The following is a 215,605-nucleotide window of genomic DNA, read 5'->3' on the forward strand; positions in this document are numbered from 1 at the left end:
CGAACAGGCCACCACCATGGACGGCGCCGCGCGCCGGGCCGCCGAACTCGCCAACGCGGGCTAAGGAGCCGGGACATGGCGATCCACCTCACCAAGGAGAGCGGGACATGGCGATCTACCTGACCAAGGAGAGCAAAGTCCTCGTCCAGGGCATGACCGGCGCCGAGGGCATGAAGCACACCCGGCGCATGCTCGCCGCCGGCACGAACGTCGTGGGCGGCGTCAACCCGCGCAAGGCGGGCCGGAGCGTCGACTTCGACGACCGCGCCGTCCCCGTCTTCGGCTCCGTCGCCGAGGGCATCGCGGCCACCGGCGCCGACGTCACCGTCGTCTTCGTACCGCCCGTCTTCGCCAGGGCCGCCGTCACGGAGGCCGCCGACGCGGGCATTCCGCTGGCCGTCGTCATCACGGAGGGCATCCCCGTACACGACGCCGTGACCTTCCACGCGTACGCCGCCGCGAAGGGCACCCGCATCATCGGCCCCAACTGCCCCGGCCTGATCACCCCCGGCCAGTCCAACGCCGGCATCATCCCCGCCGACATCACCAAGGCGGGCCGCATCGGCCTCGTCTCCAAGTCGGGCACCCTCACCTACCAGCTCATGTACGAACTGCGCGACATCGGCTTCTCCACCTGCGTCGGCATCGGCGGTGACCCCGTCATCGGCACGACGCACATCGACTGCCTCGCCGCGTTCCAGGACGACCCCGACACCGACCTGATCGTCCTCATCGGGGAGATCGGCGGTGACGCGGAGGAGCGCGCCGCGGCCTATGTCCGCGACCACGTCACCAAGCCCGTCGTCGCCTACATCGCCGGGTTCACCGCCCCCGAGGGCAAGACCATGGGGCACGCGGGCGCGATCGTCTCCGGCTCCTCCGGAACGGCGCAGGCCAAGAAGGAGGCCCTGGAAGCGGCCGGGGTCCGCGTCGGCTCCACCCCGACGGAGACGGCCCGCCTGGTACTCGACCGCTTGGCGGACTGACGCGTACAGCGCGAGTGGGGAGCGAGCCCACCGGGCAACCTCCCCACTCCACCCCGCCCGCACCAGCCATGCACCCCCCGCCCCGACTGTGCACCGTGAGCGGAGAACCCGAAATGGCAAGCAACCCCAAGTCCCGCACCCCTGGCCCCGACGCCCCCGACCTCGAGGCCCCGGCGGCGACCACCCTCAAGGCCGGCACCTCCTGGCACGACGCCTGGCAGCGCTGCCTCGCCGTCGCCCCGGAGGCGTTCCGCGACGACCGTGTACTCAACCTGTGGAACGGCACCTGGCAGGCCGACGGCCGCGCGCTGCCCGCCAGTACGCCCGTCGACGGCAGTCCCATCGCCGGGCCGCCCCGCCTCGACGCCGCCACCGCCCACCGGGCGGTGCGCGCCTCCCTGGACCAGCACCGCGCCTGGCGGCACATCCCGCTCGACGAGCGCCGCGCCCGCGTCGGCGCCACCCTCGACGCCCTCACCCAGCACCGCGAACTCCTCGCACTCCTCCTCGTCTGGGAGATCGGCAAGCCCTGGCGCCTCGCCCAGGCCGACGTCGACCGCGCCATCGACGGGGTGCGCTGGTACGTCGACGGTATCGAGCCCATGGTCCAGGGCCGCGCCCCGCTCGACGGCCCCGTCTCGAACATCGCCAGCTGGAACTACCCGATGAGCGTCCTCGTGCACGCGGTCCTGATCCAGGCACTCGCCGGCAACGCGGTCATCGCCAAGACCCCCACCGACGGCGGCGTGGCCTGCCTCACCCTGGCCTGCGCACTCGCCGCCCGCGAGGGCATTCCCGTCACCCTCGTCAGCGGCAGCGGAGGCGAACTCTCCGAAGCGCTGGTGCGGGCGCCCGAGATCGGCTGCGTCTCGTTCGTCGGCGGCCGCGACACCGGAGCCGCCGTCGCCACGGCCGTCGCCGACCTCGGCAAGCGCCACATCCTCGAACAGGAGGGCCTCAACACCTGGGGCATCTGGAACTACTCCGACTGGGACAAGCTCTCCGCGGTGATCCCCAAGCTCTTCGACTACGGCAAACAGCGCTGCACCGCGTACCCGCGCTTCGTCGTCCAGCGCAGCCTGTTCGACGACTTCCTGGCCGCGTACCTGCCGGCCGTACGCACCCTGCGCGTCGGCCACCCCCTCGCGGTGACGAACCCCCAAGACCCCTACCCCCAGCTGGACTTCGGCCCGCTGGTCAACGCAGCGAAGGCAAAGGAACTCAACGACCAGGTCGCCGAGGCCATCGACCGAGGCGCCGTCCCCCTGCACCGCGGCGCCCCGGACCCCGCCCGCTTCCTCCCCGGCCAGGACACGAGCGCGTACGTCCACCCGGTCACGCTCCTGAGCCCACCCCCCTCCTCCCCTCTCCACCACGCCGAACCGTTCGGCCCCGTCGACACGATCGTCCTGGTCGACACCGAGGCGGAACTGCTCGCCGCGATGAACGCCTCCAACGGCGCGCTGGTCGCCACCCTCTCCACGGACGACGACGCGACGTACGACCGCCTCGCCCCCCAGATCCGCGCCTTCAAAACGGGCCGGGGCAAGCCGCGCTCGCGCGGCGACAGGGACGAACTGTTCGGCGGCTTCGGCGCGTCCTGGCGCGGCGCGTTCGTGGGCGGCGAACTGCTGGTGCGGGCGGTCACCCAGGGGCCCGAGGGCGAGCGCCTCCCGGGCAACTTCCCGGACTACCACCTGATGCCGTAACCCTCACGGCGTCAACGAGCGGCACACCACCGTCAGGGCGGGCGGTGTGCCGCTCACTCACCCGATGCCCTGCCGGTCCGGCCGGAGCGCGAAGTCGCGGTCGGCGGCCTCCGGCACGGCCCGCTCCACGGCCAGCGTCAGCAGCTCCCGGTGCCGCAGCAGGGGCTCGCGCCGCTCCTCGGGCGCGAGCAGCAGCAGATCGTCGAGCCCGGCCAGCATGCGCCGCGACACCTGGGGACTGCCGGCCGCACACCCCCGGATCTCGGTGAACCCCAGATCGACGAGCGCCTCCCACCCCGGAACCGGCTGCACGAGCCGCACCACGCCGCCCCGGTCCGTGTACCGCAACGAGTCGAGCGGACGGTTCGCGACCGCGGCGAGGAACTGCACGATGCGGTCGAGGGCCTGCACGGCCGTCGTCGGATCGTTCACGGCGGGGGAGAGGGCGCGCAGCGCGATGTCGGAGAGCTGCCGCAGCCCGAACCCGAGATCCTGGTGGAAGGTGCGCTCGACGCCGACGTGGACGGTGTAGCGCAGGGCTCGCAGGGAGGGCGGTGCCCCGCCGTGCACGGCGAGGACGGGCGTGCCGGGCACCACGAAGTCGCCGGTGCGGGGGAGGAGCCGCAGGGTGACCCCGGGCCGGTGCCGGGCGGCGCGGATGAGCCGGGCGATATTGACGTCGCGCAGCACACCGGCCCGCCCGCGATGAACGATCCGCGCGGTCTCGGGCCCCAGCTCGTCCACATCACCGGCACCCCTGACGTCCACCGGCATCCGGGCCACGACCTTGAAAGCTTCCGTCGTCACCCGGTCGATCACGTAGCCCACGCGCATCATCCGCAGCGTCGAGTTCACGTACATCACGAACAGCAGCAGGCTGAGCCCGACCATGAGGAGGGTGAGCACGGACTGCACGACGGGCACGGACCTGACGAGCTTCGGGTCGGGCTCGCTGTCGTACGAGGTCAGCACGAGCAGCGACAGCACGAACGTCGCGAGGAAGACGGCGAACGTCGCCTTCGTGATCCGGCTCCGGATGAAGATCCGCACCACCCGGGGGCTGAGCTGCCCGCTCGCCATCTGGAGCGCCACGAGCGAGATGCTGAAGACGACACCGATGAAGGTCATCATGGCGGCGCTGATGGTGCTCACGACGGTCTGCGCGTCGTCGGCGATGCTCTGGAGCTGGGAGATGCTGTCGTACGCGCCGGCATCACGGAGCGTGTCGACGATGGCGGTGTCCAGCTCATCGGCCAGGAACCACACGACGAAGATCCCGACCATGGCTCCGGTCGGCGCGAACCAGAAGGTGTCCCGGAGGTGCTCCCGCAGCGGCGACAGAGCCCGCGGCCGCCGCACCCGCGGAGATGCCCCGGTGACGTGCTGACTACTCATGGTGAGACTGTAGGCGGCCCCGCTCCCGACCCCCCGCAGGTGCCGCCGAGGCGACGGATATGCAGGTGAAAGGCACTCCGAGGCTTTGGTATTGTTATCCATGTCGCCGCGGGGAACACCCCGGCCGGGCGACAGACACCTAGTCCGGGTGGCGGAATGGCAGACGCGCTAGCTTGAGGTGCTAGTGCCCTTTATCGGGCGTGGGGGTTCAAGTCCCCCCTCGGACACCAGCTGAGACCCCAGTTCATCTGGGGTCTTTTGCGTATCTGGGCGGCGTGATCAATCGGGCACGCAGTGTCCGCATCGACACGGCTGCTCCGGCAGCACGTCGATTGACCAGGAGGCCTCCCGGCGTGACCGGCCTGCTGCGAGGGCCCTGGGGAGTCCTTGTCGTCCTCGCGAACATGCTCAACGCCTATGTCGCGTACGGAGCCTTGGTGACTCGGCCGCAGGGCGACTGGGATGAGCAGACGCTGACGGGGATCGAGTTTGCGTCGGTGTTGCTGATCGCGTTCGGCACCCTCACCCTCTTGGCCACCCTGCTCGCTGTGCGGCGGCGGAGCCTCGGGCGCTGGTGGCTGACGCCGCCTCTGGGCTTCCTGGTGGTGGGTGCGGCGCGCTGGTCGTACATCGCGATCGGTTTTCCGCGGGGCTTCGGCGGCTGACAGGCGCAGCCGGACGTTCGTGGTCCTCGGGAACCTCACCGTGGTCCTCGGTGAAGTCGATGGCTTCGCCCCGGAGGAATGCGTCCCAGACGCGTCGCTCGGCCGGTGTCAGGTCGTTGATCTCCACCGGGGCGACTTTGGTCGGCGGGCGAGTGTGGTGTCAACGGTGCCTGGCGTGGGGCCTGCTGCTCACGCCTGAGGTCGTGCCGACGACCTGATCCGTTACGCTGACCGGCGGGTTAGTCGGTACATGCCAATAACGTGAAGGCGCACGGGAACGTGCGCGCGCGTGGTGAGTGATGAGGGACATGTCTGTGATGCGGCGTCCGGCGCTGGCCGGGTTCATGGTGGTGCTGATGGCAGCACTCGGTGCCTGTGGTGGCGGTGGTGCGGACAACGTGTCGGGCCACGGTGGTGGCAAGGGCGGTGGGTACTCGAAGCCGCACTCCGACCAGGTGCGCGGTCTTTACGACGCCGTCCGGCATCTTCCGCGCAAGACCGCCAAGGGCACCCGCGCGCACATGGTCAAGGAGTGCGATCCGGCGACCCGGAAGGTCAAGCACACCTCGCGCAGCGGCAGCGGTAAGCGCAAGAAGATCCGCACCTGGTACACCACCGAGCACTACAAGCAGTGCCACAAGGTCCGCAAGGGCAGCGAGACGTACACCCGCGTCGTGCGGACCGAGCGGTGGTGCGTGCGGCTCGACGACGTGAACGGGAAGGCCGCCAAGGACGACCTCTGGTTCCGGGTCAGCCCCGCCACGTACAGCGAGGTCCACGGCAAGGACGAGCACGCGCGCGTGAAGTTCGAGCCGAGGGCGCGCGGCTGCTGACGCGGTCGGCTCAGGTTCGGTGTGCGGCGGATCCCGCCACGTGGGAGGGAAAACCCCAGGTCCCCGCCCCGGCGCCCATGGCATCCTGAGCCGATGAACGGACCGGAGATCGTCGTCAGCGTCGTGCCCGAGCTGGAGCTGTTCGTTCCGCATGCGCGGCGCGGAGGCGCGGCCGTCCCGCTCGTCACCGACGGCGTGTCCACGCTGGGGCACGTGATCGAGTCGCTCGGCGTGCCGCTCACGGAGGTCGGGGCGCTGGTCGTGGACGGGCGCGAGGTGGCCGTCGGGCACATTCCCGTGGCCGGGGAGCGGGTCGAGGTGCGGGCCGTCGTCCGGCCGCAGAGTGTCGAGGGGGCGCCGCTGCGGTTCCTGCTCGACGTCCATCTCGGCACGCTGGCGCGGCGGTTGAGGCTGCTCGGGGTCGACTCCGCTTACGAGTCCACGGACATCGGCGACCCCGCGCTGGCGGCCCGCTCCGCCGCCGAGCGGCGCGTCATGCTCAGCCGGGACCGGGGGCTGTTGCGGCGGCGTGAGCTGTGGGCCGGCGCGTATGTCTACAGCGACCGGCCCGACGAGCAACTACGCGACGTACTGGGCCGGTTCACGCCCGAGCTGCGCCCCTGGAGCCGGTGCACCGCCTGCAACGGGCTGCTGAAGGAAGCCCGTAAGGAAGACGTCGTCGACCTGCTCGAGGGCGGGACGCGCGGAACGTACGACGTGTTCGCCCAGTGCCGTACGTGCGGGCGCGTGTACTGGCGGGGTGCCCATCACGACCGGCTTGAGCGGATCGTGGGGCGGGCGGTCGCCGAGTTCGGGGGCTGAGGGGCCGCTTCATCGTCCGGCATCAGGGGCGGTTCGATGCGCCAGGCGATGCGCTGCCCGTCCTGGACCACCCTGCGGTACGCGTACAGCACCACCGAGATCAGCAGGATGCCGACCGCGAGGAAGGACTCCGTGGCGCCGCCGTAGCCCGCGAGGGACGGATGCGTGACGCCGACCGAGACGATCACGATGTTGAAGGCCAGGATGGCCCAGGCCACCGGGATCCAGGCGCGGGCGCGGCGGATCGGACGGGGCCAGTCGGGGCGGTCCTTGCGCAGGAGCAGGAAGCCGGCGACCGCGAGCGTCATGGCCACCAGATAGCCGAAGTTGCTGGCGATGAGGATGCTCAGGGGCTCGCCGAGCAGAACCACGATCGCCGCGTTGACGAGCGCGTCCAGCGTGAGGGCGCGGCCCGGCACACCCCAGCGGTTCACCTTGTCGAGCTGCCGTACGGTCATGCCCTCGCGCGCCAGGCCGTACAGCGCCCGCCCCCCGTCCGCCGTGCACGACACCATGCCGAAGAACATCGAGACGATCAGGATGAGGACGCCGACATCGGAGAAGCCGCCGAGCGCCTGGGTGAAGGCGGTGGCGAACGCGCCGACCGGGTCCGAGCGCAGCGTCGCCTCGCCGACGCTGCCGACCGTCGCGAGCGGGACGACGAAGAAGACGCCGAGCGAGATGAGGGACGTCAGCCGCAGGGCCTTCGCCGTGTCGCGCGCCGTGTCGCGGTACTCGGGCGCGAACGACGCGCAGATCTCCGTGCCGTACGTCGTCCAGGCCGTGACGTAGAACCACACGATCAGCGTCATCCAGCTACCGCCGTGGTACCAGGTCAGACGTGACGCGTCCCAGCTCCCCGGGCGCAGGAACGGGGCGATGACGACCACCGCGAGGCCGCACATCACCAGGGCCGCGACGGCCTTGGAGACGCTCGCGGCCAGCCGCGCGCCGAAGTAGTTGCAGGCCCAGCCGCCGGCGATCGCCAGGACGGCGAGCGCTTCCGGAAGGCCGATGCGGTGGCCGGGGAACGGAATCGACGGGGCGTGCGGGAACCACTGGGCGGTGATGAGGTGGCCGATCGCCGCGCCGTTGACCGCGATGCTGAACGACCAGCCGATCCAGTAGCCGTACGACGCCACGGCGCCGAGCGGGGCGAAGTAGCGCTTCCAGCCCTCGGTGGCGTATCTGCTGATCCCGCCCGACATACCGGGGAACATCGCGGCGGTCTCGGCGAACAGCATGTTCTGCGCGAACGCGACGAGCGCCCCGACGCACCAGATGGTGATCGCCGTCCAGCCTCCGATCGCGCCCACGGTGTAACCCACCGTCAAAAGCAGGCCGTTGGGGATCACCATGGCGATGGCGAGGCCGTCGCGCCAGGTCAGGGACTTGTGCAGCTGTTGGCTCAAGGGGGCCACCTGTCTCGGTCGGGGACTGACGGGAGAAGGTCCGGTACGGCGAAAAGTGATGCCGCTGTGCTGTGTCGGCGGTCACAATAATTCGTTATTGTGGGCCGGGATAGGGGTCCGGCAGTGGCCAATTCCAGAGGGGCCGGTACCCGGGCGACCGGCTCCGGAGCGACCGGCACAGAGACGAGGGGCGGGCATGGGGGAGAAGGAGAGCGGTGGCGACGCGGGCGAGGTGCAGCGCGAGCGGATTCTGCGGTCGGCCGCACTGGTCATGGCCGAACGAGGCTTCGACGCGGCACGCATGAGGGACGTGGCGCGCGGCGCCGGAGTGTCCATCGGGCTGCTCCAGCACTACTTCGACACACGCGACCTGCTGTTCCGCGAGGCCTTCGAGTGGTCGATCGGCGAGCTCATCGCCCGCTGGCGCAAGGGTGCTTCCGCCGAGCCCGACCCGTGGCGCCGCTTCGAACTCCTCGTACGCGAACTGGCCGACGACCCCGACCTCCAGCGGCGGTGCGCGACCTGGACCGAGTTCTGCGCGAGCGCCGCCCGCAGGCCCGAGCTGCGCGACGGGGTGCGCCGCGCCCACGAGGACTGGCGCGAGCTCGTCCTCGGTATCGCCGAATCGGGCGTCGCGGCAGGGACGTTCGTGCCCGTCGTGTCCATCGACGTCGCGGTGCGCTCCGTGCTCGCCGCCGTCGACGGCTGCGACATGGCCGTGGCGTCGGGCAGCGGCATGGGGGCGGAGGGCTACGCCGCAGTCATCCTCGCCACCGCCCGCTCGGTCCTCGGCGTACGCGACTGAGCTGTTCTTCGCTCCCTCGACCCAACTGATCCGAGCCGCAGTTCACAGGAGGCACCGCGCCATGACGTCGACCGCATTCCCGCACCTGTTCAGCCCGCTCGCCATCGGCGGCGTGACTCTGAAGAACCGTGTGCTGTCCTCGGGGCACGACACAGTCCTCGTCGAGGGCGGGCAGGTCACGGACGACCTGGTGGCCTATCACGAGGCGCGCGCCGAGGGCGGCGTCGGGCTCATCGTCGTACAGGTGGCGGGAGTTCACGAGACCGCGCGGTACACGACGCATGTGCTCATGGCCACGGACGACTCGTGTGTCGAGGGGTACCGGCGGCTCGCCGAGGCTGCGCACCGGCACGGCGCGAAGGTCTTCGGGCAGCTCTTCCACCCGGGACGCGAGATCCTGGAGTCGCGCGACGGCTCCGCGCCCGTCGCCTGGTCGGCGTCGGCGACGCCCAGCGAGCGCTTCCATGTGATGCCGCACGCCATGACCGAGACCGAGATACGCGAGGTCGTCGACGGGTACGGAGAGGCCGCCCGCCGGTTGCGCGCCGCCGGGCTCGACGGTGTGGAGGTGGTCGCCAGCCACGGCTACCTCCCGGCCCAGTTCCTCAACCCGCAGGTCAACGTGCGCACGGACGGCTACGGGGGTGACGCGGACGGCAGGCTGCGGTTCCTGCGCGAGGCGCTCGCGTCGGTACGCGCACACACCGGGCCCGACTTCGTGGCCGGACTGCGTATCTCCGGCGACGAGTTGAGCCATGACGGCCTCACCGCCGAGCTCGCCGTCGAGGCGTCCGAGCGGCTGGACCGCGAGGGCCTCGTCGACTATGTGAGCGTCTGCGCCGGGTCGTCGGCGACGATCTCCGGCGCCGTGCACATCGCGCCCCCGATGACACAGCCCGCTGGATACACCGCCCCCATCGCGGCGCGCGTGCGGGCGGCCGTCGGCGTGCCGGTCATGGTCGCCGGGCGCGTCAACCAGCCCCAGGAAGCCGAGCAGATCATCAGGGAGTGCCAGGCCGACGCCTGCGCCATGACCCGCGCCCTGATCTGCGACCCCGACATGCCGGGCAAGGCGAGCGACGGCCGTACGGAGGAGATCCGCGCTTGTATCGGCTGCAACCAGGCCTGCATCGGTCACTTCCAGCGCGGCTATCCGATCTCCTGCATCCAGCACCCCGAGACCGGCAGGGAGCGCCGGTTCACGCGGCTGCCCCTGCCGACCAGGCGCCGACGGGTCCTCGTCGCCGGTGGCGGACCGGCCGGGCTCAAGGCCGCCGCCGTGGCCGCGTCCCGTGGGCACGACGTCACCCTGCACGAGGCGGGTCGGCGCGTCGGCGGACAGGTGCTGCTCGCCCAACTCCTGCCTGGCCGCGCCGAGTTCGGGGGCGCGATCACGAACCTGGAGGGCGAGGCGCGGCGGGCCGGGGCGCGGATCGTCACCGGGTCACGCGTCGACGCCGAACTCCTCGACCGTGAACAGGCGGACACGCTCATCGTCGCGACCGGAGCGGTCCCGCGTCGGCCCGCCCTCGAACTCCTCGACGACCCCGTCGTCCTGGACGCCTGGGACGTCGTCCGCGGCACCGCCGACGTCCCCAAGGGCCGGATCGTCGTCGCGGACTGGCGCGGCGACTGGATCGGCATCGGCGTGGCCGTCCAGCTCGCGCGCCAAGGACGGAAAGTGACGCTGTGCACGACCGGCTTCGGCGCGGGTGAGCATCTTCAGCAGTACGTGCGCGCGTCGATGCTCGCCGAGGCCGCGCGGGCCGGGGTCGAGACCGTGCCGACGGTGCGCCCCTACGGTGCCGATGCCGACACGGCGTACTTCCAGCACACCCTCACCGAGGAGCCGGTGATCATCGAAGGGGTCGCGGCCGTCGTCCTCGCCCAGGGGCACGACCCCGTGGGTGAGCTCGCCGGTCTGGCGGACGGACGGGTGGGCGAGGTCCTGATGGCGGGGGACTGCGTGTCACCGAGGACCGTGGAGGAAGCCGTACTGGAGGGGCTGACGGTGGCGTCGTCGCTCTGAGGCAGCCCATGAGTGGCGGTCGGCCGGCGTGCGCGCCTCAGCGCGGATGGCGGCGCAGCCGCACCCGGTACGAGTAGTGCTCCGGCAGGAAGTGGCTCACGGCCAGCTCGACCGGGCGGCCCGACGCCGACAGGTACAGGCGGTCGATGCGGAGCAGCGGATGCTGCGGCGGGCAGTCCAGGTGCGCCGCCACCTCGGCCGAGGCGAGGGCGACCGTGACGGACTGCTCGGCCTCCGCGATCGGCTCGGGCAACCGGCCGTCGAGGAGGCCGATGACGGTGACGCGGCTGTCCGCGCCCGCCTCCGTCAGCTCCGGGCGGTCCGCGACGAGCGCGCCCACGTCCGGCGGCAGATGCACCGTCGTCAGGCAGAACGGGGTGTCCTCGTGCAGCCGCAGGAACGACAGGTGGTCCACACGGTCGGAGCCGACCCGCAGCCTGCCCGCAGCGTCCACGTCGACCCGGCGGCGCAGCGGCGACACGAGGCGCATCGTCGTGTCGAGGGACAGAGCCATGAGGTCCTCGACCGAGCCGAACTGCCGCAGATACTGCTCCTCGCGGGGCGCCGCGAACGTGCCGCGCCCCGGGACCCGGTGCACCAGACCCTCCGTGACCAGGTCCTGGAAGGCGCGCCGCACGGTCTGCCGGCTGAGCCCGTGGGAGGCGGCGAGCTCCGCCTCCGTGGGCAGCCGCACCCCCTCGGGGTAGTCGTGCCGCAGGATCGCCTCGCGCAGCTCGCGCGCGAGGCGCACATAGGCGCTGTCACGCCCGGGGGCCGCCATCTGTGTCCCCCTCGTCCGCTGTGTGCGTGTCGTACGCGTCATGTCTGCCGTTCACCGCCCTGCCTGTGCCGTGAGTCTAATGGCCGTACAAGACGGTGCGCAGGTCAGACGTCCAGACCGCCGCGGGAGACGAGCTGGCGCACGATGACGTTGCGCTGGATCTCGTTGGTGCCCTCGCCGACGATCATCAGGGGCGCGTCGCGGAAGTAGCGCTCGACGTCGAACTCGGTCGAGTAGCCGTAGCCGCCGTGGATACGGACCGCGTTCAGGGCGATCTCCATGGCCGTCTCCGACGCGAAGAGCTTGGCCATGCCCGCCTCCATGTCGACGCGGCGGCCCGCGTCCGCCTCGCGGGCGGCGTACAGGGTGAGCTGGCGCGCCGCGGTGAGCGAAGTCGCCATGTCGGCCAAGTAGTTGCCGATCGACTGGTGCTTGTAGATGGGCTCGCCGAACGTCTCGCGCTCCTGCGCGTAGCGCAGCGCGTCCTCGAACGCGGCCCTGCCGACGCCCAGCGCGCGCGAGGCGACCTGGAGGCGGCCCGTCTCCAGGCCCTTCATCATCTGCCCGAAGCCCTTGCCCTCGATGCCGCCGAGCAGCGCGCCGGCCGGGACGCGGTAGTCGTCGAAGGTCAGCTCGCAGCTCTCGACGCCCTTGTAGCCGAGCTTCGGCAGGTCGCGCGAGACGGTGAGCCCCGGGCCGTGCTCGGCGAGCAGGATGGAGATGCCGCGGTGCTTCGGCTCGGCCGCCGGGTCCGTCTTGCACAGCAGCGCGATCAGCTGCGAGCGGCGGGAGTTGGTGATCCAGGTCTTGCCGCCGTTGACGACGTACGAGTCCCCGTCGCGCCGCGCGACCGTGCGCATCGCCTGGAGGTCGGAGCCGCCGCCCGGCTCGGTCAGGGCCATCGTCGAGCGGATCTCGCCGGTCGCCATCTTCGGCAGGTAGCGGTTCTTCTGCTCGTCGGTGCCGAAGTGCAGCAGCAGCTTGGAGACGACGGTGTGGCCGCCCATGGCGCCCGCGAGGCTCATCCAGCCGCGCGCCAGCTCCTCCGTGATCAGTACGTAGCAGGGCGTGGAGACGGGCGTGCCGCCGTACTCCTCGGGGATCGCGAGACCGAAGATGCCGAGGTCCTTCATCTGCTCGATGAGTGCCTCAGGATAGGTGTTGGCGTGCTCCAACTCCCTTACGACCGGCTTGACTTCGCGGTCCACGAAGTTCCGCACGGTCTCGACGATCATCAGTTCGTCGGAGGAGAGGGTGTCGAGGGTGCTCACTTCGCGGACGCTCCTTGCTCGTGGTCGTGCGTGGTGTCGATGACGCCCTGCGCGCGCAGCCGCTCGATGTCGGCGGCGCTGCGGCCCAGCGCGCTGAGGATCTGTTCGGTGTGCTCTCCCGCGGCGGGGACGGGGTCCATCCGGGGGGTGACGCCGGAGAGGTCCGCCGGGGGAAGCAACGCTTGTACGGGTCCTTGGGCGCCCGGCACCGCGATGTCGCGCCACCGGTCGCGCTCGGCGAGGGCCGGGTGGGCGAGGAACTCGGCGATGGAGTTCACACCAGCGTTGGCGATGCCGGCCTTGTCGAGCAGTGCCATGGCGTCCTCGCTGCCGAGCTCGGCGAAGCGCGCGGAGACGGCCGCGTTGACCTCGTCGCGGTGGGCGACGCGGTCGGCTCCGGTGGCCATGCGGGGGTCGTCGGTGAGTTCGGGACGGCCGAGGACGGTGGAGCACAGTGCCTGCCACTCGCGCTCGTTCTGGATGGAGAGCAGCACCTCCTTCCCGTCGGAGGCGGTGAACGGGCCGTAGGGCGCGATCGTGGCGTGCTGGGCGCCGATGCGCGGCGGCTGCGTACCGCCGTAGCGCGTGTAGTAGGCGGGCTGGCTCATCCACTCGGCGAGCGCCTCGAAGAGGGAGACCTCGACGGCGGGCGCGCGTCCGGTGGTGGCCCGCGTGTAGAGGGCGGAGAGGACGCCGCTGTACGCGTACATGCCCGCCGCGATGTCGGCGACGGAAATGCCCACGCGGGCGGGCTCGTCGGGCGAGCCCGTGATGGAGAGCAGTCCCGTCTGGCACTGCACGAGCAGGTCGTACGCCTTGCGCTGCGACCAGGAGCCGCTGGTGCCGTATCCGCTGATGGTGCAGGGGATCAGGCGGGGGTGGCGGGCCTGGAGCGCGGCGGGGCCGAGGTCCATGCGGTCGGCGGCGCCCGGCGCGAGGTTCTGGACGAACACGTCCGCGTCCGCGAGGAGTTCCTCCAGGATGTCCCGGCCCTCCTGCGACTTGAGGTCCAGGGTGAGGGACTCCTTGGAGCGGTTGAGCCACACGAAATAGCTGGCCTGGCCGTGCACCGTGGTGTCGTAGCGGCGGGCGAAGTCGCCTCCGCCGGGACGCTCGACCTTGATGACGCGGGCGCCGAGGTCGGCGAGCTGGCGGGTGGCGAAGGGCGCGGCGACGGCCTGTTCCAGGCTGACGACCGTGATGCCTTCGAGGGGGAGCGGGTCGGTCATGCGGGGGCCTTCCCGGGAAGTTCGGTCAGGAGCAGGGTGCGGGCCGACTCCCAGGTCGTGTCCTTGAGCAGAGCGGGTACGTCGCTGCCGCACGCGACGAACTTCTCCACCAGCTCCACGTCCGTCGGCGGACGTTGGGGCGAGCCCGGGGGATGGGCGAGGGCGGACCGCAGGACCCGGCCGTCGGTGAGCGTCACCGCGAGGTCGACCTCGCCGTCGAGGAGCCCGGCACCGCCCTCCGTGCGCTCCGTCTCGACCGTGGCCATCAGGCGCCGCGCCTCAGGTCGGCCCACGGCCTCGTCCGTGAAGGCGCCGAAGCCGGGGAATCCGTCGAGCAGGGCCGTCGCCACCGCGTACGGGAGGCTGAACTTGCCTTCGAGACCTGTCTCCGGACGGTCGTGGATGAGGGGGTGGATGGTGGCCCCCGGGGTGGTGACGCGGACGGCCGTGACGTCGTCGGGGCCGCACTCGGCGCGCAGGGCGCGCAGCGCCGCGATCGGGCGCTGCATCGCGTAGCAGCAGGGGAACATCTTGATGGCGAGGCCACCGGGGACGGCGGGGCCGCCGGTCCGGGGCGCCCCTCCCTCGGTGCCGCCCGATCCTTGCGCGCCCACCAGCTTCAGCCACGCGTCGACCGCCCGCGGGTCGGCCGTGGCGCCGGCCCGGGCCAGGCGCGCCGCCCGCACCCCCGCCTCCGCCGCGAAGCCGACCTGGAGCGACTTGCTGTGGGTGCCGAACGCGGCCTGGACCCCGCTCGCGCCGGGCACCGCGAGCGCCATGGCCGTCGCGAGCTGCGTGGGAGTGAGGCCCCAGGCGACGCCCGCCGCGACGGCCGCCGCGGGGGCGCCCGCCGTGCACGTGGCGTGCCAGCCGGCCGCGTAGTGCGACCAGCCGAGCAGTGTGCCGAGCCGGGCCATCACGCCGGCCCCGGCGAGGTAGGCGCGCGCGTCGCCGCCCGCCGCGAGGACCGCGGGGACGATCACCACGCTGATGTGTGTCGTGGACTCGATGTGCAGGTCGTCGAAGTCGAGGACGTGCCCGACCGCGGCCCAGCGTGCCGCGTCCGGCAGCTCGGCGGCCAGCGCGCTCACCGGGTGGTCGCGCGCGGCGAGCGTGACCGCGACCGTGTCCAGGAGGGAGCGGCGGGCGAGCGCCAGGTCCTCGGCGTCGGGTTCGTATCCGTACGCCCACTCGGCGAGCGATTCCGCGATGGCCGGCATGGCTTCCCTTCGTACATCCTGCACTGCGTGGTTACTTTGTACGGCCAAATGATGAGGGCGTCAATGCCGCCACCACAGGGCAACTCAAAGCTTTCACATGCGAATTCCTCTCAAGGGGGTTGACGGAACGCCCGGCGGGGCGGACGCTGGGCCGCGTTTTGTACGGCACAATCCGCCATTGAGGCGGCCACATCAGATCTCATCGATCCACCGGCACTGCTGCCGGTCCCCCGGAGGTTCCGCATGGGAGATGCGCATCCCCTGCTCGCCGCGCTCAGCGGTGCCCGGCACGGTGCCCTGCACCGGCGGGTGCTGCTCACTGTCAGCGCCATGTTCTTCTTCGATCTCGCCGACCTGAACACGTTCGCGTTCGCCGCGCCCGCCATCCGCCGGGCGCACCTCTTCACCGTCGACGACATCGCGTTCGTCACCGCCCTGGCCTTCGCCGGCATGGCGGCCGGTGCGATCCTCGGCGGCCGGTTCGCCGACCATGCGGGCCGGCGGCGGGTCATGGCGGGGTCCGTGGTGCTCTTCTCCACGGCCTCCGTGGTCAACGCACTGGTCACCGGGGTGGGCGCGATGGCAGCGGCCCGCTTCGCGACCGGGTTCGGCCTCGGCGCCATGACCTCCGTCGCGATCACCTACCTCTGTGAGGTCACCCCGGCCGCACGCCGTGGCCGCGCCCAGGCGACGGCGCTGGGCACCGGCCTGATCGGCATACCCGTCGTGGCGTTCACGGCCCGCGGCCTGACCGCCGACGACCCCGGCGGCTGGCGCGCCCTCTTCGTCATCGGCGCCCTCGGCATCCTGCTCGTACCGCTCCTGATGCGCCTGCCCGAGTCGCCGCGCTGGCTGCTCGCGCGCGGCCGGACCACCGAAGCCGTGCAGGTCACGCGCGCCTTCGCGCCCGGCTGGGAGCCGTCCGCCGACGCGCTCGCGGCGCCTCCCGCTCCGGCGGACCGGCCGCGGTTCTCCGAACTCTTCGCCGCGGGCCAGCGACGCAACACCGTGGCCCTGATGGTCCTGTGGCTCTTCGGGCTCGTCGGCTTCTACGGGTTCCAGTCCTGGGTGCCGACGCTGCTCGCCGACCACGGCCAGGACTTCGCCAAGAGCATGACGATGTCCGCGGTCACCACGATCGGGGCGGTGCCCGGCGCGTTCCTCGCCTGGCCGTTCATCGACCGCTACCCGCGCAAGCACCTCGCGGTGGTGCTCGGTCTCGTGGTCGCGGTGCTCGGCATCGGGTACGGGCTCAGCTCGTCCGTCGTGGCCGTCGTCGTGTTCGGCACGCTCGTCGCCGCGTTCAGCCAGACGTTCATCGCGGTGCTCTACTCGTACACCCCCGAGGTGTTCCCGACCCGCCTGCGCACGGCGGGCGCCGGGCTCGGCAACGGCGTCGGCCGGATCGGCAACGTCATCGCACCGTTGGTGGTAGCGGCGATCTACACCACGCCGGGGCTCGGCTACGTCGCCGTGTTCGTGTTCATCGCGGGATGCTGGCTGGTCGCCACGGCCACCGTGTTCTTCTTCGGAGTCGACACCCGCGGCCGGTCGCTGGAGACCCTGCACGACACGGCGGCGGCCCCGGTGGCGCCTGCCCCACCTGTTACTCAACGCATCGGAGAATGAGCGAACATGCCTCAACCAGACGCGACTCAGGGCGAGTTCGGGCTCGCACGGTATCTGGACGCCTGGTCCCCGGCGCCCGTGAGCCTCGACGATCCCGTCGCCGCCGCGCCCGTCGCAGCCCTGGGTCAGGTCCTCGACCAGGAGGCGACCGTGGCCGGCGAGGGGGAGCCGCTGCCGCCGCTGTGGCACTGGCTGCACTTCCTCGAATGGCCCGCACAGCGGGAGCTGGGGGCCGACGGGCACCCCGCGCACGGCCACTTCCTGCCGCCCCTGCCGGACCGCAGGCGCATGTTCGCCGGCGGCCGCGCGGAGTTCACCGCGCCGCTGCGGGTGGGCGTGCCTGCCCGGCGTACGAGTTCCCTCGCCAAGGTCGAGATAAAGCGAGGCCGCACCGGCGAGATGGCGTTCGTGACAGTCCGTCATGAGCTTGCGCAGGAAGGGCAGATCAGGGTCACCGAGGAGCAGGACCTCGTCTACCGCGTCGGAGAGGGCGAGCGACGGGGCAGCGGCTTCGGCCTCGACCTCGGCGAGGCCGAACCGTCCGATGCCGACTGGCAGTTGATTTTGCGTCCCTCGCCGACCCTGCTGTTCCGCTACAGCGCGCTGACCGCGAACGCCCACCGCATTCACTACGACGAGCCGTACGTCCGCGACGTCGAGGGCTACCCGGGGCTCGTCGTCCACGGGCCGCTCCTCGTCCAGCTGATGCTGGAACTCGCCCGCCGTGAGGCCCCGGAGCGTGAGATCCGGACGCTCTCGTACCGGCTGCGCAAGCCCGTGTTCGCGGGCGAGCAGGTGTGCGCCCTTGGTGATGCGGCGGACGACGGAGGGTCGGCCGGGCTGCGGATCGCCACGCGCCGCGACGAGCGGCATGCGACGGCGGAGGTGACGTTCAAGTGAGCGCTGAGCACAACACCGTCGAACCTGCGAGTGCCGACCCCGCGCGCCCCGAACTCGCCGACCCCGAACGCCTCGGCCGCGCCCGCCTCGCCGCCGCCCGGACCCTTCTCTTCGTCCCGGGGCACCGCCCCGACCGGTTCGAGAAGGCGGCCGCTGCAGGGGCCGACGCCGTGATCGTCGATCTGGAGGACGCCGTCGCGCCGGACGGCAAGGACGCGGCCCGCCGGCACGCCGCCGACTGGCTCGCGCGGGGCGGAGACGCGGTGGTGCGGATCAACGCGCCGGGCACTGCCTGGTGGGACGCCGACCTGGACCTCGTCACCGCGTTCGGCTGTCCGGTGATGCTGCCCAAGGCCGAGGACCCCGAGGTGATCGCACGGATCGCGGAGGTCTGTGCCGTGATCCCGCTCGTCGAGACGGCGGCCGGGATCGAGCGGGCCCTCGACGTGTGCTGTGCGCCCGGCGTCGTCCGCGCGGCATTCGGCAGCGTCGACCTCGCCACCGAGCTGGGTGTGCGCCACGACGACACCCTGGCGCTGGCGTATGGGCGGTCCCGGCTGGTCATGGCGTGCGCCGCCGCCGGTGTCGCGCCCCCGCTGGACGGCGTCACCACCGCGCTCGACGACGCCGACGCCCTCGCGCAGGACCTGCAGCACGCCCGACGGCTCGGTTTCGGAGGCAAACTGTGCATCCACCCGAAGCAACTGCCGGCGGTGACCGCGGGATTCGCGCCGACGGACGAGGAACTGGCCTGGGCCAGGAAGGTGCTCGCCGCGGGCGACGCGGTGTCGGCCGTCGACGGCGTGATGGTCGACAGACCTGTGCAGGAGCGGGCGCGACGGCTGCTCGGCGTGGCGCTCACCACCGGCTCTGCGGGCGAGGTGGCGTAAGGCGGAGGATCAGGGGGAGCCCGGAGATGTCACGTCGTCGGCAGTTCCCGGAGCCACGTCGAGCTGCTGCGCACCCACAAGACGACGGTCGCGCTCGGCCTTGCCGCCTCCGTCATCGCGTACGTCGCCTCGTACCTGAAGAACACCTTCGCCCTGTCCTGGGCCACCAACGACCTCGGCATGTCCCGCGACAGCATGCTCACGATCATCCTGCTCGCCACGGTCGCGCAGTTCGTCGCCCAGCCCTTCGGCGCCGTCCTCGGCAGCCGCTGGAACACCCGCAAGGTCGTCACCGTCCTGCTCGTCCTCGAGATCCCGGCCATGCCCCTGCTCTTCTGGCTGATCTCGACCCGCAGTTTCGGCCTCACCCTGCTCGGCATGGTCATCGCGAGGCTGCCGCACGTCATGTTCTACGCACTCCTCGCCGGCATGCTCGCCCAGGCGTTCCCCGCCCGCGTCCGCTACACCGGCATCTCGGTGTCGTACTCCGCGGCCGGGATGCTCTTCGGCGGCGGCACGCCCCTCATCGGTCAGGCGCTGCTCACCGCCACGGGGTCGATCGTGCCCGTCGTGGGCTTCGCCGTCCTGATGGTGCTGCTCTCGCTCTACGGCGCCCGTGCCCTTCTCGCGCGTACGGCGGCTGCCGAGGAGCGGGACGCCAGGGCGGCAGACGCGACGCAGCAGCCGCCTGCGACGTCACCGACGCCGACGCGGTGAAGGCCGCCGTGCGCGGCTGTGTCGAGCGGTTCGGTTCCCTCGATGCGATGGTCAACAACGCGGGCATCACACGGGATGCCACCCTGCGCAAGATGTCCGAGGCCGACTTCGACGCGGTCGTCGACGTCCACCTCAAGGGGGCCTGGCTGGGCACCCGAGCGGCCGCCGAGGTCATGCGCGAGCAGGGGAGCGGCTCGATCGTCAACATCTCGTCGATCTCCGGCAAGGTCGGCATGGTCGGACAGACCAACTACAGCGCCGCCAAGGCCGGTCTCGTCGGCCTCACCAAGGCCGCCGCGAAGGAACTCGCCCACCGGGGCGTACGCGTCAACGCCGTCCAGCCCGGCCTGATCCGCACCGAGATGACCGAGTCCCTGCGCGAGGACATCTGGAACGCCAAGCTCGCCGAGGTGCCGATGCGCCGCGCCGGTGAACCCGAGGAGGTCGCGGGCACGGTCCTGTTCCTCGCCTCCGACCTGTCGTCGTACACGACGGGCTGCGTCCTGGAGGTGGCGGGAGGCCGCTCCATCTGACGGGCCGCGAGGCGCGCGGTCAGTCCGCGGCGCTCTCCGGCGAGACGGACCGCGCCACGGGTTCGGGGGCGGGGGACGGCGCGGCCGCGGGCATCGGCTCAGGGCTCGGCTTCGGTGCCGGTGCTGTCGGCGGTACGGCTGGTGCTGATGGTTCGGGCCGGTCGTGCCCCGGTCGCGGGAGCCGGGTCCCGGTGGAGGGTTCGTCCGTACGGTGTTCCAGCTGACTGCGGTACAGCGTCGTACGGCCGATGACCGCGCTCGCGCACAGGACGGCCAGGATGCCCGGCCCGAGCAGCGATGCGTCGCCCACCATCTCCACCGCCATGAGGAGGACGCCGAGCGGGGCGTGGGCCACCGGCCCCAGGCAGGCAGCCATGCCCGCGACGACCAGAAGGAGCGGGCTGTGCGGGGCCAGGCCCGACGGCTCCGCGAGGCGCCACACCGCCGCCCCCACACCGGCGCCGACGACCATGCACGGGCCGAAGATGCCGCCCGACCCGCCCGATCCGACCGTCAGGGACGTGCCCACGATCTTCGCGAACGGAAGCAGCAGGACGAGGTACAGCGGCATGTCCAGCAGGACCTGGCGGTGCGTCAGCGCCTCCATCAGGCCGTAGCCGGTGCCGAGCACACCCGGGACGGCGAGGCCGAGCGCGCCGACGAGGAGCGCCGCGCATGTGGGGGCGGCGAGGCGGGAGACGACGGTACGGGCCCGGGACTCGACGCGGTTGTGCACGGCGTAGAAGGTGCCCGCGTACAGACGGCCCGCCAGGCCCGCCGCGACGCCGACCACGGCGACGAGTACGAAGTCCGTGAATCCGTACCCGTGGACGCTCTGCGCGCCCAGGATCGGGGCGAAGCCGAAGATCGCGCCGAACGCCAGCCAGCCCGTGCACGCCGCGATGAGCGCCTGGGGCAGCACCTTCGGGTCCATGTCCTTGCGGTAGAGCAGCTCCGCGCCGAGGAGGGCTCCGCCGAGCGGCGCCTGGAAGATCGCGCCGACGCCGGACGCGAGACCGATGACCAGCGCGGTGCGCGCCTGCTGCCGCGTCATGCCCGTACGGCGCGCGATCACCGAGCCGAACGCCGCCGAGATCTGCGCTGCAGGTCCCTCCGTGCCGCCCGAACCGCCCGAACCGATGGTGAGGGCCGAAGCCATGAGCTTCACCACCGTCACCCGGCCCCGCATGCCCGACGGGTCGTGGTGCGCGGCGGCGATCGCCGCGTCGGTGCCGTGGCCGCGCGCCTCGGGGGCCAGCCACACCACGAGGAGCGTGGCCAGGAGCGCGCCACCGGCGGCGACCAGCGGGACCACCCACGGATGGCTCGAACCGGTCAGCGTGCGGAACCCGCCCTCCGCCGAGGTCAGATAGGGGTGATAGCCGCCGACGTACTCCAGGATCCACCGCGTGCACAGGTGCAGGAGGCCGAAGAGGGCCGCCGCGCCGAGTCCCGCGACGACACCGATGAGGGCAGACGGGACGATCCACCGCGGCAGGGAGTCGTCGGGCGGCGGCGTGAGCGGATGGCGCCACCACGGCCCGCTTCCCGGCCCGGCGTCAGGGTTCGCCCGGGTCCCGCCCCTGTCGCGCTGAGCCCACTCCACCGGCATTCTCCCCGTCGCCCGACGATCACGCTTGCATGGCTGCCCACCGGCCGCCCGTACGAGTCCCCGGTGGCGCGGAACCACCCGGGCGGTGAACATGCGGCCCCGCGTCGGGAACCGCGTCGGCAGCTTAACTGCCGTGCGGACATGCCCTGTTGAGGACTCTGCCCGGGCTTATCTATTCGCTATTCTGAACGAATGGTCATCGGGTAACCAGGGCGCTGCGACAGGGGGAGCACATGCGGGGAAGGTCGGGTCGGTGCGTGGCGGGCGTTCCGGATCTCGCGGAACTGTCGCTGGAGGAGATCCTGGAGGGGACCGACTCCGCACTGTCCCAGGCGCTCGGGAGAGTGCTGCGGCAGCTGGAGGGCGAGGAGGCGCCGGTCGCCGCGTACGACTCGGGCGGGGACTCACTGCCGGACCGCCTCGGGCCGGACGGTCCGGGCGCGTGACAAGCGCCCCCTTCCAGGGAACGCGCGAGGCCGCACTCGAGTGGCCCGACGGCGTCCTGGACGTACCGGCCCTGCGCGCATCAGGACAACAGCCGCTGCCCTTCCGGGAGTTCGTGGTCAAGGTCCACAGCCGCTGCAATCTCGCCTGCCGCTACTGCTACGTGTACGAGGCCCAGGACCAGGCCTGGCGCACCCAGCCCGTCACCATGAGCGCCGGCACCGCAGAACGCACCTGCCGCCGCATCGCCGAACACGCCGCCACCCACGCCCTGCCTGCCCTCCGCGTCATCCTCCACGGCGGCGAACCCCTCCTGGCGGGACCGGAGTTCCTGCGCCGCTTCGTGCGCCGTCTGCGGGAGCTGCTCCCGCAATCCACGCACTGCGACGTCATGATCCAGACCAACGGCACCCGCGTGGACGCCGACTGCCTGCGTCTGTGCCACGAGGAGCGCGTCCAGCTCGGCGTGAGCCTCGACGGTGCGCGCGACGTCCACGACCGGTTCCGGCGCGACGCGGCGGGCCACGGCAGCCACGCCCGCGTCGCCACCGCGCTGCGCCTCCTCGGCCGGCCCGAAAACCGCGCCGTCTGGGGCGGAATCCTGTGCACCGTCGACGTCACCGCCGACCCCGTCGCCACGTACGAGCACCTCCTCACCTACCGGCCGCCCGCGATCCGGCTGCTGCTCCCCCTGGGCAACTGGACGCACCGCCCGCCCGGCAGGGGACCCGATGAGACGAACGTGCCGTACGCCGAATGGCTCATCGCCGTCTTCGACCGCTGGTACGGGGCGACACCCGGGCCACCCGTACGGATCTCCCTGTTCGAGTCGCTGCTCGACCTGCTCCTCGGCGGACCCACCAGGACGGAGACCATCGGAGGGGCGCCCTCGCAGCTCGCCGTCGTCGACACCGACGGCACGCTCACCCTGTCCGACCAGCTGAAGACGGCGTACGACCGCGCGGACCGGAGCGGGTACGACGTCGAGAACGACACCTTCGACGCGCTGCTCGACCATCCCGGCGTCGTGGCACGGCAGCTGGGCACGGACGGACTGTGCGGGCGCTGCCGCGAGTGCCCCGTCGTACCGGTGTGCGGAGGGGGCCACTACCCGCACCGCTACCGCGCCGGCACCGGCTATCTCGACCGGTCCGTCTACTGCCCGGACCTCATGGCGCTGATCAGCCATGTCGCGGGGGTGGTCGGGGACGACCTCCGTCGCGCCCGCGAGTGCCACGCGAAGGCGCGGCCTTGAGCGCCGTGGTCGTGAGCGGTGTGCCGTCGCTCGCCCTGCCCGACGACATCTGGGACAGCCTCGTCTCGGACCGGCCCGACACGGCGACGCCGCGCCTGCTGCGCGCCGCGAGGGGCAGCCGTAATCTCCTGCTCCTCAGGGCGCTCCACGAGCGTGGGGGAGCCGGCAGCGCATGGGGCGCGGCGGTCGCGGTGCTCTCGTCCGTCCGGACCCACGCGCCCGACGTGTTCACGTCCCTGATCGAGGACCCCGCAACCGGCGCGCGCCTCGCCCGGGCCGTGCGCGAAGGGGGCCGGGCCGACGTCTCCGCGCTCGCCGCGGTCGCGGGACACCGCAGCCGGGCGGGCTTCCGGCTCGAAGTGCCGGTGCAGCACGGAGTGTTGACGCTTCCAGGGCTCGGTGCCGTCGCTGTTCTGCCGGGCGTTTCGACGGCGCTGGTGGAGCGGGGCGCGTGGGGCACGCGGGTGTGCGCGGCAGGCGCCGTGCTGCGCGTCCCGGACGGCCCGCAGGGGCGCGAGCCGGGTTGGGAACCGGTGCGACACCTCACACTCGACCACCGCGGACACCGCTGGCCGGTGCGGATCGACGCCCTCGACCCGATGCGGCTCGGCGGACCCACCCGGCCGCCGCACCCCTTGGAGCCACCGGAGCAACAGGCATGGGAGGCAAGGCTCGACGCCGCCTGGCGCCATCTGGTCGAGCGCCATCCCGGGCAGGCCACCGCGGTGAGTGGCACCATCACGGCCGTCGTCCCCCTCGACGCCCTGCCCGGCGCCGCGGGACCCTGGCTCAGCGCCTCCTTCGGCGACGCGGTGGGCCTCGCTGCCCTGGCCCCCCTCGACGACCCGGTCGAACTCGCTGCCGCACTGGTCCACGAGGCACGGCACTCCGCCCTCTACGCGCTTCTCGACCTCACCGAACTCCTCACCCCCGCACCGGGGGAGCTGCGCTACGCCCCGTGGAGCGACCGCCCGCGACCTCTGTCCGCGCTGCTCCAGGGAGCCTGCGCCTTCCACGCCACGGCGAGCTTCTGGCACCGGGAGCTACTGCTCGGCAACCCCAACGCGCAGGCCCCTTTCGTGCGCTGGCGTCTCACGGCACGCACCGCCGTGGCCTCCCTCGCCCGGGAGCCCTGGCCCACCGAACACGGCCGGAGGCTCCTCGACAGCCTGGAGCTCACCCTTGCGTCCTGGGAGACCACGCGGGTAGAACCTGCCGTTCTGGCACGGGAGTTGGGGGCAGCGGCTCAGCATCGGGTGCGTTGGAGGCTGCGGCACTCGTGGGCGGATCCGCGGGTGGTCGTGGAGCTGGCCGACGCCGTCCGCCACAGCAGGGGCGTGGGCGCGCCACCGGCGGCGGATGCGTGCCGGTTCGCCCCGGACGCCGTGGAGTTCCCGCCGGGATCCGGGGCGCGCCTCGGCGACGCGGCGGAAGAGTGGCTTGAAGCCGACGGGGCAGGGGACTCGGACGATGCCGTCGGCCGGCTCGCCGGGAAGGTCGTTGAGGCAGCGGACCGCGGTGCCCGCGCGCTGGTGGCCGTGCCGGAACTCGTACGGGCGGTGCACGCGCGGGTCGCCGAACCCGGTGTACCGGCGGGCCTGCTGGACACCGCCCGCCGGCTCGCGCCGTGGGCGGCGTCCGCCGGGGGGTGACCACAGCGTCCACCGGGGCGACCACTGCCGTCCGCCGGACGGTAACTGTGGGCCTGCGCCCAGCGGTGACTACAGCGGGGGCGGCTCGATGTCGCACTCCGCGCGGATGCCGGCTGCCGCGTCCCGGCTCTCCGGGTGCTCGGAGCCCAGCGTGTCGAGATAGCGGCGGCGCACGGAGGCGAGCAGGTCGGCTCCCTCCTGGGTGTCGCCGGAAGCGGTCATGTCCAGGGCGAGGTTGCGCAGCGCGGCCAGGACCGACGGATGACGGTCGCCGTAGCGGGCCTCCAGCTTCGCCGCCGTGTCGGACCCGAGCGCGCGGGCCCGGTCGTGCTCTCCCGCCCTCGTCAGGTCCGTGGCGAGATTGATCCGGGCCAGCAGCAGCCATGGATGGTTGTCCGGCACCGCACGCGCGAGCACGGCCACCGTCGAGCGGTCCAGGCGCAGCGCCTCCGCGGGCTCGCCCGCCGCCCGCAGTGCTGCCCCGTGGTTGACGGCCGCCGTCGAGGTGAGCGGATGCGCCTCGCCGAGAATCGCGCGGTAGTCCACGAGGGCGCTCGCGGCGGCCTGGCGGGCTGCCTGCGGATCGCCGGTGAGCCGCAGGTCGTTGGAGAGGTTGGTCAGGGCGGCGAGCGTGTCGATGTGCCGCGGCCCGAAATGGGTCCGGTACAGGCCGAGCACCTGTTGCGCCAGCGCGAGGCCCCGCTCGAACTCGCCGGCCTTGCGGCAGGTCACCGACATGTTCTTGACGGCGCGCAGGGTGTGCGGGTGGTCGTCGCCGTACTGCTCGCGGTACTGCTGAAGCGTCCGTTCCTGAAGGGTGAGCGCCTCCGCGTACCGCCCGCACTCCCGCATGTCTCGGGCCACGTTGTTGACGGAGAACAGGGTGGAGCGCGCGGTGGCGCCCAACGCCGTCACGCGGTCGCCGTACACCTGCTGGTCGAGGGCGAGGGCCTCCGCGTACAGGCCGTTGACGCGCAGGCTCACGCCGTAGTTGTGCCCGACGCGCAGCGTGTACGGCTCCCCGGCGCCGTACAGCCGCACACTGCGCTCGTACGCGTCCTCGTCCAGGGCGAGCGCCTCGGTGAACCGGCCGGCGGCGCGCAGGTCGGCCGCGGTCGCGCCCGCCACGGTCAGCGTGTACTCGTGGTCGTCGCCGACCGTCGCGCGCAGCCGCGCCAGAATGTCCTCGTTGATCTTCCGGGACTCGGCGAACTCGGACAACTGCCAATGGGCGCTCGCCTGTTGACGGAGTGTCCACAGTGTCTGGAGGTCGTCGGGGCCGAGCGTCACGCGCCAGGTGTCGGCGACGCGCCGGGCGAGGTCCGCCGCGCCGCGGAAGTCGCCGCGCGCGATGAGATAGCCGAGGATGCCGAGCACGGTGGCGCGGGTGTCGCGGTCCTCGCTGTCGAGGAGGCCCGAGGGCTCGATGTGGGGCAGGATCTCCGCGTAGTTGCGCCAGTGCTCGGGGCGCTGCGAGTCGCCCGGGTCGTGCGCGGAGATCACCCGGTGCGCCAGGTGCCGCATCGTGGTGCGCTCGTCCTCGGTCAGCTCGTCCTGGAGGACGCCGCGCAGCAGGCGGTGCAACTGCACGGTCCCCGCGGCGCTGTTGACGGTCAGCAGAGAGAACTGGTTGATGGCACGGATGGTGCGGCCCCGCTCCAGGGGATCCCTCGCCACCGCCGCGAGCGGCCCCGGCAGCTGAAGGAGCCGGGCGTCGTGCAGGAAGGACTGGGCGATCGGCTCGGGCCCGAAGAACGCGAACAGGCGCAGCAGTTCGAGCGCGCCCGGGTGCTGCTCGCGCAGCGCCTCCATGGTCGCGCGGAACACGGCCGCCACCGGCTGCGCGCCGGACACCGTTGGCTCCGCGAGCAGCTCCGGCATCCGGTTCTCGATCATCTCCAGGTAGTCCTGCGCCGCGATGCCCGTCTGCGTCTGGAGCGCCGCGCACTGCTCAAGGGCGAGCGGCAGGTCACCCAGCGACTCGGCGAGGCGCTCCGCCTCGTCCTGGCTCGTCCACGGCGTGCGCGCACGCAGGAACCCGATGCTCTCCTCCCGGCTGAACACGTCCACGCGCAGCGCGCGCACCCGGTCCGCCCACCCCGAACGCCGTGAGGTCACAAGGACGTGCCCCACTCCGTCCGGCACACCGAGGAGCGACGGAATGTACGGGGTCACCTCCTCCGGGGAACCCGCGTTGTCCATCACCAGCAGCCACCGCTTGTACGGGGTCCCCGCCGACAGTGCCGCGAGGACACGGTCGACCACGTCGCCGGGCCCCTCCGCGGCCGCGCCCAGCTCCGGCGCGATCGAGGCGAGCTGCTCGCGGATGACGGACGGCTGCTCGGCGTCGATCCACCACACCCGCTCGTATTCCTGGTGGTGGCGGTGGATGTACTCGATGGCGAGGCGCGTCTTGCCGACGCCGCCCAGTCCGTACAGCGCCTGCGGCAGGACCGCGGCCTGACCGCCGCCGCCGAGCAGCCTGCGCAGCGCGTGCAGTTCGTCCTCGCGGCCCGCGAAGTGCGCGTTGGGCAGGGGCATCGAGCGGGGCAGGCGGGCGGGTCCGCCCGGCGGGCGCGGTCCGCGTGGGGGCACCACGCCGGCAGAGCCGTCGCCCGGTCCGCTCCCCCCGCCGCTGCTCCCGGAGTCCGCCGCCGCCCCGTTGGCATCGGCGCCGTCCGGGGCCTTTGCGCCGGGCCGCTCGGTCTCCAGCGGGGCCTGTCCCAGGGGCGATGCGGTGGGGTCCACAGGCTCTTCCTCCGTGTTCGGGTCCGCTGTCCCGGGCTGCTGAGCCCTCGTGGGCGCCACGTCCCCACCGGGCGGAACCGGCCGGGAGTCATCGGCAGGAACCGGGCGAGGAGCGCCGCTCCCCTGCGTCTCTTCCCCACCGGGCCACGCAACGAACGAGCGAGGCGGCACCACGCGGTCCAACGCCTCCTGGTACGACGGCCCGAGCGCGGTGAGCGCGCCCCGTGCCGCTTCGAGCAACTCGCGGTCCGGACCGCTCAGTTCCGCCCCGTCCAGGCCCGCGGGCGACGCGACCAGCGTGCCCAGGAGCCCCGGCCTGGCCCCCGTCACGCGCCCGGCGACGGCCGTCACCTCATGGAGCATTCGAAGGATTTCGGTGCGCCCGAGCCCGCGCAGCAGCCGCCCGCGCACGCCGTCGAGGAACTCGTACGCCGGTTCCGCGACGCCCGTGCCCGCCCGCTCGGGGCGCAGGGACAGCAGGCCGCCGAGGAGGATCTCCGCGAACGGCAGCGGCCCCGCGACCCGGGTGACCTGGCGGCGGACAGCGTCCACGACGGTGGGCTGGAGCGGCACCATCGCCAGCCGCGCGGCGAGGCGGCGCGCGGCGGGCGACGCGAAGTGCTGGAAGCGCCGCACGGCCTGGTCGGGCGGGACGGGCCGTCGTCGCTCCTCCCACGGGAACGGGGGCAGGCACTCGGGGTCGAGGCCTTGGTCGTCGACCAGGAGCACGGCCGCCTCGCACCACGGTGTGGCCTCACCCGTGACGAGCCGCACCCAGCCGGCGAGCCACGACGGCTCCAGTTCGAGGACCGGTACGGGCACGGGTCCGCCCGTGTCGCAGGGGCGCGTCCAGCGGCCGCGGCGGCGCAGTTGGAGCCGCGCGTTCGGCATTCCCGGTGCCGCGCCCCGCAGCCGCAGGTCGAGTGGGACACCCTCACACAGGTCCCACAGCCGGGCCGGCAGCGGCTGGAGCACGGCGACCGGGGCGCGCCGCGCCCAGGTGTGCAGGAGTCGCGGCACGGCGCCGCCCGCCCACGCGTCGCCGACGCAGTCGCTCAACACGAGGATCAGGCGCCGGCCCTCGGGGTGGAACAGCTCGGCGGGCCCGCGTCGCGCGCCGCCGCCTTCGGGCCGCAGCACGGCCGACTTGCCGTCGCCGGTGTCGAGGCGCCAGATCCGCAGGTCGGCGAAGGCGCCCTGGCGCTGGAGGAGCGTGAACAGTTCGCGGGCGACGCCCTGCCAGACCGACATCGACACGCTCTGCTCGACGACGAGCGCGACCTCGAACCACCGGTCCGGCACACCGGTCAGCACCGGGCTCCACTGCCCGAGTTCGGCGGCGCGCTCGGCCGTCGCCTCCTCGTCGAGGGTCTGCCGGTGGCGGTCGCGGACACGGCGGTTGAAGGGGCGCAGGGCGCGGGCGAGTCTCTGGGGCGAGCGCAGGACACCGGGGCGGGTGTCGGCGTCGAAGACATCGGGGGCGGGGCCGGGCGCGAAGCCGAAGCCGTACGTGGGACCGGGGGAGCCTGTCTCCGCGTCCGGCCCGTATTCGCTCCCGTACGGCTCCTCGCGGTGCGGGCGCGGACCCGGCGCTTCGGGTAACAGCTCGCTGTCCCCGCCCGGCGGCGCAAGCGCCTCGGTGGCGGGCGGCACCCGAGGGGCGTCCTGCGGCGCCTCGCCCGGCGGCGCGTCGGTACCGATCCGCTCCGCGAGCCAGAGGGCCTCCGCCCACTCGCGGGCCGTGGGGACCCGGCCGGTGCCCGTCATGGCGAGGAGTCCGTTGCCAGGCTGTGCCACAGCGCGTCGCGGAGCTGCTCCCAGGATCCGTCGTCGGCGTCGGCGGCGCCGTTGGTCAGCAGGTGCACCGTGTTGAGCAGCTGATCGGCGGCGAGCTGTCCGCCGTCGCCGCGGTGCTCAAGGAAGCCGCGGACGAGCTCCGCCGCGCGGGGGTCGACCCCCTCCCCGAAGTGGGACTCGACCATGGCGGCGAGGCGCCGCTCGTCGGGGTCGGCCATCTCCACTTCGAGGCACCTGCGCCGGAAGGCCGGTGAGAACTCACGCTCGCCGTTGCTCGTGATCACGACAACGGGGAACTCCCGGCAGCGGACCTGGCCGTCCCGGACGGTGACCGGCGCGGCGTGGTCGGCCGTGGCGACGGAGACCTCGCGGCGCGACTGGGCGAGCCGCTCCAGCTCCCTGATCCGGAACTCGCCCTCCTCGAAGGTGTGCAGCAGATCGTTCGGCAGGTCGATGTCGGCCTTGTCCAGCTCGTCGATCAGCAGGACCCGGGGCCGCGCCCACGGCAGCAGCGCCGTGCCGAGCGGCCCGAGCGTGAGATACCTGCCGATGTCCGGAAGAGGCCGGCTGCTGCCCAACTCGCCCTTCGCAGGCACTGGTTGGCGTACGGCGGTGGACGGGGGAGGCGCGTCCTGCACCCGGCCGATGGCGTCGTAGTCGTAGAGCCCGTCCCGCAGCGACGTACGGCTCACGACGGGCCACCACAGCACGCGCCCGAGGCCGAGTTCGGAGGCGATCTGGTACGCGAGGCTGGACTTGCCGGTGCCGGGACGGCCGCTCACGAGCAGCGGGCGGCGCAAGTGGATGGCGGCGTTGACGAGTTCGAGGACCTTGCGGTCGAGGGTGCCGCCGCGCCGCTTGCCGAGCCTGCGCTCCGCCTCCGTGCTCTCGGTGGGCACCGGGACCGTCATCGCGGCGCCCGGGGCGCCCGGCTTGAAGCGCCGCCAGGGCGGTGCGGCAGGGAGCGGCGGCAGCGGGTCGCCGGGGGAGTGATGTGCCCCGCTGTCGTGGAAGACCCACCAGGAGGGGTCCGCCGGTGGCGGAGTGCCCTGTCGGCCGGTCGAGTCCCCGTTCATGGAATGCCACCCCCGGTCCGCGGATGCCCCAGTACGGCCTCCGCCCCCTCCAGTCCGTCACGGCTGTCCCACACTAGGGTGACGTGGCGATGCAGGTCCAGGGTTGACAACGCGCCGCCCGCCGGGCCGACGCCGCCCCTCAGGACACGTACCCGCTCCGGGAGCGCGTCCAGCCTCCCGTCGAGAACTTTCCACAGTTCGAGACGCGCGTTCTCGTGGTCCCCGTTGCCCCGGACCGCGACGATCGCCGGGATGCCCGCCTCCAGGAGCGCGGTCACCGGATCATCGGCCATGTCGCCCGTGTACTGCGGGGGTTCGAACAGGACGAAGCACACCGGCGTCTCGGCGTGGCGGAGTTGGGCGACGAGCGCCGCGGGGGACAGTTTCCCGCCGTGCGGCACGTACTGGACGGCCGCGTCGTCGAAACGTTCCTCGGGGTGCAACTCGAGCCAGTTCAGGCGGCGCCGGAGGGCGGGCCACCAGTGGCGGTTGCGGATCCGGTCGCGGCTGCGGACCAGGACGGTGTGGTCGGCGCCGAGGGGGCGGGCCACGGACCCCGACGGGCGCACCATGATCTGGTCGACCGCGAGCCACAGCAGCGGGCGCGGGAGCATGAACTCGACCCGCAGCCCGGCGCTCAGCTCGCCGAGCTCGTCCAGAGTGAGCTGGTGCAGCGCGGCAACCATCTCCTCCAGACGCCGCAGCGAGGTGACCTTGCGGTCCCCGAGCAGGGCGCGCGGCCCCTCGCCGGGCGCGAGGAGCCAGCCGCGTATGTGGAACTCGTCGGGGGCCGCGGGGTGCGACACGATCTCCATGAGCAGCCGGCTCGGCTCGAACGGCCGCCCCGCGTACGCCGCTTCGGCGGCACGGACTCTCTGCAGCTGGCCGTCCGTGCAGCCGAGCCGCCGTGCCACGCGACGGTTCCAGACTGTCAACTGCTGTGCCGCAGCGCCCTCTTCGCGCACCGCGACCGCCTCGACGAAGGCGAGCAGGGGATGCGGCTCGTCCTCCATGTGCGCCGCGTCCTCGAAGGCGGTGAGCAGGGCGTCGACGGGGTCGGCGCGGGCGTCCCCGTACGTGTCCGGGTCGGGGACGAACGGCAGGAACCGCAGTGCGAGCGCCCGCAAGCCCTCGACTGTCGCGCACTGTTTGAGCAGGCCGGCCAGTGTGTCGTAGTCGGCCGGTGCGAGGAGCCGGACCGGGTGCAGCCGCCGGTAGACCTCCTCGACGGCGCCCCACGCCACGGTGTTGGTGCGGTCGCGGCCGATCTCCTCCAGGTAGGCGCGCAGCCCGCCCAGGCGCTGGTCGCACGCCCGCAGCACCTCGGTGAGGTCCTCGATCAGCATGTTCGACCTGGCCGCCTCGACCGGCCCGAAGCGCTCCTCGACCGCGCGCAGGGCGCGGGCCCGGGGCGCCGCGTCGCTGACGCCGTGGACCTTGGTGAGCCGGCGGGCCAGTTCCCAGTAGAGATCCGCGCGGGACGGTGTCGCCGCCGTCATGACGCCGGTTCCTGCGGCACGCCGCCGCCCCGCAGTCGTGCCAGTACGCGCTCGAACTCCCGTATGGGCAGGGAGCCGTGCTCGTACCAGCGCAGGGCCGCGGCGAGCCGGTCGATGCCGTCCGCGTACTGGAGGCAGACGGCGACCACGGCGCGTACGTCCTCCAGGAGTACCGGCGAGCGGGCGGCGAGCAGCACCACGTCGTCGCCGGTGTCGCGCAGGATCCGCTCGCGGCGCAGCGGGTCGTACATGCTGGGGATGCGGACCAGGGCCGAGGTGAGCTCCCGCTCCGCTTGCGGGGGCCAACTCGGCGTGTGTTCAAGGGAGGTCACGGCATCGGAGATCAGCGGGCAGTAGCGTGCCGCCGCCTCGACGGGGATCAGCCACCCCGTGCGCTGCGCCGCCCGCAGGTCCTCGGCGACGACGATGCCGAGCACGTCCCCGGCCGCGTCGACGGCGCCCGCCCCGCTGAAGCCCTGCTGCACGCGGTCGCCGAGCTGGGTCACGCCCTCGAACTGCAGCCAGTCGGGGCTCAGTCCGCCCGAGCCGACGAGCTGGACCCGTACCCACCGTCCGGGCCCCGCGGCCTGCGGCTGCCCGAAGACCCGCACGATCCGGTCCCCCGCCGGGCCGCAGGCGTGCAGGGAAGCGGGCGCGCAGTCGTCGGGGGCCGAGCCGTGCAGCGCCAGTACGGCCACGTCGCCGCGCCCGTCGACAGGCGGGGCCCAGCCCTGCGCGGCGACCGACGCCGCGACCGGCTCCCGCGTCGCGGACCCGGCGAAATCCAGAGCGAGTTCAGCGCCGGCGGGGCTCTCGTCGTCGGCGAGTCCGAGCGCGGTCCGTGCGACATGGGCGCAGGTCAGAACGCGTCCGCCGGATATCAGGACGCCCGCGCCGACGGGCGTGCCTCCGGCGCCGCGTATCCGTACCCGCCAGGTGTCCGCCGCCCCCTGCGGCACCCCCGAAACCCCCGTGTGCGCCACCCGTGCGTCCCCCGATCCCCCGCCTGCCCGAATCCGACCGTTCCCGACGGGTGCGGGCGGATTCTGCCCGATGGTGACAGCGCTGCGACCACTGGTCGCTCCGTGCTTCCATGCTAGCCAGGCCATACCCCGGTGAGGATGAGGCAATCGAGCCGTGGTTGACGCGTGACACGGGGAACGTCAGCGCCGGCCGAACGGCTCCCGTGCGAACGACGCCGCCGCGCGGGGGGTGTACAGCCGCTCCACGTCCTGGGCGTACGCGGCGAGGACCGCGCTCCTGCGCAGCTTCAGCGACGGTGTGAGCAGGCCCCTGTCCGGTGTGAACTCGCCCGGCAGGATGCGGAATTCACGGATCGACTCCGCCCGCGAGACCCGCGTGTTCACCCGGGAGACCGCACGCTGGATCTGGGCGCGCAGCTCCTCGTCGTCGGTCAGCGTGCCCGGCTCGGCCGGGGCGCGGCCCTTGAGGCGCTGCCAGTGGTGCAGGGCCTGCGGGTCGAGGGTGATGAGCGCGGCCACGTACGGCCTGTTGTCGCCGACGACGACGCACTGCGAGATCAGCGGGTGGCTCCGCAGGTCCTCCTCCAGGACCAGCGGCGACATGCTCTTGCCGCCGCTCGTGATGATGACGTCCTTCTTGCGGCCGGTGATGACGAGATAGCCGTCGTCGAGATGTCCGAGGTCCCCGGTCGCGAACCAGCCGCCGTGCAGCGCCGTTCGCGTCGCCTTCGGGTCGTTGAGATAACCCGGGAACACGACGTCGCCGCGGACCCAGATCTCGCCGTCGTCCGCGATGTGCACGGAACACCCGGGAAGCGGCCGGCCCACCGTGCCGAAGCGGACCGCGCCGACCGGCTGCGCCGTCACCGCCGCCGTCGTCTCGGTGAGGCCGTAACCGTCGTAGACCGTGATGCCGGCGCCCGCGAAGAACAGACCCGTCTCGCGGGACAGCGGCGAACCGCCCGACACCGCGTGCCGCACCCGCCCGCCGAGGACCGCGCGCAGCTTCGCGTACACCAGCCGCTCGTACACCGCGTGCCGCAGCCTGAGCCGCGGCCCCGGCCCGTGACCGCGCCCGAGCGACTGCCGCTCCGCCGCCTCCGCGTACCGCACCGCGACCTGCGCCGCCCTGCGGAACAGCGTGCCGTGACCCGCGTGCTGGGCGGCCGCACGGGACCTGGCGAGGACCGTCTCGAAGATGTACGGGACGCCGAACATGAACGTGGGCCGGAACGACGCGAGCGCCGGCAGGAGGCTCTCGGGGGAGAGATCGGGCTGGTGCGCCACATGCACACCGCCGCGCACCGAACCGACGACGACCATCAGGCCGTAGCAGTGCGACAGCGGCAGGAACGCGAGCAGCGAGGGGGGTTCGTCGCCGGGAGATTCGAGGAGACGGCTCCAGCCGGCCAGCAGGTTGTCGCACTCGGACGCCAGGTTCGCGTGCGTGATGACACAGCCCTTGGGGCGGCCCGTGGTGCCGGAGGTGTAGCAGATCGCCGCCGGGTTCTGCGGGGCGACGGCCGCGCGCTGCCGGTGCACGTCCTCGTCGGCCACGCCCACCCCGTCGTCGGCGAGCGCCGCCACGCAGCCGCTGTCGAGCTGCCAGATCCGCGTGAGCGCATTCTGCGAGCCGTACGCGGCGGCCACGGTCATCGCGTGGTTCTCGTTCTCCACGACGATGCCGGTCGCGCCCGTGTCCTGGAGGATCCACCGGACCTGCTCCACGGACGACGTCGGGTACACGGGGACGACTTCGGCGCCGACGGTCCACAGCGCGTACGCGAGGAGCGTCCACTCGTAGCGGGTACGGGACATGAGGGCCACGCGGTCACCGAGACGGACCCCGTTCGCGAGGAGGCCGCGGGCGACGGCGAGCACGTCGTCGCAGAACGCGGCGGCGGTGACGGGAATCCAGGTGCCCCCGCCATGGCCGTCGCCCGGGCGCGAGAACTGGAGGCGTCTCGGCTCGCGTTCGGCTGTCGCGAACACGGAGTCGGCGAGCCCGCCCGAACGCAGTGGCTCGACGAGGCGCGGGACGGTGAACTCCTGCATGGGTCCTCTTCCGTGGCGGCGGCTCAGGACTAAACCATTGGCAGCGCAAGCTACTCCCCTGCGCGGGCGGGTGCCTAGGGCCCCCGTTTCGGGAGGTCGGCGAGAAGACGACGGAGAGGACGGGCTGGCTGATGGCCGCAGGTCTCGTCGTCCCTCCAGTCGCCCTGTTCGTAGCCCTGATCACCTGGGCCGGCTCGTGTCCGGGGATGAGCGGGCCGGGCGGGTGCCCACCGGTGCGCCGCCGCTACCTCGCCGCCCGCTGCACCGCCTCGGCCGCCAGACCCGTGGCCGCGCGGCGTGTCGCCTCCGACAGGAGCGCCGTCCGGATCGGGCCTCCCGCCGCCAGGTGACGGTCGTACGGCAGGTGCACCACCGCGACACCCGTCTCGCGCAGATGTGCGGTCGCCGCCTTCAGGTCGAGCGTCATGTCGGGCGCGCTCGACGTGAGCGCGACGACGGTACTGGCCAGGGCCGCCTTCGGGAGCTGAGCCAGCCAGTCGAGCACCACGCGCGTGCCGCCCACACCCTCCGCCGTCATCGGGGCGACCACCACGCGCGCGTGCGCCGTGTCCATCGCCGTACGCGCCACCTCGCCCGGCAGCGTCTCGCAGTCCACGACCGTCACCGCGAAGTAGCGTCGCAGCGCGAGCGACACCGTCCGGTACGTACGTATGTCCAGCGGGGCGCCGACGCGGCCCTGGCTCGCCGGCAGCAGCCAGCCGCCGTCGGTGACCGGCACGAGATAGCCGGTGACGTCGGTGAGTCGCATCGACGGTTTGAGGATCTGCGCGAGGTCGGGGCACGACCAGCGCACCGACTCGGCACCCAGCCGCACGGGCAGCGTGCCGAGTGCGGCGTCCGCCTCCAGCGCGAGCACCGGGTCGTGCCGGTAGTGGTTCAGGGTGCGGGCGAGGAGGGCGGACACGGTGGTCTTGCCCACGCCTCCGCGGATGGATGTCACGGCGACCACCCGGCCGTTGGCCACCGGCTGCTGCACCGCCCGCGCGAGACGCGTCTCTTCGGACACTCCCGGCGCGGCGGACGAGGCGAGCCTGCGCAGCGAATGTCCCGTGCGCCTGGCCATTGTGTCCCCGCGCTGAGCCCGCCCGAGCGCCCCGGCCAGCCGCGGGTCGACGGTGGGGACGGACTCGGGGGTGAAGGCGGGGAGCCGGGGGTTCCGCGAGCGGGGGGTGGGGGCGACTGGGGCGTGGGGTGCGGGCGCGTGCGGCTGAGGGGTCGGCGCGGGCGCGGGTGTGTAGGGGGCGGGGAGTCCTGAGGGAGGCGGGGCGGAGGGGAGGTGGGAGGCCGGGGGGTTCGGGGGTGGGGCGGGCGCGTCGGGGGTGGGTGCGGCGTCCCTGATGTCGGCTTGGGGGACGGGGGTTGGGGTGTCCGGGGCCGGGGAGTGGGTGGCTGCCGCCAGGACGGGCACGGCGTCCGTGACGTCGGGCGGGGGCGCGGGTGTGGGGGTGGCCTTCTTGTCGATCTCGATGGACACGTTCGGTATGGGTGACGTGCCCGTGCTGCCGGGGCCGGGCTTCGGCGCCAAGGGCTTCGGGGTCGGCGGGGCGTCGGCGGGCGCGTCGGTTGAGGCCGCCGGGACGGGGACCGGGACCGGTACCGCGTCCGCGTCGGTCGGCGGAGTCGGTCGGTCCGCTCGGCCCGCCGCGAGGCGTGCCGCCAGTGACGCCGTCCGGCGCGGCGCCGGGGTGGCCGTGGGGGAAATCGGCTCACCCGCAGCGTCGTCGTCCGGGGCGAGCGGCGGTGAGGGCGACGGGCCAGGCCCCGCGTCCGGTGACGGAGACGTGTTGGGGCGTCGGCGCGGAAGCGGTGCGCGCCCGGGGGCGGGCGAAGGTGCCACTGAGGGCTCCGCCTCTCCCTCGGCCCCGGCGCCTCGCCCCGCTACCTCGGAACTCGACATGTCCGACGCCGTCATCTCGCCGCCCTCCCCGCCCAGTTGTGCCTGGGTCTGCCTGAGCAGGTCCCGCAGTACGTTGTTCTGCCAGTCGCTCTGCGTCATTCCCCGAGCCCTTACGCGAAGGTGCCGAGCAGACGCCCGTACACACCGAAGACGCCGAGCGGCTCGCGGGACGGCAGCACGAGTGCGACGCGTCCGCGCTCACCCACCAAAGTGACTCCGCTCAGCGCCGTACGGCTCAGTGGCCCCGTCGATATCACGCGTTTGAACCTATCATCGGGCCGAAGACGTGCTGGTCGGCGTGGTGGACGGGGTTCCGGCGGGGGGAACTGGCCGGGCGCAACGCGGACACGACGCCGCGAATCGGCTGTAGCCGACACCCTCGCCCCTCCCTCCGTGCGCTGGCCCGAACGTACTCGCGGACATCGTACGAGCAGCCCGCGTCGCACCAGCAAACCGCCTGGTGCGGCGCGGGGTCGGGGTCGGCGTCCGGAGGCCTACGCACGCGATACGGCAGTCCGCGGCAACGGAGAGGGGGCGGGCCCGTACCACCGGACCCGCCCCCGCCTCACTCCGCCGTGCGGATCAGCGCCGCAGCGTCACCGTGAAGCCGCGGTCCAGGGACTGGCGCGCGGTCTTCACCGTCGTCACCCCCGTGTCCGCGTCGTAGTACCAGCCCGACCCGGCCGCCGCGAGCGCGTCCGCCGAGCCGACGCGGGGCAGCGTGCGCCCCTCCGCCGACACCCGGCGCGGCGCGCTCTCGCCGTGGACGGTGAACCGGTACGCGCGGGTGTCGGGCTTGTTCTGGTAACTGCCCTTGCTCGCACCGACGTTGACCTCGGTCGAGTGCTTGCCCTGGTCGACCGTGACGCGCTGCGTCGCCGACGCGCCCTTGGCGAAGTCGCGCGTCACGCCGTCGTCCTCGTACAGCGTGTAGGAGGAACGGCCCTGCGGATACACGTCCCAGTCCAGCTCATGGACGTCACGGGACTTGTACGACGTCGTCCCCTTCGGCCACATCGGCACGACCGCACCGGACTTGACGAAGAGGGGGAGCGTGTCGACGGGTGCGTGGTAGCCGTCGATCGTGGTCGGACCCTTGTAGGTCCTGCCCGTCCAGTAGTCCGTCCACGTGCCCTTGGGCAGGTAGATGCCGTCGCGGGTGTCCGAGTCCTTGTAGACCGGGGCGACCAGGAAGTCGTCGCCCGCCAGGTACTCGTACTTGGCGTTCGCGCCGAGCGTTGCGGGGTCGTCCGGGTACTCCAGGTAGAGCGGGCGCACCCCGCCGACACCGGTCTTCGCCGCCTCGGCGGACAGCGTGTACAGGTACGGCAGCAGGCGCTCGCGCAGCTGAAGGTACTTGCGGTTGATGGACGTGTAGGGCTCGCCGTCCACCCACGGCTGCTGGTTGATCTTCTTGCCGGTGGTCATGTCCGTGGCCCAGCCGTCCATCGTCATGATGGCCGGCAGGAACGTCTTGGCCTGGAGGTCGCGCGCGTACATCTTGGCGTCGTGGCTGTAAATGCTGCCCACGTCCCCGGAGTTGTACGCGATGCCCGACATCGTGGCGCCCGCGTACGTCGGGATCTGCCAGCGCACGAAGTCCCACGACAGCTTCTGGTCGCCGCTCCACAGCACGCCGCAGCGCTGCGCGCCCGCCCACGAGACGGGCATCCAGACGAAGCCGCGCGCGTCGCTGTTGTCCTCGATACCGGCCTTCGCCTTGTCGCAGGCGTCCAACGACATGCCGTAGCCGTTGCCGATCCAGGCGACGTCGAGCTTCGCGACCCGCTGCCCGGCCTTCACCTGGTCGGCGAGCTTGTCGATGCCGTCCTGGGTCCACAGCCCCATCTCGGCGCCCCGCTCCTGGAGGCCCTTCGCGGTCTCGGCGAGGTTCTCGTAGCCGCAGCCGTAGCCGTCGTTGACCAGCATCCAGCCGAGCGGCATCTGGTGGTCGACGTACCCGTCGGCGACCTTGAGGGAGTCGAGGGTGTGGCGCTCGCCCTGGTTGGCGTTGTGGAGATAGCAGTCGGCGTCGCCGGGTTCGAGGCCGTACACCGGCGGCATGAACGGCTTGCCCACCAGCGAGGTGTAGCCGCCGATCACCTTCTTCGCGTCACCGAGGAAGTAGTAGGCGTCGAGGCGGCGCTCCTGCTGGCCCGTGTGGACCGAGGGGCCGAAGTCGTAGACGCCGGGGGCGAAGGTGTTGCGGTAGACGCCGTAGCCCGCCGAAGAGAGGTAGAACGGCTGTGAGTTGTTGTAACCGCCCTCGTTCCAGTTGGTGTTGTTCGCGACGTAGACCGTCTTGTCGCGGTGCGAGAACGAGCCGTTCTGCTCGCCGCCGCCGAAGAACTGCTCGTCCTTGCCGCGCTCCAGGCTCTGCCGCATGCCTCCGGTGGACCAGCGCAGGGGCTTGTCCTCCTGCCAGATCCGCGTCCTGTTGTCGGCCTTGTAGAGGCCGAAGCGCAGGGGCTGCTTGTAGACGCGCAGGACGGCGCCGGAGGAGCGGATGCCGTAGTACGCGCCCGCGTCGAACGACGAAGTGTGCTTGTCGAGCGCGGGCTGCTTGCGCACGATCTGCGATCCTGCCGGGTCGCTGAACGTGCCGGACGGGTCGGCCTGGAGCCGCAGTTGACCACCCGTCAGGAAGTCGGCCCTCGCCTTGAGGGCGCCGGCGCCGACGGTGTAGCTGCCGTCCTTGCCCGTGAAGGAGGTCAGGTCGCCCGCGTCGGTCGTCTCGGGCAGATACGCCTTGCCGACGAAGGAGTTGTCGTGCACGTCGTAGGGGACGACCACGACGTGGTACGTGCCGTTGGCCTTCGGGATCACCGTGGCCTCGGGGTCGGCCGTGCCCGCACTGGCGGCTACCTGCTTGCCCGCGTCGTCGAAGACGTACATGTCGAAGTCGTCGGTGGGCTGCTTCGCCCACTCGATCGAGACGGGGACGCCGCCCTCGGGGTTGTCGTCCCAGTAGCCGTCAGGGACCGACACCTTGAGGTCGAAGCGGTCGCACACCTTGTTGTCGGGGTCGTCCGCGGCGGCCGGGCACTTGCCGGGATCGCCCACGGTTCCCGCGGCGTACACCGGGCTCTGCCACGTCACGCTCTTGTGGGCGTCGTCGAGCACCCCGCTGCCCGGAGTCGCCGCCTTCGCCTGCTGGGCGGGGGCCCCGAGGAGGGTCGCGCCGAGGAGTGCGGCCGTGCCGATCACCGCCAAGGTGCCCCCGCGAGACGGGCGTTGCCGTCTCAGCCGCCGTTGCCGCAGTCTTCGCAATCCGTGCAAGGTGCATCTCCGCTCAACCCGAGTGACCCATGGAGCCCGGCCGGTCGATGTTTGCCAGTGCTTGAACTATTGCCATTTCGAGCAACTTCGAGCACGAAGGTTCACAGGGTTGAGGGGTTCTGTCAATGTCCTTGCGCGGGCCGCGTCCCCGCGAGCCCAGCCTGATCCGAACGAGAGGCCCTAGGCCATCTGACGCCGCACCAGCTCGTGCAGCCGTCCGTTCGTGTCCGCGAGCAGCTGGGCCGGCGGTCCCTGCTGGACGACCCGGCCGTCCGCCATGACGATCACCCGGTCCGCGTCCATCACCGTGGACAGGCGGTGCGCGATGACGACACGCGTGGCCTTCAGGGCGCGGGTGCTGTCGATGACCGTGCGCTGGGTCTCGTTGTCCAGCGCGCTCGTGGCCTCGTCGAAGAACAGGATGCGCGGCCGGCGGATCAGCGCCTGCGCGATCATCAGGCGCTGGCGCTGGCCGCCGGAGATCGCGCCGCCGCCGGCGATCATCGTGTGCAGGCCCATCGGCATCCGCTTGATGTCCTCGGCGAGCCCCGCCATCGCCGCCGCCTCCCACGCCTCCTCCTGCGTGAACACCTCGGCACCGCAGATGCAGTCCAGGATCGACCCGGTCAGCGGCTGCGCGTTCTGCAGGACGACGCCGCACTGCCGGCGCACGGCGGCCTGGTCGAGCGCGCCGAGGTCCTGGCCGTCGTACAGGACACCGCCCGAGACCGGCTTGTCGAAGCCGATGAGGAGGCGCAGGAGCGTGGACTTGCCGCAGCCGCTCGGACCGACGACCGCGACGAACTCGCCCGGCCTGATGGACAGGTTCACGTCGTCGAGGACGAGCGGCCCGTCGTCCGTGTAGCGGAAGGACACGCCACGCGCCTCGATCTCGCCCGTCAGCTCGCCCGGCTGGGTGCTGGCGGCCCGCACCTCGGGTGCCTCGTCGAGGACGGGCTTGATCTGCTCGAACATCGGCAGGACGGCCGCCGCCGAGATCAGGGCGCCCGTGAGCTGTGTGACCGAAGACAGCAGCATCGTCACCGCGGTGCTGAACGTGAGGAAGTCGCCCGCGGAGAGGGTGCCCCGCGCGGGGCCCGCGAGCAGCATGAACATCACGAGCGAACACAGGGGCAGATAGACCGCGTTGAGGACCGTCGTGAGGTTCTTGATGCGGCCCGCGCGCCGCTGTAGCTCGCGGCTGCGCGCGAACTCCCCGGCCCACGAGGCGTACGCGAAGCTCTCCGCGCCCGCGACCCGCAGCTTGGGAAGGCCCCGCAGCGTCTGGAACGCCTGGTTGTTGAGCTTGTTTCCGAGCACGACGAGGCGGCGCTGCCAGCGCAGTTCCCACAGCCCGAGGGTGAGGAACACGCCCGCGATCACCGCGAGCATGGCGAGCGCGGTCAGCGCCAGGGGGACGCTGTAGAGGAGGAGCAGGACGAGGTTCATCGCGCCGACCGTGCCGGACTGCACCACCACCGGGCCCACGCCGGACATGAGGCGGCGGATCGAGCTGATGCCCATGGCGGCGCTCGCCAGCTCACCCGTGGACCGCGACGCGAAGAACCGCGTCGGGAGCCTCAACAGGCGGTCCCACACGGCGGGTTGGAGCGCGCTCTCGATCCGGCCCTCCATGCGCAGGATCGTCAGATTCTGCAGCAGCATGAACGCGGCCGACACGATGCTCGTCACCATGACCGCGAGGGAGACCTGCACGATGAGGTCCGTCTCGGCGTTCGGCACGTACACGCCGAGCACCCGCCCGGTGGCGACCGGCACCAGGGCCCCGATCGCGACCGTCACGAGCCCGGCGAGCAGCAGGTTGCGCACGTCGGCCCGCGTGCCGCGCGCGCTGAACCGGAGCAGCCGCAGCGGGCTCAGCGCCCGGTCGGGCAGCGGCCGGTACAGCATGACCGCCCGCTGCTCGAACTCCTCCGCGTTGTCCTCGTCGATCCGGGTCCGCCGCCCGCTCGACGGATGCACGGCCTCGTACCCGCCGCGGCGCCACAGCAGCGCGACCGGGGTGCCGGACGTCCGGTGCCCCACCAGGGGGCCCGCGTTCTCGCGCCACCAGCGCCCGTCGAGGCGGACCGCGCGGGTGCGGATCCGTGAGGCGACGGCGACCTGCTCGACCGGGTCGACGCGGTCGCTGACGGCGCCGCTGCGCTCGGGCGCCGCGAGCGTGATCCCCGCCGCGCCCGCGACCAGCTTGCACGCCGCGTACGTCGCGTCGTCGCTGTTCCCGGAGGAGGAGCCGCGACGTGAACTGCCCTTGCCCTGGCGGCCGATGGACGCGAGGAGCGTCCGGTCGGCCTCCTCGCGGACGGTCTCGCCCGCCTTGATGCCCGCCGCCGTGCGGGTCTCGTGCGCGTTCTCCAGGCGTTCGATCCACCGGTCGAGCGCAGACAGGAGCCGGAACTGCTGGTTGACCATGCGCTGCCACATCGAGCCGTCGACGAGCAGCTCGCCCACGGTGTCCGCGCTGTACGACGCGCCGTACTGCACGCTGCCCGGCAGGATCGGCAGCCACAGGATGTCGTCGTCGCCCACGGAGTCGTCGCCGACCGTCCGGCCGTCGAGGGGTGCCTCGAACAGGACGCGCTGGCTGCGGCCCACACCCAGGGCGAAGGCGTGCTCGAGGAGGCTGAGGGCGGCGTCCTGGGTGTCGTACTGGCTGAGGTACTGCTGGTCGTACGACCACGAGGCGTCGCCGTAGTCGGGGCGCTGCAGTTCGCGCAGGCCGATGCGGCGCAGCAGGCAGCCCTGCAACGGGCGCCCCACCAACGTGTGCTGGGGTCCCTCGACCGGGCCGAGCAGCAGAGTGCCCGCCTCCAGGCGTCCCAGGAAGTGCCAGTGGCCCTGGGCGGCCGCGTCGACCGCGAACAGGTCGAGCGCGCCCTGGACGACCAGCCACAGGACCTGCGGTCCTTCGAGGTTCAGGCTGCGCATGCCGGCGCAGTCCACCGGCATGCCCAGGGAGCCGAACGAGGCGGTCACCTGGTCGCCGGCCGCGTACTCCTGATCTGCGTACGTCACGTCAGTGCTCCTTGACCAGCTCGGCGTACGGCCCGCCGGCGGCGACGAGCGCCTCGTGCCGGCCCCGCTCGACGATCTGGCCGTGGTCGAGGACGACGATCTCGTCGCTGTCGCGCACCGTGCTGAGGCGGTGCGCGATCACGACGCAGGCGCAGCCGCGGCGCCGCAGATTGTCGATGATGAGCTGCTCCGTCTCGGCGTCGAGCGCACTGGTCACCTCGTCGAGCACGAGGATGCTCGGCCGGCGCACCAGGGCCCGCGCGATCTCCAGGCGCTGGCGCTGACCGCCGGAGAAGTTCCGCCCGTCCTGCTCGACCCGGCCCTGGATCCCGCCGGGCCTGCGCGCGACGACGTCGTAGAGCGCCGCGTCCTTGAGAGCGTCGACGACGGCCTCGTCGGGGATCGACGGGTCCCACAGCGCGACGTTGTCACGGACCGTGCCCTCGAAGAGGAACACGTCCTGGTCGACGAACGACACCGACGCCGACAGGGCGCCCCGCGGAATGTCCTCCAGACGCTGTCCGTCGATGCGGATCGTGCCCTCCCACGGGCTGTAGAGCCCGGAGATCAGCCGCGACACCGTCGACTTGCCGCTGCCCGAGCCGCCGACGAGCGCCACCTGCTGACCGGGTCCGACCGCCAGTGAGAAGCCCGTGAGGAGCGGCTTGTCCAGCGGGCTGTACCCGAAGGTGATGTCGTCGAGCGTGACGTGTCCCTTGAGGCGGCGCGTGCTCGCCGCCGCGTCGGGCCGCGTGTACAGGGCGTCCGCCGGGAAGCTCTCCACGTCCTTGAGGCGCGCCACGTCGGCGGCGAAGTCCTGGATGCGTCCCGCGACACCGTTGAGGCGCGTGATCGGCGCGGTGAAACGCGTGACGAGCGCCTGGAACGCCACGAGCAGGCCCACCGACAGATGACCCTCGACCGCGCGCAGGCCGCCGATCCACAGGATCAGGGCGCTGTTGAGCGTCGCCAGGGTCGGTGCCACGATGCCGAGCCACGCGCTCGGCACCCCGAGCCGCTGCTGCTCCTCCAGCGTGGTCGCGTGCTGCCCCGCCCAGCGCCGGAAGTACCCGTTCTCGCCGCCCGTCGCCTTCATCGTCTCGATGAGCTGAAGGCCGGTGTACGAGGTGTTGGTGAGCCGCGCCGTGTCCGCGCGCAGTTTCTGCGTACGGGTCGCCCGCAGCCGGATCACGATCCGCATCGCCACGACGTTCCCGAGCGCGATGCCCACACCCACCAGCGTGAGCTGCGGGTCGTACGTCCACAGCAGCGCCGCGTACAGGAGGACCACGACGCCGTCGACGCCCGCCGCGGTCAGGTCACGCGCGAGCGTCTCGGAGACCGCGTCGTTCGACTGCAGGCGCTGCACCAGATCGGCCGGACTGCGCTGCGCGAAGAACGTCACCGGCAGCCGCAGCAGATGGCCGAAGAACCGGGCGCTGCTCAGCGTCGACGCGATCACGCGCCCGCGCAGCAGATTGGCCTGCTGGAGCCAGGTGAGCACGGCCGTGAGCGCCACCATCGCGCCCATCGAGGCGAACAGCGCGCCGAGCAGCGAGGTCTGGTCACCGATCAGGAACATGTCGATGTACGTGCGGCTGAGCGCGGGCAGCGCCGCGCCGACCGCGACGAGCAGGAGGCTGGCGAGCAGCGCCGCGAACATCGTGCCCGTCGTGCCGCGAAGGCGCGCGGGCAGCGCCCGCAGGACGCCGGGCCTGCGTCCGCCCGTGCGGAAGTCGTCGCCGGGTTCGAGGACCAGGACGACGCCCGTGAAACTGGTGTCGAAGTCCTCGGAGGGCACGAACCTGCGGCCCTTGTCCGGGTCGTTGATGTGCACGCCGCGCCGCCCGAAGCGCCGGCCCATGCCGTCGTAGACGACGTAGTGGTTGAACTCCCAGAAGAGGATCGCGGGCGCCTCGACCTCCGCGAGCGCGGCCGGCTCCATCTGCATGCCGCGCGCGGTCATCCCGTAACTGCGGGCCGCCTTCAGGAGGTTGCTGGCCCGCGAGCCGTCGCGCGAGACGCCGCACGCGATGCGCAGCTCCTCCAGAGGGACGTGCCGGCCGTGGTGCGCCAGGACCATCGCGAGGGACGCGGCGCCGCACTCGACGGCCTCCATCTGGAGGACGGTGGGCGTGCGGACGGTGCGGTGGCGGCGGCGCGGCGGCTTCGGCGCGGGGCGCGCGCGGCGGCGGCCGTGTCCGGCCGGGGGCAGCTGCTGCTGGACTGCGGGGGAGGGGCTCACGGGAGCAGCCAATCGATCGGGCGCTGCTCGGCGAGGTGCACGGCGCCGGAGGCGGGGGTCATCGAGTCGAGCGCGTACGGCGGTCCGCCCTTGGAGGACCAGGCGTAACCCGACTTGGTGGAGGACGACGCGACGAGCTTCACGAGGACCGCGACCGCCGGGCCGCCCTTCGTGAACTGCGTGGCCAGTTCCTTGTCGCCGAGGAACGCCTCGACCCGCTGACTGCTCTGCGCGCCGCGCCCGACCGCCTGCACGCGGCCGCGCAGCATGCCGTACTGCTGGGACGGCGCAGACTGGACGGTGAGGTCGACGTCCGCTCCGACGGGCACGGTGCCCGCGCGGTCCGCGGGGACGTACAGCACCGCGAGGAGGGGGTCCTTGGCGCCGGTCTTCTCGACGGTCGCCACGTCGGAACCGGTGGTGACCACCGCGCCGATCCGGGCGACGAGCGTGGTGACGCGGCCCGCGTCGACGGTCCGCACATAGCGGTCGCCCTGCGGTGTACTGACCTTGAGGAGCGGGGAGTTCGCGGCGAGGCGCTGCCCCTCCTTGGCGAGCACGCCCGTGACCTGACCGGTGACGGGGCTCTGGAGGACGTAACTGCCCTGCGCGTGGGTGAGGACGCCGGGGACCCGCAGCGTCGAGGAGAGGGACCCGGTCACCGCCCACACGGACGCGGCCGCCATCACGACGAGGGTCACGGCCAGCGCGAGTACGCCCTGGGGCCTGGCGAGCCGCACGGGAAGGTCGAGTTCCTCGGGCGACTGCAGTTTGGACAGGGCCTGTTGGCGGAACTGCACGACGTACTTCCCTTACGTGTCTTCCGGTCCGGCGAGGTGCCGGGAGTGCCCAAGGGCCCCGGAACCGGGGGGAGGTTCCGGGGCCCTGGCAGAGCCGTGGCTCAGAGACCAGCGGTCAGGCCGGTGGCCAGGCCGGTGACGGCGGCGGTGTTGACGCCGGTCAGGCCCTCGACGGTGCCGGTCAGGCCACCGACGACGCCGGAGACGGGGGCGATCGAGTCAGCCGTGCCGGTCAGGTTGGCGGCGAGGCCGCCCACGAGGCCGCCCGAGACGTTGTCGAGGTCGGCGTCGGAGATCTCGAGGGTCTGAACCTGGGGGGTGGAGTTCATGATGAGCTGCCCTTCTCATTGGTAATTACCAGAATGCGTGAATCACTTGCGTAACTCCCGCAGTGCGGAGGATCAAAGCACGCGGACGCCTCGCACATCCAATCGGAAGGTCCCCGGTCAGAGGCTGTGCGGGCACGTAATTACCGCCGCGTGCAGGAGTGTTCACCGGGTGTGGGCAGACCCTTCACAGGATCCACAGGTCAGAATTCCCGAGCGGGCTCCATGAATTTCTGCAAAATGGACACTCCCGCATTTATGGCCGGGGCGGCATTTGAGGGTTGTGCACATTCACAGCACACCGTGACCGGACTGCGCATTCGGTGTGCAGGTTTGCTGGAGGGGTGCGCGGGACCGCAGGGGGGTTGTCTCCCGGGCCCCGCCGTGAACAATGGGGCGATGCTGGAGTTGTCGCAGGACACAGGCGTGACGCTGCCCGACGGTGCGGGCGCGGTGCGGTTCGGGATGACGCCCGACGAGGTGCTCTCCCAACTCACCGAGGGCGCGATCACGCGTAGGCGGCAGTGCATGACACTGACGCGCGAGCAGTACCCGGAGCTGCGGCATGCGCACGACGCGTGGCTCAACAACCTTCTCCACGAACCGGACTGGGCCTTCGAGGCGGAGTTCGACGGCGTCACACTCGGCTTCAGCGGCGGCGGCCCGGGCGCGGCGGACCGGCTGTCCCGGCTCGACGTCACCACCACGGTTCCCGCCCCCGCGACACCGGTCGCCTGGGACGACATAGACCTCTTCGGCTACCCGGCGGGCGAGGTCGCCGAGGCACTGCCCGAGGCCACGCGGCTGTCGGACGGCCCGGCGGCGGGAGCGGGCCGGACCGCCTCCGGCCTGGTCGTCGAGACCGCGGGACTGCGCCTGTCCCTGCTGACGCCCGCGGCCGTCGGCCAGCGCGTCGTGCTCCTCGGACCCGACGCCCGGTCCTGGCAGGCGTGTTGCGACGGCGCGTGGGAGTGCGCGAAGGAAGGGGACGCGCTCACCGGGATCATGCGGTGACCTGACGGCGGGCACGAAGACGGCCGGCCCCACGCGGGGCCGGCCGTCTTCGTGCCCGCCGTCCTCGTCACGGGAGCCGCCGTCGCCGGCCTCCTGCCGGCGCTGGTCGGCCTCGTCGGCCGGCCCCGCGGCTTCCGGACCCCGCGCGCTACAGCGGCAGCGCGCAGACGGCGATCGGTGCGGCGAACGCGGGGCCCTCCGCCGGGGTGAGCCCGCCGCCGCAGTGGTCGACGTGGAAGACGGTCACGGACCCCGACTTCTGGTTCGCGGCGAACAGGAGTTGCCCGTCCGGCGAGAAGGCGATCTGGCGCGGGAAGTCGCCGCCGACGGGCACCGTGTCGAGCAGGCGCAGCCGCGCGCCGTCCGCCTCGATCGCGTACCGGGTCAGGCTGTTGTGCCCGCGGTTGGCGAGGTAGGCGAAGCCGCCCTCGGCCGTGACCAGGATCTGCGCCGGGTAGCTGGAGCCCGGACCGGTGCCGGTGGACTGGGGTTCGCCGGGCGTGAGGCGTCCCGTCCCCGGGTCGTAAGCGCAGACGACCACTGTGTTGTCCACCTCGTTGGCGAGGTACGCGAAGCGGCCACCCGGGTGGAACGTGAGGTGACGGGGGCCCGCGCCCGGGCGCAGGGACGCGTACGACACCTGCGTGAGCGTCCCGGCCGTCGTGTCGAGGCGGTACGTGTAGACGGTGTCGTTGCCCAGGTCGACGGCGAGCACGTGCCGCCCGTCCGGGGACGTGACGATCTGGTGCGCGTGCGGGCCCTCCTGGCCGGGGCCGGGCGCGGGCTTCGAGTGGGTGACGAGAGCGGTGCGTTCACCGAGTGCGCCGGAGTCGGCGATGGGGTGCACGGCGACGCTCCCCGAAAGGTAGTTGGCGCTCAGCAGCCACCCGCCGCTCGGGTGCACCGACAGATGGCAGGGGCCCGCGCCGCCCGTGCTCTGCCGGCCGAGCGCGCGCCGGTCCGCGAGCCGGACCGCCGTCACGCCGCCGTCCTGCCCCTCGTCGACCGCGTACAGAGTGTGGCCGCGCGGATGCACCGCCAGATACGAGGGGTCGGCCACCCCGTCGATCGTGCCGGTCCCGGTGATACGGCCCGTGCTCGCGTCGTACGTGGCGAGACCGATGCCGCTGCCACCGCCGTCCTGGGATGTGTACGTGCCGAGGTACAGGGGCCGTCCCGCGCGTGGCGGGCGCGCCTGCGCGGGACCCGCCGCCGCCGTGACGGCACCGCCGGCCGCGACGGCCGCGATCCCGCCGAGGAAGCGGCGGCGGCTGGTGCTGCTGCTCATTCCTGGTACCTCCGGGGTCAGAGTGACGTGGCTCCTACCCTGGCGCGTGCCCATTCGACTGGCAAGAGGCGCAACCGCGGTTGCACTCTGTGCAACGCTCCTCAGCGGTCGAGCTCCTTGTGCGCGCTCTCCGGCAGTCGCAGGTACACCACGGACGACACGAGGCAGAGCACGGCGACGTACCAGGGGAAGAGCCCGGCGTGCCCGGTCTCCTTGAACAGCGTGCCGACATAGGGAGCCGTCCCGCCGAAGACGGCGACGGTGAGCGAGTACGGGAACCCGATGCCCGCCGCGCGCACCCGTGCGGGGAACACCTCGGCGTTGACCGCGGCCGAGATCGACGTGAAGCCGGTGAGCAGCACCATGCCCGCGCACTGCACCAGGAGCAGCGAGGCGAACGAGCTGCCGAGCGAGCGCAGCAGCGGCACGCTGAGCAGCGCGAAGCCCAGGCCGAAGAAGAGGAGCAGTGGCTTGCGCCCGAACCGGTCCGAGAGCATTCCGCCGATCGGCTGGAGCAGGGCGAAGAAGGCCAGCGCGATGGTCCCCGCGACGAGGGCGTCCGCCTTGTCGATGCCCGCGTTCAGCTCCGCGTACGTGGGCAGATAGGACGTCCACGTGTAGTAGGCGAGCGTGCCGCCCGCGGTGATGCCGCAGATCAGGAGGGACTCGCGCGGGTGATGGCGCAGCGCGTCGAAGAGGCCCGGCCGCTCGGCCGCACGCTGCTCGGCGCTGCGTGTCTCGTACGCGCCGCGCCGGATCCAGAAGCCGACCAGGCTGAGGAGCGCTCCGAGGACGAACGGCACGCGCCAGCCCCAGCCGTCCATCTGCCCGTCGCCGAGCGTGCTCACCAGCGCCGCCGCGACACCGGACGCCGCGAGCTGTCCGGCGGACGTCGACACGTACTGGAAGGACGAGAACAGTCCGCGCCGCCCCGGGCCCGCCGACTCCACGAGGAAGGTGGTCGAGGCCGCGAACTCGCCCCCGACGGACAGCCCTTGGAGCAGCCGCGCGAGGACGAGCACCACGGGCGCGAGGACGCCCGCGGCCGCGTACGTCGGGGTGAGTCCGACGAGCAGGCTGCTGCCGCCCATCAGCAGGATGGTCACGGTCAGCGCGGCCCGGCGGCCGTGCCGGTCGGCGACCGCTCCCATGAGGAGCCCGCCGACCGGCCGCATGAAGAACCCGACGGCGAACACCGCGAACGTGGAGAGCAGTGGTACGAGGGAGTTCCCCGAGCCCTTGGGGAACACCTGGCCCGCGATGTACGTGGCCAGGAAGGTGTAGGCGTACCAGTCGTACCACTCGACGGCGTTGCCGACCGAGGCGGCGAGGAGCTGGCGCAGCGGGCGGCGCGGGGGAGCGGTGTTCAGGGCCCCGGCCGCCGAATCCGACGGGTCCGAGGGGCCGGACGGGGCCGACGGGGAGGGGGACGTGCGATCTGTCATGATCGCGACCATCCCCCGAACCCCGCCGTCCCACACCTCAGGTCTTACGGCCCGAGGTCACGGTCAGCCCTTGCGGTACGAGATCACCGTCGTCGTCACCAGACACGGCGAGGGCGGCACCATCTCCACCCGCAGCGTGCCGCTCGCGGTGTCGTAGTCGACGCCCTCGGCCTCGAAGGTGCCCGAACAGATGCTGCGTTGGGGGATCGCGAACGCGGCCGTGACGTGTCCGGTGACCGGCGAGCCGTCCAGGGGGCGGTCCAGGGCGACCTCCAGGACCTCCTTCGTCGAGCCGTCGGACGAGCACGCCAGATGTGTGGCGTCGGTGAAGTCGCAGCCCTGGATGTTGTCGACCGGCTTGTCGAGAGTGATCTGCCCGGCCTGCGGGAGATTCGCGCCGGGCGCGGGCGCCGACGGGTTGAGCACGGGCGCCGGGAAGACCTGGAGCCGGTTCATGGTGCCCCACTCGCCGGCCACCAGCCACTGCCCGTCGGGCGACACGGACGCGAACGAGTTGTTGAGCAACTCACCTTGATCCAAGGCGTGTTCGTACGTGGTGCGCTTCCCGTCGGGGGCCGTCACCGCGAACATCTTCTTCGTCGTGGCGTCGCCGCCCTGGTACGCGTCGAACGTGTAGCCCTGCGCCACATCCGGGTCGCCTATGTGCGACCAGCCCGCCGTGCGCAGATCGAGCGGTACGGAAGCGAGGCCCCGGTACACCAGGGAGCCGTCGGCGTGGCTCGCCAGGCCCTGGCTGCCGGTGAGTGAACTCACCCGCGCGGTGCCGGTCTCGGTCCAGGTGGGCGCGGCCACCGCCGTGCCCGCGCCGAGCGCGAGGGCGCCCAGGGTCGCGGCCAGAGTGAGGAGTTGGCGTCTTGTCCGTCGTTGCGTGGGGGGTTTCATCGCGGCCTCCGCCGGTCGAAGATCGGGTCGCGGACCAGGCTGCCCTACGATCGGCGCATGAGGCTGACGATTCTCGGCGGTGGCGGATTTCGAGTGCCCTTGGTGTACGGAGCGCTGCTCGGCGACCATGCGCCGGGCCGCGTCACCGAGGTCACGCTGCACGACACCGACCCGGACCGGCTGCGGGCCGTCACCGGCGTACTGACGGAACAAGCCACCGGCGTCCCCGACGCGCCCGCCGTGCACGCCACCACCGACCTCGACGAGGCGCTGCGCGGCGCCGACTTCGTGTTCTCCGCGATCCGCGTCGGCGGCCTCGCGGGCCGCGCCGCGGACGAGCGGGTCGCCCTCGCCGAGGGAGTGCTCGGCCAGGAGACCGTCGGCGCCGGTGGCATCGCGTACGGCCTGCGGACCGTGCCCGTCGCCGTCGACATCGCGCGCCGCGTCCGGCAACTCGCGCCCGACGCCTGGGTCATCAACTTCACCAACCCGGCGGGCCTGGTCACCGAGGCCATGTCACGGCACCTCGGCGACCGCGTCATCGGCATCTGCGACTCGCCCGTCGGACTCGGCCGCCGCGTGGCGCGCGTCCTCGGCGCCGACCCGGGCGAGGCCTGGATCGATTACGTCGGCCTCAACCACCTCGGCTGGCTGCGCGGACTCGAGGTGAACGGCCGCGACGAGCTCCCGCGCCTGCTCGCCGACGAGAAGCTGCTCGGCTCCTTCGAGGAAGGCCGCCTCTTCGGCACGGACTGGCTCCGCTCCCTCGGCGCGATCCCCAACGAGTACCTGCACTACTACTACTTCAACCGCGAGACCGTACGCGCCTACCAGGAGGCCGATCGCACCCGCGGCGCGTTCCTGCTCGACCAGCAGGCCGCCTTCTACGCCGACCCGTCGTACGCCAGTTGGGACCGCACCCGCGCCGAGCGCGAGGCCACGTACATGGCGCACAACCGCGAGGCGTCCGGCGCGGGCGAGCGGGACGCGGCCGACCTGGAGGAGTCGGGAGGCTACGAGAAGGTGGCGCTCGCCCTGATGCGCGCCATCGCCCGCGACGAGCGCGCGACGCTGATCCTCAACGTGCGCGGGCGCGGCGCCCTGCCGTCCCTCGACGACGACGCCGTGGTCGAGATCCCCTGCCTCGTCGACGCCAACGGCGCGCACCCCGTCAGCGTGGCGCCGCTGCCCGGCCACGCCACGGGCCTCGTCTCCTCGGTCAAGGCCGTCGAGCGCGAGGTGCTCGAAGCGGCCGAGGGCGGCTCGCGCGCCGCCGCCGTCAAGGCCTTCGCCCTGCACCCCCTCGTCGACTCCGTGACCGTGGCCCGCCGCCTCCTGGAGGGATACGCGTCGGCCCACCCCGGCCTCGCCTACCTGACCCGCTAGGGGGTGTCCGGCGGATCAGGGCCGGGTAGGTCGCGGCGAGGTGCCGTGCCAGGCGTCGCGACCCCGGCCCGTGATCCGCCGGACACCCCCGAGTAGAGGAGCCCGTATGCACGACGAACTCCGCCGCATCGAGCAGCGCGTCGCCCGCGTCCACGACCAGCGCGTCAAGCCGGCCGTCCACAGCGCCCGGGTCCCGCTCGCCCTCCAGGCCTGGCACGCGCCCGGCGAGCCCGTCCCCTTCGCCGAGGCGAAGTCGGCCGCGTACAAGCCGTTCAGTGTCGGCACCCCGTGGGGGCCGCCCTGGGGCACCACCTGGTTCACGGCGCACGGAACGGTCCCCGCCGAGTGGGCGGGCCGCCGCGTCGAGGCCGTCTTCGACCTGGGCTTCGTCAACGACTGGCCAGGCAACCAGGCGGAGGCCCTCGTCCACCTCCCCGACGGCCGCCCCCTCAAGGCCGTCAACCCGCAGAACCAGTACGTGCCCGTGGCCCGCCCCGCGCAGGGCGGTGAAGAGGTCGACTACCTCATCGAGGCCGCCTCCAACCCGGACATCCTCGCCGACCGCTTCGCCCACCCCACCCCGCTCGGTGACCCGCGCACGGCGGGCGACCAGCCGCTCTACACCTTCAGGAGCGCCGACCTCGCGATCCTCGACGAGGAAGTCTTCCACCTCTCGCTCGACCTCCAGGTCCTGCGCGAGCTGATGCTGGAGCTGAGCGAACACGAGCCGCGCCGCCATGAGATCGCGCACACTCTCGAAGCGGCGCTCGACGCCCTCGACCTCGACGACATCTCCGGCACGGCCGCCGCCGCCCGCGCCGTCCTCGCCCCGGCCCTCGCGAAGCCGGCGCACGCGGGCGCGCACACCCTCTCCTCCGTCGGCCACGCGCACATCGACTCGGCCTGGCTGTGGCCGATCCGGGAGACCAAGCGCAAGACGTCCCGCACCTTCTCGAACGTGACGGCGCTCGCGGACGAGTACGACGAGTTCGTCTTCGCCTGCTCGCAGGCCCAGCAGTACGAGTGGGTCAAGGACAACTACCCGCACGTGTGGGATCGCATCAAGGAGGCCGTCGCCAAGGGCCAGTGGGCGCCCGTCGGCGGGATGTGGGTCGAGTCCGACGGCAACCTGCCCGGCGGCGAGGCCGTCGCCCGCCAGTTCGTCCACGGCAAGCGCTTCTTCATCGAGCACTTCGGCGTCGAGACGAAGGGCGTATGGCTGCCCGACTCGTTCGGTTACAACGCCGCCTACCCGCAGCTCGCCCGGCTCGCCGGAAACGAGTGGTTCCTCACGCAGAAACTGTCCTGGAACCAGACCAACAAGCTGCCCCACCACTCGTTCTGGTGGGAGGGCATCGACGGCACGCGGATCTTCACCCACTTCCCGCCGGTCGACACCTACAACGTCGAGTTCTCCGGCAAGGAGATGGCGCACGCCGTCCGCAACTACCAGGACAAGGGGCGAGGCACCCGCTCGCTCGCGCCCTTCGGGCACGGCGACGGCGGCGGCGGACCCACCCGCGAGATGCTGGAGCGCGCCCGCCGCCTGGCCGACCTGGAGGGCTCCGCGAAGGTCAGGGTCGAGCACCCGGACGCCTTCTTCGCCGAGGCGAGCAAGGAGATCCCCAAGGACCAGGTGTGGTCGGGCGAGCTCTATCTGGAGCTGCACCGCGCCACGTACACCTCGCAGGCCCGCACCAAGCAGGGCAACCGCCGCAGCGAACACCTCCTGCGCGAGGCCGAGTTGTGGGCCACGGCCGCGGCCCTGCGCGCGCCGGGGTACGCGTACCCGTACGAGAAGCTCGACCGGCTGTGGAAGACGGTGCTCCTGCACCAGTTCCACGACATCCTGCCCGGGTCGTCCATCGCCTGGGTGCACCGCGAGGCCGAGGCGGAGTACGCGCGCGTGGCGGCCGAACTCGAAGCGATCACGGCGGAGGCGGTCGGTGCGCTGGGGGGTGGCGAGGGTGGGCCGCACGTGTTCAACACCAGCCCGTACGCCCGTACCGAAGTGATCCGCACCCCGGCCGGGGACCTGGCCCGCACCCACGTGCCCGCCAACGGGTCGGCGCCTCTGGCCCCCGCCGCCCCCGACCACCCCGTCACCGTCACGGACGGCCGCACGCTCGACAACGGGCTCGTGCGCGTCGTCATCGGCCCCGACGGGACGCTGGCCTCCGTGTACGACCTGACCGCGGAACGCGAGGTCCTCGCCGGCCCCGGCAACCTGCTCCGCCTCCACAGCGACCTGCCCAACTACTGGGACGCCTGGGACATCGACAAGCACTACAAGAACCACTACCGCGATCTCCTCGACGCCGAGTCCGTGACGGTGACCGAGGAAGGGCCGCTGCGTGCCGCCGTCCGTGTGGAGCGCGCCTTCGGCAAGGGCTCCCGCATCACGCAGACCGTCACCCTGCGCGCGGGCAGCAAGCGCGTCGACGTCGAGACCGAGATCGACTGGCACGAGACCGAGAAGATCCTCAAGGCCGCGTTCCCCGTCGACGTCCGCGCCGACCACTCCAGCGCCGAGATCCAGTTCGGCCACGTCAAGCGCCCCACGCACACCAACACCAGCTGGGAGGCGGCCCGCTTCGAGGTGTACGGCCACCGCTGGGTCCACATCGGCGAACCCGGCTACGGTGTCGCGGTCCTCAACGACTCCACGTACGGCCATGACGTCTCGCGCACGACCCGCGACGACGGCGGCACGACCACCACCGTCCGCCTCTCCCTCGTGCGGGCCCCGCGAGTGCCCGACCCGGAGGCCGACCAGGGCGCGCACCGCTTCACCTACTCCCTGCTGCCCGGCGCGAGTGTCACCGACGCGGTCGCCGAGGGGTACGCGCTCAACCTGCCGCTACGGGTGGCCGGTTCGGGCGGTGCGCCGGAGCCGGTGGTGTCGGTGGACGGCCACGGTCTGACGGTGGAGGCGGTGAAGCTCGCCGACGACGGCTCGGGCGATGTCGTCGTCCGGCTCTACGAGTCCCTCGGCGGCCGGGCCGCGGGCACGCTGCGCACGGGCTTCCCGCTCGCCGGCGTCCAGGTCACCGACCTCCTGGAGCGTCCGCTCGCGGAGCAGCCGGAAGAGGTGCGGATGCCGGCGAACGGCGGTGACGCGGTGCGGGTGGCGCTGCGGCCCTTCCAGATCGTGACGCTGCGGCTCGCGGTGGGCGGCCGGGGCTGAAGCCGTCAGTGGGGAGGGCCGGTTGGGCCTCCCCACCGATCTCGGCTCCGTGATTGTTTCTGACGCATACGGCGAATTTTCATGCAAGTGTCATCACCCCTTCCCCTCTGACCGGTCCTCTTGGAACACTCTGTTCGCTTCTGTCCCCACACACCCAAGAGGCCCCACACCCATGCCTGAACTCAACCGGCGGCGTTTCCTGCAGATAGCGGGCGCGACCGCGGGCTTCACCGCCCTGTCGAACAGCATCGACCGCGCCGCCGCCATTCCGGCCGCCCGCGTCAAGGGAACCGTCCAGGACATCGAGCACATCGTCGTCCTGATGCAGGAGAACCGGTCCTTCGACCACTACTTCGGCACGATGAAGGGCGTCCGAGGCTTCGGTGACCCGCGACCGGTGACGCTCCCCAGCGGCAAGCCCGTGTGGAACCAGGCGAGCGGTGCCAAGGAGGTCCTGCCCTACCACCCCGACGCGGCGGACCTCGGCATGCAGTTCATCGCGGGCCTCGACCACGACTGGGCCGGCGGCCACAGCGCGTTCAACAACGGCAAGTACGACAACTGGATCGCGGCCAAGGGCACGGGCACGATGGCGTATCTGACGCGCCAGGACATCCCGTTCCACTACGCGCTCGCCGACAAGTTCACGGTGTGCGACGACTACCACTGCTCGTTCATGGGGGCCACCGACCCCAACCGCTACTACATGCTGTCGGGCCACGTCGGCAACGACGGCACCGGCGGCGGTCCCGTCCTCGGCAACCAGGAGGCCGGCTACGGCTGGACCACGTACGCCGAGCGCCTGGAGAAGGCCGGGGTCTCCTGGAAGGTCTACCAGGACATCGGCGACGGCCTCGACGCCGCCGGGAGCTGGGGCTGGATCGACGACGCCTACCGTGGCAACTACGGCGACAACTCGCTCCTCTACTTCAACAACTACCGCAACGCAAAGCCGGGCGACCCCCTCTACGACAAGGCCCGCACCGGCACGAACGCCAAGGCGGGCGACGGCTACTTCGACGTCCTGAAGGCCGACGTCAAGGCCGGGAAGCTCCCCAAGATCTCCTGGATCGCGGCGCCCGAGGCGTTCTCCGAACACCCCAACTGGCCCGCGAACTACGGCGCTTGGTACATCTCGCAGGTCCTCGACGCGCTCACGTCCAACCCGGACGTGTGGAGCAGGACGGCGCTGTTCATCACGTACGACGAGAACGACGGCTACTTCGACCACGTGGTGCCGCCGTACGCCCCCGCCTCCGCGAACCAGGGCCTGTCCACCGCCGACACCACCCTCGACTACTTCAAGGGCAACGCGAGCTACTCGGCGGGCCCCTACGGCCTCGGGCAGCGCGTCCCCATGATCGTCGTCTCGCCGTGGTCCACGGGCGGCTACGTGTGCTCGGAGACGCTCGACCACACCTCGATCCTGCGGTTCATGGAGAAGCGCTTCGGCGTCAAGGAGACCAACATCTCGCCGTGGCGCCGCGCCGTCTGCGGCGACCTCTCCACCGCCTTCGACTTCTCCCTCACGAACACGACTCCGGCGCAACTGCCCAGCACCGCCGGGTACCTGCCGCCGGACCACGACCGGCACAACAGCTACGTGCCGAAGCCGCCGGCCAGCCCCGTGCTGCCCAAGCAGGAGTCGGGCTCCCGGCCCGCGCGCCCGCTGCCGTACGCGCCCTACGTCGACGGGGTCTCCACGCCGTCGACCGGCAAGTTCCAGCTCACGTTCAGCGGTGGCCCCTCCGCGGGCGCGGCGTTCCAGGTGAGGTCGCTCAACCGGACCGACGGCCCCTGGACGTACTCCACCGAGGCCGGCAAGTCGATCTCGGACGCCTGGAACTCCACTTACTCCGCCGGGAAGTACGACCTCACGGTGCACGGCCCGAACGGATTCCTGCGCGCCTTCAAGGGCACCAACACGGTCGCCGAGCCCGGGCTCACGGCCCGCCACGACGCGAGCACGGGCAACCTCACGCTCACGCTGACGAACCCCACCGGCGCCGACGTCCACCTCACCGTGACCAACGCCTACGGCGGACAGCCGCAGACGTACACGGTGCGGGCCGGCGCCACTGTCACGCAGACCGTCGACCTGCGCGCGACCAAGCGCTGGTACGACCTGAAGGTGACCGCCGACAGCGACAGCACGTACCTGCGCCGCCTCGCGGGCCATGTCGAGAACGGACAGGCCGGCGTGAGCGACCCCGGGATCCTCACGGTCTGACCCCGCAGGGGCTTCGATCTCGAGGACCTCGAAGACACGCGAAAACCGCGCCGCCGCCCGTTCCGTACCGGTTCGGGTGGCGGCGTACGTCACATCTGTCCGGCCTGGATGCCACCACAGGATGGCGCGGTAGTGTGCCCGGGTGACGACGCATTCGAACACCCCGGCAGGCTGGTACCCCGACCCCCAGGGCGCGCCCCAGACCCTGCGGTGGTGGGACGGCGCGCAGTGGACCGAGCACACCAGCCCTGTGCAGCAGCCCGCGGGCCAGCAGGTCCCGCAGCAGGCGCAGCGGCAGCCCCAACAGCAGCAAGTGCAGCAGCCGGTCCAGGGCCAGTTCGCGCAGCAGCAGCAGCAGCACGCGGCCGGCCCGTACGGGCAGCAGGCCCCGCAGCAGCAGAGTCACGTCGACCCCGCCAAGGTGCAGCGCCAGGTGCAGCACCAGGCCGGCGTCGCGCCCACCGCGCAGGGCGGCGGCAGCCTCTTCACCGAGCCGGTCCTGGTGGTGAACCAGAAGGCCAAGCTGATCGAGCTGACGAACGAGTACACCGTCATGGATCAGAACGGCGCCCAGATCGGCTCCGTCGTCCAGGTCGGCCAGAGCACCCTCAAGAAGGTCGCGCGCTTCGTCTCCAGCCTCGACCAGTTCATGACCCACAAGCTGGAGATCCGCGACGCGTACGGGCAGCCGCAGCTCGTCATGACGCGGCCCGCGAAGTTCATGAAGTCGCGTGTCGTCGTCGAGCGCCCGGACGGCTCGCCCGTGGGCGAGATCGTCCAGCAGAACATGATCGGCAAGATCAACTTCGGGATCAACGTGAACGGCCAGCAGATCGGCGCGATCAAGGCCGAGAACTGGCGGGCCTGGAACTTCTCGATCGTCGACCACGCCGACAACGAGGTCGCCCGCATCACGAAGACGTGGGAGGGACTCGCCAAGACGATGTTCACGACCGCGGACAACTACGTCCTCCAGATCCACTACCAGCTGCCCGAGCCGCTCCTGAGCCTCGTCGTGGCGACCGCCCTCACGGTGGACACCGCCCTCAAGCAGGACGCGCGCGGCTTCGGCTGACCGGGCCTGCGCCCAGGGCGCCGGTTCACCGCGACGTGGGCTGCTCCAGTCCCGCCTGCTCGTCAGCCCCGGCCGTCGTCCCGTGCGCGGCCGGGACGCGCGGTCCGCCCGCCCGGCGCGCGCTCGGGACCAGCAGCGCAGCGAGCGCGGCGGCGAGGCACAGCGCCGCGAGCAGCGTGAAGCCGTGGGTGTACCCGGAGGCGTAGGGGAGTCCCGACGCCTGGAGGTGCCCTGTGACCAGGCTGCTCATCACGGCGGCGCCGATCGAGCCGCCGATGGTGCGGATGTTGGCGTTCATGCCGGTGGCCGCGCCGGTCTGCGCCGCCGGGACGCTCTGCACGATCAGGTTCGCCATGGACGCGAACGCGAGCCCGATGCCGAGCCCGAACACGCCTGCCGCGAGGGCGACTTGCCACTGCTCGGAGTGCCAGGCGGCGAGCATCGCGCAGGAGACGGCGCCCAGCGCGGCGCCGGTGGTGAGCAGCGTCTTCGCCCCTACGGCGGGTTCGAGCCGGCCGCTGAGCACCCCGGCGAGGAACATCGCCACGAGCATGGGGAGCATCAACAGCCCCGCGCCCGTCACGCTCGCCCCGAACCCGTACCCGGCGGACGAGGGTGTCTGGGCGAACCCGGGCAGGAACGACCACACCGCGTACATCCCCGAGCCGAAGAGCAGCGCGGCCGTGTTCGTCGTCCACACGGCGGGCAGCCGCATGACGCGCAGGTCGATCAGCGGGCTCGCGGAGCGTGCCTCGGCGAGCACCCACGCGGCGAAGAGGACGACGGCGGCGGCCAGCAGACCGACGACCTTGATCGATGCCCAGCCCCATGACGTGGCCTGGCTGATGGGCAGCAGCAGGGCGACGAGCCAGCCGGAGAGCAGCACGGAGCCGAGCCAGTTCACGCGTCCCGTGCCGCGCGTCGGCGACTCGGGAACGTAGCGGTACGCGATCAGCGCCGTCACCGCGACGACGGCCGCGGGCAGCCAGAACAGCCAGCGGTAGTCGAGCGCGCCCACGATCGGCCCGGCCGCGACCATGCCCACACCGCCGCCGGCCGCGATGACGGCGGACAGGTTGCTGATGCTGGGGCTGACCCGGTGTCCGGGGAACTCGTCGCGGATGATGCCGAACGACAGCGGGAAGAGCGCGCCGCCGATGCCCTGGACGACACGGGCGACGATGAGCACGGTGATGCTCGGGGCGAGGGCCGCGAGCACACAGCCCACGGTCAGCGCGACGAGCGCGGCGACCATGGTGCGCTTCTTGCCGACGAGGTCGCCGACCCGGCCGAGTATGGGCGTGAAGATCGAGGCGGACAGCAGATAGGCGGTCATCACCCAGGTCGAGGTGGCCTGGCTGGTGTGCAGCGCGTGCTGGACGGTGGGCAGGGCCGGGGCGACCAGCGACTGCATCATCGAGAACACGCCGGCACCCGTCGCGAGGACCGCGAAGGTGAGGCGGTTGGAGCTCCTGGGCGCCGGGCTCGGCGCCTGGGGATTCCGGGACATGGGATTCCGGGACATGGGATTCCGGGTCGTGCGAGGGGACGTCGTGCGATTCCGGTTCAAGGCGGTGTCTCTCTGAACGGAAGGTGGCCAGGCGCACCGGCGTGACCTGCGGCAAGGGCCGCGGTCCGCCGGCGCGCGCGAGCTGGGAGGATGGTGGGATCCGGCCGTTTCGGCCGGTCTGACCGCAGCACTGTGCGGCGGGGCGCGGGGTGCGCCGACTGCTAAAGTGGAGGCACCCCTCGACTTGGATAACGATAGCGGAGGGGTGCCTCCGGTACAACCTCGGCAGCCCGCGCTGCCTCACCCCGGGAGTGGCACGCATGACGGACAGGGAACTCGTCGGCGGGATCGTCGCGGCCCAGCGCCCGCGCCGCGCGGACGCGCGCCGCAACTTCGACGCGCTCCTCGCCGCGGCCCGCGACGCGTTCGCCGAGAAGGGCGCGGAGGCGTCGCTCGAGGACATCGCCCGCAAGGCCGGCGTCGGCATCGGCACGCTGTACCGCAACTTCCCCACGCGCAGGCACCTCTTCGAGACGGTCTACGCGGAAGAGGTCGACGCCCTGTGCCGGCTCGCCGACGAACTCGCGGACGCCCCGCCGTGGGACGGGCTCGCCACGTGGCTGCGCCGGTTCGTGGACTACACCGTCACCAAGCGCGCCATCAGGGACGCACTCAGCGGTGAGTCGGACATCTTCGTCTCCTGCCGCCGCGCCATGATCGACGCCGGTGAACCGCTGCTGCTGCGCGCGCAGGCCGCCGGGGAGGTCCGCGAGGACATGTCCTTCGATGACCTGCTCCGCCTGATCTCCGGCGTCACCGGCGCGGCCTACGTGGACACCGAGCAGCGCGACCGGGTCTTCGGCATCACGCTCGACGGGATGAGGACGCGCCCCGCGCCTCGCAAGCCGTGACGCGGGACCCGTACAGCGGATCGTGCGATGCGGAGGCCGTGAAGGGGCCGCTCTCAGGACGCCTGGAGTGCGCCCGGTGCCGGTTCCGGCTGGGGCGGGACCGACGGCAGGATGACCACCGTGCCCGGCAGTACGGGCATCGGCGGAAGGCTCTGCAGGCCCGGCAGCCCAGGCAGGCTCGCGACCGGGCCGGGCTCCGTCACGCGGGGCGGCAGCTCGGGCAGCGGTTCCGCCGCCGTGAGCGACGGCTGCGGTCGGGCCTCCGGAGTCTCTTGGGTCTCTTGGGTCTCCGGTGACGTGCGCGTGAGGAGCAGGACGCCGCGGGCCGCGAGCGTCGCCCCCGCCGCCGCGAGCAGAATCCCCGTGATCCCGCCCTGGAGCCGCTCGCCGAGCAGCGTCACGCCGATGATCGCCGCGGCCACCGGGTTGGAGAGGGTGACCATCGCGAGCGGAGCGCCGAGGCCACCGCGGTAGGCGACCTGGGACAGGAGCAGGCCGCCCGCCGCGAACGCCGCGATCAGCAGCGCCACGACGATCACCTTGACGCTGAGCAGCGGCCCCGTCCGGTCGGTGACCGCGACGGTCACGGTCTGGGCGAGCGCCGAGGCGATGCCCGAGGCGAGACCGGAGGCCGTCGCGTGCCGCAGCCCCGGCTTCGCGCCGCGCCGAGACAGGAGACCGATCAGGGCGGCCGTCGTACCGGCGACGGCGAGCGCCTCGCCGAGGCTGAGCGTGTCGTCGGGGGCCGGGCCCGAGGCCGTGAGCAGGAGCGCGCCGAGCCCGGCGAGCGTGAGCGCGGTGCCGCGCCATTCGACGGACAGGACGCGCCGCCCGGCCAAGCGCGCCCCGAGCGGCACGGCCGCGACGAGCGTCAGCGCGCCGAGGGGCTGTACGAGGGTGAGGGGGCCGTACTTGAGGGCCGCCACATGCAGGAGCGCGGCGGACGCGTTGAGCAGGACCGACCCCCACCAGGCGCCCGTGCCGAGCAGGCCGAGGACGCCCGAGTCGGTCCCCGCGGTGCGTGACGCGAGGCGTTCCTGGGCGACGGCGGCAGCGGCGTAGGCGACCGCCGAGACGAGGGAGAGAGCTACGGCGAGGAGGGTGGCGTTCACCGGTGTGCTCCTGACGCCGTGAGGACTTCGCGCCCCGGACGTGCCGCTCCCGAGGTGACCGACGCGACCGGCGCGTCGACGGCGGACACAGAGCCTGCCGTCACCGACACCGGGATGCGCGCGAGCACTTCGGACGCGGAGAGGGAGCCGCCGCGCTGATGCGCCGGGGTCCAGGGGGCGGGGATCGCCGCGCCCATGGTCTCCGCGGTCGCCGTGAGCGAGGCCGCGGCGCGCGGGGCGGGCAGCAGGCGCCGGCCGATGGACCGACCGGGCTTCGCGGCCTGAGTGGTGCCGGGCAGCCGGATCACCGCGAGCGCGATGCCCAGGAGGGCCGTCGCCACGATCGCGTCCAGCCAGTAGTGGTTCGCCGTGCCGACGACGACGAACAGAGTCAGTGCCGGGTGCAGGAGCCACAGCCAGCGCAGCCGGGAGCGGGTCGCTGCGATCAGGCCGACGGCGACCATCAGGGCCCAGCCGAAGTGCAGCGACGGCATCGCGGCGAACTGGTTCGCCATCGAGTCGGTCTGCGGCGTCGCGCCATAGACGGTCGGCCCGTACACCTGCCCGGTGTCCACGAGGTGCGCGGCGGCCAGCATCCGGGGCGGGGCCAGCGGGAAGGTGAGATGCAGCACAAGGGCCGCCGCGGTGAGGGCGGCCAGTACCCGGCGCGTCCATATGTAGTGCCGGGGCCTGCACAGATACAGCCAGATCAGAAAGGCGGCCGTCGCCGGGAAGTGCACCGTCGCGTAGTACGTGTTCGCGATGTGGACGAGGCCGTCGCTGTGCAGCAGGGCATGCTGCACAGCGCCCTCGCCCGGCAGATGGACGGCGCGTTCGAGGTCCCACACGCGGTGCGCGTTGTGGAACGCCTCGCCGGTGTGGCCATTGGCCAGTTGCCTGCCGAACTTGTAGACGAGGAACAGTCCGACGACCAGCAGGAGCTCCCGGACCAGGGGCGGGCGGGCGACGACATCCGGCTGGTGGCCGACGGCGTCCGTCTCGCGGCCGGCTGTGTCCGGCTCCGGTTCGGCAGGCTCGGTAAGGGAATTCATCCCCCGGCCCCTTTTCATGACGACTGGGTGGTGCGGTGATGCGGAGGTGAGCGCGGCGTGAACCGAGCTCATCGATACGCCAGTGTACCGAAACGCTGGCGTACCGGTACACTGGCGTATCGATAGCGGAGATCGCGAGGAGAAGAGCCATGGAGTCCCAGGAGCAGGCAGGCACATCAGTGACCACTTCGCGCCGCTCCAAGATCACTCCGGAGCGCGAGCGGGAGTTCTACGACGCGGTCCTCGACCAGCTCCGCGAGAACGGCTACGAGGCGCTCACCATGGAGGGCGTCGCGGCCCAGGCGTGCTGCAGCAAGTCCACGCTCTACCGGCAGTGGAAGACGAAGCCGCAGCTCGTGGCCGCCGCACTGCGGGCGGGACGCTGCGTGAAGTTCGCCAGTGTCGACACAGGTACGTTCGCCGGGGACCTGCGCTCGGCCGCTCGCGCGGCGGCGCAGCAGGCCGGACGCGACACCCAGCTCGTCCAGGCCCTCGGCCACGCGGTCCTCAGTGACGAGGAACTCCAGGGGGCGCTGCGCGAGGCCCTGGTCGAGCCGGAGCTGGCCGCGCTCGGGGCGATGGTCGACCGGGCCGTGGCGCGCGGCGAGATCGCCGCGGACCATCCGGCCGTCGAGTTCCTGGCCGCCCAGCTGCTCGGGGTTCAGCGCATCCGCCCGGTCCTCGAGGGCCGGTACGCGGACGCGGACTACCTCACCCGCTTCGTCGACGCCGTGGTGCTGCCCGCACTCGGCCTGAGCGAAGCCACCTGAACGGGAGGCCGCCGTCTGTCGGGATGACCGGACGGCGGTCTGCCCGCGCCGCACCGTGGGGACGGGCGCGGCGCGCACCCCCGGGCCGGGCGGGTCCCTCCTTGAGCGGAGTGGGACCTGCCCGGCCCCTGGGCTTTCCCTGTGGCGCCCGACGGGTTGTGGCGGGGTCCTGCATGTGTCGCGTGGAGCCCTACACGTCCTGCCCGTTGCCGCCGCCCTCGGCGATCGCGGACTTCTTGATGCCCTTGGTGATCTTGTCCATCGAGGTCACGTCCGGCGCCTTGTCGTTCACGTCGATGCCGAAGCGGACGACGACCAGCGACTTGGGGTTGGCCGGCGCGGGGAAGACCAGCGACTCGACGTAGCCGTCGTCGCCCTTGGCCGTGACGACCTGCCAGCGCACCAGATAGCCCTGCCGGCCCGCCACGGTGACGGCCTTGGAGGCCAGTTCCCTGTGCGAGGTGATCTTCCCGTAGATCGCGCCGCCGTAGGACTCCTGCGCGTTCTTGGAGATGTCCTCCTTGGCCGCGGCCTCCGCGCCGGTCGCCTTGAGCTTCAGCGCCTCGGCCGACGCCGAGAACGCGCCGCCGCGCACACACTGCTGCTTCGTGTCGCCGGGGCAGGCGTACGGGCCGGTCGTCACCCCCGCGTTGCCGCCCTTCGTCGTGCCGCCGGTCCAGCCGTCGAGCACGGGCATCGACACCCCGTTGACGAGGTCGGCGGCGAAGCCGTCGCCGGAACCCGGTGCCTGCGGCGCGCCACTCTCGCCACCGGAGCCACCGGAGCCACCGGACCCGCCACTGCCCCCGCTGCCGCCCGTCCCGTCCCCCGGCCCCTGAGGAAGTCCCGGGGAAGCAGAGGGACTTGACGAGGAGCCGGCCCGGTCGCTCTTGCCGTCGCCGTCCCCGGACGTCAGCGCGTACACGCCGCCGACGATGCCGCCGAGCACCACCACAGCGACAACGGCGGCGATGGCTATCTTGAGGCCACGCTTCGGCTTCGGCTCCGGGTACGCGGGGTAGCCCGGGTATCCGGGATGGCCGAACTGGCCCTGCGGCTGGGAGGTCTGCGGATAGCCGTACGCCTGCGGATGCGCGCCGGGAGCCGCCGGCGCGTACGCGGGCGGGGCGGGCGTGGCGCCGGCCTCGGTGGCACGGGTCTGCTCCGTCCACACACTGCCGTCCCACCAGCGTTCGGTGCGGGGGCCTTCGGGCTTCTGGCCGGGATCGGGGTACCAGCCGGGGGGAGTCACCTGGGTCATGGGCGCCACAGTATGAGGCGTGCGTGAAAGAGGCATGAGAGGGGGCAGGTCCGGTTCCGGAAGGGCACCTCCTCACTTACGGCGAAGACCTGCGCAGACCCCCACCCACAACCCCCCGGCTCCGGCTACTCTCGACATCTGTACGTCGGTTGAGCGACTTCGGGAGGGTGCGGGATGACGCGGAGTCGGCCTGAAGGAGCCGCCTCGGCCGCCCTGTGGGAGCGGGACAAGGAGATCGCGGACGTCGAGCGGGCGCTCGGCGAACTCTGCGGGGACGCGGCGTCGTCGGGCAGCCTCGTCGTGTTCAGGGGCGAAGCGGGCATCGGCAAGACCGCCCTCCTCGAAGAGGTGCGCCGCGCATCGCGGCCGGACGGGCCACGGTCTGGTCGGCCCGCGGTGGTGAGACCGTCACCTCCGTCCCCTTCAACGTCGTACGCCAGTTGCTGCAGCCCGCCCTCCTCGTGCTCTCGCAGGAGGAGGCCCGCGAGTACTTCGGCGACTGGTACGAGATCGCCGGCCCCGCCCTCGGCATAGCCGAACCGGGTGGCCGCCAGGCCGACCCGCAGGGTGTGCGCGACGGACTCGTCGCGGCCGTGTCCCGGCTCGCCCGGCTGCACTGGCCGCTCGTCCTGCTCGTCGACGACGCGCAATGGGCCGACGAGGAGACCCTCCACTGGCTCGCCGCGTTCGCCGAACGCCTCGACGACCTCCCCGTCCTCGTGGTCGTCGCCCACCGCGACGGCGAGGCGACCGCCGCCTCCACCGGACACCTCGAAGCCGTCGGCGCCGCCGCCCGGCCCCGCACCACCCTGTACGCCCTCACCCCCGACGCCACCGCAGGCCTCACCCGCGCCACCCTCGGCGAGCACGCCGACGCCCCCTTCTGCCGCGAGGTGTGGGCCGTCACCGGCGGCAACCCGTACGAGACCGTCGAGCTCCTGGCCAAGGTCCAGGACAGCGAACTCGAACCCGCGGAGGGCTCGGCCGGCGAGCTGCGCGCCCTGAACAAGTCGGCGCGCGGCCGCGGCCTCGTCGACCGCCTCGAAGGCCTCGGCACCGACGCGACGCGCTTCGCCTGGGCCGCCGCCATCCTCGGCACCCGGATCGCCCACGACCTCGCGGCGCGCCTCGCCGGGATGACGCCGGGCGAGGCCGGCCGCTGCGCCGTGCGGCTGCGCGCCGCCCGCATCCTCACCGACACGACGTACGAAGACGGCGCCGTGAGGCTGGAGTTCGTGCACCCGCTGATCGCCAGCGCCGTGTACCGCTCCATCCCGGCGGCCACCCGCACCGCCATGCACGGGCAGGCCGCCTGGGCCGTCACCGCCTCGGGCCACGGCGCCGCGGCCGCCTCCCGGCATCTGCTCCAGGTCCACCCGGACGACGACCCCGAACTCGTCGAGCAGCTGCGCGCGGCGGCCGGCGAACACCTCGCGGTCGGCGCCCCGGAGGCCGCCCGCCGCTGTCTGGAGCGCGCCCTCCAGGAACCGCCGCTGCCCGACGTACGGTCCGGACTGCTCTACGAGCTGGGCTGCGCCACCCTCCTCACCTCGCCCGCCGTCACCATCGGCTACCTGCGCCAGGCCCTCGACACCAACCCGGGCCTCGACGGGGACGCGCGCGTGGACGCCGTGTGCCGGCTGTCCCAGGCCCTCGTCCACAACAACCAGCTGGAAGAGGCGCTGCGCGAGATCGACGCCGAGGCCGCGCGGCTCGACCCGGGTCCGGCCCGCCTCCGCCTCCAGGCCATGCGCTACATGTGGGAGGGCATCCACGCGGGCGAGGAGGACTCCCCGGGCCGCTCCCGCAATCTCGCCGCGCTCGCGGGCTCCCTCACCGGCCGGGACAACCCCGAGCGGGTCCTGCTCGTCCTGCGCGCCTTCGACGCGATGACGCGCGGCGAGAACGCGGAGGAGGTGGTCGAACTCTGCGACCGCTCCCTCGTCAACGAACGCCTCGCGCCGGGCCTCGGCTGGACCGACCCCGAGTGGGGCTTCGAACTCCTCGCCATGCTCGGCAGCGCCTATCTCTTCGCCGACCGGCTCGACCGCGCGGAGAGCCTGTTCACGGAGGCCGTACGCGCCTACGAGACCGCGGGCTGGAGCGGCGGCCATCTGGCGCTCGCGCACGCCTTCGTCGGTTACGTCCACCGCAGGCGCGGCCGCCTCACCGACGCCGAGGCCGTCCTGCGCGAGAGCCTGCGCCTGGCCGACCGCGTCGGCCGCGGCCTGCCCATGCACTGGGACGCCGCGTGCATGCTCATCGACACGCTCGTGGCCCGCGGCCGGATCGGCGAGGCGATGGAGATCGCGGAGCGCTACTCCTTCGGCCCGCCCTACCCCTCCACGATCGTCCTGCCCGACGCGCACTCCGTCCGCGGACGCCTGCTGATCGCCGCGGGCCGCACCGAGGAGGGCGTCAACGAGCTGGAGGCGGCGGCCAAGGCGGCCAACGCCCGCGGCGGACACAACACGATCATGGCGCCCTGGGCCTGCGACCTGGCCCGCGCGTTCGCCACCGAGGACCCGAAGCGTGCCAGGGAACTGGCCGCCGACGCCCGGCTCCAGGCCGAGCGCTTCGGCACGGACACGGCGATCGGGGAGGCCTTGCGCTGCGAAGCCGCCCTGGAGACCGGCCAGCGCTCCCTGACGCTCTACGCGAAGTCGGTCACGTACCTCGAGGCGTCGCCCTGCGCGTACGAACACGCGGTGGCCCGCGTCGAGTACGGCATCGCCGCCCGCTCGGTCGCGGAACTCAGCCGAGGCCTCACCCTGGCCAAGTCGTGCGGCGCCGACGGCCTGGCCGCCCGCGCCCGTGAGGTCCTGGACACGGGACGCGGCCTGCGCTGACCGTCGGTGGGCGCGAGGTTCAGCCCGCGGCCGGGTCCTCTCCGCTCTCCTCGGCGAGGACCCGCTGAGCCACCGCGAACGCCGAATTGGCCGCGGGGACACCGCAGTACACCGCGGACTGCAGCAGTACGGCGCCGATCTCGTCGGGCGTCAGGCCGTTGCGCAGCGCGGCGCGCACGTGCATGGCCAGCTCGTCGTAGTGGCCGTGGGCCACCAGCGCCGTCATCGTGATCATGGAGCGTTCGCGGCGCGCCAGCGTCGGGTCGGTCCAGATCTCGCCCCACGCGTAGCGCGAGATGAAGTCCTGGAAGCGGGCCGTGAACGGGCTCTGCCGGGCCTGCGCGCGGTCGACGTGCGCGTCGCCGAGCACCTGCCTGCGCACCTCCATGCCGCGTCGGGCACCCCCGCCGAGCTGGGCGCGCAGCGCCGTGATCACGGGTTCGGGGCACTGGGCGGGGGCGAGGTGCGAGGCACCCGCGATCTCGACGAGCGACGAGCCGGGCACCGCATCGGCGATCTCCCGCAGATGCGCGGGCGGCGTCGCCGGGTCCTCGCGGCCCGCGATCAGCAGCGTGGGAGCCGTGATCGAGGCGAGCTCCTCGCGGATGTCGAACGCGGCGAGGGCGTCGCAACAGGCCGCGTACGCGTCCGAGTTGGCGGTTCGGTGGTCCTCGATGAGGGCGGGGACGGTGAATCCGGGTGTGAACCAGCGCCGGTCGGCGGTCTCGGCGACCGGGCCGAGCCCCTCGCGGCGTACGAGCGCGGCCCGTTCCTCCCAGGGCTTCGAGCCGCCGAAGTGCGCCGACGAGCAGATCACCGCGAGGCTCGTCACCCGCTCCGGGTGGTGGACGGCGAGGTGCAGGCCCACCGCGCCGCCGAGCGACACCCCCGCGTACGCGAAGCGCTCGATGCCGAGGGAGTCGGCGAGGTCGAGGACGAGCCCGGCCAGATCGGCGACGGTCGCACCCGGGCCGATCAGGCCTGCCGGGGACTTTCCGTGTCCCGGCAGGTCCCAGCGCACCACACGGTGGGTGACGGACAGCTCGGGCGCGACCATGTCCCACAGGGCGGTGGAGGTGCCGAGCGAGGGGCCCAGGAGGAGCGGGGGAGCGGTGGCGGGGCCTTCGGCGCGGTGGTGAAGAAGGGGGCCGCGGTCGGGGGATGCAGTGCTCAACGTCGCTCCAGGGCACGGTCGGTGAGGGCTCCGGCGGAGCCGGTGTAACGGGCGGGGTCGGTGAGGTCGGCCAGGTCGACGCCCTTGAGATCGGGCTCGTCGGCCAGGATCTCGGCCAGGGGCCTGTCCTCGGCGCGGGTGCGCCGCGCCGCCTCGGTGAGCAGGGACTTCGCGCGGGCACGCCCGAGCAGGGGCGCCAGCTCGGCCGCCAGGCGCTCCGAGACGATCAACCCATGGGTGGCGAGGAGGTTTTCACGCATCACGTGCGCGTGGACCTGAAGCCCCTCGGCGAGCTCGGCCGCGTCGCGCGCCGCGCCGCCCACCAGCCGCAGGAGGTCGCGCAGCGGCTCCCACTCCGCGTGCCAGGCACCGGCGGGGCGCTCGTCCTCGGCCGCCATCGACGCGTACAGCGTCGCGGCGAGCGCGGGTGCGCGGCGGGCGGCCGCCGCGACGAGCGTGGCCCTGACCGGGTTCGCCTTGTGCGGCATCGCGGAGGAACCGCCGCCCGCCCCCTCCGACAGCTCCCCGATCTCCGTACGGGACAGCGTGAGCACGTCCGCAGCCGGCTTGGCGAGGGCCCCGGCCGTGAAGGCGAGCGCGCCCGCGAGGTCGGCGACCGGGGTGCGCAGGGTGTGCCAGGGCAACACGGGTGCGACCAGGCCGAGTTCGGCCGCGTATGCCTCGGTCAACTCACCGGCGTTCGTGGCGCCGAACACGCCGAACGCCGCCAACGTGCCCGCCGCGCCGCCCAGTTGGACAGGAAGCGCGGCCCGCACGGTGTTCAGCCGGTCGCGTGCGTCGAGGACGAGTGAGCGCCAGCCCGCCGCCTTCAGGCCGAACGTCGTCGGCACGGCGTGCTGCGTGAGCGTGCGGCCCGGCATGACGGTGTCGCGGTGCGCGGACGCGAGCCGACCGAGCGCGCTCTCCGTGCGCGTCAGGTCGCCGAGCAGCCCGTCCAGCGTCCGGGCGGCGACCAGCATGAGCGCCGAGTCCAGGATGTCCTGGCTGGTGGCGCCCCGGTGGACGTACGGGGCGTGCTCCCCGGCCACCGCTGCCGTCAGGTCGGCGACCAGCGGGATCACCGGGTTGCCCCCGGATCGGGCGCGCAGCGCGAGGTCACGGGGGTCGAAGCGCCTCTCGTCCGTGGCGGCGCGCGTCACCGCGTCCGCCGCGGCCACGGGCGCCAGGCCCAGGGCGGCCTGCGCCCGGGTGAGCCCCGCCTCCGCGTCGAGCAGGGCGCGCAGGACCGCCGCGTCCGAGGTGGCCGACTCGGCGGGGGAGCCGGCCCGGCCGGGGGCGAGCAGTCCGGCGTCGGGATCGACGTGTGTCACTGGAACTCCAGGAAGACCGTTTCGCCTTCGCCCTGAAGGCGGATGTCGAAACGGTACGTGCGGTGCGCGTCTTCCTGCCGCTGCGCGAGCAGCGTCGCGCGCCGCTCCGCGGGCAGGGCGTCGAGCAGCGGGTCCGCGCCGTCGGAGAGGTAGGCGCGGGTGAACAGGTGGTGCAGCAGTCCGCGCGCGAACACGCACACGCTGACGTACGGCACTCCCGCGTTGCCCGGCGGCAGTGTGAAGAGCGCGTAGTGCCCGTCGGCGTCCGTGGCGACCCGGCCGAATCCGGTGAAGTCCGTGCCGTTGCGGCCGAGATGACCGCCGGTCGTGGGGTCGCGGCGCAGCGAGCCGGGTGCCCCGTCGAGCGAGCCGTCGGGTCCGGCCTGCCAGAACTCCATGATGGCGTCCGGTACCGGGGCGCCCTCGCCGTCGAGCACGTAGCCGTGCAGGGCGATCGTGTCGGGATGTCCCTTCGGCGCGACCTGCTCGCCCTCGGGGAACGGCAGGGCATAGCCGTAGAACGGGCCGACGGTGTGTGACGGCGTGGGGAGGAGCTTCTCGGGCACGGAGGTCATCGGCCTTCCTCGATCCAGGTGGCGGAGGGACCGTCGAGGACGATGTCCCACTCGTAGCCGAGGGAGAACTCGGGCTGGGACAGGTCGTGGTTGTACGCCGCGACCAGGCGGTCGCGCGCCGCGTCGTCCGTCACCGACCGCAGGATCGGGTCGTAGCGGAACAGCGGGTCGTTCGGGAAGTACATCTGCGTCACGAGCCGCTGCGTGAACGCGTCACCGAACAGGGAGAAATGGATGTGCGCGGGGCGCCACGCATTGGTGTGATTGCGCCACGGGTACGCGCCCGGCTTCACGGTGGTGAACGAGTAGCGTCCCTGATCATCCGTCAGTGTTCGCCCCACACCGGTGAAGTTGGGGTCGAGCGGCGCCGGGTGCTGGTCACGCAGATGCGCGTACCGGCCCGACGCGTTGGCCTGCCAGATCTCCACGAGCTGGCCGCGCACGGGGCGGCCGTCGCTGTCGAGGAGCCGTCCGGAGACGGTGATGCGCTCGCCGAGCGGCTCGCCCGCGTGCTGACGCGTCAGGTCCTGGTCGATGTCGGTGATGTCCGTGGCGCCGAAGACGGGCCCGGACAGCTCGACGGTCTCCGGGTCGCCGCCGTTCACGGCGACGAGCGGCTGCTTCGGATGGCGCAGGAGCGAGCTGCGGTACGGCGCGTAGTCGCGCGGCGGGTGGTGCTGGGCGGGCGCGCCGCCCGCGCGCGCCTTGTCGTACGCGCTCTGGAGGTCCGCGACCTCGATGTCGATGTCCGACTGGGTGAGTGCCATGGAGGGTTCCTGAGTCCTTAGCGTTCGAGGACGAGGGCGAGGCCCTGTCCGACGCCGATGCAGAGGGTGGCGACGCCGGTGCCGGCACCGGCGGCCTTGAGCTGGTGCGCGACGGATCCGGCGAGCCGCGCGCCGGACGCGCCGAGCGGGTGGCCGATCGCGATGGCGCCGCCGCGCGGGTTGAGGATCGCGGGCTCGAACTCGGGCCACTCGGCGACACAGCCGAGGACCTGCGCGGCGAACGCCTCGTTCAGTTCGAGGGTGGTCAGGTCGCCGAACCCCTTGCCCGCTCTGGCGAGCGCGCGGTTGACCGCCTCGACGGGGCCGAGCCCGAAGTAGTGCGGGTCGATCGCGGCGACCCCGGAGGCCGTCACCCGGGCGAGCGGCTCGCGGCCGGTGGCCTTCAGACCCTCGTCGTCCACGAGCAGCAGCGCTGCGGCGCCGTCGTTGAGCGGCGACGCATTGCCCGCGGTCACCGTCCCGGTCTCCTTGCGGAACGACGGCTTGAGCGTGGCCATGGCCTCCAGCGACGCGCTCTCGCGCACGCACTCGTCGCGCGCGACGACGAGCGGGTCGCCCTTGCGCTGCGGGACGGCCACCGGCACGATCTCGGTGTCGAAGAGGCCGTTCTTCTGCGCGGCGGACGCCTTCTCGTGCGAGGCGAGCGCGTACGTGTCCTGCTGCTCACGCGTGATCCCGTGCTTGTCGGCGATCAGCTCGGCCGACTCGCCGAGCGGCACCGTCCACTGCGGCTCCATCCGCGGGTTGACCATGCGCCAGCCCAGGGTCGTGGAGTACAGCTCCGTGTTGCCCGCGGGGAACGGCCGGTCGCTCTTGGGGAGCACGTAGGGAGCGCGGGTCATCGACTCGACACCGCCGGCCAGGGCGATGGAGACGTCGCCGAGCGCGATGGCCCGCGCGGCCTGGATGACGGCTTCGAGGCCGGAGGCGCACAGCCGGTTGACGGTGACGCCGGGCACGGAGGTGGGCAGCCCGGCGAGGAGCCCCGCCATGCGGCCGACGTTGCGGTTCTCCTCGCCCGCGCCGTTCGCGTTGCCGAAGTACACGTCGCCGATCAGCGCCGGGTCCAACTCCGGTGTACGCGCGAGCAGTTCACGGATGACATGCGCGCCGAGGTCGTCCGGGCGGACGGCGGCGAGGGAGCCGTTGTACCTGCCGACCGGCGTGCGGACGGCATCGACGACGTAGACGTCCTTCATCGGGCTTCCTCCGGGATGCGGACCTTGGCGGCGGTCCTCGCGGTGACGTCGTCGGCGGTGACGCCGGGGGCCAGCTCGACGAGTTCGAGCCCCTCGGCGGTGACGTCGAGGACGCAGAGGTCGGTGATGACGCGGTTGACGCAGGCCTTGCCGGTCAGCGGCAGAGTGCAGTCCTCGACGATCTTGGGTGTGCCGTCCTTGGCGGTGTGGGTCATGGCGACGATGACTCTCCGCGCGCCGTGGACGAGGTCCATGGCCCCGCCGATACCGGTGATCATCTTGCCGGGGACGGCCCAGTTGGCGAGGTCGCCGCGGGCGGAGACCTGCATCGCGCCGAGGACGGCGACGTCGATGTGACCGCCGCGGATCATGCCGAAGGAGAGCGCCGAGTCGAAGTACGAGGCCCCGGGCAGGACGGTGACGGTCTCCTTGCCGGCGTTGATGAGATCGGGGTCCACCTCGTCGTCGGCCGGGTAGGGGCCGACGCCCAGGATGCCGTTCTCGGATTCGAGGACGACCTCGACGCCGGGCGGCAGGTGGTTCGGGATGAGCGTCGGCAGACCGATGCCGAGGTTGACGTACTGGCCGTCGCGCAGCTCGCGGGCGGCGCGCGCGGCCATCTCTTCGCGGGTCCAGGCCATCAGCTGCTCACCGTTCCTCGTGCCGGAGGCGCGGAGACGGTGCGCCGTTCGATCTGTTTGTCCGTGGCCTGCTCGGGCGTGAGGGGCACGACGCGCTGGACGAAGATGCCGGGCACGTGCACGGCGTCGGGGTCGATGTCGCCGGGTTCGACGAGTTCTTCCACCTCGGCGACGGTGACGCGTCCGGCCATCGCGGCGAGGGGGTTGAAATTGCGGGTGGACTTGTTGAACACGAGGTTCCCGTGGCGGTCGCCCTTGGCGGCGCGCACGAGGGCGAAGTCGGTGCGGATGCCGTGCTCGAGGACGTAGTCCGTGCCGTCGAAGGTGCGGACCTCCTTGGGCGGGGACGCCAGCGCGACGCCGCCCTGGCCGTCGTAGCGCCAGGGGAGTCCGCCCTCCGCGACCTGGGTGCCGACGCCGGCGGGCGTGTAGAACGCGGGGATGCCGGCGCCGCCGGCCCGCAGGCGCTCGGCGAGCGTGCCCTGCGGGATCATCTCGACCTCGACCTCGCCGGACAGGTACTGGCGGGCGAACTCCTTGTTGGCGCCGATGTACGACCCGGTGACCCGGGCGATCCGCCCGGCCGCGAGCAGGACGGCCAGGCCCGAGTCCATCGCCCCGCAGTTGTTGGAGACCACGCTCAGGCCCGTGGTGCCGCGCTCGTGGAGCGCGCCGATGAGCACGTTCGGGACGCCGACCAGGCCGAACCCGCCGACCGCGAGGGACGCCCCGTCCCCCACGTCGGCGACCGCTTCCGCGGCCGTCGCCACCACCTTGTCCATCCGAGCCAGCCTCTCCACGAACCTGAAATACTCAGCGCACTGAGCATTTATGTAACTGGCGCTTACGGTGCCACCGCATGCCCGTACCGTCAATAGCCCAGGGTGGCGACGGTTGGAGGCGGGGGAGTCGACTCGACATGGGCTGCTCTATGGTCGAGTATTGGTCAGTACACATCCGAAAAAGACCGGAGGTCCGCGATGGCCGCGGTGGATCTGACCACCCACCCGGGGCACCTGGCCCGGCGCCTCCAGCAGGCGCACTACCTGCTGTGGAACACGATGGTCTCCGAGGAGATCACCTCACCTCAGTTCGCCGTCCTGAACGCGCTCGTCGCCGAGCCCGGCCTCGACCAGCGCACCGTGGGCGAGCGCGTCGGCCTCGACCGCTCGACCATCGCCGAGGTCATCAGCCGCCTCAGCCGCCGCGGACTGATCGACAAGGTGCGCGACCCGCAGGACGGCCGCCGCTCCCTGCTGCGCCTCACCGACGACGGGACGCGCGTCCACCGCAAACTGACCGTGCGCACGGCCCGGATGAATCAGATCTTCCTCGCGCCGCTGTCCGCCGACGAGCAGGCCGTCTTCTTCGACCTGATCCAGCGCGTCTCGGACGCGGCGGAAGGGCTTCGCAATCCGACGGAGCCGCTGGCGAAGGCCTGACGACGGTGTCCCGGTGCGAGCCGGGGCTCTCACCGCTGGGCGAAGAGGACCCACACCTGCCCGGGCGCGAACGTCATGCGCTTGCCGCCGCCCGCCATCGTGAACTGTGTGCCGTCGGCCGCCGAGCGCCGCTCCCACCGGACGTCGTACGCCCGCCCGTCCCGCAGTACCGTCGCCTTGCCCGAACCCACGGTGTCGGAGAACGGTGACGTGTTCCCCGACCGGTCGTGGAACCGCGAGCTGCGGACATCGACGTACTGGACGACGACGGTCGAGGCGTTCAGCATCCCGCCGTCCGTGGTACGTGCCCGGGTGCCGTCCATCGATACCTGCCAACTACGGCTCTGGGCCGACCAGCTGAAGGTGAAGCGCGCCGCCGGGAAGCGCACGGTGAGGGTGTTCTTCGCCTGCCCGCCCGCCGGGCGCGCCCCGAACGTGACCCCGGCCGCCGCCAGCGCGCCCGCCTGCGGCGTCACGCCCAGCTTGCCGGGTCGGAGGTAGAGGTTGTGCGGCGCAGGCTTGTCGCTGCCGCGGAAGTAGGCGGCCGCCGGGGCCTTGCCGGGCGGGAGCGCGTTGAGCGGGGCCTCGGCGATCAGCGGCAGCAGTTTCGACTGGGCGCCGGAGAACGCGAGCGTGGGGCGGTCGAACTGCCGCAGCAGTTCGATATCGGTCTCGCGGGCGCTGCGCACCGGGCCGACCACGGGCGGCAGCCGGGTCGCGTACACGGCCATCAGTCGGCTCAGACCGCTCTCGACCTGCTCCGCGTAGATGATGTCGGCCCGGCCGATGCCGGTCTGCGGGCGGGCTGGACCCACGTTGTCGATCTTCACGGCGAGAACGGGGCCACGGCTTCCCCCTCCGGTGGGGCTCGCGGAGTGGCCGTCCGGCGGGTGTCCGTCGCCGACCGTGCACCCGGCGGCCGTAGCGGCCAGGACCGCCGCGACGATCGCGGCCCGCCGCACGCGCGTCACCCGCATCCGTCGTATTCGCACCTGTGGGTGATACCCGCCCAGGGGCGGATCGATCAGTTCCGGTCGAACATGTTCGAAATACTTGGCGGAGCTCGCGCGAGCCGACGCTCGTACCGGCTAGCGCAGGACATCCGCCAAGTCGTACCGCACCGGCTCGTCCAGCTGCGCGTACGTGCAGCTCTCGGGCGTCCGGTCCGGGCGCCAACGGCGGAAGCGGGCCGTGTGGCGAAAGCGCGCGCCGTTCTCCATGTGCTCGTACGCCACCTCGGCGACGAGCGGCGGTTCGAGGGGCACCCATGACAGGTCCTTCTTGCCGGTCCAGCGGCTCGTCGCCCCGGGCAGGCGGGCCTTCTCGTGCGCCGACTCCTCGGTCCACGCGGCCCACGGATGGTCCTGCGCCGACTCGAGGCGCAGCGGCTCCAGCTCCGCGATCAGCTCCGTACGCCGTTTCATCGTGAACGCCGCGCACACGCCCACGTGCTGGAGAACGCCCTCGGCGTCGTACAGGCCGAGCAGCAGGGAGCCGACGACCGGGCCGCTCTTGTGGAAGCGGTAGCCGGCCACGACACAGTCCGCGGTCCGCTCATGCTTGATCTTGAACATCAGGCGTTCGTTCTCGCGGTAGCGCAGGTCGAACGGCTTGGCGATCACCCCGTCGAGGCCCGCGCCCTCGTACTGCTCGAACCACGTCTGCGCCAGCTCGGCGTCGGTCGTCGACGGGGCCAGGTGGACGGGCGGCGTCGCGCCGGACAGCGCCTCGGCCAGGCGGGACCGGCGGTCCACCAGGGGCGTGTCCATCAGCGACTCGTCGCCGAGGGCCAGTACGTCGAACGCCACGAACGACGCCGGGGTGCGCTCCGCCAGCGTCTTCACCCGGGACGCGGCCGGGTGGATGCGTTCGGTGAGCGCGTCGAAGTCGAGCCGGCCGTCCCTGGCGATCACGATCTCGCCGTCGAGGACACAGCGCTCGGGCAGCCGGTCGAGGAGGGCGGCGACCAGCTCGGGGAAGTAGCGGGTCAGGGGCTTGCCCGTGCGGCTGCCGATCTCCAGGTCCGCGCCGTCCCGGAACACGATCGCGCGGAAGCCGTCCCATTTCGCCTCGTAACTCATCCCCGGCGGGATCTTCGCGACGGACTTGGCGAGCATCGGCTTCACGGGCGGCATCACCGGCAGATCCATGACCATGAGCCGATTCTGTCGCGATACGCCCCCGCCCGCCCGGTATGCGCAAGTCGGCCGATGCGCCTAGCGTGACCCGCATGGGCAAGTCGAACGGCGCGGCGGTGGAGCTGGAGGCGGGGGAGCGGACGGTACGCCTGTCCAGCCCGGACCGGGTCATGTTCCCCGAGCCCGGCTACACCAAGCTCGACCTCGCCCGCTACTTCCTCTCCGTCGGCCCCGGCATCGTGCGCGCCCTGCGCGACCGCCCCACCACCCTCCAGCGCTACCCCGAGGGCCTGGCCGGCGAGTCCTTCTACCAGAAGCGCGCCGCCAAGAATCTGCCCGACTGGATCCCCACCGGCACCATCACCTTCCCCAGCGGGCGCCACGCGGACGAGATGTGCCCCACCGAGATCGCCGCCGTCATCTGGGCGGCCCAGTACGGCACCCTCACCTTCCACCCCTGGCCCGTCCGGCGCGCGCACCCCGACCACCCCGACGAGCTGCGCATCGACCTCGACCCGCAGCCCGGCACCGACTACACCGACGCCGTCCGCGCCGCCCACGAGCTGCGCTCCGTCCTCCATGACTTCGGCGGCCTGCGCGGCTGGCCCAAGACGTCCGGCGGCCGCGGCATGCACGTCTTCGTGCCGATCGCCCCGCGATGGACGTTCGTCGAGGTGCGCCGCGCGGCCATCGCCTGCGGCCGCGAGCTGGAGCGCCGTATGCCGGACCGCGTCACGACGGCCTGGTGGAAGGAAGAGCGCGGCGAGCGCATCTTCGTCGACTTCAACCAGACCGCACGCGACCGCACCATCGCCTCCGCCTACTCGGTACGGCCACGGCCGAACGCCCCCGTCTCCGCGCCGCTGCGCTGGGACGAGGTCGACGACGCGCGCCCGGCCGACTTCGACATCGGCTCCATGCCGGCCCGCTACGCCGAACTCGGCGACGTCCACGAGGACATGGACGAGCACGCCTTCCGGCTCGACGCGCTCCTCGAACTCGCCGACCGGGACGAACGGGACCGCGGCCTCGGCGACATGCCGTACCCGCCCGAGTATCCGAAGATGCCGGGCGAGCCCAAGCGGGTACAGCCGAGCCGGGCCAGACACGAGGACTGACCCGGCTCGACTCGCTCAACTCACCTACGGATACTGCCTGTTACAGCTCCTTGACGCGGATGTCCCGGTACGAGATGACGTCCGTCGTGCTGTGCACCTGGAGCCCGACATAGCCGGAGGAGAACCGCCGGCCGTCCGTGCCCGGGTCGTCCCCGCGCGGGGGCTCGAAGACCTGGCCGCCGGTGTTGTCGAACTCGTTGATCAGGACGCCGTTGCGCAGGATCGAGAAGTGCTGGCCGACCACACGGATCTCGTAGTCGTTCCAGGTGCCCTTCTGCGTGACGCCCGCGCCGGCGAGACCCACGCGGTCGAAGCCGTAGATCGAACCGGTCTTGTACATGTCGCCGTCAGGACGGTCGAGGACCTGCACCTCGTGCCCGTACTTGATGGCGACCCACTCCGGCCGCGACTCCTCCGGGTGGTCGTGGACCCACGGGAAGCGCACGAAGACACCGCCGTTGGCGTTGCCCGTGCCCGGCGCGTCGTCCCGCCACTGGAGCTTCAGCGAGAAGTCGCCGTACTTGCGCTGCGGGAACCACAGCATGCCCATGCCCTCGACGGTGGTGCTCGACGTGATCGAGCCGTCCGCGTTCAGGCCGAACTTGCCGCCGCCGACCTGCTCCCACTTGTCGAGCGAGCCCTGCGTGCCGTCGAAGATCTTGCGGTAGCCCTCGGTCTGGCCGGGCTTGCCGATCCCCGACTGCTTGGCGGCGCGGTTGATCTTGTTGTACTCGCGCTGGTCGATCACGCCTTCCTTGAGGAGCTTGTCGGTGACGGTCCTGACGTGCTTGAGGAAGAGGGCCTGCGAGGTCCACTCCCGCTCGTCCTCGATCAACTCGTTGATCCGGCACCGGTTGTTGGTGACCCGGTTCGGGATGCCCGTGTCGACCGTGCCGACGATCACCGTCAACCGCTCGTCGAACTCGGCGCAGTTGGGCGCCGGGACCCCGCCGCCCGTGGTGACCGTGAAGGCCTCCGATTTCGCCGCCGACGTGTTGCCGGCCTTGTCGCTCGCCCGGTACGCGACCGTGTGCGCGCCCGCCCGGTCCACCACGACCGGCGCGGTGTAGGCGAGGTAGGGGCCCGCGTCGAGCGAGTACTCGATCTTCTCGACGCCCGAGTCGGCGTCCGTCGCGGAGACCGTCACCTTGGCGCTCTTGAGGTACGCGCCGTCGGAGTTCTTGTCGCCGTCGACCTTCGCGGACACCTCGGGCGGCGTCTTGTCCTGCACGGGCGGCGCGACCACGGTGAAGTCGACCGACTTCTCCGCCGCCACGTTCCCCGCCTTGTCCGCGGCCCGGTAGCGCACGGTGTGTGCGCCCACTTCGTGCACCATCACAGGGGAGGTGTACGGCTGCCAGGCGCCGTCCGAACCCACCGCGTACTCGATGGAGTTGACGCCGGATCCGGTGTCGGAGGCCGTCACCGTGACCGTCGCCATCGAGAGGTACTCGCCCTTGTCGTTCTTCTCGCCGCTCACCGTCGCCGAGGTCTCCGGAGGCGTCTTGTCGTCCGTCGGCGGCGCGACCACGGTGAAGTCGACCGACTTCTCCGCCGCCACGTTCCCCGCCTTGTCGGACGCCCGGTAGCGGATCTTGTGCGTACCGACCTGGTCGACGACCACCGCGGTCGTGTACGGCTGCCAGGCGCCGTCGGCGCCCACCGCGTACTCGACCTTGTCGACCCCGGAGCCCGCGTCCGTCGCCGTCACACCGACCGACGCCGAACCGACGTACTCCCCTTGGGCGTTCTTCTGCCCCTCGACCTTCGCCGAGGTCTCCGGCGCGGCCGTGTCCTCGCCGCCGCCCTCGGTCACGACGAGGATGCCCTGCATGCCCTCGTGGCCGGGGATCGTGCAGTGGTAGCGGTAACGGCCCGGGGTCAGGGTGACCTCGACCGAGTGCTTGCCGCCCTCACTGTCGTTCGGGTTGGCCAGGATGTTCACCGACACGTCGTTGTTGTACTCGGGGTCCGACGTGTCGAACGTCAGCGTGTGCGGCATGCCCATGGTGTTGCCGGTCGCCGCGCTGTTCTCGAAGACGATCGTCGTCGCGCCCGCCACCGCCGTGGTCGGCGCCGAGGCGTACTTGGTGATGTCGTCGCTGCCGGTCCAGTTCAGGACCTGCTGGGCCGCGGCGACCGGGGCGTCCTGCCCGAACGCGACGGGGGAGCCGAGTCCGAGCATCAGCAGCACGGCGGCGAACAGCGCCGTCCACAGTCTTCGCCGGTTCTTGGTGCGGATCCTCATCACTGCGCCTTCCTGGCCAGGTCGCCGGCCGCAGGGGTCGCCTCGCCGCCCGTGTAAGTCACCTTCCACAGAGCCGACTTGGCATCCGAGGTGAAGAAGCCGCGGCCGTAGTCGAGGACGTAGAGCGCGCCGTCGGGGCCGAACTTCCAGTCCATGAGGTTCTTGATGCCGTCGTTGCCGACCGGCACGATCTTCTTGAGGTTCTCGGCGTGCACCGGGATGCCGCCGTCACCGGCCGTCTTCGGGTCGGTGATCACCGCGTGCCGCGGCTGCGTGGCGTCGTAGAAGTCGCCGACGAACCACTTGCCGTCCCAGTAGCTCGGCCACTTGTCCGCGTTCGGGATCGACGCGTCGTAGCGGTAGACGGGCCCGTCCATCGCGGCCTGCCCGCCGCCCTTCAGCCACGGCAGGAGGTACTTGGCCTCCTCCTTCTTGTACGAGGGGATGCCGTTGGCGTCGCGCGGGTAGTCCGGCCCGCCACCCTGTGGCGAGTACCAGATGTTGTTGCCGGTCACCGGCGGCAGGTTGACCAGGCCGTTGTTGTTCGGCGACTCGTTCTTCGGGTGGTCGCAGTCGTACCAGCCGAGCGGCTTCGTCGGGTCCGGAAGATTGCGGTCACGGTAGGGCTGCTTGTTGCCCATGCAGTACGGCCAGCCACGGTTGGACGCCTTGGTGATCACGGCGAACGTGTCGTACTTCGCCGGGCCCCAGGTCGTCGACGGCTCACCGGCGTCCGGGCCGACCCAGCCCGCGTACAGCGTGTCGGTCTTCTTGTCGACGGAGATGCGCGCCGGGTTGCGGACACCCATCACATAGATCTCGCCGCGTGTCTTGCCGCCGCCCTCCGCGGTCTCCTTGCCCGTGAAGAGGTTGCCCTCCGGCAGCGTGTACGTACCGTCGGCCTCCGGGTGGATGCGCAGGATCTTGCCGTTGAGGTTGTTCGTGTTGCCGGCGGTGCGGCGCGCGTCCGCGAAGGAGACGCCCTTGTAGTTCGGCTGCGGGTTGTTGCCCGAGTAGCCGTCGCTGAAGCCGGAGGAGTTGTTGTCACCGGTCGCGATGTACAGGTTGCCCTTGGAGTCCCAGGCCATCCCGCCGCCCGCGTGGCAGCAACTGTGGACCTGCACCGGCCACTTGAGCAGCACCTTCTCGCTGCTCAGGTCCAGCTTGTTGGTGTTCAGGTCGAGTGTGAAGCGGGAGACCTGCCGCTCGGCCATCTGCTTGTCGCGGTCGAGCCCCGAGTGCGGCGTGTAGTGCAGATACACCCAGCCGTTCTGCTCGAACTTCGGGTCGAGCTCGATGCCGAGCAGCCCCTCCTCGACCTTGGTGAGTTCGTCGCCGCCGCCCTTGTTGCCGAAGACGGTGAGCGCCCCGGCCTGGGTGACCTTCTTGGTCTTCGGGTCGTAGACGTGGATCTCGCCCTTGCCCTTGCCGATGTCGGGGTTGTTCCAGTCGGTGATCACCGGCTGCGAGGAGTCGGCGCCGCCGCGGCCGATGTACAGGACGCGTCCGTCGGGCGCGGTGACCAGGCCGTGCGGCTCGCCGATCTGGTCGTTCTGGCCCGCCTGGTTGGGCTGGGTGAGTCGCTCAGCCTTGTAGTTGGAGTCGATCGCGGCCTTGCAGTCGGCGCGCACGATGCGGCTCGTCCACAGCAGGGCGCCGCGCAGATGCGACTGGAAGTCCACCTCGTCGTAGCTGGAGGCCGTGCCGCCCATGCCCGTATAGAAGGAGCGGCCGCCGTCGTAGTCACGGCACCAGGACACCGGGTGGTCCGCGCCGTTGGCGCTCGCGCCCGGCTGGTAGGTCGACTCGCGGACCCGGGCCACGGTGTGCACCGAGCCGGACGGGTTCTTCACCCAGTTCAGCCACTGGTCGGGCCGCTTCCACTGCACGGGAAGGTCCTTGGTGGCCGGATGCTGGCGGTCACCGACCTCGACGGTGGCCCGCTGGACGTTCGCCGGGCTGGAGTCGGCCGGACGCGCGCCGATCAGACCGGTGAACCAGTCCGAGTACGGCTCGGCGCGGGCCGCGTCGTGGATGCCGACGAACCCGCCGCCGGCCTCCATGAACGACTCGAGCCCCGCCTCCTGGTCCGGGTCGAGCACGTCGCCGCCGCCGGTCAGGAAGACGACCGAGTTGTAGCGGCCCAGCTTCGTGGCGTCGGTGAACACGGACGCGTCGTCCGTCGCCGTGATCTTGAAGCGCTGGGCGGCGGGGCCGCTCTGGCCGATCTTCTCGATGGCCGCGATTCCCGCGTTCACCACCGGTGACTCGTCGCCGCCCGCGGCGGAGCCGTAGTACACCAGGACGCGCACATTCGAGCCGCCGGGAGGCGACGGCAGGGACATCGTTGTCACGGATGGTTCGGGACCCGGACGCGCGCTGGCGGCGGGCCCGGTAAGGAGTCCGGCGGCGACCGCCCCGGACGCCAGGACCGCGGCGACTGCACGGCGTCGTCTGCGTCTGTCTCTGTCCAACCCTCTTACGCCCAAGGGTTTTTGATGCGGCGTGGACCGCATGAGTTCACCCACCCCTCGTCGGTCACAGGTACGGCGCGGACGAAGCTAGACCTCTTTTCGCGGCTCGCCAATAGGTATGGCCGCAATGGCACGAACTTTGTCCTGAGTGTGGATAAACGAAGATCACCCGGTTACCGTCTCTCTGGTCGTCACGGCAGGCACTGGTGGCACGTCCGCAAATCCCGTACGAGGGTGGGGAGTTCGGCATGGACAGGCGCAGCTTCAACCGGCGGGTGCTGATGGGCGGGGCCGCCGTCGCGACGACCGCGACATCGTTGTCGCTCATCGCGGCGACGGACGCGGCCCCCGCAGACGGCCCGGTGCGCACGGCTCCGGCCGGCGGTGAGGTCAAGCGCATCAAGATGTACGCGGAGAAGCTCGCGGACGGGCAGATGGGCTACGGGTTCGAGAAGGGCAAGGCGTCCGTACCCGGCCCTCTGATCGAGCTCAACGAGGGCGACACCCTGCACATCGAGTTCGAGAACACGATGGACGTGGCGGCCAGCCTGCACGTCCACGGCCTCGACTACGAGGTCTCCAGCGACGGCACCAAGCTCAACAAGAGCGACGTCGAGCCCGGCGGCAAGCGCACCTACACCTGGCGGACGCACGTCCCCGGCCGGCGCAAGGACGGCACATGGCGCGCGGGCAGCGCGGGGTACTGGCACTATCACGACCACGTCGTCGGCACGGAACACGGCACCGGTGGCATCCGCAAGGGCCTGTACGGGCCGGTCATCGTCCGGCGCAAGGGCGACGTCCTCCCGGACACCACGTTCACGATCGTCTTCAACGACATGACCATCAACAACAAGCCGGCGCACGAAGGCCCCAACTTCGAAGCCACGGTGGGTGATCGCGTCGAGATCGTCATGATCACGCACGGCGAGTACTACCACACCTTCCACATGCACGGTCATCGCTGGGCGGACAACCGCACGGGCATGCTGACCGGCCCGGACGACCCGAGCCAGGTCGTCGACAACAAGATCGTCGGCCCCGCGGACTCGTTCGGCTTCCAGATCATCGCGGGCGAGGGCGTCGGGGCGGGCGCCTGGATGTACCACTGCCACGTCCAGAGCCACTCCGACATGGGGATGGTGGGGCTCTTCCTGGTGAAGAAGGAGGACGGCACCATCCCGGGCTACGAGCCGCACCACCCGGCGGGGCACACCGGCTAGGGGGCTTTCGCAGGGGTACGTCACGGGTGTAAACCTCCGGGGAGGAAGCGGATCATCACCTGGTCCTCAACCACCCACCCCGGGAGTCGAGTTGAGCAAGGACAGCGAGTACGACTACGTCATCGTCGGGGCGGGGTCGGCCGGCTGTGTGCTGGCCGCGCGGCTGTCGGAGGATCCGGCCGTGCGTGTCGCGCTCGTCGAGTCGGGCCCGCGCGACCGCAAACCCGAGATCCGCATCCCGGCGGCGTTCCCGAAGCTGTTCAGGACGCCGTACGACTGGGACTACTCGACGTCCAAGCAGTCCGCGCTCGACGGCCGCGAGCTGTACTGGCCGCGCGGCCACACACTCGGCGGCTCCTCCTCGATGAACGCCATGATGTGGGTGCGCGGCCACCGGGACGACTACGACGCGTGGGGCGAGGCGGCCGGCGAGGAGTGGTCGTACGAGCAGTTCGCGCGCTACTTCCAGCGCGCCGAACGCTGGGCGGGCACCCGGCGCGCCGACTCGCCGCACGGCACCCTGGGCCCGCTCTGGATCTCCCCGCCGCGCGACCCGAACGTGACGACGTCGGCGTTCCTCGACGCCTGCCGCGCCGCCGGTCTGCGCGAGCTGACGGAGCTGAACCACGAGGACCACGGCGGCTTCGCGCTCACCCCGCTCAACCAGCGCCGCGGCCGCCGGTGGAGCGCGGCCGACGGCTATCTGAAACCGGCCGCGCGCAGGCCCAACCTGCACATCCACACCGACGCCCGGGTCACGCGCCTCGACTTCGACGGCACCCGCGTGGCCGGCGTCGTCGCCGAGGGGGTCCCCGGCATCCTGCGCGCCCGCCGCGAGGTGATCCTCAGCGCGGGCGCCATCGGTTCACCGCAGCTGCTCCAGCAGGCGGGCGTCGGTGACCCCGGGCAGCTCGCCGAGGCGGGGATCGACGTCCGCGTCGCGTCCCCCGACGTGGGCCGTCACCTCCAGGACCATCTCTCCTTCGCCGTCACGATGCGCTGCCCCCGGCCCGTCACCCTCACCGGCGCGGACTCCCTCACCAATGTGGGCCGCTTCCTCCTCGCCGGGCGCGGACCGCTCACGTCGAACGTCGGCGAGGCGGTCGCCTTCATCAGGACACGCCCCGAACTGACCTCCCCTGACATCGAGTTGATCTACGCTCCCGTGCCGTTCGTCAACCACGGGCTCACCCCGCCCGTCGAGCACGGCATCACGATCGGCGTCGTCCTGCTCCAGCCCGCGAGCGAGGGCCGCATCACCCCGGGCGGGGCGGACCCCTCGGCGCGGCCGCTGATCGACCCCGGCTATCTCGCCCGCGAAGAGGACCTGCGCACGCTGATGGCCGGAGTGCGCCGCGCCGAGGAACTCCTCGCGGCCGAGCCGCTCGCCCCGTACACCGACGGGCCCCTCGCTCCGTACCCGGGGGCCGTCGGCGACGAGGAGCTGGCGCAGGTGATCCGCTCGGGTGCCGAGACGCTCTACCACCCGGTCGGTACCTGCCGCATGGGCGCCGACGAGGGCTCGGTGACCGACCCGCGCCTGCGGGTCAGGGGTGTTGAGGCCCTGCGCGTCGTCGACGCCTCGGTGATGCCGTGCATCACCCGCGGTCACACCCACGCCCCGACCGTCGCCCTCGCGGAGAAGGCCGCGGAGCTCATCCGCGAGGACGCCGGGGCGTGAGCCGTCCGGGACCTACGATCCGACGCTGACCGTGAAGCGCCGCGGGTTGCCGTCGTGCGCCGCGCCGGACACGTCCGGCTGCCCGTCGGGGCGCACGTCGTCGTACGGGAAGGCGTACCCGATGGGAGAGTTGGCGTGCACGACCCGTGACCAGTGGTTGGTGACGTCGCCCTGGTAGTAGTCGGCCGTCGTGGTGCCGTTCGGCTGCTCGGGGTGGGTCAGCATGATGCTCCGGTTGAATCCGGCGGCGAGACGGGCGAGGAGGCCCTTCTTGTCGTCGGGGTCGCCGGGGTTGTTGGTGAACGGGCCGTGGTTGCAGGTGAAGATGTCCTTCGAGGCGGGCTTGGGGAAGCTGTGCCCGCCGTTGAAGGTGAGGGTGTCGCCGCTGACCCGGCCCGTGAACACGCTCCGGCCGCCCTGGAGATCGATCTTCAGGTCCGTCGTGCGGTACTTCTCCCAGACCTGGTCGACATAGCTGTCCCAGACGTCCCGGAACGGCATCTCGTCGGGGCGGTCGAAGTACGGGGCCATGAGGTTCTGCGGTGAGATGACGCGCAGGACCTTGCCGTCGCCTCCGCGGATGACGAGCTTGTCCCAGGGCTGCCCGTCCTTGGCGGTCTGGGCCGCGAGATCCGCGGCGATCCTGTCCACCGCGCCGTCCGGCAGCGGCGCGACGGTGTGCGTGGCATCGCCCTCCAGGGTCAGGCCGATGGGCAGGGCCGTCACCAGGTCGACGTAGCTGATGTTCGCGTACAACTGGTCGGAGTTGAAGGTGAATTCACAGAACGACCAGGTCTTCGCGTAGTTCGCGTCGGTGGAGGTCGCGAAGGCCGGCTCGACGAGCGCGGGGCCCGGGTTGAGGAAGAAGTCGAGCGTGTTGTCGCGTACGAAGTAGACGCGGGCGCCGTACATCTGAGGGAGCGTCAGAACCTTCGGTGCCGAACCCGCCGCGCCCAGCGGGATGGCGCAGTCGACGGGCAGCGGGGTCTGCGGGGCTGACGGTGAGTCGGGGTGGTAGACCCCGCCGTCGGGCTTGAGCAGCACCCAGCGGTCGGTGCCCTGCTCGTGGCCCGTGACATAGGCACGCACGGTGCCGGGCAACGACTTGTTCTGCAGGGCGAGTTCGCAGGTGGCGGGTGCTGCGTCGGCGTCCGGGCTGAGAGCGCTGCCCCAGGCCGGGTAGGTGAGTGCGGTGGCGGCCGTGGCGGCGCCGGTCAGGAACAGTCTGCGCGATATCACGGAGGACTCCTGAGATGTGGGGGAGCCCCACTGTTGCGAGTGCGGCGCGACGGGTCAAGACTTGTGACGGGGAGCGCTCCCATTTCTGTGGACCGTTCAACTCTTGGCGATGGCTTGGTGATGCCGGGCGTTGGCTGCGCGGTGGCACGGTCGAGGCTGGTCGGCGGCTCATCGGCGACTGGGCGCCGGTCCGGAGCGGCGGCGGCGCGTGGTGACGGCGCGTGGAACGGCGATTGTCAGTGCGCGGTGCCAGACTCGCTGAGGCAGACAACGGGACCCCCAAGGGGGGCACCCTCAACGAGGAGGGCACCATGCTCACCACCCGTTTCGTCGACGGCTCGCCGAACTGGCTGGATCTCGGAACCCCGGATCTCGACGCCGCCGTTTCCTTCTACACCGGGCTCTTCGACTGGCAGTTCCAGTCGGGCGGCCCCGAGGTCGGCGGTTACGGCCTGTTCCAGCTGGACGGCAAGACCGTAGCCGGCGGGATGACCGTCACGCCCGACCAGGCGCCGCCGTCCTGGACCGTCTATTTCCAGACGCAGGACGCGGATGCGACCGTGAAGGCCGCGGAGCAGGCCGGCGGATCCGCGCCCTTCCAGCCCATGGACGTGACGGACCTGGGCCGCATGGCGATCATCGCCGATCCCGCTGGGGCGACGTTCGGCCTCTGGCAGCCCGGTCAGAACAAGGGCCTGGGTCTCGCCACGCAGGACGGCTCGCTGAACTGGATCGAGCTGTACACCCCGGATGTCGAGGTGGCGAAGGACTTCTACGGCTCGGTGCTCGGCTGGGGCACGTTCGACGTGCCGTTCCCCGGCGGCACCTACGTGACGGTGAACCCGGCGGGCACGGGCGAGGACGACATGTTCGGCGGCATGGTCACACTGGGCGACGACCCGGCGGAGTCCGACATCGGGGCGCACTGGTCGCCGTACTTCCATGTGCCGGACGTCGACGCGATCGCCGCCCGGGCGCAGGAGCTCGGCGGTAAGGTGCGCTTCGCGCCCACGAACCTGCCGGGCGTCGGCCGCATCACCAAGCTCACCGACCCGCAGGGCGCCCGCTTCGCGGTGATCAAGGGAGATCCGAACCAGACCTGAGCCGGGTCCGGGCACGTCCCGGAGGGGCCGGGGCGGGCTCAGGACGAATCCGCCCGGCGCGCCGCGTTGATCAGTCGTTGATCGTCTGTTTTTCGCCACGCGGCACGATCAGTGGCATGTACTCGAACCACACGCTGCGCCCCGTCACGAGCGCTCCCGGGGCCCCCACCTCCGCGCGGCAGGCCATGAACCCGGGGGGCGCGGCAGCGTCCGTCCCCGCCTGGCAGGACGAGGCGCTGTGTGCCCAGACGGGCGCCGACTTCTTCTTTCCCGAGCCCGGCAGCTCGGTACGCGAGGCGAAGAGCATCTGTGGCCGGTGCGAGATGCGCTCCGCCTGCCTGGAGTACGCGCTCGCCAACGACGAGCGCTTCGGCGTCTGGGGAGGCCTCTCCGAGAAGGAGCGCCACCAGCTGCGCCGCGGCTGAACCAGCCGCGGCGCTCGGTGTGCGGGGCCTACTGCGGGGTTCAGCCCGCGGCGCGGGCCGCCATGCGGGCCTTGCGGGCGGCGAGCTTCTCGTCGAACTTGGAGGCCTCGCTGTCCAGGCCGCCCATGTACAGACCGAGCTCCTCCTGGGCCTTGAGACCCTCCGGGCCGAGTCCGTCGATGTCCAGGACCTTGAGGTAGCGCAGCACGGGCTGGATCACGTCGTCGTGGTGGATGCGCATGTTGTAGATCTCGCCGATGGCCATCTGGGCGGCGGCGCGCTCGAAGCCGGGCATGCCGTGTCCGGGCATGCGGAAGTTGACGACGACGTCGCGCACGGCCTGCATCGTGAGGTCGGGGGCGAGCTCGAAGGCCGCGCCGAGCAGGTTCCGGTAGAAGACCATGTGCAGGTTCTCGTCGGTGGCGATGCGCGCCAGCATGCGGTCGCAGACCGGGTCGCCCGACTGGTGGCCGGTGTTGCGGTGCGAGACGCGGGTCGCGAGCTCCTGGAAGGCGACGTAAGCGACCGAGTGCAGCATCGAGTGCCGGTTGTCGGACTCGAAGCCCTCGGCCATGTGCGCCATGCGGAACTGCTCGAGCTGGTCCGGGTCGACGGCGCGCGACGCCAGCAGGTAGTCACGCATCACGATGCCGTGGCGTCCCTCCTCGGCGGTCCAGCGGTGCACCCAGGTGCCCCAGGCGCCGTCGCGGCCGAAGAGGGAGGCGATCTCGTGGTGGTAGCTGGGGAGGTTGTCCTCGGTCAGCAGGTTGACGACGAGCGCGATCCGGCCGATCTCGGTGACCTTGGACTGGTCCTTCGCCCAGGCCTCGCCGTCCTCGAAGAAGCCGGGGAAGTTGCGGGCGTCGGCCCACGGCACGTACTCGTGCGGCATCCAGTCCTTGGCCACCTTGAGGTGCCGGTTCAGTTCCTTCTCGACCACTTCCTCCAGCGCGTACAGCAGCTGGGCGTCCGTCCAGGTGGAGGACGAGCTGCCGAGGTGGGGAGAGGTGATGGTCACGAGGGCTCCAGGGGGGACGGGAGTAGTGCGAGGGGACGACTCGCAGGCACGAGCGGTTGTACCTACGGTGTCGTAGGTTACGTTGCCGTAGGTTAAACCCTCTGTAAAGAGCCCCCCGGAACCGGCCCCTCCGGTCTCAGTGGCCTCTGAGGCTTCATTGCGCCTCAGGAATGCAGCTCGCGGAGCCTGACTGAGAGGCACGTCACACAGCCCTCGAGCTTTTCGAACTCGCCGATGTCCACCAGAACCGGCTCCAGGCCGAGATCCGCGTACAGCTCCGCCGTCCTCGGCGCGCTCGCCGCCATCAGGAGCTTCCCGCCGCCCAGGAGCACCACATGCGCGCCGGCCTCTTCCGGGACGGGCAGGAAGCGCGGGAAGAGGGACGGCACGTCCACCATCGGCTCGTGCCCGACGACCGTGCCGTCGGGCAGGGCCGTCACCGCCGACTTCAGATGCAGCACCTTGCTGACCGGTACGGCGACGACCCGCGCCCCGAGCGGCTCGAACACGGCCCGCAGCTGCCGCACGCCGTCCGCGTTCGTGCGCCCGCCACGGCCCACGTAGATCGTGTCGCCGACCTTGAGGACGTCGCCGCCGTCGAGGGTGCCGGGTTCCCGCACCCGGTTCACGGAGCAGCCGAGCCGGGCCACGGCCTCCTCGATCCCGGCCGTCTCCGCACGCCGGGACGCCGCGCCGGGACGGGTGATCAGCGCGACGTTGCGGTACATGACGACCGCGTCCTCGACGAAGACCGCGTCGGGGCACTCGTCGGCGGCCCCGACCTCGACCGTCTCCCAGCCGTGCTCCCCGAGCGCCGCGACGTAGGCCTCCCACTGCGTGAGCGCCAGCTCCGGATCGACGGGCGTGCGCTCGACGTGTGTGACGAGCCCGTCCGCGAGGCGGGGTCCGGGGCGGCGGATCAAGGCCTTCTGGCTGGGCACGGGCGGCTCTCCTCGGGACTGGACGGCTCGTGGGCGGGTTCATGGTCCCGCGCGCACATCATGCACAGCCCGGCGCCGGTGACGGAATCCCCGGCCCGCGCCCCGTTTCGGCCCGCCCGCCCAACGCGGCAGCTACCCGCCGTATCCGGCCTCCCCCTTCGTGACGTCCCGCAGCCGCCCACCCTCCATGAGCAGCGTCCGCGTGACCCCGATGGCCTTCAGGAACGGCAGGTCGTGGCTGGCCACGAGCAGCGCGCCCTCGTAGGACTCCAGGGCCGTGGTCAGCTGCCGGACGCTCGCCAGGTCGAGGTTGTTCGTCGGCTCGTCGAGCATCAGCAGCTGGGGCGCCGGCTCGGCGAGCATCAGCGCCGCGAGGGTCGCCCTGAACCGCTCGCCGCCCGAGAGGGTCGCCGCCGGCTGATCGGCCCGTGCCCCCTTGAACAAGAAGTGGGCGAGCCGCGCCCTGACGCGGTTGTTCGTCACTCCGGGAGCGAACCGCGCCACGTTCTCGGCGACGGTCATGCCCTCGTCGAGCACGTCGAGCCGCTGCGGCAGGAACCGCAGCGGAACATGCGCGACCACCTCACCCGCGACGGGTTCGAGGTCCCCGGCGATCGTGCGCAGGAGCGTGGTCTTGCCCGAACCGTTGCGCCCCACGAGCGCGATCCGCTCAGGGCCGCGCACCTCGAACTCGCCTTCCACACGCGCCCCGTAGGCCATCCCCAGCCGGCACAGAGTGAACACGGAACGGCCGGGCGGCACCGCCGTGTGCGGCAGATCGACGCGGATCTCGTCGTCGTCGCGCACGGCCTCCACCGCCTCGTCGAGCCGCTCCTTCGCCTCGGCGAGCCGGCCCTCGTGCAGTTGGCGGTGCTTGCCCGCCGAGACCTGGGCCTGCCGCTTGCGCTGGGCCATGATCGCCTTCGGCTCGCGCTTGGTGTCCCACATCTTCTGTCCGTAGCGCTTGCGCCGGGCCAACTTGACCTGTGCGTCCGCCAGTTCGCGTTTCTGCTTCTTCAGATCGGCATCGGCGACCCGCAGCATGCGCTCCGCCGCCTCCTGCTCGGTCGCGAGCGCCTCCTCGTACGCCGAGAGGTTCCCGCCGAAGCGAACGAGGCCGCCCGCGCGCAGATCGGCGATCTGGTCGACCCGTTCGAGGAGTTCGCGGTCGTGGCTGACCACGACCATGACGCCCGGCCACGCATCGACGGCCGCGTACAGGCGCCTGCGGGCGGCCAGATCCAGGTTGTTCGTCGGCTCGTCGAGCAGCAGGACGTCGGGGTGGCGCAGGAGCAGCGCGGCGAGGCGGATCAGTACGGACTCGCCTCCCGAGAGCTCGCCGACGGTGCGGTCGAGACCGATGCGGCCGAGACCGAGCCCGTCGAGGGTCGCGACGGCGCGCTCCTCGACGTCCCAGTCGTCGCCGACCGCGGCGAAGTGCTCGTCGCGTACGTCGCCCGCCTCGATGGCGTGCAGCGCGGCGCGGGCACCGGCGATGCCGAGGGCCTCGTCGACGCGCAGCGAGGTTTCGAGGGTGGCGTTCTGCGGCAGACAGCCGATCTCGCCCGCCACCTTCACGGCGCCGTCCGTCGGGGCGAGCTCTCCGGAGATCAGCTTCAACAGCGTTGATTTACCTGCGCCGTTGAGGCCGATGAGCCCGGTCCTGCCGGGGCCGAACGCGGCCTGAAGACCGTCGAAGACCCGAGTGCCGTCGGGCCAGGCGTAGGTGAGGGAGGTGCAGGTGATGGAGGTGGGGGAGGTAGACATACGGCCTCGCGGTCGCTCGGTGGGAACGGTGGGCAGCGCATGGGGACACCACGGACGACCACGGCCGGAGGCAACGAGAGCGCACAGGGCGCGAAGGACAGTCCTGTGCCGGATTCAGGCGGGAGGACGGCTCGGTCATCCGAGGTCGCACACGCAAGACACGTGGCGCACCGGTGAGGTGCGGCCGCGTGACGCGGTGTCCGAGAACCTCAGAAGAGCAACGTCCTACTCCGATCGACGACAACAGGATCAACGGGAACGCTGTTCACCGTACGAAGGTGGCTGTCGGCCGTCAACGAATTATCGTGAGCCCTCACGCCCTCGCCCCTACCCCGCAGGAGGAGACCCCCGTGGCCCACGGCTCGCTCTCGCTGCCCGCCCGGCTCCTGCTGCTGGGTTTCGACACGGAGAAGGGCAGGGTCTCCGGCGCCCCCGACATCGAGCTCGCGGTCCGCGCCGCCGCCCTCGTCGAACTGGCCCGGCGCCGCATCATCAGCGACGTGGACGGGATCGTCACCCCGGTCTTCGACGCGCGCACCGGTGACCCCGTCCTCGACGAACTGATGGAGCTCGCCGAGGAGTCGAGGCCGCGCACCTGGCGCGCCTGGATCGGCTACCGCGCCCGCGCCACCCTCGACACCGTGCGCCGCCAACTCGCCTCCGAGGGCTATCTGTCGGCCGAGCGCAAGCGCGTCTTCGGGCTCTTCCCCGTGACCCGGTACGGCCTGGAGCGCGCCGGATACGTCGAGGTGCTGCGGGCCGAGGTGCTCGGAGCGCTGGAGGGCGGCGAGCCGGTCGGCCGGGTGGACGAGGACGACGCGGTACTCGCGGTGCTCGCCGCCACGGGCAAGCTCCGCAGGCTGATCCCGGGCAAGGCCAGGCGCACGCACAAGGACCGCCTCGACCACCTCGCCGCGCGCGCCGGCGACATCTCCCCCGAACTGCGGCAGAGCCTGGGCGACATCCGCGCCGCGCTCGCCGCGGCCGTCAAGGCGGCGGAGGCGTCGCGGGCCTCGGCGGGCGGGGGCGGCGGGGGCTGAACAGGGGGTGCGCAGGGTTGAGCGTGGGTCACACGTACGTGTCGGATTCCTGCCAGCTGTACGCGGGAGCCAGGTGGTTGGCTGTACGGCATGACGAACCGAACGCACCTCAATGACCAGGCCTTGGACTTCCGTTCGCGGCATGTCGCCGGCCGCCCGCTCGTTCTGCCCAACGCCTGGGACGTCGCGAGTGCCCGCATCGTCGCGGACGCCGGAGCCACCGCCGTCGCCACCACCAGCGCCGGACTGTCCTGGGACCTCGGTGCGGCGGACGGGGACCGGCTCGGCAGGGACGAGGCGCTCGACGCCGTCGCGCGGATCGCCGCCGCCGTGGACGTGCCGGTGACGGCGGACATCGAGAGCGGCTACGCCGACGCGGCCCAGGACGTCGCCGTCACCGTGCGCGCCGTGCTCGACGCCGGAGCGGTCGGCGTCAACATCGAGGACGCCTGGCACGGCGGGAGCGCGCCGCTGCGGCCCGTCGAGGCACAGGCGGAGCGGATCGCGGTGGCCCGTGTCGCGGCGGACGCGGAGGGCGTGGCGCTGTTCGTGAACGCGCGTATCGACACGTATCTGATGGGCGCGGGGGAGCCGGAGGAGCGGCTCGCGGCGACGCTGGAGCGGGCCGTGGCCTACCTCGCGGCGGGTGCTGACGGGATCTTCGTGCCCGGGGCCGTCGACCCGGTGACCGTGAAGGCGCTCGTCGCCGGTGTCGAGGGGCCGCTCAACGTGATGGCCTGGCCCGGGGCGCCGTCCGTGGACGAGTTCGCCGCGCTCGGGGTCGCCCGGATCAGCGTCGGCGCGGGCATCGCGCAGGCCGCGCACGCCCTCGTCCGCAGGGCGGCCCGGGAGCTGCTCACCGAGGGAACGTACGGGAGTCTGGCCGGCGGGCTCGAATACGGAGAGCTCAACGCCCTGCTCGGTGACGGGAGTTGAGCCCGGTGGAGGGGACTCTCGTCAGTACGCGTCCCGCATCAGCTCCGCCAGATCGCCGTCCAGGTCCACGTGCAGATGCTCGTCGCCCACCGGCACCATCGCCGCCGTGCTGCTGAGGAAGCGGCGCAGCTCGCCGGTCCGGATGTGCACGATCGCGGTGCCCTCGTGGGCGTGGAACTCCAGGACCGTGCGGTCGTAGCCGTACGGCCGTACCCGGACGTCGCCCGCACCGGCCGGCTCGCGCACCCCGGCCGCGAGCAGCTCGCGGGCGAACGTCCAGCTGACGTCGACGCCCTCGAGCGTGGCCGGCGCGGGGAACGACATGCGCACGGCGAAAGGGTCCCGTATGTCGTAGCGCAACGTCGCGGGAATGGTCGACATCCGCGGCGCGGCGGCGACGAGACGGGCCTCTACGGCTTGCTCGATGACGGTGGACAACGCCTGCTCCCTTGTGACGGCTGAACGGACGGCGGTTCGGGCAACAGCTCGGACGGCGAGTCGGACGGCATGTCGGACGACGGGTGGGTCGGCGGGTAGGACTCCCCGCCACTTGAAGAGACGGCGGAACGCGGGAATCCGTGCACCGGACGGCCGAGGAAAGGTGAGTGACCTCTGTCACCGGTCTCCGCTCGCTGCTCCCTGCGGCGCGGGCCATCTGGACGGGGCCGGGGGAGTGGGCTAGCTTCCCCCGCCATGAGGGCCATGGGGAAGTCGCGACGCAGGGTGTCCATGGGGCTGGCCGGGGCGGCACTCGCCCTCGCGTTCGCTCCGGCGGGTCCGGCGCAGGCCGCCGGTGCGCAGGCCGACGGAGGGCACGCGCAGGCGAAGCCGCACTGGGCATTGAAGGGATCCGGTACCGACGCGCGGTTCCGGGGACTTGCCGCGGTGAACCGGGACGCCGCCTGGGTGGCCGGGTCCAAGGGCACTGTCCTTCGCACCTCGGACGGCGGCGCCCACTGGCGGAACGTGTCGCCGCCGGGCGCGGGCGAGCTGGAGTTCCGCGACATCGAGGCCTTCGACGGCCGGCGCGCGGTCGTCCTCGCGATCGGTGAGGGCGACGCCTCGCGGGTCTTCCGCACGGACGACGGCGGGGCCACCTGGACCGAGTCCTTCCGCAACCCCGACCCGAAGGCGTTCTACGACTGCCTGACGTTCTTCGACACGCGCCACGGCCTCGCGATGAGCGACCCCGTCGACGGCAAGTACCGGATCCTGTCCACGCGCGACGGAGGACGCTCCTGGGACGTCCTGCCCGGCGACGGCATGCCGGCGGCACAGGAGGGCGAGGCCGGCTTCGCGGCGAGCGGCCAGTGCCTGGTCAGCTCGGGGTCGCGCGATGTGTGGCTGGCCACGGGCGGCGGCGCACGCGCACGTGTGCTGCACTCGTCGGACCGTGGCCTGACGTGGCGGGCGACCGACGCCCCGGTCCCGGCGGGCGACCCGGCGCGCGGCGTCTTCGGCCTCGCCTTCCGCGACCGTACGCACGGGATCGCGGTCGGCGGCGACTACCGCGCTGACCAGGCGTCTCCCCGGGCCTCGGCCACGACGCGCGACGGCGGCCGCACCTGGACGCAGTCCGCCGAGCCCGTCCCCGCCTACCGCTCGGGCGTCACCTGGCTCCCGCACAGCCGGACGAGCGCCCTCGCGGTCGGCCCGACGGGGACCGACCTCACCCTCGACGCGGGCCGCACCTGGCGCACCGTCGACACGGGCTCGTACGACACGGCGGACTGCACGCACGACGGCGCGTGCTGGGCCTCGGGCGAGAAGGGACGCATCGCCCGGCTCGAACGTTGACCTGCGGCGGGGCCGTCTAGCCGGCCAACTGCTGCCGGAATCGTTCCAGTTCGGGTGCCGTCTTCGTCGCGATGAACTCCGTGACGCGGTACGCGCACACGTCGCCGGTGACGAAGGGGTCGGCCGCCGTGATCTTCTCGATCTGCGTGCGGTCGTCCGCGACGGCGAGGATGATCCCGCCGTCGCGCGGGTTCTTGCGGCCGGAAGCGATGAAGACGCCGGCTTCGTACTGCTCGTCGAGCCAGGCGACGTGCGCTTCGAGCAGCGGGTCGACGCGCTCGACCGGGGCCGTGTAGGTCAGTTCGAGTACAAACATGATCGCCAGGCTACCCGTGGCCCGCCGGCGCCCCGGCCCTATGGTGGTCGCCATCATGAGCCACCAACAGATCCTCGCCGACTGGCCCACCGACGAGCGCGCCGCGCGCGCGGTCCAGGACGAACTGCGCGCCCGCGTCGTCCTCGACGAGCCGGGGCCCCCGCCCGGCACCGGACTCGTGACCGGCGTCGACGTGGCCTACGACGACGAGCGCGACCTCGTCGTGGCGGCGGCCGTCGTGCTCGACGCGGCGACCCTCGACGTCGTCGAGGAGTCCACGGCCGTCGGCCGGATCTCCTTCCCGTACGTGCCGGGCCTGCTGGCCTTCCGCGAGATCCCGACCGTGGTCGCCGCCCTGGAGGGCCTCGACTCCGGCCCCGGTCTTGTCGTCTGCGACGGGTACGGCCTCGCCCACCCGCGCCGCTTCGGCCTCGCCAGCCACCTCGGCGTCCTGACGGGGCTGCCCACGATCGGCGTCGCGAAGAACCCGTTCACCTTCACGCACGAGGAGCCGGCGGCGCCGCGCGGCAGCACGGCGCCCCTGCTGGACGGCGACGAGGAGGTCGGCCGGGCACTGCGCACCCGCGACGGCGTCAAGCCCGTCTACGTCTCGGTCGGCCACCGCACGAGCCTCGACACCGCATGCGCCCACACCCTGAGCCTCACGCCGAACTACCGCCAGCCCGAGACGACCCGCAGAGCGGACGCGCTGTGCAGGCGAGCGCTGGCGGATGCCCAGGAGGGGGCCACGCGCGCGTAGTCGCCAGCCCGGCCGGCCTCCCCGTGTCGCGTGGGCACCGCCGCGCGCGTAGCCGCCTACCGCGTAGCCGCCACCCGGAACCTGATCCCCGCGTCCTGCAGGCGCGCCGTCAGGGCGTCGCCCATCGCGACGGCCGTCGTGACCTGGCCCGAGGTCTCGGGCAGGTCGTCGAGCGCCAGGCACATCGCGGACTCGCCGAGCATCTTCGCCGTCTCGTCGTAGCCGGGGTCCCCGCCCGAGACCTCCGTGTACACGCGGCGGCCGCCGCCCTCGCCGACGAAGCGCACCGAGAACCAGCTGGCCGCGCGCCGCGCCTCGTCCGGGCCGTCACCCGGCTTGAGCCGATCAGACAACCACCTGCGCGCGGGCGGCAGTTGGGCGGCGGTGAACAGCGCACCCGTAGCCGCGACGCCGCCGAACGCGACGGGCAGGTGCCGCACCGCCGCGTAGTGCCGATAGCGGAAGTCGGGACCGTAGCGCTCCAGGACCCGCGCGGACCGCTGCACGATCTGCGGGTCGATCGTCGGGAGCGGCAGCGCCCAGGCGTCGACCTCCTTGGCGTAGCGGGGCGCGCCCGTCGGCGCGTACGCCCTGCGGCCCACGAGGCGCGGTTGGTGCCGCCGCCTGTCCTGCTGCGCGGCCAGCATCTGCCGACCCCGCGAGAACTGCGTCAGCGCGGACGCGAACGTGCCGCCCGAGAACGTCGCGTTCGACCGCACGAACCCGTCGATGCGCAGCGGCACGTCCTCGGGGAGCTGACCCACCGTGAAGAGCACGCCCAGGTCGTGCGGGATCGAGTCGAAGCCGCACGCGTGGACGAGGCGGGCCCCGGTCTCTCGCGCGCGGGCGTCGTGGCGGACGTAGGTGACGTCGACGAACTCGGGCTCGCCGCACAGGTCCGTGTAGTCGGTGCCCTCCTCGGCGCACGCCGCCACCAGGTCCTGGCCGTACGTGACGTACGGGCCGACGGTCGTGGCCACCACGCGCGTGCGTGCCGCGAGGGCGCGCAGGGACGCCGGGTCGGCGACGTCGGCGCGGACCAGCGGCAGCACGGCGCACGCGGGGTCGATCGCGGTGAGGCGCTCGCGCAGCCGCTCCAGCTTCCCCGTGTCGCGCCCCGCGACGGCCCACCGCAGCCCCTCGGGCGCGTGCGCCGCCAGATACTCGGCGGTGAGCGCACCGGCGAACCCGGTCGCCCCAAAGAGCACGATGTCGTACTCGCGGCCTGTCCTGTCGGCTCTGCCGGGCCTGTCCCGCATGTCCCGATCCTTGCCGTGCCCGCTGTCCTGCCTGGTCATGACACCCCTCAGCCCTGCGCCCCGCGCCGTTGTCGGTGGCCGAGGCTAGCGTGAGGGCTGAGCGGAGGTTCAAGGGCCCCGCCCGGAGCGGGAGGTCGTCGTGGCCGAGCCGAAGAGGCCGTCGCAGCGCGCGCTCAAGACATGGGCGCGCGTACGGGAGTTCGCACTCGGGATGCCGGGTGCGACGGAGGACTTCCCGTGGGGCGAGACGGTCGCGAAGGTGAACAAGAAGGTGTTCGTGTTCCTCGGCGTCGACGACGGCAGCTGTCCGATGGGGCTCACGGTCAAGCTCAGGGACGAGGAGGCCCATGCGCACGCGCTCACGACCCCGGGTGCCGAGCCCGCCGGATACGGCCTCGGCAGGGCGGGCTGGGTGCGGATCCCCCTGGACGTGAAGGGCGCCCCGGGCGCGGCGCTGCTCTGCGACTGGGTGGAGGAGAGCTATCGAACGGTGGCCACGAAGAAGCTCGTCGCCGAACTGGACGCGCGATGAGCGCCGCCCCGGCCGGACGTGACGGAATCCCGTTTCAGGCGAGTTACCCCGAATCCATACGTGCCTCCTGGCAACACCGCAGCAGTGCGTCGTAAATTACTAAGCGCTTGCTCGCCAGGGGTTGTGCTGAGTGGAACACGTTCTTAGCATCGCTGGTGTTACATCAGTTGTGTCACAGTGCTGGGGGCTCGATGGCAGTGGCAGGGATGACGGACAGCGGCCCGCTCGCCGGGGTGCGCGTGGTCGAACTGGCGGGCATCGGCCCGGGCCCGTTCGCCGCGATGCTCCTCGCCGACCTGGGCGCCGATGTCGTGCGCGTGGACCGCCCCGGAGGCGCCGGGCTCGCGATCAACCCCGAGTACGACATCACGAACCGCAACAAACGCTCCGTGATCATCGACCTCAAGGCGGACGACGGCCCCGCGCGCGTCCTCGACCTCGTCGCCAAGGCGGACGTCCTCATCGAGGGCTACCGTCCAGGCGTCGCCGAGCGCCTCGGCGTCGGCCCCGACGCCTGCCACGCCCGCAACCCGCGCCTCGTCTACGGACGCATGACCGGCTGGGGCCAGGACGGCCCCCTCGCCCAGCGCGCCGGGCACGACATCGCGTACATCGCCCTCACCGGCACCCTCGGGATGATCGGCAAGCCGGACGAGCCGCCGACCGTCCCCGCGAACCTCGTCGGGGACTACGCGGGCGGTTCGCTCTACCTCGTCGTCGGCATCCTCGCCGCCCTCCACCACGCGCGCGACACCGGCGCGGGCCAGGTCGTGGACGCCGCGATCGTCGACGGCGCCTCGCACCTCGCCGCGATGATCCACGGCATGCTCGCGGCCGGCGGCTGGCAGGACCGGCGCGGCAGCAACCTCCTCGACGGCGGCTGCCCGTTCTACGGGACGTACGAGACCTCCGACGGCCAGTACATGGCGGTCGGCGCCCTTGAGCAGCAGTTCTACGACGAGTTCAGCGCGCTCCTCGGCATCGGGGACACGGCCCCCGCCCGCAAGGACCTCGCCCGCTGGGGCGAGCTGCGCGACGCCGTCGCCGCCCGCTTCAAGACCCGTACCCGCGAGGAGTGGACCGCCGTCTTCGAGGGGTCCGACGCGTGCGTGGCGCCGGTCCTGTCCCTGCGCGAGGCGCCCGGCCACCCCCACCTGGCGGCGCGCGGCACCTTCACCGACCACGGCGGCATCACCCAGCCCGCCCCCGCACCCCGCTTCTCCGCGACCCCCACCGCCGTCCGCAGCGGCCCCGCGCAGCCGGGCGCCGACACCGCCGGGGTGGCCCGTGACTGGGACGTACCGAGCCTGACGAAGGAAGAGAACTGATGGAGCTGTCCGCACCCCTCGCCTACGCAGCCGACCCCCGGCAGGCGGCCGACGACGCCGCCGCGCTCGAGTCGGCGGGCCTCGACGCCGTCTGGGTCGCGGAGGCCTACGGCTTCGACTCGCCCACGATCATGGGCTATCTCGCCGCCCGCACCGAGCGCATGAAGATCGGCGCCGCGATCCTCAACGTCTACTCGCGCACCCCCGCCCTCATCGCCCAGACCGCCGCCGGACTCGACGCCGTCTCCGGCGGCCGCGCCATCATCGGCCTGGGCGCGTCGGGCCCGCAGGTCGTCGAGGGCTGGCACGGCAAGGCGTACGACAAGCCGCTCGGCCGCACCCGCGAGACCATCGAGCTGACCCGCCGCATCCTGCGCCGCGAGGTCATCGACCACCACGGCATCACGGACATGCCGCTGCCCCCGGAGAAGGGCGGCAGGCTCGGCAAGCCCCTGAAGATCCTCTCCAAGCCGGTACGCCCCGAAGTGCCTTTGTACGTCGCCTCGTTGGGCCCGGCGAACGTGCGGATGACCGCCGAGATCGCCGACGGCTGGCTGCCCACGCTCTTCATTCCGGAGAAGGCCCACCAGGTGTGGGGCACCCCGCTCGCCGAGGGCGCCGCCAAGCGCGCCCCCGAGCTCGGGCCGCTCCAGGTCGTCGCCGGCGGACTGCTCGCCATCGGCGAGGACGCGGCAGCCGCTCGCGACCTCGCCCGCCCCAACATCGCCCTCTACGTGGGCGGCATGGGAGCGGTCGGCAAGAACTTCTACAACGACCTCGCCGTGGCCTACGGCTACGAGAAGGAGGCCAAGCTCATCCAGGAGCTCTACCTCTCGGGGAAGAAGAAGGAGGCCGAGGCCGCCGTCCCGGACGAGTTCTGCGAGCTCATGAGCCTGTGCGGGCCAGAGAGCTACGTGCGCGAGCGTGTCGAGGCCTTCCGCGCCGCCGGCGTCACCATGCTGAACGTCATCCCGGTCGGCCCCGACCCCGCCCGGCTGGTCGAGACCGTCAAGAACTGGCTGTAGGGGAGGGCACCACGATGGCAATGGAACGGCAGATCTTCACCGAGGAGCACGACGCGTTCCGCGAGACCGTCCGCACCTTCCTCGCCAAGGAGGTCACCCCGCACTACGAGCAGTGGGAGAAGGACGGCATCGTCTCGCGCGAGGCCTGGCTCGCGGCGGGCCGGCAGGGCCTCCTCGGGCTCGCCGTGCCCGAGGAGTTCGGGGGCGGCGGGAACGCCGACTTCCGCTACAGCGCCGTCATCGCCGAGGAGTTCACGCGCGCGGGAGCCGCCGGCCTCGCGATCGGCCTCCACAACGACATCATCGGGCCGTATCTGACGTCGCTCGCCACGGACGAGCAGAAGCGCCGCTGGCTGCCCGGCTTCTGCGACGGCTCCCTGATCACGGCCATCGCGATGACCGAGCCGGGCGCCGGATCCGACCTCCAGGGCATCCGCACCTCGGCCGAGGACCGCGGCGACCACTGGGTGCTCAACGGCTCCAAGACGTTCATCTCGAACGGGATCCTCGCCGACCTCGTGATCGTCGTCGCGAAGACGACGCCCGACGGCGGCGCCCACGGCCTGTCCCTCCTGGTCGTCGAGCGCGGCATGGAGGGCTTCGAGCGCGGCCGCAACCTCGACAAGATCGGCCAGAAGTCGCAGGACACGGCCGAGCTCTTCTTCAACGACGTCCGCGTCCCGAAGGAGAATCTCCTCGGCGAGCTCAACGGCGCCTTTGTCCACCTGATGACGAACCTCGCGCAGGAGCGCATGGGCATCGCCGTCGCCGGGATCGCCGCCGCTGAGTACCTCCTGGAGATCACCACGACGTACGTCAAGGAGCGCGAGGCCTTCGGCCGCCCGCTCGCCAAGCTCCAGCACATCCGGTTCGAGATAGCCGAGATGGCCACCGAGTGCGCCGTCACCCGGACCTTCCTGGACCGCTGCATCGTCGATCACTCGAACGGCGAACTCGACGCGGTGCATGCCTCGATGGCCAAGTGGTGGGCCACCGAGCTCCAGAAGCGCGTCGCGGACCGCTGCCTCCAGCTCCATGGCGGCTACGGCTACATGACGGAGTACCGCGTCGCCAAGGCCTTCACCGACGGACGCATCCAGACGATCTACGGCGGCACGACCGAGATCATGAAGGAGATCATCGGGCGCTCCCTGCTCGGCTGACTCCCCACCGACCTCCCGGCCCGGCCCACCTCATTGCCCGGCCCACCCTCATTGAAAGGCAAGCGAGTGAGCACCGAAGCGTACGTATACGACGCGATCCGCACCCCGCGCGGACGCGGCAAGGCGAACGGCGCCCTGCACGGCACCAAGCCGATCGACCTCGTCGTCGGACTGATCCACGAGGTCCAGCGGCGCTTCCCGGATCTCGACCCCGCCGCCATCGACGACATCGTGCTCGGCGTCGTCGGACCGGTCGGCGACCAGGGCTCCGACATCGCGCGGATCGCGGCCATCGCGGCCGGACTCCCCGACACGGTGGCCGGTGTGCAGGAGAACCGCTTCTGCGCCTCGGGCCTCGAAGCGGTCAACCTGGCGGCCATGAAGGTCCGTTCGGGCTGGGAGGACCTCGTCCTCGCCGGCGGCGTCGAGTCGATGTCGCGCGTCCCGATGGCCTCGGACGGCGGCGCCTGGTTCGCCGACCCGATGACCAACTACGAGACGGGCTTCGTGCCGCAGGGCATCGGCGCCGACCTGATCGCCACCATCGAGGGCTTCTCCCGGCGCGACGTCGACGAGTACGCGGCGCTCTCGCAGGAGCGCGCGGCCGCCGCCGTGAAGGACGGCCGCTTCGCCCGCTCCGTCGTGCCCGTCACGGACCGCAGCGGCCTGACGGTCCTCGACCACGACGAGTTCCTGCGCCCCGGCACGACCGCCGACTCGCTCGCCAAGCTGAAGCCGTCGTTCGCGGACATCGGTGACCTCGGCGGCTTCGACGCCGTCGCGCTGCAGAAGTACCACTGGGTCGAGAAGATCGACCACGTCCACCACGCGGGCAACTCCTCCGGCATCGTCGACGGCGCGTCCCTCGTCGCCATCGGCACCAAGGAGGTCGGCGAGCGCCACGGCCTGACCCCGCGCGCGCGGATCGTCTCCGCGGCGGTCTCCGGCTCCGAGCCCACCATCATGCTCACCGGACCCGCGCCGGCCGCCCGCAAGGCCCTCGCCAAGGCCGGTCTGACCATCGACGACATCGACCTCGTCGAGATCAACGAGGCGTTCGCCGCCGTCGTCCTGCGCTTCGTCAAGGACATGGGCCTCTCCCTCGACAAGGTCAACGTCAACGGCGGCGCCATCGCGCTCGGACACCCGCTCGGCGCCACCGGCGCGATGATCCTCGGCACCCTCATCGACGAACTGGAGCGCCAGGACAAGCGCTACGGCCTCGCCACGCTGTGCGTCGGCGGCGGCATGGGCATCGCCACGATCGTCGAGCGACTCTGACCCCCGTCCTTTCCCGCACTGGCATCTACGGAGCAGCAGAAATGACCGAGAGCACCACCATCCGCTGGGAACAGGACGAGACCGGAATCGTCACCCTCGTCCTCGACGACCCCAACCAGTCCGCGAACACCATGAACCAGGCGTTCAAGGACTCCATCGCGGCGATCGCCGACCGCGCGGAGGCCGAGAAGGACTCGATCCGCGGCATCATCTACACCTCCGCCAAGAAGACGTTCTTCGCGGGCGGTGACCTGAAGGACATGATGAAGGTCGGCCCCGAGAACGCCCAGCAGGCGTTCGAGACCGGCACCGGCATCAAGCGCTCCCTGCGCCGCATCGAGACGCTCGGCAAGCCCGTCGTCGCCGCGATCAACGGCGCGGCCCTGGGCGGCGGTTACGAGATCGCGCTCGCCTCCCACCACCGCATCGCCCTCGACGCGCCCGGCTCCAAGATCGGCCTTCCCGAGGTCACGCTCGGCCTGCTCCCCGCGGGCGGCGGCGTCACCCGCACCGTACGCCTCATGGGCATCACCGACGCCCTGCTGAAGGTGCTCCTCCAGGGCACCCAGTACACGCCGAAGCGCGCCCTGGAGAACGGCCTCGTCCACGAAGTGGCGGCCACCCCCGAGGAGATGCTCGCCCAGGCGCGCGCCTTCATCGACGCCAACCCCGAGTCGCAGCAGCCCTGGGACAAGCCCGGCTACCGCATCCCGGGCGGCACCCCGGCCAACCCGAAGTTCGCGGCGAACCTGCCCGCCTTCCCGGCCAACCTCAAGAAGCAGCTGAACGGCGCCCCCTACCCGGCCCCGCGCAACATCCTCGCCGCGGCCGTCGAGGGCTCCCAGGTCGACTTCGAGACGGCCCTGACCATCGAGGCGCGCTACTTCACCGAGCTCGTCACCGGCCAGACCGCGAAGAACATGATCCAGGCGTTCTTCTTCGACCTCCAGGCCGTCAACTCCGGCGCGAACCGGCCCAAGGGCATCGAGAAGCGCACCGTCCGCAAGGTCGCCGTCCTCGGCGCCGGCATGATGGGCGCGGGTATCGCCTACTCGTGCGCCCGCGCGGGCATCGAGGTCGTCCTCAAGGACGTGACCGCCGACGCCGCCGCCCGGGGCAAGGGCTACTCCGAGAAGCTCTGCGCCAAGGCCGTCTCCCGCGGACGCACCACCCAGGAGAAGGCGGACGCGCTCCTCGCCCGCATCACGCCCACCGCCGAACCGCAGGACCTCGCCGGCTGCGACGCCGTGATCGAGGCCGTCTTCGAGGACCCGGCGCTCAAGCACAAGGTGTTCAAGGAGATCCAGCACGTCATCGAGCCGGACGCGCTGCTGTGCTCCAACACCTCGACCCTGCCGATCACCCTCCTCGCCGAGGGCGTCGAGCGGGTCGAGGACTTCATCGGGCTGCACTTCTTCTCGCCCGTCGACAAGATGCCGCTCGTCGAGATCATCAAGGGCGAGCGCAGCGGCGACGAGGCGCTCGCCCGCGCCTTCGACCTGGTCCGCCAGATCAACAAGACGCCGATCGTCGTGAACGACTCGCGCGGGTTCTTCACCTCGCGCGTGATCGGGCACTTCATCAACGAGGGTGTCGCGATGGTCGCCGAGGGCATCGAGCCCGCCTCCGTCGAGCAGGCCGCGGCCCAGGCCGGCTACCCGGCCAAGGTCCTGTCCCTGATGGACGAGCTGACGCTGACCCTGCCCCGCAAGATCCGTAACGAGACCAAGCGGGCCGTCGAGGAGGCGGGCGGCACCTGGGCCGGCCACCCCTCGGACGTCGTCATCGACCGCATGGTCGAGGAGTTCGACCGTCCCGGACGCAGCGGCGGCGCGGGCTTCTACGAGTACGTGGAGGGCAAGCGCGCCGGCCTGTGGCCGGGCCTGCGCGAGCACTTCACCAAGCCCGGGTACGAGATCCCGTTCAAGGACATGCAGGAGCGCATGCTCTTCTCCGAGGCGCTCGACACGGTGCGCCTCCTGGAGGAGGGCGTCCTGACCTCGGTCGCTGACGCCAACATCGGCTCCATCTTCGGCATCGGCTTCCCGGGCTGGACCGGCGGAGTCCTGCAGTACATCAACGGTTACGAGGGCGGCCTGCCCGGCTTCGTAGCCCGCTCGCGTGAACTGGCCGAGCGCTACGGCGAGCGCTTCCAGCCGACCGCGCTGCTCGTCGAGAAGGCCGAGAAGGGCGAGACCTTCACCGACGCCTGACGGTCACGGGGTTCCGCGCCGGGGGTCAGCCCTCGGCGCGGAACGCCTCCCGCAGCTGCTCCTTGAGCGACCGCTGGAACGCGGTCACCAGGGCCTGCACCACCATCGGCTGCATATGGGCCGACAGCGACTTCATCGCCGCCACGTGCTCCGGGTCCGACTCCCGTTCCCGGTAGGGCCCCCACACCTCGTCGCGGAACAGCCGCGTCAGCTCCTGGGCGGCGTCCCGTGTGTGCTTCATGAGGACGGTGCGCGCCGCGAGGATCGTCTCGTGCGCGATCGGCACCCCGAGCAGCTCCACCCCGAGCCGCAGCAGACCGGGGTCCACGCGGAAGGTGTCGCTGTCCTCCAGGTACGCGACTACGCCCATCGCGGCGAGCCGGTCCAGATCCTCCCCGGACAGGGGCCGCCCCGCCCGGCGCTCCAGCTCCGCCCGCGTGACGTCCTCCGCCGCGTCCGGGGCCCAGCTCGCGACCAGGGCACGGTGGATCGCCAGATCGTCGGCGCTCAGGTCCGCCGGCAGCTGCTCCAGATACCGCTCGATCGCGGAGAGTGTCATGCCCTGGTGCTGGAGCTCCTCGATGAGCGCGAGCCGGGAGAGGTGGTCCCGGCCGTAGTGGCCGACCCGGCGCGGCCCGATCACGGGCGGCGGGAGCAGGCCCTTCGTGCTGTAGAAGCGGATCGTACGGACGGTGACGCCCGCGCGCGCGGCCAGTTCGTCGACCGTGAGCGTCGGCTCCCCGGTGTCCGTCGTCATGCTGCGCCTCGCTTCTCGGGTCCCGCGTCCTGCGTACTCCGGTTCCGCACCCGGACAGGTTCAACAGTATTGCTGAGACACCAAAGTTGTGAAAGCGCTGCGGGGTGGAAAGGGCGGGTGTGAAGGGGCTGTTGGGGTGTGAGTGAGCGCTTATACGCCTCGCGGAACCCGCTGTACAGAGGCTGATCATCATGTGAGAAGTGCCGCTATGTGATCTCCGCCACCGCGTGCTCCCTGCCTGGTGGGGGAAGGTGCACAGTCGGTCCGCGCCATGTCAGGAATGTCGCGGGCCGCAGCACATCCGGACCCCGGAGCAATCCGGGCACCACAGAGGGATCCCCCCACGTGAGCAAGGAAGCCGCCAACACGGCTCTGGACGCATCCCGCACAGATGCGTCCCAGGCGCCCGCCGACGCGGGTGACGCCGGCTACAGCAAGGACCTCAAGGCCCGCCACGTCAACATGATCGCGATCGGTGGCGCGATCGGTACCGGACTGTTCCTCGGAGCGGGCGGCCGCCTCCATTCGGCGGGCCCCGCACTCGCCGTCGCATACCTCGTCTGCGGAGTCTTCGCGTACCTGGTCGTGCGCGCCCTCGGCGAGATGGTCGTGTACCGGCCGTCCTCGGGTTCCTTCGTCTCGTACGCGCGCGAGTTCCTCGGTGAGAAGGGCGCCTACGTCGCCGGCTGGATGTACTTCCTCAACTGGTCGATGACGGGCATCGCGGACATCACCGCGATCGCCCTCTACACCCAGTACTGGAGTGCCTTCACGACCATTCCGCAGTGGGTTCTCGCGCTGATCGCCCTCGCGGTCGTGCTCGGCGTGAACCTGATCTCGGTGAAGTACTTCGGCGAGATGGAGTTCTGGTTCGCGATCATCAAGGTGGCCACGCTCGTCGCCTTCCTGTTCGTGGGCGTCTTCCTGATCGCCACGCAGCACCCGATCGACGGCCAGACCCCGGGCCTGAGCATGATCACGGACCACGGCGGATTCATGCCGAGCGGCACTATGTCGGTGATCCTCGTCATGCAGGGCGTCGTCTTCGCGTACGCCGCCCTGGAGCTGGTGGGTGTCGCGGCAGGCGAGACCGCCGACCCGCAGAAGGTCGTCCCGCGCGCGGTGAACTCGATCATGTGGCGCGTCGGCCTGTTCTACTGCGGATCGGTGGTGCTGCTCGCACTGCTGCTGCCGTCCTCGGTGTACTCGTCGAACGAGAGCCCGTTCGTCACCCTGTTCAGCAAGCTGGGCGTCGGCGGCATCGGCGACATCATGAACCTGGTCGTGCTCACCGCGGCCATGTCCAGCCTCAACTCGGGCCTCTACTCCACCGGCCGCATCCTGCGCTCGATGGCGATGTCGGGCTCCGCGCCCAAGTTCACCGCCCGCATGAACCGCAGCCAGGTGCCGTACGGCGGCATCCTGCTCACCGCGGGTGTCGGCGTCCTCGGAGTCGGCCTCAACTACCTCCTCCCGCACGACGCCTTCGAGATCGTCATCGAGGTCTCCTCGATCGGCATCATCGGCACCTGGGTCATGATCATGGTCGCCCACCTGGCGTTCGTCCGGCGGGCCAAGCAGGGCCTGATCAAGCGGCCGTCGTTCCGCCTGCCCTGGTCCCCGGTCACCGAGATCGTCACGATCGTCTTCCTGCTGCTCGTGCTCGGCCTCATGTGGAACGACCCGGACACGGGTCGCAAGACGCTGATGCTGATCCCGGTCATCGCGGTCATGCTCGTCGCCGGCTGGTTCGCCGCCCGCCGCCGCATCCAGCGTGAGTCGACCCAGGAACTGGCCAAGCTGACCGACGGCGAATAACGCCGGCCCCCCACTGTCAGTGGCAGCCCCTACGGTGGCGTCATGTCGGAGATCACGTATGTCCGAGGTGACGCCACCGTGCCGTTGGGCATAGCGGTGACGGTGTACGACCACGGGGACTGAGCCGCACGTTGCTAGTGGCGGGTGGTCGGGTAGGTCCATGGCATGGCCCTTGTATCCCTGCCCCTGGAATTCCACCTCAAGGTGGGTCAACTCGGCGCATCCGTCGCCCTGTTCGCGGCGGGGGTCGTCGGCCGGGCGCGGCGGTGGGCCGGGGATCAGGAGGCGGCCGCCCCGGGGAGCGAGCAACTGCCTCAGCCCTGCCAGTGCGCTCCCGTGCGGCCCCGCGCGGACCTCGCCGCCGGGCCGCGCGGCCCGGTCGCCGCCGCCGAGACGGACCTGCGCACCTGTGTCTCGGAGCTCGCGTCCGACCTGGCGTCCCGCCTGGGCAGTGAGTCGCAGGGCGGCGGCATGGCACACCCCTGAGCCGCACCACAGGAACCGGGGCCGCGCATACTGGATCACGTATCACCCGGGAACCGCTGGGGAGCCGTATGAAGCAGCACGACCTCGATCCCGAGCCCCCTCCGCCCGGCGGCATCCTGTGGGACATCGCCGGTGAGGTGCGCTCCCTGCTCGCCCTCCCCGCGGCGCTCACCCTTCAGGTCGCCCACCCGGCCGTCGGCGCGGGCGTCGACGAGCACTCCGTGTTCCGCACGGACCCCTGGGGCCGCGGCGAGCGCTCACTGCGCTCGGTGATGCTGTGGGTCTACGGCGGTGAGGACGCTGCACAGGAAGGCCGCCGCCTGCGACAGCTCCACCGGACCATCCGCGGCACCGACACCCGGGGCCGCAGCTACCACGCGCTCACTCCTGAGTACTACGCCTGGGTCCACGCCACGGGCTTCCCCGTGTACCGGCAGGCACAGCGCTACCTCGGCCGCCGCCCCTTCACCGAGGCGCAGGAACGCCGGCTCTACGCGGAGTGGCTTCAGGTCGGCCGGATCCTCGGCCTGCACGACCGCGACATGCCGCAGACCGTCGAGGAGTTCTGGCCCTACTACCGCAAGGTTCTGGCCGACGAGATCGAGCTGACGGCCGTCGTACGCGAACTCGTCGCCGTCGACGCACCGGTCCCGCCGCCCGACCGCGGGCCGCTGCCGGTCAGGCTCGCGCTGCGCGCACTGTGGCCGCTGCTGCTGCCCCCGCTCGCCCGCTTCCGCCGCTTCCTCACGATCGGACTGATGCCGCCCGACGCGCGCGAGGCCATCGGCCTGCCGTGGACCCCGGTCCAGGAGCGCAGACTGCGACGGTTCGGCGCGGTCGTCCGGCGGGTGGTGCCGCTCCTGCCGGAGCGCCTGCGCTATCTGCCGATGGCGCGACGGGCGCGCGCCGCCGAAACGGCCCGCGCCCGATGACCCCGAAAGGTCACTGACCCCGAAAGGTCACTGACCCCGAAAGGCCACTGCGCCTCAGTGGTCGTGCACCGAGTTCGTCGCCGCGATCTGCTTCCACGACTTCGGCTGCGCCGGCGCCACCCCGGCCCGCGCGACCCGGTCCCGCTGCGCCGCGGCCGTGCCCGGCTTCGACGGCTGGTAGAGCCACGTGTCGAAGAGCGCCGCGAGCGGCTTGCCCGAGACCCTCTCGGCGAACTTCACGAAGTCGGCGACCTTCGCGTTCCCGTACGCGTGCTCCTGCGGCCACCCCTTGAGGATCGCGGCGAACTTCTTCTCGCCGACCTCGTTGCGCAGCGCCTGGATGGCCAGCGCCCCCCGGTCGTACACGGCGATGTCGAACTGGTTCTCCGCGCCCGGGTCACCCGGCTTGACCTTCCAGAACGCGTCGTCGGCCGGGTGCTGCGCGTAGGTGTAGTCCGCCAGCTCCTGCGCCGTGCCCTCACCCTCCTTCTCCGACCACAGCCACTGGCTGTAGCGGGCGAAGCCCTCGTTGATCCAGATGTCCTTCCAGCCGTCGACGGAGACGCTGTCGCCGTACCACTGGTGCGCCAGCTCGTGCACGATCACCGACACGTTCGACCCGTTCGCGAACTGCTTCGGGCTGTAGAACGGCCGCGTCTGTGTCTCCAGGGCGAAGCTGGACGGCACGTTCGGGACGTACCCGCCGAGCGCGTTGAACGGGTACTTCCCGAACTTCGTCTCCAGCCACTCGGCGACCTCGGTGGTCCGCTCGACGCTGGCGCGCGCCGCGCCGTAGTTGTCGCCCAGGTCCTTGCTGTACGCGTTCACGACCGGCAGGCCGTCCGCCGTCTTGTCCGTGGTGATGTCGAACTTGCCGACCGCGAGCGTGGTCAGATACGTCGTCTGCGGCTTGTTGGAACGCCAGTTGAAGCGCGTCCAGCCGAGCTTCGACGACTGCGACTGGAGCACGCCGTTGGAGATCGCCTGCGTCCCGTCCGGCACGGCCACCGACACGTCGTACGTCGCCTTGTCGCGCGGGTGGTCGTTCGACGGGAACCACCAGGCCGCGGACTCCGGCTCGTTGGCCCCGATGCCGCCGTCCGGGGTGCGCTGCCAGGACGTGAAGCCGTACAGCTTCACCTCGGACGGCTTGCCGGCGTAGCGGACGACGACGGTGAACGTCGATCCCTTGGGCAGGCCCGCCGGCGGAGTGACCTCGAGTTCCTCCACGTCGGACGTGGCGAACTTGGCCTTCTTGCCGTTGACGAGGACCTCGCTGACCTTGAGGCCGAAGTCGAGGTCGAAGCGCGAGAGGTCCTGCGTGGACGTGGCGAGGATCGTCGCCGTGCCCTCCAGGAGGTCCGTCTTCGGCTGGTACTTCAGGCGCAGGTCGTAGTGGGAGACGTCGTAGCCGCCGTTCCCGTAGTCCGGGTAATAGGGGTCGCCGATGCCCGGAGCCCCAGGTTCGAAGTCCGCCGCCGATGCCGGGATCGCCAGCATGAGAGCGGCCGCCAGTGCGCCCGGGGCGATGAGTCTGCGGTACACGAAAGCTCCAAGTCGTAGGACCGTGAACGTTGTTGCGACCCTATTCAGCCCCTCCCGCCTCGGTCATGTCCATGGCCCCACGTGTCACACGATCGCCATTCGGCCGACATGTGCCAATCCGTCCCATGGACCTTTCATCGCCAAGGACTGCCCTCTTTTGCAAGGGAGTTCGCCGGGGTAGCTTCCGCCCCATGCCGATACCTGAGAGACGCATGCGCCCCCTGTGGAGGACGCTCGCGACAGCGGTCACCGCCGCACTCCTTGCCGTCCTCGTCTCTCCCGGGGCCGCCCAGAGCGCCACGCCCCGTGAGTCGAAGCCCGTCTACTCGTACGACAAGGCCATCCGCGAATCCGTCTGGGTCGACACCCGGCTCGACGGCGACGGCGACGGGAAGACCGACCGGGTCGCCGTCGACATCATCCGGCCGCGCGAACCCGCACAGCAGGGCCGCAAAGTCCCCGTGATCATGGACGCGAGCCCGTACTACTCCTGCTGCGGCCGCGGCAACGAGAGCCAGCTGAAGACGTATGACGAGCACGGGAACGTCGTCCAGTTCCCGCTGTACTACGACAACTACTTCGTGCCGCGCGGCTACGCCTTCGTCGCCGTGGACCTCGCGGGAACCAACCGCTCCGACGGCTGTGTCGACGTCGGCGGCCGCTCCGACATCCAGTCCGGCAAGGCCGTCGTCGACTGGCTGAACGGCCGCGGCAAGGGCTACACCAGCCGTACCGGCACCGAACGCGCCAAGGCCGGCTGGACGAACGGCAGAACCGGCATGATCGGCAAGAGCTACGACGCCACCATCGCCAACGGTGTGGCCGCGACCGGAGTCGAGGGCCTGAAGACGATCGTCCCGATCGGCGGCATCTCCTCCTGGTACGACTACTACTTCCAGCAGGGCGCGCCCCTGTACGACAGCGGACCCGAGTGGCTGTCCGACTACGTCGAGAGCCCCGAGGCCCGCGCCCGCTGCGCCGCCGTACAGAAGCGACTTGTCGACGAGGCACCCAGGACCGGTGACTGGACCGGCCTGTGGGACGAGCGGAACTATGTGCCCGACGCCGGCAAGGTCAAGGCCAGCGTCTTCGTCGTGCACGGCATGCAGGACCTCAACGTCCGCGCCAAGCACTTCGGCCAGTGGTGGGACGCCCTCGCCAAGGCGGGCGTCGACCGCAAGATCTGGCTCGCGCAGACCGGCCACGTCGACCCCTTCGACTCCCGCCGGAGCGCCTGGGTCGACACCCTCCACCGCTGGTTCGACCATGAACTCCTCGGCTACGACAACGGCGTGGACCGCGAACCGATGGCCGACATCGAGCGCACCCCCGACCACTGGACCACCGACCGCGTCTGGCCGCCCCGCACCACCGACTCGGTGCGCCTGAGCCCCGCCAAGGGCAGCGCGGCCGGCGTCGGCAAGCTCGGCCTCAAGCACGGCTCGGGCACCGAGGCGTTCACCGACGACCCGAAGCTGAGCGAGACCGACTGGGCCGCGCAGATCGACAAGTCGACGCCCGACAAGGCCGGGTTCATCACCGAGCCGCTCGGCAAGGACCTGCGCCTGTCCGGCTCGTCGAAGGTCACCGTCACCGCCACCCCGTCGACCACGACCGCCCACCTCTCGGCCGTACTCGTCGACCTCGGCCCGGCCACCATCCGCGACTACGCCGACGGCGGCGAGGGCATCACCACGCTCACCGACCGCACCTGCTGGGGCGCGAGCACGGCCGGCGACAGCTCCTGCTTCCTGCGGACCGAGGCCAAGACCGCCGACGTCGACCGGACCGTCTTCAGCCGCGGCTGGGCCGACCTCGGCAACTACGCCTCGGAGCGCACGGGCAAGCCGCTCACCCCGGGCAAGCCGTACACGATCACCCTCGACCTGGCCCCGAGCGACCACGTCGTGCCGGCGGGCCACCGCCTCGCGCTGATCGTCGCGGGCACCGACAAGGACCTCATCGACCCGCCGTCGACCAGGCCCACGCTCACCCTCGACCTGGCCAGGACGTCCGCGCGCGTCCCGCTCGTCGGCGGAGCCCACGCGTTCGAGTCCGCCACGGCCGGCACCCACACCGCCGCGCCGCGCACGTCGGCACCCGAACGCCTGGCCGACCCCCGCCCGTTCCGCCCCGTCCCGGGAGGCAGCACTCGATGACACCGCGCTCGACGACACCCCGTATCCGTATCCGTACCCTCGCCCTGGCCGCGACGGCGGCCGCCCTCGCCGCGCCCCTGCTCACGGCCCCGGCCCAGGCCACCTCCGCGCCACCGAGGACCGGTTTCGAGCTGAGCGACGGCGCCCGCTGGACCGGTCAGCCCGAGGAGCAGGACTTCCTCGCGGCGGTCGACAAGGGCAGTGACCGCGTCTCCGTCGACACGGCCGGCACCACCGAACAGGGCAGGCCCGTCCAGCTCGTCCGCATCGGCGCGCACCGGACCGCGAACACCGTGCTGCTCATCTGCAGCCAGCACGGCAACGAACCGTCCGGCCGCGAGGCGTGTCTCACCACGATCCGCGACCTCGCCTACGCCAAGGACAGAAGGACGAAGGCCTTCCTGTCCCGCACCACCCTGCTCGTCGTCCCCACCGCCAACCCCGACGGCCGCGCCGCGAACACCCGCGGCAACTCCGACGGCATCGACATCAACCGCGACCACATCGCCCTGGAGACCGCCGAGGCGCGGGCCATGGCCGCCGTCATCCGCGACCGCAAGCCCGACGTGATCTACGACCTCCACGAGTACGGGGCCACACCCAAGTACTACGACAAGGACCTCTTCGACCTCTGGCCGCGCAACCTCAACACCGACACCCAGGTCCACGACGAGGCGGAGACCCTCTCCACGGCATACGTCCGTCCTGCCGCCAACGCGGGCGAATACTCGACCGGCACGTACGGCATCTGGACCGACCCGGTGACCGGCGAGCCCGTCAAGCAGACCGCGGGGGACGGGCAGGAGCGCATCCTGCGCAATGTCTCCGGCGTGAAGCACGCGGTCGGACTGCTCATAGAGAGCCGCGTCGACCCTCAGACCGACGCGGAGAAGGCCGACCCCGCACTCAACAACCGGCGCCGCGTCAAGAGTCAACTCTCCGCGCTCGGCGGCCTGTTCACATTCACCGACCAGCATCGCGGCAGGATCGAGGCGGCCACCGGTGCCGCCCGCGTGGCCGGATACCGCGACCGCGGACCCGTCTACGTCGGCGGCGCGGACAACGACCCGGCCGAACCCGCGGAGACCATCCAGAACCCGCCGTGCGGCTACCGCCTCGACCCGTCGCAGTACGCGTCCGTCAAGGACAAGCTGGCGCTGCACGGGATCACCGTGCGCAAAAACCGGACAGGGGAAGGGGCGTTCGTGCCGCTGCGCCAGTCCGAACGGGCGCTCGTGACACTGCTCCTCGACGCGCGTGCTCCGTACCACCTCATCGAGGGGGAGCCCGACACCACGTGCTGAAACCGGGGCGTTCGCGTCGTTTGTGGTAGGTCCTGAGGGGTGAATAATCCCGAAATCAAACCTGCCGCGGAGGCGACGGGGCGACGGAGTCCGGCGACCGACCGGGTGGTGTTCGGCGTGACAGCCGCACTCACCGTGGCGTTCGTCATCTGGGGCTCCGTCGCCACCGACTCCCTTGAGGACGTCTCGACACGCCTCCTCAAAGGGTTGATCCACAACGGCGGTTGGGCGTTCATGCTGGCCGCGTCCGGCTTCGTCGTCTTCGCGCTCTGGCTGGCGATCAGCCGGTACGGGAAGATCACGCTGGGCGACGAGGGCGAGACTCCCGAGTTCAGGACCGTCTCCTGGGTCGCCATGATGTTCAGCGCCGGCATGGGCATCGGCCTGATGTTCTACGGAGTCAGCGAGCCACTCGCCCACTACACCAGGCACCCGCCGGGCACCCAGCCCGTCGACTCGGCCCAGGCCATGGAGACTTCCATGGCCACGACCCTGTTCCACTGGACGCTGCACCCCTGGGCGATCTACGCCGTCGTCGGACTGGCCATCGCCTACAGCACGTTCAGGCGCCGCCGCCGGCAGACCATCAGCTCCGTCTTCGTACCGCTGATCGGCGAGCGGCACGCGCACGGCGCCTGGGGCCGCGTCATCGACATCATCGCGATCTTCGCCACGCTGTTCGGCTCCGCCGCGTCCCTCGGCCTCGGCGCCCTGCAGATCGGCAGCGGATTCGAGGTCCTCAACTGGATGGACAAGGCGAGCACGGGCCTCCTCGTCACCATCATCGCGGTCCTCACCGTCGCCTTCGTCGCCTCGGCGGTGTCCGGCGTCGAGAAGGGCATCCAGTGGCTGTCCAACATCAACATGGTCCTCGCGCTGATCCTGGTCGTGTTCGTGTTCATCGCCGGGCCGACGATCCTGGTCCTCGACCTGCTGCCCACCTCACTGGGCGCGTACCTCGGTGACCTGCCGCAGCTCATCGGCAGGACCGAGGCATCCAGCGGCAAGGGCGTCGCGGCCTGGCTGGGCAGCTGGACGGTCTTCTACTGGGCGTGGTGGATCTCCTGGACGCCGTTCGTCGGCATGTTCATCGCCCGGATCAGCAAGGGCCGTACGATCCGCCAGTTCGTCGGCGGCGTCATCCTCGTCCCCAGCACCGTCAGCCTCGTCTGGTTCGCGGTCTTCGGCGGCACGGCGATGGACCTGAAGGAGCACGGAGCCCTCCGCGGCGCGACCACTCCCGAAGCCCAACTCTTCGGCGTGCTCGACGAGTTCCCCATCGCCACCGCGACGAGCCTGCTCGTGATGATCCTCGTCGGGATCTTCTTCGTGTCCGGCGCCGACGCGGCCTCCATCGTGATGGGCACGCTCTCGCAGAAGGGCGCCCTCGAACCCGGCCGCTTCGTGGTCATCTTCTGGGGCGTCGTCACCGGAGCCGTCGCCGCCGTGATGCTCCTCATCGGCAACGGCTCGGGCAACGCGCTGACGGGACTGCAGAACCTGACGATCCTCGTCGCCGCGCCCTTCACCCTCGTCATGATCGGGATGTGCGTGGCCCTCATGCGGGACCTGCGCCACGACCCGCTGATCGTCCGCAGTGACAGGGGCGACGAGGCCGTCGAGGCGGCGGTCATCGCCGGCCACGAGCAGTACGACGGCGACTTCGAGATCCGGATCGGGCCGGGCCAGGGCACGGAGGGGGAGGACGACCCGATCGACTGACCTGCTGTCGCGCGGTCGAACCGCTCAGGAGACGGCGAGCCCTGCCGCCTCCTGAGCGCAGCCCCACGCGACCGTCACCCCGGCCCCGCCGTGCCCGTAGTTGTGCACCAACACCCCGCCCCATGAAGCCCGTTCACGCTCCACCCGCACCTCGGGCCGCGTCGGCCGCAGCCCCACCCGATGCCCGATGACCCGCGCCCCCGCGATCTCGGGCCGCACCCGCGCACACCGCGCCACGATCGCCTCCGCCACGGCGGGGTCCGGTTCGAGCGACCAGTCGTCCTCCTGTGCCGTGCCACCGAGGATCAGCCGGCCGGGCTGCGGAAAGAAGTACGTCGAGGTGTCCGGGGAGTCGCCGCCGCCGACGAACCACGTGTCCACACCCGGGTTCTCCACGAGGACGAGCTGCCCGCGCAGGGGGCGTACGGCATCGTCCGGCACGAGCGCTCGCGCGCCGGCGCCCGTGCAGTTCACGACGACCGGCGCCTGAGAGCCCGCCTCCGCGAGGTCCGTGACCTCCCGCGTCTCCACGCGCCCGCCCGCCGCCAGGAAGCGCTCCTTCAGCCACTCCAGGTGCACCGGCATGTCCACCAGCGGAAGCCGCGCCCACAGGCCCGTGCCGCCCCCGTACTCCGCCGGGGTCGCCGGACGAAGCCCCGCCACCCCGTCCGCCCACGGTCCAAGCCCCTCAAGGAGGGTGTCGGCCTGCACGCCCTCCGCCATGCGCACGCCCGCAGGACCGCGCTGCGCCGCCAGCTCCTCGTACACGCGCAGGGACCGCAGCGACCAGTCACTCACCCGTTCCACCGGGTCGATCCTGTACGGCCACCACAGCGCTCCCGCGACCGCCGACGTCGTCAGAGCGGCGGGATCCCGCGTCCACACCCGCACGCGCCGCCCCATGCGTACGAGTTCAAGAGCCGTCGTCAGGCCGATGACCCCGCCGCCGACCACGATCACATCGCTGCTCGCGTCACTGTCCACGAACGGACCGTAGCGGAATGGGTCATGCCGTGCTCACATCAGGTCGCGGGTGGGAATACTCAGGGCATGTCTGCCGAGTACGCGACTTTCGGCCTGGCACCGGCCATGCGCGCCGGTGGAGTTCTCACGAACGGGGACTACCAAGTCCACCGGGAGTTCCTGGACTTCATCGTGAACGGCTCGCCGCTGCTGTTCCAGCTCTCCGACCTCGACGCCGTCTCCCCGCTCGCCTCCGACATCCCGCCGGCGATCTTCACGGCCCACGTCCGCAGCCTGCTCCTCGAAGCGGACGCTCCGCTCCCCGACGGCCGCTACGTCATCTACGGGTGTCCCGAGTGCGAGGGCCTCGAATGCGGGGCCGTCACCGCGGTCATCGAGGCGGACGGGCCCGACGTCATCTGGCGGGACTTCGCCTGGCAGACCGAGGAACGAGCCGACCTGGAGCTCAACGGCTACCACGGGATAGGCCCCTTCCGCTTCCACGGCGCCGCGTACCGCGAGTCCCTGCGGCCGCTGCTCGACGGCGGCGCGGAGCCCGCCCCGGCCCGCCGTGTCCTGCTCATCGGGGCCCGCGTCGCCGTCCTCGCCAGGCTCGCCGCCGCGCTGCGCACCATCGGCATCGGCGCCGAGATCACCCAGGACGCGGCCGGTGTGCCGCCCGACGAACTGCGCACCTACGGCGCGGTCGCCTTCGGCCGTGCCGTCAGTGAGTCCGACCGGGCCGCGGTGCGCGAACAGTTCGAGCGGGCGGGCGCCGAGACCGCCTACGTGGACGGGCTCGCCCCGATCATCCCGCTCCTCGTCGCCCAGATAGAGAGCGCCCTGGACCGCCGCGCCGTCCCGCAGCGCCGCCTCACCCGCCTCGTCGCCGCCGACGGGGAGGCGGGCCTGGAGGTCACCTCCGCCTGCCGCGTCCGCCTCACCGCGTACCGCCTCGACCGGCTCTACCGCAGCCACGCCCAGGACGTCTTCGACGCCGTACTCGAACCGGGCCGCCACCGCATCGCCCTCGACCCGAAGGCGACCAGGGGCGAGTCGTTCGTCGTGGCCCGCACCACGGGCAGCGTGCTGGTGGCGCCGATGGCCCGGTGAGGGGGTCTTCCGCAGCCGGGGAGCGGCGGGCGTGGGCGGTCCGTCCGATCGCTAAAATCGGCGGTCTGATGACTGCCACTCTCGTAGCCAAGAACCTCGCCGCCGGGCACGGCGACCGGTCCCTGTTCTCCGGGCTCGACCTCGTGGTCGCGCCCGGGGACGTGATCGGGCTCGTCGGCGCCAACGGCGCCGGGAAGTCCACGCTCCTCAAGCTCCTCGCCGGCCTCGACACCCCCGAGCAGGGCGAGCTGCGGCTCTCGCCGCCCGGCGCGACCGTGGGGCACCTGCCCCAGGAGCCGGAGCGCCGCCCCGGCGAGACCGTGCGCGAGTTCCTCGCCCGGCGCACCGGCGTCGACGCCGCGCAGCGCGCCATGGACGAGGCCACCCAGGCCCTCGTCGACGGGGCCCCGGGGGCCGACGACGCGTACTCCGTGAGCCTGGAGCGCTGGCTCGACCTCGGCGGCGCCGACCTCGACGAGCGTGCCGAGGAGGTCACCGGCTCCCTCGGCCTCGGTGTCGGGCTCGACCAGGAGATGGCCTCGCTCTCCGGCGGCCAGGCCGCGCGCGCGGGCCTCGCCTCGCTGCTGCTGTCGCGCTACGACGTGTTCCTGCTCGACGAGCCGACCAACGACCTCGACCTGGACGGCCTGGAGCGCCTGGAGTCCTTCGTGCGCGGGCTGCGCGCGGGCACGGTCGTCGTCAGCCACGACCGAGAGTTCCTGACCCGCACCGTCACCAAGGTCCTGGAGCTCGATCTCGCCCAGCAGGAGATCAACCTCTACGGCGGCGGATACGAGGCCTACCTGGAGGAGCGCGAGGTCGCCCGCCGGCACGCGCGCGACGAGTTCGACGAGTACGCCGACAAGAAGGCCGCGCTCGAAGGCCGCGCCCAGATGCAGCGCGGCTGGATGGACAAGGGCGTCAAGAACGCCCGCCGCAAGGCCACGGACAACGACAAGATCGGCCGCAAGTTCCGCAGCGAGGCCAGCGAGAAGCAGGCGGCCAAGGCCCGGCAGACGCAGCGCATGATCGAGCGCCTCGACGCCGTGGACGAGCCGCGCAAGGAGTGGGAGCTGCGCATGGAGATCGCGGCGGCGCCGCGCTCCGGCGCCGTCGTCGCCACGCTGCGCGACGCAGAGGTGCGGCGCGGCGACTTCACGCTCGGTCCGGTCTCGCTCCAGATCGACTGGGCCGACCGCATCGCGATCACGGGGGCGAACGGCGCCGGGAAGTCGACGCTGCTCGGCGCGCTTCTCGGCCGGGAGCCGCTGGACGCGGGGCACGCGACGCTCGGCTCCGGTGTCGTCGTCGGCGAGGTCGACCAGGCGCGGGCCCTGTTCCACGGCTCGGAGTCGCTGCTCGACGCGTTCTGCGCGGCCGTGCCGGACACCGAGCCGGCCGAGGTGCGCACCCTGCTCGCGAAGTTCGGCCTGAAGGCCGATCACGTCCTGCGGTCGGCGGCCACACTGTCGCCGGGCGAGCGCACCCGCGCCGCGCTGGCGCTGCTCCAGGGCCGGGGCGTCAACCTGCTCGTCCTGGACGAGCCGACCAACCACCTCGACCTGCCCGCCATCGAGCAGCTGGAGTCGGCGCTCGACTCGTACGAGGGCACGCTCCTGCTTGTCACCCATGACCGCCGCATGCTGGACGCCGTCAGGACGCAGCGGCGTCTCGAGGTCGCCAACGGCAAGGTGACGGAGCTGTCGGTCTGAGGTGCGCCGCATGGGCCGGCGGGTGCCGTGTGGGCAGACGCGCGGCGCCGGCCCGACGTGTGCAGGCCGCGTCTGCATGGGCCGCCCGCGTTGACGTGCTGCCCGGGGCCGGTCACCTGCGTGGTGACCGGCCCCGGGTGTGTCAGCGACCCTTCGGGTCGAGCAGGCCCGCGCGGCGCAGCGCCTCGGCCATCTCACTGTTCGCGGGCGCCGGGGCGGACGCGCCACCGCGCCGCTGCCCCTGGGACTGTTGCCGCTGTCCCTGGCCCTGGCCCTGTCCCTGGCGTCGGCCCTGGCCGCCCTGACCCTGGCCGCCCTGACCCTGGCCGCCCTGTGCCTGTCCGCCCTGTCCCTGGCGCTGCTGCCCTCGCTGCTGCGGCGGGCGTCCGCCACGCTCCCGGCGGCCGCCACCGGCACCGGCACCGGCGCCGGCCCCGCCACCGGCGCCCGGCTCGCCCGTCGCCGCCTCGTCGTCGAGACGCAGCGTCAGCGAGATGCGCTTGCGCGGGATGTCCACGTCGAGGACCTTCACCTTGACGATGTCGCCCGGCTTCACGACGTCCCGCGGGTCCTTCACGAACGTCTTCGACATCGCGGACACATGCACGAGCCCGTCCTGGTGCACACCGACGTCCACGAACGCGCCGAACGCCGCCACATTCGTCACGACGCCCTCGAGCACCATCCCGGAGGCCAGGTCGGAGATCTTCTCGACGCCGTCCTTGAAGGTCGCCGTCTTGAAGGCGGGACGCGGGTCGCGCCCCGGCTTCTCCAGCTCCCTCAGGATGTCCGAGACCGTCGGCAGACCGAACTTGTCGTCCACGAACTCGGCCGGCCGCAGCCCGCGCAGCGCCGCCGCGTTCCCGATCAGGGACGCGACCTCGCCGCCCGTCGTCTTCACCATGCGCCGGACCACGGGGTACGCCTCCGGGTGCACCGAGGACGCGTCGAGCGGGTCGTCGCCGCCGCGGATCCGCAGGAAGCCCGCGCACTGCTCGTACGCCTTCGGGCCCAGCCGGGACACGTCCTTGAGGCCCTTGCGGGAGGTGAACGGGCCGTTCGCGTCGCGGTGCGCCACGATGTTCTCCGCGAGGCCCGAGCCGATGCCGGACACGCGGGCGAGGAGGGGCGCGGACGCCGTGTTCACGTCCACGCCCACGCCGTTCACACAGTCCTCGACGACCGCGTCCAGGGAGCGCGACAGCTTCACCTCGGACAGGTCGTGCTGGTACTGGCCGACACCGATCGACTTCGGGTCGATCTTCACCAGCTCGGCCAGCGGGTCCTGGAGGCGGCGGGCGATCGACACGGCGCCGCGCAGCGACACGTCCATGTCGGGCAGCTCCTGCGAGGCGAAGGCCGACGCCGAGTACACCGACGCGCCCGCCTCCGACACCATCACCTTGGTGAGGTTCAACTCCGGGTGCTTGGTGATGAGTTCACCGGCGAGCTTGTCGGTCTCGCGCGACGCCGTGCCGTTCCCGATCGCGATCAGGTCGACCGAGTGCTGGGCCGCGAGGCGGGCCAGCTTGGCCAGCGCCTCGTCCCACCGGTTCGCGGGCACGTGCGGGTGGATGACGTCCGTCGCCACGACCTTGCCCGTCGCGTCGACGACCGCGACCTTCACCCCCGTACGGAAGCCGGGGTCGAGGCCCAGCGTCGCGCGCGTGCCCGCCGGGGCTGCCAGCAGCAGGTCCCGCAGGTTCGCCGCGAAGACCTGCACGGCCTCGTCCTCCGCGGTCGTGCGCAGCCGCAGCCGCAGATCGAGGCCGAGGTGCACCAGGATGCGGGTCCGCCAGGCCCAGCGCACCGTGTCGGACAGCCACTTGTCCCCGGGCCGCCCCTGGTTCCTGATCCCGAACCGGTCCGCGACGATCGGCTCGTACGAGGACGGGCCACCGGCGACGTCGCCCGGCTCCTCCGGCTCCAGGGTCAGGTCGAGGATGTCCTCCTTCTCGCCGCGGAGCATCGCGAGGATCCGGTGGGAGGGCAGCGCGGTGAACGGCTCCGAGAAGTCGAAGTAGTCGGCGAACTTGGCGCCCGCCTCCTCCTTGCCCTCGCGGACCTTGGCGGCCAGCTGACCCCGGCCCCACATGCGCTCACGCAGCTCGCCGATCAGGTCGGCGTCCTCGGAGAAGCGCTCGGTGAGGATGGCGCGGGCGCCGTCGAGCGCGGCCTGCGCGTCCGCGACGCCCTTGTCGGCGTCGACGAACGAGGCGGCCGCGGCGGCCGGTTCCACCGTGGGGTCCCCGAGCAGCCCGTCCGCCAGCGGCTCCAGCCCTGCCTCGCGCGCGATCTGCGCCTTGGTGCGGCGCTTCGGCTTGAACGGCAGATAGATGTCCTCGAGGCGCGCCTTGGTCTCGGCGGACATGATCTGCGCCGCCAACTCGTCGGTCAGCTTGCCCTGTTCCCTGACCGAGTCGAGTACCGCCGCGCGCCGCTCCTCCAGCTCCCGGAGATAGCGCAGCCGCTCCTCGAGCGTGCGCAGCTGCGCGTCGTCGAGCATCTCGGTCGCTTCCTTGCGGTAGCGCGCGATGAACGGGACCGTCGAACCGCCGTCGAGCAGCTCGACGGCGGCCTTCACCTGCCGCTCCCGTACGCCGAGCTCCTCGGCAATCCTGCCTTCGATGGACCCCGTGATGGGACCTGCGCTGGGTGTTGCCACGATGCCGTACCGCCTTCTCAACTGAGGGTGCGCGGCAATTGTGGCAGGTGGCGCCGACAACGGGGGGCAGCCCACCGGCCTGCCGACGCCATGTGCCCGTTCAGGCGGCCTTGCCGATCAGGTCGGCGGGGAACGCGCCCGCGCCGAGGGCGGTGCCCATGAAACCGCCCGCCAGCTCCGTGAGCCGGGCCACGCCCGCCTCGCCCAGGTGCGCGTACGGCTCCCGGTCGAGCCGGTCGGTCTGCGCCTCCAGGTCGTGGCGCAGCGCCGCCCCGAGTTCGGTCAACTCGCCCTGCGCGTCGAGCACCTTGCGCTCCCGCAGCCGGTCGGCGGCCGCGTCGAACTCCTCGCGGGTCCAGCCGCGCGTGGCGAGCAGCCACTTCGGGGCCATGCCCTTGCCGGTCGCGACATGGCTCACCAGCGCCTCGACGGGGTCGAGGTCAGCGGCGAGCAGCGCGGCCACATGCCCGTCGCCACGGTGCTCGCGCAGCAGCGTGGCGGCGTGCCAGTACGCGAGGTGCGGCTCCTCGGGCACCGGCAGGTCGGCGTGGGCGGCGTACAGCGGCCGGGCGTGGCGGGTGCAGGCCTCCGTGGCCCGAAGCGCGAGAGCGGCGGCCTCGGCCATCTCCGGGGAGGCCACGATCTCGTCGCCGAGGAGCCTGCGCAGCGTCGAGTCGACGGCACGCGCGCGTGCCGCGAGGACCGTCTCCGGGGAGGCCGTTTCCCACACAGCGGGCACGTGTTCGGCGACGAGCTCGTGCTTGAAGTTGTAGAAGGTCGCCGTCACGGTCCCGGCACCGACGGCCCCCATCGCCGCCGCGCGGGCCGCGAAGTACGCCGCGCTCCGGTGGGTGATCCCGATGGCGCCCAGCTCCTTGCCCAGGTCGGGCGAGAAGTAGTGCATCGAGTGGAACGGGTTGAGCATGTTGTGGCAGCGGCGGGCGGCGCGGGGGTCCGGGGAGGTCGTCATGCGAGTACGTTACCGACTGGTTGGTACGGGCGGAACGTGCGGGGCGCGGACCGTTCGCCGAAGCGTTCGCCAGACCATTCACCGGATTGCTCCCACCACGTCAGGCGCGCGATGGCAGCAAAGGTGGGGTACTCGTCATTGCGGCCATCCCGCCGTGCCCGAAGACTGGCCGTATGGCCGCCCGCACCGTGCTCATCCTGCTGTTCGACGACGTCCAGAGCCTGGACGTGACCGGACCGGCAGAGGTCTTCGCCGGAGCCGCCCTCTGCCGGGGCCCGCGCCCCGGGGACACGTACCGCATCCGCACGGCCTCCCTCGACGGCGGGCCCGTCCGCACCTCCAGTGGGCTCACGCTCGTTCCCGATCACGCACTCGCCGACGCGCCCGCCCCGCACACGCTGCTCGTCCCCGGCGGCCGGGGCACGCGCCGCCCGGATCCGCGCCTGACCGCCTGGCTGCGGGAGCACGGCCCGCGCGCGCAGCGTCTCGTCTCCGTCTGCACGGGCGCCATCCTGCTCGCCGAGGCGGGCCTGCTCGACGGCCGCCGGGTGACCACGCACTGGGCGTACTGCGAGCGCCTCGCCCGCGACCACCCGGCCGTCGAGGTCGACCCCGACCCCATCTACGTACGCGACGGGAACGTGGCGACCTCGGCCGGCGTCACCGCGGGCATCGACCTCGCCCTCGCGCTCGTCGAGGAGGACCACGGCCGCGACACCGCGCTGACGGTCGCCCGCCACCTCGTCGTGTTCCTGCGACGCCCGGGAAACCAGGCCCAGTTCAGTGCCCAGCTCTCCGCCCAGACCGCGCGGCGCGAGCCGCTGCGCGAGGTCCAGCACTGGATCACCGAGCACCCCGACGACGACCTCTCCGTCGAGTCGCTCGCCTCCCGCGCCCGCCTCTCGCCGCGCCACTTCGCCCGCGCCTTCCAGGCCGAGACCGGCATGACCCCGGGCCGGTACGTCGACCTGGTCCGCCTCGAACAGGCGCGCCGCCTCCTGGAGGACACCTCCGACGGCGTCGAGGAGATCTCCCGCACCTGTGGCTACGGCACCCCCGAGGCGATGCGCCGCGCCTTCACCAGAGCGCTCGGCGCGTCCCCGGCCGAGTATCGCCGCCGCTTCTGCGCACCTGGAACCCGTACAACGGGCCGGCGCCCGTCCGAGCCCACCCATTCCTGACCGAAAGGCATCCGATGAAGATCGCCATCGTCCTTTTCGACCGCTTCACCGCGCTCGACGCCGTCGGCCCCTACGAGACGCTCGGCAGGCTCCCCGACGCGGAACTCACCTTCGTCGCCGAGCGGACCGGGCCCGTGCGGTCGGACACCGGACGGCTCGCCCTCACTGCCGACAAGACGCTCTCGGAGCTGACCGACCCGGACATCGTCATCGTCCCCGGCGGGCCGGGCCAGAGCGCGCAGATGGAGAACGAGGTCCTGCTCGACTGGCTGCGTGCCGTCGACGCCACCAGCACCTGGACGACCTCCGTGTGCACGGGGTCGCTGCTCCTCGCCGCCGCCGGTCTGCTGGACGGCCGGCGCGCGACGTCGCACTGGCTGGCGCTCGACGCCCTGAAGACGTTCGGCGTCGAGCCGACGGGCGAACGGGTCGTCGTCGACGGCAAGTACGTCACTGCCGCCGGGGTTTCCTCCGGCATCGACATGGGCCTGACCCTCGTCGGCACGATCGCGGGCGACGAGCACGCGCAGGCCGTACAGCTGCTCACCGAGTACGACCCGCAGCCGCCGTACGACGCGGGTTCGCCCGAGAAGGCGCCCGCGCACCTCGTGGAGAAGTTCCGCGCGGAGAGCCGCTTTCTCCAGGCGTAGTGCAGAGAGCCGCCTCCGCCGTGCGTAGGCCGGGACAGCCGTTTCATCCTGACGCGGTCGAGGCGACCCGTTTCATCCGGACGTGGTCCATGTGAAGCGCGGCTTCCTGCGCTCCATGAACGCGGCGACGCCCTCCGCGGCGTCGCCGCTCCCGCGCGCCTGCTCGGCCCAGTGCGCGGCCCGCTCCACGCGGCCGTCGGCGAAATCCTTCGCCGCGGCCTGCGTCAGCTGCGAGCGCTCACCGAGAATCCGAGCGAACTCGCCGACCCGCTTGTCCAGTTCGTCCCCGGCGAGCACCTCGTCCACGAGCCCGGTCCGCAGGGCGCGCTCCGTTCCGATCAACTCGCCCGAGAACAACAGGTACTTGGCGGTCGCGGGGCCCACCAGAGAGGCGAGGCGGCGCGTCGAGCCCGCCGGGTACACGATCCCCAGCTTCGACGGCGTGACCCCGAACAGCGCGTCCTCGGCCGCGAACCGCAGGTCACAGGCCGCCGCCAGCTGGCAGCCGCCGCCCACGCAGTACCCGCGCACGGCGGCCAGCGTCGGCTTGGCGAAGGCCGCGAGCGCCTCCTCGGCCGCGACCGCGAGCTCCTGCGCCCGCGACCCCGAGCCGCCGAGCGTGGAGATGTCGGCGCCCGCGCAGAACGTCCCGCCGGCCCCGGTCAGCACGAGCACCCGCACCGCAGGATCGGCGTCGAGGGAAGCGAGCAGCGGCGGCAGCGAGCGCCACATGCCGTCCGTCATGGCGTTCCGTTTGGCGGCGTGGTCGATGACGACGGTGGCGATGCCGTCCGTGACCGAGTGCGTGAGCTGCGGCGGTGTGTGCGACATGCGCCGGATGCTATCCGCATGCCTCGAACGTACGATCAAGAAGGGGTGACCGGCGAGGAGGCCTCATGGCACGGTCGCACCACAGAGACGCACGGTCCCACCAGGAAGGGGCTGATCCGGCGACGGGCTCGAAGAAGCTGCGGCGCGGATTCGGCTGGATCGCCGGGCTCGGCGGCGTCCTCGTGATCGCCGGACTCGTGGGCCTCGTCTACACCGGTGTCGCCACGCTGACGTCGATGCTCCTCTTCGGCTGGCTGCTGCTCATCGGCGGTGTCGTCGGCCTCCTGCACGCCATCCAGTCGAGGGGCACCAATTTCTTCTGGCTGGGCGTAGTCGTCGCCGCGCTCAACCTCGCGGCGGGCGTCGTGGTGATCCATCACCCGGAGGGCACGGCCGAGGCGCTCACCATGTTCGCGGCGCTGCTGTTCCTCACCGGTGGTGTGTTCCGGCTGGTCGGCGGGCTCGTGGTGCGTGGACCCCAGTTCGGCTGGACGCTCGTGCAGGGCGCCTTCGGCATCCTGCTCGGCGTCCTCGTCCTCGGCAACTGGCCGAGCAGCAGCCGCTACGTCATCGGTTGCTTCTTCTCGCTCGCGCTGCTCTTCGACGGCCTGGGCCTGCTCGCCACCGGTCTCGGCGGCCGACGCGTCGTGGGGCTCATGACGGCCGATGACGAGTCCAAACACGTACAACCTGAATAGCCATGGAAGAGGGCACTAGAACGGCAGGATCAGTCGCACACCTGACGCTGTCATACGCCAACGGTCAAATTACGTCGATACTCGCTGACTTCTGGTCAGTCATTCGGTACGGACCAGTGGATTCCCAACACTCGATGTGTGGTGACAATCGAGCGCAAGGGCGGCGACCGGACGATGAGCGACCAGGGGTGGGGGTCCCGCCCGAGTCCTCAAGACACTGGGGGAGTGCCCCCCGACCAGCAACCGGGAAGTCCGCTGCCCTACGAGGGGGTCTGGCGCTTCACGGCGCAGGCCGTCGACGCTTCCGTGCCGCAGGCCCGGCACGCCGTCCGTGACCTGCTGGTCCGTCAGGGCGTACCCGCCTCCGACGACCTCGTTCAGGGACTGCTGCTCATCGTCTCCGAGCTGGTCACCAACGCCGTGCGGCACGCGGCCCTGCTGTCACCCGTCCTGGCGGTGGAGGTCGCCGTCGGCGCCGAGTGGGTGCGCGTCTCCGTGGAGGACGAACACCCCTACCGCCCGACCGCCCTGGAGGCCACCGACGGGCAGACGGGCGGGCGCGGCCTCCTCCTCGTACGCGAGGTCACCCGCGAGGCGGGCGGGGTGTGCGACGTCGAGCACACGGCGAGCGGGGGCAAGGTGATCTGGGCCGCCCTGCCCCTCAAGCCCGCCGACGCCTGAGCGGCGGACTCACCAGCCGGCGGACGGCCCCGTCAGCTCCCGGATCGCCGGCCGCGCCGCGTCCAGCACGGTCATGAACCACGCCGAGAACGGCCCCTGGGCGTGCCGCACGGCCAGCTCCTCCGCCGTCACGTACACGGTCTCGCCCACCTCGGAGGGGTCCGGCCGCAGCGGCGCCTGGACCATCCCCACGAACAGGTGGTTGAACTCCTGCTCCACCAGGCCCGAGTCCGGGTCCGGGTGGTTGTAGCGCACCGTCCCCGCCTCCGCGAGCAGCGAGGGCGAGACCCCCAGCTCCTCGAACGTCCTGCGGGCGGCCGCGGCGAACGGCGCCTCGCCCGGATACGGGTGCCCGCAGCACGTGTTCGACCACACGCCGGGGGAGTGGTACTTGCCGAGCGCGCGCTGCTGGAGCAGCAGCCGGCCCTGTTCGTCGAAGAGGAACACGGAGAACGCTCTGTGCAGCTGTCCGGGCGCCTGATGCGCGGAGAGCTTCTCCGCCGTGCCGATCGTCCTGCCGTCCTCGTCCACGAGTTCCAGCAAGATCGCTTCTCCGGTGCCGTTCGACGAACTGTTCGCCGCGGTCGCAGGTGTGGTCGGCATACCCATCCTTCGCTTCGGTCCTCGAACCCCAAGTCTGCCGTACCGGGCAGACTGTCCCGGCACTTGGCAGCGCCCGCATGTCCCGCCTGGAGGTCCGGGCGGGACACGCACAGGCTCAGACGCCGAAAGGGGCCGGGTAGGTGATCGTGCCCTGCGGCACCTGCCAGGAACCGTCCGCCGCGCCCAGGACGAGCGCCATCATCGCCTCGTCCGGCGCCTCGAATCCGGGCCGGATGCCGTACCCGGAGGCCGGGGTGAAGCCGAATTTCGGGTAGTACGCCGGGTGTCCGAGTACGAGGACGAGGCGCTCCCCACGCGCGCGTGCCGCGTCCAGCACCGCGCGGACGACGGCCGAACCGGCGCCCCGGCGCTGGTATCGCGGAAGTACCGCGACGGGTGCCAGGGCCGCCGCGGGCGCGCCGCCGACCAGGCAGCGGGTGATCAGCGCGTGCGCCGCCACGGTGCCGTCCGGCGCCTCGGCGACGTACGAGAGGCCGGGCAGCCACGCGTCGGTGTCCGCCCGGAGGGCGTCCACCAGGTCGGCCTCCGCCTCCGTCGGGAAGGCGGCGGCGTTCACGGCGTGGACGGCCGCGATGTCGGCGGCCGACTCCGGCCGCGTGGGCCACGACGCCGCGGGGCGCAGCGCGTAGCCGGTGTAGCCGTAGTCCCCGCCGTGGTCGCGCCGCATCGCCAGCTCGGCGCGGGCGCCCGCGAGGGCCTCGGCCATGCCGGGTGCCTGCGGGTCCGTGGCGTCGGCGCGCTCGGCGAGCGGGCCGTAGTACTCGTCCCAGTCGGACTCGGGCTGCCGGTGGACGCCGAGCACGGAGTACCCGGCGCTGGTGCAGGCCCGGACGTTCTCCTCGCCCGTCCGCAGTGCGTACTGCGGCTCCCAGAAGGCCCGCGCCTCGGTGGACGGGTCGGCGGCGGTCCACTCGCACTCGGTGAGCACGAGCGAGCCGCCCGGGGCGAGCAGCCGCTTCCACCGCCGCAGCGCGTTGTCGAAGCCGATGGAGTACGCCGAGCTCTCGGCCCAGATCAGATCGAACGAAGCATCCTGATAGGGGAGTTCGTCCATGTCGGCGTTGACGGGGTGGATTCGGTCGGCGAGGCCCCGCGCCTTCGCGGCCGCGCGCAGCTCGTCGAGGAACGGCTCGTGGAGGTCGACCGCGGTGACCTCACCGCCGGTCTCGGCGGCCAGGAGCAGCGCGGAGCGGCCGGGGCCGCAGCCGAGGTCGAGCACGCGCGGGCGCTCGGGCAGCGGCCCCACGAAGGAGAGGAGCCGCAGGGTGGTGGAGTCGGAGCCGGGGCCCTGCCGGGGAAGTCCGTGGTGCAGGGCGAAGAAGGCGTCACGTACGACGTTGTCGGTCAACGGTTTGAACCCTTGGGTGAGAGGGCCCCGTCGACGCGCACTCCTGCTGCGTGAGCGGGAAGGGTCAGGCGTGGGCCCGGAAGATGGGGATGCACCTGTCGCTGCGCGGGGCAGCGCTCACCGCGACGACAGTCATCAACCCACCTCCTCAAGATTCATGGCCAACCTAGCACGCAGCGTCCATGCCTGGCCCTAGAGAGCGGGCGGTCAGTGGCAGAGCTTCGCCTCGTGCTCCGCGTGACCGACCGGCTCCAGCTGGAACGTGCAGTGCTCGACGTCGAAGTGGACGCCGAGGCAGCCCTGGAGCTCGTGCAGCATCTTCTCGTGGCCGATGGCGTTGAGGGCCTCCGAGCTCACGACCACGTGTGCGGACAGGACGGGCATGCCCGACGTGATCGTCCAGGCGTGCAGGTCGTGGATGTCCAGGACGCCGGGGAGCTCCGTGATGTGGGCCCGCACCTCCGCCATGTCGACGCCCTTCGGCGCCGCTTCGAGCAGCACGTTCAGCGTCTCCCGCAGCAGCTTCACGGTCCGCGGGACGATCATGAGACCGATCGCGATCGACGCGATCGGGTCCGCGGCCTGCCAGCCGGTGGCCAGGATGATCGTCGCCGAGATGATCACGGCGACCGAGCCCAGTGCGTCGGCAGCCACCTCGAGGAAGGCGCCGCGCACGTTGAGGCTCTCCTTCTGGCCGCGCACCAGGATCGACAGCGAGATCATGTTCGCGACGAGACCGATCACGCCGAAGACGATCGTCAGCCCGCCCTCGGTCTCGGCCGGCTCCAGGAACCGCTGGATCGCCTCGACCAGCACATAGCCGCCGACGCCGAGCAGCAGCAGGCAGTTGGCGAGCGCGGCCAGGATCTCGGCGCGGGCGAAGCCGAACGTGCGCTGTTCACTCGCGGGGCGGTTGGCGAAGTGGATGGCGAGCAGCGCCATACCGAGGCCGAGCGCGTCGGTCGCCATATGGGCGGCGTCCGCGACCAGGGCGAGCGAGTCGGCGAGGAGTCCGCCGACGATCTCGACCACCATCACGGTGAGCGTGATGCCGAGCGCGATGCGCAGCCGGCCCAGATGCGCGGCCGAGACCGTGCCCGTGGGCGCGTGGCTGTGCCCGTGATCGTGTCCGGCCCCCATGGAAACCGCCCTCCGTCCGCTCGTCGGCGCGCCTGGCCGGCCGCCCCCGCGATCACAGTGAACTACGGGTAGGGGGTATCTGCAAACACTGCACTGAACACCGTTGTCATGTGCCCTGACCTGCGGAAATGGCCGCAGGTCAGGGCGTCGCCCGGGTCAGTTGGCGGTGCTCTCCGGATGCCGCAGCCGCCAGCCCGCCCACGCCGACTCGACCATCTCGCGCACCCCACGGCTCGCCACCCAGCCGAGTTCCTTCGCCGCGAGTTCCGCGGAGGCCACCGCACGCGGGGAGTCGCCCGCGCGGCGCGGCTCGACCACTGCCGCCCGCGGGTCGCCGCTGACCTCGGAGATCAGGCCGACCAGTTCGCGCACGGAGACGCCCTCGCCGGAGCCGATGTTCACCGTCAGGTCGCCCGTCGCGCCCGGCGCGGTCAGCCGCCGCGCGGCCGCGAGATGGGCCTCGGCGAGATCGGCGACGTGCAGATAGTCACGTACACAGGTGCCGTCCGGCGTGCCGTAGTCGTCACCGAAGATCCGGGGGGCCTCGCCGCGGCTCAGCCGGTCGAAGATCATCGGGATCACATTGAAGATGCCGGTGTCCGCGAGCTCGGGGGCTGCGGCGCCCGCCACGTTGAAGTAGCGCAGGCACACGGTCGCCATGCCGTGCGCCCGGCCGGCCGCGCGCACCAGCCACTCGCCCGCCAGCTTCGTCTCGCCGTAGGGGCTCATCGGCGCGCAGGGGGTGGACTCCGTGATGAGGTCCACATCCGGGTTGCCGTACACGGCAGCGGACGAGGAGAACACGAAGCGCCGCACGCCGGCCTCGGCGACCGCGTCCAGAAGCACCGCCAGGCCACCCACGTTGTCGCGGTAGTAGAGCTCGGGCCGCTCCACGGACTCGCCGACCTGTTTGCGGGCCGCGAGATGCACCACACCGGTCACGGAGTGCTCCGCGCACACCCGCTTCACCAGCTCGGGGTCCAGGGCCGAGCCCCTGACCAGCTCGATGTCCGACGGCAGCCGTTCGGACACCCCGGTCGAGACGTCGTCGAGGACGACCACGTCCTCCCCGGCGGCGGCCATCGCCCGCGCCACATGTGCCCCGATATAACCCGCTCCACCTGTGATCAGCCATGTCATGGTCGACCACCCTAGGGCGTGTCCCTATGTGCCCTCCCGGGCCCTCGTACGAGCACTCGTACGAGCAGCAGTTTGTGGGGCGGGGCCTTGATCGACAATGATGACGGGGCGTCGCGCACACGCAGACCGCTCTTATCGGGCCATGAACGGGCGGTGAACGTCCGCTTCTCATCATCCGATAGCCTCTGCCGACGTGCCGCCCGGCCGCACCAGGCCCGGGGCGCCCCCATCACGCCTGTGCCCGCTGCGCCGGCGTGCAGGCAATCCAAGGAGTGAGTTCGTCTGTCGACCGCCATCGTCACCGGTCAGCCGGTACCCGGGTCGTCGCTCGAGGGCGAGCTGCGGGCGCTCGGCTTCGACGTGCGGCTCGCCCCGGACGCCGCACAGGCAGGGACGGCGCTCGCCGCGGTCCCGGCAGGACAGCGGGTCGCGCTCGTCGACGCGGGCTTCGTGGGCCACACCCACGCCCTGCGCCTCGGCCTCACCGACCCCCGCTTCGCCGCCTCGGCCGTCCCCGGAGCCGTCTCCGTACAGCCCGCGGCCCGCGAGGCGCTGACCGACGCCCTGCGTGACACCGCCGAAGGGCCGTCCGCGGCTGACTTCGGCACGCGGGCCGGCACCCTGGCCGGTGTGCTCGCCGACCGCGTCGCCGAGCGCCTGGCAGCGGCGTACGGCACCGACGTGCACCGGCCCGAGCTCGGTGAGCTCGTCGCCGCCGTGCCCGCCGACCCGCAGGCCCGCAACGAGGCCCGCCAGGCGGTCGCCGCCGTCGACGACGAGGCGATCCGGCTGCGTACGGCGGTCAAGGCGCGCGACGGCTTCTTCACGACCTACTGCATCAGCCCGTACTCCCGCTACATCGCCCGCTGGTGCGCCCGGCGCGGTCTCACCCCGAACCAGGTGACGACGGCCTCGCTGGTCACCGCTTTGATCGCGGCGGGCTGCGCGGCCACCGGCACCCGTCCCGGCTTCGTCGCCGCGGGACTGCTGCTCCTCTTCTCCTTCGTCCTGGACTGCACGGACGGGCAGCTCGCCCGCTACTCCCTGCAGTACTCGACGCTCGGCGCCTGGCTCGACGCGACCTTCGACCGGGCCAAGGAGTACGCCTACTACGCGGGCCTCGCGCTCGGCGCGGCCCGCGGCGGTGACGACGTGTGGGCGCTCGCGCTCGGCGCGATGGTCCTGCAGACCTGCCGCCATGTCGTGGACTTCTCCTTCAACGAGGCGAACCACGACGCGACGGCGAACACCAGCCCCACCGCGGCCCTCTCGGACAAGCTCGACAGCGTCGGGTGGACGGTCTGGGTGCGCCGGATGATAGTTCTGCCGATCGGCGAACGCTGGGCCCTGATCGCGGTACTCACCGCGCTGACGACGCCGCGGGTCACGTTCATCGTCCTGCTGATCGGCTGCGCCCTCGCGGCGGCGTACACCACGGCCGGCCGCGTCCTGCGCTCGCTGACCCGCCGGGCCACCCGCACGGACCGGGCCGCGCAGGCCCTCGCGGAGCTCTCCGACAGCGGCCCGCTGAGCGAACTCCTCCAGCGCGCGGTGCGCGGTGTGCCTCGTCACACGGCCCCGGCCGTCGCCGCGCTCGGCGCCCTGGTCCTCGTACTCGCCACAGCGCTGTCGGACTACGGCAGCTGGTGGCCCGTCCTCGGCGCCGCCGTCTACGCGCTGACCTCCGCCGCGGCCGTCTCTCGCCCCCTCAAGGGCCCCCTCGACTGGCTGGTCCCGCCCGTCTTCCGCGCCGCCGAATACGGCACGATCCTGCTGATCGCAGCGAAAGCGGACGTAAACGGAGCGTTGCCGGCGGCTTTCGGACTGGTGGCCGCGGTCGCCTACCATCACTACGACACCGTGTACCGCATCCGCGGCGGCACCGGCGCGCCCCCGCGCTGGCTGGTCCGGGCGATCGGCGGGCACGAGGGCAGGACGCTGGTGGTCACGGTGATCGCCGCACTGCTCACCAACACAGATTTCACTGTCGCGCTCACGGTTTGCGCCGTGGCTGTGGCACTGGTGGTGCTCGTCGAGAGCATCCGCTACTGGGTGACCGCCCACAGGCGCGGCGCACCCGCCGTACACGATGAAGGAGAACCCGCATGATCGGCCTCGTGCTGGCTGCCGGCGCCGGACGGCGTCTGCGTCCCTACACCGACACCCTGCCCAAGGCCTTGGTGCCGGTCGGCCCCGAGGGTGACGAGGAGAGCCTCACGGTTCTGGACCTGACGCTCGGCAACTTCGCCGAGATCGGTCTGACCGAGGTCGCGATCATCGTCGGGTACCGCAAGGAGGCCGTCTACGAGCGTCGCGAGGCGCTCGAGCAGAAGTACGGCGTCAAGATCACTCTGATCGACAACGACAAGGCCGAGGAGTGGAACAACGCCTACTCCCTGTGGTGCGGTCGTGACGCGATCAAGCACTCGGTGATCCTCGCCAACGGCGACACCGTGCACCCGGTCTCCGTCGAGAAGACGCTGCTCGCCGCCCGCGGCGACGGCAAGAAGATCATCCTCGCCCTCGACACGGTGAAGTCCCTCGCCGACGAGGAGATGAAGGTCGTCGTCGGCCCCGAGGGCGGCATGACGAAGATCACCAAGCTGATGGACCCGGCCGAGGCGACCGGTGAGTACATCGGCGTCACGCTCATCGAGGGCGAGGCGGCCGACGAGCTCGCCGACGCGCTCAAGACCGTCTTCGAGACGGACCCGCAGCAGTTCTACGAGCACGGTTACCAGGAGCTCGTGAACCGTGGCTTCAGGATCGACGTCGCCCCGATCGGCGAGGTGAAGTGGGTCGAGATCGACAACCACGACGACCTCGCCAAGGGACGTGAGATCGCGTGCCAGTACTGACGAGGCTCATCCCCTCGCCGGTTGTCGTCGACATCCGGGCGGGGGCGATCGACGACCTGGCGACCGTTCTCGCCGACCAGCGGATCTCTTCGTCCACCGGACGCCTGGCCATCGCGATCAGCGGTGGCTCGGGCGCCGTCCTGCGCAAGCGCCTCGAGCCGCAGCTGCCCCGTGCGGAGTGGTTCGAGGTCGGCGGCGGGACGCTGGACGACGCGATCAAGCTCGCCGATGCCATCAAGAAGGGCCGCTACGACGCGGTCGTGGGCCTCGGCGGCGGCAAGATCATCGACTGCGCCAAGTTCGCCGCGGCGCGCGTCGGCCTGCCGCTGGTCGCCGTCGCGACGAACCTGTCGCACGACGGTCTGTGCTCGCCGGTCGCGACGCTCGACAACGACGCGGGCCGCGGCTCGTACGGTGTGCCGAACCCGATCGCCGTGGTCATCGACCTCGACATCATCCGTGAGGCCCCGGTCCGCTTCGTGCGCTCCGGCATCGGCGACGCCCTGTCCAACATCTCCGCGATCGCGGACTGGGAGCTTGCCGCGCGCGAGCGCGGCGAGGACATCGACGGCCTGGCCGCCGCCATGGCGCGCCAGGCCGGCGAGGCCGTGCTGCGCCATCCCGGCGGCGTGGGGGACGACGCGTTCCTCCAGGTCCTGGCCGAGGGCCTGGTCCTCACCGGTATCGCGATGTCGGTGTCGGGCGACTCCCGTCCGGCCTCCGGCGCCTGCCACGAGATCAACCACGCCTTCGACCTCCTCTTCCCCAAGCGCGCCGCGAGCCACGGCGAGCAGTGCGGCCTGGGCGCGGCCTTCGCGATGTTCCTCCGTGGAGCGCGCGAGGAGTCGCTTTACATGGTCGAGGTCCTGCGCAGGCACGGCCTGCCCGTGACCCCCGAGGAGATCGGCTTCACCGTGGACGAGTTCGTCCAGGTCGTGGAGTTCGCGCCGCAGACCCGTCCGGGCCGGTACACGATCCTCGAGCACCTCAATCTGTCCACCGACCAGATCAGGGACGCCTACGCCGACTATGCAAAAGCCATCGGTAGCTGAGCTCCGCCCGGTCGTTCACCCCGCGGGGGTGAAGGACCGGCGGAGCGGCGAGCACTGGGGCGGGCGGCTCTACATGCGCGAGATCTCGCTGCGTGTGGACCGCCACCTCGTGAACACCAAGGTCACCCCTAACCAGCTGACCTACCTGATGACCGTCTGCGGCGTCCTCGCGGCCCCCGCGCTGCTGATCCCGGGCATCTGGGGCGCCGTCCTCGGCGTCGTCGCGGTCCAGCTGTACCTGCTGCTCGACTGCGTCGACGGCGAGATCGCCCGGTGGCGCAAGCAGTACTCGCTCGCCGGCGTCTGGATGGACCGCGTCGGTGCGTACCTGACCGACGCCGCGGTCCTCGTCGGCTTCGGTCTGCGCGCCGCCGACCTGTGGGGTTCCGGCCGGATCGACTGGCTGTGGGCCTTCCTCGGCACGCTCGCCGCGCTCGGCGCCATCCTGATCAAGGCCGAGACGGACCTGGTCGGCGTGGCCCGCGCACAGAACGGCCGGGAGCAGGTCAAGGAGTCCGCCTCCGAGATCAAGGCCTCCGGCATGGCGCTTGCCCGCAAGGCGGCGTCCGCGCTGAAGTTCCACCGCCTCATCCTCGGCATCGAGGCATCGCTGCTGATCCTGGTCCTCGCGATCGTCGACCAGATCCGGGGCGACCTGTTCTTCACGCGCCTGGGTGTCGCGGTCCTGGCCGGCATCGCGCTGCTCCAGACCGTGCTGCACCTGGTGTCCATCCTGGCGTCGAGCAGGCTCAAGTGAGTACGGCGATGAAGGTCGGCGCGGTGATCATCACCATGGGCAACCGCCCCGAGGAGCTGCGCGCCCTCCTCGACTCCGTCGCCAAGCAGGACGGCGACCGGGTCGACGTGGTCGTGGTCGGCAACGGCTCCCCGGTCCCGGACGTCCCCGCCGGTGTGCGCACCGTCGAACTGCCCGAGAACCTCGGCATCCCGGGCGGCCGCAACGTCGGGATCGAGGCCTTCGGGCCCTCGGGCTCCGACGTGGACGTGCTGCTCTTCCTCGACGACGACGGCCTGCTGCCGAAGACGGACACCGCTCAGCTGTGCCGCGAGGCCTTCGAGTCCGACCCGAAGCTGGGCATCGTCAGCTTCCGGATCGCCGACCCGGAGACCGGCGTCACCCAGCGCCGCCACGTCCCGCGCCTGCGCGCCGCCGACCCGATGCGCTCCTCGCGCGTCACCACGTTCCTCGGCGGCGCCAACGCGGTGCGCACCCGCGTGATCGCGGAGGTCGGCGGCCTGCCCGACGAGTTCTTCTACGCCCACGAGGAGACCGACCTCGCCTGGCGTGCCCTCGACGCGGGCTGGATGATCGACTACCGCGCGGACATGGTGCTGCACCACCCGACAACGGCCCCCTCCCGGCACGCGGTCTACCACCGCATGGTCGCCAGGAACCGGGTCTGGCTCGCGCGCCGCAATCTGCCCGCGCTCATCGTCCCCGTCTACCTCGGCGTCTGGCTGCTCCTCACGCTCGCCCGCCGACCCTCCGGACCTGCGCTGAAGGCCTGGTTCGGCGGGTTCAAGGAAGGCTGGACGAGCCCGTGCGGCCCCAGGCGTCCCATGAAGTGGCGTACGGTGTGGCGCCTGACCCGACTGGGCCGACCTCCCATTATCTGACAAGCTCGTGTCTGAGAGCATTCGGCCCGTACCCCGGTCCCTGGCTCATGCCTATGCCCGACCGGCTGCGCACTTTGAAGACGAAAGTTTCCACTAGTGAGTGAGACAACGCATGACGGCGGTGTCGCGGTGACCGCGCGTCCGTCGCCCGATGAGGGGCTCTCCCCGGCCGACCTGGCCGCCAAGTACGGTCTGACCGTCAGTGGCGCCAGGCCCGGCCTGTTCGAGTACGTCAGCCAGCTGTGGGGCCGGCGTCACTTCATCCTCGCCTTCTCACAGGCGAAGCTCACCGCCCAGTACAGTCAGGCCAAGCTCGGCCAGCTCTGGCAGGTGGCGACGCCGCTCCTGAACGCGGCCGTGTACTACCTCATCTTCGGCCTCATCCTGCACGCCAGCCGGGGCATGTCGATGGACGTGTACATCCCGTTCCTGGTCACGGGCGTCTTCGTCTTCACCTTCACGCAGAGCTCGGTGATGGCGGGCGTGCGGGCGATCTCGGGCAATCTGGGCCTGGTGCGCGCTCTGCACTTCCCACGGGCCTCGCTGCCGATCTCGTTCGCGCTCCAGCAGCTCCAGCAGCTGCTGTTCTCGATGATCGTCCTGTTCGTCGTCGCGATCGGCTTCGGCAGCTACCCGGGTCTGTCCTGGCTGCTGATCATCCCGGTGCTCGCGCTCCAGTTCCTCTTCAACACCGGACTCGCGCTGATCATGGCGAGGCTGGGCTCGAAGACCCCGGACCTGGCACAGCTCATGCCGTTCGTGATGCGTACATGGATGTACGCGTCCGGCGTGATGTTCTCCATCCCGATCATGCTGGCCGACAAGCCCGCGTGGGTCGCCGACATCCTGCAGTGGAACCCCGCCGCCATCTACATGGACCTGATGCGCTTCGCGCTCATCGACGGATACGACTCGGGGAACCTGCCGCCGCACGTGTGGGCGGTCGCAGCCGGCTGGTCGGTACTGGTCGCCGCCGGCGGCTTCGTCTACTTCTGGAAGTCCGAGGAGCGGTACGGCCGTGGCTGACGAAGACATCCTGGGCAAGAACGCAGGCAAGGGACACATCCCGACCGTCATCGCGGACGGGCTGCACATCGTGTACCGCGTCAACGGCGCCAAGACGGGCAAGGGCAGCGCGACCTCCGCGTTGAGCCGCATCGTCAAGCGCGGCGAGGAGCGCGGCGTCCGCAAGGTGCACGCCGTCAAGGGCGTCACCTTCACCGCGTACCGCGGCGAGGCCATCGGCCTGATCGGCTCGAACGGGTCCGGCAAGTCGACCCTGCTGCGTGCCATCGCCGGGCTCCTGCCGGCGGAGAAGGGCAAGGTCTTCACGGACGGCCAGCCCTCGCTCCTCGGTGTGAACGCGGCGCTCATGAACGACCTGACGGGCGAGCGGAACGTCATACTCGGCGGGCTCGCGATGGGTATGTCCCGCGAGCAGATCCGGGAGCGCTACCAGGAGATCGTCGACTTCTCGGGCATCAACGAGAAGGGCGACTTCATCACGCTCCCGATGCGCACCTACTCCTCCGGTATGGCGGCGCGGCTGCGCTTCTCCATCGCGGCCGCGAAGGACCACGACGTCCTCATGATCGACGAGGCCCTGGCCACGGGTGACCGCAAGTTCCAGAAGCGCTCCGAGGCCCGCATCCGGGAGCTGCGCAAGGAGGCCGGCACGGTCTTCCTCGTCAGTCACAACAACAAGTCGATCCGCGACACCTGCGACCGTGTGCTCTGGCTGGAGCGCGGCGAGCTGCGTATGGACGGACCGACAGCTGAGGTACTCAAGGAGTACGAGAAGTTCACGGGCAAGTAGTCCGGGCGCCCCCCGGGCAACCCTTCGCACCCGTTTTCGCGTCCAAGGCCCCGCCGGGATATCTTCGGCGGGGCCTCGGCATGTATGTAGATGGCAATTAATTCCCGCTGAGGTCAAGTGGAGGTCAACTTCCTTGCGTGCAGGGAATCTTGGGGCCGATCGGTGTGTTGTTGTGATCTGCGGGAAACCCCGTCGGGGCAGGGCCGGTTGTACAACGTAAGCTGTACCGGTGCCGATTCGCGGCAAAGGGGCGATAATGCGCGACACCCTGACTCGGGGGTCGGTCTGCCGCGCGTAAGACTGGGCGGCGTGTCCGAAATGGGATGTTTTGGGTCAGCAGTGTAGAACGGGAGATGTGACGGCAATGGCTATGGAAACTCTCCAGCTCCACGATGCTCTCGCCGTCCTAGTACCGGGCAGCGCGTGGTGACGGGATCATCGGGGGCGCCCGCCGGGTCCCCGGCCGGGGCGACACTCGACAAGGCCGCCGACGAGAATTTTCCGGTGGCCCCTTTCTTCCTGCCCCGGGACTGGCGCGACGACCTCATGGCGGTCTACGGCTTCGCCCGCCTCGTCGACGACATCGGTGACGGCGACCTCGCTCCCGGCGGCGCCGACGCCCGCCTCCTGGGCGTGTCACCCGAACGGGCCGATGACGACCGACTGGCTTTGCTCGACGCCTTCGAAGCTGACCTTCACCGGGTGTTCGATTCCACCCCCCGTCACCCCCTCCTGCGCGCCCTGCAGCCCACCGTGCACCGCCGCGGCCTCACCCCCGAACCCTTCCTCGGCCTCATCCAGGCCAACCGCCAGGACCAGCTGGTCACGCGCTACGAGACGTACGACGACCTGCTGGCCTACTGCGAGCTCTCCGCCAACCCGGTCGGCCGCCTCGTGCTCGCGATCACCGGAACGGCGACCCCCGAGCGCATCCGCCTCTCGGATTCCGTGTGCACCGGCCTGCAGATCGTCGAACACCTTCAGGACGTCGGCGAGGACCTACGGCAGGGGCGGATCTATCTGCCCGCCGAAGACATGAAACAGTTCCACGTCCAGGAGTCCGATCTCGCCGCACCCACGGCGGGCGCATCGGTGCGCGCCCTGGTCGCGTTCGAGGCCGAACGCGCCCTCGGTCTCCTGAATGAAGGCACCCCCCTCGTGGGTAGCGTCCACGGCAGGCTGAAGCTGCTGCTTGCCGGGTTCGTGGCAGGAGGGAAGGCGGCGGTCACCGCGATCGCCGCCGTTTCGTACGACGTACTTCCTGGACCGCCCAAGCCCACCAAGCTCCGGTTGCTGCGTGAGGTGGGAGCGACTCTGCGAGGAGAGGGGTGAGCCGGACCGTGGAGTCAGACCAGCACGTGTCGGCAGCGGTGCTCGCCGCATACAGCTACTGCGAGACCGTGACCGGACAGCAGGCACGCAACTTCGCCTACGGCATCAGGCTGCTGCCGACGGCCAAGCGGCGGGCCATGTCGGCGGTGTACGCGTTCTCACGCCGTGTCGACGACATCGGCGACGGAGGGCTGCCGCCGGACGTCAAGGCCGACCGGCTCGACGAGACCCGGGCACTGCTCGCCCGGGTCCGTGACGGCGATGTGGCGGAGGACGACACCGACCCGGTGGGCGTGGCCCTCGCGCATGCCGCGCACCGGTTCCCGATCCCGCTCGGCGGCCTCGACGAGCTCATCGACGGTGTCCTGATGGACCTGCGCGGCGAGACGTACGAGACCTGGGACGATCTCAAGGTCTACTGCCGCTGCGTCGCCGGCGCCATCGGCCGGGTCTCGCTCGGCATCTTCGGCACCGAGCCGGGCGCGCGCGGCGCCGAGCGCGCCTCCGAGTACGCGGACACGCTCGGGCTCGCGCTCCAGCTCACGAACATCCTGCGCGACGTGCGGGAGGACGCGGCGGACGGCCGCACCTACCTGCCGGCCGACGACCTCGCCAAGTTCGGCTGCTCGGCCGGCTTCGACGCCCCGACGCCCCCGGCGGGCTCGGACTTCGCGGGCCTCGTGCACTTCGAGGTGCGCCGCGCCCGCGCCCTGTTCGCCGAGGGATACCGGCTGCTTCCGCTCCTCGACCGGCGCAGCGGCGCCTGTGTCGCCGCCATGGCCGGCATCTACCGGCGCCTGCTCGACCGCATCGAACGCGAGCCCGAGGCCGTCCTGCGCGGCCGCGTCTCGCTCCCCGGGCGCGAGAAGGCCTACGTCGCCGTGCGCGGCCTGTCCGGACTCGACGCCCGCAGCGTCTCCCGGCAGTCCCTCAGGAGGCGTGTCTGATGAGCGTGTCCGACAGAGCGGTCCGCACCGACGGGAAACGGCGGGCAACCCTCCACGCCGACGCGGCGTCCATGACTTCAGCGGCCTGCCGTGCGTCTTTCAACCATCGCGCGCACACTGACGGAACGGCCGAAGGGGAGGGCCCATGAGCGACGGGAACATGCGGCCCGACGGGCCGGGCGCGAACACCGCCGGCGGCACCGGACGGCAGACCGCGGTCGTGGTCGGCGGAGGTCTCGCCGGCTCCACGGCCGCCCTCGCGCTCGCCGACGCGGGCCTCGACGTCACCCTGCTCGAAGGACGCCCGAGACTGGGCGGCCTCGCGTTCTCCTTCAAGCGCGGTGACCTCACCATCGACAACGGCCAGCATGTGTACCTGCGCTGCTGCACCGCCTACCGCTGGTTCCTCGACCGCATCGACGGCACGGCCCTGTCGCCCCTGCAGGAACGTCTCGACGTACCCGTACTCGACGCCGACAGGAACCGGCTCGGCAGACTGCGCCGCACCGCGCTGCCCGTGCCGTTGCATCTCGCCGCGAGCCTGGCCACGTATCCGCATCTCTCGCTCGCCGAGCGCGCCAACGTAGGGCGTGCCGCGCTGGCCCTCAAGGGGCTCGACCTGGGCGATCCGGCCCTGGACGAACGGGACTTCGGCAGCTGGCTGGCCGAGCACGGCCAGTCGCGGCGCGCCATCGAGGCCCTCTGGGACCTGGTGGGCGTCGCCACCCTGAACGCCGTCGCCGGCGAGTCCTCGCTCGGGCTCGCCGCCATGGTGTTCAAGACGGGGCTGCTGTCCGAACCGGGCGCGGCCGACATCGGCTGGGCGCGCGTCCCCCTCGGTGAACTCCACGACACTCTCGCCCGCAAGGCGCTCGACTCCGCGGGCGTACGCACCGAACTCCGTACCCGCGTCACCTCCATCTCCCGTACCGAGAACGGACGTTGGAGCGTGGAGGTTCCCGGGGAGCGGATCACGGCGGACACCGTCGTCCTCGCCGTGCCCCAGCGCGAGACGTACGACCTGCTGCCCGACGGCGCGCTCGACGACGCCGAGCGGCTGCTCGCCATCGGGACCGCGCCGATCCTCAACCTGCACGTCGTCTACGACCGCAAGGTCCTCAAGCGGCCCTTCTTCACTGCGCTCGGCTCGCCCGTGCAGTGGGTCTTCGACCGCACGGAAGCCTCCGGACTCACCGAGGGGCAGTACCTCGCCGTGTCCCAGTCCGCCGCGCAGGACGAGATCGACGAGCCCGTCGCCGTGCTCCGCGAGCGCTACCTGCCCGAGTTCGAGCGGCTGCTGCCCGCCGCGCGGGGCGCGAAGGTACTCGACTTCTTCGTCACCCGGGAGCGCACGGCGACCTTCGCGCCGGCCCCCGGCGTCGGCGCGCTGCGGCCCACGGCCCGCACCAACGCCCCCGGCCTGTATCTGGCCGGCGCGTGGACCGCCACCGGGTGGCCCGCGACCATGGAAAGCGCGGTACGCAGCGGTGTCAGCGCCGCCGATGCCGCTCTCGCCGCACTCGACCGCCCACGCGGTCATCTGTTCCGGGAGGCGGCATGAAGCTCGATCTCCAGGGGGCGGACCATCCGGCCCCCGGCGACGCAACAAAAGGAGACCCTGTGCCCGCTGTGCCCTCGGCCGAACCGGCTGCCGACGCGGTGGACGTGACCGCGCTGCTCGAGCGCGGCCGGACCCTGGCCACCCCGGTGCTGCGGGCCGCCGTCGACCGCCTCGCACACCCGATGGACACCGTCGCCGCCTATCACTTCGGCTGGATCGACGCGCAGGGCAATCCGTCCGAGGGCGACGGCGGCAAGGCCGTACGCCCCGCGCTCGCCGTGCTGTCCGCCCAGGTCCCGGGCGCGGCACCCGAGGTGGGCGTGCCCGGCGCGGTCGCCGTCGAGCTGGTGCACAACTTCTCGCTCCTGCACGACGACCTGATGGACGGCGACGAACAGCGCCGCCACCGGGACACAGTCTGGAAGGTGCACGGCCCGGCGCAGGCCATCCTCGTCGGCGACGCCCTCTTCGCCCTCGCCAACGAGGTGCTCCTCGAACTCGGCACCGTCGAGGCCGGCCGTGCCACGCGCCGCCTGACCTCCGCCTCGCGCGCCCTCATCGACGGGCAGGCGCAGGACATCAGCTACGAGCACCGCGAGCGGGTCACCGTCGAGGAGTGCCTGGAGATGGAGGGCAACAAGACCGGCGCCCTGCTGGCCTGCGCCTCCTCCATCGGCGCCGTGCTCGGCGGCGCCGACGACCGGACCGCGGACCAGCTGGAGAAGTACGGCTACCACCTCGGTCTCGCCTTCCAGGCCGTCGACGACCTGCTCGGCATCTGGGGCGACCCGGAGGCCACCGGCAAGCAGACCTGGAGCGATCTGCGCCAGCGCAAGAAGTCACTGCCCGTCGTCGCCGCGCTCGCCGCGGGCGGCCCCGCGTCCGAGCGGCTCGGTGAACTCCTCGCCGCCGACGCCAAGAGCAGCGACTTCGACACCTTCTCCGAGGAGGAGTTCGCGGCCCGCGCCGCCCTCATCGAGGAGGCCGGCGGCCGCGACTGGACCGCCGAGGAGGCGCGCCGGCAGTACGCCGTCGCCATCGAGGCCCTGGACTCCGTCCAGATGCAGGATCAGGTGCGGGCGCAGTTCGTCGCGCTCGCGGACTTCGTCGTCGTACGAAAGAGATGATCACTATCGGCCGCATATGACTCGCAGTCGCCGGCCGGTGTCCATCCAGGGCATCGGCCGACGGCGGACCCAGCAGAGATCGAGCACTGCACGAAGGGGAAGCCATGACAGCGACGACCGACGGAAGCAGCGGAGCAGCCGCTCCCGGCGCGACCTCGGCCACCACTGCCCATTTGACCGACACGAGCCCCGGGGCGGCCGGGACGCACGACGCCGCCACCCGTTCCGTCCAGCGCGCCACGGACTTCCTGCTCGCCCGGCAGGACGCACAGGGGTGGTGGAAGGGGGACCTCGACACGAACGTCACGATGGACGCCGAGGACCTGCTGCTGCGCCAGTTCCTCGGGATCGGGGACGAGGCGACCACCCGCGCCGCCGGGCTCTTCATCCGCGGTGAACAGCGCGACGACGGCACCTGGGCCACTTTCCACGGCGGCCCGGGCGAACTCTCCACCACCATCGAGGCGTACGTGGCCCTGCGCCTGGCCGGGGACGCCCCCGACGAGCCGCACATGGCGAAGGCCTCCGCCTGGATCCGGGAGCGGGGCGGGATCGCCGCGAGCCGCGTCTTCACCCGCATCTGGCTGGCCCTGTTCGGCTGGTGGAAGTGGGACGACCTGCCCGAACTGCCCCCGGAACTCATCTACTTCCCGAAGTGGATGCCGCTCAACATCTACGACTTCGGCTGCTGGGCCCGCCAGACCATCGTGCCGCTCACGGTCGTCTCCGCGAAGCGCCCGGTACGGCCCGCGCCCTTCCGGCTCGACGAGCTCCACACCGACGCGCGGAACCCCAACCCGGCCAAGCCCCTTGCCCCCGTGGCGAGTTGGGACGGCGCCTTCGAGCGGCTCGACAAGGCGATGCACCTGTACCGCAAGGTCGCGCCGCGCAGGCTGCGCAAGGCGGCCATGAACTCGGCCGCCCGCTGGATCATCGAGCGCCAGGAGAACGACGGCTGCTGGGGCGGCATCCAGCCCCCGGCGGTGTACTCCGTCATCGCCCTCCACCTGGTCGGCTATGACCTCGAACACCCCGTGATGAAGGCGGGGTTGGAGTCCCTCGACCGGTTCGCCGTGTGGCGCGAGGACGGGGCCCGGATGATCGAGGCCTGCCAGTCGCCCGTGTGGGACACCTGTCTCGCCGTCATCGCCCTCGCCGACGCCGGCCTGCCCGCCGACCACCCCCGGCTCGTCAAGGCCGCCGACTGGATGCTCCGGGAGCAGATCGACCGGCCCGGTGACTGGTCCGTCCGCAGGCCCCAACTTGCCTCCGGCGGCTGGGCGTTCGAGTTCCACAACGACAACTACCCCGACATCGACGACACCGCCGAGGTCGTCCTCGCGCTGCGCCGCGTCCGGCACCCGGACCGGACGCGCATGGAGAAGGCCATCGAGCGGGGGGTGCGCTGGAACCTCGGCATGCAGTCGAAGAACGGCGCCTGGGCCGCCTTCGACGTCGACAACACCAGCCCGTTCCCGAACCGGCTTCCGTTCTGCGACTTCGGCGAGGTCATCGACCCCCCGTCCGCGGACGTCACCGGGCACGTGGTGGAGATGCTCGCCGTCGAGGGCATGTCGCACGACCCGCGCACCCGGCGCGGCATCGAGTGGCTGCTCGCCGAACAGGAACCGAACGGCGCCTGGTTCGGCCGCTGGGGCGTCAACTACGTATACGGGACAGGATCGGTGCTGCCCGCCCTGACCGCCGCCGGGCTGCCCCCCTCGCACCCCGCCGTCCGCCGCGCCGTCACCTGGCTCGAATCCGTCCAGAACGACGACGGCGGCTGGGGCGAGGACCTGCGCTCCTACCGCTACGAGGACTGGAAGGGCCACGGCGTCTCGACCGCCTCGCAGACAGGCTGGGCGCTGATGGCGCTCCTGTCGGCGGGAGAGCGGGACTCCAAGGCCGTCGAGCGAGGAGTCGCCTGGCTGACCGAGACCCAGTTGGAGGACGGCACCTGGGACGAGCCGTACTTCACCGGCACCGGCTTCCCGTGGGACTTCTCGATCAACTACCACCTCTACCGCCACGTCTTCCCGCTCACGGCACTTGGCCGGTACGTCCACGGGGAGCCGTTCGCCGACCAGGCGGCCTTGACGGGCAAGGGGAGCTGATGACCGGATCACCGGCGGCCCCGCGCCCGCCGGACGCCGCCCCGCTGCTGGTCGCCTGCGCGCTCGGCATCGAGTACTTCGCCCTGCGCACCGGCGCCCGCACCGGAGCACCGGCCCACGTCACCGTGCTGCGCACCGGCATGGGACCCAGGGCGGCCGAGCGGTCCGTGGCCAAGGCCCTCGAGGACCCCGCCCTGCACGACGCGGCCGTCGTCGCGACCGGCTTCTGCGCCGGCCTCGCCCCCGGCATGCACCCGGGCGACCTGGTCGTCGCCGAGGAGACCCGCGACCCGTACGGCTCCACGCCGTGCACCGGCACGGAACTCCTCGTCAAGGAGCTGGTCAGGGCGGTACCGGGACGGACCGTGCACACCGGCCCGCTCACCGGCTCCGACCATGTCGTGCGCGGTCACGAGCGCGGCGACCTGCTCGCCACGGGCGCGATCGCCGTGGACATGGAGTCGGCGGCCACGCTGCGCACGGCGGCCGCGCGGGGCCCGCGCCCGGTTGCGGCCGTACGGGTGGTCGTGGACGCTCCAGAACATGAACTCGTCCGTATCAGCACGGTGCGCGGTGGAATATCGGCTTTCCGCGTTCTTCGTGCCGTGCTTCCCGCATTTTTCGAATGGCACCGTTCTTTGCTGCTCCCCCGGAGGTGAGCCAGATGGCCATGCCGCTTCGTCAGTCCATCAAGGTCGCGACGTACCTCATTGAACAGAAGGTTCGCAAGCGCGACAAGTTCCCGCTCATTGTCGAACTGGAGCCGCTGTACGCCTGCAACCTCAAGTGCGAGGGCTGCGGAAAGATCCAGCATCCCGCCGGAGTGCTCAAGCAGCGGATGCCCGTGGCGCAGGCCGTGGGCGCCGTCCTGGAGTCCGGTGCGCCGATGGTGTCCATCGCCGGCGGCGAGCCGCTCATGCACCCGCACATCGACGAGATCGTCCGGCAACTGGTGGCGAAGAAGAAGTACGTCTTCCTCTGCACGAACGCGCTGCTCATGCGCAAGAAGATGGACAAGTTCACGCCCTCGCCGTACTTCGCCTTCACGGTGCACATCGACGGGATGCGCGAGCGTCACGACGAGTCCGTCGCCAAGGAAGGCGTCTTCGACGAGGCGGTGGAGGCGATCAAGGAGGCCAAGAAGCGAGGCTTCCGCGTCACCACGAACTCCACCTTCTTCAACACGGACACCCCGCAGAACATCATCGAGGTCCTGAACTACCTCAACGACGACCTCGAGGTCGACGAGATGATGCTCTCGCCCGCCTACGCCTACGAGAAGGCGCCCGACCAGGAGCACTTCCTGGGCGTGGAGCAGACCCGGGAGCTCTTCAAGAAGGCTTTCGCGGGCGGCAACAGGCGCCGCTGGCGCCTCAACCACTCGCCGCTGTTCCTCGACTTCCTCGAGGGCAAGGTCGACTTCCCGTGCACGGCGTGGGCGATCCCGAACTACTCGCTCTTCGGCTGGCAGAAGCCCTGCTACCTGATGGCGGACGGGTACGTGACCACGTACAAGGACCTCATCGAGAAGACCGACTGGGACGCCTACGGGCGTGGCAAGGACGAGCGCTGCAACAACTGCATGGCGCACTGCGGCTACGAGCCGACAGCCGTCCTCGCCACGATGGGCTCGCTCAAGGAGTCCATCCGCGCCGCCCGCGAGACCGTCTCCGGAAACCGCGGGTGACACGGACATGACCTCAGGAGAGCCCGTCTCACTGGGGCTCCCTTCGCTGCCGGTCCGACCGATCGCCGACCGCAGAACGAGTCGGCAGATCCACGTCGGGCCGGTGGCAGTGGGGGGCGGAGCGCCGGTGTCCGTGCAGTCGATGACGACGACACGGACCTCGGACATCGGGGCCACGCTGCAGCAGATCGCCGAACTGACGGCGTCCGGCTGCCAGATCGTGCGGGTGGCGTGCCCCACGCAGGACGACGCGGATGCGCTCGCGACCATCGCGAGGAAGTCGCAGATCCCCGTCATCGCGGACATCCACTTCCAGCCGAAGTACGTCTTCGCCGCCATCGAGGCGGGCTGCGCGGCGGTCCGGGTGAACCCGGGCAACATCAAGCAGTTCGACGACAAGGTCAAGGAGATCGCGCAGGCGGCCAAGGACCACGGCACCCCGATCCGCATCGGGGTCAACGCCGGTTCCCTGGACGCCCGGCTGCTGAAGAAGTACGGGAAGGCGACGCCCGAGGCGCTCGTCGAGTCGGCGCTGTGGGAGGCGTCCCTCTTCGAGGAGCACGGGTTCAGCGACATCAAGATCTCGGTCAAGCACAACGACCCCGTGGTGATGGTGAACGCCTACCGGCAGCTCGCCGCTGCCAGTGACTATCCGCTGCATCTGGGTGTGACCGAGGCGGGCCCGGCGTTCCAGGGCACCATCAAGTCCGCCGTCGCGTTCGGCGCGTTGCTGAGTGAGGGGATCGGCGACACGATCCGCGTCTCGCTGTCCGCGCCGCCGGTCGAGGAGATCAAGGTCGGCATCCAGATCCTGGAGTCGCTGGGGCTGCGCGAGCGGCGCCTGGAGATCGTGTCGTGCCCGTCGTGCGGGCGGGCGCAGGTCGACGTCTACAAGCTGGCCGACGAGGTCTCCGCGGGCCTCGACGGGATGGAGGTGCCCCTTCGGGTCGCCGTCATGGGGTGTGTGGTGAACGGTCCCGGCGAGGCGCGCGAGGCGGATCTCGGCGTCGCGTCGGGCAACGGCAAGGGCCAGATCTTCGTCAAGGGCGAGGTCATCAAGACCGTCCCCGAGTCGAAGATCGTCGAGACCCTCATCGAAGAGGCGATGAAGATCGCCGAGCAGATGACGGACGCCGGGGTGGCCTCGGGCGCTCCCGACGTCACCGTGAGCTGAGGACAACCGGAGAGGGGGCCCGAGCGTGACAATTCTGGAAAGCATCCGGGGGCCGCGCGATCTGAAGGCGCTGAGCGAGGATCAGCTCGGCGAACTGGCCGCGGAGATCAGGGAGTTCCTGATCCACGCGGTCGCGAGGACCGGCGGCCACCTGGGACCCAACCTCGGGGTGGTGGAGCTCTCGATGGCCCTGCACCGGGTCTTCGAGTCGCCCGTCGACCGGATCCTGTGGGACACCGGCCACCAGAGCTACGTACACAAGATGTTGACGGGTCGTCAGGACTTCTCGAAGCTGCGCGGGAAGGGGGGCCTGTCCGGCTACCCCTCGCGCGAGGAGTCCGAGCACGACGTCATCGAGAACAGCCACGCGTCCACCGCGCTCGGCTGGGCGGACGGCCTCGCCAAGGCGAACCAGGTCCTGGGCGAGCGGGGCCACGTCGTCGCCGTCATAGGAGACGGGGCGCTCACCGGCGGCATGGCCTGGGAGGCGCTCAACAACATCGCGGCCGCCAAGGACCGCCCGCTGATCATCGTCGTCAACGACAACGAACGGTCGTACGCCCCGACCATCGGTGGACTCGCCAACCACCTGGCGGCCCTGCGCACCACCGACAGCTACGAGAAGGTCCTGGCCTGGGGCAAGGACGTCCTCCTGCGCACCCCGGTCATCGGACACACCGTGTACGAGTCCCTGCACGGCGCCAAGAAGGGGTTCAAGGACGCCTTCGCGCCCCAGGGCATGTTCGAGGACCTGGGGCTCAAGTACGTGGGACCCATCGACGGGCACGACCTCGGCGCGGTCGAGTCCGCGCTGCGACGTGCGAAACGGTTCCACGGGCCCGTGCTCGTGCACTGCCTCACCGAGAAGGGCCGCGGCTACGAGCCCGCCCTCGCGGACGAGGCCGACCGGTTCCACACCGTCGGCGTGATGGACCCGCTCACCTGCGAGCCGCTCGCGCCGTCCAACGGCCCTTCCTGGACCTCGGTGTTCGGCGACGAGATCGCCCGCATCGGACGGGAGCGCGACGACGTCGTGGCGATCACCGCGGCGATGCTGCACCCGGTCGGACTCACCAAGTTCGCCGAGGAATTCCCCGGCCGGGTGTGGGACGTGGGGATCGCCGAGCAGCACGCGGCGGTCTCGGCGGCCGGACTCGCGACGGGTGGCCTCCACCCGGTCGTCGCCGTCTACGCCACCTTCCTCAACCGCGCCTTCGACCAGCTCCTCATGGATGTGGCGCTGCACAACTGCGGCGTGACCTTCGTCCTCGACCGGGCGGGCGTGACCGGCGTCGACGGTGCCTCGCACAACGGCATGTGGGACATGTCCGTCCTCCAGGTCGTACCGGGCCTGCGCATCGCCGCACCTCGCGACGCCGAGCAACTGCGGGCCCAGCTCCGGGAAGCAGTCACCGTGGACGACGCCCCGACACTGATCCGCTTCCCGAAGGAGTCCGTCGGCCCCGAGATCCCGGCGGTCGACCGGATCGGCGGCCTCGACGTACTGCACCGGGCCGACGACCCCGACGTACTCCTCGTCTCCGTCGGCGTGATGGCGCCGGTGTGCCTCCAGGTCGCGGAACTCCTGGCAGCGCGCGGCATCAACTGCACGGTGGTGGACCCGCGTTGGGTCAAACCCGTCGACCCGGACCTCGCGCCGCTCGCGGCACGGCACCGGCTCGTCGCCGTCGTCGAGGACAACAGCAAGGCGGCCGGCGTCGGCTCCGCCGTGGCGCTCGCGCTCGGCGAGGCCGAAGTCGACGTACCCGTACGGCGGTTCGGGATCCCCGACCAGTTCCTCGCGCACGCCAAGCGCGGTGAAGTGCTCGCGGACATCGGGCTCACGCCCGTCGAGATCGCCGGGCGGATCGGCACCAGCATGGCCCGCAGGGCCGAGACGGCGGCCCTCGTGGCCGGCAAGGAGAGCGACGACGTATGAGCAAGGAGTTCGATCTCGCAAGACTCCTGGCCGACCGCGGAGCCGAGCGCTACGAGCTGCACGCCAAGTACCTCAACCACCAGCTCCCGCGCATGCTGCACACCATCGGCTTCGACAAGGTCTACGAGCGGGCGGAAGGCGCCTACTTCTGGGACGAGGACGGCAACGACTACCTGGACATGCTCGCCGGGTTCGGTGTGATGGGCCTCGGCCGGCACCACCCCGTCGTCCGTAAGGCGCTGCACGACGTCCTCGACGCCTCACTCGCCGACCTCACCCGCTTCGACTGCCAGCCGCTGCCGGGCCTGCTCGCCGAACGGCTCCTCGCGCACAGCCCGCACCTGGACCGGGTCTTCTTCGGCAACAGCGGCACGGAGGCCGTCGAGACGGCGCTGAAGTTCGCCCGGTACGCCACGGGCAGGCCCAGGGTCCTGTACTGCGGACACGCCTTCCACGGGCTGACCACCGGGTCTCTGTCCGTGAACGGCGAGTCCGGATTCCGGGACGGCTTCGCGCCGCTCCTGCCGGACACCGCCGTGCCCCTCGGCGACCTCGACGCCCTGCGCGCGGAGCTCGCGAAGGGCGACGTGGCCGGGCTGATCGTCGAGCCCATCCAGGGCAAGGGTGTCCACGGGACGCCGCCCGGCTATCTGCGCGCCGCCCAGGAGCTGCTCCACCAGCACAAGGCTCTGCTCATCGCGGACGAGGTGCAGACGGGCCTCGGCAGGACGGGCGACTTCTACGCCTACCAGCACGACGAGGGCGTCGAACCTGACCTCGTCTGTGTGGCGAAGGCGCTCTCCGGCGGCTATGTGCCCGTCGGCGCGACGCTCGGCAAGGACTGGATCTTCAAGAAGGTCTACTCGTCCATGGACCGGGTCCTCGTGCACTCGGCCAGTTTCGGCTCGAACGCGCAGGCCATGGCCGCGGGCCTTGCCGTGCTCTCCGTGATGGAGAACGAGGAGGTCGTCGCGAACGCCCGGGCGACCGGTGAGCTCCTGAAGTCCCGGCTCGCCGCTCTCGTCGACCGCTACGAGCTGTTGAGCGACGTACGCGGCCGCGGCCTGATGATCGGCATCGAGTTCGGGCGGCCGAAGTCGCTGAAGCTGCGCAGCCGCTGGACGATGCTCCAGGCCGCGCGCAAGGGCCTCTTCGCGCAGATGGTCGTCGTGCCGCTGCTCCAGAAGCACCGGATCCTCACGCAGGTCTCCGGCGACCATCTGGAGGTCATCAAGCTGATCCCGCCGCTGATCATCGGGGAGCACGAGGTGGACCGCTTCGTCGAGGCGTTCACCGCCGTCATGGACGACGCGCACTCGGGCGGCGGGCTGATGTGGGACTTCGGCAAGACGCTGGTGAAGCAGGCGGTCGCCAACCGCTGACCGCTTCGCAGGGGCACCGCTCGGATTCGTACGGGTGCCTCTGGAAGGGCGACGCTGTTTGCCTCTGGGGCAAGAAATTTGCCCCAGAGGTACGACTCTGGCTCAATCGAGGGTATGAGCCCTGCCCCTCCGGAGCCGGCTCCGGAACCCACGGAGCTGCCCGCCGTCGCCCCGCAGCTGCGCGAACTACGGCGCCGCGCCGCCCTGACCCTGGAGGCCGCGGCCCGTGCCGCCGGGCTCTCGCCCGCGCACCTCTCCCGTCTGGAGACGGGCCGCCGTCAGCCGTCGCTCCCGATGCTGCTCGCTCTCGCCCGCACCTACGGTACGACGGTCTCCGAACTCCTGGGCGAGACGCCCGCCGACCGGGACGCGGTCGTGCGCTCCGGAGACATGGAGGCCACCGAGGCGGGCGGCTGGATCTACCGGCAGGCAGGCGCCCCGGGGCGCGGCATGCAGGCGCTGCGCGTCCATGTGCCGTTCGGCGCCCAGGGCGACATCGTGCGTGTCCACCCCGGTGAGGAGTGGCTGTACGTCCTCGAAGGGCGGCTGCGGCTGCGGCTCGGGGACACCGCGTACGCGCTCGCGCCGGGGGACAGCGCGCACTTCGACTCGCTCACCCCGCACCGGATCGCCGCCGCCGACCGCGACGGCGCCGAGCTCCTCTTCGTACACACCCTGCTGCAGAGCCCGTCCGCCGCGCTGTGTCTCGGCCCGGCGGCGGGTGGCAGCGAACGGCCCCAGGGAGGCCCTCGATGAGCGCAGAGCCCAACGACGTGACCGAGCCCGAGCGGCAGCCCGCCCGGCGTGACATCGAGGACAAGCTCCCGCGCGGCATCTGGGTGCGCCTGCTTGTCTACGTCTTCGCCGGGCACCTCGTCGCGGGCTTCATCTATCTGCTCTTCACGCTGGGGGCGTCACGCGGCTGACGCCCCTCACGCGGCCTGTCGGGTCCCGGCCTCAGTCGAGAAGGCGCTCGCGCAGCCGCTCGCGCTGGGCGGGGGACAGCTTGAGGCCCTCCTCCAGGTAGCGGTCGGTGGAACCCCACGTCTTTGCGACCGTCTCGAAGGCGGCGGCCAGGTATGTGGCGCGGGCGTCGAACAGGGGGCTCAGCAGCTCCATGACCTCGGGTGACATCGCGTCCTTCGAGGCGCTGCTGCGGTGCACCTTGTAGCGGCGGTGTGCCGCGTTCGACTCCAGGTAGTCCGCCTCGATGGCGTCGCGCTCCACACCCACGGCCAGGAGCGTGACCGCTATCGAGAGGCCCGCGCGGTCCTTGCCGGCCGCGCAGTGCATGAGCGCGGGCACGCTGTCCTCGGCGAGGGAGTGCAGCACCTGGCTGTGCTCGGCGGTGCGCTCCGCGATGATCGTCCGGTACGACGTGATCATGCGGTCCGCGGCCTGGCCCTCCGAGAGGGCGGCGCGCAGCTCGTCGAGGTTGCCGTCGCGCACCATCTGCCAGAACTCGGCCCCGTCCGCGGGGTCGGTCAGCGGCAGGTTCACGTTCCGCACGCCGGGCAGCGTGACGTCAGGGCCTTCGAGGCGCTGGTCGGCGGCGTTGCGGAAGTCGAAGATCGTGTGCAGCCCGAGCGAGGAGAGGAACGCGGCGTCCTCATCCGTGGCGTGCGCGAGGTGACCGCTGCGGAACAGCACGCCCTGCCTGACCCGACGGCCGTCCACAGTCGGGAGGCCACCCACATCGCGGAAGTTGCGCACTCCGGCCAACTCGGGCTCGGTGGACGGGACCTGCTGCGTCACGGGGGCTCCTCCCGGTCGGCCGCGGCGCTGCTCGCCTGCGGGCGCCTTCGACGATACGACATGACTGCCGGGGGCAATCATGTGAGAGGCGGCAGGCGATTGCATATCGAATGCCCGAAATGAACCGATAAATAGGCAATCGCAGCGTACGGGATAACTAACCCTGAAATGGCGCCATATGGTAGCCGATGGGTGAGCAGGGTCATAGCGGTGACCGTGCGTGGCGGCGGAGCCGAACGCGTTTCCAGTAGGTATCGCAGTCGCAAAGATCGTAAATAGACGGAGCGTGACGGCCTTTTCCGGAAAGGGCCGCTTAAGGATCAAGAACCGGACTGTCCAAGGGATTTCGCGCCTTGTCCCCGCGCTCCCCGCTCGCTTACGTTCAGCGCAATCCGGACGGACCGCCTCATCCTGCCGCCGCCCGGAATCCGCACATCGATCCGTGCTCGGCAGGAGCGGGGGACCCAGGTAGACCGCCGTATCCGGCACACCGGCCACGGCTCGGGGTGAAGCCGTGCCCGAAAGGGGTGCGGCCGGGCAGCTCCAGCCCGAACCCGACAGCTCACCTCGCAGGCGACGGAGAGGAATCCCCATGCCCGCGAAGGGTAAGCACCGCCGTCCCAAGTCCCAGGGCTTCGCACGCACGATCGTCGTTGCCGGAGTGGGTGGCGCCGCGCTCGCGCTGCCGCTGATGGGTGCCACCGGCGCCCACGCCGCGACTCCGGCGGCCGCTCACTCGGTCGCGCAGTCCGTCGCCGCTCCCGCCGTGGCCAAGACCTACGCCGTGAAGGGCGGGGACACCCTTTCGAAGATCGCCGACGAGCAGAACGTCAGCGGTGGCTGGAAGAAGCTCTACTCCGACAACCGCTCGGTCATCGGCGGCGACCCGTCCGTGATCCACCCGGGCCTGAAGCTGACGATCGGCCAGAAGGCCGCGGCCACCGCCACTCAGGCCTCCGCGCCCAAGGCCGCGGCGGCGACCACCACTGGTTCCGGCTACACGCTGCCCGTCCAGGGCGCCTCCATCGGTACGGCGTACAAGACCGCGGGCGCCATGTGGTCCAGCGGTTACCACACCGGTGTCGACTTCGTGATCCCGACGGGCACCCCGCTCAAGGCCATCGCCGCGGGTACCGTCGTGTCGGCCGGCCTTGACGGCGCGTACGGCAACGAGGTCGTCATCCAGCACGCCGACGGCAAGTACTCGCAGTACGCCCACATGTCGTCCCTCTCCGTCTCGTCCGGGCAGACCGTGACCGAGGGGCAGCAGATCGGCCTCTCCGGCGCGACCGGCAACGTCACGGGACCGCACCTGCACTTCGAGATCCGCACCACCCCCAGCTACGGCTCGGACGTGGACCCGGTCGCGTACCTCCGTGGGCACGGGGTCTCTCTCTGACCTCGATGGTGTGACGTGAGCGTGTGACGTGAAGGGGCGGGTCCGGTTCCGGGCCCGCCCCTTCGTCGCAGCCTCCTCCGCATCCCCGTCGTATTCCTGAAATCGCGAAACTGACCGGGTGGGCTATATCACGCCCCGTCAACCCCTTCCTACGGTCGCGTAGGTCACATCGCAGGGTGAAAGATGTGTGGTCGTGGCAAACGAATCGAGATCACTCAGCGGCGGCACGATTCGGTCCTACGCGGCGGTGGGGGACAGCTTCACCGAAGGCGTCGGGGACCCGGGTCCCGACGGGGCCTTCGTGGGCTGGGCCGACCGTCTCGCCGTCCTCCTGGACGACCGGACCCCCGAGCACTCCTTCCGGTACGCGAACCTCGCCGTGCGCGGCAAGCTCCTCGACCAGATCGTGGAGGACCAGCTCCCGCGCGCCGTCGAACTCGCCCCGGACCTGGTGACCTTCGCCGCCGGCGGCAACGACATCATCCGTCCCGGCACCGACCCCGACGACGTCGCGGAGCGCTTCGAGAAGGCCGTGGCCCGGCTGACCTCCGCCGTCGGCACGGTCATGGTGACCACCGGCTTCGACACCCGGGACGTCCCGGTCCTCAAGCATCTGCGCGGCAAGATAGCGACGTACAACGGGCATGTGCGCGCGGTCGCCGACCGCTACGGCTGCCCGGTGCTCGACCTGTGGTCTCTCAAGACCGTCCAGGACCGCCGTGCCTGGGACGGCGACCGGCTGCACCTCTCGCCCGAGGGTCACACACGGGTCGCGCTGCGGGCGGGGCAGGCGCTCGGCGTCGAGGTGCCGGCGGACCCGGACCAGCCGTGGCCGGCGCAGCCGCCGCGCGGCACGCTGGAGGTGCGGCGCGACGACATCCACTGGGCACGGGAGTTCCTCGTGCCGTGGATCGGCCGACGGCTGCGGGGCGAGTCGTCCGGGGATCATGTGGCGGCGAAGCGGCCGGACTTGCTGCCGCTCTGACGGGAACGGCGCGCGTCATGGGGGAGCTTGCCTTTGGGGGCGGCTCCCCCGCGCCATTTCTCCGGGGGTCACACCGTGCCCCCTGGGGAGCCCGACGTCGCGCCGCCGTCAGCTCGTCGTCGCAGCCGGCGTCGTCGCCGTCAGGTCCGCCCGCTCAAGTCCCAGCTCGCGGGCCAGCGCGTCGTCCACCCACTCCTGCATGCGCGTCCGTGAAACCGTCCCCGTGTACGCGGTCATCTGGACCGCGAGCCCGTCGAGGAGCGCAGTCAGGCGCAGCGCGGCGCCGGCCGGGTCCGGGCAGCGGAACTCGCCCGCCGCCACGCCTTCCGCGACGACCTCGGTGAGTGCCGCCTTCCACTGCTTGTCCAGGTCGCGGGTGACCTCCCGCAGCGCGGGCTCGCGCAGCGCCGCGGACCAGCCCTCGATCCACAGCCGCCACCCCTTGGCCTGCCCGGTCGGCGCGTACCACCGCACGGCCGAGCGCAGCCGGCGCAGCGCCGTCGTGCGCTTGCCCAGCAGCTTGCGCAGATGCGCCAGGTCACCCTCGGCGGCGTGCGCGAATGCGGCCGCGACGAGCTTTTCCTTCGTCGAGAAGTGGTACAGAACCAGCGCGTTGCTCACCCCGAGCGCTGCGGCGACGTCGGCGATGCGCACGGCTGCCACGCCCCGCGCCTCGATCTGCTCGATGGCGGCCCGCAGCAACTCTTCGCGCCGCTCGGCCACGCTCAACCGCACTCTTGCCACGCGGTAACCCTACACACGGGCGCCGACGGTGGGCGCCGGGCGGCGAACCCGGCGCGAACGCCTCGTGCACGACTCTTGACAGTGCCCAGTGGTGCCCGTCACAGTCTCGCTTACTGACTGGCCGTTCAGTCAATAGGCCGTCTCAAGAACAACTGTCACGCCCGTGCCCAGCCGTGCAGCAGGAGTTTCCCCGTGACCCAAGCGCCGCCGATACCGCCGACCGAGCCGTCCGCCACGGGCGCGCCCGACCTGCCTGACCTGTCAGAGGGCTGGGGTGAACAGCGCTCCAGGCTCAAGAAGGACCTGCGCAGGCTGGACGTGCTGTTCTTCCTGATCTGCACCCTGGTCGGCCTCGACACAATCGGCTCCGTGGCCGCGCAGGGTCCCCAGGGCCTGACGTGGATGGCGATCCTCGCCCTCGCGTTCTTCCTCCCGTACGGGCTGCTCGTGGCCGAACTCGGCTCGGCCTTCCCCGTGCAGGGCGGCCCCTACGTATGGACGCGCCTGGCGTTCGGGCGGCTCGTCGCCGGTGTGAACCAGCTCCTCTACTGGATCTCCAACCCCGTCTGGGTGGGCGGCAGCCTGTGCATCATCGCGCTCACCACGTGGGAGGAGTTCTTCACCCCGCTGCCGGGACTCTGGAAGTACGCGGCCGGCCTCGTCTTCATCTGGGGCGGCGCACTGGCCGTCGTGCAGTCCGTGCGCATCGGCAAGTGGGTGCCCATCGCGGGCGCCGTCGCCCGGATCGTGCTCCTCGGGTTCTTCCTGATCTCCGTGGTGGTGTTCGCCGTCCAGCACGGCGTACACGCGCTGCCCGCAGGGGAGTTCGTCCCGACGTACGCCGGTTTCGTGGCACTGGTCCCGGTCCTGATCTTCAACTACGTCGGCTTCGAACTGCCCAGCTCCGCGGCCGAGGAGATGACGAACCCCCGGCGCGACATCCCCCTGTCGATCCTGCGCTCCGGCTTCGCGGCCGTCCTCCTCTACGGCGGCCCGATCCTCGGCATCCTCTTCGTGCTGCCCAGCCAGGAGATCGGCAGCCTCGGCGGCTTCATCGACGCCTGCAAGGCCGTGTTCACGGTCTACGGCGGTTCGATCGCGGCCGACGGCACGGTCACGCTCACGGGCCTCGGCTCCGTATTCGGCGGGGTCGCCGCGGCGGGCCTGATCATCGGCCTGCTCACCTCGGGCGTCACCTGGGCCATGGGCGCCCACCGCGCGCAGGCCGTCGCCTGCGCGGACGGCGCGGGTCCGGCGTGGCTCGGCCGCATCTCCGAGAAGCACGGGACGCCGGTACGGGTGAACCTGCTCTCCGCGGTGCTCGGCTCGATCCTCTTCGTGGTCGCCCTCAACCTCACGGGCGGCAACGGCGAGAAGTACTTCGCGGCGGGCCTCGGCCTGACGATCTGCACCACCTTCATCTCGTACGTCATCACGTTCCCCAGCCTCGCCGTGCTGCGCCGCAAGTACCCGGACACGCCACGCCCGTACGCCGTCCCGGGCGGACGCGTGGGCGCGTGGGTCGTGAGCGTCCTCGCCACCGGGTTCGTGGCGTTCACCGTGATCGTGCTGATCTGGCCGGGCTTCGGGGTCGGCTGGTTCGGCTCGGCGGGCAACGCGGCGGACTCGCTGCCGGAGTCGTTCGCCGGTGAGCGGGCCCAGTACACACTGAGCCAGGTGGTGCCCCTGGTGCTCTTCGTCGGCATCGGGCTCGTCTTCTACGCGACGGGGACGAGGACGCGCAGGCGCGTCGGCTAGTAGCGCGCTCACGCGCAAGGGAGGGCCTTCCCCGTGGCGGGGAGGGCCCTCCGGCGTGTCGGATCCCGACGGACGCCTCGTCGGGTCAGACGCCGACGAACTGGTAGTCGCGCACGATGCGTCCGTCCTGCGCCACGACAACGAACTCCAGTCCCCCGCCCGTCACTTCGCCGCTCCGGGTGATGACCGACTCCCAGCGGAACGTGACGACGTCGTTCAACTGCTGTGCGTGCGCGGCCGTCGCCCTGAAGGTGTACTCGCCGGTCGCCACGAACTCCTCGTGGGCCCGCGTCACCCGTGCCTCCAGCTCGTCGTGTCCGCGCGCCTCCAAGGCGGCCGTGGGGAAGCCGAGGCGTACGGCCGTCTCCTGCAACTCCCGTGGCGGCAGGAGGGCGTGCACGCCGTCCGGGGACCACAGGGCGTGCACTGCCTTGCGGCGCAGCTCGGGGTCCCGCTCGTTCCAGACGGCCGCGTACCGGCCGGCCAGCTCCTGTGCGTCGATGTGAGGCATGGACTCGCTCTCTTCCTGTCCTGTCCCTGATGGCTGTCGGTGATGGGTGAACTGTGCGTGGCGGGGTGCGGCGCGACAATTCCCCGCAGGGAATGGCCCGTAGACGTGTCGTCGGGTAGACACGGTCCGGTGACGATGCAGGCGGAACCGGTTGAGGCGGGGACAGGGGCAGGGCCCTCGGACAGGGCGGCGCAGGGCGGGCTCGGTGGCGCGTTGCGTGAGTGGCGTGTGCGGCGGCGCGTCAGCCAGCTGGAGCTGGCCACGCGCGCGGGGACCACGCAGCGGCATGTCAGCTTCGTGGAGAGCGGCCGCTCGGTGCCGGGTCGCGCGATGGTCGTACGCCTGGCGGAGGCGCTGATGGTGCCGCTGCGGGAGCGCAACGCCCTTCTCCTTGCGGCGGGTTACGCGCCTGCGTACCAGGAGTCGCACTTCGGGGGCCCACAGCTGTCCGCCGTTCGTACGGCACTGGAGCGCATCATGGAGGCGCATCTGCCGTATCCGGCGGTCATCATCGACCGGCGGGCGGATCTCGTGGCGGCCAACGCCGCCTTCGGCGCGCTGACCGAAGGGGTCGATCCGGCGCTGCTCTCGGCGCCCGTGAACATCGCGCGCGTGCTGCTGCATCCGCGCGGCCTCGCGCCGCGGATCGTGAACCTGGACGAGTGGGCCTGGCACGTCATCGACGGACTGCACGACGAGTCCGTCCGGAATTCCAACCGAGCTCTTACGGAGCTGGTCGCCGAACTGGAGGACATGGTGCCGGACCGGCCCCGACAGGCCGGTCCGGACTACCTCGGCTTCGCCGTCCCGCTGCGACTGCGTACGGAGCGCGGCGAGCTGCGCCTCCTGAGCACGCTCACCCATTTCGGGACAGCGGTCGACGTCACGCTCGCCGAGCTGAAACTGGAGGCGTTCCTACCGCTCGACCAGGAGACCGCCGCCCTCCTCGCCGATGCCATGGAGGGGCGCCGGTGATGCGCCGTCCTGGTCGAGGACCCCGTGCGCGTCGAGTGCGATGGCACCGCCCGGGTGCACGAGCAGGGGATTGACCTCCAGTTCGGCCAGCTCCGGATGGTCGACGGCGGCTCGTGCGACCGCGCACACGGCGGCGGCCGCCGCGTCCAGATGCGCTCCGGGCGCGCCGCGCCAGCCCGTCAGCAGCGGCGCATGCCGCAGCCGCAGGAGCAGCGCACGCGCGCGTGCCGGCGTCAGAGGCGCGAGGGCCAGCGCCGTGTCGGCGAGCAGTTCGGCGGTGACCCCTCCGATGCCGACCATGACGAGGGGCCCGAACGACGGGTCCCGCCGTACGCCGACGATCAGTTCGTGTCCGTACGGTGGTGTGGCCATGGCCTCCACGGCGTAGCGGTCCGCGCCCGTCGCCGCCTTCATGCGGGCGAACGCGGCCCGCAAGGCGTCGGCGTCGGTGATCGACAGGGCGACCCCGCCCGCCTCGGTCTTGTGCGCGATCCCCATCGCCTTGAGGGCGAGCGGATACCCCGTCCGGTGCTCCGCCGCCTCCACGGCCCCGTCCGCGTCGGTCACGAACTCGGCTGCGGGAAAGGCGAGTTGATAGGAGGCAAGCAGCTCCCGCACGCTCTCGTAACCGCCGTCCGCCAGCCGGTACATCGCCGGGGCCGGCGGATCCTCGCGGGCGGGCGGAGGGCCCGTGAGGCGGGCCGCCGCGGCGACGGCGGACGCGGCCTGCTCGATGCGCTCGTAGACGGGCACACCGCGCTGCCGCAGAACCGTCAGGGCGGGGGTGTCACGGGCCATCGTGTGCACCACGAGGGCACGCCCGGATGTGACGGCGGCGTCCGCGAGGGCGTGTGCGACCTCGCATTCGCGTTCCGCCTGGGCCGGGTTGGCGGTCGCGTAGTCGCCGAAGTAGCCCGTGAGGACGACGGCGTCGGTGTCTCCTGAGTGCAGCAGAGTGCCCGCCACGCGCGCGTAGTTGCCGAGGTCGGCCTCACCCGCGCCCGCCAGGTCGACCGGATTGCCACACCCGGCACCGCCCGGCAGTTGCTCCGCCACCGTCTCGCGCGTGCCGTCCGCGAGGGCGGGAACGTCGAGTCCCTGTGCGGCGAACGCGTCGGCGGCGAGAGCGCCTTGGCCGCCGCTGTCCCCGACCACGGCGACGCTGCGCAGGCGAGGCGACGGGCCGGCCGCCGCGTGACCCGCATCCCGGTGGCGTACGCCCTGTGCCAGCAAGTACACCGCCGTGTCCACCAGTTCGCCCGCCGTGTCGAGCAGCAGGGCGCCGGCGTCGCGGCACACCGCCTCCACCGTGGCGCGCGTGCTCACCAGGGCGCCCGTGTGGGACGCGGCGGCGCGCCCGGACGCGGCGCTTCGCCCCACGGTCAGGAGCAGGACGGGCTTCCCGGCGGCGTGCGCTGCCGCCAGGACCTGTGCGAGCCGCCGGCCGTCGCGGAAGTCCTCGATGTACGCGGCGAGCGCTCTCGTGGGCCCGTGCGCGATCAGTGACTCCAAGGCGTCCGCCGCGTCGATGTCCCGCTGGTTGCCCAGCGACACGAACCGGGAGAAGCCCTGCCCGGAGCGCGCGAGGAGTCGGCCGATCTCCAGGGCGAGATTCCCGCTCTGGGACACGAGGCCGAGGCCGCCCGAGGGGAACTCGCCCCAGCTGAGCCGCAGTTCGCTCGTCGTGTCCACCACGCCCATGCAGTTCGGCCCGAGCAGCCGCGCTCCCCGGGCCGTGACGAGATCGGCGAGCGCCCGCTCCTCCTCGGCGGTGGCGCCGCCCGACGTGATCACGGTGAAACACCGGGCGCCCGCCGCGAGACCGTCCGTGACCACTGGCCGCACATGGCGGGGCGGCACGGCGACGACGACGTGCTCGGGCGGTACGGGCAGCGACGCGAGATCCGGCAGGAACGGTTCACCGTCCAAGGCACCCCCGCGGTGGTTGACGAGGTGGACGGTCCGGCGGTCACGGCCCGACAGGGCTCCCGACGCCAGCCAGTAGCCCCACTTCTCCGGGTTGTCGGACGCCCCGACGACGGCGACCGACCGAGGGTCGAAGAGCGCGTCGAGGCCCACGCGCGCGTGCACACCGGCGTCCGGCGGGGGCGGCGTCACCTGTACCACCCGAACCGCTCCGCGATCACCGGAAGACGGTCCGCGACGATCGCGTGCGCGGCGGCGCGCGGCGTCGTCCCGTCCGCCTCGGCCCGTGCCAGCATCTGGTCGATCAGCGCGCGCATGGAGCGCCGCGTGTACGCGAACGCCTCGTCCGCGTCGGCCTCGATGTCCCCGAACAGCGTCCACCACCACCAGGCGTTCGTACCGGAGTTGACGACCACGTCGGGCAGGACCGTGATGCCGCGCCGCGCGAGCAGCTCCTCCGCCTCGGGCAGCACGGGCATGTTGGCGGCCTCGACGATCCAGCGCGCCGTGATCAGTTCCTGGTTCGCCGCGTCCACCGCGTACGACACGGCGGCGGGCACGAGGACCTCGGCGTCGGCCGACAGCCAGGCGTCGCCAGGCAGTTCACAGTCGCCCTCGCGCAGCGCGGAGCGGTCCACCGTCCCGTAGGCGTCACGGGCGGCGAGGAGCGCGTCCACGTCCAGGCCTTCGGGGTTGGCGACGGTGCCTTTCACGTCGGCGACCGCCACGACCCGCAGACCCGCGCGCGCCAGGAACCGGGCGGTCGCCCCGCCCATGGTGCCCAGGCCCTGCACGGACACCCGGGTGCCCTCGTACGGGACGCCCGCGCGGTCCAGGGCCGCGAGCACCGACTCGGCGACCCCGCAGCCGCCGACGAGCTCGTCGAGGCCGATGCCGTCGACGTCGACCGCGAAGGCGTCGGCGAGGCGCCGGCGCGCGGCCGCCTCGTCGTCGAGCAGCGGGTAGACGGCCTGGATGGACGAGACGAGCCCGGCCTCCTCGGCCGCCCTGTCGACGAGGTCCTGGGTGAGCCCCAGGTCCTCGCCGGTCGTCCAGAACGACTCGATGTAGGGCCGCATGGCGCGCAGATAACGCACGAGGACGCCGTACGCCTCCGGGTCCTGAGGGTCGCAGTCGATGCCGCCCTTGGCGCCGCCCAGGGGGATGTAGCGGCCCTGAGGGTTGTAGTGCAGGGCCTCCTTCATCGTCATCCCGCGCGCGAGGCCCGCGACCTCGTCGAGGGTGCAGCCCTGACGCATCCGGAGCCCGCCGCTGGACACGCCGCGCACCAGCCGGTCGACGACGAGGTAGCCGTGCCTGCCGGTGACGTGGTCGGTCCAGGTGAGCGACATCAGGGGGGTGGCGGGCGCGGTCATGCGGTCTCCTCGGGGACGGTGATCAGGGTGGGTCCGGGGGTGGCCAGGGCACGGGTCAGGAGCGCGGCGAGTTCGCCGGGGGAGTGCGCGGGGGCGCCCCTGCCACCGAAGGCCCGCGCGAGGCCGGCGAGGTCCACGCGTGCGTGGTCGACTGCGGCCGGTGTGTCGCCGCGCGCGGCCATCTCGTCGCGGATCTCGCCGTAGCCGCCGTTGTCGAACACGACGACGGGCAGCGGCAGTTGGAGCTGCGCGGCCGTGGCCAGCTCCTGTACCGAGAACTGGAGCCCGCCGTCCCCGCTGATCGCGACCACCTGCCGGTCGGGGCAGGCGGTCTTCGCACCGATCGCGGCGGGCAGCGCGTAGCCGAGCGTGCCGAACCCGGTGGGGTGCAGATAGCGCCCCTCGGGACCGACGGGGAGGTGCGGGAGCGCGCCGTAGTAGCAGCACTGGGCGCTGTCGGAGGTCACCACGGCATCGGCCGCGAGGACGCTCCTGATCGCCTCGAGATACGGCACCCAACGAGTGTCACGCGCGCGTGTCTCGTCGTCGCGGGCGGCGCGCACGGCGGCCGTGGTCCGCGTGGCCGCGTCCGTGGACGCGGGGCCCGGCACCTCGGCGAGCCGCTCCTTCAACGCCTGCATCGTCGCCTGCGCGTCGCCCACCAGGGCGACGTCCGCGGGGACACCCGCGTACATCTGCGCCGGATCGACGTCGACACGGATCAGCCTGCCGTCGAGCGCGGGCGGCGCGGACCACAGGTCCGACTCGGCGAGCTCCGTTCCGACGGCGAGTACGACGTCGCAGGCGGCCAGCCACTTCTGTACCGAGGGGCTGTGCAGGGACACACCGAGGGCGAGGGGATGCCGTTCGTCGACGATGCCCTTGCCGTTCGCGGTGGTCGCCACCGGAGCGCCCAACTGCTCAGCCAGTGCCCGGCATTGCTCGGCCGCACCGCGTGCGCCACCGCCCAGGACCAGGCCGGGGCGCACCGCGCCGGCGAGGAGGGCGGCCGCCGTGTCGAGCGACGCACCGTCCGCCGCACGGGGCGCCAGCAGCGGAGCGCGCCGTACCGGCCCGGCGGGCTCCGTAGCCTCGAGCAGGTCGAGCGGCACCTCGATGTGCACGGGCCGCGGCCTCTCCGTACGGAACAGGCTGAACGCGCGCGCCACCGCCGCCCCGATCTCCTCCACCGAGGACACCCGATGGCTGAACGCCGCCACGTTCCGCAGCGCCTCCGTCTGGCTGCGCATCTCGTGCAGCAGACCCGTCGACTGGCGCGGATGGCGCAGCGGCATGCCCGGCGACACCACGAGGAGCGGCACGCTGTCCGAGTACGCCTGCCCGATCGCGGCCGCGATGTTCAGGAGAGCGGGCCCCGTCGTCGTGATCGCCACCCCGGGATCGCCCGTCACGCGCGCGTAGGCGTCGGCCGCGTACCCGGCGCCCTGCTCGTGACGCGGCGCGACATGCGTGATGCCGTACGCCGCCAAGTGCCGGTAGATCTCCAGGTTGTGGGTCCCCGGGATGCCGAACGCGGTGGAGACCCCATGGGCGGCGAGTGCCCTGACGAGCGCCTCGCCGCCGGTCGACGTCCGCATCTGTTCCGTCACCGTCTCCTCGGTCACAGCGACCTCGATATGACCAGGCGCATGATGTCGGAGGTGCCTTCCTCGATCTCCTCCAGCTTGGCGTCCCGCATCCACTGCTCGACCGGGAACTCCCGCGAGTAGCCCCACCCGCCGAGCGTCTGCACCGCCGCCCAGGTGCAGTACGCCGCCGTCTCCGACGCGGTCAGCTTGGCCATGGCCGCCTCGGCGGTCGCGTCGAGTCCGGCGTCCAGCCGCCGCGCGGCGCGCCACGTCATCAGACGGGACTGCTCGATCCGCGTCCGCATGTCCGCGAGGCGGAACGCCACGGCCTGGTGCTCGATGATCGGCTTGCCGAACTGCACGCGCGTGCGTGCGTAGTCACGCGCGTACTCGTACGCGGCCCGTGCCACACCCGTGGCGGCCGCGCCGAGGACGGCGCGCGAGATGTCGAACGTTCGCATGAGGCCGGCGAAGCCCTGCCCCTCGTCGCCGAGTCGGTCGACGTCGGGCACGAACACGTCGGAGAAGAACACCTCGCGGCACACGATCGCGCGCTGGCCCATCTTGCGCATCGGCTCACCGAACGTGAGCCCCTCGGCGCCCTTGCGCAGCAGGAACGCCGTGACACCGCGCGAGCGCTGCGTAGGGTCCGTCTTGGCGAACACGACGTACTGCTCGGCCTCGCCCGCGTTCGAGATCCAGGCCTTCTGGCCGTTCAGGAGGTAGCCGCCCGCCGTGCGCGTCGCGGTCGTCACGATCGACGCGGCGTCGGACCCGGAGCCCGGCTCGGTCGTCGCCAGCGAGGTCATGGGGGTGTCGGCACCGGCCAGCGGCGTCAGCCACGCGCGCTTCTGCTCCTCGGTACCGAGCTCCATGACGGGGTCGGCGAAGAAGCCGTTCGAGCAGAGGAGGTTGCCGATGCCCAGGTCGCCGACGCACAGCTCTTCCTGGACGAGGACCTGCGTGAACACGTCGGTGAACCCGCCGCCCCCGTACTCCTCGGGCAGCATGAACCCGGTGATGCCGACCTTCGCGGCCGCGCGCCACAGATCCCAGGGTGTCTCCACGTCCGCCTCGTCCACGGCGCGCCCGCGCGGCCGGATCTCCTCACGCGCGAACGTCCTCGTGAGGTCCACGATGTCCCGCTGCTCCGGGGTGAGGGGGACCAGCTCGATGGGGAGCTCTGACACGGTGCCTCCAGAAACTGACGGATACCGACGAGGGGATCACCGACCGGCGCGGATCGCTGCCCCGATTACTGAATCGCCAGTCAGTATCTGAGGCCGCGAAGACCGGTGTCAACGCAACCGGCTACTGAATGAAGGATCAGTTTTTCGACGCGACTTCCTGGCGCGACTCTCCGGCGCGGCTGCGGCGAGGTGCCCGGCTCCCGGCTCGCGGCTCGAGGCTCGCGGGGAGGTTCGAGCGGGATGCGGGCGAGTTACTGGCCGTAACGCCGAGTGACGTGGGTGCGACGGGTCCGGGGCGTGCCTTGGAATTCCCTGTGTGTCCGGGTCCCGGATCGGGCACTGTCGGCGGGGCCGCCCATAATGGAATCCCTGATCGACCCACCGGGAGGCGCTGTGTCACGTTCGCTGAGCTCCGGGCTCCGCCCGCTGCGGCCTGCCGCTTTCGGCGCGGACCCGGCAGGAGAGCGACTCGAGCGGATCCGGAGGTCGCCGAACTTCGCGGACGGCAGCTTCCAGAACCCGGTGGGCGCACGCACCAGGCCCGCGGGTTCCATGATCGAGTTTGCGAAGGTCTTCTTCGCCAAGGAGGGGCGCGTCCGCCGGGCGCCCACGGGCACCGTCCCCGTGCACTCCACGACCCTCGCCGACCTCGCGAAGCCCCCGGCGAGCGGCCTGCGGCTCACCTGGATGGGACACTCCAGCGTCCTCGCCGAGATCGACGGCAGCCGCGTGCTCTTCGACCCCGTCTGGGGCGAGCGCTGCTCGCCGTTCAACTTCGCGGGCCCCAAGCGACTGCACCCCGTACCGCTGCCGCTCGCCGCGCTCGGCCCGGTGGACGTCGTGGTGATCTCCCATGACCACTACGACCACCTCGACCTGCCCACGATCCGGGCGCTGGCCGACACGGACGCGGTCTTCGCGGTGCCGCTCGGCGTCGGCGCGCACCTGGAGCACTGGGGCGTTCCCGCGGACCGCCTCCGCGAGCTCGACTGGAACGAGCAGACGAAGGTGGCGGGGCTGACCCTGACGGCCACACCCGCGCGCCACTTCTGCGGCCGCGGCCTGCGCAACGAGCAGCACACCCTGTGGGCGTCCTGGGTCGTCGCCGGTCCCGAGCACCGCGTCTACCACAGCGGTGACACCGGCTATTTCCCCGGCTTCAAGGACATCGGCGCGGAGCACGGGCCGTTCGACGCGACGATGATCCAGATCGGCGCGTACAGCGACTTCTGGCCCGACATCCACATGCGTCCAGAAGAGGGCATGCGCGCCCACATCGACCTCCAGGGCGGGCCCGGCGGCGGGCCGATGCTCCCGATCCACTGGGGCACGTTCAATCTGGCGCCGCACCCGTGGGCCGAGCCCGGCGAGGGTACGTTCGCGGCGGGGCAGCAGGCCGGTGCCAAGGTCGCGCTCCCGTGCCCGGGCGAGCCCTTCGAACCCACGGCCGTGACGCTGCCCGCCCAGCCGTGGTGGCGCGGCATCGCCACGCAGCCGGCGGAAGGATGGCCCGAGACGGCGCCGGCGGACCGGCCGGACACCGGCGCGACACCGAGTGGCACGGGTGCCGGGGCCGGCTCCGGCGAGCAGGAGGCTGTGCCGGCGGTTTGAGCGGGTCGATGAGATCCGGTCTCTCAGCCCCCGAACTCCCCTCACCGACCCGAGCCGCTGGTGTGCCCGTCGGGTCGTCCAGCGGGCGGAAGTGCAGGAGCGGGCCGCTGCTTCCGGGTTCGGGGCCGTCGTAGCTCCGGTGGTGTTCACCGGCCCGCAGCCGGTGACGTTCAACGGCCCAGCAGAACGACCTTGTTACGGGCCAGCCATCGGCGTTCCGCGTCGATCTCCTCGGCGTCGCCGCGCCGCAGCATCAGGTTCCACGGGGCCCTGCCGTGCCCACCCTGCTCACGGATGCGGGCCGCCTCGCGCACCTGCATGCGGTCCAGCGCCGCCAGTACCGCGTCCGGCCCGATGTCGCCGCCGTAGGCCTCGCAGAGGCCGAGGAACCGCTCGTGCACCGGAGCGCCGTCCGGGAAGCCGCAGCGAGCCTGCACCCCCGCGTCACGCAGCGGCACCGCGTACCAGGCGAGTTGGGCCAGATCGTCGACCGGTTCGCCGGGCTCGACGAAGTCCCAGTCGATGAACCCGGCCAGTCGATCGCCGCTCCAGACGGAGTTCCACATCCCCAGATCGCCGTGGCGCACGATCAGGCCCGGGCGCCACCGTGCGTCCGGCGCAAACCACTCGGCGTCCTGCGGCGGCCGGAAGCCGCGAACGGCCTCGTGGTAGTCGCGGGCCCACCGCCCCAACTGCCGCAGACCCACCGCGCCTTGGAGGGCCGGCCCCCACGGGTTCATCCCCGGCTCGCCGTGCAGCAAGGACAGCACCTCGCGGCCGTCCTCGTCGAAGCCCAGTACCCGCGGAGCGCCGTGGAATCCGGCCGCCTCGAGGTGGGCGAGCAACGCGTGCACCAGCGGGGTCCAACGGCCGGGAGGGCGCCGGATGGTGTCGCCCACCCGTTGAACCGTCGTCACGGTGCCCTGGTCTGTTCCGCCGTCCTCGATCACGCCGGAGAGCGTATCTGCAGGCCGGCGCCCACATCAGTTCGACGGCCGCTCCCGACAGGCTCCGCCTCCGCTGCGACGTCTCTCCGACGATGGAACACCCGTACCCATGACCGGTCGGGCGTCCGGAACTGTTATCGGTCTGTCGTACGAAGCCTCATACCAGAGCGGGACCTGGGCCGCCGGACTTTGGCAACTGCCCACCGCATGTGAGCCGTCCCCGACTACCGTGTGTGTTCGCTGAGCGACGCAGCGGCGGCATTCCCACCCGCTCCCGGCCGGGAGCGCGATGCCGCCTGCCCGCCTCGCGCCGACCCGCAGGAGCCCCCACGTACGAGGACGCCGAATGTCTCACCTTCGCCCGCCGGCCCCCCGAGCAGACCGCCGAGAGGGCGGTCGGCACGGCAGGCCGGGCGGCCGGTCCGTCCCCCCGCAGCCCGAGACCCACATACGGCCCCAGCTTCTGCGCCTTGCCGTACTGCCCCCGCTCGCCGTCGCCCTGAGCGCCAGCGCGGCCGTTCTCTTCACCGTCCGCTCCACGGGCGCCCGCCCCGGGCTCGCCCTCTGGGCCGTCCTCGCCGGAGCGTGCCTCGTCACCCTGGCCGGCATCGTGATCGCCGCCGTGGCCGCCGACCGGGCGGCCAGGACCGTACGCGAACGGGTCGGTGTCCTGCGCCGTGCGAGTGCGCGCGGGCAGGGTGAACTGCGCGGTCTCGTGGAGCAGTTGCGTAAGGGTGAGGGGCCGCCGCCCCGCAGGCAGCCTCCCGCGCCCGCCCCGGACGCCGACGAGTTCGACCTGCTGGCCGCGGACATGACGCGCGCCCAGGACGTGGCCGTCACCGCCGTCGTCCAGGCGTCCCAGCTCTCCAGCCACGCGGGCAGCGAACAGAAGGTCGAGGTCTTCGTCAATCTGGCCCGGCGCCTGCAGTCCCTCGTGCACCGCGAGATCTCGATCCTCGACGAACTGGAGAACGACGTCGAGGACCCCGACCTGCTCAAGGGCCTCTTCCACGTCGACCACCTCGCCACCCGGATCCGCAGGCACGCCGAGAACCTGGCCGTGCTCGGCGGCGCCGTGTCCCGGCGCCAGTGGAGCCGCCCGGTCTCCATGACCGAGGTCATGCGGTCGGCCATAGCGGAGGTCGAACAGTACTCACGGGTCAAGCTCGTCCCGCCGGTCGACGGCACCCTGCGCGGGCACGCCGTCGCCGACTGCATCCACCTGCTCGCCGAACTCGTCGAGAACGCCACCGTGTTCTCGGCCCCGCACACCCAAGTCCTGCTCCGCGCCAACACCGTCACGTCCGGTCTCGCCATCGAGGTCGAGGACCGCGGCCTCGGAATGCCCGTCACCGAGCAGAACAAGATGAACACGCTGCTCGCCGACCCGGACCAGGTCAACGTCGCGAGCCTGCTCCAGGACGGGCGCATCGGCCTCTTCGTCGTCTCGCAGCTCGCCCGCAGACACGGCATCACGGTCCGGCTCCAGAGCAATATCTACGGTGGTGTGCAGGCGGTCCTCGTCGTGCCGCAGAGCCTGCTCGGCGGCGACGAGAACGAGCCCGCGCCGAGGCCACGGAGCGCCGCGGACGCGACGGACGACAGCGCGCAGACCATGCACCAGCGGCACCAGGCGCATGAACGGCGACTCTCGCAACACCAGAGCCAGCAGGAACGGCAACACCAACTCGAACGGCAACCTCAGCCGCAGTCCCACCGCCGGCCACCCCAGCCCCAGCCCCAGCCCCAGCCCCAGAACCAGCTCCACCGTCCCCCTCAGCCCGACCTTCAGCCATTCGACCCCCAGCAGTACCCGGCACCCCATCAACCCCCGCCGCCCCGCGAGACCCCGCACGCCGGCGTGGCCGTCGTCCCGCGGCAGCCTCAGGGCGGGGCTTCCGACGGCGGGCATTCCGGGGCGAACGGCGTCGCGCCTCCCCTCCCGCTGCGTACCGCCAGGGAGGAGCGACGGACACCCGCCGACGCGCTGCCCGGCATCCGTTCGGAGGACCGGCAGGCCACCGGGGAGCACACGCCCCTCCAGCCGACCCCGGTCAACGGCGCCGTACGCGGGACCATGGGGCGGCCCCAACTCCCCAAACGGCGCGTCCAGGAACACCTCGCGCCGCAACTGAGGGGCGGCCCGGCGCAGCGGCAGGAGCGCCCCGAGAACGAGGCGCCCGTACTCCACGACCCGGGTCTGATGGCGGCGTTCCAGCGCGGCATCGGGCTCGCGGAGGCGGCCGAGGCGCGAGACCTGACCCTCGGTGTGCGCGACCTGCCTCAGGCCGGTCCCGAGTCGGCCGGCGGGCCCGCCACCGGGTCACTCGCCGCCTACGAACCGGACGCACGGCACGACGGGAGCGACACGGCCGGATGACGTTCGCCCGGCCCCTGCGCTCCCGGCCCCCGTGTGCCTACCCCCGGTGCGCCCGCCAAGTGCCGCAAGCAGCCCCCCACTTCCCACAGTCAACGCACCCCCAGCAGTCCACCAAGGAGTCGATCCCCCATGGCGAGCGATGTGCCGACGGGTCATGTGTCCGATCTCGACTGGCTGATGAGCGGCCTCGTCCAGCGTGTGCCGCACACCCGCAGCGCCGTCCTCCTCTCGTCCGACGGGCTGGTCAAGTCCGTCCACGGCCTCGACGCCGACAGCGCCGACCACATGGCGGCCCTGGCGTCGGGCCTGTACTCCCTCGGCCGTAGCGCGGGCGTCCGTTTCGGGGACGGGGGTGAGGTCCGGCAGGTCGTCGTCGAGCTGGACTCCACCCTGCTGTTCGTCTCCACCGCGGGCTCCGGCACGTGCCTCGCCGTGCTCGCCGGGCGTGAGGCCGACGCCGCGGTACTCGGCTACGAGATGGCCATGCTGGTCAAGAGCGTGCGCCCGTACCTGATGACCGCGCCCCGCCAGCACGCGGCCGAACCCACGGCGATGAGGAACTGAGCATGACGGCCCCGCAGGACGGGCCGTGGCTCGACGCAGCGGCCGGCCGCCTCGTCCGCCCGTACACGGTGAGCAACGGGCGGACGCAGCCGACCACTGCGCTGGATCTCCTGTCGCTGGTGATGGCGACCGGGGCCACCCCGCTCGGCTACTTAGGGCCCGAACACGGTGAGGCGCTCAAACTGTGTGCCCACCCCACATCGGTCGCGGAGATCGCGGCCCATCTGAAACTCCCCGCCGCCGTCACGAAGGTCCTGCTGTCCGACCTCGTCGACTGCGGGGCGATCACCACCAAGCCCCCCACGTTCCACGACAACCCCACTGACCGGTCCCTACTGGAGGCAGTGCTCGATGGACTACGACGACAGCTCTGACGCCTTCCCCACCGCGCTGAAGATCCTGGTCGCGGGTGGCTTCGGTGTCGGCAAGACGACCTTCGTCGGCGCGGTCAGCGAGATCGCCCCGCTGAGCACGGAGGAGCTGCTCACCACGGTCAGCGCCGAGACCGACGACCTCGAAGGCATCGAGAACAAGGTCGAGACGACGGTCGCGATGGACTTCGGGCGGATCACCCTGGACCCGGAACACGTGCTGTATCTGTTCGGCACGCCCGGGCAGGAGCGCTTCTGGTTCATGTGGGACGAGCTCTCCGAGGGGGCGCTCGGCGCGGTGATCCTCGCGGACACCCGCCGTCTCGAGGACTGCTTCGCCGCCGTCGACTTCTTCGAGGAGCGCGGCATGGGGTTCATCGTGGCCGTCAACGAGTTCGACGGCGCCTACCGTTACGACCCCGACGAGGTGCGGGCCGCCATCGACCTCGACCCGCAGGTGCCCGTCGTGCGGTGCGACGCGCGGATCTCCAGCTCGGGCATCCAGACCCTCCTCACCCTCGTCAGGCACCTCCTGGCCCACGCCCCCGCCCAGACGACGTACGGGGCCCACACGTGATGGCGTCAGACGGTGACTGTCCCGCCGTCGGGGAACGTGATTCGCACCTGCCCGTCGTCTCCGGGGTCCGCCACGCATGAGATGGACTCGCGCAGGGCCTGTGGGTGCACGACGTCGCGCGTCAGGACCGCGAGCGTGACGTGCACGCTGGATCCTCCGGGGTGGCCGGTCGAGCGGAGGTACGGCGTCGCCGAGTGCGGGCCGTAGGCGTTGGCCTCGACCTCCCGCGCGATACCGGACTCCTCGTCCCAGCCGTGCAGCGCCACCACCGCGCTGGTCATCCCGGACTCCGTGCGCGTCAGCGCCCAGCCCGGGCCCCGCTCGGCGTGGACGCTGGTCTCGTCGGCGACCGCGTAGCCGCCCTCGCGGACCGTCACGCCCGCGGGAGCCTGCACCCGGTGCACGCGGATCTCCCACGGACCGTGCAGGACGGTCGTCGACTCGATCGGGAACTCCTCGTCGAATCCCGGCAGTTGGGCGTCATGGCGGGACGAGGCGGCGCGCCCCTCGCAGGAGATCGGGTGGATACGGCGCCTCCGCGACGGGGTGCCGTCCTCCGCGACGAGGGCCACATGGTTGTCGACGGTCCGCTTCCAGGCGTGCGGCGCCGACTCGGGCGCCGTCGCCGTGGAGTAGGCGAGCTTCGCGTAGTGCGGATCGTCCGTGGCGGGACCTTCGAGCGGGTTGTGGTCGCTGCCGTGGTTGATCAGCCGCACGATCCCGTCGTGGGGCGTGCCGTGCAGCAGCCAGCCGGGCGCGGGCAGCGCGGTGTACTGGATGGCCCGCTCGGACTTCTCGACGGGCAGCTGCGCCTCGCGCTCGGTCCACACCGGATGGTCGGCGGGCAGCAGCAGTCCGAGGAACCCCTTGCTCGCCCAGTACGGCGAGGCGGGGCCCGAGTACGCCTGTGTCGTCGGCAGGAACGTCCCGTACCAGCCGAGCGGCAGCAGGCCCCGCTCGTCGGGGACGCCGCGCTCCACGAAGTGCCGCGCGGTGCCCGACGCGAGGCGTCTCGTGAGCCCCGGCTCCAGTGGGGTGCAGTCCGCGAGCGCGCCCATCCACACGGGCGCGGTGGCGGCGAAACGGTACGTCAGTGAGCGGCCCTGGTGCACGGGTGCGCCGTCACCGCCGAAGAAGTGCGGGTAAGTGGTGAGGAACTGCGACAGGCGCTCCCGGTAGACCTTCGCGCGGCCGCCGTCGCCGTCCGGGCCCGCCATCCGCGCCCACAGCAGCGGGTACAGATGCATGGCCCAGCCGATGTAGTAGTCGAAATTGCGGCCGTCCCCGTCCGTGTACCAGCCGTCGCCGACATACCAGTCCTCGATGCGGTCGAGGCCGCCGTCGATGTCGTCCTGGCTGTACGGGGCTCCGACCGAGGCCAGGAACTGCTCCGAAACCACCTGGAACAGACGCCAGTTGTTGTCCCAGGTGCGGCCGCCGACGAATCCGGAGAACCAGTCCACGATCCGCTCCTGGACCCGGGAGTCGAGCTTGTCCCAGATCCAGGGGCGGGTCTCGTGCAGCCCGATCGCGATGGACGCCGCCTCCACCATCTGCTGGGAGCAGTCGGTGAGTTCGGGCCACGCCTCGCCGTCGAGGCCCGTGCCGCGCCCTCGGTTCGTGCCGGTTGTCAGACCCTCCGCGTAGCGTTCTACGAGTCGGGGATCCACGTTCCCGCCCGCGCCCGCGATGCGGAAGGAGGCCAGCAGGAATGACCGCGCGAACCCCTCGAGCCCGTCCGACACGACCCCCGACCAGCTGGCCCGCCCCGGCAGCCGGTACTGCGCGAACCCAGGCGTCGCGTACGGGACGAGCGCCTCCAGCTGCCGGTCGGCGAGCGCCTCCCAGTGGGCCCGCGTCCAGCCCGTGAGCGGGGACAGGACACGGTCGGTGGGCGGCAGCGAGAGGTGTGGTGCGGGCATGGGGGCGTGTCGCTCCTTGATCGGAAGTGGCGGGCCGGGGTGACCCTATGCGTGCCTGGGACGGACGTCGACGGTCGGAACCGACAGACATGACCTCATGCGAGTTCCGCCGTGTGGCTGTGCCCGCGTGAGCCTGCGACGTCGACCGTCAGGACGGGACGGCGGCCCGGGGTGAGTGTGATCGTGTCGTCGGCACGCGTCACCTTGCGTACGGGGAAGGGGAGTTCGACCGTGAGCGTCGACCCGGTGCGGCCTGGGTCGGCCACGGCGACCGCGATGGCGTCGCCGTGCCGCCGCACCAGGACGGTGCCGGGACCGGACGATGTGAGTCCGGCGGCGCTGCCGGGACCCCAGAAGTGCGCGGCGAGGAGCCCGAGGCGGCGCGCCTCGACGGCCTGGACCGTGGCGTCGTTCGCCACGATCCGCACGGGTCGCGAGTGCGCCCAGATCCCGGTCGCCACGGCGCTCGCACCCGGCAGGAGCACATAGGCGTACGAGGAGTCGGTGGGGGAGGAGCCATGGTCGAACCACACGGTCACGTAGCGACGTGTGACCGGGTCGGTGCCGCCGCCGGTGTCCGCACCGGAGTTGAGGGCGCCCCACGTGCCGGTGCGTTCCTCGCGCAGCGCTCTCAGCGGGACGGCGTCGCCCGGCCTCCGTCCCGGATGGTCGGGAAAGACGTAGCCGCCCGTGCCCTCCAGATGTGCCCAGTCGGCGCCGGACAGCGATGCGGACCAGCCCTGCTCACCCGGCTGCCGCCGCCCGTCCACCAGGAGGCGCTGCGCCCCGTCCGTGTGCAGGTTGCGGTTCTCGACGACGGTCTCGATCGTGCGGCCGTCGCTCGCGGTGATGCCCGCGCCGAGCGCGACGACGGCGTTGTCCAGGCAGAACCACGCCTTCCGCGCCTGCAAGGTGTTGCCGTCGGCGATGAGTTCCATCGCGGCCGCGCCATAGCGGTCCTGGAGGACGGCGCCGCCCGCCACGGCGTTCTTCGGGCGGTACGTGCCGGTGCCGGCGCCCGTGCCGAGGTCCGCACGGGCGCGCGTGTCCACCGTCGTGCCCGGCAGCCGGTACGGGTCGACGGTCGGCCAGAACCCGTCGCCGAACTGGCCGAGGTCGTCACCGTCGTACAGATAGGTCATGCCGTCGCCGGTGTACCAGCCGTGCAGATTCTCACCGTTGCCCGCCTCGTACGCGGCGATGCGCTTCGAGGAGAGCGACAGGGCGAGCGCCCAGCCGGGGCGCCGGTGCACTATGCGGTCCATGTCGGCGAACGAGAAGTGACCGGCGAGACGCTCCGCCGCCGGGATCGCCTTGTCGTCGAGGACGGCCTTCGCGCGCGCCAGAGCCGGGACACCGACGAGCCCCGCGTACGGATTCGCCGTGTTGCGGCTGATCCACCCCTTGGCGAGCCCGCGCCAGCGGTCGGCGTACGGGGCCGGGGCGCCCGCGGCGAGCTGGAGGATGTAAGTGAGCGTCACGGCACCGTCGTTGTAGTCGCGGGCCCGCTCGCGCGAGATCGCCCGCCCGCGCAGTGCGTCCATCATCAGCCCGTCGAACATGACGGGCGAGAAGGACCGCTCCACCGCCTCGTAGAGCACCGACACCTTCGGGTCGTTCACGGCCCAGTCCGACCCGGCGAGCAGCGCGATCAGCTGCCCCGTGCTGCCGAGCAGCACACTGCCGTACGTCCCCGTGTAGGCGACGCTGTCGTGCTGGACGAACGACCCGTCCTCGTAGAAGCCGTCGCCCGAGGTGACATAGGTGAAGAGGCTGCGGCGCCCGTTGTCCCGCACGTCCGACAGGCCGTCGCGGGCCAGCGCGACCGTGGCCGCGTCCCGGGCGAGCAGCCCGCGCAGGGCCACGATGACGGCTTTGTCGGCGCGGTTCGCGCCGGTCTCGGAGAGGGAGGGGGAGTTGGTGCGTCGGTCCGGGTTCGGGCAGAACTTCGCGACGGTCGCGACGTGTCCGGCCAGGTCCGCAGCCGGCAGTTTCGACCGCAGGAGTACGCAGGTGTCCATCAGCGCCCGGGGCGCGCCGATCTCCCAGAACCACCAGTTGCCGGACTCGGCGCGGGCCGGGTTGTAGCCGGTGCTGCCCAGGAAGCCCAGCGCCGCGACGAGTGCGTCGGCGACCTCGGCGCTGCCGGTCAGCGAGGTGCCGGGGGTGGCCCAGGCGGTGGCCAGGGTGCGCAGGCGCGGATAGCTCTGCCCGAACATTCCGGGGTCCGACGCGGGGGAGAGGTCGGCCCACAGCGCCTTCCTGCCCGCGTTGCGGTCGAGGTCCTTCCACCAGGCTGACGCCTGCGTGTCGAGGGCCTTGACGGCGGCGGCGAAGTCCGGGTCGGCGGTGTCGAACGCGCCGCCGGTGAGCTGCTCCTCGGCGCGCGCCAGCAGTTCGTCGAACGTGTCGGCGGCAGGGGCGTCCGCCGCTTCTGCGGCGTTCGCTGCCGACGCGACTCCTGCTGTCAGGGGGAGCGCCGCCGCGGCGGTCGCGCCCGCCAGGGTCAGGGTCTGTCTGCGAGTGAGGTCCATGTTCGGTGGGTCCCCTCCGGGTCGGTCGCGTCGGTCGCGTTGGTCGCGTCGGTCGGGTCAGTCGGTCAGCGTGGCCGGTTCGACGGTCGGCTTCGGCAGCTGGAGCGCGGCGATCTCGGCCAGTCCGGTGGCGTCGATGGGGAAGGCCCAGTCGCGGACGAAGAAGTCCGTGAGGTCGCGGCCGGAGACACGGCTGGCGTAGGTCGACAGGGCGCGGTAGCGCTTGGCGGTCTCGGTGTAGTCGGACTGCGGGTTCTCCTCGCGCACAAGCCGATGCAACCGTGGCCAGAAGTCGTCACCGAACGCCAGCTCCAGCTGCCGCAGCGGCACGAGCTTCTCGTAGGCGCCGAAGGACTTCTCGTACGTCAGCCCGTCCGTGCCGAACTTCGCGCGTGCGGACTGGAAGGGGTTGAGCCCGGTCTTCGGGTCGACTGTCAGAAGGTTCGACGGCTGGCCAAGGGCCCGCTGCACCGCGAGCGAGTAGATGTTGACCGTGACCTCGGTCAGGCCCGTCGGCTTGTACGCCATCTGCTGATGCAGGTGCCCGAGCTCGTGGTAGAGACCCCAGCCCCGGGTGCGCAGCCCGTCGACGGTGGTGGCGCGGTCGAGATAGGCGCGCGGGAAGCCGTTGTAGCCGTGCGTGGCGTAGGCGCCGACTCCGGACGGGACCACCGACACCTCGGTGAAGTGGTAGCCGCCCGCCTTCGGCCGGTGCACCGGCTTCGACCCGTCGAGCCCGCTGATCCGCGACTCGGCCTCGATGATCTGCTCGACGAGCCGGAGCAGCGCCGCGTGGTCCTGGTCGCGGTGCAGGAGCGCGCCGTCGCGCGTCAGCGTCATGATGGTGCGCGGCGCGTGCAGCTCGACCACCGGCACGTCGGTGAGGGTGTCCAACTGCCGCTGGTAGTCGGCCTCGGAGGTGCGGCCGAGCGTGAAGACGGGCATCGCGGTGGCGCCCGACCTGAACTTCACGGCGGCGCGCTCGCCGTGGCCTTCGAGGGAGAAGTAGACGGGACCGCCGTGCGGGTCGGTGACCGTGTTGGCGCCGGGCTTCAGCGCATAGCTGCGGGGCTCCGTCACCGTGCCGTAGTAGTCCCACTGCCCGATCCAGAGCGTGGGCACGAGGCCGTCGTGGGGCAGCACGTCGAAGCGCAGTGCGGCCCCGGCGGGGACGTACTGCCCGGTCGGCTGGAACTCGGTGGCGCGCAGGGCCTGTCCGAGGCGGAGGCGCTCCGTCTCGGCGGAGGGGCGTGCGATGAGCGGGACGGTGAGGCCGACACCGCGCACGGCGTGGGCACTTGCGGTGCCGGTGCCGAGCAGCGTGGCGGCTCCCGCGCCGGCCAGGGTGGCGAGCATCCCACGACGGGAGAAGCCCGAGGTGGCGGGGGTGTCGGCGGTGACAGCAGCGTCGGCCGAGGTGGCGGAAGGCGTACGGGCAGGGCGCATCCAGAGACTCCCATGGGGATCAACAGCATCGGAGTGATGTGCGGGCTGCGCGCCAGCATGTAAGCGTTTGCTATCCCGCCGCAAGAGGGCCCGGCAAGTTTCTGTCTGTTACTACGACCTGAGGGAGAAACCGGTGAACAACGCCCGGGCGGAGAGCCGTTGAACGCTGCCGAACGGAACGCCGAGCGGACCGACAAGCGGGACGCCGAGCGAACCGGCAAGCTGAACGCCGAGCGGACCGGGCAAGCGGGACTCCAAGGGGACCGCCACCCGGAGCCCAGAGCGGAACGCCGGCCGGCGCGCGGCTCACACCCGGCGCCGCCGCCCCCCACGCGGCGCCGCCACGGAATCGCGTACCACCAGATGCGTACCGAGGCGCAGCGTGCCCGTCGTCGGGGCCCGCCAGTCGTCCTCGTCGCCGCCCGCGAGGGCGACGCGGACGGCCTGGCGGCCCATCTCCTCGAGCGGGATGTGCACGGTGGTGAGGCGCGGTCGCAGCTCCTGCGCCACGGGCACGTCGTCGTAGCCGACCAGGGAGACGTCCTGCGGCACCCGCATCCCGGCCTCCTCCAGGGCCTGGGCCGCGCCCGCCGCCACGATGTCGTTGGCCGCGAAGACGGCGGTGAACTCCGGCCCGTCGCGCAGTAGTTCCGTCATCCGGCGGTGGCCGAACTGGCGGCTGAACGCACCGGGCTGCACGAGCGCCGGATCGCGCGGCAGCCCGCGCTGCTCCAGGGCGCGACGGTGGCCGGCGATCCGTTCCTTGGTGGTGGAGAGCCCCGGCGGCCCGCCCAGGTACAGGATCCGCTCGTGGCCCTCGGTCAGGAGGTGGTCGGTGATCGCGAAGGCGCCGCCCTCGTTGTCGTACTCGACCCCGACCGTGGGCGCGTCCTTGCCGAGGGAGGGGCGGCCGCACAGCACGAGCTTCGAGCCGCCGGCGTCCAGTTCGCGGGCGCGGCGTGCGAGTTCCGTGCGGTAGCCCCGGTCGGCGACGCTGCCGCCGACGAGGATCACCGCGTCGGCTCGGCGCTCGTGCATCAGCTCGATGAAGGCCAGCTCGCGCTGCGGGTCGCCCTGGGTGCTGCAGACCAGGCAGAGCCGGCCGCCCGCCGTCGCCTCGCGTTCCACGCCGCGCGCGATGTATGCGTAGAAGGGGTCGACCACGTCGCTGATGATGATGCCGACCGTGCGCCCGGAGACACCGGCCAGGGCGCGGGCATGGGCGTTGACCACATAGCCCAGCTCCCGCATGGCCTCCTCGACGCGCTCGCGGGTGGCGGCCGCGACCGGGTAGTTGCGGTTCATCACGCGGGACACGGTCGCGGTCGACACGCCCGCGAGACGCGCCACGTCCACGACCGTCGCGCGCCGTCCGTTCGCCGTCGAGCCCTGCCTGGGCATCCGGACCTCCCCCTGGTCGTCGCGGTCGTCGCGGTCGTCGCGGTCGTCGCGGTCGTCATGGTCGTCCTGACCGTCCTGGTCACCGGTCTGCGCGGCGGGTCCCGCGATCCGTCCCGCGACCGTTCCGTGCGCAGAGCCTATGGCGTCCGCCGGGCGCCCGTTCACGCGATCCGCTCCAGTTCCTCCAGGAGTACGGGGTGGTTGAGCGGCACCCCGCGCGCGTAGCGGGCGAGTTCGTCGACCGCGAGGGCGCCGAGCCGTCCCACCTCGTTGCCCTGCGCCCCCGCCATGTGCGGGGTGATGAAGACGTTGGGCAGGTCCCACAGGGGGTGGTCGGCGGGCAGCGGCTCGGGGTCCGTGACGTCGAGCACGGCGTCGATCCGACCGCTGACCAGGTGCGCGGTGAGGGCTTCGGTGTCGACGAGCGGGCCGCGTGCCGTGTTGATCAGCAGGGCGCCCGGGCGCATCAGCGCGATGCGCCGCTCGTCGAGCAGATGGTGCGTGAGGGCGGTGGACGGCGCGTGCAGGGTCACGACGTCGCTGGTGGCGACGAGGGTGTCGAGGTCGGTGCGGGTGGCCCCGAGCAGCTCCGCCTCGGCGGCGCTCACGTACGGGTCGTGGAGCAGCACGTCGGCGTCGATGGAGCGCAGCAGCTGGATGACCCTGCGGCCGGTGCGTGACGCGCCGACCACGCCGACGGTGATGCCGTGCGTGCCGAGCCAGTGGTGGCGGTCGAGGTCGGCCGCGGTGCGGTGGGAGCGGCGGGAGCGGAACAGCTGGGCGAGCGGGAAGGCCCGCTTGGCGCCCATGATGATCGCCGCGAGAGTGAACTCCGCGACGGGTACGGCGTTGGCGGCCGCTGCGGACGACACCGCGATGCCGCGCCCGTACGCCTCGGGGGTCAGGAACGTCTTGACCGTGCCCGCCGAGTGGATCACCGCGCGCAGCCGCGGCGCCCGGTCGAGCACACCTGTGTCGATGTGCGGGCAGCCCCAGCCGGTCAGCAGGACCTCGCACTCGGCGAGCGCGGCCACCGCCTCGGGACTCCCGAACTCGCCCACCACCTGCGGCGGCCGGATGTCCGCGGACTCCTCGAGCCGCAGCCGTACGGCGGGCGGGAAGACGTCGTCGAGCAGCCCCGCGTCCATCGCCAGGACGGTACGGGGCCTGCGTGGGGGCCGTGTGGAGCCGGCGGAGTCGGCCTGGACCGGCGACTCGTCAGTGGTACGCACCCTGCCTCCGGACAGTAAACGTGTTCTATGAAGTCACCGCACGCTAGGGATCACGAGGGGTGAGCGTCAAGCATGCCGACCCTGACCCTCTTAGCATGAAATAGTGCCAAATACTCGTCAAGAACGGGCAGTTGAAAAACTCGCTTAACCCAGGTGTTGCCCAGACCTATTGACGTGAGGGGTAACCGATTACTAACTTGCCGCCCCATGGCTGATACAACGCCCTCCCCGCCGCGGGCAGTTCACCGCCTCTCGCTGGGGCAGCGGCTCAAGCGGGACAAGGTCATGCTGCTGCTGACCCTGCCGGGCCTGCTCTATTTCTGCGTGTTCCACTACGTGCCGCTCCTCGGCTACGTGGTGGCGTTCCAGGACTACCAGCCGTACCTGGGCTACATGCACAGCGCCTGGGCGGGCGTCTCGAACTTCACGTCCGCCTTCGCCGACCCGGCGTTCTGGTCGGCGACCGGCAACACGCTGAAGATCGCGCTCGTCCAGCTGGTGTTCTTCTTCCCGGTCCCCATCGCCCTCGCGCTGCTGCTCAACAGCATCGTCAGCGACAAGGTCCGCCGGTTCGTGCAGAGCGTCGTCTATCTGCCGCACTTCATCGGCTGGGTCATCATCGTCTCGATCTTCCAGCAGATCCTCGGGGGCGCCGGCGTCCTGCCCGACCTCCTCGGCCAACTCGGTCTGCCGCGCTACGACATGACGACCGACCCGGCCGCCTTCCCCTGGCTCCTGACCCTCCAGGTGGCCTGGAAGGACGCGGGCTGGGGCACGATCATCATGCTCGCCGCCCTGCTCAACATCGACCGCGGCCTGTACGAGGCCTCGGCGATCGACGGGGCGGGGCGCGCCCGGCGCCTGTGGCACGTCACGCTGCCCGGCATCTCCCCGGTGATCATCCTGCTCCTGATCCTCAACCTGGGGCAGATCCTCTCCGTCGGCTTCGAGCAGATCCTGCTCCAGCGCGACGCGGTCGGCCCCGCCGCCGGTGAAGTCCTCGACACCTACGTGTACTTCCACGGGATCAAGAACAACGACTGGGGCACGTCGGCGGCCGTAGGACTGGTCAAGGCGGTCATCGGCACCGTCCTCGTACTCGGCGCGAACAAGTTCGCCCACCGGCTCGGCCACGAAGGGGTGTACCGCGGTGCTGACCGCTGAGACGCAGACAGCGGCCGCCGGACGCCGCGATCGCAAGCCGGCCGCTCCTGCCGAATCCGGCATCAGGGTGTCCGACGGCCGTCCGCCCTGGATGGAGAAGCCCACCCGAACCGGCCTGTTCCTCAAGGGACTTGTGCTGGTCCTGGTGGTCGCGGCCGTCGCCTACCCACTGCTCGGAGTGATCGGCACGAGCTTCGCCTCGCAGTCCGACATCATCCGCAGCCCCGGCCTGGTCCTGTGGCCCGACCACCCGACCCTGGAGGCGTACCGCACGGTCTTCAGCGGCGGCGTCGTCACGCACGCGCTGCTCGTCTCCGTCGGCGTGACGCTCGTGGGCACCGCGACCAGCGTCCTCGTCACCATCGGGATGGCGTACGGCCTCTCGCGCCGCGAGGTCACCGGCTCCCGCTTCATCCTCATGACGGCCCTGATCACGATGCTCTTCGACCCGGGCATCATCCCCAAGTTCCTCACCATCAAGGAACTCGGCCTGTACAACACCCTGGCCTCGCTCGTGCTGCCCACCATGGTCAGCGCGTTCAACCTGGTCGTGCTGCGCTCCTTCTTCATGAACCTGCCCGAGGAGCTGTACGACGCCGCGAAGGTGGACGGCGCGGGCGACCTGCGCACCCTGGTGCGCATCGTGCTGCCGCTGTCGAAGGCCGTCATCGCCGTGATCAGCCTGTTCTACGCGGTGACGTACTGGAACGCCTTCTTCAACGCGATGCTCTACCTGAGCGACAACGACAAGTGGCCGCTCTCCATGGTGCTTCGCACCTTCGTCCTCCAGGGTCAGTCCCTCGAAGGCGCCTCGGCCGGTGAGGCCCTCGCGCCCCAGCAGGCCGTGCAGATGGCCGTCCTGGTGATCGCCGTCGTGCCGATCCTGTGCGTCTACCCCTTCCTCCAGCGCTACTTCACCAAGGGCGTCCTCACCGGCGCCATCAAGGGCTGACGCCGCGCAGTCCCCGCTCGCACCCCCCGCGCTCATGTCCCCTCCGTCACCGAGGAGTTCACCGTGCCGCGCTCCACCCCCATCAATCGCAGAACCCTGCTGAGGACGTCCCTCGGCCTGGGCCTCGGACTCGCCGCGGCCCCGCTGCTGACCGCATGCGGTGACGGCGGCGCCGCCGAGAAGTCCGCCGCGAAGAGCCGCAAGGTGCTGCCGTCCACCGTCACGGCCAACACCGTCAAGGCCGACCTCCCCGGCACGGCCGCCGGTGTGCCCAACGCCTTCTTCAGCTACCCGAAGACCCCGGTCCGCTCCGTCGAGGGCACTCCGCTCAAGGGCGCCAAGACCGTCAAGGCGTTCACCGAGACCTACGCGCCGCCGGCCCCGGCCCGCGGCAGGAACGCCGCCTGGCAGGCGATCGAGAAGCGGCTCGGCGGCACGGTCGACATCACCGCCGTGGCCGCCGACGACTACCCGGCGAAGTTCTCGACGATGGTCGCGGGCGGTGACCTCGCGGACGTTTTCATGTATCCGGAGACCGGCGGCGTCGACCACAAGGCGGCCTTCCTCGCCGCCGAGTGCGCCGACCTGACGCCGTTCCTGTCCGGCGACAAGGTCAAGACGTACCCGAACCTCGCGGCGATCCCGGCGAGCGCGTGGCAGCAGGGCCTGTACGGAGACACGCTGTACGGCGTTCCGATCACGCGCTACGGCACCTCCGGCGCCGGCTTCTACCGGCACGACCTGTTCAAGGAGGTCGGGGTCGACAGCCTCGACCAGATCACCGACCTGGACCGCTTCTTCGAGGTCTGCAAGGAGCTGACGCAGCCGAAGAAGAAGCAGTACGCGATCATCGCGGGCGCCACCAGCATGCTCGCCATGTCGGCAGGCGCCCCCTACTTCTGGTCGATGGACAAGAAGACCGGCAAGTTCACCGCCGACCTCGAGACCGACGAGTACCGCTCCGCCGTGGAGATGGCGGCCAAGCTCTACAAGGCCGGCTGCTACTACCCCGGCACCCTCGCCATGACCGGCGCCCAGAAGGCCCAGTACACCGACCTCTTCAAGAACGGCAAGGGCGCGTACGTCTACGACGGCATGCCCGCCTACCTCCAGCCCTCCAGCGGTTACGTCGACGCCATGGCCGCCATCGACAAGAGCTATGACGTGCGGCCCTTCGTACCGATCGGCACCAAGGCGGTCACCTGGACCGACAACGCCACGCTCAGCGAGTCCTTCGTGAAGAAGGCTCCCAAGGCGCGCGTCGAGCAGATCCTGCGCCTCCTCGACTTCATCGCCGCACCCTTCGGCACCGAGGAGTACACCCTCATCAACTTCGGGGTGGAGGGCGCCGACTTCAAGCGCGACGCCAAGGGCATCCCCGTACTTACGCCTACCGGCAGCCAGGACATCGGTGTCCCCTGGGGCAAGCTCGCCTCCGGCATCCCGGCCCTGTTCTCGCCGACGTCGAAGGACGCGGCGACGTACGCGCACGAGGCGTACACGAAGCTCATCCCGATGCTGGAGAAGTCCGACTACCTGGACTACACGTCCCCCACCTGGGACTCGAAGGGGTACGGCAGCCTGCTCACCCTCAAGGGGGACGGCATCAAGGACATCGTCTCCGGCCGCAAGTCCATGAAGGACTACGACGCCCTGGTCAAGGACTACCTCGCCAAGGGCGGGGAGCAGTGCCGTTCCGAATTCGAGGACGCCGCCCAGAAGGGAACCGGCAAGTGACCCGCACCGTACGCGCCGCCATCGCCACTGCCGCGGCCGCCGCGACCCTCGTCCTGGCCGCGCCCGCGCAGGCGCACCCGTTCGACCCGAAGCCCGGTGCGGACGGCGTCGGGGACCCGCTCTTCCCCACGCTCGGCAACGGCGGCTACGACGTCCGGCACTACGACCTCTCGTTCGACTTCACGCCGGTGACGTACGACTTCACCGGCGCCATGAAGATCAGCGCGAAGGCCACGCAGGACCTCTCCTCCTTCAACCTCGACATCGACTCGCTCGCCATCGACGCGGTGAAGGTGAACGGCAAGGACGCGGCCTTCGCCGTATCGCTCGGCAAGAGCGGCCAGGAGCTGACGGTCACGCCGGCCGGCGGCCTGCACGACAATCGTCCCTTCGAGGTTGCCGTCACCTATCACGGCAACGGCAAGACGAAGCCCATCGGCGTCCCCGGCTGGCGCTACATGAGTGACGGAGGGTTCGCCTCCGCGGCGCAGTCGTCCCGCGCCGACACGTTCGCGCCCGTCAACGACACGACGATGGACAAGGCGAGCTGGACGTTCCACCTCACCGCCCCCGACGGCTGGACGCCCGGGGCCAACGGCACCGCGACCGGCACCCGCCCGGCGGGCGCAGGGAAGACCACCTCCGACTTCCGGCTCGACGCGCCCATGGCCTCCGAACTCCTCGGCATCTCCGTGGAGAAGCAGACCGTCCTGACCGGCAAGGGGCCGCACGGTGTGAGACTGCGCCACTACGTCCCCGACGACCAGGTCGCCACGTACCGGCCGATCGTCGAGCAGACCGGGGGCCAGATCGCGTGGCTGGAGAAGACCCTCGGCGTGCGCTTCCCGTTCGACACCTACGGGATGCAGATCGTCCGCGACGGCTACAGCGACGCGTTGGAAAACCAAACCCTGTCACTGTTCGGGCCGGGCTGGTTCAAGGACGCGTCCACGTCGACGACGTACACGAACGTCATGGTCCACGAGATGACCCACCAGTGGTTCGGCGACTCGGTCACGCCCACCACCTGGCAGAGCGCCTGGCTGAACGAGGGGCCCGCCGTCTACTACGCGGCCCTGTGGGCCGACCAGCAGGGCACCGCCTCCATGGAGGACAAGATGAGGACGGCGTACGGGAAGCTCGACGCCGTGCGCAAGACCGACGGGCCGCCCGGACTGCCCACCGAACTCGGCGGGTTCAACATCTACGACGGGGCCGCAGTCGTGCTGTACGCCCTCAACCAGCAGGTCGGCCAGGACGACTACGACGCGATCATGAAGTCCTGGCTCACGAAGCACCGGCACGCCAACGCCGACTCCCAGGACTTCATCGACAACGCGGTACGGGTCACGCACGACCCGTCGCTGCGGCCCTTCATGGAGGACTGGCTGTTCAGCAAGGACAACCCGCCCATGCCCGGCCACCCCGACTGGAGCTGACGCCGCCCATGAACGGCACCCGCATCGCCGTCGCCCTCGCCGCCACGGCCGCCCTCCTGTCCACCGCCCCCGCCGCACACGCCGACCCGTCCCCCCGCGTCCTGCACGCCGCTCCCGACGGCTCCGGCACGGCCTGCACGCACGGCCGCCCCTGTTCCCTCGACGGCGCCCGCGACGCCGCCCGCACCGTCGAGGGGCGCGACGTACGCGTCGAACTCGCCGACGGCACCTACGCGTTGAGCAGACCTCTGGAGCTCGGCGCGGCCGACTCCGGGCGCGACGGGCACACCGTCACCTGGACCGCCGCGCGAGGCGCCCACCCCGTCCTCTCCGGCGGCAGGACCCTCAAGGGCTGGGACAGCAACACCGACGGGACCTGGACCACGCACGTCCCCGAAGGCGTCACGCCCCGCCAGCTCTTCGTCGACGGGGTGCGAGCCGTGCGGGCACGCGGCGCCTCGTGCGCGGCATCCGTGTGTGACGCCACCAAGACCGGCATGACCGGCGCGAATGCCACCGGCATCGCCTCCTGGGCCCGCCCCACCGACGCCGAGGCCGTCATCAGCGTCCGCTGGCGCAACTACCACTGCCGCATCGACTCCGTCACCGGCGACGTCCTGACCTTCGCCCAGCCCTGCTGGACCAACTCCGCCTCCGGCACCAACCGCACGGGCCCCGCCTGGGACTCCACCACGGTCGACTCGTCGCGCTACGCGAAGGTCGCCTACTTCGAGAACGCGCCCGAACTCCTGGACCAGCCAGGCGAGTTCGTCTGGAACTCCGACGCCCGCACCCTCACGTACCTGCCGCGCAAGGGCGAGGACATGCGCCGCGCCAAGGCCGTCACCCCCGCCACCGAGCGGCTCCTCGTTCTCGACGGCGCCCACGACGTACGCGTCGAGGGCATCGGCCTTCAGTACGCGGCCTGGCACCAGCCCTCCACCGACGAGGGCTACGCCGGCATGCAGGCGGGACTCGTGCTCACCGGCGCCACCGGCCCCGCCGACCACGCGGGCCGCTACTACACCAAGCCCTCCGCCGCCCTCACCGTGCGCGGCGGCAGGCATGTGGCCGTGGACCAGGTCGAGTTCAGCCACCTCGGCGGCGCCGGAGTGGTGTTCGAGGCCGGTACGCAGGACTCGAAGGTCACCCGGTCCCGGTTCACCGATCTGTCCTCCGGAGCCGCCTACATAGGGGACACGGAACCCATGCCGAATGCTGAACTCGTGGGTGCGCGCAACACGGTGGCGTACAACACCATCCGCCGCACCGGAGTGGAGTTCACCGACGCCGTCGGCATCTGGGCCGGCTACGAGGCCGCGACCGTCATCGACCACAACACCCTCGACGACCTGCCCTACTCGGGCATCTCCGTCGGCTGGGGCTGGAACCAGCCCGAGGCGCAGAAGTCCGTCCTGCGCGACAACCGGATCACGAACAACCGGATCACGAACGTCATGCGCGTCGAGCACGACCAGCACGACGGCGGCGCCATCTACACCCAGGGCGCCCAGCCCGGCACCGTCATCTCCGGCAATTACATCAACCGCAGCGCCTTCGGCAACACCGAGCGCGACGGCAACGGCATCTACCTCGACGAACAGTCCAGCCACATCCGCGTCGAGGGCAATGTCCTCACCCGCCTCGGCTACAAGTGGGTGTCCAACTGGGCCGACTACGGCATCGACAACCACGCCACCGGCAACTGGACCGACACCGACGCCCCCGCCCTCGCAGGCACCGGCTCGGCGATGACCGACAACCACACCAAGCTCGACCGGCTCCCCGCCGACGCGCTGAAGGTCGCCGCCTCCGCGGGCGCCCAGGGCCACGACCGCGTCGAACAGCTGCGCCCCGACCTCGCCCGCACCGGTACCGCCGCGCAGTCCTCCACGGACGGCACCGCCACCGCGGCCGCCGCGACCGACGGCGACACCTCCACCGACACCCGCACCCTGTCCGAGCCGGGCGCCTGGTGGCAGGTCGACCTGGGCTCCGTCCAGCATGTCGGCCAGGTCGAGGTCTGGAACAACACCTCGATGACCACGACCGGCTTCGACGTCCAGCTGTCCCGTACGGCGGACTTCGCCGACACCACCACCCTCCAGGTCCCGGGCAAGGCCCTGCGGCCCACCGTCCTGGACGCCGCCAAGGGCACCGAGGCCCGCTACGTACGGATCAAGCTCACGGGAACGGGGCGCGTGGCACTCGCCCACGTACTGGTCCACCCGTAGCTCCGGTGGCGGCCTGAAGGAAACCTGCGGCGGCGCTTAAGAAATCCTCGATGGACCAAGAGCGCCGCCGTACGGCAGATTTGCCCCGTCGGCAGCAGGGCGCGCCGTAGCCGCACCAAGGCGCCCGCCCGTGCTGTCATTTCACTCTTCCCCTCGCACGGCGGCCGGTCCCGGCTTGCCGTGACGCGGGGTGCGACGACGGGAGCCGTGCGTTGAAGGCGCTGGTCAAGGAGAAGTCCGAGCCGGGTCTGTGGCTGACGGACGTGCCCGAGCCGTCCATCGGCCACGGAGATGTGCTGATCAAGGTCCTCAGGACCGGGATCTGCGGCACCGACCTCCACATCCGCAACTGGGACGGCTGGGCGCAGCAGGCGATCAGCGCGCCGCTGATCGTCGGCCACGAGTTCGTCGGCGAGGTCGTCGAGACCGGCCGTGACGTCGCCGACATCGCCATCGGCGACCGCGTCAGCGGCGAGGGCCACCTCGTCTGCGGCAAGTGCCGCAACTGTCTCGCCGGGCGACGCCACCTGTGCCGCTCCACGGTCGGGCTCGGCGTCGGACGCGACGGCGCGTTCGCCGAGTACGTCGCCCTGCCCGCCGCCAACGTGTGGGTCCACCGGGTGCCCGTCGACCTCGACGTGGCCGCGATCTTCGACCCGTTCGGCAACGCCGTGCACACCGCCCTGTCGTTCCCGCTGGTCGGCGAGGACGTCCTGATCACCGGCGCGGGCCCCATCGGCCTGATGGCCGCGGCCGTCGCCCGGCACGCCGGCGCCCGCAACGTCGTCGTCACCGACGTCAGCGAGGAGCGGCTCGACCTGGCCCGCAAGATCGGCGTCAGCCTCGCCCTGAACGTCGCCGAGTCGACGATCGCCGAGGGCCAGCGCTCCCTCGGCCTGCGCGAGGGCTTCGACGTCGGCCTGGAGATGTCGGGCAACCCGGTCGCCATGCGCGACATGATCGCCAACATGACCCACGGCGGCAAGATCGCCATGCTCGGTCTGCCTGCCGAGGAGTTCGCCGTCGACTGGTCGCGGATCGTCACCTCGATGATCACGATCAAGGGCATCTACGGCCGCGAGATGTTCGAGACCTGGTACGCGATGTCGGTTCTCCTGGAGGGCGGCCTCGACCTCGCCCCCGTGATCACGGGCCGCTACGGCCACCGTGACTTCGAGGCGGCCTTCGACGACGCGGCGAGCGGCCGCGGCGGCAAGGTCATCCTCGACTGGACCGTCTGACCCGGCCCGCCCCGACCTCCCGACCGACCTCTTCTTTAAAGGAAGACGCATGTTCAACTCCGTACGCGAAGACATCCAGGCCACGCTCGACGAGATCGCCGCCGCGGGCCTGCACAAGCCCGAGCGCGTCATCGGCACGCCGCAGTCCGCGACGGTCGCCGTCACCGCGGGCGGCCGCCCCGGCGAGGTCCTCAACTTCTGCGCGAACAACTACCTCGGCCTCGCCGACCACCCCGAGGTCATCGCCGCCGGCCACGAGGCACTCGACCGCTGGGGCTACGGCATGGCGTCCGTCCGCTTCATCTGCGGCACCCAGGAGGTCCACAAGGAGCTCGAGGCGCGCCTGTCCGCGTTCCTCGGCCAGGAGGACACGATCCTCTACTCCTCCTGCTTCGACGCCAACGGCGGCGTCTTCGAGACGCTCCTCGGCGAAGAGGACGCCGTCATCTCCGACGCGCTGAACCACGCCTCGATCATCGACGGCATCCGCCTCTCCAAGGCCCGCCGCTTGCGCTACGCCAACCGCGATCTCGCGGACCTGGAGCAGCAGTTGAAGGAGGCGCAGTCCGCGCGTCGCCGCCTCATCGTCACCGACGGTGTCTTCTCCATGGACGGTTACGTGGCGCCGCTGCGCGAGATCTGCGACCTCGCCGACCGCTACGACGCCATGGTCATGGTCGACGACTCGCACGCCGTCGGCTTCGTCGGCCCCGGCGGCCGCGGTACCCCCGAGCTGCACGGCGTCATGGACCGCGTCGACATCATCACCGGCACCCTCGGCAAGGCGCTCGGCGGCGCCTCCGGCGGCTATGTCGCGGCCCGCGCCGAGATCGTCGCGCTGCTGCGCCAGCGCTCGCGCCCGTACCTCTTCTCCAACAGCCTCGCCCCGGTGATCGCGGCCGCGTCCCTCAAGGTCCTCGACCTCCTGGAGTCGGCGGGCGAGCTGCGCGAGCGGCTCGCCGCGAACACGGCGCTCTTCCGCACGCGCATGGCGCAGGAGGGCTTCGACATCCTGCCCGGCGACCACGCCATCGCGCCCGTCATGATCGGCGACGCGTCCGTCGCGGGCCGCATGGCCGAGCTGCTCCTGGAGCGCGGCGTGTACGTGATCGGCTTCTCGTACCCGGTCGTCCCGCAGGGCAAGGCCCGCATCCGCGTCCAGCTCTCCGCGGCGCACTCCACCGGGGACGTGAACCGGGCCGTGGACGCCTTCGTCGCGGCGCGCGCGGAGCTCGACGGGGAGTCCGCCGGGGCGGTGAGCTGACCTGGGGCCTGTCCGGCGGATCATGCCGGGGCGCGGGGTCTGGCACGCCCTCCCCCAAGCTCTTGAGGAGCAGGGGGGATCTTCATGACCCCGCTCGCCGGCACGGACTTTCACGGCCACCCGTTTCCGGCCTGATCCGCCGGGCGGGCCCCGGTTCGGACATCGGCGGCACATTTGGGAGAATCGGTCGCATGATCGAAGCGCGGCGGCTGCACATCCTCCGTGCGGTGGCCGACCACCGCACCGTGACGGCGGCTGCCGCCGCGCTCTATCTGACCCCGTCGGCGGTCTCCCAGCAGCTGACCGCCCTGGAGCAGGAGACCGGCCACCGGCTCGTCGAGCGGGGCGCGAAAGGTGTCCGGCTCACCCCGGCGGGCGAGATCCTGCTCACGCACACGAACGCGGTCCTCGCCCAGCTGGAGCGGGCGGAGGCCGAGCTCGCCGCGTACAGCTCGGGGGCGGCCGGCACGGTCACCGTCGCCGCGTTCGCCACCGGGATCGGCCTGGTCGTCGCACCGGCCCTGACCCGACTCGCGCGGACGGCGCCCGGTATCCGCATCCGCGTCCAGGACGCCGAGGGCGACGCGAGCCTGCCCATGGTCCTCGACCGGCAGGTCGACGTGGCGGTCGCCGTCGAGTACCGGGGGGCGCCGGGCGCGGACGACGCCCGCCTCACGCGCGTACCGCTGTACGCGGAGCCGTTCGACGCGGTGCTTCCCGCCGCGCACCACCTCGCGGCGTCCGACCGGGTGCCGCTCGCCGAGCTGGCCAAGGACACCTGGATCGGCCCGTTCCCCGGCAACCCGTGCCACGACGTGGTGGTCCTGGCCTGCGAGCACGCCGGTTTCCAGCCGCGGGTCGAACACTCCTCGGACGACTTCCGCGCCGTCGTCGCCCTCGCCTCGGCGGGCGCGGGCGTCGCCCTGGTGCCGCGCTCGGCGCTGCGCGGCATGGACCTGTCCGACGCGGTCGTCCGCCCGGTCGACGGGGTGGCCCCGACCCGCAGGGTCTTCGCGGCGGTCCGCTGCGGAGCGGAGGAGCACCCTCTGATCAGGCCGGTACTGGAGGCGCTGGGGGAAGCGGCGGAGTAGGCGGGCCCGCAGGCCCCCGGGTCACTCCGGTGTCGCCGTGCTCGCCCGTATCCGCACCTCACCCACGATCCGCTCCACCCGCGAGCGCGGCCCCCTCGGTTCACGTAACGCGAGGTCGAGGGCGGCGCGGCCCATGCCGGTCAGGGGGAGGGCCACCGTCGTGAGGGGCGGGGTCAGTTCGCGGACCAGCGGGATGTCGTCGAAGCCGGCCAGCGAGATGTCCTGAGGGACGCGCAGCCCGTGGTCGCGGAACGCGGCGAGCGCCCCCACGGCCATCACGTCGGTGACGGCGAAGACGCACGTGGGCCGGGGTGCGCGGCGCAGCAGTTCGCTCGCCGCCGCGTATCCGCCGTCTCGCGTGAAGGCGCCCTCGACGACCTTCTCGTCCGCCAGCTCGACCCCCGCCTCGGCGAGCCCTTGCCGGAATCCGGTCAGCCGGTCCGCGACGGTCGTCAGCCGTGCGGGCCCGGCGAGCACCCCGAACTCGCGGTGCCCGAGGCCGAGCAGGGCCCGGGCGAGTGCCGCCGCCCCCGCCCGGTTCTCCGGCAGTACGGTGTCGACGCGCAGACTGCGGTGTCGGCTCACGACGGCGACCCGGCCCCCGCCGCGCAGATAGGGAGCGATCTCGGACTCGAGCGAACGCTCCCACGCGGGGTCCTGGAAGCCGGAGCCGATGAGCAGGATCGCGCGGGTCCGCTGCGCCCGCAGCATGGAGATGTACGCGATCTCGCGCTCGGGCGCGCGGAACGTGCTGGACAGCATCACCAGCAGCCCGCGCTCGGCCGCCCGCGCCATGATGCCGCTGGCGATCGCGGCGAAGTACGGGTCGCCCACGTCGTGGCAGATCACGCCGACCGTGTTGTTGGAGGCGCTGGCGAGGGCCTGCGCGTGGGCGTTCGGGATGTAGCCGAGTTCGTCGGCCGCGGCGCGGACCCGGCGTAACAGGTCGTCGCGGACGCGGGTGGTTCCGTTCAGGGCGCGGGACGCCGTCGCGGGGGAGACCCCCGCCGTGCGGGCCACCGCGTCGAGAGTCACGTGCGGTTCTTGCGGGTGCCCGTGCGGTTCGCTCACTCTGCCCCCTCGGATTCCGGTCGCGGCACCGGTCGCAGGAAACTTCGGAACGGCCTATTGACCCTGTGCTCCACGAGTCATTAGCGTGGCTGACATCGTACCAGAAAGCGCTTTCTGAAAGCGATTTCTCCTCTTCGTTACCGTCCCACCTGTTGTTCCGTTACCTCAGGAACTCTGTTACCTCAGCTCTCCTCAACTGCCTCCCGATTCCGTAGGAGTTCATCGTGAGTCAGAGCACACTGCCAGCAACTCCCGCCAAAACAGCGGGAGTTGCCGACCGGCAGGGGCCCAGTCTCGGCCGGCGTGCCGCGGACGTGGCCGAGCGGAGCTGGCGCCCGGTCGCGCTGCTCGTCGTCTGTTTCGTCGCCTGGTGGGTGATCGCCGCTGCGGAGCTGGTCGAGCCCTATCTGGTGCCGTCGCCGGGCCGGACCCTCGACGTCATCCTCGACAAGCCGGACTACCTCTGGCAGCACACCTGGGTGACCACGTACGAGACGCTGCTGGGCTTCGTCATCGCCGTAGGCGTCGGCATCTTCTCCGCCGTGATCATGGTCTACTCGTCGACCGTCGAGAAGACGCTCTATCCGATCCTGCTCTTCGCCCAGGTCGTCCCGAAGATCGCGATCGCGCCGCTGTTCGTGGTCTGGCTCGGCTTCGGCATCGCGCCGAAGATCCTCATCGCCGTACTCATCGCGTTCTTCCCGGTCGTCATCTCGATGGTGACCGGACTCAAGGCCGTCGACCCGGAGATGCTCCAGCTCTCCGCGACGATGGGCGCGAGCCCTTGGCAGACCTTCCGGAAGATCCGCTTCCCGGCCTCCCTGCCGCACCTGTTCTCCGGCCTCAAGGTGGCCGTCACGCTCGCCGTCACCGGCGCCGTCGTCGGCGAATTCGTGGGCGCCAACGAGGGGTTGGGCTACGTCATCCTCCAGGCCAACGGAAACCTCGACACCCCGATGCTCTTCGCGGGACTGCTCGTCATGTCCTTGATCGGGGTCGTGCTGTTCGTCCTCGTCGAGATCGCCGAGAAGCTGCTCCTGCCGTGGCACGCGAGCCGCCGCGACGTCGCGGCGACCACGGCGTACTGAACGCCGGCACCCCGGGAACCTCCCCGGACCACTCACCGACCGTCGCGAGAAGGGCCACCCCATGCACGCGCGCAGACTCCTGACCGGACTCGTCCCCCTGACGCTCGTCGCCCTCACGGTGACGGCCTGCGGCGACGACTCCGGCTCCACGTCGACCAGCGACTCCGGCAAGAAGCTCGACAAGGTCACGCTGACGCTCAACTGGTACCCGTACGGCGAGCACGCGCCGTTCTACTACGGCAAGAAGCAGAAGATCTTCGAGAAGCACGGCATCGACCTGGAGATCCGTGCGGGACAGGGCTCGCAGAAGACCGTGCAGGCCACGGGCGCGGGCCAGACCGACTTCGGCTGGGCCGACACGCCCGCGGTGCTCGCGGGCGTGGACCAGGGCGTCAACGTCAAGAGTCTCGGCGTGTTCCTCCAGACGACGCCCGCCTCGGTGCAGTCCTTCGCGAGCCAGAACATCAAGTCCCCGTCGGACCTCAAGGGCAAGACCATCGCGGGGACGGCGGGCGACGCGCTCTCCAAGACGTTCCCCATCTTCCTCAAGAAGAACGGCCTCTCCGAGTCGGACGTCAAGGTCCAGAACACCGACCCCGCCGGCAAGATCGCCGCCGTCATCTCGGGCAAGACCGACGCCCTCCTCGGCTATGCGAGCGACCAGGGCCCCACCATGCAGGACAAGGCCAAGAAGGACGTCTCGTACCTCCGCTTCTCCGAGCACGGCCTGAACTTCTACTCGAACGGGCTCATCGCCGGGCCCAAGACCCTTCAGGGCAAGGGCGATCTGGCCAAGCGCATGGTCGAGGCCGTCAGCGAGTCCTGGGCCGCCGCGGAGAAGAGCCCCGAGCCGGCCGTCGCCTCCATGAAGGGCGCGTCCGAGCAACTCCCGCCGGAGAACGTGCTGTCCGAGCAGTTCAAGACGACCCTGACCCTCCTGCACACGGACGCGACGCAGGGCAAGGCGCCCGGCGCCAACACCGAGGCCGACTGGCAGCAGACCATCGACGTCTTCGCCCAGGCCGGCATGGTCAAGAGCGCGAAGCCGGTGGCGGACTACTGGGATTCGGCCAACGGGATCAAGGGCTGAGCACCCGTCCCGTACAGCCCACAAGGAGAGCTGCACCATGCCGAAGGACGCGACACTGAAGAAGGCCGGCACAGCGAGCGGACACGTCGGGCCCGCCGTGCGCGCGGCGGACGTCGACGTCCGCTTCCGGACGAAGAAGAAGGACGTCACCGCCCTCACCGACGTCTCGCTCGACGTCGCCTCGGGCGAGTTCGTCGCCATCGTCGGACCGTCCGGCTGCGGCAAGTCCACGCTGCTCAAGCTCGTCGCGGGCCTCCTTTCGCCCTCGTCCGGTGAGGTCAGCCTCTATGGCGAGCAGGTGCGCGGCCCGCGCCACGACATCGGGTACGTGTTCCAGCGCGCGGCCCTCCTGGAGTGGCGCTCGGCGCGCCGCAACATCCTCCTCCAGGCGGAGATGCGCGGCATGCCCGCCGCCCAGGCACGCGCGCGTGCCGACGAACTGATCCGGATGACGGGCCTCACCGGCTTCGAGGACGCCTATCCGCACGAGCTGTCGGGCGGGATGCAGCAGCGGGTCGCCCTGTGCCGGGCCCTGCTGCACGAGCCGCCCGTCCTCCTCATGGACGAACCGTTCGGCGCGCTCGACGCGCTCACCCGCGAGCAGCTCAACGTCGAGATGAACCGCATCTGGCGCCAGACCCGCACCACTGTCCTCCTGGTGACCCACTCCATCCCGGAGGCCGTCTACCTCGCGGACCGCGTCGTCGTCATGAGCCCACGCCCCGGCACCGTCACCGAGATCATCGACGTCGGCCTGCCGGCCGAGCGGGACTACGCGCAGACGCTCGCGACCCCCGAGTTCCGCACGGCGACGGGCCGCATCCGCGAACTCCTGGGGGCGGTCTCGGCGCACGACTAGCTCTTACGACTGGCTCTTACGACTGGCTCTTACGCGTAGGCCTCAGAGCACGGCAGGGACCCCGCACCCCGAGACGCCCTCTGCGAGCGTCACGGGACACGGGGTCCCTTTTTCTTCCCGCCTCCTCAGTACCGCAGCGCCGCCAGATACCCGTAGCTGTTGCGGGCCGTCGCGAACGGGTCCTTCGGGGTGTCGTGCTCCACGAGCCACTGCTTGACGCCGCCGGCGTGCGCCTTGTCGAACATGGCGGCGAAGTCGAGCGTCCCCGACCCCACGTCGGCGAACCCTCCGTCCGGCGCCATGTCCTTCACATGCAGGGCGGGGAAGCGGCGCCGGTGCCGCACGAAGTACGCAGCGGGATCCGCGCCGCCCTTCGACGCCCAGTACACGTCCAGCTCGAAGGCGACCAGATGGGGATCGGTCTCGCGGACGAGGATGTCGTACAGGTTCTCCCCGTCCATCACGTCGTGGTCGCCGTCGTGGTTGTGGAACAGGACCGGGCCGAGACCCGCCTCGCGTGACGCGGCCCCGATCCGGTTGAACTCCCTTGCCGCTTCCCGGTATCCGGCCGTGCTGTGCATCGAACCGGGCAGGCTGGGCACCACCGGCCACTTGGCGCCCAGGGTGTGCAGATCCTCCAGCGCCTGCGGCAGGCCGCTGCCGGTCAGCGTCGTGTACGCGACATGCTCCAGGACCGCGCGCAGGCCGACGGTGTCGAGCATCCGCCGGATGTCCGCCGCCCCGTACCCGTGCCGCCCGCTCACACCGACCGTCGCGTACCCGATCTCCGCGAGCTGCTCCACGGTGCCGGCGAAGTCCGTCGCGAGGACGTCACGCATCGTGTAGAGGTGCATGCCGATGCCGCCGCGCGGGATGCGCCGCCGCTGCCCGGCCGACGCGGGCAGCCCCGTACCGACCGCCGCCGCGAGCCCCAACGACGTACCGAGAAAGGCCCTTCTACTGCTTCTCATGCCACTCCTCACCCCTCACTTCACCGTGATCCGGACCGAGCCGGTGGTCGTGTCGCCCTTGTCGTCGGTGACGGTCAGATGCGCCGTGTACGCACCCGCGCGCGCGTACGCGTGCTGGGCGTCAGCACCCTGCGTACCGCCCGGCTTGACGTTGTCCCCGAAGTCCCAGTGGTACGAGGCCGCGGTACGGCCCTCCGGGAGCTTCACCGTGCCCTTGAGCGCGACGGTGAGCGGCGGGGCTCCGCTCTCCGGTGCCGCGGTCACCTTCACCTTGGCGCCCGCGCGCTTCTCCACCCCGGGCCCGTTGAAGTGCAGCCAGTCGACCGCGAACAGGTCGGGCTTGTCGGCGCTCCACTGCGGGTTGGTGAAGACGGCGTACAGCGGGAACGTGCCGTCGTAGTCGGCGAGTTGAGTGGTGGGGGACACCACGTTGCCCCAGTCTCCCGTGTTCGGGACGGACACCTTACCGAGCAGCTTGCCGGTGGGGGAGCCCACGCGGAACTCGACGTCGCCGCCGATCCCGCCCGATGCGGCGCCCACGGTCACCGAGTCGACGCCCTTCAGGTGCACGGGGTCGAAGGACACCCAGTCCCCGTCCTCGATCTCGGTGAGCCGCTTGCCGCCCGACGCGTCGGCGCGACTCGCGACCACGACACCGTCGTGCGCGCCGCCCGTCTTCGTGAAGTGCTCGGCCTCACGGAACGACGTGCGCAGCGAGAGCGAAGCGGACCCGGTCAGCGCGGGCACGCCGCCCGCCCCGCCCTTGTCCTCGTACTGGGCGCTGATGCCGTAGTAGAGATTCTGGCCGGGACCGTGGCTGTCCCCGGCGTCCGTCACGATCTCCCCGGCGCATCCCGTGTAGTTGTCCAGCGGATGCAGATGGGAGTCGTGGCCGAGCTGGGACTGGACGACGACGCGTGAGCAGTCGATGGGACGGCCGTCCTCCCGGTCCGTCACCTTGATCTTGAACGGGATCGTGTCGCCGAAGCTGAACGTCCCACCGCTCGGTGGCTGTTGGATCGTCACCTTGGGCCGCGTGTTCCCCACGGTGATGTCCTGCACGGCGAGTCCGGTGAGCCCCGTCGGCCCGGTCACCGTCAGCCGCGCCGTGAACACGCCGTTCTTCGTGTATGTGTGCTTCGGGTTCGCGTCGGTCGAATCGGTGGTGCCGTCACCGTCGAAGTCCCAGGCGTACGTGACCGGTTTGCCGTCCGGCAGGCCCGAACCCGCGCTGGAGAACGTGACGGCGAGCGGCGCCGAGCCGCTGTCCGGTGTCGCCGCGACCCGCGCGTCCGGCAGGCGGCTGTCGGCGACGTAGTCGATCCGGTAGATGCCGGCACCCTCGTTGCTGCCGCCGCGGCCCGTGCCGCTGCCGAGCCCGAAGTCGATGACGTACAGGGCCCCGTCGGGACCGAAGTCCGCGTCGAAGGGCTGGTTCCATTTCATGTCGCCGAACACGGAGTTGATGGACTGCAGGTCACCGGCCTTGGCGGGCGCGAACCGCGGATCCGTGAACGTCTGGTCCTTCTCCTGGATCGAGAAGGTCTTGAACCACTGCCTGGTCAGCTCGTAGTTGAACCATTTCCCGTCGAAGTACTCGGGGAACTTGGCCTTGTTGGGGTTCGCGGGATCGTAGGCGTACACGGGACCGCTCATCGGGCCACCGCCGCCGGTGCCGAGCTCCGGGAACTGCTCCGAGGCGGAGTACGCGTACCAGACCGACGCCCCGCGCGCGGGCGGCAGGTCGCGCAGGCCGGTGTTGTTCGGCGAGTCGTTCACGAGATGGTCGCAGTCGAACTTCGCCCCGGACTTCTTCGACTCGAAGTCGTAGTCGTTGAACGGGGTGTTGTCGCCGATGCAGTACGGCCAGCCATAGTTCCCCGCCTCGGTGATGCGGTTGAACTCGACGGTGCCCTCGGGCCCGCGGTCGGCCACAGCGTTGCGCGCGTCGGGACCGTAGTCACCCATGAGCAGCGCGCCGCTGACCGGATCGGTCGTGATCCGGAACGGGTTGCGCATGCCCATCGCGTAGATCTCCGGGCGCGTCTTGTCGGTGCCGGGCGCGAACAGGTTCCCCTCGGGGACGCCGTACGTCCCGTCGGCCTTCGGGGTGATCCGCAGCACCTTGCCGCGCAGATCGTTGGTGTTGCCCGCGGTCCCCTGCGCGTCCCAGGCGCGACGGCCCTCGCCCTCATCGATCGGGTTGAACCCGTCCGAGGCGAAGGGGTCGGTGTTGTCGCCCGTCGCGATGTAGAGGTCACCCTTGTTGTCGAAGGCGATGGAGCCCGCCATATGAGAGTTGGCGCGTCCCTCGCCCCGCCAGGTCGGCACGGTGAGCAGGCGTTTCTCCGACGCCGGATCGACCTTGCCGCCCGACTCGGTGAACCGCGAGAGGTTGATCCGCTTCTCCGTCTTGTCGGAGTTCAACAGATAGATCCAGTGGTTGTCCCCGAACTTCGGATCGAGCGCGAGCCCCAGCAGACCGTCCGACTGACTCGTCATCTCGGGCGTGTAGGCGAGGTCGAGCGCCGTGGTGACCTTCAGCGTCTCCTGATCGATGATCTTCAGCTTGCCGGTCCGCTGGATGAAGAACACGCGCCGGTCCGGCGCGACGGCCAGCTCGAACGGGTCGGCGAGGTCGGCCGTGGCGAGGGGGGTGCGCTGGAAACTGCCGGTCCTGGTAGCCGAGCAGTCACCCGGCTTGTCCCCGGCCGCCCACTGGATGCCGCCGAGGATGTGCTGGAGGAAACCGGCCTCCTCGAACGCCGACTTGGCGTGCCCGCCCGCGGTGAACCAGGAGCGGCCGCCGTCGTAGTTCTGGCACCACGACCACGGGTGGTCGACGCCCTCGTCGAGGCCGGTGACCCCGTCGCGCACCTTGACCTGCGCGAGCGTGTGCACCTTCCCGGTGGGGTTGGTGCGCCAGTTGTACCACTCCTCCGTACGCTCCCAGAGCTCCGGAAGCCCCTTCGTGGACGGGTGCGCGTGGTCGAGGACCTTGATCCGGCCCGTCTGCACGGCGGGATGCTGGTCGAAGATGGCTCCGACGAGCCCCTCGTACCAGCCCCAGTCCCGCTCGCTGGCCGACGCGGCGTGCAGCCCCACCCAGCCGCCGCCCCCACGGACGTACTTCTGGAGGGCCGCGCGCTGGTCGGCGTCGAGCAGATCGCCCGTCTCCGGCGTCGAGTTGGTGTTGTTGAAGACGATCGCCTTGAAGCGGGCGAGGTTCTCGTCGGTGAACACGGCGGCGTCGTCGGTCGCCTCGACCTCGAAGCCGTTCTCGCTGCCGAGCTTCTTGATCGCGTCGATGCCCGCGGGAATCGAGTCGTGGGCGAAGTTCGTGACCTTGGAGAAGACGAGCACGCGGTACGAGGCGGCGGCCTCGGCACGCGGCGGGGCCGCAAGGCCGAGGCCGACGACGAGGGCGATCAGCGCGAGGAGGACGGTCCAGGGCGAGCATGGACGGCGTCGCCTGCGGGGGATTCGAGCGGCGGGCGCGGGAGGACCGTGTCTCCCGGACGGTACGGGTGTGGCGGAACTCGTAGAACTCATGGCGCTCCCTGGGCTGTTGGCCGGTGGGCCGACTCGGGCGTGCGGTGAGTGCTGCGGGAATGCCGGAGCGCCTGGAAGCCGAAGCCTAGAAAGCGCTTTCCCGATGGCATCGCACAGCGTAGGTTCCGGGCGGAGAGGGGTCAATGGGTCGGAACGGGTCAGGGGGTGGGGAGAGGGCGCCGCGATCACGGGGGAGCGGGTGGCAGTCGCCGTCGAAGCGGTGGGGCGGGTGGCTGTCGAAGGTGGGGGCGGTGGCGGTGGCGCCTGAAGTGGTGGGCCGACTGGCCGTAGTTCGTGGGGCCTGGTGCCGGTGGCGCTTGAACGGGTGGGCGGGCCGGTCTTCGTTCGCGGGGACGGGGACCCGGCGCCGGGGGCGCTTGGACCGGTCGGTCGACCGGCAGTCGTTCGCGGGGGCCTTGCGCCGGTGGCGCCTGAACTGGTGGGCCGGCTGCCCGTTGTTCGCGGGGACCCGGCGCCCTCACGCTCGAACCGGTGGGCGGCTGTCCGTGCGTGTGCGCTCCGACCGGCGGGTTGTCAGTGGGCTTGGTTACGGTTCCTTCATGCAAGACGCCGACGACGTACGTTCCATCGCACTTGGCCTGCCAGAGGTGACGGAGAAGATCGCCTGGAGCATGCCGACGTTCCGGGTCGCGGGGAAGATGTTCGCCACGATGCCCGAGGAGGAGACCTCCATCGCGGTGCGCTGCCCCAAGGTGGAGCGCGACGAACTGGTTCTCGCGGAGCCGAAGAAGTTCTGGATCGCGGACCACGAGGCGGGCTTCGCGTGGGTGCGGGTGAGGCTCGCCGCGCTGGACGACGGTGACGAGCTGCGTGACATCCTCACGGACTCCTGGCGTCAGGCCGCCCCGGGCCGGCTCCTGGACGCCCACCCGGAGTTGGGCCCCCCGGAGCCGACGGACTGATATTCGCGGGGCGATGTCGGTGCTGCGTGGCATGATCCGGCGGGGGTGGGGGACGCGGAGCCGCTGGGGCCGCCGCGCCGCCGGGGAGGGTACGGGCAGGCATGGGCGGAATGTCGAAGGAAGGGCCACGGGGGTCGGGGGAGGAGCGGGAGCGGGCCGGGGATTCGGCCGGGGGGTTGATTCCTGGTCCTGGTGAATCGAGGCGGCCGCGCGGCGGTATCTGGTCGCGGGACTTCGGACTGTTCTTCTCGGCGCGTGCTGTGGCCAAGCTGGGGGACACCATGCTCCCGGTCGCGCTCGCCGCAGGCTTGCTCCAGCACGGGTACGGCGCGGGCGCCGTCGGGCTCGCGATGGCCGCCTCCGTGGCCTGCTTCGCGGGGCTCGTCATCTTCGGCGGTGTCTTCGCGGACCGGTTCAGCACGCGACTGCTGATGATCGGCGCCGACGTCACGCGCCTCGTCACCCAGTCCCTCGCCGCGGTCATGTTCTTCTCCGGGCACGTGGTGCTCTGGGAGATCTGCGTGATCGGCGCGGTGAACGGCGCGGCGTCCGCCCTCTTCCAGCCAGGCGTCGCCAGCACCGTCCCGCGCCTCGCCACCGACGTACAGGCGGCGAACGGCGCGATACGCGTCGCCGAGTCCGTGGCGCAGCTCGCCGGCCCGGCCGTCGCCGGCCTGCTCGTCGCGTTCGCCTCGCCGGGCGTCGTCTTCGCGGCCCACGCGGGCACGTACGGGCTGAGCGCACTGTGCCTGCTCCTGCTCCGGCTGCCCCCGGCCCAGCCCGGCACCGAGGCGATTCGCGGCAGCGGGTTCCGGGCCGATCTCGTCGAGGGCTGGCGGGAGTTCAGATCGCGCACCTGGCTCTGGGGCGTCATAGCGATCTGGTGCGTGCTGATGGTCGCCGCCTGGGGCCCGGCCGTCCCGCTCATCGCCACGCAGGTCGTCCAGGAGCACGGCCCGCGCGTCTATGGCCTGGTCAACTCTGCGCTCGGCCTCGGCACCGTCATCGGCGGCGTCTTCGCCCTGCGGCTGCGCCCCCGCCGGATGCTGCGCGCCGGGGCCGTCGCCCTCTTCGGGTTCAGTCTGTTCCCGGCGACGGTGGGCGCCGGGCTCGGCGTGGAGTGGATGGCGGCGGGCGCGGTCGTCGCGGGCGCGGGGATGTCGTTCTGGGGCGTCATGTGGGCGACCAGCATCCAGACCCAGGTCCCGCGCGACGTCCTCAACCGCATACACGCCTACGACGTCGCGGGCTCCCTCGCGATGACACCGGTCGGCCAGGCCCTCGCGGGACCCGCCGCCGGGGTCTTCGGCACCCGCCACGTACTGCTCGCCGGTGGCGTGACGACCGTCCTCGTGGCGGCGGCCCTGCTCTCCGTCCCCGCGATCAGAGGCCTGATACGGGTCGACAGCACCGTGCCCGGCGGGAGCCCGCGCAAGGCCCCCGCTAGCCGCGAGCCCGCCCGCCGAGGAAGCCGCTGATCCGCTCCCGCAGCGACGCGGGGTCGAGGCCGTGCGCGGCCACATGCTCCTCGATCTGTCCGTAGCGGCGCAGCTCACGGCGGCCCACACCGAGCCCCAGCACGCGGTGCGGCAGGTCGGCGAGCGCGTCGTTGGCGGTCGCCGTCGACGTACCCGCCAGATACGGCTCGACGATCACCACATCGGCGGCGTCGGCCGCCCCCGCGGCACGCCGCAGCGCCCCGGCGTCGAAGGGACGCACTGTCGTCGCGTAGAGCACGGTCAGGTCGAGGCCCTCCGTCGCGGCGAGGACCGCGTCGAGCATCGGCCCGACCGCGATCACGACGCCGTCCCGGCCTTCGCGGACGGTCAGGAAACGCTCCCCGTCGACGGCGAGTGCCTCCCTGTTCGACTGCACCGAGAGGCGGACGTACACCCGGTCGTCACCGGCGCCGACCGCGTTCCGCAGCAGAGTCTCGGCCTCGTCCGGGTGTCCCGGCACATGCACGGTCCAGCCGTCGAGGGTGTCGAGCAGTGCCACGTCGCCCGGTGCCATGTGGGTGAAGCCGCCGGACGGCCAGTCGAAGGAGGCGGCGGCGCTCACCAGGACCGCGCCCACGTCCTGATGCCCGAGGTCGAGCTTCACCTGCTCGAAGGGGCGCTCCACCAGGAAGCTGGCGAAGGTGTGCATGACGGGCCGCAGCCCGGTCAGCGCGAGGCCCGCGCCCGTCCCGATGAGCAGCTGCTCCCTGATGCCCACGTTGATCACCCGGTCCGGGTGCCGGCGCTCGGCCTCGACGAAGCGGTCCCTGCCGATCTCCGCGAGGACGACGGCGACCCGGGGGTCCTCGTCGAGCAGCCGGGAGACGACGGGGGCGAATCGATCACGCATGGTGTCCATGACGCGGGTGTCCTTCCGGGGAAGAGAAAAGAGAACAGGAGAGAGAGGGGGCGGCGCGCGGCTCAGGCGCTCTTGGGCTCCACGCGGGCGACGACCACGCGCGGCTCTCCCGGGTGCGGCGCGGTGAAGGCCTCGTACAGGGCCTCGTGATCGCGGCCGTCGACGGTCGCGGCGGACCAGCCGGCCGCCTCGAAGCGGGCGGCGATACCGCCGGGCCTGGCGTGGCTGGCCGAGGAATTGTCGACGACGACGGCGTGCAGCCGGTCGAGGGCGGCCGGCCCGGCGAAGGCGATGGCCTCGTGATTGCTGCCCTCGTCCAGCTCGGCGTCCCCGATCAGCGTCCAGACCGCCGGTCCCGCAAGGCCCTGCGCGCGGAGTCCGAGCGCGGTCCCGACGGCGATCGGCAGCCCGTGCCCAAGAGACCCGCTCGCGATCTCCACGCCGGGGACGAGCACCCGGTCCGGATGGTGCCCGAGCGGGGAGTCGTACGACCCGAAGCCGGGCAGCCACTCCTTTGGCACGAAGCCCTTCGCCGCGAGCACCGCGTAGTACGCCATGGGGCCATGGCCCTTCGACAGCAGGAACCGGTCACGTTCCGGATCCCGCACGCCCTCGGGCGTCACCCGCAGCACCCGGTCGTAGAGCACCCAGAGGACATCGAGGGTGGAGGTCGCCGCAGGGCCGTGCTTCTCGTCGCCGGTCATGCGTCCCATGAGGGCCGGAAGGTCTTCGTAGGCGTGGGAGCCCGCCGCTGTACGTGCCGCTGTCGTTGTCATGACAGGAGCGTGCAACCTCAAGCCAACTTGAGGTCAAGAGCGACCTGCCGCGCGCCGGCCGCGGAAGAAAGGGGTGCGCGACCACCGCTCCGAGTGCGGTATGGTTTCCGTGCGCGTTCGGCCAGGGGAAAGCCCAGGTCAGACGAGCACCGGGACGTGGCGCAGCTTGGTAGCGCACTTGACTGGGGGTCAAGGGGTCGCAGGTTCAAATCCTGTCGTCCCGACAGTTCGAACGTATCGAACGTCGCAGGTGAAGGGCCGTTTTCATAACGGCCCTTTTTCTGTTTCCGGGATCGCTCCCTGGGAGCGACGGGAGGGAGCACGCTCCCTCCCAGTCCCCTTAACAGATTGCTCCCACTCGAGCCGCTGCGCACATATTCGATTCTTTGCCCACATGTTCACATTCGTGCCCGTTTTGTGACCGATGGCTCCCCGTCGTTCGGGGGGTCCTGAGGGTATGGGCTTCCGCTCTTGCTGCTGGTCACTCGTGCTCCCAGTGGGAGTGAGGCCGGGAGTGATGGCCCCATATCTGGAAGCTGGGGTATGGGGCCATGCGAATCCTTGACCGCATGTCCGACTCTGGCTGCTCGGTATGTCGGTTTTCGGTGGTGGCGGTTGGTGGATGCATGGAGATGTTGAACGCGGGGGTGGGCGGTTCGACGACCTTCGGGGGCGCAGGCGGCTGGGGAGCCGTACTCAAGTCTGGTCGTAGCCAAGGGCGGTGGTTCGGTGCCCTGAGTGGACGGTGGCCGCTCGTCATGCCGTAGGTGTCGAAGGGTGGAAGTGCGGCTGGCCGTCGCCCTGGGGCTCATGTGGACCCATTGGAACAGAACCCGGCGTATAGCCCGACTCGTCTGCCGCTCTTTATTTTCGCAGGTCAGAGGCCATGTTTTCTCGCTGAACAAAGTGCCCGGGTCGAATCCGGGTCGAATTCGGGCCCGCGTATTGTCCGCCCTGCCTAACCAGCAGGTGGACAGGCAGGGCATATCGGGCGACCAGTTGGTGCGAGGTGTAGTCGGAAGGCTGCGGGCAGCGGGTCGGGAAGCCTCGGGCGTATCGAAAGTATCGTCCGGTGTGTCCCCCTGTCAGGCGGAGTGATGTCGGCCGGGACCGGGTTGGGTTTCCTGGCGAGTCAGGTGTGCTGCGTCGCTGGTCAGGCGATCTGATGCGTAAACTTGATCGCTGAGGATTTCTTGGTGCCAAGCGGTCATGCTCAGCCACTTTCGCGGAGCGCCCAGCAGGTTCTTCGCCTGCTGGTGGTACACGTCTTGTACGTCGTTGGCCAGCTGGAATGGCAATCGTCGAGACGGGCAGAGTCGCTCTGGCCCGTACAAGGTCCGGATCTTGGTCTCAGGTGAGATCGCTCCCGCCACCCAATACCGATTGGCGAGTATGAACCCACATCCGCGGGTGGGACCAGAGAGGCCTCGCCATACGCGCTGGAGCCGGTGGAACTGCCCCCTGACGGCCCGGGCGGGTCAACCATGCAGCTGAGGGGATAGTGGGCTGCCTCCTGACACCAACCGCCACGCCATCTCGCTCGGCCGTCCACAGCCCAACCAGGGCGAGACGAAGGGAGTCCCAACGGCCGGTTCGCCCATGTCGGTCATCCAGTCGAGAGCGGGAGTGCCGCGCAGGCTCACGGTGAAGACGGTGGAGGAGAGGGCATCCCTGAGGAGGCCAGCCGAGGCCCAGGTCTCGCGGCGCCATTCGGCTCCGCTGCCGTCCGGGAAGCCGGTCAGGGCGCGGACGCCGGAAAGGACGAGGGCGGCGAGCGGGTGTCGTCGTCGAGGGCGTGGGCGTCTGAAAGCGTGCCGGCGGCGAAGGCCGGCAGGGACGCGGCGGGGTCGGCGGGCAGTGCCCGCAGGGCCGTCGTGGTGTCGGCGAGCAGGGCCTTCGCCGCGGGCGGGGTGCGGGCCAGGCGGTGCACGAGGCCCCCCGCAACCCGTCGGCCCAGTTGGCCAGTTCGCCCGGTATCCCTGGGCGGTGCGGTGCTCAAGGATTGCGCCAGGGGCGGGCAGCCATTGTCCGTCCCCACTGACGTTTCGCTCTTGGCCGCGTAGCCACTGAGTACGGCGACGACGGCAACTGCCGACCAGGCTGGACCCTTCAGAATCCCCCCGGCCCCTGCGCAGGTGAATCCTGGGCTGAGCATAGGGCGAACTTCGCTCCGTGGATGCGCTGTCGCCGCCCGCGGAAAGCCCCGCGACGCCGTCGATGCGCCTTGGTTACCAGCCATCGATCGGTGGCCACGCGGAATGAGCCATTGAAGAACCGCTGGCCACCGTCCAGTTGCAGCCTGTTGCTCCACAAGTACCCGCGATAATCTGCCCCGTGTCCTGTACGGCACAACTGGCGAAACGCGAGGGGGATCGTGGACGGGCGCGACGTGCGCGGGCACTACGAGGGGTTGGCAGCCGAGTACGACGAGAACTGGGTCTACGGTCCGGACTACGTGCCCTGGATGTCAGGCCGGATCGTTGAGGCGCTGCGGCTCGGCCCTGCGGACCGGATCGCCGACATCGGCTCCGGTACGGGCCTTTTCACCAGGGAGGTGGCCCGGCAGCTCCAGCCCCGCAGTCCGATTCTGTGCGTCGATCCTTCCGAGGCGATGCTCAGCCAGCTAGAGACGCCGCCTCCGGCCGACTTGGCGCCTATTGTCGCCTCCGCCGAGGACATCGCCGAAGGACGCACCCACCTGCCATACGAGCACCTCGACGCGATGTGGCTGAAGGAGTCGGTCCATCACGTCGCCGACCCGGCGCACACGCTTCGCGGCCTGGCCGACCGGCTGGCGCCCGGAGGCCGGCTGCTGGTGGTGATGCTGCCGGCCACCATCCAATACCCGCTGTTCGAGGCAGCCCTCGCGCGCTTCGAGGAGCTCCAGCCGGACCCTGTGCCGTTCGGAAACTCATCGCTGCTGGTCGTAGGGGGTCTGGCGCGGCGTCACGGTCTGCAGGAACGCTGTCCGGGTGATCGGCTCACTGGTTTATCGGGTGGTACGCAAGCTCCTCGCGGTCCCGGCGGTGCTGCTGCGCCGGGACATGGCCAAGGACGCGGAATTGCTGGTGTTGCGCCACGAGAACGCGGTGCTGCGCAGGCAGCTCACCGGTCCTGTGCGGTACGAGCCGGCGGATCGGCTGTGGTTCGCGGCGCTGTCCTCGCTGATCCCCCGGCGCCTGTGGGCGCAGGTGTTCCCGGTGACGCCCGCGACGCTGCTGGCGTGGCACCGCCGGCTGATCGCCCGGAAGTGGGACTACAGCAAGCGCCGGAGCAGGCACGGGAGACCGGCGACCGCGAGTGCAGTGAAGGCTCTGGTGCTGCAGTTCGCCAAGCAATATCCCCGCTGGGGCTGTCGACGGATCCAAGGGGAACTGGTCCGGCTCGGACACCCGGTCGGCTCGACGACGGTCTGGGAGATCCTTACCGCAGCGGGCATCGATCCAGCCCCACGCCGCAGCGGACCGACGTGGCGCGAGTTCCTGACCGCGCAAACCGAGGGCATCATCGCCTGCGACTTCCTGCACATCGACCTGGTCGATCTGCGCCGGGTCTACGCGCTGGTGTTCCTTGAGCACGGCGCACGCCGGCTGCACATCGCGGGAGTGACCGCCCATCCCACCGGGTCCTGGACGGTGCAGCAGGCGAGAAACCTCGCCGTCGAGTTGGGTGTGCGGGTGGACTCGCTGCGCTTCCTGCTCCGCGACCGGGACGCGAAGTACACCGAGTCCTTCGACGCGGTCTTCGCTGCCGACGACATCCGGGTCGTGAGGACTGCGCCGCGGGCCCCTCGGATGAACGCGCACTGCGAACGGATCATTGGAACCCTGCGGCGCGAGGCCCTCGACCACCTCTTGATCTGGAACGAGACACACGCGAGGCAGGTCCTCGATGCCTACGCGCGGCACTACAACGGTCATCGCCCCCACCAGGCTCGCGGACAGCTACCTCCCCTCGCCCAAGAGCATCCGTCGCCCCTGATCGCCCCGTCCGCTCACGGGCTTCTACGCACCCGAATACTCGGCGGCGTGATCAACGAGTACAGACACGTGGCCTGACCAGCGGCGACGACTTTCCGAACGGCACACGTCGGGCGCTCAGTCGCTCCCCGGCAACTCGTCGGCGTGGCTGAGATTCCGGTCGGCCTGCTCGAGCCGGAACCACTCCGGATGCTCGTTGACCCATTGGTTGAACTGTTCCTGGGTCATGCCCTTCTCCGCAGCCTCCAGGACGAGCCGACGAGCCTCCCGGCCGGTGACGTGGCCGTATACCGGTTTTCCCTCGATCGGCCTTTCCTTGAAATCGATGTACTTCCCGTTCACCATCTTGGTGGCATCCCTGATCTTCTTCCTGGTCGAAACCCACAGGCCCGGCCGGCCGAGTTTCAGGCTCGCGAAAACCTTCGCCTCCTGATCCTTCAGATCCTCCGCTTTCTTCCACTGCCCCGCGAGTGAGTCCTTTTCCTTGATTTCGGCCAGCGCTTCCTCGGCCGCATCCAATTCACGCTGTGCGACTGTGTGGGCATCACTGCCAGCGGGAGTGCCCTTCACCTTCTTGTTGAGCGCGATCACCTTCCTTACTGCTGTGAAATACTCATCCTTCGCTTCGGCCATCCGCGCCTGGGTATCCTCCATTTCCGCTGCCAGCTTGTCCAAATCCACACGCGCCTGCGCCTCCAGTGCGCGGCGCCGCGCACCCACCCTCCGCTTCTTCGTGAAAGATTGCTCTTCGGCGAGTGCCCGGCGTGCCTGGTTCTCGGGGCCAAATTTCTGGTTCCCTAGCTCGATCGACGATTTCAACTGGTCCGGATTCTTGGCGGATTCCACGCTTTTGACGGAGCCGTCTACGTCCTTGATGAAATTATCGACCCTCTTCGCCGCCTCTGGCGGGACATCCCGAAGTGCTTGGAGAGCGTTGCGCCGGAGTTGTTCCGCGACATTCGCCCCGTCCGGCGTCGCGGCCGCGAGCCGTTGGATTCCCTTCGCCTGCTCGGGCGAAATATCGAGATCGGCGAGTTTGGGATCACCGTCGGCCAAGTGCTGTACAAACTCTTCCCCGGTCATGACCTCCACGTCTTTCGCGGCGGCCACCACGACCTTCGATTCCTCCGTGAGCGCCTCGGGAAGCCCTTGCCTGGACGCGCGGAGCTTGGTGAGCAGTTCCGACTTGATGCTCTGCCATGCCGGGCCTACGCCGCTCTTTTCCAGCAGGGAATTTTGCGCCGACCGCAACGCCGCCCCCACGTTCTGATAGCGGCCTGGCAGCGGGATACGAGCGACGAGCTTTGCGACCAGAGTGAGCGCCAGCATTGCGGCGGCAACCACGATCCGGGTCTGGGCCTCCGCTGCCTTGGCCGTATGGGACTTGAAGTCTTCGACGGTTTTCGCTTCCCCGGCGGCCTTGATGCGCAGCTCGGATTCGGCGGCCGAGCCGGCGATGGTCACCGCAGCCGTCGCGAGGCCGAACATAGTCAGTTCGAGGACGTTCACACCTGGGATGAACAGGAGGGCGACGAATGCTACGGAAGCGGCCGCTGCCACGTACTTGTTATAGGCGCCAGCTGCGCCCGCGATCCTGGCGTAGCCACTCTTGTTTCCGTCGGCCGCCTCTTGGACGTCTTCGACGATCTGCTTGGCCGTCTTGTCTACACGCACCATTCCCTCGGCCATGCCGACCGCGGTTTCTCCTGGATGCGCCGCCATGTGTTCCAGTTGGATGTTACTTTGCTCCGCAGCGACTTCCCTGGCCAGCCCCTCTTTCTGAGCTGGGGTCATTCCGGCCATTTTACTCTCGTCGAACCTACTCCACGTCTTGGATAGCTTCTGTTGAAGCGTCTCCTCCTTTCCTGATGCGTCAGTCTTCTTCTCGGAATTTTCCTGCGCTTTGATGTTGGACTTGAATTCGGTGTAGGCGTCGATCGATCGCTCGAATGTGTCCAGGTTCGTTGCGAGCCGCTTTGCAATTGGCTTGTAAACTTGCCGGTCCTCCGGCTCCAGCCGATCGATCTTCGCTGCGATGCGCAATACCTGGTCAAGATTCTCCGGGTGGAGCTCCGCAGCCTCCTTGAGTAGAGCCTTGGTGGGTTCGGGCAGCGCTAGAAACTGTTCCTCCAGCCACCCCGTGTCCTTGGCCGGCACCGGGGGGCCAGGCTGGGACCCCTGGCTCGCGCCCGGCAGATGGGAGATGATCCGAAAGCCGATGATCGCCCCTGCGCTGTTGCGGATAGCCGGCGCATCAAGCACAGCAACGTGACCGGACGTCGATCCGGAGCCGCTCGACTTTGCGAAGTAGTAGCCGTCCCCAGCAAAGCGCCGGAGGTCGTACTGGCCAGGCTTGAGGATGCCGCGACGCAGCAGCTCTGCCTCGAGATTGTCGACGTCAGGGTTGGTGAGATAGATGGCGAGCCCTGGCCGCTCGCGGACTTCCGTGGGGGCCGGAGCCTTCTGCCTTTGAATCGACGGCCTGATGGCCCCACCGAAGGCGTCCGTCTGCTGAGCGACATGGGTCAGCTCATGGGCAAGCAGGAGCCGTCCCTCGTGCGTGGCGGGCGAAAACCTCCCCGTGTCGAAGGCGATGTGCTGCCCGACGGTGTAGGCGAGGGCGTGAATACTGCGGGCCGACCGTGCCGCCGCGGCATCGGTGTGCACCCGCACCCCTCCGAAGTCACGCCCAAAACGCAGTTCCATGAATGTTCGCGTTTGCTGATCCAGCGGTCGCCCCGGCGAGCGCACGACACCATCCACTTCCGCCGGGACGGCGGACGACTCGACGGGGATGGCCGTCGTCTGCTGTACTCTGCGGTCGCCAGCATGGACCGGCAGCGACATGGCCGACGTACTTCCGAGTAGGCGCGCTGCCACCCGATCGGCCTCCTGCTCGAAGGCATCACCTGGCGAGCTCGCAACGAGCCCCGCTTGCAGTCGTTCACCCGGATGCCCGCGCACCGGCACACGGCTGAAGTCCCAGGAGCCTGCTGAGTGCGAGACGTCGTGCGGCCCAGCCTCTCTCCTTGCCGGTCGTGTCTCCGCTCCACCTGCCGCGGAGGACGTGTACTGCGGGCGACTCACCGACGGCAGGGCGTCGCCCTTATCAGACTTTGGAAGAGCCCGTGCGGTGGCGTGGGTTCTGGACACGGTGCATCCCAGAGAAGTGTTCGAGGCCGTCCTCGGCGTTCCAGCAGTAGTACCTCGATGATGGCGCCTCAGCCATCAGGTCAAACCCATATCAATCGCTCTAAAACCCCACAGTATCGTGAAGCCTGCCACCCTCGCCCCCGTCCGCGGCTAGCCTACGAAGTCGTGCCAGAGTCACGGCGGCCACGACACCGGCATGGCGGGCCGCACGGGAACGCCACCTACCCAAGACCCGGCCCCACCCTCGCCCCCGACAAGACCCCGGCGCCCACCCGCCTCTCCTAACGAAACCCGTCGCCGCGCCGAACGCGCCCCGGTCGCCAGCAGGTCCGCGACCACGTCCGGCCCGACAACGCCGGAGCGGAACCTGCCGGAAACGGTTGGTCGGCATACAGCATCGGACTGATGCTCTCGGTCTTGGCTGACCACGACTTCGCGAGCAGCGTCGCGGCGGGCGAACGTGCCGTGTTCCGCGAAGCGGAGGATCGCGGTGTCGAGGGCGCCCTGCTCGGGGTGGATGACGCGCAGGCGAAGTCCGTTGTATTCGCCGCGTCGGATGGTGGGGGCGAAGTCGATCCGCAGCCGCAGCGCCGAATTCGGCTGCGGGGCCGCGTAACAGGCGTCGCCGACGATGGCGTACTGGTAAGACAGTTTGGCTTCGTTGACTTCTAACTGATGGTTTCAGAATGAGGTTCGGAGTCGTCTCAAGCAGAAAATGCTGCAGGCGAACTGAAGCAGGCCCAGGTGGAGGTCGGCACGTATCTCGTAGCGAATCCGAAGCCGCTTGAACTGGTGGAGCCATGCGAAGGTGCGCTCGACGACCCAGCGGGTCTTGCCCAGGCCGGAACCGTGCGGGACTCCGCGGCGGGCGATCTTGGGTGTGATCCCACGGGCTCGGACGAGACGCCGGTACTTGTCGTAGTCGTAGCCGCGGTCGGCGAAGAGCCGCCGGGGCCGGTGGCGGGGTCGGCCACGTAGGCCACGGATGCGGGGTACGGCGTCCAGCAGCGGCATGAGCTGGGTGACATCGTGACGGTTTCCACTGGTCAAAGAGACGGCGAGCGGGGTGCCCTGCCGGTCGACGATCAGGTGGTGCTTGCTTCCGGGCCGGGCCCGGTCGACCGGCGAAGGTCCGGTGTGAGCCCCCCTTTGAGGGCACGCACGTGCGATCCGTCGATCGCCGCGTCGTCCATCTCGAGCAACCCGGCAGCCCGTAACTCGGCCAGCAGCACCTCGTGCAGCCGGGGCCAGACACCCGCCTCGGTCCAGTCCCGCAGACGCCGCCAGGCTGTCACCCCGCTGCAGCCGACCTGCTCCGCGGGAACGTCCCGCCAGCTCACGCCCTTGCACAGCACGTAAACGATGCCCCGCAACGCAGACCGGTCATCCACCGGCAACCGCCCGGGATACCGGTGCCGCCGAGCCGGACGAGCCGGCAACAGCGGCACGACGCGATCCCACAGATCATCAGGCACAAGGTCAGCAGACACCTACCAAATCCTGCCGACACACCACCCAACCGCCAAGCCCCACAACGAACTTCATTCTGAAACCATCAGTAAGACCGTGTCCTACATGGTGAGCGTGAGGAGTCGTTTGTAGCTGCAGAGGGCGGCGGCGAGTCCGAGAAAGACACCTCAGGTCCTTAACTCGTCAAGCTGCGGCGGCGAGTTGGGTGGGGTAG

General features: G+C 71.2%; 170 protein-coding genes, 2 tRNA genes, 3 pseudogenes and 1 riboswitch (1 of these 176 running past the window's edge). Of the genes and pseudogenes, 99 read left to right on the plus strand and 76 right to left on the minus strand.

Annotated elements, in window-relative coordinates; all coding sequences use genetic code 11:
- From sucC to CG723_RS03205, 3 genes are all read left to right on the plus strand, one after another.
- Positions 1 to 64 carry the 3' end of an ADP-forming succinate--CoA ligase subunit beta gene (sucC, locus tag CG723_RS03195; RefSeq protein ID WP_100591604.1) on the plus strand. It extends 1,067 nt beyond the left edge of the window, so the window shows 64 of its 1,131 coding nt (coding positions 1,068-1,131); its start codon lies off the left edge, out of view; it ends in the stop codon at positions 62 to 64.
- A gap of 43 nt (positions 65 to 107) precedes the next feature.
- Positions 108 to 986: a succinate--CoA ligase subunit alpha gene (gene sucD, locus CG723_RS03200; protein WP_100591605.1), complete on the plus strand. Its 879-nt coding sequence runs from the start codon at positions 108 to 110 to the stop codon at positions 984 to 986.
- Between the two features lie 113 nt (positions 987 to 1,099).
- Positions 1,100 to 2,695, plus strand: a complete 1,596-nt coding sequence (locus tag CG723_RS03205) for an aldehyde dehydrogenase family protein (protein ID WP_100591606.1) — start codon at positions 1,100 to 1,102, stop codon at positions 2,693 to 2,695.
- Between the two features lie 57 nt (positions 2,696 to 2,752).
- Here CG723_RS03205 and CG723_RS03210 read toward each other — a convergent pair whose 3' ends face one another.
- Positions 2,753 to 4,090 carry a DUF2254 domain-containing protein gene (locus CG723_RS03210; RefSeq protein ID WP_100591607.1) on the minus strand — a complete coding sequence of 446 codons (1,338 nt, stop codon included), beginning with the start codon at positions 4,088 to 4,090 and terminating at the stop codon, positions 2,753 to 2,755.
- Between the two features lie 142 nt (positions 4,091 to 4,232).
- Between CG723_RS03210 and CG723_RS03215 the strand changes: the two genes are divergently transcribed.
- The 4 genes from CG723_RS03215 (at position 4,233) to CG723_RS03230 (ending at position 6,410) form a co-directional block, all read left to right on the plus strand.
- A tRNA-Leu gene (locus CG723_RS03215) sits at positions 4,233 to 4,320 on the plus strand.
- A gap of 123 nt (positions 4,321 to 4,443) precedes the next feature.
- On the plus strand, positions 4,444 to 4,755 hold the full coding sequence (locus tag CG723_RS46780; RefSeq protein WP_199841640.1) for a hypothetical protein: 312 nt from the start codon (positions 4,444 to 4,446) through the stop codon (positions 4,753 to 4,755).
- Positions 4,756 to 5,063: 308 nt separating this feature from the next.
- Positions 5,064 to 5,588, plus strand: coding sequence for a hypothetical protein (locus CG723_RS03225; protein WP_234374101.1), 525 nt, complete (start codon positions 5,064 to 5,066; stop codon positions 5,586 to 5,588).
- 93 nt (positions 5,589 to 5,681) lie between these two features.
- On the plus strand, positions 5,682 to 6,410 hold the full coding sequence (locus tag CG723_RS03230; RefSeq protein WP_100591610.1) for a Mut7-C RNAse domain-containing protein: 729 nt from the start codon (positions 5,682 to 5,684) through the stop codon (positions 6,408 to 6,410).
- On the opposite strand, the gene CG723_RS03235 is transcribed toward CG723_RS03230, so the two are convergent.
- Positions 6,356 to 7,822 (minus strand): APC family permease, encoded by a 1,467-nt coding sequence (locus CG723_RS03235; RefSeq protein ID WP_199841641.1) that lies wholly within the window; start codon positions 7,820 to 7,822, stop codon positions 6,356 to 6,358. The two genes, CG723_RS03230 and CG723_RS03235, sit on opposite strands and share 55 nt — an antisense overlap.
- 196 nt (positions 7,823 to 8,018) lie before the next feature.
- On the opposite strand from CG723_RS03235, the gene CG723_RS03240 reads away from it, so the two are divergent.
- On the plus strand, positions 8,019 to 8,627 hold the full coding sequence (locus tag CG723_RS03240) for a TetR/AcrR family transcriptional regulator (protein WP_159032376.1): 609 nt from the start codon (positions 8,019 to 8,021) through the stop codon (positions 8,625 to 8,627).
- 61 nt (positions 8,628 to 8,688) lie between these two features.
- Positions 8,689 to 10,656, plus strand: coding sequence for an oxidoreductase (locus tag CG723_RS03245; protein WP_100591612.1), 1,968 nt, complete (start codon positions 8,689 to 8,691; stop codon positions 10,654 to 10,656).
- A gap of 37 nt (positions 10,657 to 10,693) precedes the next feature.
- Here CG723_RS03245 and CG723_RS03250 read toward each other — a convergent pair whose 3' ends face one another.
- From CG723_RS03250 to CG723_RS03265, 4 genes are all read right to left on the minus strand, one after another.
- Positions 10,694 to 11,437: a GntR family transcriptional regulator gene (locus CG723_RS03250; protein WP_100591613.1), complete on the minus strand. Its 744-nt coding sequence runs from the start codon at positions 11,435 to 11,437 to the stop codon at positions 10,694 to 10,696.
- Positions 11,438 to 11,541: 104 nt separating this feature from the next.
- Positions 11,542 to 12,708 (minus strand): acyl-CoA dehydrogenase family protein, encoded by a 1,167-nt coding sequence (locus CG723_RS03255; protein ID WP_100591614.1) that lies wholly within the window; start codon positions 12,706 to 12,708, stop codon positions 11,542 to 11,544.
- Complete coding sequence (locus tag CG723_RS03260; RefSeq protein WP_100591615.1) at positions 12,705 to 13,937, minus strand: CaiB/BaiF CoA transferase family protein; 1,233 nt, start codon at positions 13,935 to 13,937, stop codon at positions 12,705 to 12,707. The genes CG723_RS03255 and CG723_RS03260 overlap by 4 nt, the downstream gene beginning before the upstream one ends.
- Positions 13,934 to 15,157 (minus strand): MmgE/PrpD family protein, encoded by a 1,224-nt coding sequence (locus CG723_RS03265; protein ID WP_100591616.1) that lies wholly within the window; start codon positions 15,155 to 15,157, stop codon positions 13,934 to 13,936. The genes CG723_RS03260 and CG723_RS03265 overlap by 4 nt, the downstream gene beginning before the upstream one ends.
- 243 nt (positions 15,158 to 15,400) lie before the next feature.
- Here CG723_RS03265 and CG723_RS03270 point away from each other — a divergent pair, with 243 nt between their 5' ends.
- The 3 genes from CG723_RS03270 to CG723_RS03280 are packed head-to-tail and all read left to right on the plus strand — an operon-like array spanning position 15,401 to position 18,576.
- The gene (locus CG723_RS03270) at positions 15,401 to 16,786 is read left to right on the plus strand and encodes an MFS transporter (RefSeq protein WP_100591617.1); all 1,386 of its coding nucleotides are present in this window, start codon (positions 15,401 to 15,403) and stop codon (positions 16,784 to 16,786) included.
- A gap of 6 nt (positions 16,787 to 16,792) precedes the next feature.
- Entirely contained in the window at positions 16,793 to 17,686 is an 894-nt protein-coding gene (locus tag CG723_RS03275; RefSeq protein ID WP_100591618.1) for an FAS1-like dehydratase domain-containing protein, read from the plus strand.
- Complete coding sequence (locus CG723_RS03280) at positions 17,683 to 18,576, plus strand: HpcH/HpaI aldolase/citrate lyase family protein (RefSeq protein ID WP_100591619.1); 894 nt, start codon at positions 17,683 to 17,685, stop codon at positions 18,574 to 18,576. Before CG723_RS03275 ends, CG723_RS03280 begins: the two co-directional genes overlap by 4 nt.
- Positions 18,577 to 18,605: 29 nt before the next feature.
- Here the strand turns inward: CG723_RS03280 and CG723_RS47290 are convergent, their stop codons facing one another.
- The gene (locus CG723_RS47290) at positions 18,606 to 18,758 is read right to left on the minus strand and encodes a hypothetical protein (RefSeq protein ID WP_234374102.1); all 153 of its coding nucleotides are present in this window, start codon (positions 18,756 to 18,758) and stop codon (positions 18,606 to 18,608) included.
- On the opposite strand from CG723_RS47290, the gene CG723_RS46785 reads away from it, so the two are divergent.
- Both CG723_RS46785 and CG723_RS46790 read left to right on the plus strand, forming a co-directional pair.
- Positions 18,730 to 19,293 (plus strand): MFS transporter, encoded by a 564-nt coding sequence (locus CG723_RS46785; RefSeq protein ID WP_234374131.1) that lies wholly within the window; start codon positions 18,730 to 18,732, stop codon positions 19,291 to 19,293. The two genes, CG723_RS47290 and CG723_RS46785, sit on opposite strands and share 29 nt — an antisense overlap.
- On the plus strand, positions 19,290 to 19,826 hold the full coding sequence (locus CG723_RS46790; RefSeq protein WP_234374103.1) for an SDR family oxidoreductase: 537 nt from the start codon (positions 19,290 to 19,292) through the stop codon (positions 19,824 to 19,826). Before CG723_RS46785 ends, CG723_RS46790 begins: the two co-directional genes overlap by 4 nt.
- Before the next feature lie 19 nt (positions 19,827 to 19,845).
- Here the strand turns inward: CG723_RS46790 and CG723_RS03290 are convergent, their stop codons facing one another.
- The gene (locus CG723_RS03290; protein WP_159032377.1) at positions 19,846 to 21,432 is read right to left on the minus strand and encodes a chloride channel protein; all 1,587 of its coding nucleotides are present in this window, start codon (positions 21,430 to 21,432) and stop codon (positions 19,846 to 19,848) included.
- A 263-nt stretch (positions 21,433 to 21,695) separates the two neighbouring features.
- Here CG723_RS03290 and fxsA point away from each other — a divergent pair, with 263 nt between their 5' ends.
- Genes fxsA through CG723_RS03305 form a run of 3 tightly spaced genes read left to right on the plus strand, consistent with a single transcriptional unit; the run spans position 21,696 to position 24,789 of the window.
- Positions 21,696 to 21,884 (plus strand): FxSxx-COOH cyclophane-containing RiPP peptide, encoded by a 189-nt coding sequence (gene fxsA, locus CG723_RS03295; RefSeq protein ID WP_159032378.1) that lies wholly within the window; start codon positions 21,696 to 21,698, stop codon positions 21,882 to 21,884.
- Positions 21,881 to 23,137, plus strand: coding sequence for an FxsB family cyclophane-forming radical SAM/SPASM peptide maturase (locus CG723_RS03300; RefSeq protein WP_234374104.1), 1,257 nt, complete (start codon positions 21,881 to 21,883; stop codon positions 23,135 to 23,137). Before fxsA ends, CG723_RS03300 begins: the two co-directional genes overlap by 4 nt.
- Positions 23,138 to 23,142: 5 nt before the next feature.
- A complete protein-coding gene (locus CG723_RS03305; RefSeq protein WP_234374132.1) occupies positions 23,143 to 24,789 on the plus strand; it encodes an aKG-HExxH-type peptide beta-hydroxylase in 1,647 nt (548 codons plus the stop codon).
- Positions 24,790 to 24,858: 69 nt separating this feature from the next.
- On the opposite strand, the gene fxsT is transcribed toward CG723_RS03305, so the two are convergent.
- The 12 genes from fxsT to CG723_RS03360 form a co-directional block, all read right to left on the minus strand.
- Entirely contained in the window at positions 24,859 to 29,304 is a 4,446-nt protein-coding gene (gene fxsT / locus CG723_RS03310) for an FxSxx-COOH system tetratricopeptide repeat protein (protein ID WP_100591623.1), read from the minus strand.
- The gene (locus tag CG723_RS03315; RefSeq protein WP_100591624.1) at positions 29,301 to 30,410 is read right to left on the minus strand and encodes an AAA family ATPase; all 1,110 of its coding nucleotides are present in this window, start codon (positions 30,408 to 30,410) and stop codon (positions 29,301 to 29,303) included. The genes fxsT and CG723_RS03315 overlap by 4 nt, the downstream gene beginning before the upstream one ends.
- Positions 30,407 to 31,909, minus strand: coding sequence for a VMAP-C domain-containing protein (locus CG723_RS03320; RefSeq protein ID WP_100591625.1), 1,503 nt, complete (start codon positions 31,907 to 31,909; stop codon positions 30,407 to 30,409). The genes CG723_RS03315 and CG723_RS03320 overlap by 4 nt, the downstream gene beginning before the upstream one ends.
- The gene (locus CG723_RS03325) at positions 31,906 to 32,892 is read right to left on the minus strand and encodes an effector-associated domain 2-containing protein (protein WP_159032380.1); all 987 of its coding nucleotides are present in this window, start codon (positions 32,890 to 32,892) and stop codon (positions 31,906 to 31,908) included. Before CG723_RS03325 ends, CG723_RS03320 begins: the two co-directional genes overlap by 4 nt.
- A 180-nt stretch (positions 32,893 to 33,072) precedes the next feature.
- Positions 33,073 to 34,947: an AMP-dependent synthetase/ligase gene (locus CG723_RS03330; protein ID WP_100591627.1), complete on the minus strand. Its 1,875-nt coding sequence runs from the start codon at positions 34,945 to 34,947 to the stop codon at positions 33,073 to 33,075.
- A 244-nt stretch (positions 34,948 to 35,191) separates the two neighbouring features.
- Positions 35,192 to 36,964: a hypothetical protein gene (locus CG723_RS48610; RefSeq protein ID WP_267893678.1), complete on the minus strand. Its 1,773-nt coding sequence runs from the start codon at positions 36,962 to 36,964 to the stop codon at positions 35,192 to 35,194.
- 11 nt (positions 36,965 to 36,975) lie between these two features.
- Positions 36,976 to 37,122 (minus strand): hypothetical protein, encoded by a 147-nt coding sequence (locus tag CG723_RS46035; protein WP_159032381.1) that lies wholly within the window; start codon positions 37,120 to 37,122, stop codon positions 36,976 to 36,978.
- Between the two features lie 325 nt (positions 37,123 to 37,447).
- Positions 37,448 to 40,072: a glycoside hydrolase family 31 protein gene (locus tag CG723_RS03340; RefSeq protein WP_324902523.1), complete on the minus strand. Its 2,625-nt coding sequence runs from the start codon at positions 40,070 to 40,072 to the stop codon at positions 37,448 to 37,450.
- 252 nt (positions 40,073 to 40,324) lie between these two features.
- Positions 40,325 to 43,114, minus strand: coding sequence for an NHLP bacteriocin export ABC transporter permease/ATPase subunit (locus tag CG723_RS03345; RefSeq protein WP_100591819.1), 2,790 nt, complete (start codon positions 43,112 to 43,114; stop codon positions 40,325 to 40,327).
- A 67-nt stretch (positions 43,115 to 43,181) separates the two neighbouring features.
- Positions 43,182 to 45,437 (minus strand): NHLP family bacteriocin export ABC transporter peptidase/permease/ATPase subunit, encoded by a 2,256-nt coding sequence (locus CG723_RS03350; protein ID WP_100591628.1) that lies wholly within the window; start codon positions 45,435 to 45,437, stop codon positions 43,182 to 43,184.
- On the minus strand, positions 45,422 to 46,225 hold the full coding sequence (locus tag CG723_RS03355) for an HlyD family efflux transporter periplasmic adaptor subunit (protein WP_100591629.1): 804 nt from the start codon (positions 46,223 to 46,225) through the stop codon (positions 45,422 to 45,424). Before CG723_RS03355 ends, CG723_RS03350 begins: the two co-directional genes overlap by 16 nt.
- 101 nt (positions 46,226 to 46,326) lie before the next feature.
- Positions 46,327 to 46,554, minus strand: coding sequence for a type A2 lantipeptide (locus CG723_RS03360; RefSeq protein ID WP_100591630.1), 228 nt, complete (start codon positions 46,552 to 46,554; stop codon positions 46,327 to 46,329).
- 396 nt (positions 46,555 to 46,950) lie between these two features.
- On the opposite strand from CG723_RS03360, the gene CG723_RS03365 reads away from it, so the two are divergent.
- Positions 46,951 to 47,565 (plus strand): hypothetical protein, encoded by a 615-nt coding sequence (locus CG723_RS03365; protein WP_100591631.1) that lies wholly within the window; start codon positions 46,951 to 46,953, stop codon positions 47,563 to 47,565.
- 148 nt (positions 47,566 to 47,713) lie between these two features.
- Here the strand turns inward: CG723_RS03365 and CG723_RS03370 are convergent, their stop codons facing one another.
- The 3 genes from CG723_RS03370 to CG723_RS03380 all read right to left on the minus strand — a co-directional run bounded on the left by CG723_RS03370 (position 47,714) and on the right by CG723_RS03380 (position 51,201).
- Positions 47,714 to 48,853, minus strand: coding sequence for a lactonase family protein (locus CG723_RS03370; RefSeq protein ID WP_100591632.1), 1,140 nt, complete (start codon positions 48,851 to 48,853; stop codon positions 47,714 to 47,716).
- A gap of 101 nt (positions 48,854 to 48,954) precedes the next feature.
- Positions 48,955 to 50,310, minus strand: a complete 1,356-nt coding sequence (locus CG723_RS03375; protein ID WP_442802512.1) for an MFS transporter — start codon at positions 50,308 to 50,310, stop codon at positions 48,955 to 48,957.
- Positions 50,311 to 50,361: 51 nt separating this feature from the next.
- The gene (locus CG723_RS03380) at positions 50,362 to 51,201 is read right to left on the minus strand and encodes a hypothetical protein (RefSeq protein WP_100591633.1); all 840 of its coding nucleotides are present in this window, start codon (positions 51,199 to 51,201) and stop codon (positions 50,362 to 50,364) included.
- 57 nt (positions 51,202 to 51,258) lie between these two features.
- Between CG723_RS03380 and CG723_RS03385 the strand changes: the two genes are divergently transcribed.
- From CG723_RS03385 to CG723_RS03400, 4 genes are all read left to right on the plus strand, one after another.
- On the plus strand, positions 51,259 to 52,587 hold the full coding sequence (locus tag CG723_RS03385) for a 6-phospho-beta-glucosidase (protein WP_100591634.1): 1,329 nt from the start codon (positions 51,259 to 51,261) through the stop codon (positions 52,585 to 52,587).
- Positions 52,588 to 52,693: 106 nt separating this feature from the next.
- Complete coding sequence (locus CG723_RS03390) at positions 52,694 to 55,774, plus strand: alpha-mannosidase (RefSeq protein ID WP_100591635.1); 3,081 nt, start codon at positions 52,694 to 52,696, stop codon at positions 55,772 to 55,774.
- 172 nt (positions 55,775 to 55,946) lie between these two features.
- Positions 55,947 to 58,004: a phosphocholine-specific phospholipase C gene (locus CG723_RS03395; protein WP_100591636.1), complete on the plus strand. Its 2,058-nt coding sequence runs from the start codon at positions 55,947 to 55,949 to the stop codon at positions 58,002 to 58,004.
- Positions 58,005 to 58,146: 142 nt separating this feature from the next.
- Complete coding sequence (locus CG723_RS03400; RefSeq protein ID WP_100591637.1) at positions 58,147 to 59,079, plus strand: phospholipid scramblase-related protein; 933 nt, start codon at positions 58,147 to 58,149, stop codon at positions 59,077 to 59,079.
- Positions 59,080 to 59,104: 25 nt separating this feature from the next.
- Here CG723_RS03400 and CG723_RS03405 read toward each other — a convergent pair whose 3' ends face one another.
- Positions 59,105 to 60,589 carry an MFS transporter gene (locus tag CG723_RS03405; RefSeq protein ID WP_100591638.1) on the minus strand — a complete coding sequence of 495 codons (1,485 nt, stop codon included), beginning with the start codon at positions 60,587 to 60,589 and terminating at the stop codon, positions 59,105 to 59,107.
- A gap of 320 nt (positions 60,590 to 60,909) precedes the next feature.
- Between CG723_RS03405 and CG723_RS03410 the strand changes: the two genes are divergently transcribed.
- Entirely contained in the window at positions 60,910 to 61,500 is a 591-nt protein-coding gene (locus CG723_RS03410) for a TetR/AcrR family transcriptional regulator (protein ID WP_100591639.1), read from the plus strand.
- Positions 61,501 to 61,553: 53 nt separating this feature from the next.
- Here CG723_RS03410 and CG723_RS03415 read toward each other — a convergent pair whose 3' ends face one another.
- Positions 61,554 to 62,612, minus strand: coding sequence for a hypothetical protein (locus CG723_RS03415; RefSeq protein ID WP_234374105.1), 1,059 nt, complete (start codon positions 62,610 to 62,612; stop codon positions 61,554 to 61,556).
- Positions 62,609 to 63,664: a phosphatase PAP2 family protein gene (locus CG723_RS03420; RefSeq protein ID WP_100591640.1), complete on the minus strand. Its 1,056-nt coding sequence runs from the start codon at positions 63,662 to 63,664 to the stop codon at positions 62,609 to 62,611. Before CG723_RS03420 ends, CG723_RS03415 begins: the two co-directional genes overlap by 4 nt.
- A gap of 149 nt (positions 63,665 to 63,813) precedes the next feature.
- Here CG723_RS03420 and CG723_RS03425 point away from each other — a divergent pair, with 149 nt between their 5' ends.
- Positions 63,814 to 64,434: a TetR/AcrR family transcriptional regulator gene (locus CG723_RS03425; protein ID WP_100591641.1), complete on the plus strand. Its 621-nt coding sequence runs from the start codon at positions 63,814 to 63,816 to the stop codon at positions 64,432 to 64,434.
- 190 nt (positions 64,435 to 64,624) lie between these two features.
- Here CG723_RS03425 and CG723_RS03430 read toward each other — a convergent pair whose 3' ends face one another.
- Positions 64,625 to 65,695: a DUF2510 domain-containing protein gene (locus CG723_RS03430; protein ID WP_100591642.1), complete on the minus strand. Its 1,071-nt coding sequence runs from the start codon at positions 65,693 to 65,695 to the stop codon at positions 64,625 to 64,627.
- A 174-nt stretch (positions 65,696 to 65,869) separates the two neighbouring features.
- On the opposite strand from CG723_RS03430, the pseudogene CG723_RS03435 reads away from it, so the two are divergent.
- Positions 65,870 to 68,544, plus strand: a pseudogene (locus tag CG723_RS03435) (ATP-binding protein).
- Positions 68,545 to 68,563: 19 nt separating this feature from the next.
- On the opposite strand, the gene pcaDC reads toward CG723_RS03435, so the two are convergent.
- Genes pcaDC through CG723_RS03470 form a run of 7 tightly spaced genes read right to left on the minus strand, consistent with a single transcriptional unit; the run spans position 68,564 to position 75,034 of the window.
- Positions 68,564 to 69,718: a bifunctional 3-oxoadipate enol-lactonase/4-carboxymuconolactone decarboxylase PcaDC gene (gene pcaDC, locus CG723_RS03440; protein ID WP_100591643.1), complete on the minus strand. Its 1,155-nt coding sequence runs from the start codon at positions 69,716 to 69,718 to the stop codon at positions 68,564 to 68,566.
- Positions 69,715 to 71,049 (minus strand): 3-carboxy-cis,cis-muconate cycloisomerase, encoded by a 1,335-nt coding sequence (gene pcaB / locus CG723_RS03445; RefSeq protein WP_100591644.1) that lies wholly within the window; start codon positions 71,047 to 71,049, stop codon positions 69,715 to 69,717. Before pcaB ends, pcaDC begins: the two co-directional genes overlap by 4 nt.
- Positions 71,046 to 71,624 carry a protocatechuate 3,4-dioxygenase subunit alpha gene (pcaG, locus tag CG723_RS03450; RefSeq protein ID WP_100591645.1) on the minus strand — a complete coding sequence of 193 codons (579 nt, stop codon included), beginning with the start codon at positions 71,622 to 71,624 and terminating at the stop codon, positions 71,046 to 71,048. The genes pcaB and pcaG overlap by 4 nt, the downstream gene beginning before the upstream one ends.
- Positions 71,621 to 72,391, minus strand: a complete 771-nt coding sequence (gene pcaH / locus CG723_RS03455) for a protocatechuate 3,4-dioxygenase subunit beta (protein ID WP_100591646.1) — start codon at positions 72,389 to 72,391, stop codon at positions 71,621 to 71,623. Before pcaH ends, pcaG begins: the two co-directional genes overlap by 4 nt.
- A gap of 17 nt (positions 72,392 to 72,408) precedes the next feature.
- Complete coding sequence (locus tag CG723_RS03460) at positions 72,409 to 73,611, minus strand: thiolase family protein (RefSeq protein ID WP_100591647.1); 1,203 nt, start codon at positions 73,609 to 73,611, stop codon at positions 72,409 to 72,411.
- Positions 73,608 to 74,252 carry a CoA transferase subunit B gene (locus tag CG723_RS03465; protein WP_100591648.1) on the minus strand — a complete coding sequence of 215 codons (645 nt, stop codon included), beginning with the start codon at positions 74,250 to 74,252 and terminating at the stop codon, positions 73,608 to 73,610. The genes CG723_RS03460 and CG723_RS03465 overlap by 4 nt, the downstream gene beginning before the upstream one ends.
- Positions 74,252 to 75,034 carry a CoA transferase subunit A gene (locus tag CG723_RS03470; protein ID WP_100591649.1) on the minus strand — a complete coding sequence of 261 codons (783 nt, stop codon included), beginning with the start codon at positions 75,032 to 75,034 and terminating at the stop codon, positions 74,252 to 74,254. Before CG723_RS03470 ends, CG723_RS03465 begins: the two co-directional genes overlap by 1 nt.
- Positions 75,035 to 75,232: 198 nt before the next feature.
- On the opposite strand from CG723_RS03470, the gene CG723_RS03475 reads away from it, so the two are divergent.
- On the plus strand, positions 75,233 to 75,694 hold the full coding sequence (locus CG723_RS03475) for a MarR family winged helix-turn-helix transcriptional regulator (protein WP_100591650.1): 462 nt from the start codon (positions 75,233 to 75,235) through the stop codon (positions 75,692 to 75,694).
- A 29-nt stretch (positions 75,695 to 75,723) separates the two neighbouring features.
- Here the strand turns inward: CG723_RS03475 and CG723_RS03480 are convergent, their stop codons facing one another.
- Entirely contained in the window at positions 75,724 to 76,671 is a 948-nt protein-coding gene (locus tag CG723_RS03480) for a DUF3048 domain-containing protein (RefSeq protein ID WP_100591651.1), read from the minus strand.
- Between the two features lie 111 nt (positions 76,672 to 76,782).
- Positions 76,783 to 77,844 (minus strand): ATP-dependent DNA ligase, encoded by a 1,062-nt coding sequence (locus CG723_RS03485; RefSeq protein WP_100591821.1) that lies wholly within the window; start codon positions 77,842 to 77,844, stop codon positions 76,783 to 76,785.
- A gap of 80 nt (positions 77,845 to 77,924) precedes the next feature.
- Here CG723_RS03485 and ligD point away from each other — a divergent pair, with 80 nt between their 5' ends.
- Positions 77,925 to 78,950, plus strand: a complete 1,026-nt coding sequence (ligD, locus tag CG723_RS03490) for a non-homologous end-joining DNA ligase (protein WP_100591652.1) — start codon at positions 77,925 to 77,927, stop codon at positions 78,948 to 78,950.
- Positions 78,951 to 78,990: 40 nt separating this feature from the next.
- On the opposite strand, the gene CG723_RS03495 is transcribed toward ligD, so the two are convergent.
- The gene (locus CG723_RS03495; protein WP_100591653.1) at positions 78,991 to 81,198 is read right to left on the minus strand and encodes an OmpL47-type beta-barrel domain-containing protein; all 2,208 of its coding nucleotides are present in this window, start codon (positions 81,196 to 81,198) and stop codon (positions 78,991 to 78,993) included.
- Positions 81,198 to 83,714, minus strand: coding sequence for a ThuA domain-containing protein (locus tag CG723_RS03500; RefSeq protein ID WP_442802513.1), 2,517 nt, complete (start codon positions 83,712 to 83,714; stop codon positions 81,198 to 81,200). Before CG723_RS03500 ends, CG723_RS03495 begins: the two co-directional genes overlap by 1 nt.
- 206 nt (positions 83,715 to 83,920) lie before the next feature.
- On the opposite strand from CG723_RS03500, the gene CG723_RS03505 reads away from it, so the two are divergent.
- Both CG723_RS03505 and CG723_RS03510 read left to right on the plus strand, forming a co-directional pair.
- Positions 83,921 to 84,895, plus strand: coding sequence for a multicopper oxidase domain-containing protein (locus CG723_RS03505; RefSeq protein WP_100591654.1), 975 nt, complete (start codon positions 83,921 to 83,923; stop codon positions 84,893 to 84,895).
- A 91-nt stretch (positions 84,896 to 84,986) separates the two neighbouring features.
- The gene (locus tag CG723_RS03510) at positions 84,987 to 86,576 is read left to right on the plus strand and encodes a GMC family oxidoreductase (protein ID WP_100591655.1); all 1,590 of its coding nucleotides are present in this window, start codon (positions 84,987 to 84,989) and stop codon (positions 86,574 to 86,576) included.
- Positions 86,577 to 86,588: 12 nt separating this feature from the next.
- Here the strand turns inward: CG723_RS03510 and CG723_RS03515 are convergent, their stop codons facing one another.
- The gene (locus CG723_RS03515) at positions 86,589 to 87,815 is read right to left on the minus strand and encodes a glycoside hydrolase family 64 protein (RefSeq protein ID WP_100591656.1); all 1,227 of its coding nucleotides are present in this window, start codon (positions 87,813 to 87,815) and stop codon (positions 86,589 to 86,591) included.
- 311 nt (positions 87,816 to 88,126) lie between these two features.
- Here CG723_RS03515 and CG723_RS03520 point away from each other — a divergent pair, with 311 nt between their 5' ends.
- Positions 88,127 to 88,918: a VOC family protein gene (locus CG723_RS03520; protein WP_100591823.1), complete on the plus strand. Its 792-nt coding sequence runs from the start codon at positions 88,127 to 88,129 to the stop codon at positions 88,916 to 88,918.
- A 185-nt stretch (positions 88,919 to 89,103) separates the two neighbouring features.
- Complete coding sequence (locus CG723_RS03525) at positions 89,104 to 89,343, plus strand: WhiB family transcriptional regulator (RefSeq protein WP_100591824.1); 240 nt, start codon at positions 89,104 to 89,106, stop codon at positions 89,341 to 89,343.
- A gap of 40 nt (positions 89,344 to 89,383) precedes the next feature.
- Here CG723_RS03525 and CG723_RS03530 read toward each other — a convergent pair whose 3' ends face one another.
- The 3 genes from CG723_RS03530 to CG723_RS03540 form a co-directional block, all read right to left on the minus strand.
- Positions 89,384 to 90,361 (minus strand): acyl-ACP desaturase, encoded by a 978-nt coding sequence (locus CG723_RS03530; protein WP_100591657.1) that lies wholly within the window; start codon positions 90,359 to 90,361, stop codon positions 89,384 to 89,386.
- A gap of 164 nt (positions 90,362 to 90,525) precedes the next feature.
- Complete coding sequence (gene ddaH / locus CG723_RS03535; protein ID WP_100591658.1) at positions 90,526 to 91,302, minus strand: dimethylargininase; 777 nt, start codon at positions 91,300 to 91,302, stop codon at positions 90,526 to 90,528.
- A gap of 132 nt (positions 91,303 to 91,434) precedes the next feature.
- Positions 91,435 to 93,069: an ABC-F family ATP-binding cassette domain-containing protein gene (locus tag CG723_RS03540; RefSeq protein ID WP_100591659.1), complete on the minus strand. Its 1,635-nt coding sequence runs from the start codon at positions 93,067 to 93,069 to the stop codon at positions 91,435 to 91,437.
- A gap of 305 nt (positions 93,070 to 93,374) precedes the next feature.
- On the opposite strand from CG723_RS03540, the gene CG723_RS03545 reads away from it, so the two are divergent.
- Positions 93,375 to 94,109 carry a GOLPH3/VPS74 family protein gene (locus CG723_RS03545; RefSeq protein WP_234374106.1) on the plus strand — a complete coding sequence of 245 codons (735 nt, stop codon included), beginning with the start codon at positions 93,375 to 93,377 and terminating at the stop codon, positions 94,107 to 94,109.
- A 90-nt stretch (positions 94,110 to 94,199) separates the two neighbouring features.
- Positions 94,200 to 95,045, plus strand: a complete 846-nt coding sequence (locus CG723_RS03550; protein WP_100591661.1) for an isocitrate lyase/PEP mutase family protein — start codon at positions 94,200 to 94,202, stop codon at positions 95,043 to 95,045.
- Between the two features lie 21 nt (positions 95,046 to 95,066).
- On the opposite strand, the gene CG723_RS03555 is transcribed toward CG723_RS03550, so the two are convergent.
- Positions 95,067 to 95,483 carry an SsgA family sporulation/cell division regulator gene (locus tag CG723_RS03555; protein WP_100591662.1) on the minus strand — a complete coding sequence of 139 codons (417 nt, stop codon included), beginning with the start codon at positions 95,481 to 95,483 and terminating at the stop codon, positions 95,067 to 95,069.
- Positions 95,484 to 95,738: 255 nt separating this feature from the next.
- On the opposite strand from CG723_RS03555, the gene CG723_RS03560 reads away from it, so the two are divergent.
- Positions 95,739 to 96,842, plus strand: coding sequence for an oxidoreductase (locus CG723_RS03560; RefSeq protein ID WP_199841642.1), 1,104 nt, complete (start codon positions 95,739 to 95,741; stop codon positions 96,840 to 96,842).
- A 16-nt stretch (positions 96,843 to 96,858) separates the two neighbouring features.
- On the opposite strand, the gene CG723_RS03565 is transcribed toward CG723_RS03560, so the two are convergent.
- Positions 96,859 to 97,158, minus strand: coding sequence for a YciI family protein (locus CG723_RS03565; RefSeq protein ID WP_100591826.1), 300 nt, complete (start codon positions 97,156 to 97,158; stop codon positions 96,859 to 96,861).
- Between the two features lie 55 nt (positions 97,159 to 97,213).
- On the opposite strand from CG723_RS03565, the gene CG723_RS03570 reads away from it, so the two are divergent.
- Complete coding sequence (locus tag CG723_RS03570; protein WP_100591663.1) at positions 97,214 to 97,918, plus strand: endonuclease V; 705 nt, start codon at positions 97,214 to 97,216, stop codon at positions 97,916 to 97,918.
- A 56-nt stretch (positions 97,919 to 97,974) separates the two neighbouring features.
- Here the strand turns inward: CG723_RS03570 and CG723_RS03575 are convergent, their stop codons facing one another.
- A complete protein-coding gene (locus tag CG723_RS03575) occupies positions 97,975 to 99,177 on the minus strand; it encodes a saccharopine dehydrogenase family protein (protein ID WP_100591827.1) in 1,203 nt (400 codons plus the stop codon).
- Positions 99,178 to 99,388: 211 nt separating this feature from the next.
- On the opposite strand from CG723_RS03575, the gene CG723_RS03580 reads away from it, so the two are divergent.
- From CG723_RS03580 to CG723_RS03605, 6 genes are all read left to right on the plus strand, one after another.
- Complete coding sequence (locus tag CG723_RS03580; RefSeq protein WP_100591828.1) at positions 99,389 to 99,709, plus strand: MmcQ/YjbR family DNA-binding protein; 321 nt, start codon at positions 99,389 to 99,391, stop codon at positions 99,707 to 99,709.
- A 191-nt stretch (positions 99,710 to 99,900) separates the two neighbouring features.
- Entirely contained in the window at positions 99,901 to 101,037 is a 1,137-nt protein-coding gene (locus CG723_RS03585; protein ID WP_100591664.1) for a CaiB/BaiF CoA transferase family protein, read from the plus strand.
- Positions 101,037 to 102,062, plus strand: a complete 1,026-nt coding sequence (locus CG723_RS03590; protein WP_100591665.1) for an LLM class F420-dependent oxidoreductase — start codon at positions 101,037 to 101,039, stop codon at positions 102,060 to 102,062. Before CG723_RS03585 ends, CG723_RS03590 begins: the two co-directional genes overlap by 1 nt.
- Positions 102,063 to 102,082: 20 nt before the next feature.
- A complete protein-coding gene (locus CG723_RS03595; RefSeq protein WP_100591666.1) occupies positions 102,083 to 103,225 on the plus strand; it encodes an acyl-CoA dehydrogenase family protein in 1,143 nt (380 codons plus the stop codon).
- 66 nt (positions 103,226 to 103,291) lie between these two features.
- On the plus strand, positions 103,292 to 104,506 hold the full coding sequence (locus CG723_RS03600) for an acetyl-CoA C-acetyltransferase (RefSeq protein WP_100591667.1): 1,215 nt from the start codon (positions 103,292 to 103,294) through the stop codon (positions 104,504 to 104,506).
- A 41-nt stretch (positions 104,507 to 104,547) separates the two neighbouring features.
- Positions 104,548 to 106,719, plus strand: a complete 2,172-nt coding sequence (locus CG723_RS03605) for a 3-hydroxyacyl-CoA dehydrogenase NAD-binding domain-containing protein (protein ID WP_100591668.1) — start codon at positions 104,548 to 104,550, stop codon at positions 106,717 to 106,719.
- Positions 106,720 to 106,744: 25 nt separating this feature from the next.
- On the opposite strand, the gene CG723_RS03610 is transcribed toward CG723_RS03605, so the two are convergent.
- Positions 106,745 to 107,476, minus strand: coding sequence for a MerR family transcriptional regulator (locus CG723_RS03610; RefSeq protein ID WP_100591669.1), 732 nt, complete (start codon positions 107,474 to 107,476; stop codon positions 106,745 to 106,747).
- 345 nt (positions 107,477 to 107,821) lie between these two features.
- Here CG723_RS03610 and CG723_RS03615 point away from each other — a divergent pair, with 345 nt between their 5' ends.
- The 3 genes from CG723_RS03615 to CG723_RS03625 all read left to right on the plus strand — a co-directional run bounded on the left by CG723_RS03615 (position 107,822) and on the right by CG723_RS03625 (position 110,712).
- Entirely contained in the window at positions 107,822 to 109,294 is a 1,473-nt protein-coding gene (locus tag CG723_RS03615) for an amino acid permease (RefSeq protein ID WP_100591670.1), read from the plus strand.
- A gap of 165 nt (positions 109,295 to 109,459) precedes the next feature.
- Positions 109,460 to 109,780, plus strand: coding sequence for a hypothetical protein (locus CG723_RS03620; protein WP_100591671.1), 321 nt, complete (start codon positions 109,460 to 109,462; stop codon positions 109,778 to 109,780).
- 68 nt (positions 109,781 to 109,848) lie between these two features.
- Positions 109,849 to 110,712 (plus strand): oxygenase MpaB family protein, encoded by an 864-nt coding sequence (locus tag CG723_RS03625; RefSeq protein ID WP_100591672.1) that lies wholly within the window; start codon positions 109,849 to 109,851, stop codon positions 110,710 to 110,712.
- A 54-nt stretch (positions 110,713 to 110,766) separates the two neighbouring features.
- Here CG723_RS03625 and CG723_RS03630 read toward each other — a convergent pair whose 3' ends face one another.
- Positions 110,767 to 112,257, minus strand: a complete 1,491-nt coding sequence (locus tag CG723_RS03630; protein WP_100591673.1) for a M1 family metallopeptidase — start codon at positions 112,255 to 112,257, stop codon at positions 110,767 to 110,769.
- A gap of 191 nt (positions 112,258 to 112,448) precedes the next feature.
- On the opposite strand from CG723_RS03630, the gene CG723_RS03635 reads away from it, so the two are divergent.
- From CG723_RS03635 to CG723_RS03645, 3 genes are read left to right on the plus strand one after another with little or no spacing between them, the layout of a single operon-like run.
- Positions 112,449 to 114,416: a Xaa-Pro dipeptidyl-peptidase gene (locus CG723_RS03635; protein WP_100591674.1), complete on the plus strand. Its 1,968-nt coding sequence runs from the start codon at positions 112,449 to 112,451 to the stop codon at positions 114,414 to 114,416.
- Positions 114,413 to 115,720 carry a M14 family metallopeptidase gene (locus CG723_RS03640; RefSeq protein WP_100591675.1) on the plus strand — a complete coding sequence of 436 codons (1,308 nt, stop codon included), beginning with the start codon at positions 114,413 to 114,415 and terminating at the stop codon, positions 115,718 to 115,720. The genes CG723_RS03635 and CG723_RS03640 overlap by 4 nt, the downstream gene beginning before the upstream one ends.
- 54 nt (positions 115,721 to 115,774) lie before the next feature.
- Complete coding sequence (locus CG723_RS03645) at positions 115,775 to 117,442, plus strand: BCCT family transporter (protein WP_442802519.1); 1,668 nt, start codon at positions 115,775 to 115,777, stop codon at positions 117,440 to 117,442.
- A gap of 24 nt (positions 117,443 to 117,466) precedes the next feature.
- Here CG723_RS03645 and CG723_RS03650 read toward each other — a convergent pair whose 3' ends face one another.
- On the minus strand, positions 117,467 to 118,426 hold the full coding sequence (locus tag CG723_RS03650) for an FAD-dependent oxidoreductase (protein ID WP_100591676.1): 960 nt from the start codon (positions 118,424 to 118,426) through the stop codon (positions 117,467 to 117,469).
- 66 nt (positions 118,427 to 118,492) lie between these two features.
- On the opposite strand from CG723_RS03650, the gene CG723_RS03655 reads away from it, so the two are divergent.
- Together CG723_RS03655 and CG723_RS03660 are read left to right on the plus strand one after the other, a co-directional pair.
- Positions 118,493 to 119,518, plus strand: a complete 1,026-nt coding sequence (locus tag CG723_RS03655; protein WP_100591677.1) for an oxidoreductase — start codon at positions 118,493 to 118,495, stop codon at positions 119,516 to 119,518.
- A gap of 68 nt (positions 119,519 to 119,586) precedes the next feature.
- A complete protein-coding gene (locus CG723_RS03660; protein ID WP_100591678.1) occupies positions 119,587 to 121,230 on the plus strand; it encodes an ABC-F family ATP-binding cassette domain-containing protein in 1,644 nt (547 codons plus the stop codon).
- A gap of 142 nt (positions 121,231 to 121,372) precedes the next feature.
- On the opposite strand, the gene CG723_RS03665 is transcribed toward CG723_RS03660, so the two are convergent.
- Together CG723_RS03665 and CG723_RS03670 are read right to left on the minus strand one after the other, a co-directional pair.
- The gene (locus CG723_RS03665; protein ID WP_100591679.1) at positions 121,373 to 123,895 is read right to left on the minus strand and encodes a Tex family protein; all 2,523 of its coding nucleotides are present in this window, start codon (positions 123,893 to 123,895) and stop codon (positions 121,373 to 121,375) included.
- 100 nt (positions 123,896 to 123,995) lie between these two features.
- The gene (locus tag CG723_RS03670; RefSeq protein ID WP_100591680.1) at positions 123,996 to 124,865 is read right to left on the minus strand and encodes an SCO6745 family protein; all 870 of its coding nucleotides are present in this window, start codon (positions 124,863 to 124,865) and stop codon (positions 123,996 to 123,998) included.
- A 173-nt stretch (positions 124,866 to 125,038) separates the two neighbouring features.
- Between CG723_RS03670 and CG723_RS03675 the strand changes: the two genes are divergently transcribed.
- Together CG723_RS03675 and CG723_RS03680 are read left to right on the plus strand one after the other, a co-directional pair.
- Positions 125,039 to 126,046, plus strand: a complete 1,008-nt coding sequence (locus CG723_RS03675) for a GlxA family transcriptional regulator (RefSeq protein WP_100591681.1) — start codon at positions 125,039 to 125,041, stop codon at positions 126,044 to 126,046.
- 14 nt (positions 126,047 to 126,060) lie between these two features.
- Positions 126,061 to 126,696 carry a DJ-1/PfpI family protein gene (locus tag CG723_RS03680; RefSeq protein WP_100591682.1) on the plus strand — a complete coding sequence of 212 codons (636 nt, stop codon included), beginning with the start codon at positions 126,061 to 126,063 and terminating at the stop codon, positions 126,694 to 126,696.
- Between the two features lie 72 nt (positions 126,697 to 126,768).
- Here CG723_RS03680 and CG723_RS03685 read toward each other — a convergent pair whose 3' ends face one another.
- The gene (locus CG723_RS03685) at positions 126,769 to 127,527 is read right to left on the minus strand and encodes an enoyl-CoA hydratase/isomerase family protein (RefSeq protein WP_100591683.1); all 759 of its coding nucleotides are present in this window, start codon (positions 127,525 to 127,527) and stop codon (positions 126,769 to 126,771) included.
- 65 nt (positions 127,528 to 127,592) lie between these two features.
- On the opposite strand from CG723_RS03685, the gene CG723_RS03690 reads away from it, so the two are divergent.
- Both CG723_RS03690 and CG723_RS03695 read left to right on the plus strand, forming a co-directional pair.
- Positions 127,593 to 128,225 carry an HdeD family acid-resistance protein gene (locus CG723_RS03690; protein ID WP_100591684.1) on the plus strand — a complete coding sequence of 211 codons (633 nt, stop codon included), beginning with the start codon at positions 127,593 to 127,595 and terminating at the stop codon, positions 128,223 to 128,225.
- Positions 128,226 to 128,399: 174 nt separating this feature from the next.
- Positions 128,400 to 128,906: an ATP-binding protein gene (locus tag CG723_RS03695; RefSeq protein ID WP_100591830.1), complete on the plus strand. Its 507-nt coding sequence runs from the start codon at positions 128,400 to 128,402 to the stop codon at positions 128,904 to 128,906.
- Positions 128,907 to 128,915: 9 nt separating this feature from the next.
- Here CG723_RS03695 and idi read toward each other — a convergent pair whose 3' ends face one another.
- The 4 genes from idi to galE form a co-directional block, all read right to left on the minus strand.
- Positions 128,916 to 129,509 (minus strand): isopentenyl-diphosphate Delta-isomerase, encoded by a 594-nt coding sequence (gene idi / locus CG723_RS03700; RefSeq protein WP_100591685.1) that lies wholly within the window; start codon positions 129,507 to 129,509, stop codon positions 128,916 to 128,918.
- Between the two features lie 115 nt (positions 129,510 to 129,624).
- Complete coding sequence (locus CG723_RS03705; RefSeq protein WP_100591686.1) at positions 129,625 to 130,878, minus strand: bifunctional class I SAM-dependent methyltransferase/N-acetyltransferase; 1,254 nt, start codon at positions 130,876 to 130,878, stop codon at positions 129,625 to 129,627.
- A gap of 207 nt (positions 130,879 to 131,085) precedes the next feature.
- Positions 131,086 to 132,018, minus strand: a complete 933-nt coding sequence (locus tag CG723_RS03710; RefSeq protein ID WP_100591687.1) for a cation diffusion facilitator family transporter — start codon at positions 132,016 to 132,018, stop codon at positions 131,086 to 131,088.
- A 156-nt stretch (positions 132,019 to 132,174) separates the two neighbouring features.
- The gene (galE, locus tag CG723_RS03715) at positions 132,175 to 133,158 is read right to left on the minus strand and encodes a UDP-glucose 4-epimerase GalE (RefSeq protein ID WP_100591688.1); all 984 of its coding nucleotides are present in this window, start codon (positions 133,156 to 133,158) and stop codon (positions 132,175 to 132,177) included.
- A 282-nt stretch (positions 133,159 to 133,440) separates the two neighbouring features.
- Here galE and CG723_RS03720 point away from each other — a divergent pair, with 282 nt between their 5' ends.
- The 20 genes from CG723_RS03720 to CG723_RS46795 all read left to right on the plus strand — a co-directional run bounded on the left by CG723_RS03720 (position 133,441) and on the right by CG723_RS46795 (position 154,711).
- Positions 133,441 to 135,267, plus strand: coding sequence for a DUF5941 domain-containing protein (locus CG723_RS03720; RefSeq protein WP_100591689.1), 1,827 nt, complete (start codon positions 133,441 to 133,443; stop codon positions 135,265 to 135,267).
- Entirely contained in the window at positions 135,264 to 136,016 is a 753-nt protein-coding gene (locus CG723_RS03725; RefSeq protein ID WP_100591690.1) for a phosphocholine cytidylyltransferase family protein, read from the plus strand. Before CG723_RS03720 ends, CG723_RS03725 begins: the two co-directional genes overlap by 4 nt.
- Positions 136,004 to 137,068 (plus strand): iron-containing alcohol dehydrogenase family protein, encoded by a 1,065-nt coding sequence (locus CG723_RS03730; RefSeq protein WP_100591691.1) that lies wholly within the window; start codon positions 136,004 to 136,006, stop codon positions 137,066 to 137,068. Before CG723_RS03725 ends, CG723_RS03730 begins: the two co-directional genes overlap by 13 nt.
- Positions 137,046 to 137,825 (plus strand): CDP-alcohol phosphatidyltransferase family protein, encoded by a 780-nt coding sequence (locus CG723_RS03735; RefSeq protein WP_100591831.1) that lies wholly within the window; start codon positions 137,046 to 137,048, stop codon positions 137,823 to 137,825. Before CG723_RS03730 ends, CG723_RS03735 begins: the two co-directional genes overlap by 23 nt.
- Positions 137,826 to 137,833: 8 nt before the next feature.
- Positions 137,834 to 138,706 (plus strand): glycosyltransferase family 2 protein, encoded by an 873-nt coding sequence (locus CG723_RS03740; RefSeq protein WP_383081764.1) that lies wholly within the window; start codon positions 137,834 to 137,836, stop codon positions 138,704 to 138,706.
- Positions 138,707 to 138,802: 96 nt separating this feature from the next.
- Positions 138,803 to 139,732: an ABC transporter permease gene (locus CG723_RS03745; RefSeq protein WP_100591693.1), complete on the plus strand. Its 930-nt coding sequence runs from the start codon at positions 138,803 to 138,805 to the stop codon at positions 139,730 to 139,732.
- The gene (locus CG723_RS03750; RefSeq protein WP_227298363.1) at positions 139,725 to 140,522 is read left to right on the plus strand and encodes an ABC transporter ATP-binding protein; all 798 of its coding nucleotides are present in this window, start codon (positions 139,725 to 139,727) and stop codon (positions 140,520 to 140,522) included. The genes CG723_RS03745 and CG723_RS03750 overlap by 8 nt, the downstream gene beginning before the upstream one ends.
- A 426-nt stretch (positions 140,523 to 140,948) precedes the next feature.
- Positions 140,949 to 141,854, plus strand: a complete 906-nt coding sequence (hpnC, locus tag CG723_RS03755; protein WP_100591833.1) for a squalene synthase HpnC — start codon at positions 140,949 to 140,951, stop codon at positions 141,852 to 141,854.
- Positions 141,851 to 142,801, plus strand: a complete 951-nt coding sequence (hpnD, locus tag CG723_RS03760) for a presqualene diphosphate synthase HpnD (RefSeq protein WP_100591694.1) — start codon at positions 141,851 to 141,853, stop codon at positions 142,799 to 142,801. The genes hpnC and hpnD overlap by 4 nt, the downstream gene beginning before the upstream one ends.
- Positions 142,801 to 142,950 carry a DUF6380 family protein gene (locus CG723_RS49105; RefSeq protein ID WP_351255455.1) on the plus strand — a complete coding sequence of 50 codons (150 nt, stop codon included), beginning with the start codon at positions 142,801 to 142,803 and terminating at the stop codon, positions 142,948 to 142,950. The genes hpnD and CG723_RS49105 overlap by 1 nt, the downstream gene beginning before the upstream one ends.
- Complete coding sequence (gene hpnE, locus CG723_RS03765; protein WP_100591695.1) at positions 142,947 to 144,362, plus strand: hydroxysqualene dehydroxylase HpnE; 1,416 nt, start codon at positions 142,947 to 142,949, stop codon at positions 144,360 to 144,362. Before CG723_RS49105 ends, hpnE begins: the two co-directional genes overlap by 4 nt.
- On the plus strand, positions 144,359 to 145,489 hold the full coding sequence (locus CG723_RS03770) for a polyprenyl synthetase family protein (RefSeq protein WP_100591696.1): 1,131 nt from the start codon (positions 144,359 to 144,361) through the stop codon (positions 145,487 to 145,489). Before hpnE ends, CG723_RS03770 begins: the two co-directional genes overlap by 4 nt.
- Before the next feature lie 104 nt (positions 145,490 to 145,593).
- Positions 145,594 to 147,603, plus strand: coding sequence for a squalene--hopene cyclase (shc, locus tag CG723_RS03775; RefSeq protein WP_100591697.1), 2,010 nt, complete (start codon positions 145,594 to 145,596; stop codon positions 147,601 to 147,603).
- Entirely contained in the window at positions 147,603 to 148,262 is a 660-nt protein-coding gene (locus tag CG723_RS03780; RefSeq protein ID WP_100591698.1) for a phosphorylase family protein, read from the plus strand. Before shc ends, CG723_RS03780 begins: the two co-directional genes overlap by 1 nt.
- 5 nt (positions 148,263 to 148,267) lie before the next feature.
- A complete protein-coding gene (gene hpnH / locus CG723_RS03785; protein ID WP_100591699.1) occupies positions 148,268 to 149,290 on the plus strand; it encodes an adenosyl-hopene transferase HpnH in 1,023 nt (340 codons plus the stop codon).
- Between the two features lie 7 nt (positions 149,291 to 149,297).
- Entirely contained in the window at positions 149,298 to 150,464 is a 1,167-nt protein-coding gene (gene ispG / locus CG723_RS03790) for a flavodoxin-dependent (E)-4-hydroxy-3-methylbut-2-enyl-diphosphate synthase (protein WP_100591700.1), read from the plus strand.
- A gap of 25 nt (positions 150,465 to 150,489) precedes the next feature.
- Positions 150,490 to 152,403: a 1-deoxy-D-xylulose-5-phosphate synthase gene (gene dxs, locus CG723_RS03795; protein WP_100591701.1), complete on the plus strand. Its 1,914-nt coding sequence runs from the start codon at positions 150,490 to 150,492 to the stop codon at positions 152,401 to 152,403.
- The gene (locus CG723_RS03800; RefSeq protein WP_100591702.1) at positions 152,400 to 153,785 is read left to right on the plus strand and encodes an aspartate aminotransferase family protein; all 1,386 of its coding nucleotides are present in this window, start codon (positions 152,400 to 152,402) and stop codon (positions 153,783 to 153,785) included. The genes dxs and CG723_RS03800 overlap by 4 nt, the downstream gene beginning before the upstream one ends.
- A gap of 114 nt (positions 153,786 to 153,899) precedes the next feature.
- Positions 153,900 to 154,541, plus strand: coding sequence for a helix-turn-helix domain-containing protein (locus CG723_RS03805; protein ID WP_100591703.1), 642 nt, complete (start codon positions 153,900 to 153,902; stop codon positions 154,539 to 154,541).
- Complete coding sequence (locus CG723_RS46795) at positions 154,538 to 154,711, plus strand: DUF6126 family protein (RefSeq protein WP_199841643.1); 174 nt, start codon at positions 154,538 to 154,540, stop codon at positions 154,709 to 154,711. Before CG723_RS03805 ends, CG723_RS46795 begins: the two co-directional genes overlap by 4 nt.
- Before the next feature lie 31 nt (positions 154,712 to 154,742).
- Here CG723_RS46795 and CG723_RS03810 read toward each other — a convergent pair whose 3' ends face one another.
- Complete coding sequence (locus tag CG723_RS03810; RefSeq protein WP_100591704.1) at positions 154,743 to 155,540, minus strand: tyrosine-protein phosphatase; 798 nt, start codon at positions 155,538 to 155,540, stop codon at positions 154,743 to 154,745.
- A gap of 408 nt (positions 155,541 to 155,948) precedes the next feature.
- A riboswitch (cyclic di-AMP (ydaO/yuaA leader) is annotated at positions 155,949 to 156,129 on the plus strand.
- Between the two features lie 3 nt (positions 156,130 to 156,132).
- Between CG723_RS03810 and CG723_RS03815 the strand changes: the two genes are divergently transcribed.
- Both CG723_RS03815 and CG723_RS03820 read left to right on the plus strand, forming a co-directional pair.
- On the plus strand, positions 156,133 to 156,939 hold the full coding sequence (locus tag CG723_RS03815) for a M23 family metallopeptidase (protein ID WP_100591705.1): 807 nt from the start codon (positions 156,133 to 156,135) through the stop codon (positions 156,937 to 156,939).
- A 193-nt stretch (positions 156,940 to 157,132) separates the two neighbouring features.
- Positions 157,133 to 157,924, plus strand: coding sequence for an SGNH/GDSL hydrolase family protein (locus tag CG723_RS03820; protein ID WP_100591834.1), 792 nt, complete (start codon positions 157,133 to 157,135; stop codon positions 157,922 to 157,924).
- Positions 157,925 to 158,032: 108 nt separating this feature from the next.
- Here CG723_RS03820 and CG723_RS03825 read toward each other — a convergent pair whose 3' ends face one another.
- Positions 158,033 to 158,668, minus strand: coding sequence for a TetR/AcrR family transcriptional regulator (locus CG723_RS03825; RefSeq protein ID WP_100591706.1), 636 nt, complete (start codon positions 158,666 to 158,668; stop codon positions 158,033 to 158,035).
- A gap of 192 nt (positions 158,669 to 158,860) precedes the next feature.
- Here CG723_RS03825 and CG723_RS03830 point away from each other — a divergent pair, with 192 nt between their 5' ends.
- The gene (locus tag CG723_RS03830; RefSeq protein WP_100591707.1) at positions 158,861 to 160,426 is read left to right on the plus strand and encodes an APC family permease; all 1,566 of its coding nucleotides are present in this window, start codon (positions 158,861 to 158,863) and stop codon (positions 160,424 to 160,426) included.
- A gap of 85 nt (positions 160,427 to 160,511) precedes the next feature.
- Here CG723_RS03830 and CG723_RS03835 read toward each other — a convergent pair whose 3' ends face one another.
- Complete coding sequence (locus CG723_RS03835) at positions 160,512 to 160,937, minus strand: hypothetical protein (RefSeq protein WP_100591708.1); 426 nt, start codon at positions 160,935 to 160,937, stop codon at positions 160,512 to 160,514.
- A gap of 135 nt (positions 160,938 to 161,072) precedes the next feature.
- On the opposite strand from CG723_RS03835, the gene CG723_RS03840 reads away from it, so the two are divergent.
- Entirely contained in the window at positions 161,073 to 161,912 is an 840-nt protein-coding gene (locus CG723_RS03840; RefSeq protein WP_100591835.1) for a helix-turn-helix domain-containing protein, read from the plus strand.
- Here the strand turns inward: CG723_RS03840 and CG723_RS03845 are convergent.
- From CG723_RS03845 to CG723_RS03860, 4 genes are read right to left on the minus strand one after another with little or no spacing between them, the layout of a single operon-like run.
- Positions 161,853 to 164,030 (minus strand): acetate--CoA ligase family protein, encoded by a 2,178-nt coding sequence (locus tag CG723_RS03845; RefSeq protein ID WP_234374109.1) that lies wholly within the window; start codon positions 164,028 to 164,030, stop codon positions 161,853 to 161,855. The two genes, CG723_RS03840 and CG723_RS03845, sit on opposite strands and share 60 nt — an antisense overlap.
- Positions 164,027 to 165,214, minus strand: coding sequence for a glutamate dehydrogenase (locus CG723_RS03850; RefSeq protein ID WP_100591709.1), 1,188 nt, complete (start codon positions 165,212 to 165,214; stop codon positions 164,027 to 164,029). The genes CG723_RS03845 and CG723_RS03850 overlap by 4 nt, the downstream gene beginning before the upstream one ends.
- Entirely contained in the window at positions 165,211 to 166,839 is a 1,629-nt protein-coding gene (locus tag CG723_RS03855) for a 5-guanidino-2-oxopentanoate decarboxylase (RefSeq protein WP_234374110.1), read from the minus strand. The genes CG723_RS03850 and CG723_RS03855 overlap by 4 nt, the downstream gene beginning before the upstream one ends.
- Positions 166,836 to 167,993: an acyl-CoA dehydrogenase family protein gene (locus CG723_RS03860; protein ID WP_100591710.1), complete on the minus strand. Its 1,158-nt coding sequence runs from the start codon at positions 167,991 to 167,993 to the stop codon at positions 166,836 to 166,838. Before CG723_RS03860 ends, CG723_RS03855 begins: the two co-directional genes overlap by 4 nt.
- A 360-nt stretch (positions 167,994 to 168,353) precedes the next feature.
- Between CG723_RS03860 and CG723_RS03865 the strand changes: the two genes are divergently transcribed.
- Positions 168,354 to 169,604: an MBL fold metallo-hydrolase gene (locus CG723_RS03865; RefSeq protein WP_100591711.1), complete on the plus strand. Its 1,251-nt coding sequence runs from the start codon at positions 168,354 to 168,356 to the stop codon at positions 169,602 to 169,604.
- A gap of 170 nt (positions 169,605 to 169,774) precedes the next feature.
- On the opposite strand, the gene CG723_RS03870 is transcribed toward CG723_RS03865, so the two are convergent.
- Positions 169,775 to 170,554, minus strand: a complete 780-nt coding sequence (locus CG723_RS03870; protein WP_100591712.1) for a phosphotransferase — start codon at positions 170,552 to 170,554, stop codon at positions 169,775 to 169,777.
- A 343-nt stretch (positions 170,555 to 170,897) separates the two neighbouring features.
- Between CG723_RS03870 and CG723_RS03875 the strand changes: the two genes are divergently transcribed.
- From CG723_RS03875 to CG723_RS03890, 4 genes are all read left to right on the plus strand, one after another.
- Complete coding sequence (locus CG723_RS03875) at positions 170,898 to 172,931, plus strand: sensor histidine kinase (protein WP_234374112.1); 2,034 nt, start codon at positions 170,898 to 170,900, stop codon at positions 172,929 to 172,931.
- A gap of 129 nt (positions 172,932 to 173,060) precedes the next feature.
- On the plus strand, positions 173,061 to 173,495 hold the full coding sequence (locus tag CG723_RS03880; protein WP_100591713.1) for a roadblock/LC7 domain-containing protein: 435 nt from the start codon (positions 173,061 to 173,063) through the stop codon (positions 173,493 to 173,495).
- Positions 173,496 to 173,497: 2 nt separating this feature from the next.
- Positions 173,498 to 173,869, plus strand: coding sequence for a DUF742 domain-containing protein (locus tag CG723_RS03885; protein ID WP_100591714.1), 372 nt, complete (start codon positions 173,498 to 173,500; stop codon positions 173,867 to 173,869).
- Positions 173,847 to 174,443, plus strand: coding sequence for a GTP-binding protein (locus CG723_RS03890; RefSeq protein ID WP_100591715.1), 597 nt, complete (start codon positions 173,847 to 173,849; stop codon positions 174,441 to 174,443). Before CG723_RS03885 ends, CG723_RS03890 begins: the two co-directional genes overlap by 23 nt.
- Positions 174,444 to 174,448: 5 nt before the next feature.
- On the opposite strand, the gene CG723_RS03895 is transcribed toward CG723_RS03890, so the two are convergent.
- The 5 genes from CG723_RS03895 to CG723_RS03915 all read right to left on the minus strand — a co-directional run bounded on the left by CG723_RS03895 (position 174,449) and on the right by CG723_RS03915 (position 182,894).
- Positions 174,449 to 176,365, minus strand: a complete 1,917-nt coding sequence (locus CG723_RS03895; RefSeq protein WP_100591716.1) for a DUF2264 domain-containing protein — start codon at positions 176,363 to 176,365, stop codon at positions 174,449 to 174,451.
- Between the two features lie 95 nt (positions 176,366 to 176,460).
- Positions 176,461 to 178,899: a polysaccharide lyase 8 family protein gene (locus CG723_RS03900; RefSeq protein WP_100591717.1), complete on the minus strand. Its 2,439-nt coding sequence runs from the start codon at positions 178,897 to 178,899 to the stop codon at positions 176,461 to 176,463.
- A 57-nt stretch (positions 178,900 to 178,956) separates the two neighbouring features.
- Positions 178,957 to 180,345: a M60 family metallopeptidase gene (locus CG723_RS03905; protein ID WP_100591718.1), complete on the minus strand. Its 1,389-nt coding sequence runs from the start codon at positions 180,343 to 180,345 to the stop codon at positions 178,957 to 178,959.
- 306 nt (positions 180,346 to 180,651) lie between these two features.
- Positions 180,652 to 181,746: a LacI family DNA-binding transcriptional regulator gene (locus CG723_RS03910; RefSeq protein WP_100591719.1), complete on the minus strand. Its 1,095-nt coding sequence runs from the start codon at positions 181,744 to 181,746 to the stop codon at positions 180,652 to 180,654.
- A gap of 161 nt (positions 181,747 to 181,907) precedes the next feature.
- Positions 181,908 to 182,894 (minus strand): hydroxyacid dehydrogenase, encoded by a 987-nt coding sequence (locus CG723_RS03915; protein WP_199841654.1) that lies wholly within the window; start codon positions 182,892 to 182,894, stop codon positions 181,908 to 181,910.
- Between the two features lie 291 nt (positions 182,895 to 183,185).
- Here CG723_RS03915 and CG723_RS03920 point away from each other — a divergent pair, with 291 nt between their 5' ends.
- The 8 genes from CG723_RS03920 (at position 183,186) to CG723_RS03955 (ending at position 194,100) form a co-directional block, all read left to right on the plus strand.
- Positions 183,186 to 184,142 (plus strand): ABC transporter permease, encoded by a 957-nt coding sequence (locus CG723_RS03920; RefSeq protein WP_234374113.1) that lies wholly within the window; start codon positions 183,186 to 183,188, stop codon positions 184,140 to 184,142.
- Positions 184,143 to 184,233: 91 nt separating this feature from the next.
- The gene (locus tag CG723_RS03925) at positions 184,234 to 185,094 is read left to right on the plus strand and encodes a carbohydrate ABC transporter permease (protein WP_100591838.1); all 861 of its coding nucleotides are present in this window, start codon (positions 184,234 to 184,236) and stop codon (positions 185,092 to 185,094) included.
- Positions 185,095 to 185,157: 63 nt separating this feature from the next.
- Positions 185,158 to 186,831, plus strand: coding sequence for an extracellular solute-binding protein (locus CG723_RS03930; RefSeq protein WP_100591722.1), 1,674 nt, complete (start codon positions 185,158 to 185,160; stop codon positions 186,829 to 186,831).
- Positions 186,828 to 188,270: a M1 family metallopeptidase gene (locus CG723_RS03935; RefSeq protein ID WP_100591723.1), complete on the plus strand. Its 1,443-nt coding sequence runs from the start codon at positions 186,828 to 186,830 to the stop codon at positions 188,268 to 188,270. Before CG723_RS03930 ends, CG723_RS03935 begins: the two co-directional genes overlap by 4 nt.
- An 8-nt stretch (positions 188,271 to 188,278) precedes the next feature.
- On the plus strand, positions 188,279 to 190,504 hold the full coding sequence (locus CG723_RS03940; RefSeq protein WP_234374114.1) for a galactose-binding domain-containing protein: 2,226 nt from the start codon (positions 188,279 to 188,281) through the stop codon (positions 190,502 to 190,504).
- Positions 190,505 to 190,716: 212 nt separating this feature from the next.
- On the plus strand, positions 190,717 to 191,745 hold the full coding sequence (gene tdh / locus CG723_RS03945; RefSeq protein ID WP_100591724.1) for an L-threonine 3-dehydrogenase: 1,029 nt from the start codon (positions 190,717 to 190,719) through the stop codon (positions 191,743 to 191,745).
- 49 nt (positions 191,746 to 191,794) lie between these two features.
- Positions 191,795 to 193,009 carry a glycine C-acetyltransferase gene (locus CG723_RS03950; protein WP_100591725.1) on the plus strand — a complete coding sequence of 405 codons (1,215 nt, stop codon included), beginning with the start codon at positions 191,795 to 191,797 and terminating at the stop codon, positions 193,007 to 193,009.
- Between the two features lie 191 nt (positions 193,010 to 193,200).
- Positions 193,201 to 194,100, plus strand: a complete 900-nt coding sequence (locus CG723_RS03955) for a LysR family transcriptional regulator (RefSeq protein ID WP_100591726.1) — start codon at positions 193,201 to 193,203, stop codon at positions 194,098 to 194,100.
- 21 nt (positions 194,101 to 194,121) lie between these two features.
- Here the strand turns inward: CG723_RS03955 and CG723_RS03960 are convergent, their stop codons facing one another.
- The gene (locus CG723_RS03960; protein ID WP_100591727.1) at positions 194,122 to 195,135 is read right to left on the minus strand and encodes a LacI family DNA-binding transcriptional regulator; all 1,014 of its coding nucleotides are present in this window, start codon (positions 195,133 to 195,135) and stop codon (positions 194,122 to 194,124) included.
- A gap of 260 nt (positions 195,136 to 195,395) precedes the next feature.
- On the opposite strand from CG723_RS03960, the gene CG723_RS03965 reads away from it, so the two are divergent.
- The 3 genes from CG723_RS03965 (at position 195,396) to CG723_RS03975 (ending at position 198,208) form a co-directional block, all read left to right on the plus strand.
- Positions 195,396 to 196,259 carry an ABC transporter permease gene (locus CG723_RS03965; RefSeq protein ID WP_100591728.1) on the plus strand — a complete coding sequence of 288 codons (864 nt, stop codon included), beginning with the start codon at positions 195,396 to 195,398 and terminating at the stop codon, positions 196,257 to 196,259.
- A 61-nt stretch (positions 196,260 to 196,320) separates the two neighbouring features.
- Entirely contained in the window at positions 196,321 to 197,349 is a 1,029-nt protein-coding gene (locus CG723_RS03970) for an ABC transporter substrate-binding protein (RefSeq protein ID WP_100591729.1), read from the plus strand.
- 37 nt (positions 197,350 to 197,386) lie between these two features.
- On the plus strand, positions 197,387 to 198,208 hold the full coding sequence (locus tag CG723_RS03975; RefSeq protein ID WP_100591730.1) for an ABC transporter ATP-binding protein: 822 nt from the start codon (positions 197,387 to 197,389) through the stop codon (positions 198,206 to 198,208).
- Positions 198,209 to 198,333: 125 nt separating this feature from the next.
- Here the strand turns inward: CG723_RS03975 and CG723_RS03980 are convergent, their stop codons facing one another.
- Together CG723_RS03980 and CG723_RS03985 are read right to left on the minus strand one after the other, a co-directional pair.
- The gene (locus CG723_RS03980; RefSeq protein ID WP_100591731.1) at positions 198,334 to 199,179 is read right to left on the minus strand and encodes a sugar phosphate isomerase/epimerase family protein; all 846 of its coding nucleotides are present in this window, start codon (positions 199,177 to 199,179) and stop codon (positions 198,334 to 198,336) included.
- A 15-nt stretch (positions 199,180 to 199,194) separates the two neighbouring features.
- On the minus strand, positions 199,195 to 202,731 hold the full coding sequence (locus CG723_RS03985) for a ThuA domain-containing protein (RefSeq protein ID WP_100591732.1): 3,537 nt from the start codon (positions 202,729 to 202,731) through the stop codon (positions 199,195 to 199,197).
- 560 nt (positions 202,732 to 203,291) lie between these two features.
- Here CG723_RS03985 and CG723_RS03990 point away from each other — a divergent pair.
- Both CG723_RS03990 and CG723_RS03995 read left to right on the plus strand, forming a co-directional pair.
- Entirely contained in the window at positions 203,292 to 203,654 is a 363-nt protein-coding gene (locus tag CG723_RS03990; RefSeq protein ID WP_100591733.1) for an MmcQ/YjbR family DNA-binding protein, read from the plus strand.
- 101 nt (positions 203,655 to 203,755) lie between these two features.
- A complete protein-coding gene (locus CG723_RS03995) occupies positions 203,756 to 205,132 on the plus strand; it encodes an MFS transporter (RefSeq protein WP_442802514.1) in 1,377 nt (458 codons plus the stop codon).
- Here CG723_RS03995 and CG723_RS04000 read toward each other — a convergent pair.
- Both CG723_RS04000 and CG723_RS04005 read right to left on the minus strand, forming a co-directional pair.
- Complete coding sequence (locus tag CG723_RS04000; protein ID WP_100591734.1) at positions 205,098 to 206,012, minus strand: transketolase family protein; 915 nt, start codon at positions 206,010 to 206,012, stop codon at positions 205,098 to 205,100. The genes CG723_RS03995 and CG723_RS04000 overlap by 35 nt on opposite strands.
- Positions 206,013 to 206,074: 62 nt before the next feature.
- On the minus strand, positions 206,075 to 206,788 hold the full coding sequence (locus CG723_RS04005; protein WP_100591735.1) for a hypothetical protein: 714 nt from the start codon (positions 206,786 to 206,788) through the stop codon (positions 206,075 to 206,077).
- Between the two features lie 150 nt (positions 206,789 to 206,938).
- Between CG723_RS04005 and CG723_RS04010 the strand changes: the two genes are divergently transcribed.
- A tRNA-Pro gene (locus CG723_RS04010) sits at positions 206,939 to 207,012 on the plus strand.
- Positions 207,013 to 208,266: 1,254 nt separating this feature from the next.
- On the opposite strand, the pseudogene CG723_RS49110 reads toward CG723_RS04010, so the two are convergent.
- Positions 208,267 to 209,027: pseudogene (locus tag CG723_RS49110) on the minus strand (TIGR02679 domain-containing protein).
- 225 nt (positions 209,028 to 209,252) lie between these two features.
- Between CG723_RS49110 and CG723_RS47305 the strand changes: the two are divergent.
- Together CG723_RS47305 and CG723_RS04025 are read left to right on the plus strand one after the other, a co-directional pair.
- Positions 209,253 to 209,603, plus strand: a pseudogene (locus CG723_RS47305) (class I SAM-dependent methyltransferase); the annotation flags it as partial.
- A 157-nt stretch (positions 209,604 to 209,760) separates the two neighbouring features.
- Entirely contained in the window at positions 209,761 to 210,846 is a 1,086-nt protein-coding gene (locus CG723_RS04025; protein WP_100591736.1) for an integrase core domain-containing protein, read from the plus strand.
- A 39-nt stretch (positions 210,847 to 210,885) separates the two neighbouring features.
- On the opposite strand, the gene CG723_RS04030 is transcribed toward CG723_RS04025, so the two are convergent.
- Complete coding sequence (locus CG723_RS04030) at positions 210,886 to 213,615, minus strand: eCIS core domain-containing protein (protein WP_100591737.1); 2,730 nt, start codon at positions 213,613 to 213,615, stop codon at positions 210,886 to 210,888.
- Positions 213,616 to 214,338: 723 nt separating this feature from the next.
- On the opposite strand from CG723_RS04030, the gene CG723_RS46040 reads away from it, so the two are divergent.
- Complete coding sequence (locus tag CG723_RS46040; protein WP_159032382.1) at positions 214,339 to 214,593, plus strand: hypothetical protein; 255 nt, start codon at positions 214,339 to 214,341, stop codon at positions 214,591 to 214,593.
- Between the two features lie 9 nt (positions 214,594 to 214,602).
- On the opposite strand, the gene CG723_RS04040 is transcribed toward CG723_RS46040, so the two are convergent.
- A protein-coding gene (locus CG723_RS04040) for an IS5 family transposase (protein ID WP_199841644.1) occupies positions 214,603 to 215,411 on the minus strand; the annotation gives its coding sequence in 2 pieces (ribosomal slippage) (positions 214,603 to 215,072 and positions 215,072 to 215,411; 810 coding nt in all).
- Positions 215,412 to 215,605 lie beyond the last annotated feature (194 nt).

The sequence above is a fragment of the Streptomyces sp. CB01635 genome (assembly GCF_002803065.1).
GTDB lineage: Bacteria > Actinomycetota > Actinomycetes > Streptomycetales > Streptomycetaceae > Streptomyces.

What these genes read in the sequence shown, in the direction of transcription:
- CG723_RS03875 (WP_234374112.1), top strand. Translation starts at nt 170,898, where the DNA reads ATGTCTCACCTTCGCCCGCCGGCCCCCCGAGCAGACCGCCGAGAGGGC.
- CG723_RS03385 (WP_100591634.1), top strand. Translation starts at nt 51,259, where the DNA reads ATGAGGCTGACGATTCTCGGCGGTGGCGGATTTCGAGTGCCCTTGGTG.
- CG723_RS03895 (WP_100591716.1), bottom strand. Translation starts at nt 176,365, where the DNA reads ATGCCCGCACCACACCTCTCGCTGCCGCCCACCGACCGTGTCCTGTCC.
- shc (WP_100591697.1), top strand. Translation starts at nt 145,594, where the DNA reads ATGACAGCGACGACCGACGGAAGCAGCGGAGCAGCCGCTCCCGGCGCG.
- CG723_RS03835 (WP_100591708.1), bottom strand. Translation starts at nt 160,937, where the DNA reads ATGCCTCACATCGACGCACAGGAGCTGGCCGGCCGGTACGCGGCCGTC.
- CG723_RS03500 (WP_442802513.1), bottom strand. Translation starts at nt 83,714, where the DNA reads ATGCGGTCCACGCCGCATCAAAAACCCTTGGGCGTAAGAGGGTTGGAC.
- pcaG (WP_100591645.1), bottom strand. Translation starts at nt 71,624, where the DNA reads ATGACCTCCGTGCCCGAGAAGCTCCTCCCCACGCCGTCACACACCGTC.
- CG723_RS03915 (WP_199841654.1), bottom strand. Translation starts at nt 182,894, where the DNA reads ATGGACGCGGGGCTGCTCGACGACGTCTTCCCGCCCGCCGTACGGCTG.
- CG723_RS04005 (WP_100591735.1), bottom strand. Translation starts at nt 206,788, where the DNA reads ATGACAACGACAGCGGCACGTACAGCGGCGGGCTCCCACGCCTACGAA.
- CG723_RS03465 (WP_100591648.1), bottom strand. Translation starts at nt 74,252, where the DNA reads ATGGCCTGGACCCGCGAAGAGATGGCCGCGCGCGCCGCCCGCGAGCTG.
- CG723_RS03725 (WP_100591690.1), top strand. Translation starts at nt 135,264, where the DNA reads ATGATCGGCCTCGTGCTGGCTGCCGGCGCCGGACGGCGTCTGCGTCCC.
- CG723_RS03625 (WP_100591672.1), top strand. Translation starts at nt 109,849, where the DNA reads ATGAAGCAGCACGACCTCGATCCCGAGCCCCCTCCGCCCGGCGGCATC.
- CG723_RS03395 (WP_100591636.1), top strand. Translation starts at nt 55,947, where the DNA reads ATGCCTGAACTCAACCGGCGGCGTTTCCTGCAGATAGCGGGCGCGACC.
- CG723_RS03955 (WP_100591726.1), top strand. Translation starts at nt 193,201, where the DNA reads ATGATCGAAGCGCGGCGGCTGCACATCCTCCGTGCGGTGGCCGACCAC.
- idi (WP_100591685.1), bottom strand. Translation starts at nt 129,509, where the DNA reads ATGCCGACCACACCTGCGACCGCGGCGAACAGTTCGTCGAACGGCACC.
- CG723_RS03360 (WP_100591630.1), bottom strand. Translation starts at nt 46,554, where the DNA reads ATGAACTCCACCCCCCAGGTTCAGACCCTCGAGATCTCCGACGCCGAC.
- CG723_RS03590 (WP_100591665.1), top strand. Translation starts at nt 101,037, where the DNA reads ATGGAGCTGTCCGCACCCCTCGCCTACGCAGCCGACCCCCGGCAGGCG.
- CG723_RS03380 (WP_100591633.1), bottom strand. Translation starts at nt 51,201, where the DNA reads ATGAAACCCCCCACGCAACGACGGACAAGACGCCAACTCCTCACTCTG.
- CG723_RS03675 (WP_100591681.1), top strand. Translation starts at nt 125,039, where the DNA reads ATGGCCGCCCGCACCGTGCTCATCCTGCTGTTCGACGACGTCCAGAGC.
- CG723_RS03770 (WP_100591696.1), top strand. Translation starts at nt 144,359, where the DNA reads ATGAAGCTCGATCTCCAGGGGGCGGACCATCCGGCCCCCGGCGACGCA.
- CG723_RS03610 (WP_100591669.1), bottom strand. Translation starts at nt 107,476, where the DNA reads ATGACGACGGACACCGGGGAGCCGACGCTCACGGTCGACGAACTGGCC.
- CG723_RS03525 (WP_100591824.1), top strand. Translation starts at nt 89,104, where the DNA reads ATGAACCCGGGGGGCGCGGCAGCGTCCGTCCCCGCCTGGCAGGACGAG.
- CG723_RS03245 (WP_100591612.1), top strand. Translation starts at nt 8,689, where the DNA reads ATGACGTCGACCGCATTCCCGCACCTGTTCAGCCCGCTCGCCATCGGC.
- CG723_RS47290 (WP_234374102.1), bottom strand. Translation starts at nt 18,758, where the DNA reads ATGCCGAGGTCGTTGGTGGCCCAGGACAGGGCGAAGGTGTTCTTCAGG.
- CG723_RS03240 (WP_159032376.1), top strand. Translation starts at nt 8,019, where the DNA reads ATGGGGGAGAAGGAGAGCGGTGGCGACGCGGGCGAGGTGCAGCGCGAG.
- CG723_RS03520 (WP_100591823.1), top strand. Translation starts at nt 88,127, where the DNA reads ATGCTCACCACCCGTTTCGTCGACGGCTCGCCGAACTGGCTGGATCTC.
- CG723_RS03920 (WP_234374113.1), top strand. Translation starts at nt 183,186, where the DNA reads ATGGCTGATACAACGCCCTCCCCGCCGCGGGCAGTTCACCGCCTCTCG.
- CG723_RS03970 (WP_100591729.1), top strand. Translation starts at nt 196,321, where the DNA reads ATGCACGCGCGCAGACTCCTGACCGGACTCGTCCCCCTGACGCTCGTC.
- CG723_RS03780 (WP_100591698.1), top strand. Translation starts at nt 147,603, where the DNA reads ATGACCGGATCACCGGCGGCCCCGCGCCCGCCGGACGCCGCCCCGCTG.
- CG723_RS03405 (WP_100591638.1), bottom strand. Translation starts at nt 60,589, where the DNA reads ATGTCCCGGAATCCCCAGGCGCCGAGCCCGGCGCCCAGGAGCTCCAAC.
- CG723_RS03950 (WP_100591725.1), top strand. Translation starts at nt 191,795, where the DNA reads ATGTTCAACTCCGTACGCGAAGACATCCAGGCCACGCTCGACGAGATC.
- CG723_RS03740 (WP_383081764.1), top strand. Translation starts at nt 137,834, where the DNA reads ATGAAGGTCGGCGCGGTGATCATCACCATGGGCAACCGCCCCGAGGAG.
- CG723_RS03475 (WP_100591650.1), top strand. Translation starts at nt 75,233, where the DNA reads ATGGCCGCGGTGGATCTGACCACCCACCCGGGGCACCTGGCCCGGCGC.
- CG723_RS03390 (WP_100591635.1), top strand. Translation starts at nt 52,694, where the DNA reads ATGCACGACGAACTCCGCCGCATCGAGCAGCGCGTCGCCCGCGTCCAC.
- CG723_RS03315 (WP_100591624.1), bottom strand. Translation starts at nt 30,410, where the DNA reads ATGAACGGGGACTCGACCGGCCGACAGGGCACTCCGCCACCGGCGGAC.
- CG723_RS03410 (WP_100591639.1), top strand. Translation starts at nt 60,910, where the DNA reads ATGACGGACAGGGAACTCGTCGGCGGGATCGTCGCGGCCCAGCGCCCG.
- galE (WP_100591688.1), bottom strand. Translation starts at nt 133,158, where the DNA reads ATGACATGGCTGATCACAGGTGGAGCGGGTTATATCGGGGCACATGTG.
- CG723_RS03990 (WP_100591733.1), top strand. Translation starts at nt 203,292, where the DNA reads ATGCAAGACGCCGACGACGTACGTTCCATCGCACTTGGCCTGCCAGAG.
- CG723_RS03575 (WP_100591827.1), bottom strand. Translation starts at nt 99,177, where the DNA reads ATGCGGGACAGGCCCGGCAGAGCCGACAGGACAGGCCGCGAGTACGAC.
- CG723_RS03905 (WP_100591718.1), bottom strand. Translation starts at nt 180,345, where the DNA reads ATGCGCCCTGCCCGTACGCCTTCCGCCACCTCGGCCGACGCTGCTGTC.
- CG723_RS03230 (WP_100591610.1), top strand. Translation starts at nt 5,682, where the DNA reads ATGAACGGACCGGAGATCGTCGTCAGCGTCGTGCCCGAGCTGGAGCTG.
- CG723_RS03655 (WP_100591677.1), top strand. Translation starts at nt 118,493, where the DNA reads ATGTCTGCCGAGTACGCGACTTTCGGCCTGGCACCGGCCATGCGCGCC.
- CG723_RS03565 (WP_100591826.1), bottom strand. Translation starts at nt 97,158, where the DNA reads ATGTTTGTACTCGAACTGACCTACACGGCCCCGGTCGAGCGCGTCGAC.
- CG723_RS03735 (WP_100591831.1), top strand. Translation starts at nt 137,046, where the DNA reads ATGCAAAAGCCATCGGTAGCTGAGCTCCGCCCGGTCGTTCACCCCGCG.
- CG723_RS03550 (WP_100591661.1), top strand. Translation starts at nt 94,200, where the DNA reads ATGACGAACCGAACGCACCTCAATGACCAGGCCTTGGACTTCCGTTCG.
- CG723_RS03205 (WP_100591606.1), top strand. Translation starts at nt 1,100, where the DNA reads ATGGCAAGCAACCCCAAGTCCCGCACCCCTGGCCCCGACGCCCCCGAC.
- CG723_RS03885 (WP_100591714.1), top strand. Translation starts at nt 173,498, where the DNA reads ATGACGGCCCCGCAGGACGGGCCGTGGCTCGACGCAGCGGCCGGCCGC.
- pcaH (WP_100591646.1), bottom strand. Translation starts at nt 72,391, where the DNA reads ATGGCACTCACCCAGTCGGACATCGACATCGAGGTCGCGGACCTCCAG.
- CG723_RS03670 (WP_100591680.1), bottom strand. Translation starts at nt 124,865, where the DNA reads ATGACGACCTCCCCGGACCCCCGCGCCGCCCGCCGCTGCCACAACATG.
- CG723_RS04000 (WP_100591734.1), bottom strand. Translation starts at nt 206,012, where the DNA reads ATGGACACCATGCGTGATCGATTCGCCCCCGTCGTCTCCCGGCTGCTC.
- CG723_RS03880 (WP_100591713.1), top strand. Translation starts at nt 173,061, where the DNA reads ATGGCGAGCGATGTGCCGACGGGTCATGTGTCCGATCTCGACTGGCTG.
- CG723_RS49105 (WP_351255455.1), top strand. Translation starts at nt 142,801, where the DNA reads ATGAGCGTGTCCGACAGAGCGGTCCGCACCGACGGGAAACGGCGGGCA.
- CG723_RS03865 (WP_100591711.1), top strand. Translation starts at nt 168,354, where the DNA reads ATGGAATCCCTGATCGACCCACCGGGAGGCGCTGTGTCACGTTCGCTG.
- CG723_RS03270 (WP_100591617.1), top strand. Translation starts at nt 15,401, where the DNA reads ATGGGAGATGCGCATCCCCTGCTCGCCGCGCTCAGCGGTGCCCGGCAC.
- CG723_RS03460 (WP_100591647.1), bottom strand. Translation starts at nt 73,611, where the DNA reads ATGAAGGACGTCTACGTCGTCGATGCCGTCCGCACGCCGGTCGGCAGG.
- CG723_RS03635 (WP_100591674.1), top strand. Translation starts at nt 112,449, where the DNA reads ATGCCGATACCTGAGAGACGCATGCGCCCCCTGTGGAGGACGCTCGCG.
- CG723_RS03995 (WP_442802514.1), top strand. Translation starts at nt 203,756, where the DNA reads ATGGGCGGAATGTCGAAGGAAGGGCCACGGGGGTCGGGGGAGGAGCGG.
- CG723_RS04030 (WP_100591737.1), bottom strand. Translation starts at nt 213,615, where the DNA reads ATGTCGCTGCCGGTCCATGCTGGCGACCGCAGAGTACAGCAGACGACG.
- CG723_RS03250 (WP_100591613.1), bottom strand. Translation starts at nt 11,437, where the DNA reads ATGGCGGCCCCCGGGCGTGACAGCGCCTATGTGCGCCTCGCGCGCGAG.
- CG723_RS03710 (WP_100591687.1), bottom strand. Translation starts at nt 132,018, where the DNA reads ATGGGGGCCGGACACGATCACGGGCACAGCCACGCGCCCACGGGCACG.
- CG723_RS03840 (WP_100591835.1), top strand. Translation starts at nt 161,073, where the DNA reads ATGCAGGCGGAACCGGTTGAGGCGGGGACAGGGGCAGGGCCCTCGGAC.
- CG723_RS03425 (WP_100591641.1), top strand. Translation starts at nt 63,814, where the DNA reads ATGGAGTCCCAGGAGCAGGCAGGCACATCAGTGACCACTTCGCGCCGC.
- CG723_RS03370 (WP_100591632.1), bottom strand. Translation starts at nt 48,853, where the DNA reads ATGAGCAGCAGCACCAGCCGCCGCCGCTTCCTCGGCGGGATCGCGGCC.
- CG723_RS03910 (WP_100591719.1), bottom strand. Translation starts at nt 181,746, where the DNA reads ATGCCCAGGCAGGGCTCGACGGCGAACGGACGGCGCGCGACGGTCGTG.
- CG723_RS03605 (WP_100591668.1), top strand. Translation starts at nt 104,548, where the DNA reads ATGACCGAGAGCACCACCATCCGCTGGGAACAGGACGAGACCGGAATC.
- CG723_RS03940 (WP_234374114.1), top strand. Translation starts at nt 188,279, where the DNA reads ATGAACGGCACCCGCATCGCCGTCGCCCTCGCCGCCACGGCCGCCCTC.
- CG723_RS03805 (WP_100591703.1), top strand. Translation starts at nt 153,900, where the DNA reads ATGAGCCCTGCCCCTCCGGAGCCGGCTCCGGAACCCACGGAGCTGCCC.
- CG723_RS46795 (WP_199841643.1), top strand. Translation starts at nt 154,538, where the DNA reads ATGAGCGCAGAGCCCAACGACGTGACCGAGCCCGAGCGGCAGCCCGCC.
- CG723_RS03345 (WP_100591819.1), bottom strand. Translation starts at nt 43,114, where the DNA reads ATGCCGGTGGACTGCGCCGGCATGCGCAGCCTGAACCTCGAAGGACCG.
- CG723_RS03660 (WP_100591678.1), top strand. Translation starts at nt 119,587, where the DNA reads ATGACTGCCACTCTCGTAGCCAAGAACCTCGCCGCCGGGCACGGCGAC.
- hpnH (WP_100591699.1), top strand. Translation starts at nt 148,268, where the DNA reads ATGGCCATGCCGCTTCGTCAGTCCATCAAGGTCGCGACGTACCTCATT.
- CG723_RS03540 (WP_100591659.1), bottom strand. Translation starts at nt 93,069, where the DNA reads ATGTCTACCTCCCCCACCTCCATCACCTGCACCTCCCTCACCTACGCC.
- CG723_RS03980 (WP_100591731.1), bottom strand. Translation starts at nt 199,179, where the DNA reads ATGAGAAGCAGTAGAAGGGCCTTTCTCGGTACGTCGTTGGGGCTCGCG.
- CG723_RS03580 (WP_100591828.1), top strand. Translation starts at nt 99,389, where the DNA reads ATGCCGGGTGCGACGGAGGACTTCCCGTGGGGCGAGACGGTCGCGAAG.
- CG723_RS03975 (WP_100591730.1), top strand. Translation starts at nt 197,387, where the DNA reads ATGCCGAAGGACGCGACACTGAAGAAGGCCGGCACAGCGAGCGGACAC.
- CG723_RS03470 (WP_100591649.1), bottom strand. Translation starts at nt 75,034, where the DNA reads ATGGACAAGGTGGTGGCGACGGCCGCGGAAGCGGTCGCCGACGTGGGG.
- CG723_RS03640 (WP_100591675.1), top strand. Translation starts at nt 114,413, where the DNA reads ATGACACCGCGCTCGACGACACCCCGTATCCGTATCCGTACCCTCGCC.
- ispG (WP_100591700.1), top strand. Translation starts at nt 149,298, where the DNA reads ATGACCTCAGGAGAGCCCGTCTCACTGGGGCTCCCTTCGCTGCCGGTC.
- CG723_RS03560 (WP_199841642.1), top strand. Translation starts at nt 95,739, where the DNA reads ATGAGGGCCATGGGGAAGTCGCGACGCAGGGTGTCCATGGGGCTGGCC.
- hpnE (WP_100591695.1), top strand. Translation starts at nt 142,947, where the DNA reads ATGAGCGACGGGAACATGCGGCCCGACGGGCCGGGCGCGAACACCGCC.
- CG723_RS03430 (WP_100591642.1), bottom strand. Translation starts at nt 65,695, where the DNA reads ATGACCCAGGTGACTCCCCCCGGCTGGTACCCCGATCCCGGCCAGAAG.
- CG723_RS03225 (WP_234374101.1), top strand. Translation starts at nt 5,064, where the DNA reads ATGTCTGTGATGCGGCGTCCGGCGCTGGCCGGGTTCATGGTGGTGCTG.
- CG723_RS03690 (WP_100591684.1), top strand. Translation starts at nt 127,593, where the DNA reads ATGGCACGGTCGCACCACAGAGACGCACGGTCCCACCAGGAAGGGGCT.
- CG723_RS03570 (WP_100591663.1), top strand. Translation starts at nt 97,214, where the DNA reads ATGAGCCACCAACAGATCCTCGCCGACTGGCCCACCGACGAGCGCGCC.
- CG723_RS03485 (WP_100591821.1), bottom strand. Translation starts at nt 77,844, where the DNA reads ATGGATCTGCCGGTGATGCCGCCCGTGAAGCCGATGCTCGCCAAGTCC.
- CG723_RS03375 (WP_442802512.1), bottom strand. Translation starts at nt 50,310, where the DNA reads ATGGTCGCGATCATGACAGATCGCACGTCCCCCTCCCCGTCGGCCCCG.
- CG723_RS03680 (WP_100591682.1), top strand. Translation starts at nt 126,061, where the DNA reads ATGAAGATCGCCATCGTCCTTTTCGACCGCTTCACCGCGCTCGACGCC.
- CG723_RS03495 (WP_100591653.1), bottom strand. Translation starts at nt 81,198, where the DNA reads ATGAGGATCCGCACCAAGAACCGGCGAAGACTGTGGACGGCGCTGTTC.
- CG723_RS03505 (WP_100591654.1), top strand. Translation starts at nt 83,921, where the DNA reads ATGGACAGGCGCAGCTTCAACCGGCGGGTGCTGATGGGCGGGGCCGCC.
- CG723_RS03800 (WP_100591702.1), top strand. Translation starts at nt 152,400, where the DNA reads ATGAGCAAGGAGTTCGATCTCGCAAGACTCCTGGCCGACCGCGGAGCC.
- CG723_RS03420 (WP_100591640.1), bottom strand. Translation starts at nt 63,664, where the DNA reads ATGAATTCCCTTACCGAGCCTGCCGAACCGGAGCCGGACACAGCCGGC.
- CG723_RS03260 (WP_100591615.1), bottom strand. Translation starts at nt 13,937, where the DNA reads ATGACCGACCCGCTCCCCCTCGAAGGCATCACGGTCGTCAGCCTGGAA.
- CG723_RS03985 (WP_100591732.1), bottom strand. Translation starts at nt 202,731, where the DNA reads ATGAGTTCTACGAGTTCCGCCACACCCGTACCGTCCGGGAGACACGGT.
- CG723_RS03695 (WP_100591830.1), top strand. Translation starts at nt 128,400, where the DNA reads ATGAGCGACCAGGGGTGGGGGTCCCGCCCGAGTCCTCAAGACACTGGG.
- CG723_RS03620 (WP_100591671.1), top strand. Translation starts at nt 109,460, where the DNA reads ATGGCCCTTGTATCCCTGCCCCTGGAATTCCACCTCAAGGTGGGTCAA.
- CG723_RS03330 (WP_100591627.1), bottom strand. Translation starts at nt 34,947, where the DNA reads ATGCAGGAGTTCACCGTCCCGCGCCTCGTCGAGCCACTGCGTTCGGGC.
- CG723_RS03320 (WP_100591625.1), bottom strand. Translation starts at nt 31,909, where the DNA reads ATGACGGCGGCGACACCGTCCCGCGCGGATCTCTACTGGGAACTGGCC.
- CG723_RS03890 (WP_100591715.1), top strand. Translation starts at nt 173,847, where the DNA reads ATGGACTACGACGACAGCTCTGACGCCTTCCCCACCGCGCTGAAGATC.
- CG723_RS03685 (WP_100591683.1), bottom strand. Translation starts at nt 127,527, where the DNA reads ATGTCGCACACACCGCCGCAGCTCACGCACTCGGTCACGGACGGCATC.
- CG723_RS48610 (WP_267893678.1), bottom strand. Translation starts at nt 36,964, where the DNA reads ATGACGCAGAGCGACTGGCAGAACAACGTACTGCGGGACCTGCTCAGG.
- CG723_RS03265 (WP_100591616.1), bottom strand. Translation starts at nt 15,157, where the DNA reads ATGCCGGCCATCGCGGAATCGCTCGCCGAGTGGGCGTACGGATACGAA.
- CG723_RS03585 (WP_100591664.1), top strand. Translation starts at nt 99,901, where the DNA reads ATGGCAGTGGCAGGGATGACGGACAGCGGCCCGCTCGCCGGGGTGCGC.
- ligD (WP_100591652.1), top strand. Translation starts at nt 77,925, where the DNA reads ATGGGCAAGTCGAACGGCGCGGCGGTGGAGCTGGAGGCGGGGGAGCGG.
- CG723_RS03595 (WP_100591666.1), top strand. Translation starts at nt 102,083, where the DNA reads ATGGAACGGCAGATCTTCACCGAGGAGCACGACGCGTTCCGCGAGACC.
- CG723_RS03275 (WP_100591618.1), top strand. Translation starts at nt 16,793, where the DNA reads ATGCCTCAACCAGACGCGACTCAGGGCGAGTTCGGGCTCGCACGGTAT.
- CG723_RS03365 (WP_100591631.1), top strand. Translation starts at nt 46,951, where the DNA reads ATGCTGGAGTTGTCGCAGGACACAGGCGTGACGCTGCCCGACGGTGCG.
- CG723_RS03480 (WP_100591651.1), bottom strand. Translation starts at nt 76,671, where the DNA reads ATGCGGGTGACGCGCGTGCGGCGGGCCGCGATCGTCGCGGCGGTCCTG.
- CG723_RS03850 (WP_100591709.1), bottom strand. Translation starts at nt 165,214, where the DNA reads ATGACCGCGCCCGCCACCCCCCTGATGTCGCTCACCTGGACCGACCAC.
- sucD (WP_100591605.1), top strand. Translation starts at nt 108, where the DNA reads ATGGCGATCTACCTGACCAAGGAGAGCAAAGTCCTCGTCCAGGGCATG.
- CG723_RS03210 (WP_100591607.1), bottom strand. Translation starts at nt 4,090, where the DNA reads ATGAGTAGTCAGCACGTCACCGGGGCATCTCCGCGGGTGCGGCGGCCG.
- fxsT (WP_100591623.1), bottom strand. Translation starts at nt 29,304, where the DNA reads ATGACGGGCACCGGCCGGGTCCCCACGGCCCGCGAGTGGGCGGAGGCC.
- CG723_RS03925 (WP_100591838.1), top strand. Translation starts at nt 184,234, where the DNA reads ATGGAGAAGCCCACCCGAACCGGCCTGTTCCTCAAGGGACTTGTGCTG.
- CG723_RS03900 (WP_100591717.1), bottom strand. Translation starts at nt 178,899, where the DNA reads ATGGACCTCACTCGCAGACAGACCCTGACCCTGGCGGGCGCGACCGCC.
- CG723_RS03815 (WP_100591705.1), top strand. Translation starts at nt 156,133, where the DNA reads ATGCCCGCGAAGGGTAAGCACCGCCGTCCCAAGTCCCAGGGCTTCGCA.